Here is a 199,670-nt window from a genome sequence, read left to right as displayed (position 1 = left end):
GGTACGAAGTACGGTAGCAAAAGATCATACGATCTGAGCATAAAACCCGAACAAGTCCATAAACAGTTGTGCTGGCGACCATAGCAAGAGTGAACCACCTGATCCCTTCCCGAACTCAGAAGTGAAACCTCTTAGCGCTGATGGTAGTGTGGGGTTACCCATGTGAGAGTAAGTCATCGCCAGCTCATTATTCTAAGCACCCTCAGTCATTCGACTGAGGGTGCTTTTTTATGCGCCGATTCCTGAAAAAATTAATGATCGCGGTACGTATTCCTGCCTGCTTTGAAGTAATAATCAGTGATTTAAATTAAATTTAAATTTCATTTATATGATTTGATCATCATAACTAGTATTTTGATTACGCGTTTTTTGTATAGCCCACAGCAATAGCTTCTATCTAATTTAAATTTTCCTTTGCTTACGTCTATCGTATCTTGGTCAAGATGATACATAATTATTTGATCAATCTATTTGTCTAGCACTACAAAGGTATTTTATGCCAAGTGCTTGATTTTATGAAAATATCAATCTATCTATGTGATTATTTGTTGATTGGCTATTGGATATTCTAAATTGGGTCCATTAATAAGTTCTTTGAATTTTTTTATTTAATTTACAGCGTATTATCTTTATAAAAATAGAATATTACAAAGCCAAAGTAAAAGAACTCAGGATATGTTATGGATTAGGTAGGTGTTCATAAGGTTGACGAATCTACTTATATTTTTCATTATAAAATTTATGAATTGTCAGTGGTATTGTATTTTTCAATGCCATTGACCATTTTAGGATGAATAAAAGACTTGCACAGGAATTGCAACTGATACATGAATCAGATAATTATAAGGAAAAGATGTAATGATTGAACTAGCTTCTCTTACTATATTAAGTGTGTTGATTTTGGTTGTTTTCGTGCTTCGCTATCGAAAACGTTCGGATCAACATTCTGACAGTGCCTTAAAACAGCGCGCGTTGCTTAATTACAATGAACGAATTATCTATCAACGACTTATCAAACTTTTACCACGGCATATTATTTTATCGAATGTGTCTTATAGTGCTTTATTGACCAGCAAATACTCACATACACGGGCAAAATTTAATAATATGACCGCTGATTTTGTGATTTTAAATTCACAGTTTCAGGCCGTAGCAATTATTTCATTATGTGATTCGATGTTTACTCAGCATCGTGAAGACCGATATGAAGATGCTTTATTGGAAATGGCAGGGTATCGAGTGATCCGTTATGCAGGTGTGCCTGATCTAAAAAGATTATCACGAGACTTGAATATTCAGGAAAAAAGCATGGCATTTGCATAAGGCAAATGCCATCTTGTAATCTTATGGTTTGACTGCAGTTACAGTCATTTCAACCAAAACTTCAGGCATATATAGTTTTGCTTCAACACAGGTACGCGCAGGTGCATGACCTTGAGCAATCCATGCATCCCAAACTTCGTTCATAGCTGCATAATCTTGTTCAATATCTTTTAAGAAAATAATCACAGATAAAATATGGGTTTTATCCGTTCCTGCATCTGCCAAGAAACGGTCAATATTGGCAAGGGTTTGCTGGGTTTGTGAGCGAATATCTTGAGTTGTATCATCTGCAAGTTGCCCTGCAAGATGGACTAAGTTACCTGAAATTGCGATTTCACAAAAACGTGGAGTAACATGTAAACGTTGAACAGCCATAAGTTTAATCTACAAGGGGAGGATGAATAATTTTTGATGATACTTGACCCTTCATACGCGCTGCAACAATCGCAGTTAATAAACAGCCAGTGGTTAAGTAAATCGCGACCAAGATCCAGTGCCCATGTGCGAGGAAGATGAGTCCTGTGGCAATAAACGGAGTAAAGCCACCACCGACAATACTGGCAAGCTGATAACCGACACCTGCGCCACTGTAGCGATATTCAGTACCGAATAATTCAGTAAAAATAGGTTGATGCACACTCACTACCATGTCATGTGCGAGATTGGCAAGTAAAATAGATAGCACAATCAGCCAGCCAATTGAACCACTTTGCAATGCCAAGAAGAATGGAAATGCTGCTGCTGCACCAATTAATCCACCAATAATGCACATGCGGCGACGCCCAAAGCGGTCAGCAATCATGGCAAAGAAGGGAATACTGAAACAGCTAATTGCACCAACCATTAATGAGATATTCAAGAACAGCTGCGAAGGCATGTGCAATTTTTCAGTCGAGTAATTCAGTGCAAACGTGGTGACCAGATACATCGACAGCAGTTCAGCTAAACGCAAGGCAATAATATAAAAAAAGCCTTTAGGGTTATGCTGAATGGCTTGAATAATCGGGAAACGTGATTTCTTTTCTCGAACTTGAGGTGCTTGTTTTTGTTGCTGTTTAAATTCGGCAGATTCATCCTGATCGGAGCGCACCCATACTGCAAATGCGACAAGGATAACGCTAGCGAGAAATGGAATTCGCCAGCCCCAGTCGCGAAAACCGTCTTCACCAATCCATAGAATAATGAGGGATACGCAGCCAGATGCCAGCATTAAGCCCACACCATAACCGACCTGAACGCCACTACTGTAAAAAGCTTTTTTGGTTTTCGGTGCATTTTCAACTGCCATGAGTGCTGCACCACCCCATTCGCCGCCTACAGCAAAGCCTTGAATGGCGCGTAAAGTGACTAACAGAACAGGTGCCCACCAGCCAATTTGGCTAAATGTAGGTAAAAAACCGATCATTACGGTTGCTCCCCCCATCAGGAAAATGGTGAGGAACAGCATTTTTTTACGACCCAATTTGTCGCCAAAATGCCCAAATACAATACCGCCTAATGGGCGAAATAAGAAACCTACACCAAAGGTGGCAAAAGCCGCCAGTGTACCCATTGTCGGGTCAATATTAGGAAAAAACTGTTGTTTAAAAACTAATGCGGCAACAATGCCATAAAGTAAAAAATCATACCAGTCGACAACAGCACCAATAAAGCTACTAAGTGCAGCTTTGCGTGCACGTTTTTCTTGTGTGCTATTTAGAGAAGAGGTTGGGGTCATTCGAAGGAGTCCATGCCTAACAGTCGGAGCGCCCTGCAACGCGCAAGATGATTAATCCGATGTATTACAGGGACGGCTAGTTAAAACCATGGATTAGTTTTAACCATGCAATAGCTTCATGGATAAATGTAAGCGCGCATAGCTTAATCGAAAAATGCACAGCATGCGAGTCTCTATACCATATATTTTTTATTAAAGATCTACATTTTAACGTCAATGAATCTATGACCAAAATGACAACTGAATTTTTTGTTCTATCGCGATGAGTTGATAGACACCAACGCCAATCAGCCGAAAACGTAACTGGGAAGATAGTTGTAACTCGGTGAGTAAGAGCAGAATGGCTTGCTGTAACTGGGCAAGATTTTCTAAGGGACTTTGAAAGCGTTTACTGTGCTGGACAATTTGAAAATCAGGTTGCTTGAGTTTAATGCTAACGCCAAAAGCACTCAGTTGACGTTTTTCCAAACTTACCCAGACTTTTTCAGCCAATATTTGCCATGCGTCCTGACAAGCCGATAAATACAGGTCTTGGTCAAAAGTCATTTCTTTGGAAATTTGTTGACGTTCTCGACTGGCTTCGACTGGACGTTCATCAATACCTTGAGCGTACCAATGTAACTGCTGCCCATATTTGCCAAAATGTTGCTGTAAAACATGCAGTTCGACTTTTTGTAAGTCGCCTAAAGTATAAAGTTGTAGTTGCTCCAGTTTGGCTTGAGTCACTTTTCCGACTCCTGGGATCTTCTTTAAAGGCAAATCATAAATAAACTGTTGAACTTGCTGGGGTTTAATGACACATAGCCCATTGGGTTTATGCCAGTCTGAAGCAATTTTGGCTAAAAACTTATTGGGGGCAATCCCTGCCGAAGCTGTGAGTTGGGTTTGTTGCCAGATCTGTCGCTGAATGGCTTGTGCTACCTCAGTTGCTGATGCCAAACCGAGTTTATTTTCAGTGACATCCAGATAGGCTTCATCTAAAGACAGGGGTTCGATCAGATCGGTATATTGATGAAAAATTTGCTGAAGCTGTACAGACACTTCTCGATATAGCTCAAAACGGGGTTCAAGCACCACTACATGCGGACAGAGTTTTTTGGCTTGCGCCATCGACATGGCTGAACGTAAACCAAAACGACGAGCAGGGTAGGAGGCGGTAGTAATGACGGCACGTGGATGATGCGATGCCACTACCACAGGCACATCGATTAAATCGGGGCGCTCACGTAACTCGACTGAGGCATAAAAAGCATCCATGTCGATGTGAATGATTTTCCGTAGTTTAATGATGAAGCACCCCTAAATAACGTAAATAGCTTTGCCACTGTGCAGCCGAACCTGCATAAGCATTTAAATCGACAGGCTGTTGAATGCCCTCGATATGCCCTTTTTGCGTATATTGCCAGAACATCCAGCCATGTTGGTCTTTGAGTTTAGGGTAAGCATCATCATAGTCACGAATCCACAACGCGTTATGTGGCATGTGTCCCATCAGTACAATATGGTAAAAGGTTTTGGAGGTATAAATAATGGGTGGTTTGCCATAATGCTGATGCAGCAGTTGCTGCATGACTTGAATTTGTTTAAGTAGTTGTTCTTGGGTTGAGTTTTGCAGGCAATTGGCGTCGTATTCCAAATCAATAACAGGTGCTAAAGCATCGGCTTTGTTGGGCACTGTGGCGATAAAATTAGTCGCCTGAATTTTGGCGTCACGACATAAACGATAATAATGATATGCCCCGACATGCAAGCCCTGTTCGCGTGCTTTGAGCCAATTCTGCTGAAAACTTGGATCTTGGTAGTCACCACCCTCGGTAGCTTTTAAATACACAAACTGGTATTTGCGAGGTGAAATCTTTTTCCAGTCAATATCGCCCTGATGATGTGAAACATCGAAGCCTTGCACGGGGTGGTCTTGCGCTTCTGCTGGCTGGTTCTGGAATAGAACCAAGCTGATCAAACATAAGAGTAAGATCACAAGGGTTGCAGTTAAAGTTCGGACAAGGTGCAAATGGCTTTTGCGGGCAGCTTTCATGATCAAGCAGATATCTAGGGTTGAGCATCTATTTTAAGAAAACTGCACCAGAAAGCCTATTTAAACTTGTGACTGATTTTGTTTTGGAATACGCCAGAAGATCAGCATGGTGATCACATTCAGTGCGCCTAGCGTGAGCAGGGTATAGTCAAAAGCTTGTGCAATCGGTAGATGAAAGCTTGTACCCTGATAAAAGTGAATCAGCGTTCCTGTAAAGGCAATGCCGATACTCATTGACAGCATCATGATCATGGACAGGAAACTGTTGCCGCTACTGGCATGCTGCGATGGCAAATCTTTGAGGGTATAGGTGTTCATTGAGACAAATTGAATCGAGTTGAGCGTACCAAAGATAAAGAAATGTAGCGCACGTAACCATTCTGGTGTGGTGGCTGTGGTCAGGGTAAAACTCATGACACATAGCCCTACCGCAGTGGTATTGAACAATAAAACATTGCGATAGCCGAACTTTTGAATCAGTGGCCGCACAATCGGCTTGGAAAACAGTGAACCAAGTACCAGCGGAATCATCATGAGACCCGTTTCAAATGGTTCGAATTTAAAGACTACTTGCAGTAGCAATGGTAAGACAAAGGGAATGGCATTGCCTGCAAAGCGCGCAAAGAAATTGCCTAAAATCCCAATCGCATAAAACTGATGCCGAAATAAGTCGCTGCGAAATAAAGCATTCTGATGATTGTGTGCATGATGAGCATACAAGGCACTCGCAATCACACCAGCGATCAGCAAGATATACGCGATTTGATGTGATGAACCTTTGACTGAAAATGAATCAATACCTAAAGTTAACCCAACCATTGCTACGACGAGCATTAACACGCCTGAGCTGTCAAAACGTTTAACATTTGGTTCGATGATATTGGGCAGCGCTTTGAATGTGACGATAACACCCAGTAATCCCATTGGAATATTAATCAAAAAAATCCAGTGCCAGCTCGCGACTTCCACTAGCCAGCCACCGAGTGTTGGCCCAACCAGTGGCCCAATAAGCCCTGCAAGACTCATGAGGTTTATTGCAGATAGGAACTGCTCACGTGGAATAATTTTTAATAAAGACAGCCGCCCAACAGGTAAGAGTAATGCACCGCCAATACCTTGCAGCACACGGAAAAAGATCAATTGTTCTAAAGTGTTAGATAAACCGCACCCCAGAGAGGCAATGGTAAAAATAATAATTGCACTTAAATAAACATGACGTAACCCGAAACGGTCCGCCAGCCAGCCACTAAGAGGAATACAGCTCGCAACCGAAAGCACATAAGCGACGATCACCCCATGCATATGCAGAGGGTTTTCCTGTAAGTGCTGTGCCATGGCGGGTAAAGCGGTATTGACGATGGTGGTATCGAGAGCCTGCATGAAAAAACCAATCGACACCAAAAGAACTAATAAACGGTATTGAGGTTGTAGTGCCTGATATTTGGGCGTGCTTCGAGGTTCCATACAGGAAAAACCTTATAAAAATTCATGAATTTATCGAAAGGTGATAATTTTTATTGTAACAGGAGTGTCATAAGCATTTAAGTTGTAATTGTATTGCACCGAAACGCGAAGTTATAAAAAAGTCCTGATGATCATAAATTGATCTGTTAGGATGAGTAGGAGCAATATTCTGGAGGTCACTTTTAATGATGATTCTGCATTATTTACAGTATTCGCGAGCCTTTCGTATTTTATGGGCTTTGGAAGAGTTGCAACTGACAGATTATCAGGTTCGCTTTTACAAGCGTCAACCCAACTTGGCTGCACCCGATGAGCTTAAGTTTATCCACCCACTTGGCAAATCGCCTATCTTGCAGGATGGTCAACAAGTTTTGGCAGAATCTGCTGTGATTCTGGAAGTTTTACAGCAGCGCTATGACACCAGCTACCAGTTCAAGCCTTGCCCTGAAGATCAGGAACAAGCCTATCAGTATTTGTACTGGATGCACTATGCGGAAGGTTCACTGATGCCACTTTTGGTCTTTCAATTGGTGATGAGCAATATGCCAGCCCACATGCCGTTGTTGATTCGCCCAATTGCTAAAAGAGTCTGTAATGGCGTAAAAACGGGTTTTTTACAGCCTCGATTGCAAGATCATGTGGCATATATCGAAGCATATTTGGCAGAGCATGATTATTTTGCTGGAGATTTTTCCTTTGCGGATATTCAAATGAGTTTTCCTTTACAAGCAATGTCGAAGCGTATTCCACTTGATATTCCTAACATTCGGGCATTTTTGGCAAGGATCCAGCAGCGTGAGGCATTTCAGCGAGCACAGGAAATTGATGGACACTATCAATAGCAACTAGGGTTCTATATAAAAAGGCGTTATGCTTAAATTTTATTTTTGGATTTGTTGAATCATGATCTTAGTCAGCGCATGTTTGGCAGGTAAACCTGTCAGATATGATGGAACAGACTGTCTGCATTTGAAAGTTCAACAGCTGATTCATGAACATAAAGCAATTGCCATTTGCCCAGAGTTACTTGCAGGTTTGCCCACGCCACGTTCACCTGCGGAAATAGTCGGTGGAGATGGCTATGCAGTTTTAGCAGGTACGGCACAAGTGATTGAACGGTCGGGACGTAATGTCACTGAACAGTATATTCAGGGAGCTTATTCTGCACTTGCAATTGCCCAAAAATATCATGCGACACATGTTGTATTGAAAGAAAATAGTCCATCTTGCGGTAGTCAGCAGATTTATGATGGTTCATTTTTTGGTATACGAGTCGATGGCGTTGGCGTAACGACAGCTTTATTGCGTCAGCATGGAATTTTGGTACTGTCTGAAAAACAATTATCACAACTTACCGAATAGTAAGTAATAAGCTGATCAATTTATTTGGCGATAGCAAGGGGAGGGACTTCTTGACACACGGCAATCTGATATTGATCGCGTCCGCGATGTTTTGCCAAGTAAAGGGCATGATCTGCGGATGTAATAAATTCAGAAATACTTTCTTCATAAGAAGGGATCAGCGTAGCGACACCAATACTGAGTGTGACACAGGCTGAAATTGGGCTTGAGGGATGTGGCAGTGCGAGTTGATGCATACTTTTAATGAGTTGTTCAGCCCATTGCTTGGCTTGTTGCTCATTGGTTTGTGGGAAAATTAATAAAAATTCTTCGCCACCATAGCGTGCAACCAAGACATCTTGTTGGTTAGATGTGGCTGAATTCAGCATAAAAGCAATCCGTTTTAAGCATTCATCACCCTGAACATGACCGAGAGCGTCATTATAAAATTTAAAATAATCAATATCGATCATCATGGCGGTGATAGGCTTCGTATAGCGAATCGCACGTTCCCATTCATTTTGTAAAATTTCATCAAGATAGCGACGATTTGCTAAACCTGTCAGCGCATCAATCTGAGAAAGTTTGGAGAGTTGCTGGGCTTGTTGTACCAATTCAAGGTGATTGTGTTCAATAATACAGTTTTTTAGAAAATGCTCACGGTGCTGCCGATCAATAAAATAGGCCATAGACATGCCTAGAAAACTGCTAAATGTATAAGTGCGGTTGAGCAGAGTCCAGTCGATGGTGGCATTCATCTCATTACTCACAATTAAGCCAATTAAACCACCCAACCAGCCAGCGATTAATGCCGTATAAAAACGTAAACCAACGAAGCCGTAAATAATAATCACGGCATACATCATGGCTGTATGGAAAAGAACGGTATTTTGCACTTCTTCCAAGCCATTGACTAATATGAAACTAATTGCAACTGATAAAGTAGAACTAAAACAGACATAATAATCGAACCACGGATTGAATCGTTTCACAAAAGACATTAACCATGCAACAAGGATAATAATCCCGACCCATCCATACAGAGAAATCCAGGGAATAACATGATCTTCTGGTAAAACCTGATAAATACCCAAAGAGAGATAAAGATATAAAGTAATAATAATAATGCCACGATAATGAAGCTCATATGCTGCTTCATTACGATAGCATTTTGTATATAGGCGTTCGAACCTTTTAGGAAACCAAAGAAAATTTAAACGAGTTTTTTTGAGTAAATCTACTTGTTCTCTACTAAGAATACTAGAGCCTTTCAATTTCATAGCTCAATCTCACTATTTAGGAGACGTCTTTCATCAGTCGATTTTATGTCTCTTGAGCATCATTGAAATATATTTCAATGATGCTCAAGGAGAACAATAAAACAATAAAGAGCGTGTAAACCATGATGGAAGAGGTCTATATCTACTTTTTAGTTTGTTATCTATTGGTTATATAATATTTCCCTTAGAATTGAAATTATAACGCTATTTTAATTGTGTATATAAAAATTTCTTGGCTATATTTTAAATACTTTTCGATTTTAAAATGATAATGATTAGACTTCTTTCATAAATCAAAAAACACCCAACTTTTAGATAAAAAGTTATCCTGCAAACTTTAGGATTTTCAAGCATAATTGACACATGAAATATCTCGACTTTAAAAGCTTCCTGAAACTCAGTTTAAACGATACACAGGCATCTCATGGTCAACCTTTGATTTATTCGTTGAATACATGAAAAAGTAGATCCCAAAGAAAGGTAGACCAAGCAAACTTTGTATTGAAGATCAGGTCTTACTTTGTCTCAGCTATTGGCGTGAATACCGAACTTTATTTCATGTTGCTACAAGTTATGGGGTTTCTGAGCCAACGGCATCCAGAATTGTAGGCCATGTTGAAGATAGTCTGATTCAGTCCAACCTGTTTAATTTACCGAAAGAATTGCCTGAAGGTGAAGGTATAGACTGGAATGTGGTGATTGTAGATGCCACTGAAATCCCAATCCAAAGACCTAAAAAAACAGAAGAAAAGTTATTGTGGCAAGAAAAAAGAGAATACGTTCAAAGTACAGGCCATAATTCACTACAAAACTCAGCAAATTCTATGTGTATGTTCTTGTCACGGTGCTGTGCATGATTTTGAGCTGTTCAAACGTAATTTAAACCAGATTCCTGTTGGTGCTTTTATTCTTGCAGATAAAGGTTATCAAGGAATTTATGCTTTGTTTTCGAATAGCTTATTGCCGTTAAAAGCAAAAAGACGCTGTAAATTGGGTACTGAACTCAAAATCTATAATCAAGAAATTAATAAAAGAAGAATTGGAATTGAGCATGTATTTTGTAAGCTAAAAATCTTCAATATTCTTGCTGAGCGTTATAGAAATCGAGGCAAAAGATTGGGGTTAAGATTCAATTTAATTGCTGGAATCTACAACATGGAATTGAATAAAAAATGATTTATGAAAGAGGTCTATTGTTTTTAATATTATGTCAGATGGGATGCCATAGGGTGTTCTTTATGATTTTATTGTAAATATCATGTAAAAATTACATGATATTTTGGGTCTGAAGTTTTGATTTTAGCTGTTAATTAAATTGTCAAAAGATTCTGCTATAAATATCTAAATCGGCTTCTTTCATTCTTCAACTGTATTTCTCTTATGTTTGATTGAAATAGATTTAAATTTTTCTCATAGATATCAATAAAGAGGCTGTAAACCTTTATAAAAGAAGCTGCATAATTGAGTATAAGCCGTTTCAGCCATCTAATTTATTTTATTAGGTTGACTTATAATGCTATATTCAATAAGTCAATAAATTTAATTGATTATTCAAAGCGTATGTTGTATTAAAAATAAAAGCTTAGATGAAATAAATTCAAGAGGAAGTGAATGATGACTGTTCTAAAAAATGAATTCACTCTGGAAATCACACCTCATAGTGTGTGGGCGCAGAAGTTCTGGGATGAACTGATTCCTGCAAAAGAGCGTGTCAGCCAGCATCCTGTGTTTATTGGTATAGTAAATGGTACACTCAGCCTAGAATGCTTTCGTGCAGCTTTATTAAATTTTTATCCCTTGGTTGCACAGTTTCCGTCCTATATGGCGCTGGCTTTGGCTAAGGCAACTCAGTTTAATGAAGCGGGCGTAGTGCAGACTCGAGACTGGCTTATTCAGAATATTAAGGTTGAAGAACGCCATTTGACTTGGTATCGGGACTGGGCGGGTGGCTTTGGTCTTACAGTTGATCAGCTCGATCGTGTTACTCCACCACCTGCCATGAATGCCGTGAATCATTATCTCTGGAGCATTAACTATCGTGGTAGCCTTGCCGAATGTTTGGCAGCAACCAATTTAGCAATTGAATGGGCAACAGGTGACTGGTCTTTACATGTTTATAAAGGCATTCATAATTACCAGAATCATCCCGATGTGAAGATTGATAAACGCTCACTGGCATGGTTACGTGCCCATGCGCATTATGATGATATTCACCCGTATGAAGCAATGGAACTCATCAAATGCTTATGTGAAGGTAAACCTGAATTACAACAAAAAGCATTTCATGCTGCACGTGAAGGTTTGGAATATTATGCGTTGGCACTTGATGAATGTTATAAGCTTCAAGGTTGATGGGTAATAGCAGGCTTTTTGATGATTGTGTTCACTCGCTTTGCGTGGTTTTCATGCCGAGAAATAAAACCGACCGATAAAAAATTGATGGTGTCAGGTTTAGCCGATCAAAATATCATGAAGTATGCTCGCTTCTCAGCTTAGATGGTGTAAAACCAAACTGCTGCTTGAAACGGCGACTGAAGTGGCTGGCTGAACTAAAACCGCATTCCAGTGCAATGTCGGTCAGGCTCATATGTTGCTGTGAAATCAAATGATGAGCTTTTTGCAAACGGCGCTGCAAAATGTATTGGTGCGGTGCCTGCTGCATGGAGTGTCGAAACATGTGGGCAAAGTGGTATTCACTTAAATGCGCTTGTGCTGCCAAGTCTGCAATCGTTAGCGGCAAATGTAAATTTTCTTCAATCCATTCAAGTACCCAGCGTAGTGTTGCAGGTGCTAGACCACTCTTCAACTGGGGCATCTGCCAAACAATATTACTGTAATTTTTTAATAAATGGTTCAGTAATAAAGTGGCTGTGGTGGAGAGCTGGAGCAAATTTTCTGACTGTTGCCAGTTGCAGCCCAATAAAAAATGTCGATACAGCAAGGTAATCTGAGGATCAGTGGCAAAGGTTTTTTCATGCAGTTGAATCAGGTTCGGTTCCTTGTCCCAGACATGTGCAGCAAGATCACGCAAATGCTGATCGGTATAATACAAATGCACAAAACTCAATTCTCCGCGAATATCCCATTCAGAGTACTGCTGTTGTGGCATTAGACAAAAATGATCTGGACCACCACCATTACGCCAGCCTTGAGCTGTTTTTTGGTAACTTTCATAGCCACCGCAAGTATATAGACTCAAGGTGTGGTGATCGCTACAGACGCTGACACGATCGTGCCGATTGTACCAGGCAGCCAGTTGCATCCCTGAACCAAGTTGTACGTGTTCAAGTAATTGGGCTTTATGTTGTTGCAGCTGTTGTAAGGTCTGATAAGCCATATGCGGGATCATGTGACAAAACCATTGGAAATATAGTCTAGCGATTTTTTCAAAAGGGTCAGCAAATTTTTAGAAAAAAACGCAAGTTTATGCAAGCCTTGCCCTGCTTTGCGCAAGCAGACTCAATGAAATACCTGCAAACTGATGACAGAATTGAGGAGAGTCATCGTGAATCTATTTCTGTATGGGCTGGTTGTGCTGATCTGGGGAACAACATGGATTGCCATTACTGCTCAAGCCAATGTAGTTGATCCAGTTGTCGCTGTATTTTGGCGGTTTTTGCTTGCGGCGAGTTGTTTGTTTGTCGGGCTATTGCTGACAGGGCATTTGCGCCGTTTTGCGCTGCGTGATCATCTGTTTTGTGCGCTACAAGGGTTATGTGTTTTTGGGCTGAATTTTTTGTGCTTTTATCATGCCATTTCTTATATTAACAGCGGTCTGGAGTCCGTAATTTTCTCGATGGCTGTACTGTTCAATGCCATTAATAGCCGAATTTTTTTCGGACAAAAAATTGTTGCACAGTTTTTCCCTGCAGTCACTTTAGGCTTTCTCGGTATGTTTTTACTATTTTGGCAAGACTTGAGCAGTACCCATTTGCAGGGCAAGACTGTGCTTGGCATAGGTTTGTGTATGCTCGGAACGTATGGTTTTTCATTGGGCAATATGATCAGTACCCGGCATCAAAAACGTGGGCTAGATGTACTGAGCAGTAATGCCTATGCCATGAGTTATGGCACACTGTGGATGGGTTTGTTTGCTGCATCACAAGGCATGCAATTTATACCGGCATGGAACTTACAATTTAGTTTGGCCGTGGGTTATCTGGCAATTTTTGGTTCAGTGATTGGCTTTAGCGCTTATTTTATGCTGGTTGGGCGAATTGGGGCGGGGCAGGCAGCTTACAGTACCTTACTGTTTCCTTTAGTTGCACTCACCATTTCGACCTTTTGGGAAAATTATCACTGGAGTTTAACTGCGATACTGGGTGTGATCTGTATTTTACTGGGCAATCTGGTGTTCTTTTTAGCCCCAAAATTTCGAAATTTCTCAATAAAAAAAGCGATCAACTGATCGCTTTTTTTATATTTGATGAGCTTAATGCTTCACGATAATCGAATCGATACCACTGTTTTGCAAGGTTTGCTGTGCAGCGATGGCTTCATTTTGGGAGGTAAAAGGCCCTGAAATGACCCGATACCAGGTTTTCCCTTTTTCCGTACCAATAATGACATCGGCAGGCAATTTGTTCATCAGGATTTCAGAGCGTTTAGCATCAGCACTGTCAGGGTCGGTGTAGCTTTTAACCTGCAAAATATAGCTGGTTTGCGCAGCGGTACTTGGTTCAGATGCATTGCTGATTTCAGCCGTTGGCTGTGCAGGTGCTTCAACAATCACCCCAGCTTCTTGGCGTTGATTGGCAGGTACCGCCTGATCAGGAATCGGCGTGACCTGTTGTTTTGGCAACTGGTCATAAAAACGGTAGTCTTTATTGGTTTCCCCCTGAGACTGTCCCGTATTGATGTCGCTACGTGCATGTACGGGTGCCCACGGTTTCCACAGCATTAAAGCCACCGCAGCGCTGAGTACCATTAAAATCAGGATTAATGTACCAAACCATTTTGGAATCAATGACTGTTTTGACTGTTTTGGGCGTTCGGAAACGCCGCGTTGTGTTTTACCCCACACGTAGCAATCCTCTTAGCTTACATGGATGCTGGTGCAGAGACACCGAGCAACTCTAAACCATTATGTAATACTTGTTGTACATTGACTGAAAGTAACAGGCGTGCTTGGGTTAATGCAGCATCGTCGCTAAGCACTTTATGTTCGTTGTACCAGCCATGGAATAGCGCTGCAAGTTCTTTCAGGTAGTTACCGACCTGATGCGGTTCGTAAGCATGGGCTGCACGGTTAATAATATCTGGGTAAGCTGCAAGTTTTGCCAAGATTTCAGTTTCAGCTTCAAGGCTCAATTGTTCAGCAAATTGACGGGCTTGAACTGCATCGAAAGCAATGCCTGTATCTTTGGCTTTTTCTAGCATACGGCAAATACGTGCATGGGCATATTGAATGTAATACACCGCGTTGTCTTTGCTTTGCGATACGGCAAGGTCAAGGTCAAAGTCGATGTGTTGTTCGCTCTTACGCATCACATAGTAGAAACGTGCGGCATCATTACCGACTTCTTCACGCAGTTCACGTAAAGTCACGAACTGACCAGAACGCGATGACATTTGTACCATTTCTCCGCCACGCCACAAGCTCACGAACTGAACGAGAAGGACAGTCAGTTTGCTCGAGTCATAACCCATGGCATCAATTGCTGCTTTGACGCGGGCAATATAACCGTGGTGGTCTGAACCCCAAATATCCACAATATGGGTATAACCACGTTGTAATTTGTTAAGGTGGTAAGCAATGTCAGAAGCAAAGTAAGTAGTTTGACCATTGCGACGTTTTACGACACGGTCTTTTTCATCGCCAAATTCGGTCGATTTAAACCAGATATTACCGTCTTGTTCGTACAAGAAGCCGCGCTGATCAAGTGTTTCGAGGGCTTCGTCAATTTTTTCAGTCAGGCTGGCTTCACTAAACCACTGATTGAAGGTTACACCGAATTCGCCAAGGTCATCTTTAATATCATCTAAAATGGCTTTAAGAGCCGCTTGATGGAAAACACGATAGCCTGCACCGAGTAAGTGTTGTGAGTTGCCAATCAAACCGTCGATATGTTTTTCTTTGTCACCTGAAACGATGACTTTATTGCCGTCAGCATCTGGTTCAGCCGCATATTGCACATCTTCAGGCACGTCTTTATAAACGTCAGCGACAGGGCGAATATGCGCCGCGCCGTCTTTCTCAATAATGCTTTGCGCGATTTCTTTGACATAGTCGCCTTGGTAGGCATTTTTTGGGAAAACCAGAGTTTGCCCTTGTAATTCTAAATAACGCAAATAAGTTGAGGTTGCCAAAATATCCATTTGACGACCTGCATCGTTGACATAGTATTCGCGGTCAACTACTGCGCCTGTTGCTTCAAGCAAGTTAGCAACGGTCATGCCGTACGCTGCGCCACGACCATGCCCGACATGCAGGCTAGAGGTTGGGTTGGCAGACACAAACTCGACCTGAATGCGTTGCCCAACATTGCTTTGAGTGCGACCAAATACATCTTTTTGTTGTTGAATCTGGTCAAGGATGGCAAAGCGCTGGTCAGCATTTAAAAAGAAGTTAATGAATCCTGGACCTGCAATTTCAGCCTTGCTGATATCGGCAACTTCAGGCAAATTTGCCAAGATTTGTTCTGCAAGATCGCGTGGCTTTAAGCCCGCAGCTTTGGCAGCGGTCATGGCAACATTTGAGGCAAAATCGCCGTGGCTTCGATCTTTGGTTCGCGTTAGGATACTGTTGTTGTTCCAGTCAGATGGAAGAACACCCTGTTGCTTGAGGGACTGAACTGCATGATCAAGAGCTGCTTGGATTGCCGTATTCATAATGGTTAGAAAAAATGTCGCGGAAAAAGGGTAAATATAGCAAATTTTGTACGTTTTAGGGAAAGACTATTTCGCCTGATTTTGAGCATTTCCATACGGATTTTTTGACGAAAGTGAAATAAATTGGTTAGAATTATGTTATGTTATAACGTAATTATTTCGGAGTGTTTAATGAAAACCAATATTCATCCTGATTATCAACAAGTTTTGTTTCATGATACCAATGCCGATACTTACTTTTTAATTGGTTCAACCTTAAAGCCGAGCCAAAGCAAAGAATATCAGGGGCAGATTTATCCTTATGTGACGCTTGATATTTCCAGTGCTTCGCATCCTTTTTATACTGGCGAAGTGCGTCAGGCGAGCAATGAAGGGCGTGTGGCGAACTTTAATCGCAAGTTTGCACGTTTTTCCAAGAAGAAAGCCTAAACCCGACAATTGAAAACAAGCCGATTTTTTCTTGCAGAATTCCCTGCGTTTTCTGCAAGAAATAAATAAAATCCTAAAAGACCAACTGCATTAGTCAGAATAATTCAATTAGGAAATAAGTCTCATACTATTATAAATTTGCTAAATACCCTTTTTTATCAAAAAAGGCTTAAGCTAGTCGGGTATTTTGAAAAGCTAAACTTCACAATCGTGTAGTTTTAGTCAAAAGATGAGACTAAACATGACCTCTGCTACGCAAAAAAAGCACCCACTTTATATCCCTTATGCTGGAAATACCCTATTAGAACTGCCTTTATTGAACAAAGGTTCTGCATTTAGCGAAGACGAACGGACTCGTTTTAACCTGCATGGTCTAATTCCCCATGTGATTGAAACTATTGAAGAACAAAGCCAACGCTCATATCAACAGTACTCTGCATTTCACGATGCGATCAATAAGCACATTTATTTACGGAATATCCAAGACACCAACGAAACCCTATTTTTCCGTCTGATTGAAGATCATTTGGCGGAAATGATGCCGATTATTTATACACCGACCGTCGGTGAAGCCTGCCAACAGTTCTCGGATATTTACCGTCGTCATCGTGGTGTTTTTATCTCTTATCCTGACCGTGAACACATTGATGATATTTTGCAAAACGTGAATCGCAAAAATGTCAAAGTGATTGTGATCACCGATGGTGAACGTATTTTGGGACTCGGCGACCAAGGTATTGGTGGGATGGGAATTCCAATTGGAAAATTGTCCCTCTATACAGCCTGTGGCGGTATCAGCCCAGCCTATACGCTACCGATTACTATTGATGTCGGAACCAACAACCAACAGTTGTTGAATGACCCGATTTATATGGGTTGGCGTCAACCGCGTATCAGCGGTGATGAATACTATAGTTTTGTCGATGAAGTGATTCGTGGTATTCGCCGTCGTTGGCCAAAAGCCTTGATTCAGTTTGAAGACTTTGCACAAAAAAATGCCATGCCTTTGCTGAATAAATACCGCGATGAAATTTGCTGTTTCAATGATGATATTCAGGGAACGGCTGCAGTGTCGGTAGGTAGTCTAATTGCAGCGAGCCGTGCGGCAGGCAAGCAGTTAAAAGATCAAAAAATTACCTTCTTGGGCGCAGGTTCAGCAGGTTGTGGGATTGCCGAGCAGATCGTGGCACAAATGGTGGCGGAAGGTTTGACCGATGCCGAAGCACGCCAACGCGTGTTTATGGTGGATCGTTTTGGTTTAATCACTGAGAATCAGCCGAACTTACTGGATTTCCAACGCAAACTAGCGCAAAAACCTGAAGCGGTGACCAGTTGGGCACACGCCGATGAAATGATTTCGCTTCTTGATGTAGTGAAACATGCCAAACCAACGGTGTTGATCGGGGTGTCGGGTCAGCCGGGCTTGTTTACTGAAGAAATTATCCGTACCTTGGCTGCAAACTGTGAACGCCCAATCGTGTTGCCATTGTCGAATCCAACTTCGCGTGTTGAAGCTGTACCTGCCGATGTATTGAATTGGACTGAAGGGAAAGCATTGATTGCCACAGGTAGCCCATTTGCACCTGTGAATTATCAAGGTAAGTTGTATAACATTTGCCAGTGCAATAACTCGTATATTTTCCCAGGCATTGGCTTGGGTGTGATTGCAGCAGGCGCAACGCGTGTCACCGATAGCATGTTGATGGCTTCAAGTAATGCTTTGGCAGATTGTTCGCCAATGTTGCAAGATCCAAATGCAGACTTGCTGCCTGAAATTGATGACATTCAAAAAGTGTCACGTATTATTGCGTTTAAAGTTGCAAAAGCAGCGATGAATGCGGGTGTTGCACCCGTGATTAGTGATGAACTGCTGATTGAAAATATTGAGAAAAATTTCTGGCAACCAGAATATCGTCAATATAAACGTGTTACATTTTAAGCATTAGATTTCTTTCATAAATCCCTTCTCTTTTTCCCTATAGGAGAAAAATAAAGAGGGGTAAACACTTATGAAACAGGTCTATTAAAATAGATAAAAAATACCTTGCTGATGCAGGGTATTTTTTTGCTTGAATGTTTTGCTTGCAATAAATGAGACGACTAGCTTCGCCATAAATGACATTCATCACTTTTAAATAGCTCAGCCGCAATTATCTAAAATTGTGCTAATCATAGCAAAACAACGTCTGATGGCTGTGTGCGATTTATTTTAAGGTAAGGGCATATCGATTTTTTGAGTAATGCCATGACTAATCTAACAATTCAGCATGCCCAAGCCTTTTCTGAATCCCAAATTTATGTCGCATGGGGGCAAGGCCCTTCCAGCCGTTACGATGAACTGGCTCAGCATTTTCGCCCTGTGTTTGCCAAAATTCAGGCAGGCACATTACAGCGCGAGCAGCAGCGTATCTTGCCATATGAGCAGTTGCAGTGGCTTAAAGACAGTGGCTTTACCCGTTTACGTTTGCCGAAAGCGTTTGGCGGCTTTGATGCCACGATTCCTGAATTATTTGCCTTACTGGTTGAACTTGCCCAAGCTGATTCGAACTTGCCGCAAGTGCTGCGGGTACACTTTGGTTTTACTGAAGATGTCCTGATCTCTCAAGATCCTGCTTTTAAAGTACGCTGGTTAAAACGTATTGCCGCAGGCGAAACCATAGGCAGTGCATGGTCTGAAGGCGGTAAAGAAAGTCGTGATCAGTTCCAAACGCATATTTACCGTGATCCGCAAGGTCGGCTACGCCTCAAAGGGCAAAAGTACTACACCACAGGCAGTTTATATGCCGACTGGATTGAAGTCGGGATTCAGGACTTAACTGGAGAGTCGGCTTCGGTGCTGGTGCCACGCCACTCTGAAGGGGTCGCGGTACTGGATGACTGGAATGGTTTTTGGCAAAAACTCACAGCGAGTGGCACGGCAATTTTTAATGATGTGCTGATTGATCCGAGTGAAATACTGGTGGATGGCACACGTTTTAAATATTCGGCAGCTTATTATCAACTGGTGCAGTTGGCGATTATTACGGGCTTGGGGCGATCTGCCAGTTATGAGTTGTCACGCGCGGTAGAACAGCGTAGCCGTAACTATACTCATGCCAACAGTCAGTTTGTACGTGATGATCCACAAATCTTACAGGTCGTTGGACAGGTACGTGGCGCGGCCTATAGTGCAGGCGCAATCGTTGAAAAAGTGGCGCAGAGTTTGCAGCGGACTTATCTGGCAGCTTTACAGGGCAATGCTGAATATGAAGAACAGCAAAATGCACTGGCTGAATTAGAAACGGCTCAGTCGCAAACCGTGATTACCCAACTGATTTTAAATGCTTCAACTGTACTGTTTGATGCCTTGGGTGCATCAGCATCGGATCAACGCTATGCGCTAGATCGTTTCTGGCGCAATGTGCGTACCTTATCTTCACATAATCCGCGGGTGTTTAAAGACCGGATTGTGGGTGATTTTAGTGTCAATGGGACGTTACCGCCGTATCAGTGGCGAATTGGAGATGTCAGTCAGGATCAGGCATTGTCCAAAGCCAGTTAAGCGAAGTGATATTTTGAATAGAGCAGTCGAAGGGCGGCTTTGTTATTTGTTAAATAGGTTATCTGCTTCATGTAAGCATTTGCTGACAATGATTCAAGAAATTTGCCAGTAGGCAGCCATGTGGAATTTGTTATGATGAACTCATCAGGAACAGGAAGTTCCAGAACATAAAACAAAAACGATAAGTTCAAGCATCAGGACGTGAGGTACGACAGGAGTTATACCTAGGAACCAAATACGAAAAACCCCGACAGGATGTCGGGGTTTTTTATTTTGTGCTTAAACAAATGATTCGCTACACCACATCTCCACTGAAGCTGGAGATCCTGAGTTTTATGACGAAAAAAATAGATAACCACAGTAGATTATTTCATTAACAGCAAATCTGCTAAGCAGCCAAGTTATTGTTATAAATTAACGATTTTTTTTATTTTAAGATGGCTCTAAACATAAAAAATTTGAGTTGCCCATCATGTCGAAACGAATCAGCTTTAATGCCTTTGAAATGAACTGTATTGCCCATCAGTCTCCCGGTTTATGGCGACATCCGCTAGACCGCTCGACTGAATATAAGGATCTGGAATACTGGACTGATCTGGCAAAAATTTTAGAGCAGGGTTATTTTGACGGGATTTTTATTGCTGACGTTTTAGGGATTTATGATGTTTATCATCACAGTGCCGAGCATGCACTGACAGGTGCGGTGCAAGTGCCTGTCAATGATCCGTTACAGATTGTCCCTGCGATGGCTGCGGTGACCCAGCATTTGGGTTTTGGTGTGACTACGTCGATTTCCTTTGAGCATCCTTATCCGTTTGCGCGTCGTTTAAGTACGCTCGATCACCTGACCAAAGGGCGTGTCGGCTGGAATATCGTGACTTCTTATCTGGAAAGTGGCTCGAAAAATCTGGGGCTAAAAACACAGGAAAATCATGATGACCGTTATGATATTGCCGATGAATATCTAGAAGTGTTGTACAAGCTTTGGGAAGGTTCATGGGAGCAAGATGCTGTGCTACGCGACAAGCAACGCGGCATTTTTGCTGATCATCGCAAGGTGCATCCGATTCGGCATCAGGGTAAATATTTTACCGTGCCAGGAATTCATATTTGTGAGCCGTCACCACAGCGTACGCCTGTATTGTATCAGGCTGGGGCATCCACTCGTGGGCAGCAGTTTGCTAGTCAAAACGCCGAATGTGTATTTATTGCACCGCCGTCTAAAGCTGCAGCTAAAAAAGTGGTGCAGGGGATTCGTGCCAAACTGGTTGAGCAAGGGCGTGATCCATATTCGGTCAAAATCTATACCTTGCTTTCGATTGTCACTGACATCAGCGATGCCAAAGCTCAAGAAAAATTTAAAGAATATCAATCTTATGGCAGTTATGATGGCGCACTGACCTTGCTGTCGGGCTGGTCGGGCGTAGATTTTTCACAGTATCAACCCACTGATAAAGTCGAATATATTCAGACCAATGCGATTCAGTCCTTGCTGGACTCTTATGTCAATGCTGACCCGAACCGTGTCTGGACGATTGAAGAAATCGCCAACTGGAACAGTGTCGGTGGCAATGGCCCTGTGTTGGTGGGTTCAGCCGAAACTGTGGCGGATGCCTTGCAGGAATGGGTTACAGAAACCGATGTGGATGGTTTTAACTTGGCCTATATTTTGGCGCATCAGACTTTTAGTGATGTGGTGGAATTTATTGTGCCTGAGCTGCAAAAACGTGGCGTGTATCAGACCGAATATGCACAAGGTACACTACGCGAAAAACTGTTTGGGCAAGGGCCGTATTTACCCGAAAATCATCGTGGGGCAGGTTATCGTTTCGGTGAAAAACCCCCGATTGCCGAAGCCAGTTAATCGGTAATCCATATTTAAAAAATCCATAAGCTGATTTGACGCGTACTGATCTGAGTATTTATCGACGCTGATGACCTGACCACCTTATCTTTCAGGATTGAACAGGTGATTACCGAATTTTTGATGATGCCTATCATGACAGGCGTGGCACAGGCAATCGCACTGTTTGTATTACTGATCTGGATAGCAAACTATAAAACCGATGTGTTTTTACTGGTGTCGATTTGTGCGATGGTGCTGATGATCGGGATTGGATTTCTGCTCAAATTTGAACCGACCAAACCTGATTCTGATATGAGTGTGGAAAGTAAAACTCTACACGCTATTTGGGCAAACACGTGGTAGACCGAGAGCGTTCTAGATCTAAAAATCATAAAATTGGCTGTATGGTGCAGCCTTTTTTATTGTTGAAAAATCATGTAGTTATTTTGAATAAGCAAAGCATTTTTATCTATAAAATCCCAGAGAAAATAATGCTAAGTTAAGGACACCCAAGCATAAAAAGAGCACAAGTATTATGACCACATTGAACCAGACGGGCTTTGCATCGCAAACAGCCATTCCACTCAAATTTTTTGAACATCAGCAAGATGCACATGTGATTCGTTCCGATGTTGAAGCAATTGCAATAGCCCGTGAACTGGCTCAGGAATTTGCCAAAGAAGCGTCGCTACGCGATCAGGAGCGCCGTTTGCCTTTGGAGGAAATTCAGAAATATTCGCAAAGTGGTTTATGGGCAATCAATATTCCCAAAGCTTTTGGCGGTGCTGATGTCAAATACCGCACTCTTGCAGAAGTGGTCAAAATTATTTCCAGTGTCGATTCATCTTTAGGGCAAATTGCGCAGAACCATTGGGCATTTGTCGAGCATTTGCGTTTAGATGCTACCCCAGAACAGAAAAAGTTCTTTTTTGAGCTGATTTTAAAAGGAATTCGTCTAGGCAATGCCTTTTCGGAAAAAGGCAGTAAAACGGTTGCCGACCTGACCACCAAAATTCATAAAACCGCACAAGGTTATGAAATTAATGGTGAAAAGTTCTTTGCTACAGGCGCGTTGCTCGCGCACTGGATTCCGATTGTCGCGGTGGATGAGCAAGGGCGTAGTTATGCAGCGATTGTGCCGCGTGACACCACTGGGGTTGAAATCATCAATGACTGGTCGGGCTTTGGACAGCGCACCACTGCCAGTGGTACGGTGCGTTTAAACCATGTATTTGCCCGTGAAGAATACGTGATTCCTGTGCATCAGGCATTTGAGCGCCCAACGCCTGCGGGTGCAATTTCACAGTTTATTCAGGCTGCGGTGGATGCAGGCATTGCACGTGGTGCGATTGAAGAAACCATTCAATATGTGCGTCAGTACAGCCGCCCGTGGATTGATTCAGGTCTGGAAAAGGCCACGGATGACCCGTACACCATTGCCAATATCGGGGATTTGAAAATTAAGTTGCGTGCCGCTGAAGCAGTGCTGGACTTGGCAGGCGATGCGATTGATGTCGCGATTGCTGATACGACTGAAGCGCATGTTGCCGAAGCGACCTTATTGGTTGCTGAAGCTAAAGTACTCACAACAGAAGTTGCACTATTGGCAACCAATAAATTGTTTGAGTTATCGGGAACACGCTCGACTTTGTCTGAGTTGAATCTTGACCGTCACTGGCGCAATGCACGAACCCATACCTTGCACGATCCTGTGCGCTGGAAGTTGCATCTGGTCGGCAATTATTATTTAAATGGCGTAGGGTTGCCACGCCATCCGTGGAGTTAAGGGTTAAATTGAGTCATGTCAGTCAGTAAAGAAATTGACAGGCATTATCCAAACAGGCTGCTGTTTTATCAGCAAATAGGCTATCTGGTTCATGTAAGCATTTGCTGACAATAATTCAGGCGATTTGCCAGTAGGCAGCCATGCTGAATTTGTTATGATGAACTCATCAGGAACAGGAAGTTCCAGAACATAAAACAAAAACGATAAGTTCAAACATCAGGACGTGAGGTACGACAGGAGTTATACCTAGGAATCAAATACAAAAGACCTCAACAGGATGTTGGGGTCTTTTACTTTATACTTTAGGCGTTATTTACGCATGTGTTATGCCAAACTGGTAAATTATTTTTCAAGTTGACATGGGTAATACATCTTCATAGATTCGCCACAACTTTTTTACGGTGGAGTCCCTCAGTGGGTATAAGCTCGAGTAGTTGTTCGGAATATTTATCCGAACAAATGTCAGCACACGGGACTTCATAACATTTCGTTCTGATCTCTCGTTGTTCTGCGAGAGGTCGTCAATATGTCTGTAAGGCATGCACCTCATCTACATTGATTGATCAATAGTCGATTAATTCTGTTTTTCATGAAACTGCATTACTTATATTTCAAAATGCATTTCGGATAAAACAAGTTAAAGATTTATTGCGCCTGCTTATTGGGTTTCTCACATAAGAGGATTGTAGATATGTATCTATCTGATCTGAATAATCTATTTAGAAGATCATTACATGATGTATCTCATGTGATGTTCATGTTCATTTCCCATTTTTTAGGCAAAGTAATGGTTCCTATTCCCCAGCGCAAGATCAGTTTTTGATTCGTTAAGCACACTGTAAAAACCTTCTATTTTTTCACAGTGTATCAACTGATTTTTTTCCATGAATTGAGCTTGAAATTCATATTTGGACGTTGGCTATGCGCACATTTTTCTTGAAACAACTGTTCCTTCGTTTTTTAAAAGTACGTCACTTCGGGCGGCATTTTCAGCGCTTTATTAGCCTAGAACATGTGACTCGTGCAAATAAAACACAATCATTTCCACCAGAGCTGACTCAAACACTGGTGCAGTCTGCACGACATACGCCTGAGCAGCTCTACCAAGAACTCAATACCAGCCTTGCAGGCCTAGATGAAAATCAAGTCGAACAACGTCAACAACAATATGGCTTAAATGAAATTCAGCAAGAAAAGCCTTTAAGTTGGTGGGTACATTTATGGTTTTGCTACCGTAATCCATTCAACTTATTACTGACATTACTCGCATTGGTTTCTTTTTTTACCAATGATATGCAGGGTACGTTGGTGATTGGAACCATGGTTCTGATTTCAACCATGTTACGTTTTTGGCAAGAGCAAAAATCCAATCAGGCTGCTGAAGCATTAAAAGCCATGGTCACGAATACCGCAACGGTGATTCGTCAATCTTCAAACCCGCAAGAACAGATTAACCCAACCACTTTAAATGTGCAGACCAGCCAAGAAGTCACCATTCAGGCGCTAGTACCAGGCGATATTATTTTACTTTCTGCGGGTGATATGATTCCTGCGGATTGTCGGGTTCTGGTAGCTAAAGATTTATTTGTTGCACAGGCTGCTATGACAGGAGAATCTTTACCTGTTGAAAAATATGCAGTTCAAAAAGATCAAAATGCAATTAACCCACTGGATCTAGAAAACATTTTGTTTATGGGAACCAATGTGGTGTCAGGTTCAGCGACAGCTGTCGTGTTAACGACAGGTGGACAAACCTATTTTGGCGCATTGGCAAAACGGATGACGGCCAGTGAGCAAGTGACCACTTCATTTCAACTGGGGGTCAATAAAGTCAGTTGGTTGCTGATTCGTTTTATGGCGGTCATGGCACCAATTGTTTTATTTATTAATGGTTTTACCAAAGGCAACTGGACAGAAGCGAGCCTCTTTGCGCTTTCAGTTGCTGTCGGGCTAACCCCAGAAATGCTGCCCATGATTGTCACATCAACACTGGCAAAGGGTGCGGTGTTTCTGTCTCGCAAAAAAGTGATTGTAAAGCGTTTGGACGCAGTCCAAAACTTTGGGGCAATGGATGTGCTTTGTACTGATAAAACAGGCACACTTACACAAGATAAAATCATTTTAGCAAAACATGTGGATATTTGGGGTAATCCATCCAAGAAGGTCTTGGAGCTTGCCTGTCTAAATAGTTATTTTCAAACTGGTCTAAAAAACTTACTTGATGTTGCCGTGTTAGAACATGGTGAAAGTCATTTAATGATTTCTGATTTGCAGAAACTCAAAAAAGTCGATGAGATTCCGTTTGATTTTAACCGCCGTCGTATGTCGGTTGTGGTTGAAGATGCATCACAACAGCAGACCATGATTACCAAAGGGGCTGTAGAAGAAGTTCTTGCAGTATGTCGTTATGTCATGCATGACGATGAAATTATCCATCTTGATGAAAAGTCGCTACAGCATATACATGATGTCACCGCAGAATTCAATGCTGAAGGTCTACGCGTTGTGGCTGTCGCGACCAGGGCAGGTTTGAGTCATCATGAATATGGCATTGCCGATGAAAGTGATTTGATTCTCGTGGGCTATGTCGCTTTTCTTGACCCACCTAAAGAGTCGACAGCGCCTGCGCTTCAGGCACTCTCGGAGCATGGTATTGTGGTTAAGATTTTGACAGGTGACAACGATCTGGTTACAGCCAAAGTCTGTAAAGACGTCGGATTACACGTGAGTGGTGTCATACTTGGAAATGATATTGAGCAAATGGATGATGCTGCTTTGGCTCAGGTAGTTGAGCAATATAATGTTTTTGCCAAACTGACACCTGCGCACAAGGAACGCATTGTACGGGTCTTAAAACACAACGGACATGTGGTTGGTTTCATGGGCGATGGTATTAATGATGCACCTGCTTTGCGTAGTGCAGATATTGGTATTTCTGTCGATACAGCCGTCGATATTGCTAAAGAAGCTGCAGATCTTATTTTGCTTGAAAAGAGCTTGATGGTTCTGGAACAGGGTGTTTTAGAAGGTCGTCGTACTTCCTCAAACATGCTGAAATATATCAAAATGACCGCAAGTTCAAATTTTGGTAATGTTTTTTCGGTCTTGATTGCTAGTGCATTTCTTCCGTTCTTGCCGATGCTTCCAATACAATTACTGATCCAGAACCTTTTATACGATATTTCGCAAATTGCCATTCCGTTTGACCATGTAGATGATGAACTTTTACTCAAACCGCAAACCTGGCAACCTGCTGAAATTGGTCGTTTCATGCTGTTTTTTGGCCCAATTAGCTCGATTTTCGATATCGTAACTTTCATTCTCATGTGGTATGTCTTTGGTGCCAATAATATTGCGCATCAGACGCTGTTTCAGTCGGGCTGGTTCGTGGTCGGGTTATTAACCCAGACCTTAATTGTGCATATGATTCGCACACCCAAAATTCCATTCTTGCAAAGCCGTGCAGCAATGCCATTGATGATTATGTCATTGATTATTATGGCAATCGGGATTTATTTGCCGATGGGAAGTTTGGCTCCGTATTTTAAACTACAGGCATTGCCACCACTGTATTTTGTATTTTTACCCTGTATCTTGATTGCTTACATGGTGCTGATACAACTTGTGAAACGCTTCTACTTCCGCCGTTATGGTTGGCAGTAATCAAGGAATTGTTCAGAGACACGTCATATCGACTAGGCTTTTTGCTTGACTCGATGATCAGCTGATAGACCACATTTGTTTTATGCGGGATGATGGGTTTTTTGAGTGGAAATGTCGGCAATCGACAGTCGATTTACAAACCGATGTTCTTGTTGCAATCGGTGTTGTGAGTTTTGTCGATATGGCTTTATCGTTTAAATGAACATGCTGCTACTGTTCGGGCAGCTCCCCGAATTGATCATCAAAATAGTTGGGCTGAATACGAATAACAGATGAAACGGAATTGCTGTATTGCGTTGTAAATGCAAAGGATATCGTTTTTTAACATATCTTAAAAAACGATAAATTTGCCCGTTTTTATTATTTTACGCTGTATGCCCAAATGTGGATAAATAAACCTCAATAGATTTATATTTCAATTCAGGTTTATGTCCATGTCCACCACTTTAAATGCAGTCAAACCCTTAAATATTGTCGCTGTTTCAGGCGGCTTAAATAACCCTTCTAAAACCGAAGCACTGGTTCAGGAAATTATTCATGAACTGGGTCAGGCAACCCCGATCAACGTGCATTTTATTAAGTTCAGCGAAATCGGGTCGTTATTGGGCGGTGCGATTTATCGTCATCAATTGCCACAGCGCGTACAGGATGATTTGGCAGCAGTTGAAGCTGCAGATGCCTTAATTGTTGGCACACCTGTGTATCGCGCTTCATTTACTGGATTGTTTAAGCATTTCTTTGATTTTGTGGAACAAACTGCTTTGGTCGACGTGCCAGTTTTGTTGGCCGCTTCAGGTGGCAGCGACCGCCATGCCTTGGTGCTTGAGCATCAGTTACGCCCATTGTTCAGTTTCTTCCAGGCGCAGACGTTGCCAATCGGTGTTTATGCCACGGATCGTGATTTTACCCCTGAATACACCATTCAAAGCGCAGCCTTGCGTGATCGCATTATCTTGGCGGTTGCACGTGCCTTACCGATTTTAGAGTGGGCGCCTGCTAAAGGTCAGCGTGCGGAAGTGGTGAAAGCTAAAACAGTTCAAGCCAACCAAAACTTGGGTATTAACCGACAAATTGAACAAGAAGAAGTCTTGCCTTCGGCCGCTGTGCCTGACTTGCAAGCCGCAGAATCCCGTTTACAACATAAAACAGGCAAGACCTCAATTCAGGCCGATGTGGCATAAACCCCATCAGTTTCCCAAGGAGAATAAAAATATGGCGCAATCACAACAACAACTTCAGTTTGCTTACTGGGTACCCAATGTTAGCGGTGGTCTGGTGGTGAGTAATATTGAACAACGTACAGAATGGAACATTGATTACAATAAGAAACTCGCACAAACCGCAGAAAAAAATGGCTTTAGCTATGCCTTATCACAAATCCGTTTTACTGCGGGTTATGGCGCGGAAAATCAACATGAGTCCGTTTCGTTTAGCCATGCAATTTTGGCAGCGACTGAAAAGCTCAAAGTGATTGCAGCGATTTTACCAGGGCCGTGGAAACCTGCACTGGCAGCCAAGCAACTGGCGACCATTGATCATTTAACCCAAGGGCGAATTGCGATTAATGTGGTCAGTGGCTGGTTTAAGGGCGAGTTCGATGCGATTGGGGAGGAATGGCCTGATCATGACCAGCGTTATGCTCGTTCAGAAGAGTTTATTCGCAGTCTGAAAGGTATTTGGACCACCGACAATTTTTCATTTGATGGTAAGTACTATCAGTTTAAAGACTACACCTTAAAGCCAAAACCTGTGCAGCAGCCGCATCCTGAAATTTTCCAAGGCGGAACATCGCGCGCAGCACGGGATATGGCGTCGCGTGTCTCGGACTGGTACTTTGCCAACGGCAATACAGTTGAAGGTATTCGTGAACAGATTGAAGATTTGCGCGCTAAAGCCAAGCAGAATCATCATCAGGTCAAAGTTGGTTTAAACGCCTTTATTATCGCGCGGGATACCGAAGAAGAAGCGCAAGCAGTGTTGCAAGAGATTATTGCCAATGCCAACCCTGAAGCCGTGAATGCCTTTGCCGATGCCACCCGTCAGGCAGGTTCAGCCAGCCCTGAAGGTGAGGGTAACTGGGCGAAGTCTAGCTTTGAAGATTTGGTGCAATATAACGATGGCTTTAAAACCAATCTGATCGGTACACCTGAACAAATCGCAGAACGCATTGTGGCGTACAAAGCCGCAGGGGTTGATCTGATTTTGGCGGGCTTCTTGCACTTTATTGAAGAAGTCGAATATTTTGGACAACGGGTTTTACCGTTAGTTCGAGAACTGGAACAAAAACAACAACAGGCCAAAGAAGTCGCTTAAATCACAGGGGAGATGTGTTTGATCGCCCTGATTTGCTGCATCTAAAACAAAAATACTCAGTAGAGTTGAGCAACTGACAGCGCATTTTCGGATGCGCTTTTTTTATGTCGAATTTTAGATATTAATTTTATCTATGTATTGGATAGAAATTTAAGATTATTTTTATAATAAAAGCACTTGTATGATGAGCATAAGATTCATATCACAGCGTTGATTGTGAACAAACATACGAGAAACTGCACATGATGAATTCGATTGTTTGGCCAGCAGGTTATCTGCCTGGTGAAACCGATAATTTCTGTTCCAATGAAGTGATTGTCAAAGGTTTAAGCACCGCAGAGGTATGGCCGTATCTGGTAAATGCTGATGAGTGGCCAAGTTACTACGCCAATTCTTCCGATGTCAAACTGCCTGAAGGTGCAAAGCAACTACAAGCAAACATGGTCTTTTTCTTTAAAACCTTTGGTTTTCCTGTCGATGCCCAAGTGCTGGAACTGGTTGCACCGCAAGCAGGTGAGCCTGCTCGAATTGCATGGCATGGCTGGGCGGGGGATATTGGTACAGCCGAACGTCTGGATGTGCATCACGCATGGCTTGTTGAAGACTTGGACGGTGGTCGGGTGCGTATCTTGACTCAAGAAACCCAACTGGGGCAGCCTGCAAAACAACTGGCTCAAGCCAAACCGAATCCGATGATCAATGGGCATCAAGACTGGCTAGAGGGCTTGGTGACTGCTGCCTGTCAGGCAAAAAAAGGCTAATGTCTCTCATAGATTGGTGACTTTGCCAGATATTGGTGGATTCTTTAATTTTTCAAACAGATACATGATTTAGATTTGAATTTTAGGCGATTGTATCGCGATTTAGAGGTTAGCATGACGGCATTATTTACTCCCTTTCAACTTAAAGATGTGACGCTACGTAACCGTATTGCAGTCCCTCCGATGTGTCAGTACAGCGCCATTGAGGGCAAAGTCACCGACTGGCATCTGGCGCATTACACCAGTATGGCGCGTGGCGGCGCAGGTTTGGTGATCGTCGAGGCGACAGGTGTATCATCAGAAGGGCGCATTACCCCAGCCTGTCTGGGTTTGTGGAGTGATGAACACATTGACGGTTTGGCACAGATTGCCCAGGCGATTAAAGCCGCTGGGGCAGTACCAGGCATTCAGATTGCACATGCAGGGCGTAAAGCCAGCGCCAACCGTCCGTGGGAAGGCGATGACCATATTGCTGCTGATGACCCACGCGGTTGGCAGCCAATTGGGGCATCGGCGATTGCCTATGGTGAAAACTTGCCACGTGTCCCACAGGAAATGAGTCTTGAAGATATTCAACGGGTTCAGGCAGATTTTGCTGCTGCGGCACATCGTGCAAAGCAGGCAGGTTTTGAATGGTTAGAACTACATTTTGCGCATGGTTATTTGGCACAAAGCTTTTTTTCCAAGCATAGCAACCTGCGCCAAGACCAGTATGGCGGTGATTTTGCAGGGCGAAGCCGCTTTTTGCGTGAAACCTTTGCAGCGGTACGTGCAGTTTGGCCAGAGCATTTAGCATTGACTGCGCGTTTTGGTGTGATTGAGTACGATGGCAATGACGAAGAAACCCTGAGCGAGTCAATTGAACTGGTCAAACAGTTGCGTACTGATGGACTGGATTTACTCAATGTCAGTGTCAATTTTAATATCCCTCAAGCCCGAGTGCCATGGGCAGAACCTGCATTTTTAGCCCCAGTTTCTGAGCGTGTACGCCGTGAAGCCAACTTGCCTGTCGCTGCTTCGTGGGGGCTGGACAAACCTGAACTGGCCAACCGTTTGGTAGAACAGCAGCAAATGGACTTGGTGATGATCGGGCGTGCCTTCTTGGCAAATCCACATTATCCATTACAGGCTGCCAAAGCATTGCAACTGGAAAAACCGACATGGGTGTTGCCTGCACCGTATGCACACTGGTTAGAGCGTTATTAATCGTAAAGTGATACTCACGGAAAAAGTCAGCCTTGTATTAATGCCAGTCAGTTAAACAGTTGACTGGCAATTTTTAAATTTATGAGGATATCTGGCTCGTGGAAATGTCATCTGCAACTGTTTGAGACAGGACTACATTAAAAAGTGCTTGTTTCTGCGAAAAATTCGATTATTTGCTGATGGTGGACGAGTTTTGCGGTGAGGAGCATTGCTCCGCAAAATGGCTTTCCTTGCGAAGCTGTGCTTCTCATTTGCCGAAACAAAAGTAGTGATGAACTCCAGAAAACTGATTTAAAAAGATAAGACGCTATTGTGAATTTATAAAATTTAAAGCTTTGATTATTAAATTCCTTAACTGACGGATATTAAGCTTTGTGCTGGCTTTTTCATGTTGTGATCAGCGGATTGTACAGCGCACAATTTTGTGCAAACTGTTCTTCATTCTGGCAAATTTCTAACATGAGCTGACGTAACCAGCGGTGGCGCGGGTCATGCTCAGTTCGTTCATGCCACAGCGCAATTTTACTAAAACTTGGAATCTCCAGCGGCGGCGGTACAATCGCCAAATCCTGACGTTTACACACCAGACGTTTCGGTACAGTTGCCACAAGGTCGCTATTTTGCAAAATCTCAGGCAGCAGTAGAAAACTCGATGCTGACAGCGTGACGCGGCGTTGTCGACCCAGTTGTTGCAATTGTTGATCGGTAATCCCTGAGAAACTGCCTTGAAAGGAGACTAAGGCATGATCCAACTCACAAAAACGATCCAAGCTCAGGGGCTGTTGCAAGGCAGGGTGCCCCAAACGCATCACGCTGACATAACATTCATCAAACAGATGCAGATAATGCAAGTCATTGCCACAGCTATGCTCAGGGGTAGACAGCGCTAAATCAATTTCACCCTGTTCCAAGCGCTGCGCTTCTTTGTCGGTTGAAGGTAACAAAGCGATTTGGACATGTGGTGCTTGCTGTTTGAGTGCTGCCAAAAATGGCACTAAAATCACCTGATGGGCATAGTCAGTGGCGGCGATGCGCACGGTAAAATCCACCGTGGCAGGGTCAAACTCCAGCGGTTGCAGCAGCAGGTCAATCTGCCCCAAAATCTGCTTGATCGGGCAAATCAGCTCCAAAGCGCGCGGTGTAGGTACAATGCCACGCTGTGAACGGACAAATAATGGATCATCAAAACTGTCACGTAAGCGTGCCAAAATGCTGCTCATGGCAGGCTGGGTAATAAACAGGCGTTCTGCGGCGCGGGTCACGCTACGTTCTTCCAGTAAAATATCCATGGCCTTAAGCAGATTAAAGTCAAGATGACGCAAGTTTTTGACCATCATTTCTCCCAATTTGGCAGATTGGGCAATCTGGCTTTGATTGCCCAAGTGTTGCTCTGGCAACAGTAATTCAACATGGCGTTGTCCAATCAACAATAACTAAAAATAAAATTTAAATAAAATCAATTAATTAAAGTTGGCACAACATCTGCAAGAGTCATGTCAAACCGATAAAATTAGGACTATGACATGACCAGTTTAACTGCATTACAACAAGATTTATCGCTCGGTACCGATTATGAGGTATTGGCACAGCGCTTTCGCCCGATTTTTCAGAAAATCGCCGAGACAGCCTTGCAACGCGAGCAGCAACGTGAACTGCCGTATGAACCGATTCAATGGTTAAAACAGGCAGGTTTTGGCGCAGTACGTGTGCCTGTACAGTATGGCGGTGCAGGCGCCTCAGTACCACAATTGTTCCAACTCCTGATCGAACTGGCAAGTGCTGACTCGAATGTACCACAGGCGCTGCGCGGGCATTTTGCCTTTGTTGAAGATCGCCTGAATGCGCACCGTGACCACAGCCAAGCCCACTGGTTTGAACGTTTTGTTGCAGGCGAACTGGTCGGCAACGCATGGACAGAAGTGGGTGATGTCAAAATTGGCGAAGTGATTACCCGTTTATATCAGGATGAATCTGGACGCTGGACGGTCAGCGGCAAAAAATACTATACCACGGGCAGTATTTTTGCGGACTGGTTCGACCTGTTTGCCCAGATCGATGCCACCAAGCAAAATGTGATTGCAGCGGTACGCACCTCGCATCCGAATGTCAAAATTGAAGATGACTGGGATGGTTTTGGTCAGCGGACTACAGGTAGCGGCACAGCGACTTTGCATGAGGTCGAGGTTGATCCAGAAAATATTATTGATTTCGATAGCCGCTTTAAATACCAAACCGCGTTCTATCAACTGGTCTTGCTCAGTGTCTTGGCAGGCACCGCCCATGCCGCAGTTGCCGAGTTTAGCCGTCAGGTGAAGGCACGTACCCGCGTCTTTAGTCATGGCAATGCTGATCGAGTCGATCAGGACGCACAAGTATTGCAAGTGATTGGGCTAGCATCGGCACAAGCTTATGCCGCAGAAGCTACTGCCATTCGTGCTGCAGAAGCCGCACAGCGTGCTTATGAAGCGCACTTTGCCCATGCCGATCAGCGTGAGGCTTTGGAGCAACAGGCAAATATTGCCGCCGAACTAGAGTCAGCACAAGCGCAGGTGGCAATTGCACCACTGGTACTGCAACTGACCAGTGATCTGTTTAACGCACTGGGTGCCTCAGCCACCAGTAGCCAAAAAAGTCTGGATCGTTTCTGGCGCAATGCTCGTACCGCAGCATCGCATAACCCGCTGATTTTTAAACAACGCATTATTGGGGATTATGCAGTCAATGGCACAGAACCTGTCTATGTCTGGCAGATTGGTGGTGGCAGTAAACAGCAATAAACTGTGTGACAGGATCAGCCATTTAGCTGTTCCTGTTTTTAGTCACGGGAATTAAAAAATGCCGATTCGGTAAAAACCGACTGAAGCGATTAAAAATAAATCAGGAAGATGGAGCTTAGCATTTTGACTTCTGTTTTAGAATTCACCTGCTATGTCTTGTGCTTCGATTGAACTATATTTTAATTTAGTTCAGGTTTGACCTGAGCAGCATCGCTGTACAAGGGCAACCCACTTGCGCAGCTCATTGCAAAACTCGCTTAAGATCATCTTTTACTAAAAAAATGCAAAAACAACATCTTGAAAATATTGTTCTGGCTCAAACAGTTGCAGATGATATTTTTGTGTATCCAATGTTTGAGAATATCGTGATCTCACTCAGCTTAACTATAAAAACTTGGCTGAGGAAACTCGGCATTCAGCGCCCATTCTCCCAGTTCCTTGATTTTATAATCCACAGGGTCATGTAGCGTTTGCGTGCGCACATTACGCCAAAAACGGTCAAGACGCAGTGCTGCCTGAGTGGCGCGCGCGCCCGTTACTTCAAACATACGATTGCTAATATCCAGACTGACGCGGCTCGCTGCCACTTTCGCGGTAGCAACGGCAATCGCCACTTGTCCGCGTTGCTCGGCGGTCAGGGCTTCACCAATTTGCCATGCGTGTTGTAACTGTAAAATCGCCTGCTGGTTTAACGCACGCACCGACTCCAGTTGTAACCAGAACTCGCCATAATGTCGCAAGATATACGGGTCTTGGTCAGCGCGTTCCACCCCTGACAAAAACCATGCTCGGCTTTGCGCTTGGGTGTATTGTTTGGCTTCGGCAAATGCCCCTTCGGCAACCCCCAAAAACATATTGACAAAAGTCAGTTGGGCAATGAGGGGGCGTAGACAGGCAAATGGCGTGCTGAGTGGGCCGGGTTCGAGTAGCAGTTCATGTTGCTCAACGCGTACATGGCGAAAAGTGGCACTGCCACTATCAGTTTGGCGTTGTCCCATATTGTCCCAGTCATGATGTAACTCAATGCCTTCACGTGCTGTTGGAATCGCTGCAATCAACAGTTTTCCTGTGCCCTGATCAATCCCCGATGCCACCAGTATGTCAGAATCAATTGCACCTGAGCAGAAGCTTTTTTGCCCTGAAAATAAATAGATTCCGTCTTGTTGATGTACCACGGTACGTTGATCTAGCGGGTTTAAGGTATTGCCCCAAAACAGTTGCTGGCTTGCGGTCTGTTGAAACCAGTTTTGCCATTGTTCGGCGCGGGCAAATAGCCGCACCGTTGCCAACAATAAATGATGAAAACCAAAGACGTGCGCCAGAGAGTTATCCACCTGTGCCAAAATCCGCACGCTGTTCATGACATCGAACCAGTTACCATCTAATCCGCCTAAATTTTTCGGAATCGACAGTGCCAGCAAGCCACTTTCACGAATCAGTTGGCGCTGTACCAACGGTGAGCCACCGTCACGGTCACGTTGCACCGCCGTTTCTGCAAAAGCATCGGCAAGGTGTTGAGTTTGTTGTTGTATTTCAGGGTTCAGTAGCGTAGAAAAATCGGGCAGGTTGATCGACATTATTCAATTCCATACAGCCAAGCAGGGCATCCGTGTGATTGCTTACCATAAAGGGCTTAGGGCAAGCAGGCAAGTTGCTTTTTTAAGCAATGCACGAACTTGGTTGGTTCAGTAGTAAGAGTATTGAGCCTTACAAAGAGCATGCCAAATCAGAATGAATTAATTTTCAATGATTTATATTTTTAGCGATTAGAAAGTAGTGTTGCTCAGACAACAGTTGCTGTGACCGTGTTGCCAATGCAACAGATACGTTATCTGTAAAAAGAATAAATATTCAAAAAATTATGATTGGATGTGATTTATCGACCTCCCTTAAAGTAAGGCTTTGATTGTCCAGTACCTGTTTGGAGTTACCATGCCTGTTGTCAAACATCCTCATTCCCGTGAATTGCTGCATTCTGTGCGGGCAAGTGCGATGGTGTTTGAAGATCCACAGTCACAGCAATTGCTGGATTATGTACAGGTGATTGCACCGAGTCAGGCGACTGTGCTGATTATGGGAGAAACAGGCACAGGTAAGGAGTTGATTGCACGGCAGATCCATGAGCTGAGTGAACGCCGCGAGCAGGCTTTTATTGCGGTAAATTGTGGGGCATTTTCGGAAAGTCTGGTAGAAAGCGAGCTATTTGGACATGAAAAAGGTGCATTTACAGGCGCACATGAAGCGCGGGCAGGCTGGTTTGAAGCAGCGCATGGCGGCACGATTTTTCTGGATGAAATTGGTGATTTATCCTTAGCGATTCAGGTCAAGTTGCTGCGTGTCCTGCAAGAAAATCAGGTGGTGCGTTTGGGATCACGGCAAACCCGACAGGTCAATTTGCGCGTAATTGCCGCGACCAATGTTGATCTGCAACAGGCGGTTGCCGCAGGAAAATTTCGCGAAGATTTATACTATCGGTTGAATGTTGCCAGTGTGCAACTGAAACCGCTACGCCAGCGTCAGGGCGATATTTTGCCTTTGGCACAGCATTTTATTCAGGACTACTGTCAGCAACTCAACTATGCCCCTGCGCAGTTAAGTCATGCAGCACGGACGGCGTTGCTGGCGTATGCATGGCCAGGCAATATTCGTGAACTGGAAAATGCCATTCATCGGGCACTGTTGGTGTGTCGCCAGGCATTGATTCAACCTGAAGATTTGCAACTAAGTGGTTGTTCACAAGCATTGGGATTGGTCAGCCATTTGCCAAGTACATCCACCTTGCAGCAGGTTTTATTACACTGGTTTGAACAGGGGTTGGACAATCTGGATGAGCAGCTCGAAGCCGAGATTACTCAAGCCGCCTATGCTTACTGTCATCAAAATCAGATGCATACCGCACAGCTTTTGGGGGTCAGCCGTAATATTGTTCGGGCACGCCTGCTCAAACATGGTTTACTCAAACCGAGTGAGCGCCGCCGTGAACAGCAACCGAAAAGTCTGCCGAGTGCTGCTGTGCGGATGTATTCATAGACACTGCACAGCAATCGACTTCAGCCTAAATGATACACGCCTGACTAATGCGCTGAATCTGGGCTTCACTTAACCCCAACTGATCCCACTGGTTCATCTGACTGGTGAGCCAGACAAAATCTGAGAGTTTTGGTGCTGCCGAATGGGTTACATAGTTTTGAATAATATGCACAATCGCATAGTAACGTTCGACATGGGTGTCGGGTGAGCAAGGGAACTGAATGATTTCATAGTGAACCAGCATTTGCCACAGCTCGGCAAAATTTTGCAGTTGCTGAATATCCTGTTGTGCCAAACGTAATGCTGTACTCAACGCCAGCAAGGTTTCAGGGTGACGTTTTGCCCATTCTTCGGTGACCGCCAGAACCTTGTCGGCAACGTCAGGCACAATATCCAGTCCAGACGCAACAATCTGGCTTTTACCCAAGATTTCACCTTGAGTATTCCACGGTTCACCGACACAAAAACCGTCAATCAGACCCGTAGAGATTGCCTCGACCATATACGGTGGCGGCAGGGTCAGTAATTTAATGTCTTTAGCTACATTGCTATCGGCAAGTGCCAGCCACTCGCGTAAACAATAATGATGCAGTGAGTGCCCAAACACCTGCGCCAGACGAATCTGGCGTTCGGGTAAAATCGTGGCCAGTTTATGTGCAGTCTGGCTGGCAGAGTCCTGAGCGTTGATGCCCAGTTCATAGCACAGTTTCTGACTCAGGCTAATAAATGCCGAATTTTGACTGAGGACGAGGGCCGTTTTAAACGGAATACCGACCTGATCGGTGCCTGCCTGTGCTGCAGGTAACATGGCAGACAGACAGTGTGCTGCATCCAAAATGCCAAATGCCAGTCGGTCACGCAGACTTGCCCACGAGGCTTCCCTGACCAGTGTGACCTCGAGTCCGACCTGCTCAAAAAAACCTTTGTGCTTTGCCCACAGTAGGGCTACGGCATCAAGTAAGGGAATGTAGCCGATGTGCAGATGAGTTTTTTCGATCGTCATGCCGTTACTCCTTAAAGGTTTGGTTGAGCAGTTGCTGTGCCTGAATCAGCTGACGTGCCAGATCGCCCATGGAAATTCGGGCATTCATGGCATTTTTACGCAATAGACGAAAGGCTTCTTCTTCGGAAAGCTGTTGCAGTTGCATCATCATATTTTTAGCTTTTTCAATGTCTTTACGATCGGCGAGGCGCAGTTTAGTTTCTTTTAGGTCGCTTTCGAGCTGCTGATGTTTTTTATATTGTTCAATGGCAATTTCCAGAACGCTATCAAGACGTGCAGGATCGACTCCATCAACAATATAGGCTGTAACCCCTGCCTGAATGGCATGTTTAATCGTGTCACGGTTATTGTTTTTGGTAAACAGTACCGTCGGTAAATTACAGTGGTTGACAAAGGCTTCAATAATGTCGCGTTGTGGATGATCCATGTCGAGCAAAATCACATCGGCATACAATCCTTGTAAATCCTGCGGCTGAATGTCTTTAATCAGCAAGCATGCCACTACCTCAAAATCATGTTCGGTCAGGCAGTGCTGCAAATAGCTGGCACGAAATTCATCATCGTCGATCAAGGCGATTTTGAGTTTGGATGTCGACATAGTGGCTAGCTCAAAGGTTGGCTTGACGGGGTAATGGGCAATCTGATCATGTCCAAGCAAAATCGATGCCACACCGCTTGATCTTGCCATACGTTTTAAATTGGGTGCAATGCCAAAATTTGTAGCTTTGGTTGCCTAATAGTGCGAGATATAACAAAAAATTCTAATAAAACAAAATAATAAATAGAACGTGAGCCAGTGCAAAGTGGTGATGTTGCTGTGCAATCACACCAGTTACGCCTAGATTTAGTGCATTTTTGTGGTGCAGTGTAGAAAGTGTGCAAAAAAAGCACATGCAAGCAATAGAGCATAACAGCATAAATTGATCTTTATCTATTCAGAATCAAGTGTTTTTAAAAATTGGCATGAGATTTGCTATATCCAGCATAGATCAAAGATGATCACTTTATATACTAAATATAACGGCCAACGATGTCCGTTCTGATCAATTCTGCTGACTGCATAGGGTGCGTTCAGTGGAGACGTAATTAACGTATCAGTACGCGAGGATTGGCTATGTCAACAAATTTCGAGGCGAAAACCGCCACCAAAATCAATTTATTCAACTTTTCTACACCTGCTATGCGCGCTTTCCACATGAGCTGGCTGGCATTTTTTGTGTGTTTCTTTGCTTGGTTTGCCTGCGCACCACTCATGCCTGTGATTTCGGGCGAATTTCATCTGACCAAAGACCAGATTGCCAACATTAATATTGCCGCAGTGGCGATTACCATTCTGGTTCGCCTGATTGTTGGCCCACTGTGCGACAAATATGGCCCACGTAAAACCTACACCACTTTGCTTATTCTTGGCAGCTTACCTGTGTTTGGTGTGGCTACGGCGAACAGCTACGAATCGTTTTTATTCTTCCGTTTGCTGATTGGCGCAATTGGTGCCAGTTTCGTGATTACCCAGTACCACACCAGCATTATGTTTGCACCGAACGTGGTTGGAACAGCCAATGCTGCTGCGGCAGGTTGGGGCAATGCAGGTGGCGGTGCAACCCAAGCCTTAATGCCACTGATGTTGTCTGCAATTGTGATGTATGGCGTTGAGCAAAGCATGGGCTGGCGTATTGCCTTACTGGTTCCAGGGGTAATGATGCTGATCGTCGGTGGCTTGTACTGGAAATTTACTCAAGACTGCCCAGCAGGTAACTACAAAGAACTTCGTGAACAAGGCATTGAGGTTGAAGGCGGTAAAAAAGGCGGCTGGGCAATTATTAAAGAAGCATCTCGCAACTACCGTGTCTGGATTTTATTCATCAGCTATGCAGCATGCTTCGGTATCGAAATTTTCATGCATAACGTAGTGACCATGTACTACGTCCAAAAATTCAATTTTGGCTTAAAAGAAGCAGGCATGGCCGCAGGGATCTTTGGTTTATTGGCACTGTTTGCTCGTGCACTCGGTGGGATTCTCTCAGACAAATTTGCACTAAAACGTGGTTTAGATGCTCGTACTGAAATTCTATTCTTCATGATCTTGGGTGAAGGTCTGTTCCTGATGCTGTTCTCGCAAATGAATGCACCTGTGATGGCGATCCTGAGCATGACTTTATTTGGTTTATTCACGCATATGGCTTGTGGAGCAACTTATGCACTTGTGCCATTCATTGATCGTAAAGCTTTAGGAGGTGTGGCGGGGATTATCGGCGCAGGCGGTAACGTGGGTGCAGTGGCAGCAGGCTTTATCTTCAAGAGCATGCCAGACCTGCAAACTTGCCTGTTTAGCCTCGGCATCATGGTGGTGGTGATTGGTTGTGTGGTGTTGTTCATCCGCTTTTCACCTGAACACAAAGCCCGTGAAAAACAGCTGTTTGAACAAGCCCTGCTTGAACGTAACGAAGCTGTTTAACCCAACCCGACAAAAATCACTTTAAAGGACGCCGATGATGAAACTCGTTATGATTGGTCATGGAATGGTTGGGCACAAATTTATTGAAAGTGTGCTGGAACATAACAATGATGACCTCGAAATCACCATTATTGCCGAAGAGCCGCGTTTAGCCTACGACCGCGTACATTTGACCGAATACTTTTCTGGACGCAGTGCCAAAGATTTATCTCTTGCTCGCGCCGACTTTGCCGATGCCTATGGCATAGATTTACACTTGAATACCCAAGCCATTGCCATTGATCGTCATCACCAGACTGTGACCACGGCAACAGGGCAAGTCATTGCTTATGACAAACTGGTTTTAGCCACTGGTTCCTATGCTTTTGTCCCACCGATTCCGGGCAACGAGCGCGAAAACTGCTTTGTGTACCGCACTATTGAAGACCTAGATGCCATTCGCGCTGCAAGTCTAAATGCTAAATCTGGCGTGGTGATTGGTGGTGGTCTGCTGGGTCTGGAAGCAGCAAAAGCCTTGCGTGACCTGAACTTGCAAACCCATGTGGTGGAGTTTGCCCCGCGTTTAATGGCGGTACAAATTGATGATTTGGGTGGTAAGGTTCTGCGCCGTAAAATCGAAAACTTGGGCGTGCAAGTGCATACCCAAAAAGCCACTCAAGCCATTGAAGACGGTGAACATGCTTTTCATGTGATGAAATTTGCCGATGGTTCACAGCTTGAAACTGACATCGTGCTGTTCTCGGCAGGCATTCGCCCACGCGACGAACTGGCACGCAGCAGCGGCTTAGCAGTCGGTGAGCGCGGCGGGATCGTGATTAACGATTACTGCCAAACTTCGGACGAGCACATTTACGCGATTGGTGAATGTGCGCTGTGGCATAACAAGATTTTTGGTCTGGTTGCCCCAGGCTATGACATGGCACGTATTGCTGCCAAACATTTGCAACAACAAGACACCCCAATCTTTGCGGGTGCGGACATGAGCACCAAGCTCAAATTGATGGGGGTTGATGTTGCTTCAGTCGGTGATGCACATGCCATGACCCCAAATGCCGTCAGCTATTTCTATGCCGACGAAGACACACTGGTCTACAAAAAACTGGTGGTTGACCAAGCCAAAAGCAAAGTGTTGGGTGCGGTACTGGTCGGTGATGCCACTGAATACAGTGAACTACTGCAAATGATGCTCAATGCTTTGCCACTGCCTGAACAGCCAGAAAGTCTGATCATGCCGGGCTTTAGCCAAGGGGCAGCTAAAGCAGGTGGCAGTGGTGTGGACTTGTTGCCCGATACTGCCACGATCTGTTCGTGTAACAACGTCTCGAAAGCGGATTTGTGCCAAGCCATTGGTGATGGGGCAACCTCGCTTGGCGCACTGAAAAAATGCACCAAAGCCGCAACCGCCTGTGGTGGCTGTGCGCCACTGGTTACACAGGTACTTAAAGCCGAATTGCAACGCCAAGGTGTTACGGTCAACAACCATCTTTGTGAGCATTTTGCTTACTCGCGCCAAGAGCTATATCACTTGGTTCGTGTCCATGAAATCAAAACCTTTGATGCTTTAATTCAGCAGTTCGGACAAGGTTTGGGCTGTGACATTTGTAAGCCAACAGCAGCGAATATTTTAGCCTCTTGCTGGAACGACTTTGTTTTGACTTCAAAGCATGCGGGCTTGCAAGACAGCAACGACTACTATTTGGGCAACATTCAAAAAGACGGTTCTTACTCGGTTGTACCGCGTATGGCAGGTGGGGAAGTCACCCCAGATGGTTTGATTGCTGTGGGACAAATTGCCAAAAAATATAACCTGTACACCAAAATCACGGGTGGTCAGCGTGTCGATATGTTCGGGGCGCAGTTGCATCAGTTGCCCCTGATCTGGGAAGAATTAATTACCGCAGGTTTCGAGTCTGGGCATGCTTATGGCAAATCATTACGCACGGTGAAATCCTGTGTCGGCAGTACATGGTGCCGTTATGGCGTAGATGACTCGGTCGGTTTGGCGATTCAACTGGAAAACCGCTACAAAGGTTTACGCTCGCCGCACAAACTGAAAATGGCAGTGTCGGGCTGTACCCGTGAATGTGCCGAAGCACAAGGCAAAGATGTGGGCGTGATTGCCACTGAAAAAGGCTGGAACTTATATGTTTGCGGGAATGGCGGTATGAAACCTCGCCATGCCGAATTGCTGGCAGCCGATCTGGATACTGAAACTTTAATCCGTTACATCGACCGTTTCTTCATGTTTTACATTCAGACCGCAGACCGTTTGCAACGTACCAGCGTATGGCGTGACAACCTCGAAGGTGGTCTGGATTATTTGAAAGCGGTGATTGTGGGCGATTCACTCGGTTTGGCCGCAGAACTGGAACAGCGCATGGCGCATGTGATTGGCACTTATCAGGACGAATGGCGCACGGCAGTGGAAGACCCAAGTGTGCGTAAACGCTTCAAAACCTTCATTAATGCCGATGAGCAGCACGATCCACACATTCAATTTACCCCAGAGCGTGGACAGATTCGCCCATTGAAAGCTGCAGAGCGCGAACAAGGTCGTATCGCGATGATCGAAGCACAGATTTAAGGAGAACAGACATGACAAATCAGCAAATGCAAGAGATGGACTGGATTGAAATCTGTACCCTTGAAGACATTACCCCCAATACGGGAATGGGTGCGCTAGTAGCCGATCAGGTCATTGCCCTGTTTCGCGTGGGGGAAGAAGCGCGAGTGTATGCCTTAAGCGCGCGTGACCCGTTTAGCCAAGCCAATGTCATGCCGCGCGGAATTTTGGGCGACATTCAGGGGGAACGCGTGGTGGCATCCCCGATTTATAAACAGCACTTTAGTCTGGCAACAGGGCGTTGCCTTGAAGACAGCGAACAGCATTTGCTGGTCTATCCAAGCAAAGTTGAAGATGGTCGGGTCTGGGTGTGTAGCCAGCCCATGAAAACCTATCTGACCAGTAACGGACAGCAACAGGATAAACAGTCTTTGGTGTTGGTGGGTAATGGTCTGGCAGGCATGCGTTGTCTGGAAGATTTGCTGGACATGGCACCCGATCGCTACGAGATTACCGTGATCGGGGAAGAACCGTGGGGCAACTATAACCGCATCATGCTATCACCTGTGTTGTCGGGCGAGAAAAAAATTGAAGACATCATGCTGCACAGCCCAGCGTGGTACGCTGAAAAAAATATCCGTTTTATTGCTGATGATCCTGCGATCAAGATTGACCGTAGCCATAAAACCGTAACCACACAAAAAGGTGAAGTGGTCGCTTATGACCGCCTGATTTTGGCGACAGGCTCAAAACCGTTTATTCCACCTGTAGATGGTGCGGAGTTGGGCGGTGTGCTGAGCTTCCGCGACATTTACGATGTCAACCAGATGATTGAATGCAGCCAAAGCCAACGTGATGCCGTGGTGATTGGTGGTGGTTTGCTGGGGCTTGAAGCGGCGTATGGTTTAAAACGCCGTGGCATGAATGTGACGGTGTTGCATTTAACTTCGCACATTATGGATCGTCAGTTGGATGCCTGTGCCAGTGCTATGCTCAAAGCCAGCATTGAAGCCAAAGGCATTCGCGTGATCACTTCGGCATTTACCCAGCGTTTGGTGGGTAATGATGCGGGGCAAGTTACTCAAGTCGAACTGCAAGACGGCATGATTATTCAGGCTGACTTGGTGGTGTTTGCCGTGGGTATTCGCCCGAATATTGCCTTGGCACAGCAGGCAGGCTTGCGCTGCAACCGTGGCGTACTGGTGAATGACACCATGCAGACTTTCGACCCGAGCATTTATGCGGTCGGGGAATGTATCGAGCACCGTGGGCAGACCTTTGGTCTGGTAGAGCCACTGTGGGGGCAAGCCTTTATCTGTGCCTCACACTTGGCAGAACATGGCAGTCTGACTTTTGCCGCGCAACCTGTACCAACCCAGCTCAAAGTCAGTGGTTGCGATGTGTTCTCGGCAGGCAACTTTGCTCCTGAAGATGATTTTGAAGAAATCCTGCTGCACGATGACAAACGCCAGATTTATAAACGCATCATCATTCAGGACAACAAAGTCGTGGGTGCAGTGCTGTTTGGCGACACCGAAGATGGCATGTGGTATGCCGAGCTGATTGCAGATCAGACGCCGATTCATCCGTTTAGAAACAAACTGCTGTTTGGTAAAGATTTTGCATTAAAACAAGCAGGTTAACAGAAGCTGGATTTGGCAGCGTGGAACACGGTATGAATAGCATTGCAATGGTAGAACAGCCTCAGCACGGTGACACCCAGACCACTTTTAGCACCTGCCCATATTGTGGTGTGGGCTGCGGGGTGCAGGTCGATGTGACTCAAACTGCACATGGGCAACAGGTGGCGGTGCGGGGGGATGCCCAGCATCCATCCAATTTTGGGCGTCTGTGTATTAAAGGCAGTCATTTGGCCGATACACTGGGTTTGCAGACCCGTGTGCTTGAGCCAATGCAGGGACGTCAAGCTGCACGCCGCCGTAGCAGTTGGGATGAGGCCCTGAGTCAGATTGCCGAGCGTTTTCAGGACAGTATTGACCAGTATGGAGCAGACAGCGTTGCCTTTTATGTCTCAGGGCAATTGCTGACCGAAGACTATTATGTGGTCAACAAATTCGTCAAAGGTTACTTGGGCACCGCCAATATCGACACCAATTCGCGCCTGTGCATGTCCTCGGCGGTGGCAGCACACAAACGCAGTTTTGGCGAAGACCTTGTGCCTGCCAGCTATGTCGATTTTGAACAGACCAAAATGGTGGTGCTAGTTGGTTCAAACACTGCATGGTGTCACCCTGTGCTGTATCAACGCATCATGCAAGCCAAAGCCGAACGTGATCTGTTTGTGGTGGTGATTGATCCGCGCTTTACCGCCACCTGTGAGCAGGCAGATTTACATCTGCCGATTTTACCGGGGCAAGATGTCAGCCTGTTCAATGGTTTATTGCAGTATCTGCATCAACATGGCTATGCCGACCACAGTTTTGTCGAGCGTTATACCGACAATCTGGATGCTGCTTTGCAAGCCAGTCTGGGCGAGTCGGATTTAGCTGAACTGGCGCAGCGCACAGGCATCCAACTGGACAAGTTGCAGCTATTTTTTGAAAAATTTTCGCAAACTTCACAGGTCATGAGCCTGTTTTCCATGGGCGTGAACCAGTCCTCGCAAGGCGTGAATAAAGCCAATGCGATTATTAACTGTCATTTGCTGACAGGGAAAATCGGACGTACAGGCGCAGCCCCATTTTCCATGACAGGGCAGCCGAATGCCATGGGCGGACGTGAAGTTGGCGGGCTGGCCAATATGCTGGCAGCGCACTTGGATGTCGATAACGCTGAGCATCAACAACTGGTTCAACAGTTTTGGCAAAGCCCGAAAATAGCCACTAAGGCAGGCTTAAAAGCGGTGGATTTGTTTGAAGCCGTCGAGCAGGGCAAAATCAAAGCCTTGTGGATTATGGCGACCAACCCTGTGGTCAGTCTGCCAAATGCCGATCAGGTCAAACGCGCTTTAGAAAAATGCGAATTTGTGGTGGTGTCGGATATTTGCCAAGACACCGACACCACTCAATATGCCGATATTTTGTTGCCTGCGTTGGGTTGGGGCGAAAAAGATGGCACGGTGACCAACTCCGAGCGTCGTATTTCACGGCAACGCGCATTTTTAGCTGCGCCTGCGCAAACCAAAGCTGACTGGTGGGCAGTGGCGCAAGTGGCACAGAAAATGGGTTTTTCAGGCTTCGATTTTCAATCTTCGCATGAGATTTTCCTTGAGCACGCACAGCTTTCAGCCTACCAAAACAGTGATTTGGCAGGACGCGCGCAGTGCAGTACCTTCCGCTACTTTAACTTGGCAGGGCTGAGCGAACTCAGCGCTGAAGATTATCAGCAATTGCAACCGATCCAGTGGCCTGTGTGGCAGCAGTCGCAACCGTGTGAACGCCTGTTTGCACAGGGGCAGTTTAGCTTTGCATCGGGCAAAGCCAAATTTGTCGCAACTGCACCTGTTGCGCCTGTGAATGCGGTGAATGCTGACTATCCACTGATTTTAAATACGGGGCGCATCCGTGATCAGTGGCATACCATGACTCGCACAGGATTGGCACCTGCATTGGCGAATCACCGTGCCGAAGCCTTTTGTGAAATTCACCCGCAAGATGCGCTGAAATACGGGATTGCCGAGCAGGGTTTGGTCGAAGTGTTTTCAACCTGGGGCAAGTGTGTGTTGCGGGCACAGTTCTCGCAAGGTGTGCGCCGTGGGCAGATTTTTGCGCCGATTCACTGGACTGAGCAGTTCGCCTCCGATGCGCGGATTGGCAAGGTGGTCAACCCTGTGGTGGATGCGATTTCGGGTGAACCTGAATTTAAACATACCCCTGTGATGGTGCAGCCATTTCATAGTCGCTGGCAGGGTGTGTGTTTTATTCGTGAGGAATATCACGCCCAAGTGCGTGAGGCGATTCAGTCAATGAGCTGGTGGAACAAAGTCACCACGCCGTATGCCGCGCAATATGAGCTGGCAGGGCGACAAAGCTTTAATGGCATCACCAGTAACATCAAGGCATTACTGAATTTTGATGATGACAGTCTGGAGTGGCTGGATCTCAAAGACCAGAGCCAGCATTTGTGTCATATCGTGGTGCTTAAAGACAACCGTCTGGTGGCGTGTTTGTACATTGCCGACAAAGCTTTTCTGCCTGATCGGGCATGGATTGCCAGCCTGTTTAAACGCGAGCGTTTGAGTGCCACGCACCGCAAAGCCTTGCTGGCAGCAGCGCCGATGAATGCGGGCAGCAGTGAAGGCCCACTGGTGTGTAGCTGTTTTAAAGTTGGAAAAAATCGCATTCTTGAAACAATAAAAACCCAAAACATCACCCATGAGAAACAGGTGACGGCTTGCTTAAAAGCAGGCGGCAATTGTGGTTCGTGCCTGCCTGAAATTCGTGGCTTAATTCAATCTTGCCAACAGGAGCTTGCCCATGACTGATGCACATGACCCCGTCACCGATCTAGTGATTTTGGCGGGTGGACAAGCCCGCCGTATGCAAGGCTTAAACAAGTTATTGCAGTGTTTTGACAAGCAAATTCAACTGTTAAAAATCTCGCAGCATTTTCGGGGCAAGGTGCAGCAGCAGTGGATTAACAGCAACCGCGACCATCGTATTTATCAGCATGTGGTGCCGAATATCCGCAGTTTTCAGGACGATGAATCGGGTTTTTTAGGCCCGTTGATGGGGCTGAAAAGTGCATGGCGACATGTCCAAGCCGACTATGTGCTGTGTGTGCCTTGCGATGTCACCTATTTGCCTAAATCGGTACTCAGAAAACTGCATCAGACACTGGTGCAGCACCCTGAAGCCGACGTAGCTTATGTGGAAATCAATGGCGCGGCGCTGTATCCATTTTGCTTGCTGAAACGCAGTAGCTTACCTGTGTTGAACGCCCAGATTGAGCAAGGTGAATTAAGCCTGAAAAAATGCTTTAAATTGATGCATGCACAGGCAGTCAAGTTCCGCAAACATGCACTGATTTTTCACAGTATTAATTCATTCGACGAATTACAACAATATAAACAGTTGAATGTATTGCTTTAGTGCAGAGTTGGAATATTTCTTGCATCAATACAGATCATAAAAGATGCGCTGGGCTTTGCCCGATTTGCCTATCTTCCTTTTTTTAAACGCTTGGAGTGATCCGTGCATGATGCAGCCTGCCAGTTCATGGATTGACCAGTTCGGTCGCCAAAAACGCAAACTGAGAATTTCAGTGACCGATCGCTGTAATTTCAAGTGCCTGTATTGCATGCCAGAGCATCCCGAATGGATGGACAAGCACAGCTTACTTAGCTTTGAAGACCTATATGCGTTTTGCCAGTTTATGGTTGAACGTGGCATCGACAGCCTGCGCATAACAGGCGGCGAACCGTTGATGCGTCAGGGCGTGGTGCATTTTATAGAACAATTACAATCTCTGCGTGCACTGGGTTTAAAACGCATTGCTATGACCAGCAACGGGCATTATTTGCCCAAATATGCCGATGCCTTAAAACAGGCAGGTCTAGATGATCTCAATATCAGTCTGGACAGTCTTGATCCAGCGCTTTTTCAACAGTTGACCCAGCGTGAGCTTGCGCCTGTATTGGCAGGCATTGCTGCGGCACAGCAGGCAGGGCTGTCGATTAAAATCAACACCGTGCTGATGCAGGGCATCAACGATTCACAAATCTTGCCACTGGTGGCGTGGGCACAGCAGCAGCAACTGCCGCTACGCTTTATTGAATATATGCCGCTGGATGGTGATGCGCAGTGGCAAAAGCAGCAGGTGGTGACCGAGCAGCAGATTTTGCAACAGCTTGCACCACATTATCAGATTGAAGCTTTGCCACAAGACCAATCGCCTGCACGAATCTACCTTTTAGACCAAACTTATGATGTGGGGATTATTTCCACCATTAGCCATGCTTTTTGTGGGCAATGTGACCGTATTCGCCTAACGGCTCAGGGTGAGCTGTATAACTGTTTATTTGCACCGCAAGGCATTGCGCTCAAGTCCGATATTCAAGGTTTGACAGCTGATCCTGCATTGGCAATCGCCAACCTACAGCAACGTGTTGCCGAATATATCTGGCACAAGAAATCAGGTTTTCATGCCATTCATGCCCAAGCGCATGCCCCTCGAAAAATCAGTATGCATATGCTAGGAGGCTAACATGCAAAAATTTTCGGTACAGATTGAAGGTTTTGGCGCAGTGACGCGCTGGCTGCCGAGCGATCTTCAGCTTGAGTTCGATACGCCTATACACATTGCAGCAGTGCTTGAGCAACTCACGCAGCAGTATCCGCAGGCACAGGCCGCGATTCAGCAATGTGCTTGTGCTATTGCTGACCGTTTGGTGTCGCGTCAGGATGCTTTAAATACAGACAGCTCTTTGGTGTTGTTGTCACCTGTGGCGGGAGGATAAATATGGATTTTTCCCGAATTCAGAATCAGGATTTAAGCCTCGATTGTTTCGCTCCGATTGCAGACTTTCCAGCGTGTGGCGGAATTGGCAGTTTTATTGGCGTGGTACGCAATCACCATGCAGGGCGCTCAGTCGATGCGCTGTGTTATACCGCTTATGCACCTTTGGCTGAAAAAATGATTCGGCAGATTGAACAGGAAGTGCAAGCCAAATATGCGGTGCAGTATGTTCGGGTGGTGCATCGTGTCGGCAAACTTGGCATTGGTGGTACGGCTATTATTGCACTGGCCTATGCGGAACACCGCCGTGAAGCTTTTGCTGCATGTGAAGAAGCGGTGGAACGGGTCAAGCATGAAGTGCCTGTGTGGAAAGAAGAATTTTATAGTGATGGTAGCAGTCAGTTTGTGACAGGTTGCTGTATTCGTAAAGACTATAGTGCCGAGGAACATGAGCATTCAGGTCATTCGCATTCCCACAAACATTCACATAACTAATAGACTTATTTGAGAACCATCGTCATGAAAAATGTTGCCATGAAAGCCGAGAGTTATCGGATTGCAGAAGCTCAAGCGGTGCTGTCTGCACCGCCGCATTGTATTGAACTCTTACGGCAGGGCAATACGGAAAAAGGTGATGCACTCAAAACGGCACGCATTGCAGGGATTTTGGCGGCGAAACGTACTGACGAGCTGATTCCACTGTGTCATCCGTTGCCGATTTACCGTGCGGATGTGGAATTTGAACTGCATGAAGCCGCAGTGACCATTGTGGCAACGGTGGAAACTATTGGGCCGACAGGCGTGGAAATGGAAGCACTGACTGCTGCCAGTCTCGCGGCACTGACCTTGTATGACATGCTGAAACCGCACTGTGAGCCTGAAGACTTACAGATGGATCAGTGCCGATTACTCAAGAAAAAAGGCGGAAAATCGCATTTTGTGCGTCAATTAAAACATAGCCTGCAAGCGTCGGTGATTGTGCTGTCCGATACCGTTGCTGCGGGCAAAAAGCCCGACACCGCAGGGCAAAGTGTCATGCAGATGCTAGAAGATGCCAATTTTAGTGAGATTGCCTATCAGGTGATTGCCGATGATCCTACTGCGTTACTGGCCTTGATCGAACAGCAAAAAAATCATTATCCGCTGATTGTCACCGTAGGCGGTACAGGCTTAGGCCCGAAAGATTTGACCATAGAAACCTTGCAGCCCTTATTGCAACGTGAAATTCCGGGATTGATGGAAGCAGCACGCAGCTTTGGGCAAAAACGTACGCCGTACGCGGCATTGTCACGTGGTGTGGCGGGTTATATTGACAACAGTTTAGTCATTACCCTACCGGGCAGTCGTGGCGGTGCGAGTGAATCCCTCACTGCAATTTTACCTGCATTGGTGCATCTGTTTGATGTACAAAAAAATATCCCACATGCAGGAGGTTATCAATGAGTGGCTGCGGTGCAGAACATGGACTGATTTCGATTGATCAGGCATTGGCACTGATTGCACAAACCGTTCAGCCGTTGGGTCGTGAGCCTGTATCTGTCGAGCAGGCATTGCAGCGCGTTTTGGTAGAGGATGTGCATGCCCCTGTGGCATTGCCGATTTTTTCCCAAAGTGCAGTGGATGGTTATGCGCTGGCTGCCGCACAGCATCCGATTGATGCAGGGCAATGCTTTCAGGTCATCGGTGAAGTCCGCGCAGGACAAGTCAGTGATGTGCTGCTGCAAGCAGGGCAAGCGGTACGGATTTTTACAGGCGGCAAAATTCCCGAAGGCACTACCACGGTGGCGCGTCAGGAAATTGTACAGCTCCACGTGGAACAACAGATTGAACTGACCGACGATCTGGCGAAGCATGCTGATATTCGTGATGCAGGCGAAGAAGTGCAGGCAGGGCAAGTGCTTGCCACTCAGGGACAGCGGCTAAGTGTTGGTGCAATCGCGGCGCTGTGTATGGCAGGGGTGCAGCAGGTCAGCGTTTATCGCCAAGCCAAAATTGCGGTGGTGGTCACGGGCGATGAAGTGGCCAGCCATGTCGATGAATTACAGCAAGGCAAAATTTTCGATGCCAATACCCCAATGCTCAAAGCATGGTGTCAGCAACATCGCTTAGATGCAGAATTTTTCTTGGTGGCGGATCAAGAAACCGCACTGACTGAGTTGCTGCAAGATCTACAATCCCGTTTTGATCTGATCATTACCACTGGTGGTGTGTCAGTCGGTGATTATGATTTTGTCCGACCTGTGGCACTGAACTTGGGTTTTCAGCAGGTGTTCTGGAAGGTCAAACAAAAACCAGGTAAACCAATGTTTTTCGCCCATTCACAATCAGCAGAGCGCTGCTGTTATTTACTTGGATTACCGGGCAATCCTGCGGCGGTATATGTGGCGTTGCAAGTCTATGTCAGCAGTGTGCTGCGTGGACTGGCAGGGCAAAGCATTGCACCTGCATGGGTTAGCGCGGTGCTGCAACATGATCTTAAACCAGATCGCCGTGAGCGTTTTTTAAGAATGTCAGCTGAAATTCAACAGGGTCAATTACAGGTGACTGCTTTGAAAAAACAGCAGTCGCACATGCTCAGCAATTTATTCGAGAGTAATTTTTTGCTGCGAGTTCCTGCCGATACGGTGCTGAGTGCAGGCACATTACTCAACGGCATTTATCTGGATTAGGGGATAATACACATGCATTTTACACGTCAACTGGGAATGACTTTGGCAGGCGTATTTATCAGTATGGCTGTATCTGCGGGTGAGGTGAAAGTCTATGCTGCTGCCAGCCTGACCAATGCGGTGACCGAGATTGCCAAGCTATATCAGCAGCAGCATCCGAGCACTAAAGTCGTGCCTGTATATGCGGCATCTTCCACGCTTGCCAAGCAAATCGTGGCAGGTGCATCGAGCGATATTTTATTTTCCGCTGATCAGGACTGGATGAACTATTTGTTGCAAAAACAAGAAGTCAGTGCCCAATATGTTAAACCGTTGCTACGCAATCAAGTGGTGCTGATCAGCCCGAAAAACCTGAATATCAAGTTTCAGCCCAGCAGTCATTTTGCCTTTGCGCAAGCCTTTTCAGGCAAGCTGTGTACAGGGCAAATGGAGTCCGTACCTGTCGGTAAATACGCCAAACAGAGTCTGATCAAGCTGAATTGGCTCAACAGCTTGCAAGGTCGGATTGTGGGTACAGATGATGTGCGTGCTGCGCTGACCTTTGTCGAGCGTGGCGAATGTGATGTCGGGATTGTCTATAAAACCGATGCTTTGGTCAGCCAGAAAGTTAAGATTATTGGGATACTGCCTGAAAATTCACATGATGCGGTGATTTACCCTGTAGCACTGACCAAAGTCGGAGAGCAAAATCCTGAAGCCCAACAGTTTTATCGTTTTATGAGCCACAGTGTACAAGCTCTGGCGATTTTCCAGCGCTATGGTTTTCGCATAAACCGCTAAAAGGATGACAGCGATGCTATCGCCTGAAGAACTGAGTGCCTTGGCACTCTCCGCCAAAGTTGCGCTTTGGGCGACCTTGCTGTGCTTGCCCTTTGCGATTGGCGTGGCATGGAGTCTGGTGCGTTTGCAGTTTCGGCTGAAATTCCTGCTGGAAGCCTGCTTGCAATTGCCGATGGTGCTGCCACCTGTGGTATTGGGTTATGCTCTGCTGGTGTTATTTGGCAATCAGGGCTGGATTGGACATGCCTTGCAACAGTTCGGGATTCAGTTGGCATTTAACTGGAAGGGGGCAGTTCTGGCATCCATGGTGGTGGCTTTTCCCTTGATGGTACAGCCGATCAAACTGTCGTTTCAGTTGATTGATCAGCGCCTTGAACATGTAGCGGCGAGCTTGGGCGCAAATCCGTGGCAGGTGTTTTATAGCGTCAGTCTGCCAATGGCAATTCCTGGCATCGTGATTGGCAGTATTTTATGTTTTAGCCGTAGCCTTGGCGAATTTGGCGCGACTATTACTTTCGTGGGCAATATTCCTGATGAAACCCGCACCGTGCCGATTGCGATTTATTCACTCCTGCAACAGCCTGATGGTGAACACATGGCACTGCGTCTGGTGGTGTTATCGGTGGCGCTGGCCTTTGTAGCGCTGATTGCCAATCATGTGATTTTGCAAAAATATCAACAGCGTTTGGGACGAATGTAAATGCTGAACTGTCAGTTTGAATATTGCCAAGCCGATTTTACTTTACAGGTCGAGCTTACCAGCCAAGCGCCTGTGTTGGGGATTGTCGGGGCATCGGGTTCAGGAAAATCCAGTTTTTTCAAATGTCTGGCAGGGCTGTTGCAGCCTCAGCAAGGCAAAATTCAGCTCAATCAACAGGTTTTATTGGATAGTCAGCAAGGCATCAATATGCCTGTGCATCAACGTAATATTGCCTTTATTTTTCAGCAAGCTTGCCTGTTTCCTCATTTGAATGTCTTGCAAAATATTGGCTATGCGCAGCGTTGGAAACAATCACCAGCGCCGAAATTTGCCAGTAGTTATATTGTGGAATTATTGGGTTTGGTGCCGTTATTAAAACGCAAAGCGCATCAGCTTTCAGGCGGTGAAGCACAGCGTGTGGCGATTGCACGGGCGCTGTTGTCATCGCCCGATTTATTGTTGCTGGATGAACCGACGACAGGTTTAGACCTGCAACTTCGCCAGCAATTGCTTAGTTTTTTAAATACCATTCGACAAGAACTGGCGATTCCGATGTTGTACATCACCCATCATTTGGAAGAACTGGAACAATTGAATGCCCCGCAGCTTCGTCTGGCTGAAGGGCGCTTATATTATCAGGATTGAGCTGAGGCACTTGCTAGCTGCTGCAAGCGGCGACCTTCAACCCAACGAATCCATAAACTGATCAAGCCCATAATCGCGGCAAGCGTCACCACGGCTTGCCAGCCAGCCATTGCATAAGCCTTACTGCCCAGCCATGAACCCGATGCCATACCTGTAAACACGCCTGTAAATAGCACTGCATTTAAACGACCGCGTGCAGTCGATTCTAGGCTATACACCAGCGTTTGATGTGCCACCAAACTGGCTTGTAGCCCCAAGTCAAACCCAATTGCAGCAATCGCAATCAGCAGTAGTTGCGCATGTACAGACAACATGGGTAACACCCACATCGCCGCGAAAGACAGCATCACTAACGCAGCACCGAGTTGCGTCACCCGATGCGAACCATAACGGTCGGACAATGAACCTGCTATCGGCGCGGCTAAAGCACCTGCCGCACCAGCAATGCCAAAACCACCTGCTGCCGCACTGCCCAAGTGATAATGCTCCGCTAACATCACTGCAAGGGTCGACCAAAAGGCACTAAAGGCAACTGAGAGCAAACCTTGAGCCAGTGCTGCGCGGCGTAAAGCAGGGTACTGTTGCCACAATTGTCGCATAGACCCGAGCAAGGCAAAGTAACCCAATTGCGCATGTGGCTGAAAGCACGGTAGCACGCGCCATAAGCCCAACGACACCACAAACACGCTCATCGCGGCCAGTTGATACATGGCACGCCAACCCCAATACGCGGCAATCACGCCACTCACGGTTCGTGACAGTAAAATCCCGAGCAATAATCCGGTCATGACTGTGCCGACAAATTTACCTTGTTGTCCCGCAGGCGCAAGAATCGCCGCACTCGGCACAATATCCTGCGCCATGGTCGCGGTAATGCCAACCACCAGACTAAACAGCAACACACTGTATAAGCCCTGACCGAAACTCAGCACCACTAAGGAGATGATGAGAAGCAAACTTTTGCTCAAAATCAGCACGCGGCGGTCGTAACGATCCCCCAGTGGAATCAGAAAGAAAATCCCCAAAGCATAGCCAATTTGGGTCAGCATCGGAATGAGTCCTAAATCACCTACAGCAATATGCAAGTCACTGGCAAATAACGGCAAAATGGGTTGAGCATAGTACAGGCACGCCACGGCAATGCCTGCACCTGTCGCTAGCATAAACACCAATAAAGATGAAACGGATGGGGTGGGGGCAGCATCAGTCATGGTCGCAATCTCTAGGTTTTTACAAAAACTGATGGTTATTTTGGGACAAATGGCAGAATCATGGTAGCGATGGTCATGGTAAAATAGTTATACGCCAAACGTATAGCCCGTATGCAAATGAAATCTCTTGAACGTATAGATCGACTGGAACTGTTGCATACCCTGATTCGGATTGTTGAGAGCGGCTCCCTGTCAGGTGCGGCGCGTCAGCTTGAGGTGTCACAGGCTACCGTGAGTCGGCGTTTAAGTACCCTTGAACGATTGCTTGGGGCAAAATTGCTGCTACGCACTACACATGCGACCAAACTCACCGATGATGGTGAACGCTGTTATCAGCATGCCAAAAACCTGATTGATGACTGGCTGAATCTGGAAGATGACCTGAAACAGGTTGCAGATGAGCCAGTCGGGTTGTTGCGAGTACGTGCACCACATGCCTTTGGTCAACAGCAATTACTACTGCCTGTTTTGGATTTTTTAAAGCGTTATCCTGCGCTGAATATCGAATGGCGACTCAGTGATGCTGCACCTGATTTTTTGGCGGATCATATCGACTGTGCCATTCATGTCGGTTTTGAACCTGACCCGAACACGGTGGCGATTTTACTGGCAGAAGTGCCACGGATTATGGTGGCAAGCCCTGAACTGTTGGCACAGTCACCCACGATTCAGCAGATTGAAGACTTGACCAATTTTCCTTGGATTGAACTCAGTACCTACTATCGGCATGAAATTCGTCTGAAAAATCAGATGACCCAGCAAATTCACAGTGTGCCGATTCAACCGCGTTTGAGCACCGACAGTTTATTTGTGCTGAAAAATTCGGCGTTGCAAGGTTTGGGGGGGGCGGTCATTTCCAGTTGGCTGGCGGCAGATGCACTGGCAGAAGGGACACTGGTGAATATTCTACCTGAGTGGCAAGCTGCACCATTGCCCGTGTATCTGGTGTATCCGTGGGCGCGTTATTATCCAGCACGCCTGCGGCAGTTTTTGAGTTTAATGCGCGAGGTCATGCCGACCATTTCGGGCATGCAGCAACTTAAATAAAGACAAGAATTGGTGAAAGCTAGTGAATTCAGTGATTGCTTAGAATCTATTCTTGAATTTATGGAAATGTATGATGTGCGAAAATGTCATCCGTAACTGTTTGAGGCATGATGGCATTAACAAATAATTGTTTCTGCGACAAATTAGATTCTTGATAACTACTGACGAGTTTTGTGGTGAGGAGCATTGCTCCGCAAGGTAGTTTTGGCTATTTTTGCCGAAACAAAAGTAGTGATGAACTCCAAATATTTGATTTCAATTATAAGAGCTTATTATGAATTTATTGAAATTATGGCGTTTATAATTAAACTTCTAAACTGATTTGTATTGCTTAAACAGTTTTCAAAACTGGCAATGCTGCTGATGATTTATGCTATTTTAGTAAAACTTTTGCCCAATCTTGGGCGAATGAATTCATTTTGTTGGCGTGTGCCTGCGCATTTTATTGTTTATTGATTTTGTTCGAGTTGATCATGACTAACCGTGTCTCTAACCCACAGCAGCAAGCAGAGTTATCGCCATTGCACGACAGCCCGTTGCCGCTATATGAACAAGTCAAACAATTGATTATAAAAAAAATTCAAGATGGAATCTGGCCTGCCAACTACAAAATTCCATCGGAAATGGAATTGGTTAAACTGCTCGGTTGTAGCCGTATGACCATCAACCGCGCTTTGCGTGAGTTGACTGAACAGCGCTTTTTGACCCGTATTCAGGGTGTGGGTTCATTTGTGGCAGAGCGACAAAGCGAAGCGGCACTATTTCAGATAGACAACATCGCCAAAGAGATCGAAAGTCGTAACCATCGCCACCGTTCAGAGATTATTTTGCTGGAACAAATTCGTGCCAATAAAGCACAATGTTTGCAAATGCAGGTCGCGATTGGGCAAAAACTCTATCATTCAATTTTGATTCATTTTGAAAATGATATTCCTGTACAGCTTGAAGACCGCTTGGTCAATGCTGCATTGATTCCCAATTATATTCAGCAAGATTTTACCCAAATTACCCCGAACGATTATTTGGTGAAACGTGTGCCGATTAGTCAGGGTGAGCATATTGTTGAAGCGATTTTAGCCAATGCCAAAGAATGCAAATGGCTGGAAATCAGCAAGACCGAACCGTGCCTATTGCTCAAACGCCGTACATGGACAGGTGAACATATTGTGTCGAGTGCTCGACTGATTTACCCAGGTAGTCGCTATTATTTGAAAGGTAAATTTACGCCAACGACTCGCTACTAGATTGCCTTGAAAATGTATGGGCGTTGTACATGTTTAACCGTAAATGCACTGAAAAAATGCGCCTAAAAATTACAAAATGCATGAGTTTAGTGCGTTAAAAACTTACGATTTTAACTTTTAAAATGACAGAATGATGAAAAATACAATTAAAAATATTTTTATAAAATAGTATCTTATAAAGTTTTTTAAAAAATTTAAACCCCATCTCTATTTTTTTAAAAAAAACTGATTTATATTTCAACTTGTATATACAAGTTTATACATATACAGGATGTAGAGAGAGTCATTTTAATGCGCTCTTTGTAAAACTTAAAGCAACGGTAGCGAGTAAATACACGTGGGCAATATGATTTCAGAACAGCTCAAGGCTGAAGCAAACCACAACAAACATGATTTTGCCGTGGAGACTCATCTCTCTTACGCGCAGCAAAATAACAGTGCATGGATGACTTATCTGGCACAGATTGAACGGGTTAAACCATATCTGGGCGACCTTACCCGATATATTGATACTTTAAAAAACCCAAAACGTGCGCTGATTGTGGATGTGCCTGTGGTGATGGATGACGGTTCAATTCGTCATTTTGAAGGCTATCGGGTACAACACAACTTGTCACGTGGGCCAGGCAAGGGCGGGATTCGTTTTCATCCCAATGTAGACCTCAATGAAGTCATGGCCTTGTCGGCATGGATGACCATTAAAACCGCAGTGTTGAATTTGCCTTTTGGCGGTGCCAAAGGTGGTATTCGGGTCGACCCACGCCAGTTGTCAGATGCCGAGCTTGAGCGTTTGACGCGTCGTTATACCAGTGAAATTGGGCATATTATTGGCCCGCAAAAAGACATTCCTGCGCCTGATGTTGGCACCAATCCGCGCGTCATGGCTTGGGTTATGGACACTTATTCGATTGAACAAGGGCATACCGTGACAGGTGTGGTGACAGGCAAACCTGTACATCTGGGTGGTTCACTTGGACGAGTGAAAGCCACAGGACGCGGTGTGTTTGTCACAGGTTGTCAGATTGCACAGAAAATTGGTCTGCCTATTGCGGGCAGTTGTGTCGCCGTACAAGGCTTTGGTAATGTCGGCAGTGAAGCGGCAATTTTGTTTGCCGAAACAGGCGCGAAAGTGGTCTGTGTGCAAGATCATACAGGTACGATTTTCAATGATGCAGGTTTCAATACTCAGGCTTTACAACAACATGTACAGCAGCACGGTGGCGTGGCAGGGTTTGCTGATGCCACTGAAATTGAAGCAGAGGCATTTTGGGATGTTCAGGCAGAAATCCTGATTCCTGCGGCACTCGAAGGGCAAATTACCGCAGAACGCGCAGAAAAATTACAGGCACGTTTGGTACTTGAGGGCGCAAATGGCCCAACCTACCCAGAAGCGGATGATATTTTGCATCGCCGAGGCATCATTGTGGTGCCTGATGTGATCTGTAATGCGGGCGGTGTGACCGTGAGCTACTTCGAGTGGGTACAGGACATGTCGAGCTTCTTCTGGAGCGAAACCGAAATTAATCAGCGATTAGATACCATCATGCGTGATGCGGTTGCTGATGTCTGGAACAAGGCACAAGAAAAGAACTGTAACTTGCGCACCTCTGCTTATATTTTGGCCTGTGAGCGCATTCTGATGGCACGCAAGGAACGCGGCATTTACCCAGGAAAATAATTCATTACGAACTGTGCCTGAGTGGTGCAATCCGAAAATTTTTTCAGTTTGAATAGGGGTGAAAATTTCCCCCTATGCATCATCTGATGGCAAGCGGACTTGTCCTCAGACCTCTATGAACAGGGCACTAAACGGTTTAGTCCCACATAGAACAAACGCGACACAGTGCTGTCGTGACTTGTTTGGTGCATAAAATGAAATTGGCTATTTTTCAATAAATTAGAGGTTAATATGAATCAGCCAATGACGATTACCCGAAATGACTTTAACCAGTGGATGGTGCCAGTGTTTGCCCCTGCCAATTTTATTTTGGTGCGTGGTGAAGGTTCACGTGTCTGGGACCAACAAGGTAAAGAATATATTGATTTTGCTGGGGGGATCGCGGTCAATGCATTGGGGCATGCCCATCCTGTTGCAGTTCAGGCACTGACCGAACAAGCACAAAAGCTCTGGCATATCGGCAATGGCTATACGAATGAACCTGTCCTGCGCCTCGCGAAACAACTTGCTGATTCAACCTTTGCAGATAAAGTCTTTTTTGCCAACTCAGGTGCAGAAGCCAATGAAGCTGCACTGAAACTGGCACGTAAATATGGCAATGACAGTGGTGTGGAAGGTAAAAACCGCATTGTAGCATTTAACAATGCCTTTCATGGTCGGACTTTATTTACTGTGACTGCGGGCGGTCAGCCGAAATATTCGCAAGATTTTGCACCGTTGCCAGAAGGCATTCAACATGTGGCATATAATGATTTGGCTGCTGCTGCCGAAATTATTAATGATCAAACCTGTGCAGTGATTGTTGAACCGATTCAGGGTGAAGGCGGCGTGTTACCTGCTGAGCTTGAATTTTTAAAAGGCTTGCGTGAACTGTGTGATCGTCACAATGCCTTACTGATTTTTGATGAAGTGCAAACGGGAGTTGGTCGTACTGGCGCACTCTATGCTTATATGAATACAGGTGTTGTGCCTGATGTGTTGACCACAGCCAAAGCCTTGGGTGGCGGTTTCCCGATCGGGGCAATGCTGACCACCGATGCCTTAGCCAAAGTTTTAACGGTCGGTTCACACGGTACAACTTACGGTGGTAATCCATTGGCCTGTGCCGTTGCCAGTGCGGTATTTGACTATATCAATAGCCCAGAAGTGCTTGAGGGTGTGAAAGCGCGTCATCAGCAGTTTGTGGCAGGCATTGAAGCGATTAATGCCAAATATCCAGTCTTTAGCCAAGTGCGTGGCGAAGGTCTGTTGATCGGCTGTGTGCTCAAAGACGAATACGCAGGTCAAGCAAAACAAGTCACGAACCTCGCTGCCGAAGAAGGATTATTGGCACTGGTGGCAGGCACAGACGTAGTACGTTTTACCCCATCGCTGATTATCCCTGAAGCGGATATCATCGAAGGATTACAACGCTTTGAACGTGCTGTTGCCCGTCTCGTAAAATAAGGATATTGCCCCATGATGATCGTACGCCACGCCGAGCACCGCGATTTAGACGACATTTATCAGCTTGCCACTAAAGCAGGCACAGGCTTGACCTCATTGCCTCCCAATAAAGATATTTTGTCGGCACGAATCGAACGTACCCGTAACACCTTAAACGGTGAAGCCAGCAAACATGAACAGGGTTATCTGTTTGTGCTGGAAGACCAGTCCAATGGGCGTGTGGTCGGGGTGAGCGCCTTGGAAGTTGCGGTCGGCCTGACCGAGCCGTGGTACAACTTTCATGTGGGTACACAGGTACATGCATCGAAGGCGTTGAATGTCTATAAAGTTTTGCCAACGCTGTTTTTAAGCAATGACCATACAGGCTATAGCGAACTGTGTACTTTGTTCCTTGATCCTGATTATCGGCATAGCAACAATGGCAAATTCTTGTCGAAAATCCGCTTTTTGTTTATTGCGGCATTTCGCCAGTTTTTTCAGCAACGCCTACTCGCAGAAATGCGTGGGGTTTCCGATGAACAAGGGCGCTCACCATTTTGGAATGAACTCGGTAAGCACTTCTTCAATATGGACTTCTCTACTGCGGATTATTTAAGTGGTATCGGGCAAAAAGTCTTTATTGCCGAACTGATGCCGCGTTATCCGCTGTATGTGGACTTGCTGCCTGAGAGCGCACGCAATGTGATTGGTAAAGTGCATCCACAAACCTTGCCTGCCTACCATGTGCTGGAAGCAGAAGGACTGCGTTATCAGGGCTATGTCGATATTTTTGATGCAGGGCCGACCATTGAAGCCGAACTGGATGACTTACGCGCAGTCAAGGACAGTCGTCTGGTGACTGTCAAAATTGGTGCGGTCGATAGCAAAAAATCTCCTTCCCATTATTTAGTTGCAAACGATGCGTACTACGACTATCGCGCCTTGCTGATCCAAGGTCAGTTGCACGATGAAACGCTGTATTTAACTGTCGAGCAGGCACAGCAGCTTGAAGTGATTGAAGGGCAGTCAGTCCGTATTTTGGCACTTAATCCATTGGAAAAATAACATGTCAGAACAAGCTTTATATATTGCAGGAACATGGCTGCAAGGGCGAGGTACGTCCTTAGAAAAAACCAACCCTATAACTAACCAATTGATTTGGAAATCAAATTCAGCAAATTCAGCCGATGTAGATGCCGCTTGTCAGGCCGCCCGAAGTGCATTTAAACACTGGGCACGTCAAAGTCTGGACGCGCGGGTTGAAGTGGTACAACGCTTTGCCAGTTTGCTGGAACAAAACAAAAACCAGTTGGCGGAAGTGATTAGCCAGGAAACCAGTAAACCGTACTGGGAAACCTTGACCGAAGTGCAAGCCATGATCGGTAAAGTGGCGATTTCACTGCGTGCTTATGAGCAGCGCACAGGTGAGAGCAGCACCAGCATGGCAGATGGCGTGGCATCGTTACGTCACCGCCCACACGGTGTGCTTGCGGTGTTTGGCCCGTACAACTTCCCTGGGCATTTACCCAATGGACATATTGTCCCTGCTTTGATTGCAGGGAACAGCATCGTATTTAAACCGAGTGAACTCACGCCGTGGACTGCCGAAGCAACCGTGAAGTTATGGCAACAGGCAGGTTTACCAAATGGTGTGTTGAACTTGGTTCAAGGCGGTCGTGAAACAGGCGAAGCCCTTGCACAACACCCTGAAATTGATGGTTTATTGTTTACAGGTAGCGCCAATACTGGCTACCAGTTGAATCGTCAGTTGGCAGGTGCCCCTGAGAAAATCTTGGCACTGGAAATGGGCGGTAACAACGCGCTGATCGTGGAAGATTTTGAAGATCTGGATGCCGCAGTGAATGTCGCGATTCAGTCTGCCTTTATTTCTGCGGGACAACGCTGTACCTGTGCCCGTCGTATTTTGGTGAAACGTGGCGCACAAGGCGATGCATTTATTCAGCGTTTGGTTGAAGTAGCAGGCAAGTTACAGATTGGCGCTTGGGATGCTGAGCCACAACCGTTTATGGGTGGAGTGATTTCATCGGCTGCGGCGGAGCGCATGTTACAGGCACAGCAAGCTCTTCTAGATTTGGGTGCGAATTCACTGCTCGCCATGACCCGTTTGCAAGCGGATAGCAGCTTACTCAGTGCGGGCATTTTAGAAGTGACAGGCGTTGCCAATGTACCCGATGAAGAATATTTCGGGCCATTGACCTGTATTCAGCGCTATGACGATTTTGCACAAGCGGTAGAGTTGGCGAACAAAACCCGCTTTGGTTTAGCCGTCGGTCTGATTGCGACTCAACGCGCGTTGTTTGACGAGCTGTTGATTGAAGCTCGTGCAGGGATTGTTAACTGGAACAAACCTTTAACAGGGGCATCGAGTGCTGCCCCGTTTGGCGGTGTGGGGGCATCGGGCAACCATCGTCCAAGTGCTTTCTATGCAGCGGACTACTGCGCATGGCCTATGGCATCGTTGGAAACCGATAGCCTGAGCCTGCCTGAAAAATTAACACCAGGGTTGGTGTTGTAATAAGCCACGGAAATTGGAGAAGAAAATGTTAGGTTACGAAGTTAATTTTGATGGTTTAGTTGGCCCCACTCACCACTATGCAGGTTTGTCGTTTGGCAATGAAGCCTCAACCAAACACCGCAATCTGGTGTCCAACCCGAAACTTGCGGCCAAGCAAGGTTTAGAAAAAATGAAAGCCCTGAGTGATTTGGGCTTAAAGCAAGGCGTGTTGGTGCCGCATGAGCGTCCACATGTGCCGATGTTGCGTAAACTCGGTTTCCGTGGCGATGATGCCAGCGTGTTGGCACAGGCGATGCAGTACGCACCGCAATTGCTCTCATCACTGAGTTCGGCATCCTGTATGTGGACAGCCAATGCAGCAACCGTGTCACCGTCTGCCGATAGTGCTGATGGTCGGGTGCATTTTACCGCAGCCAACTTAAACAATAAGTTTCACCGTTCGATTGAAGCGGATACCACTTCGCAAGTGTTGCAGGCGATTTTCCGTGACGAGCAGCATTTCGCCCATCATGCGGCGTTGCCGCAAGTGGCGTTATTTGGCGATGAAGGTGCAGCCAACCATAACCGTTTAGGTGGCAGCTATGCCGAGCGCAGTGTGCAGGTGTTTGTGTATGGGCAGCAGCATTTTAATGGTGAAGCAGGGCCAAAACGTTACCCTGCGCGTCAGACCCGTGAAGCCAGTGAAGCGATCGCACGTTTGCATCAGCTCGATGCTGCACACACGGTGTTTGTGCAGCAGCATCCTGACGTGATTGATCAGGGCGTTTTCCATAATGACGTGATCGCGGTCAGCAACCAGCAAGTATTGTTTCACCATCAACAGGCATTTTTACATCAGACACAGGCGCTCGATGAAATCCGCCGCAAAATGGCAACTCTAGAGCAAGAGCTGATTGCGATTGAAGTGCCGACCCAGCGTGTTTCGGTGGATGATGCTGTCGCGACTTATCTGTTTAACAGTCAGATTTTAACGCGTCCCGACGGTGGCATGAGCATTGTAGTGCCTGAAGAATCCCGCAAAAACGCGGCAGTTTGGGGCTACCTGAATGACATGATTAAAATGGGCACCCCGATTGATGACATTAAGGTATTTGACCTGCGTGAAAGTATGCAAAACGGTGGCGGGCCTGCTTGCTTACGTTTGCGGGTTGCTTTGAATGAACAGGAACTACAAGCGGTTAATCCGAAAGTGTTGATGAATGAGCAGCTATTTGGCGCATTGAATCAATGGGTGGATCGTCATTACCGTGACCGTTTAACTCAAGCCGATCTGGTCGATCCTCAGTTGTTGATCGAAAGCCGTCAGGCACTGGATGAACTTACGGTATTGCTGAATTTAGGTTCGATCTATCCGTTCCAACAGATTTAGGAGTGGTCAGTGATGCAGGATTTTTTAGCAATGACGCTCAGTGGGCAATTCCCTGAGCCACAGCTGGGACAGCAGCACGGTTTTGATTGGCACTGGCTGGCAGAAGGGGTACTGGAACTGACGCCAGTGCAGGACTATCACAAAGTGGTGGTGCTTTCGGCTGGTATTCATGGCAATGAAACTGCACCGATTGAATTGCTGAATCAGCTTTGTGCCGACTTATTTACTGGCAAGCTGACCTTGCATGTGCGTTTGTTGATCATTTTGGGTAATCCTGAAGCCATGCGTCAGGGACAGCGTTATCTGAATGCTGACCTGAACCGTATGTTTATGGGCGGGGTCAGTGAGTTTACAGAAAGCGCTGAAACCGCACGTGCCAAAGGGTTGGAACAATTGGTGCAGCATTTTATGCAGCACAGTGACTTGCAGGCGACTCGTCTGCACTATGACTTGCACACCGCCATTCGCGCATCACTGTTACCGACTTTTGGTTTACTGCCATATAAAAGTGAACCTTTCGATCCTGAATTTTTACGCTCGCTGGAGGCGGCAGATCTAGATGCTCTGGTACGACACCAGAGCCTTGGACGCACCTTTAGCCAGCTGACAGCAGAAACTTGCCAAGCCTCTAGCTGTACGCTGGAGTTGGGCAAAGCCTTGCCGTTTGGCTGCAACGACTTGAGTCAGTTTCAGGCAACTGACGCGATGTTACGCAGTGTTGTGGCAGGGCAAACTTTACCACTACGTGGTAAATCCAGTGCGATGCGTCAGTTCAAAGTGCAGTATTCACTGCTCAAGCAACATGACGACTTCAAGCTGTATCTCAGTGATGATGCCCCGAATTTTAGCGTGTTTGCGCAGGGAGACTTATTGTGTACCCAGCAACAGCAGGAAACGCGGGTGCAGCACATACAAGAATGGATTTTATTTCCCAACCCGAACGTACAAAAAGGATTACGTGCAGGGCTTATGCTGACAGAAGATACAGGTGCTTAGGCACCTCACAACTTCCGTCACAGCAGAAATGAAAAGGATTGACAGTTAATTACAGCGCAATGCTGGCTAGGAGTGGCGATGAATCGGGAAAATAAAGAGACTCACGCATTGATGGGGGATGGTGATCTACTGGGTCATCATCATATGGAGCAGGAACCACAGCTTGACCGTGCATTAAGTAACAGACATATTCAGCTGATCGCTATTGGTGGCGCGATCGGGACTGGATTGTTCATGGGGGCGGGACAGACCATTGCCTCCTCAGGAACATCGGTCTTATTGACCTATATGATTGTTGGCTTTTTCTTCTTTTTTGTCATGCGAGCAATGGGAGAGTTATTACTCTCCAACACCAGCTATAAATCTTTCGTAGATTTTGCCACCGCCTATTTAGGGCCTTGGGCAGGGTTTTTTCTGGGCTGGTCGTACTGGCTCGGTTGGATCGTTACTGCGATTGCCGATATTATTGCCATAGGCGGCTATATGCAGTTTTGGTATCCGAGTTTACCCATTTGGATTCCTGCTTTAGCCACGATTAGTATTTTAACCGCACTCAATTTGCTGACGGTCAAAATGTTTGGCGAAACCGAATTCTGGTTTTCCATGATTAAAATTGTAGCGATTATTGCATTTTTGGTTTTAGGTGTAGTTCTTGTTTCAGTGGGTTTTGTTTCACCAAATGGTGTGAAAGCATCTGTGGTACATATTACCGATCCAGCAGCGTTTTTGCCGCATGGCATTACTGGTTTTTTAAGTGGTTTTCAAATGGCCGTATTTGCCTTTTTAGGCATTGAGTTGGTGGGGACAACCGCAGCAGAAACCAAAAATCCTGAAAAATCATTACCTAAAGCCATTAATTCGATTCCTTGGCGCATTCTATTATTTTATATTGGCGCATTGCTGGTAATTATTTCGGTGACATCTTGGCAACATGTTGACCCAAACCAAAGTCCTTTTGTTGCGCTGTTTAAACTGGTGGGGCTCACCGCTGCTGCTGCCGTGGTGAATTTTGTGGTGCTGACGTCGGCCATGTCGTCTGCAAACAGTGGGATTTTTGCCACCAGCCGTATGCTTTATGGCCTTGCCGTTGAGCGCGATGCACCGCAACGCTTTACGCAATTGTCCAAAGGCAAAGTTCCCGTACAAGCCATTTTGTGTTCGATGGGCTGTGTGGTGGCAGGCACATTGATTCTGTTTATTACGCCAAGTGTGATGTCTGCATTTATTATTGTGACGGCATTTACTTCGATTTTAACGGTATTTGCCTTCGGTATGATTTTATTGTCATATTTAGCTTACCGTAAACAACGCCCTGATTTACATGAACAATCAGTCTATAAAATGCCAGCAGGTATTTTTATGAGCTGGGCGGGCATTGCCTTTATGGTATTCGTGGTGGCAATTTTGTGTCTGGATCATGATACGCGTATTTCATTGTTTGCTTCACCAATTTGGTTTATCGGGTTATTTATTGCCTACAAATATCGTAGGAATCGTCATCCACAGCGGATATGGATTTTGGAACATGGACGCCGCATTGAACCAGGGTCAGACTAAATAATAAACCATGCAACTGCCTTGCTTCGGGGGCGTAGGTAGTTGCTTAAACTCCAAAAATAGACTTCTTTCATCATGAATAAAAACATCGCACAGTGACGTTTCATGTGGCGGGATTCCAACTCGAAACGGGCAGTTCGTTATTAAGTTCTGATTTAATTGATATTTAGACCCTCAAAGTTTCAATCCTTTGGGGGTTTGTTTTTTTATGCAAGATTCGTTGGGGGGAAGGCGGATCTATGATATAAATAAAATCGTAATTTATAATTAAAGTCTATATAAAGTGTTGTTTTTCTATAAAGATTTCGCATTAAAAATGCAAAACCCTTATTTTATTTAGACATCAAACTGAGAACATAACAAAAGGTGTGTGATGCAACTTATCGCAGGTGCCAATACGGTTTTACCGACAACGTCAGTCGAGCTCGTAATCCGAGCGCGTGTTCCCCAAGCCATAGATTTAGACATTACCGCGTACTTGCTGGCACAGACCACGCAAAAAGTCCGTGGTGATGCTGACATGATTTTCTATGGACAAACCCATACCCCGAATCAAAGCATTCAGTTATTTGAATCGAGTAGCCAACCCGACTATTTAACCCGAATCCGAATCAATACTGCACAGCTTGATAGTGTGATTGGCAAAATTGCGATTTGTGCCACGCTGAGTGAGCCTGCGCATATTCGAGATTTACAACGGCTGAGTATTGATTTACTCAGTGATGGTCATGTGGTTGCAACATCCGAGATCAATACTCAGAGCAAAACCGAAAAGGCGCTGATTTTGGCGGAAGTGTATAACCACAATGGACGCTGGAAATATCGTTTTGTCGATCAGGGTTTTAATGGTGGACTAAAACCACTCGCAGAAAACTTTGGGGTCGATGTTGCAGATACTCAAACACCGCCTAATCCGATCGCACCACCAAGTGCGAATTCAAGCAGCAGCCAAAATGTTTTTGGTCAGCCTACCCGTTCGGCAACCCCAACAGCACAACCGACACCGCCACCAAGCTCGATTAACCTGTCCAAGATTCGCTTAGATAAGCCTAATTCATCGATTAACCTGACCAAACACAATGGTTCGTTTGGCAAGATTCAGGTGAATTTGAACTGGAATCGTTCAGGCGGCGATCGTGGCAAGAGTTTCTTCCGCAAGCTGAGTGCATCACAGTCGGTGGATTTGGACTTGGGCGCCATGATTGAGATGCAAAATGGTACGAATCATATTATTCAGGCGCTTGGCAATCGTTTTGGCAGTTATGAAAAATCGCCTTATGCCGAGTTACAAGGCGATGACCGCACAGGCTCATCTTTAAACGGTGAAAATCTGTGGATCAATGGTGAACATTGGGATCAGGTTAAACGTATTGTTATTTATACATATATTTACGAAGGTGCAGCAAATTGGGCAGCAACCGATGCTATTGTAAACATACAGCTTCCCAATCAGCCACCGATTGAAGTACCCGTCAACGAAGGCGGTTACCTTAGTACCTGTGCGATTGTTGAATTACGTAATGTCGGCGGGCAAATCCAAGCCAACCGCCAAGTGCAATATTTTGATGACCAACAAAAGCTCGATGAACATTATGGCTTCGGCTTTAGATGGACAGTCGGGCGCAAATAGTTGAAATAAGAGGAAACAATAAAATGGCAATTACATTAAATAAAGGCGGCAATCTTTCACTCAGCAAGACTGATCCGTCATTAACCCAAGTTTTAGTGGGTTTAGGCTGGGATGCGCGTGCAACCGATGGCGTCGATTTTGATTTGGACGCATCTGCATTTTTATTGGGGGCAAATGATAAAGTTCGTGGCGAACATGATTTTATTTTTTATAACCAGCCACGCTCACCAGAAGGTTCAGTCGAACATACTGGTGACAACCGCACAGGTGCGGGAGATGGCGATGACGAAAGCCTGAAAATTGATTTGATGCGCTTACCTGCCGATGTGCAAAAAATCATTTTCACGGTAACCATTCATGATGCTGAAGCACGTCGCCAAAACTTTGGTCAGGTGCAAAATGCCTTTATCCGTATTGTAAACAATGCTTCACAGCATGAAATTGTACGTTTTGATCTGAATGAAGATTATTCGACTGAAACCGCGATGGTGTTTGGTGAATTGTATCGCCACAACGATGAATGGAAATTCCGAGCAGTGGGACAGGGTTATGCGGGTGGTCTGCGTATGATGTGCCATCAATATGGTATCAATATCTAACTGAGCAGGTTCGATGAAACATTTTCGTTTTTCGATAATTTTCAGCATGGTCTGCCTTGCGCTATCTGCCTACTGGGGCTTTACCCACGGGGCAGACGCGGGGCTGATGACGATGCTCAAAGCCCTTGCCATCACGGGGATTTTAGCCGTGATGGAAGTTTCACTGTCATTTGACAATGCTGTAGTCAACGCTTCGGTACTCAAAACATGGAACCAGTTCTGGCGCACCTTGTTTTTAACCGCAGGGATTATTGTTGCCGTATTTGGTATGCGCTTGTTATTCCCATTGTTAATTGTGGGAGTGACCGCAGATATGAGCATTGTCGATGTTGCTCAACTGGCACTGAATGACCCGAAAAGTTACTCTGAAAAACTCTTGGCACATCATCCTGAAATTGCAGCTTTTGGCGGTATGTTCTTGCTGCTCGTGTTCTTGAACTTCTTGTTTGATGACGAAAAAGACTCACACTGGTTTCACTGGTTAGAGTCCAAACTCGCCAATTTAGCCAGTATTCCTGCGATTTCAGTATTTTTGGCGCTGATTTCATTGTTGGTTATGGCGCACTTTGTACCAGAAGCAACCAAACTGGCTGTGGTGGCATCAGGGATATGGGGCATTGTGATTTATATTGGCGTGCAGGTGATTGGTCATTTGCTCGAAAGTAGTGATGCAGATGACAAAGGAACCGAAAATCATCAGCAAGGTGCATCGATAGGTGACACTGTTGCAACCGTAGCAAAAGGTGGCATCGGCGGTTTTTTATATCTGGAAGTTCTCGATGCTTCGTTTAGTTTTGATGGCGTGATTGGGGCATTTGCGATTACCAACGATGTAGTGATTATTATGCTCGGTTTGGCAATCGGTGCGATGTTTGTACGGTCTATGACGGTCTTCTTGGTTGAAAAAGGCACATTAGATGCCTATATATTCCTAGAGCATGGCGCGCATTATGCAATTGGTGCGCTGGCATTGATTATGCTCGCCAGTGGTACAGGCGTGCATGTTCCTGAAGTGGTCACTGGTTTGATCGGGATTGCCTTTATTGTTTGGGCAGTTTTATCTTCAATTTCTTATAGTAAAAAACAACATTAATTTAATTTGATACAGCAGAAGGAAATTTAAATCATGGCAATTAACTTGTCTAAAGGCGGCAACATCAACTTATCTAAAACCGCACCGAGCATGAACCTTGTCGATCTTGGCTTGGGCTGGAACCCGCGTGTGACCGATGGTAAGGCTTTTGACCTTGACGCTGTGGCATTCTTAGTCAGTGAAAATGGTAAAGTGCGTCGCGATACCGACTTTATTTTCTTTAACCAAAAACAGTCAGACTGTGGCTCAGTAGTTCACAACGGTGATAACCGTACAGGTGAAGGCGATGGCGATGATGAAACTGTATCGGTTAATTTAGCCAAAGTCCCTACGGATGTGGCAAAAGTAATTTTTGCGGTCAACATTCACGAAGGTCAGCAAAATGGTCAAAATTTTGGCCAAGTCGACAAAGCCTATATCCGTGTATTGAACAAAGACAATGCCAATGAAGAAGTGGCACGTTTCGACTTGTCAGAAGATGGCAGTACTGAAACAGCAATGATTTTTGGTGAATTGTACCGTCACAGTGGCGAATGGAAATTCAAAGCTGTCGGTCAAGGTTTCAATGGTGGTTTAGGTGCATTGGCTGCCAGCTATGGTGTAGCTGTATAAGTTCCAAAGTGCTAAAAGAGCAATCTTTTAGCACTTGAAAAGCTGTTTAGAGGCAGTTTTTCAAGTGCTAATCGACAAGAACCTATTCACATGGAACTCATTTCAGGGCAAAAACTCCCGCTGAAAAACTTATTCGAACAACAGCAATTTCGGTTACGAATTCAATTTAACACTCTGCATACCCTTGATCTGTCCTGTTTTGCTTTAGATCAGCATGATCGGCTGATTCATGACGATTACATGGTTTTTTATAACCAACCTCATTCACCGCAAAAAGAGGTCTGCTATAGCGTGAGTGGAGCAATCCATGAATTTCAGATCAACCTTGCCAAAACCAATCCCAATATAGTTTCTCGCTTGGTATTTTGTGCTGCCTTAGAAAATCAACAGCTCAGTATGCACGATATCCAAAGTGGTGTGGTTGAGCTAATCAATAGCCAGTCGCAGGTTGTAGCCAGTTATCGCTTGCTCGGAAGCAGCTTTAAACAAGAAAAAGCCCTGCTGTTGCTTGAGGTGTATTTTAAAAATGATGCATGGCGTTTAGCTGTCATTGGGCAAGGTTTTAGTGGTGGCTTAGAAACCTTGGTCAAACATTTTGGCGCCAAGGTCAGTACGCCTGTAGCGCCAGTTGTATCGGGTATCTCGGCTGTGGATTTGCGTAAAAAAATCATTTTAGACAAGGTACAGGCAGATGCCCCGCATTTGCTGAATTTAACCAAAAAATCTCTGATCAGTCTGGAAAAAAATCAGCTTATCGGCGTGCGGGCACGCGTGGCATTGGTGCTGGATTATTCAGGTTCCATGCTGGGGCAATATCGTCGTGGTGATGTGCAGAAAGTGCTGAATCGGGTGATGCCGCTAGCGGTCAACTTTGATGACGATGCCAATTTTGAATGTTGGGCATTTGCCGAGCGCCCTCTGCGTTTAAGCGATGTGTCATTGCATAACCTGCCTGATTTTATTAACTGCGAACAGGGCGGTTATAAAAAATGGCAGGCAGGGGCGTGTATTAACAATGAACCCGCTGTGATACAGGAGGTGGTGCAGTATTTTCTCAAAGAACAGCCAGATGATTTGCCTGTCTATATCGTATTTATTTCCGATGGTGGTGTTGGCAGTGCGACACAGATTAAACGCTTGTTACGTGAAAACTCTAACCAGCCGATTTTCTGGCAGTTTATCGGGATCGGTGGGCGTGGTTATGGCATTTTAGAACAGCTGGATACCTTAACTGACCGTGTGGTAGACAACTGTAATTTCTTTGCCATTGACCATTTGCAGAGCCTCTCAGAAAGTGAGCTGTATGATTTGATGCTACAAGAGTTCCCACAGTGGCTTGAACAAGCCAAGGCAAAACAGATTTTAAATTAAGAGGATCACAACATGGCTGAATTTAACTTGGTTGGTACACCTGAACCGTTTTTACATGTATCACTGCGTCAGGGTGAAAAAATTTATTGTGAATCCGATGCCATGGTCATGATGGAATCAAATCTGGAGCTTGGCGGTAACTTGCGTGGTGGTTTGTTCCAGTCAGTGATGCGTAAATTCACAACAGGTGAATCGCTGTTTCAACAAGAAATCAAAGCCTCTTTTGGGGCTGGTGAATGTTTGCTCTCACCAAATCTCGATGGTGACATGCAGATTTTAAATATTGGTCAGCAGCAATATGTGCTGTCCGATGGGGCTTTTGTCGCTTCAACCGAACAGGTCAATGTCAAAGCCAAAGTTCAGACCAATTTGGGTGGTAGCCTGTTTGGTGACAATGGTGGTTTTGTAGTGATGGAAACCTCAGGGCAGGGGCAACTGTGTATTTCAGGTTGTGGCACGCTGATGGAAGTTGAGGTCAATCCTCAAAATGGGGAAACCATTATTGACAATGGTCATGTGGTGGCATGGGATTCATCGTTAAGCTACAACATAGGCATGCCAAGTTCGCGTAATCGTGGCATGTTCAGCAATTTGTTAAATAGTGTCACCAGTGGCGAAGGCATGGTCTTAAAGTTTCAAGGCTATGGTAAAGTCATCATTTGTTCGCGAAATCGCAACAGTTATATTACTTGGTTGGCGTCAGTACTCAATTTAGGCCAACGATCATAAAATAGGAAAAAACATGAGCATTAGCTTAGTTAAAGGTCAGAAAATTTCACTCGCAAAACAAGATGGTTCAAGTCTGTCTAAAATCTTTTTAGGCGCAGGTTGGGACGTTGCCAAAAGTGGTGGTTTATTTGGCATGTTTGGTGGTGGTAACAACAGCATTGATTTGGACGTATCGGCAATCACCTTTGATGCGAACAAGCGCCAAATCGATAATGTCTACTTTGGGCAATTGCGTAGCCGTGACGGCAGTATTGTACATTCGGGCGATAACCTGACAGGTGCAGGCGATGGCGATGATGAAGTGGTTTATGTTGACTTAAGCCAAGTACCGTCCAATGTCAGCTCGATTGTCTTTACCATCAGTAGTTTCCGTGGTCAAACATTTGAAAAAGTTGAAAATGCGTTTTGTCGCTTGGTCGATCAAAATAGTAATCAGCAAATTGCGCACTATAATTTGTCAGCCAAAGGTAACTACACGGCATTGATTATTGCTAAAGTCTACCGTCATGACGGTGCATGGAAAATGTCTGCGTTAGGCGAAACCTGCAACGGGCGTACCTTGCATGACATCGTACCGCATGTGGTGAATTATCTATAAATTGTTGTATTTGAAACCAAGCCTGAGTTGAGTGATCAACTCAGGCTTTTTAATGGTTGTTATTTGCTCTTGAATCAGCTTGAAGCAAGCGATGGAAAGATCTATTTCCATACTTTTCAGCCGAAAAATTCAAGTTAAAAATCTATATAAAAATATGAGAAAGATTGGGGAAATGTACAGTAAGAGATTGAACGAACTAAAAATTTTTAGAAAATGATAGAGATACTAAAACTCTGATAGCAGTCTTATTTTTACTTGGTGGTGATGTGTGAGTATGCACTCCATCTTTATGGAGTTTTCTCCTGAGAGTAAATTACGCAAAGAAAAAGGCACTTACCTTTCGATAAGTGCCTTTTGAATTTGGAGCGGGAAACGAGACTCGAACTCGCGACCCCAACCTTGGCAAGGTTATGCTCTACCAACTGAGCTATTCCCGCATATTGAGCAGTTTTTACTAAAACTTGCACTAAAAAAACCAAATCTGGAGCGGGAAACGAGACTCGAACTCGCGACCCCAACCTTGGCAAGGTTATGCTCTACCAACTGAGCTATTCCCGCGTGAGGCATATATTACATTAAGTAGATTTAGAATCAACTCATTTTCTAGGTTTATTGAATTAATTGCATAAAATAAAAGCAAAATCTGGAAAATTTTAAATCCTGATCGCCATCCAAATGCTTTCACCGAGTAGAAAACCCTGTGAATTTATCAAAAATTGCTATACTCAAGACATGATCTTTTTATGTAATAGGACAGTTTCTCATGAGTTTAGAGCAACAATTAATTGAGCGGTTACAACATTTACAGCCTACCCATTTAGAAGTGATTAATGAATCTGCAGGGCATGGAGGGTATTATCCTGGAAAAGAATCACATTTTAAGGTGGTGATTGTCAGTGAAGCATTTGAGGGCTTGCGCTTAGTCCAGCGTCATCAAAAAATTTATACACTTGCAGCAGAATTACTGGCGCCGAATGCGATTCATGCCTTAGCCATTCATGCTTATTTGCCAAGCGAATGGCAAGGTCAAGCACCCGATAGTCCAGAATGTGCTCATGCACCTAAAGCTTAAGGATACTGCATGAATACGTTGCTCTTATTAAAAATCCTGCATGGTGTAGGCGTTGTATTGTTACTGTTGATGCTCGCGCTTAGTAGTAGGCATCTATTTCGTCTGCAGGATGAGCAGCTTGCCGCCAAAACACCGCGTTTGGTGATTGCATTGCAACATTCAACTTTTACACTCATGTTGCTGACGGGTGGTGCGTTGTTATGGATGAAGCATTTTCAGGTGCAACCTTGGTTTTATGCTAAAGCCGCGCTATTTGTCGTTATCTTTTCTTCATTAATCAAAGCCTTTCGTCGTAAAGAAGGTATTTTACTGGTACAGCGCCGTGCAGGTATCGTGATTGCTTGGATTGCCCTGTTTGCGATTTTACTGTTGGTGAAGATCAAGCCCGTATTTTCATAATTGTTGGACAGCTTTAATTACTGACAAAAGGCTCTAGGGTAGACTAGGGCATCAGACCATTAAAATAATTAGGATAAAACTATGCTGACACGTGTCATTTTCAATCAAAAAGGTGGCGTTGGGAAATCTAGCATTGCGGTGAACCTTGCCAGTCTCAGTGCCCATCATGGTTTAAAAACACTGGTGATTGACCTCGATCCGCAGTCCAATGCCAGCCAATACCTGCTTGGAGATGCCGCCACTTTTAATGGTCGTCAGCAGGCATTGGAACCGAATATTGAAAATTTTTATCAGGAAGTTTTGGGAACCTCAAGTAAAAGCCTGATTGGCAATACGCTCGGAGCATTGCTGAAGTCACGGGTACAAGGTCTGGAAAGCTATACCCATCAGTCACCGTTTAGTCATCTCGATATTTTGGTCGCAAGCCCTAGCCTTGGGGCACTCGAATACAGTCTGGAAAGCAAACATAAAATTTATAAACTGCGCGATGCTATTGCTGAGCTGTCTGGAAAATATGATCGTATTTATATTGATACGCCACCCGCTTTTAACTTCTTTACCCTGTCAGCGCTCATTGCGGCTGACCGTGTACTTATTCCCTTTGATTGTGATGTATTTTCACAACGTGCCTTACAAACACTCATTGAAAATATTTTAGAAACGCAAGATGATCATAATCAACGACTGGAAATTGAAGGGATTGTAGTGAATCAGTTTCAGGCTCAGGCAAAACTGCCGCGTGAAGTGGTACAGCAACTTAAAGAACAGGGTTTACCTGTCTTGAATAACATGTTGCCGCCTTCGATCCTGATGAAAGAATCACACCACAAGAATAAACCTTTGATTTATCTGGCACCCGAACACAAACTCAGTCAGGCGTATTCGGCTTTGTTTGCAGAAATAGAACAACTTTCCTGAGGTGAGACATGAAAAACTGGGCGATAGCAGCAAGTATAGTGGTTGGCATGGCATTGACAGGTTGTGCCACAACGGTCAAACCTAGTTATGTGTCGCCCACCCAGTATCAGGCACTAAACTGTACACAGCTACAAGGTGAATATGACCGTATTCAGCACTATCTAGAACAAGGCGTAGAGCCAGAAAAACGGACTGGTGTTGGGGTGGGTGTTGGTGTAGGTGGTGGTTTTGGGCGAGGTGGCTGGGGCTTTGGCCCAACCTTTTCCGTAAATTTGGGACAATCATCCAATACCAAGCGTAGTGAAATCGCCCAACTACTGGGGCAGCAGGATGCCATTGTGCAGGCTGCGCATTTTAAAAACTGCCGAATCTTGACCGTGAAAAAATAAACCACATAAAAAAAGGTCGATGATTCGACCTTTTTTTTATTTTTTAGTTTAGCTGGCTCTGTTGCTACGGATTTTTGCCCGCACAAACTCAATAACGGCAGGAAGTAAGCTAAATACAATAATACCGAGCATGAGGTGGCTAAAGTTATTTTTGACAAAAGGACGTGTACCAAAAAAATAACCAATGGTAATAAATGAACCGACCCAAGCAAATCCACCAATTGCATTAAAAGTTAAAAAATGTTTGTAGTTCATACGACCTGCACCAGCAACAAAAGGTGCGAAGGTACGAATAAATGGCATAAAGCGCGCAATAATAATGGTTTTTCCACCATATTTTTCAAAGAATACATGGGTTTTAAGGAGATGATCTTTTTTAATAAAGCGTGATTCCATTTCAAATATGCGAGGACCAATGTAGCGCCCGATGTGATAGTTTAAAGTATCACCGAGCACGGCAGCGATAAATAGCAAGCCAATTAAAAGCCACGGATCCATTTGCCCTGTACTTGCCGCAAGCGCACCTGCTGCAAACAACAGGCTGTCGCCTGGTAAAAATGGCATGACCACTAGACCTGTTTCGACAAAAATAATCAAAAATAGAATGGCATAAATCCAAGTACCATATTCTTTAATAAATTCAAGAAGATGTTGGTCAACATGTAAAATGAAATTGATGAGTTCCATGTAGAAATAGTGGCAGCAAAGGGTAGCTAGATGCTAGCAGCCCCCACATGGAATGTCAGTAATAAAGCGGTGCAATTTTACGATTTAGTACATTTTATTTTTTAGTAAATTATTGATCATCAGTCACAACTTGCTTTTAAGTTGTGAAAACGTGCAGTTTTTAAGCCCAAAAAAGTAATACTGAGCGTGTAGGCAATAAAAAAAGGACTCAGATGAGTCCTTTTTTACTTTAGATAAAATATCTAAATTAGAAACGTGCTTTGGCATTCAAACCGATAGTTTGAGTGTCGAAGTTGTTGCCAGTTGTATGGCTAGAGTTTGCATTAGTATAAGTTGCGCCAACAGAGACAGCAGGAGTGATGAAGTAATTCACGTTTGCACCCCAGATTTTGTCAAATACAGCTTCTGATTCAGAAGTTCCTGCAAATGATGCACCAACGCTTAGTTTAGGTGTCAAGTAAAGGTCAGTGTTGAACTCATAAGATGTTGCTTGACCAAACACGATGCCTGCATCAAAACCAAGTGACATGTTAGTACCATCAATCGCACCAACGTATTTAGTACGCGCAGTTACAACATCTTGTTTGTCACTGATAGAAGCAGTTTCGCCAACAGCATTCACAAAACCTTTGTTCAAGATACGGAAAGTATCTAGAGAGAACTGGTTTGCAACGTTGCTATAACCAACAGCAACCAAGAAGTTGTTTGTAGGCATTGCACCAACTTCTAATGCATAGCGGTCGCCTTTGTCATCACGAGCAAAATTATTTTTGCTATCTACATCAGTGTGGTTGTAAGACGCACTTGCATATAACGGAATTGAAGCAGTGTAAGGAGTTGTGAAGTAAGTTTCACCTTTCACGCCATATGTACCGATATGATAGTTGACGCTATTTTTTTGGCTATATTGTTCATAGCTATAACCAACAGATACATTTGATGCTTTGTTTAAAAATGCAGCTTCAGCTAAAGGGCCTTTAGAAGCATCAACATTTTTGAAATAGTAAGTACCTTGAAGGTCACCTGTGTAGTTTTTGTCATTGGCAGTAGTATTTAAATATTCTGACTGACCTTGCACTTCAAATTGGTATGCGTGAGCACCAGTCATGGCGAATAGAACTGCAGCTGCTAAACCGATTTTTTTCATGTTGAGTTCCAGTATGTTTAGTTTGATTCTGGGGATTATTGTATTGTTACAAAATATTAAGTCAATGAATGTAAACGGATTATATTTTTAAGTTTTGCGATTTAAGTTTGATGATGATTAAAAAATGATCAAATAAACTTGTTTTTTGGGGATTTAAAATTTGCCGTATTAACAATCAGCTATCGGAAATGTGAATGAATTGTGGAAGAAAAATAGGTTATTAATTAGACGATTTGTCATCGAATAAAATAATTAAATATGGATTTATGATTTGTAAAAACGCAATTTTATTAAAATATAATAATTATTATTATAAAAGCGGTTCTCATTTTTATTTGAAAAATAATATAATTAAATAATAAATATCATAAGGTTAAATAAATTTACCTCTATTACATTATGTTACTCTAATTACACAAGATTATATTGAAAGTTACAAAGCTATTAGGAAAGAAGCAAACTATTTTGAAAGACATTTTTCAATGTTTGCATTTGTCACAAAATTGACATCAATCTATAAAAAAAGATGCACAGACGAACTATACATCTTTTGGTTTCTACAAGCCTAAAGTGAGATTATTTATCTTGTAAAAGAGGTTTTAAAAAACGCCCTGTATGTGAAATCGCAACTTCTGCCACTTGCTCAGGTGTGCCTTCGGCAATGATTTCACCACCACCAGAGCCACCTTCAGGCCCTAAGTCGATAATCCAGTCGGCAGTTTTAATCACATCCAGATTATGTTCAATCACCACAATAGAGTTTCCTTTGTTGCGTAGCTCATGCAGGATATCGAGCAGCTTGGCAATGTCATGAAAATGCAGCCCTGTGGTCGGCTCATCCAGAATATACAAGGTTTTGCCTGTATCTCGTTTTGCCAGTTCGCGCGCCAGTTTCACCCGCTGTGCTTCACCACCAGACAGGGTAGTTGCTGCCTGACCCAAACGGATATAACCCAAGCCAACTTGCATCAAGGTATCTAAACGGCGGTGAATCACGGGAATGGCATTAAAAAATTCTGCTGCATCTTCAACCGTCATGTTTAACACATCGGAAATGTTCTTGCCTTTATAACCGACTTCCAATGTTTCGCGATTGTAGCGCTTGCCATGACAGGCATCACAGGGCACATACATGTCAGGTAAAAAGTGCATCGCGACTTTAATCATGCCATCGCCTTCGCAGGCTTCACAGCGCCCACCTTTGACATTAAATGAGAAACGTCCTGCACTATAACCACGAGCTTTGGCTTCAGGGGTTTGTGCAAACAGCTCGCGAATCGGGGTAAATACGCCTGTGTAGGTTGCAGGGTTCGAGCGTGGGGTACGTCCAATCGGGCTTTGGTCAATATCGACCACTTTATCCAGATGTTGCAAGCCATCAATTGACTGGTATTTTTCCGCTGTCAGGGTAGTTGCACCGTTGAGTTCGGTTGCCGCAAGCGGTAATAAAGTACGGTTAATTAGGGTCGATTTGCCTGAACCCGAAACGCCTGTGATACAGGTCATCACGCCTAAAGGCAGATTCAAAGTGACATTTTTCAGGTTGTGTCCAGATGCTCCACAAAGTTGAATGGTATTTTCAGGGTTTGGTGGGGTAACGCGCTGTTCAGGCACTGCAATTTTTAGTTTGCCTGCTAAGTATTGCCCCGTCAGCGAGTTTTTATTTTTTGCCAGTTGCTTGGCAGTCCCTTCGGCAATAATTTCCCCGCCATGTACTCCAGCGCCTGGCCCAATATCAATAATATGGTCAGCAGCACGAATCGCATCTTCATCATGTTCAACCACCAGTACCGTATTGCCCAAGTCACGCAAGCGAATCAGGGTTTGCAGCAGACGGTCATTGTCACGTTGATGCAAGCCAATCGAAGGTTCATCGAGAACATACATCACGCCCATCAACCCAGCCCCGATTTGTGAAGCCAGACGAATACGTTGGGCTTCGCCGCCTGACAAGGTTTCAGCCGAACGTGACAGACTCAAATAATTTAGCCCGACGCTGACTAAAAATTGTAGGCGTTCACGGATTTCTTTAAAAATTTTATCGGCAATTTCGCCTTTCGCACCTTCAAGACTCAAATGTTGATAATAATCTGCCGCATCGCCAATCGACATGCTTGTGATTTGCTCAATGCTGTGGTCTTTGACTTTGACGTGGCGTGAAATTTCGTTCAGGCGTGAACCACCGCAGGCATCACAGGCCGCATTGGATAAATACTGCGCCAAGTCATCGCGGATATAGTTGCTTTCAGTTTCGCGGTAACGGCGCTCTAAATGTGGCAGTATGCCCTCAAATGCCATGACACGACTGTGTTTACGCCCACGTTCATCAATATAGCTCAGGTCGATTTTCTCTTTGTCTGTACCATTCAGGAATTTCTTTTGGGTATCTTTGTCGAGATCTTGCCACGGGCAATTTAAATCAAAGCCATAGTGTGCTGCGACTTTTTCTAGCATGGTGTAGTAGTAAGGACGCTGGCGATCCCAACCGCGGATTGCCCCCTGATAAATCGAGAGCTGTGGATTGGGAATCAGTTTTTCGGCACTGAAATGACTACGTGTTCCCAAACCATCACACACTGGGCAAGCGCCAAAGGGATTGTTGAAGGAGAACATGCGTGGTTCAAGTTCTGCCACGGCACGGTCACATTTAGGGCAGGAGTGACGCGCTGAAAATACGCGGTCAGGCTGTTCGCCTTTCATCCAGGTTAAAATCGCCAGATCGCCGCCTAAACGCAGTGCAGTTTCAAAGGATTCTGCTAGACGGTTCCCCAGATCATCACGCACTTTAAAGCGGTCGATCACGACTTCGATGGTGTGTTTTTTCTTTTTATCCAGCTCAGGCGGGCTGTCGATGTCAATGATTTCCCCGTCGACACGGGCGCGAACAAAGCCCTGACTTTGCAGTTGTTCAAACAGGGTGCTGTATTCGCCTTTACGTTCACGCACCACAGGTGCAAGCAGCATCAGTGCTGTACCTTCCTCTAATGCTTTGACGGCATCGACCATTTCAGACACGGTTTGTGCCACCATTGGTAGGTCATGTTCAGGGCAATAGGGCGTGCCGACACGAGCATAGAGTAGACGCAAATAGTCGTAAATTTCAGTAATTGTACCCACCGTTGAACGTGGGTTATGGCTGGTTGATTTTTGCTCAATGGCAATCGCTGGGCTTAAACCTTCAATAGAATCGACTTCGGGTTTTTCCATTTGCGATAAAAACTGGCGTGCGTATGCAGAAAGCGATTCGACATAACGGCGTTGACCTTCGGCGTATAAGGTATCGAACGCTAGTGAAGATTTTCCTGATCCCGAAAGCCCTGTAATCACTACAAATTTATCGCGTGGAATATCAAGGGACACATTTTTTAGGTTATGGGTACGTGCGCCTCGAATACGGATATGACTGTGACTCATAAGATCTCTCGGTAATATGCAAGTAGAAACTGCTATATGATAACGATTTAAAATTGTTCAAGCTGTAACAAAACGAATTTAAGCGTCAGATTGTGTCGGGCAAATGAAAGAGGATAAAAGCAATGATAATCGGAAAAATTTTAATTGCACTGATTGGCTTGTTGCATGTGTATATTTTGGTTTTAGAAATGTTTTTATGGAATAAACCTGCTGGCTTAAAAGCCTTTGGCAATAGTTTGGAAAAAGCACAACTCACCAAAGTCTTGGCACAAAATCAAGGGCTGTATAATGGCTTTCTTGCCGCAGGGTTATTTTGGTCATTGTTGCTCAGTAATCCAGATTTTGCGCGCGCAATTGCCACGTTCTTTTTAGGCTGTGTTTTTGTGGCAGGCGTTTATGGGGGGGTAACGGCCAGCAAAAAGATTATTTATATTCAGGCTGTACCCGCGTTGCTGACCTTACTGGTGGTGCATTTCACTTAAATAGAGACAGCATCTATAAAAAGCACAGAAAAAATGTTCATACACATTTGGAAAATTGTCTAAATCAAGAAAATCAAAACCCTTGGGACGATGGCAGTTATATTTGCCAATAAAATTCAGCATGAAATCCTGAATAGGGCGACTGGTAAAATAAATCAGATCAGTCGCAGCAGAAATGCAAGCAGCCTTGATGCAGATAGATTTGTTCGTGATCAAACCAACACTGCCTCAGGGTCACCATGGCCCTGAGTGCTTCTATAACTTACCTGTCTTTGAGCATGGTGGTCATTTTAAGAAATCATTGATCATGATGGTTATGGTTGAATTTGTTGATTCTTGCTGCTAAAGCCAGCATGGATTGCAATAAAACGTAGGCAGTGCACCAATTCTTTGTAAAATGTATTTCGGGATATTCAACAGGTACGGATAGATGTGGGCATTATTATTTAAATGTATGTTGGGCGCGTTGGTGGTATTGCTGATTTCCGTACTGTCGAAAAGCAAAGCATTTTATATTGCAGGGTTAGTGCCACTGTTTCCAACCTTTGCCCTGATTGCCCATGTCATTGTATTTCAGCAACAGGGGGCAGATGCGCTGCGCCGTACTGCCTTGTTTGGTTTATGGTCGCTGATTCCGTATGCGGTTTATTTGATTACGGTATATTTGCTTGCCACCCAAATGTCAGTATTGAGCTGTTTAAGTCTGGCAACACTGACATGGACGATTGCGGCAGGTATTTTACTGTATGGTTGGTATTTATGGGCTTAGCCTGTACTTGGTGCGCACTGGCTTTCGATGGCAATCACGGGTAATAAGCGGATTTCATACGATAACGCAGTCGTGATACATGTTTTAGAGTGATCCGATCTCGTGTATCAGTTAAAGTGGTGGCTAAAATTCTAGTCACCACGCTTGGGCACAAATAGCGACAACACATCATACAGACCATAGTTGCCATTTTTGCAAAGACTATCAATCGTCCACCCTATAAAAACTATAGCGTTGTCTTGCATTGACAGCCTTATGTTAATTCATGCCCAAAGAATTTCTTGCGCAGCCAAAAGCTGACACTGACCAGTGAGATCAGGACAGGCACTTCAACCAGTGGGCCAATCACCGTGGTAAAAGCGACAGGCGATGCCAGACCAAAAGTTGCCACTGCCACCGCAAGTGCCAGTTCAAAGTTATTGCCCGCGGCGGTAAATGAAATTGCCGTGCTGCGTGCATAGTTGTTGCCGAGCCATTTGCTCATGGCAAAACTCAGGAAAAACATCACGATAAAATAAATACTCAGCGGAATCGCGATACGCAGTACGTCAGTTGGCAAGCTCAGAACTTCTCCACCTTTCAGGCTAAACATGGCCACAATGGTCAACAGTAATGCCACTAGGCTGATCGGGCTGATTTTCGGTAAAAACTGGCTTTGATACCATGCTAAACCTTTGGCTTTGACCAAAATGCTACGGGTTAAGAACCCACAGAAAAATGGAATCCCTAAATAAGTCAGCACGGCTTGGCTAATGCCTAAAAAGCTCACGTCAATCACTTGCCCTTGTAGACCAAAATAGGGCGGTAAAAAGCTGAGAAAGAACCATGCATAGCTACTAAAAAACAGGATTTGAAACAGGCTGTTAAATGCCACCAATGCTGCAACATATTGGTTGTCGCCACAGGCTAGACCATTCCAGATCAGTACCATCGCAATACAACGCGCTAAACCGATCAGGATTAGCCCTGTCATGTAAGCAGGTGAGTCATGCAGAAAAATCACGGCTAAAGCAAACATCAGCATCGGTGCAATCAACCAGTTCTGAATTAAAGATAAGGCAAGGGTTTTCTTGTCCTTAAAAATTTCAGGCAGCGCTGTATAGTCTACTTTTGCCAGTGGTGGATACATCATTAAAATTAAACCAACGGCGATTGGTACATTAATTGAACCGACACTCAAATGACTGAGGGCGGTTGATGCTTGTGGGAAAAACTGTGAAATGGCAATTCCCAGCCCCATGGCTAGAAAAATCCACAGGGTCAGATTGCGATCGAGAAACGATAAACGAGATTGAGCCATAGCAAAACGTCATGTAAAAAAATTAATCACAGCAATGCAGTGAGGTTGAAGCTGCTGAGGGCAAAGGACTGTTTTGCTGCAACAAGGCTAAAATGTCATTGCACCATGTAGGCAGTTGCTCATGCAAGCGGTAATACACCCATTGCCCTTTGCGGCGGTCTTGTAAAACGCCAAAATTGCGTAGCAGGGCTAAATGCCGTGAAATTTTTGGTTGGCTGAGCTGTAGTTTGTCAGTCAAATCACAGACACATAATTCTTGATGTTGTGCGACCAATAACACCAGATTGAGACGGGTTTCGTCAGCAAGACATTTAAAAAATTGTACTTGATCCATATTTTCAACCTGAGACACATTGCCCATGTTCATCAATAATCTGTTCGCCATCTTCTTTATAAAAAGCACCAAGCTGCGGTAAGGGTAAAATCTCCAGCACCACTTCAGACGGGCGGCACAGGCGTGTACCTTTTTCAGTCACAACAAAGGGGCGGTTGATTAAAATCGGATACTGCAACATAAAATACAGTAAGGCATCATCTGACCAGTGACTCTGTTCAAGTTGCAAATTAATGTAAGGTTCGACATTTTGACGTAAGGCTTCGCGCACGCTTAAACCCGCATCGTGAATCAGTTGAATCAGCTGTTCTTTGCTTGGCGGGTTTTTAAGATATTCAATGATTTCAGGTTCTGTGCCTGTATTTTTAATCAGGGCGAGCGTGTTACGCGATGTTCCACAAGCAGGATTGTGGTAAATCTTGATGCTGGTCGACATATCAAAACTTCAGTATATGGCAGATAAAAGCCTTTATATATGAATATCCATATATATGCAATTACAGATATATGACAGTTTAAAAAAGCGCCAGAATATGGCGCTATATGACTAGACAGGATCAAGTCCAAGCCAGTGCTGTTGATGATAGGCACTGTCCCAAAACAGCCATTCTAGCTCAGCACCGCGACGGTAAACCTGCTGCATTTTGGCAAGTGTATCAGCATCACAGCGTGCAGCTACTTTATCAATAGTGGCAATCACATTGTGTACCGCAGCGTGAAATTCTTCACCTGCATAGGTATCAATCCATGCTTGATACGGATTGTTGGCAGCCGAGTTTTCAACAATTGCCAATCCCACTTCGGCATAAATCCAGAAACAAGGCAATAAAGCTGCCAATACCACGGGATAGCTTTCTGACCATGCTGTTGCGAGTAAAAAAGAGGTGTAATGGTGGCACGCAAGGCTAAGTGGGGTATTGGCAAACTGTTCAGGGCTAATCCCAAACTGTTGCATAAACCCCGCATGTAAACTACGTTCCACAATAATCGCAATTTTTGCACCTTCCGAAAACTGCATGATGTCATCGGCGTCAAAAGCTTTGGCTGCTGCGACCGCAAGAATGCGTCCATATGCCAGTAAGTAATGCGAGTCTTGAATAATATAATGTTGAAAAGCTTCGGATTTGAGCGTGCCCTGCGCCAGCTCTTGGTTAAATGGATGCTGGACAATTTTTTGGTATAAGGCAAGGTTGTTCTGCCAGAGCTGCTCTGAAAAACGCATGGTCACTCCACGATGATACGAAAACTGCAATATAGCCTGTTTTTTTTAAATAGGTAAAAAAACAGAAGCGAGTATAATGCTGAGTATTCCTTTCTGATACATGCGAACACAGCATGTACTTTTTATTTTTTATAGGTCAGGTCAGTTCATGAAACATTTTCGTTTCTCATTTATTTTCAGCATCATCTGCTTGGGAATTGCAGCCTACTGGGGCTTCACGCATGGCCCTGAAGCTGGGGTTTCGACCATGCTACAGGCGCTCTCGGTGACTGCCATTTTGGCGATTATGGAAGTGTCTTTATCTTTCGATAATGCTGTGGTCAATGCATCGGTACTGCGCAGCTGGGATCATTTCTGGAAAATGATTTTCCTTACACTCGGGATGATTATTGCGGTGTTCGGTATGCGTCTGGTGTTCCCGATTGTGATTGTAGCGGTGACCGCTAACATGAACATGATGGATGTGGTCAGCATGGCACTCAATGATCCGAAAAATTACTCGATGCGTTTGATTGAACATCATGCGGAAATTGCAGCATTTGGTGGTGCATTCTTGGCACTGGTGTTTTTCAATTTCTTCCTTGATGCAGAAAAAGATACGCACTGGTTCAAATGGCTTGAAAAACGCCTGACCAACTTAGCTAATGTCCCTGCCATGTCAGTGTTTTTAACGCTGATCGCCTTACTTGTGATGGCACACAATGTGAGCGAGAGCGAGCGTTTGGCTGTGACCTTGTCAGGAATTTGGGGCATTGTGGTCTATATTGGGGTACAAGTGCTTGGGCATTTGCTCGGTGGTGAGCCTGAAGTGGACGAAGAAGCCAGTAGTTCAGGTAATGCTGCCAATGGCGTGATCAAAGCAGGTTTAGGCGGCTTCTTGTATCTGGAAGTGCTGGATGCATCCTTTAGTTTTGATGGGGTGATCGGGGCATTTGCGATTACTTCTGATGTCATCATCATTATGCTCGGGTTGGCAATTGGTGCGATGTTTGTGCGTTCTATGACGATTTATTTGGTCGAAAAAGGCACTTTAGAAGCCTATGTTTATTTGGAACATGGTGCGCATTATGCGATTGGAGCTTTGGCCGTGATTATGTTAGCCAGTGGTACAGGGGTGCATGTGCCTGAAGTGGTTACAGGATTAATTGGTGTAGCATTTATTGTTTGGGCGGTGATTGCTTCGATTCAATATAGTAAACGTCAGCTGATTGATTAAGGCAAATTTCAGGAAAATGTATAAAATGATGGGGTACAATGCTAATGCTGTTGTACCCCATTTTTATTTTTAATGCTTTGCTTGTTTGCCCCCAAGAGATTACAGATTGATATGATGAATGCTTTAGAACGCCGTTCCACTTTTGCCTTAAGCAGTATTTTTGCATTACGCATGTTGGGATTGTTCATGATTATTCCTGTGTTTGCAGTGGCTGGGCAGACATATCAATATGCAACGCCTGCATTGCTTGGGTTTGCCGTAGGCGTTTACGGGTTATCTCAAGCCATTTTACAAATCCCGTTTAGCCTGTGGGCAGACCGTTTTAGTCGTAAACCTTTGGTGGTCATCGGCTTGTTATTGTTTGCTTTGGGTGGCGCAGTGGCTGCCATGTCACATACCATTTATGGCGTGATTTTAGGGCGTGCGATTGCGGGGGCAGGTGCGGTGTCCGCGGTGGTGATGGCATTGCTTGCCGATGTCACCCGTGAAGAAAACCGTACCAAAGCCATGGCAACCATGGGCATGAGTATTGGGCTATCGTTTGTGATAGCATTTAGCCTTGGGCCGTGGCTGACACAGTTGGTTGGAATTTCAGGGTTATTTTGGGTGACCACTATTATGGGGCTTGCTGCGATTGCTATGCTGCTATTGGTGCCTAAAACCACACGTCATCATCGTAATTTCCAGAAAGGCTACCTCAATCAGCTGAAGCATGTGCTAAAAATGCCTGACCTGAACCGTCTGCATTTCTCGATTTTTTCGCTACATTTGCTGCTCACTGCCATGTTTATTTATGCGCCATCGCAACTGATTCAGTATGCGGGTATTCCTTTGGCAAAACATGGTCTGGTGTATTTGCCGCTGCTGTTGATCGGCGTGATTTGTGCTTTTCCAAGCATTATTATCGCTGAAAAATACCGCAAAATGCGTAGCATCTTTTTAGGTGCAATTGTTGGTGTGGTCGTGGGTTTACTGGTACTGGTTTTTGGTTATCATTCCAAATATAGCTTGTTACTGGGCTTAGGAATTTTCTTTGTAGCCTTTAATGTCATGGAAGCATTGTTGCCGTCTTGGTTGTCCAAAGCAGCGCCGATTCAGTCTAAAGCCACCGCAATGGGGGTGAATGCCAGTGCCCAGTTCCTGGGAGCATTTTTTGGCGGCACACTTGGCGGTCAGTTATTAATGTTACATAATACGTCGACAGGTTGGAGTATTCTTGCTGGGATTGCCATGATCTGGGCATTGATTAGCTTCGGTTTGCAGCAACCGCGCTATTTATCTTCTGTGATTTTACGTTTGCCTGAGGGTAAACAAACAGATGAATGGACTACCCAGTTGTTGGCAATTCATGGTATTGAAGAAGTGGTGGTTATGCTGGATCAGCAGGTCGCCTATGTGAAACTGGATAAAAAGCAGCTCGATGAAACTGCGCGACAACATTTAACGCACTTGTTGGGGAAAGAGCTAGTCATTTGAAGATAACTCTTATAAAGTAAAACGTAGAAACATATAGGAAGATAGTAGCGAATGCGTGGTGTCAATAAAGTTATTTTGGTCGGTACATTGGGTCGAGATCCTGAAACCAAGACTTTTCCAAATGGTGGGTCGTTAACTCAATTCTCAATTGCGACAAGTGATTCTTGGGTAGACAAAAGTACAGGCGAGCGAAAAGAACAAACCGAATGGCATCGTATTGTACTGCATAACCGCTTAGGTGAAATTGCTCAGCAATATTTGCGTAAAGGTTCGAAAGTCTATATTGAAGGTTCACTACGTACCCGTCAATGGACAGATCAAAATGGTCAGGAGCGTTACAGCACTGAAATCCGTGGCGATCAGATGCAAATGTTGGATTCAACTCGTGGTCAGCCAGAACAAGGCGCGGGCGATAACTCAGGTTATGCACAACCGCGTTTTAACAATAATGCGCAAGGTGGTGGCAATAACAACTACGGTGGTGGTTATGGTCAAAATACTGGCTTTAATCAGCAAGGTGGTAATCAAGGCGGCGGTTTCAACAACTATGGCGCAGGCAATAACAATGCTCAAGGTGGTTTTAATAACAACCAAGCGGCTAAGCCAAAACCAGCTGCAGCACCAGCACCTACTGACTTAGATGATGATTTACCGTTTTAAGTTACTGTATAAATAAGCCAAAAATCAAAATCTTTTACTCAAATCGGTAAGAGATTTTTTTTATTCAACCAAAAAAAGCATGCACTTTTAAAGCCAATATCGTTACTATAGCTTCCTGCGTTTTCGTTTAGTGTCATAATGTTTGGGAAATATGAAGATTGTTCAACTACTTTCAACTTTTGATAGCGCGACCATTGAGCGTAGTCGCCGTTATATCAATGAGATAGATGCTGAACAGCTTTCCGTTCAACCCCAGTCTGCCAACCGATGGCTCATTCAGGCACAAATACAGGGGCAGTTTGTCTATCGTACTCGTGTCACCCTCGATGCTGCCCAGCAGAGAGTCTTGCAAAGTCGTTGTAGTTGCCCTGTGGGTGATCACTGTAAACATGGAGCAGCGCTTGTTCAGTACGCCGTACAGCATCATTTGATTGCACCTCCTCAGATTGAGAGTGGCAGCTCAACATGGTCACAGCGTTTTGAGTCGACCCTGAACCATTTACAAGTGCATCCAGAGATGACTTCGGTTCTGGAAGAAAACTATTTTATTTATATTGTTGAGCGTCAACCACAAACGGGTTTAATGAGCCTGCAACTCTATAAAGTACGCCGCAATAAGCAGGGCGAAATTCGCGAAGCCAAACAATATACCAATTATGCCAATATCCTGAATGCTCATGTCGATGCCACCGTGCAGGAACGTGTGTTGTTTCAAGAGATCTATGTCGCACAAAATATCCATAAAAATAATCAGTTACCTTCTCATAATTTAAGTTTTAAAGGCCTGCCTGCCAATCTGTTACAACAGTCAGCACAGTATGGCTGGCTGTATGCTGAAGACTATAAACACGCTCCCTTACGTTGGTCAGATGCGCTGTATCAACTGGATTTTACTTGGGAAACTCAGCCCGATGGGGAATCCGAGCAGTTGATTGCCGATATTTATGCACTTGGTAGCAAGAATGAATTAAAGCATGTGCCGCATATCTGGATTTTGGCGACACAGCCTTTAACCTATATTGATCTGCGCCAAAATAGCATTGGTCGGGTAGAAGCAGCTTATCGTTATGACATTATTGATGATTTGCTCAGTATGCCGACCATTCCTAGCCATTTGTTGGGGCAGATGGAGCAGACTTTACAGCGTTATCGGGTCGATCAAACGGTATCTGCTTACCCATCTGAGCAGAATTTACCTGAAATGCAGGGTAATCCAACAGCCGTGCTGCGCTTTGGCGATCAAGCCCATCTAGATCAGATTTTCTCGAAAAACGAATTGGCGTGTGCCAGCGTATTTTTTGATTATCCAGCAGGGCGTGTTCCTGCAAATTATGTTGAAAATAGCTTTGTAGGACAGTATCAGCAGAAACCTGTTCGGCAAATACGTGATTTAAAACAGGAACAGCACTTGTTACGCAAGCTCTGGGATCGCCTGCCGAATATCGCATGGCTTGAACAGTTGCCTCAGCTTAATTTGCCGCATGTCGACATGACGAATCTGCTTTGTATCGATGCGCATGAATTGATCTCAGCCCTGTTGCCTGTCAATTCGATTGAAGCTTTGGATTGGAAAGTCGAACATAGCGCACAGAGTTTGTTTAATCTGCAATTGGCACAGCATGTGGATGTTGCTCTGACCCAAGCCGATGAGCGTTATGAATGGTTTAACATTGGCATGACCATTCAGGATCAGCGTGGTCATAAACACAATTTGGCGGAATTGCTGGCGCGCCTGATCCAGTTACATCCCAAATTGCTCGACATACAACGCTTGCAAGAGTTTGATGAAGAACATTATTTTGTATTACCGATTAGCCATGCACCCAGCTTGCTGATTTATTTGAAAGATATTAAGCCGATTCTGATTCATTTAAACCAGTTGTTTAATCAGGAAGATGATTTTCAGCTAGATGTTTATGATGTGGCACTGTTGTCACAAGCTCATGATCTAAATCTGAATTTATATCATGCAGATCGTTTAAAACAGTTTGTACAACGCTTGCAGCAAGGCGAGCAACAAGCACTAGCTACGCCTGAGGGTTTCTGTGGAGAACTCCGTAGTTATCAACAGCAGGGGCTGGGTTGGCTTCAGTTTCTGACCGAAACTCGTCATGGTGGGATTCTGGCAGATGATATGGGCTTGGGTAAAACCGCGCAAACGCTGGCACATATTTTATTGCAGCAGCAAGCAGGAAAATTACATAAAACCCCAGTTTTGATTATTTGCCCGACTTCACTGACCTCGAACTGGTTTAAGGAAGCGCAAAAATTTACACCACAACTGAAAGTGTTGGTGTTACATGGTCACAATCGTCATGTGCATTTCCAGCATTTGCCCGAATATGATGTGATCATTAGCACCTACCCACTATTGGCGCGTGATATTCATCTGTTAAAAAATCAAAAATTTCATACTGTTGTGCTTGATGAAGCACATTACATAAAAAACCCGAATGCCAAAGTGTCACAAGCGGCACGGCAACTGCAATCGCAGTATCGTTTGTGCTTAACAGGCACACCACTGGAAAACCATTTGGGTGAGCTGTGGTCATTGTTTCATTTTCTGATGCCCGGATTTTTGGGCACACAAGACCACTTTAATCGTAAGTTTCGTTATCCGATTGAGCGTCAGCAGCGCGTTGATTTGCAAGAACGGCTGATTTTACGTACACGACCGTTTATTTTACGCCGCTTAAAAACTGAAGTAGCGAAAGAACTGCCGAAGAAAACCACCATTGAAGTCAATATCGACATGAATGATGCTCAGCTTAAGCTCTACGAAGCGCTGCGTACCGCGATGCAGAGCAATGTGCGGCGTTTACTGGCAGAGCGGGGGTTAAAACGCAGTCATATTCAGATTTTGGATGCTTTGCTGAAATTGCGTCAGGTGTGTTGTCATCCGCGGTTATTGAATCTGGAAGGTATGAATAGTCACAAGATTCATTCTGCCAAACTGGATTATCTCATGGATACCTTGCCTGATATGTTGCAGGAAGGGCGTAAGATTCTGATTTTCTCACAATTTACCAGTATGCTCGGCCTGATTGGCGATGCCTTGCAAAAACAGGGTATTGAGTTTGTTAAATTGACAGGTCAGACGCAAAAACGCGATGAAGTGATTCAGCGTTTCCAGTCGGGTGAAGTGCCCATTTTCCTGATCAGCTTAAAAGCAGGTGGAGTGGGCTTGAACCTGACTGCTGCCGATACTGTGATTCACTATGATCCGTGGTGGAACCCTGCCGCAGAAGAGCAGGCATCGGATCGGGCATGGCGCATCGGGCAGGACAAACCCGTGTTTGTCTATAAACTGATTATGAATCAAAGTATTGAAGAAAAAATCTTGCTGATGCAAAAAAATAAAGCGCAACTGGCACAGTCGATTTTGTCGAAAAATAGCCAGATTAACGCAGCATTTAATGAAGATGAGCTGTTGCAACTGTTTGATGCCACATAAAAAAACAGCGATGTTTGGGGACATCGCTGGGGGTAAAAATGTCTTCTTGGAATGCTTTTATTATTTGTCTAAGGTTTTACATAGTGAGCAGATAGTGCCGCTATGTTTGTGTGAGAACAGCACATCTGGGCGTTCATAGGCTTCATCACATACCACACAGCTATATACGGTTGCCACTGGCGTACCTTCTGCGTCATAACGTGGCTCTTTAATCCCATCATAGTCTTGTTTGATATAGTATTTCCCGCCAGTCACCAAGCCCATGACTGGAGTCAGTACAAAGGCGACTACCAGTGCAATCAGAGGTGAATAGGCTGCAAGGAAACTGCCGAACAATCCGAAGAATGCTGCGATGGATAGACCTGCTGCGGCAAGGAAAGCCACCATGCCCACAGGGTTGATGTTATAGAGCATGTCACGGCGGTATTCAGGTTCTTTCGGTGAAAGTTTTAACACATATTTGTTGATGGCAATGTCGGTTGCAACCACCACCACCCAAGCGATGGCAAAGTTGGAATAGAAGCCCAAGATTTTACCCAGCATCGCAAACATGTTGCCTTCCATCAGCGCCAGCGCAATTGCCAGATTCACCAAGACAAAGATGATACGTCCCGGATAATGTTTGCTGATACGGGTGTAGGCACTGGTCCATGCCAAAGAGCCTGAGTAAGCATTGGTCACGTTAATTTTGATTTGTGAAATCACCACCAAAATCACTGCCAAAGCGAGTGCTAACCAACCTGGAAGCATGTCATGGAAGGCTGCATTGAACTGTTGTACAGGTTCGGTTATGTTGCCCCCTGGAACTTTGGTGAGTAAATAAAATCCTAAAAATGCACCGATGACTTGTTTGATCGCCCCCAAGATCACCCAGCCCGGGCCTGCGGAAATCACTGCTGCCCACCATTGTTTGCTGTTGGCTTTGGTTTTGGCTGGCATAAAGCGCAGATAGTCAATTTGCTCACCAATTTGCATGATCAGCGATAAACATACCCCCGCACCGAGCATGATGGCTGCCATGTCCATCGGGGCAAAACCATCATGACCCGTAAATTGAGCAAACTGACCGACCAGATTTGGCTCTTTGTTGATGAGATATGCTACAGGGCCAACCATCAGGATTAACCAGACTGGCGTAGTCCAGACCTGCAATTTACTCAAGGCTTTCATGCCGTAAATTACCAGTGGAATCACCATAAATGTTGAAATCAGATAGCCTGCCCAGAGTGGAATACCCAACCCGAGCAGCAAGCCCTGCGCCATGATCGAACCTTCTAAGGCAAAGAAAATGAAGGTAAAACTGGCAAAAATAATACTGGTCAGTACTGAGCCAAAGTAGCCAAAGCCTGCACCACGGGTAATCAGATCAAGGTCGATGTTATAACGTGCGGCGTAGTAGGCGAGTGGAATGCCTGTCAGGAAAATGATGATCGCTGCAAATAAAATCGAAAACACTGCATTGGTGGTGCCGTAGGACATGCCAATACTTGCGCCAATCGAAAAATCCGCGAGGTAAGCAATCCCGCCAAGTGCAGTAATCGCCACCACTTTCGGGCTCCAGCGCCGAAAACTGTGTGGTGCATAACGTAAGGTATAGTCTTCTAGAGTTTCGTTGACCGCTTTTTGATTGTCACTGCTGCCTTGTAGACTGTTTACATCTGAATGTTGAGATACGCTCATAATCGCCATCCTCCCCGATATCAATGCTGAATTCTTGAGATGCATTCAGTGTGGCGTGCAGGGGAAAAATCGCAAATACGTTATATTGCGTATCTGTGCGCAGGATAAAAACATGGTCAAAATCGGCAAATTTTGGCAAAGTGCAATGAGAGATTTATTGCCTACGCCTTGTTGGAATTCGCTGCATGCCAAAATCATCCACACCACCATCTGCACCACAACGGGTAATTCCAACACGCCGTGAGTACAACATTTGGGTGGCGGATGAGAGTATTGAAGATTTTGCCTTGCGTTATGCACCGCGCTCGGTACGTAAATGGTCGCCGTGGATGGTGACCAATACTGCCATGTCAACGGTGAGCTTTCTGGCGATGGAAGCAATTGGTGCGACCATGCTGTGGCAATATGGTTTTAGCAATGCGCTGCTGGCAGCCATTGTGGTGTGTAGCCTGATTTTCCTGACCAGTTGGCCAATCAGTTATTATGCCGCCAAGTACAATGTAGATGTGGATTTACTGACGCGTGGGGCAGGTTTTGGTTATCTTGGTTCGACCATTACCTCAGTCATTTACGCCAGTTTTACCTTTATTTTACTGGCGTTTGAAGCAGCAATTATGGCAATGGCGTTAGAGTTGGCGCTGCATATTCCGCAAAGTATCGGTTATCTAATTTCGGCACTGATCATTTTACCATTGGTGGTGAAAGGCGTCGGGTTTATCAATAAAGTTCAGGCAATAACCCAACCGATCTGGCTGATTTTACTGCTGCTGCCGTGGATCTTTGTCTGGTGGAAACAGCCGCAACTGCTTGAACAAAGTATGCAGTTTGTTGGAGTTACCTCACATTCAACTGCATTTAACCTGTCGTATTTTGGCGCAGCCTGTACCTTGCTATTTGTGTTTGTGATTCAGATTGGCGAGCAGGCGGACTATTTACGCTTTTTGCCGCCGCGCGAGCAGCATCCACGTTCATGGTTGCTGGCGGTATTTTTGGGCGGGCCATCATGGATTATTTTTGGTTTTGTCAAAATCCTGATGGGCATGTTGCTGATGGTCTTGGCCTATCGCTATGCCGTACCGCAAACTGAACTCGGTAATCCGACCTATCTGTACTGGCTCGCCTTTCAGCAAGGCATTCCCTCGGCAGATGTGGCGCTTTGGCTCACAGTGCTGTTGGTATGCTTGGCACAAATCAAAATCAACATGACCAATGCCTATGCAGGTTCGCTGGCATGGTCGAATTTCTTTGCCCGTTTAACTCATAGTCACCCTGGGCGGATAGTCTGGCTGATTTTCAATATCCTGATTGCGATTATGCTGATGGAAATGGGCATCAGCCATGCGGTCGAGCAGATTTTGGGGCTGTACAGTAATATTGCATTGGCGTGGGTGGGCGCGGTGGTGGCAGACCTGATGATCTGTAAACCGCTCGGTTTAAGTCCGAAAGGCATCGAGTTTCGCCGTGCCTATTTATATGACATTAACCCTGTCGGGGTGGGCGCGCTGCTGTTGGCATCCTTGCTGTCGATGCTGAGTTATCTGGGATTTTTCGGGGAACTGGCGAAAGGCTTGGCGAGTTTTATTGCGCTGGGTACTGCGATGCTCAGCGTGCCGATCATTGCCTATTTGACCCGAGGGAAATATTACCTTGCACGTCAGCCTGAACCTTTAGCCATGACCTCGGTGGCAACTTGTGTGGTGTGTCAGCGTGAATATGAAGTGGCGGATATGGCAAGTTGCCCTGCGTATAGCGGGGAAATTTGTTCCTTGTGCTGCTCGCTGGAAGCGCGTTGCCATGACCGTTGCAAACCGCATGCGCGCTGGTCGGAACAATGGAAGAGTCTGCTGGTTCGTTACTTGCCGAGTAGCTGGGCACAACGCCTGAATACACGCTTAAGTCTGTATTTACTGGTGATGCTGAGTTTGGCACTGGCACTGGCGGTCTGTCTGAGCTTGGTGTATTTGCAGGAAAAAAGCAGCTTGGAAGCGATTCATGCAGCAGGGCAGCAGCAACTGTTTGCCCTGTTTGTGAAAATTTACTGCATTCTGTTTCTCTTGATTAGTGTAGCGGCGTGGTGGCTGGTGTTGAATGATGAAAGCCGCCGCAATGCCGAACAGGAAAGTGAGCAGCAAAATAGCCTGCTCCTCGAAGAAATAGCCGCGCATGAAGTCACTTCGCAGCATTTGCAGGATGCACGGATTCAGGCGGAAAAAGCCAACGAAGCCAAAAGCCGTTATGTGATTGGCATTAGCCATGAACTGCGCACACCGTTGAACAGTATTTTGGGCTATAGCCAGTTATTGCAAAAACAGGAAAAACTCTCGGAACAGGGCGAAAAGGCACTCGGCGTGATCAGCCGTAGCGGGCAGCATCTGACTTCATTGATTGATGGTTTGCTGGATTTGGCACGCATCGAAACAGGCAAGATTTCCCTGAATATGGTTGATATTCATTTCCCTGATTTTATTCAGCAAATTGTGCAGATGTTTCAGCCGCAGATTGAGCAGAAGCATCTGAAATTTGTCTGTGAAATCAGTGAACATCTGCCGCAATATGTGCGCAGCGACAAAAAACGCTTGGAACAGGTGCTGATTAATGTCTTGGGCAATGCCCTGAAATTTACCCGTAAAGGTGAAATTCGCTTGCAAGTGGATTACCGTTTTCAGACAGCTTACTTTACCGTTCAGGATACGGGCTGTGGCATTGCCGAAGAGGATTTGCAGCGCATTTTTAACCCGTTTGAGCGCGGACGCAATGTGGTGCAGGGCGGTTTTTTGGGAACAGGTCTGGGGCTACCGATTGTCAAATTACTGGTGGATTTGCTCGGCGGGCAACTCACGGTGAGTAGTGAGCTGAATCGGGGCACGAGCTTTCATATCAAGCTATATTTGCCCTCCAAAGATTTGGTGCATCCGATTCGTAACCTGCATAGCAATCAGATTGTGGGTTATGTTGGTGAGCGTAAACGGATTTTGGTGGTAGACAATGAAGCGGTCGATCGCGGTCTGGTGGCGAACTTTTTGCGCCCGCTCGGTTTTGACTTGCAAGAAGCTGAATCGGGGATTGATTGCCTACGCCAAGTACCGATGTTTCAGCCTGATTTGATTCTCATGGATTTGACCATGCCGTTGATGGGTGGCTGGGAAACCGCACGTTTGCTACGCCAAAACCATATTACCAATGTGCCGATTGTAATTATTTCCGCTAATGCCAATGAACGTGCGGTGAATCCACAAGATGCTGTACAGACAGAAGATTTTCTACTAAAACCGATTGATCTGAATTTATTGCTGAGCAAAATTGGCGACAAACTGGATTTAACATGGCTGAATGCCGAGCAGCAAGCGCAGCAGTCCAGTTTGCCAAATCAAATGCAATCGACTCAGCCAGCAGCATCATCAAACTCAGAGAAAGTCACTGAAACACAAGCTGCGACTTCGGTACACAGCTTGCCACAAGCCTTGGCACATTTACAGGAAGTTTTGAGTCAGGGCTATATTCGCGGGGTACAACAAGCCCTGCAACAGTATCAGCAGGATTTTCCCGAACAGCAAAAATTATGGTTGCAGTTGGCACAATCTGTGCAAAAATTTGACCTCAAAATGGCCAAACAGCAGCTTCAGGACTTTAGCATTGATGAATAATCATGATGCGGTGATTTTAATTGTGGATGATGTGCCCGAAAATTTGGGGCTTTTGCATGAAAGCCTTGATCAGGCAGGCTATCGAGTACTGGTCACCACCGATGGTTTAAGTGCGATTGAAATAGCCCATCGCTGTCAGCCTGACATGATTTTGCTGGATGGCAACATGCCGCATATGGATGGTTTTGAAAGCTGTCTGCAACTCAAAGCCAGCCCGATTACCCAGCTCATTCCCGTGATTTTTATGACAGGGCTGTCGGAAACCGAGCATATTGTGCGTGGTTTTCAGGTCGGGGGTGTGGACTATGTCACCAAGCCGTTAAATATCGAAGAAGTGCTGGCGCGGGTACGTACACATCTTACTCATGCCAAACTGTTGCAGCAGCAAAAACAGGTAATTGATGCCACTGAAACTGCGATTCTGGCACTGGATGCCGAAGGGAAAATGCTGTGGCAAACTCAAAAAGCCGAGCAGATTTTACAAGAATGTTTACCTGACAGTGCTGGCTTCGAACAGGGACTCAAGCACTGGTTTAGCGAGCTAAAACAGGATAAAGACCCGAAGCGTTTGATGAGTTGTAGCTATGCCACACCGACCCAGAATTTACAGCTTTTGTTGCTGACGCCGTGGCAAGCTGAACGCAGCAATCAAAATTATTTGGTGCAAATTAAGCTGGCGACAGCAACTTTAAGCGTGGCAGATATTCTGAAATTTTGTCCGCAACTGACGCAGCGTGAAGCAGAAGTCATGCACTGGCTGATTTTGGGAAAAACCAATAAGGATATTGCGGAAATTTTGGCACTGAGTCCTCGTACCGTAAATAAACACCTCGAACATGTGTTTGCCAAACTGGCAGTGGAAAACCGCACGGCTGCGGTGGCGTATGTGCATAGTCTGGTGCAGGATAAGGGGTAGATTGATCCGCGTTTGATGCGTGTATTTCAAAAATGGGATACGCGGAAATGTCATCTTCAACTGTTTGATCTAAATAAATATTTACAATATTTTTGATAAAAGTAGACCTTGAGTAGACATGCTACTGATGCTTGAGAAATATTGCTCAAGGCTTCTATATATCTACTCTATATTTAGCCCATGATGAAATATAAAACATTGATATTTAATCATTTAAAACCATGAATGTTATTGAGATAGAAGTCTTAAAATTTTAAATGGGTTCTAACATTTTTTGTTATTCCTAAGTAGAAATGTCCTACCTTAAAACCAAATAGAAATGTCCTATACAGATATTTCCAAGTCAAGCACAGGATTCAGATTTCGTTGTTGAACTGCAGTTTTCTGTGCACGTCTGCTTGGCATCTTTTGAGAACGATTCCGCTTGTTTTGTTGTTCCAATAGTTCATGCTGTTGCTGAATATGATTGAGAACAGCACCTAATCGTTTATTCTCAACAATCTCTCGTTGGTTGAGCTGGCTTAATCTATCAAAGATGCTGTAACTGATTTTTCTACCTTGGTATTCGACTGATCAACTGATAAAAATCCACACAAGTTGTTCTTCCAATTCTCTTAATGATCTTCTCAATGATTCGTCATCATCAAGCTAGGTCGGCTATGTTACTCTCTTTCTCAAGAAAGTCAACTGCAATGTTAATTTATTTTAAAACCCACCAATCTACCCAAGAACTCAATTACTTTAACTAAGCCCTTGTTTCTCAACAAGTTTTTATCAACATCACCGCCAATGGATACGCATTATAGACCATAACATAACTAACGCAATACCTTTTTTTGTTCATTCAATCCATTCGATTAATTTATAGGCTATTTAGGTGTTTTTAGAGGCTGTGAGGTTAAATTTTGTACCAAATGAAACAAAAATTCTTTTTCAGGTCGGTCTATTTCTTGCCATTTCAATGCACGGCAATCAACATATTCACAATAACCTGCATCAGACTGGTAGTTTTTTTGATTAAATCTGAGCTGATAACTAAAACTGCCAACATACCCAGCACCAAATCCAAACTTATAATCGCCTCGTGCCGTTGCAAAGAGCTGCAATTGAATTTGGGAATGTTCTAAATGCCATGAAAATTCGCGTGGCAGATACATGTTTAGGCCATTTGGGGTCATAACTTTAGGATAGACTCTGGTAATTTCAAATTCCACATCTCTCGTATAGACCTGTGTTTTTTGCTGTTGTAAATCAAAAACAATCAGCTTACTGTGCATAATCTGGTTAAATCGGTTACGGACTTGATAAAAAATCAACTGCCATTGTTCGACCTGTATGATTTGCCGTGTATAAAAATGCCAGTTCCAGAATGGCAGCTGAACTGTGCGGGCATAACTCCACACCCCAGCACTCTGAAGCTGATAACGTTGCTGTTTATGGGTTAATGTTCCTTGCATATGAATAGGACAAAGCCACTGTTCTGCAATACCTAAATTTAATAGATGATTTTTATATTTAGGCGAGCATAACTGAATGTTTAATTCAAACTGTAATTCGCTATTTTTCTGGATAAACTGAAAACCAGTCAAACTTTTAATGATTTTTATATCTTGTGCAAAATACAGAAATTCCGGCGTCTGCCCACAGTTATCCTGAATTGAATAGCTATGCAAACAACTTAAATGATTCAAACTAGAAGAATTAAAAACCAAAGCCGTGTCTAGCTCTGTCGTGGCAATTTCAGATGGATTATAGAGAACGGGAATATTTGGAATGCCAAGCAGGGTTAAAAAGTTTAAATAATAGAGTGGCGCAGGCAAATTGAGAAAAACCAAACCATAATGTAGTGTTTTATATTGGACGTTTGGCAACCATTGTAATTTAGCAAGATTTGGAGGTTGTTTGGCAGATTTGGAAAAACTGTTCCACTTCATTACAACCCCCTTGAGCTCAGCGTTTATTTTTTATGTTACTTTTTTCCTAGCTAAAAAAGTAGTCACAATCCCTGAAAGCGCGTAAATACTTGCAACCACCAATATACCCATAGGAATGTTATAGGTCATTGCCGCCAAAATCAGTACTACAGGCAACATCACTACAAAAGGCACACGTTTACGGTCCATTTGTTTAAACGAGTAATACTTCATATTGGAAATCATCAGCAAGCCAACGACAACCATAAAAATCGCATATCCGACTTGGGTAGATAATTCTTTGACATGAAAGACATATGAATAATCACGACTGACCCAGACCAAGCAGATCACTAAAATTGCAGCTAAAGGGCTAGCAACACCAATAAAGTAACGCTTGTCCACCACGCCGATTTGCACATTGAAACGTGCCAGACGAAAGGCAGCACACGCGGTATAAACAAAACAACAAGCCAAACCAATACGCCCCAAGCCGTGCAAACTCCAGCTATACATCAAAATTGCAGGAGCAAGACCAAAAGCGATCAAATCAGAAAGTGAGTCAAATTGCTCACCAAAAGCACTTTGTGCACCAATTGCCCGCGCCACACGACCATCAAGCCCATCAAACAATGCTGCAAGAAATATGGCATAAATCGCATGTACATATTGCCCATCCATACTCGAAATAATCGAATAAAAACCAGACAATAATGCTGCAGTTGTAATCAGGTTAGGCCATAAATAAATCCCGCGTCGCTTGATGCGTTGTCCTTCGTGCGTATGCTCTTCTTCGATGACTTCAAATGTTAGCCCATCATAAGCATCATCTGAACAATCTCCGTTGTGTTTGGGCACATTGGTCATGTTGTTGCTTCCCCAGTATTTTAATTAAAACCGTATGTATTATTCACCCACTAGCCATTTGACTGCAACCGAACCTGAGTTCTCTTGCATGCGCAAATGCGGGAATAACCAATGTAATGCCTGATCGGCCTGTTCAGCAAACTGCCAAGGTGGGTTAATAATCAACATACCACAACCATTCAAGCCAACAGGTGTATCATCTGGCCAAACGCAGATTTCACATACCAACTGGCGACGAATACCCGTTTTGCTCATTTTTTTCTCAAAACGCTCAATCATTGGGCGATCTTTAATTGGGTACCATACTGCAAACACGCCTGTTGGCCATTTTTTATAGGCACTCACCAACAGCTCAACCAATTGAGGAAAATCCTTACGTTCTAATTCATAAGGTGGGTCAATCATCACCAAACCACGTTTTTCTTTCGGTGGAATCACACCCAGCAACCCTTCATAAGCGTCACGCTCATGCAAGCCTGCACGTTTGTCACGAATATTGTCGCGTAATTGCTGAAACACATCTCGTTGCATTTCAAAAATGGTGGCTTTGTCGATGTCACGCATACCTTGCAAGGCAAACCATGGTGAACCTGGGTAAGCACCACGCCCGTCTTCAGCACGCATGCTTTCAACCAGATTCAAATACTGTTGCACAGCTTCAGGAGCTTGTCGTTTTTGAATCGAGGGCAATTGCATCAAACGATGAATGCCTGAGAGGTATTCCCCTGACTTTTGTGCAGGTGCTTCTGACAAGTCATATTTCCCCGCACCGCCATGCGTATCAATATAACGATAAGGTTTATCTTTTGCATTCAGGCGCGTCAGAAGTTGTAGCAAAAGTACATGCTTCATGACATCCGCGAAGTTGCCAGCATGAAAATGGTGACGATAATTCATGTTTCTATCAATTCCTAAAATCAACAGCTATCTTAACATGAAAAAAACATCGATGCGGATTGGGCACTTGTTCTAAAATGGCTCAGCTTTTTTATATGATTAGATTTTTTGGAGAATTATGGCTGAAACTTTATCAAACCTTTGGGATATTAATAAAATTATCAATGATTTGGATAACACTGGATTCAGTGTGATTGATCAGGCGTATTCTGAAGAATATTTACAGTCAGTCCATCAGGAATGTATGCACCATTTAAACGAATTTCGGGATGCTGCCATTCAAAATGGTGTAGTCAGCAAAATTCGTAGTGATCATATTTTATGGATCAATGATAATTTACCGATTGCTGAACAACACGTCACAACACTGATGCATCTGGCTCAGGAACTCAATCAGGCATTTTTCTTCGGGATTCGTGAAGTGGAAGCGCACTTTGCCTGTTATAACGCAGGTGAATTTTATGCCCTACACCGTGACAACCCTCAGAAAAAGAATGATCGTATGATTTCGGCGGTATTGTACTTACATCCAGAATGGCATGAAGACTGGGGTGGGCAGTTATGCCTGCAAGATAAACAGCAAAACTGGCATATTTTAGAACCTAAGCCGAATCGTATTGCACTTTTTCAAAGTGATTTATTACATGAAGTCTTGGCGGCGAAGCAGCAGCGTTTGTCAATTACAGCATGGATGCGTAGCAATCACTCAATTTGGTTATAGTCACCACAGTTAATATTTTCTCACTTTAAAAGTGTCTAGATATCCGCATATACTGCAAATAAGCGATTGAGGATTGAAGTATGTTGAATAATAGCCAAGAGATTATTGCGCGGATCGGGGAAACTGATCAACTTTATTTAGACGCCAATAGCCCAGAGCTGGCTTTGGAACGCGGTAATTTACGCTTGCAGTTGGTAACGTTCAGCAACAATCGCCAAGAACGTCTGTATTTTTTACATGAAGCTCTAGCCATTCTAGAGCAGGCTCGAATTGAATTTGAAGAAATTTCGATCCAATTGTATGTGGATTTATCTTTACAGCTTGCCAAAGCATATATGATTTATTTTGAGCTAAGTCAGGATAATAAATTCGCACTGATTACCCAGCAAATTTTAAAACCATTATCACACCTACCCTACGGCGATTTATATTTCTTCTTGGCATATGCCTCAATGGTGAAAAAAGAACAGGCTCTCACCAAACACTGGCTACGTAAGTATGTTGTTAGTTCTGAATATGATCATGAGCTTCTGCACACACATCCAGCGTTTAAGCCACTGCGTCAGGAAATTTGGTTTATAGAATTGATTAAAAAGCAGTTCCATTAAATAAAAAAACCTCTATATCAAAGCATAGAGGTTTTTTGGTTGTCGATATCAAGACAAAGGATATTGAGCATCTGTATGTAACAGTTCATTGAGTTCATCGACAACAATTGCCCATTCATCATCCTGATCGCAACGATGCTGTAAAAACTCGCGTTGCGATGCACTCCAAAATGCAGCATCTGCTAGATCAACATTGTGTGCCAGTTGATGTGTTGTAACAAACTCCTCTATCGCTTCTGCTTCTGCAGCCAAGCCGAGTTGTTGAAACAATAATTGTAGTGTTGGTTGTTGTTCAAACATTTTTTATTCTCCAGAGCGACATACTTTTAGTCTAAGGAATTACCGCACTTTTGTTGAGCGATACTCAGTTGAATTCGTGTAAAGCCATAAAAAAAGCACCCCTAAAATGGAGTGCTTTTTCAAACTTAATCTTTGACAGATTAAATTTTTAATTATTTAAGCATATCAGCAATTGCTGCGCGCTCTTCTTCAAGTTCGTTCAGCGTAAAGTTGATACGTTCACGGCTGAATTCATCAATTTCCAAACCTTGAACGATTTTGTATTCACCGTTTTCAGTTGTTACAGGGAAACCAAACATTACGCCTTCAGGGATACCATAAGAACCGTCAGAAGGAATACCCATAGTTACCCATTGGCCGTTTGTACCAAGCGCCCAGTCATGCATATGGTCGATTGCAGCATTTGCAGCAGAAGCAGCAGAAGACAAACCACGTGCTTCGATGATCGCAGCACCACGTTTACCAACTGTAGGAAGGAATACGTCTTTATTCCATGCTGCATCGTTGATTTTGTCTTTTAAGCTTTCGCCGTTTACATTTGCAAAACGGTAGTCAGCGTACATTGTTGGAGAGTGGTTACCCCAAACTGTCATGTTTTCGATGTCAGCTACAGCAACACCAGCTTTTTGAGCAAGTTGAGTCAACGCACGGTTGTGGTCAAGACGCAACATTGCTGTGAAGTTTTTCGCTGGAAGATCTGGAGCAGATTTCATTGCGATGTAAGCGTTAGTGTTAGCAGGGTTACCTACAACAAGCACTTTAACATCACGGCTCGCAACTTCATTCAGTGCTTGACCTTGACCAATAAAGATTTCGCCATTTACTTTTAGTAAGTCAGCACGTTCCATACCAGGACCACGTGGACGTGAACCAACTAATAATGCATAGTCAGCATCTTTAAATGCAACTTTTGGATCATCAGTACCGATCATGCCTGCCAATAATGGGAACGCACAGTCATCAAGTTCCATCATCACGCCTTTAAGCGCTTGTTGAGCTTTCTCAACTGGAATTTCAAGCAACTGTAAAATAACTGGTTGGTCTTTCCCTAACATTTCACCGCTTGCAATACGGAATAACAAGCTATAACCAATTTGACCTGCAGCGCCAGTAACGGCAACACGAACGGGTTGCTTCATGTAATTATCTCCAATTGAGGATCGTTGATATGATTAAACAGTTTTTCCATTTAATCGTTAATCATAAACGGCAATTATTGTACTCCAATCTTGCGAGCCCTGCATAAAAAATAGAATAATTTGCAACAAAAGTCTGATAGAAAATTTAAACAAAATTAGGCTTATTAATAGCTAAATTTACTCAAAACAAAAATCTAAAGGTATCTGACGAATATTTTAATTTTTTTAAGAGGATCAAATGAGCTCAAGATCAAAAAACATAACCATTCCTAATACGTCCCTTGAATAGTGAAATTTTTCGGGCAATTAGACAGTTCATGACTGACACATGTCTTGTAAGAACCATTGCTGTTATAACAAACACTCACATGGGTCAATAATGTTGTCCCACGATTATTTTGACAGGAAAATTCAATACCATCGGCGGGTAACCCTGAATTGAGTTTCAAAAACTGCGCCAATAAGGTTTGACGCTGAATCGTATGTGATGAGGCGTCAGTTAGAACAGCAGGAATTTTTAAGCGTTGGGCATAGTTAATAATTGTTCTAAAATACTGTACAGCAGACATAGATACACAGTCACCAACACTATGCCAAAGCTGAATACGTGACACTTCATCAGGAATAATACGTGCAACAACTTTAGCTTGTAGCGGTGGTAAAATTGCCGAACTACTGGTTTCACACCCAGTATAACGACCTTCAGGAACCAAACCTGCAACTGTCAGGGCATAACCCTCTAAACATTTGCGCTGCTTTTTACGATTCGGGTCAAACGCACAAACCGCAGGTGTCATTTGAACATGTAAAATGTAGCCTCGGCTTTGGCTTGGCTGTGCATGAACTGGAGAGAAAGTAATCCAAAAACCAATAGCGATCAATAAATTTACAATTAGAGAAGCTGAATGCTCTAGACATCCTTGTTTAGCCATGTAGAAAACCAAAATCTTACATCTCTCAGATTTATTGCTCTATACGTGCTGGAATAGCACGCATCCATTTACCAATATTTTGTATTCCCTGACCGAGCACTGCGCCGTAATGCGTTGCATTGGTCATCACATTTTTCACATAATCACGTGTTTCCGATAACGGAATACTTTCCACATATTGATCCGCAGCGATTGCCCCCGTGTTGGCTTGCCAACGGCGTGCCCGATTTGGGCCAGCATTATAACCCGCTGTCGCCAAGACCGCATTGCCATTGAGCTGCCCTTGAATCATCGACAAATAATATGTGCCATAACGAATATTGGTATTCATGTCCGTTAATACTGCTGGATTATACGTTTCCCCCATTTGTTTTGCGACTTGTTTCGCAGTTGTAGGCATAATTTGCATTAAGCCTCCCGCTCCAACATTGGAACGTGCATGAGTCACAAAACGACTTTCCTGACGCATTAAACCATAAGCCCATGCAGGGTCTAAGTTGACATTTTGGCTATAACTCAGCACGGTATTCTGATGCGGTGTTAAATAGCTCAAACTGTCATTATGTTTCTTCACTGTGTGGTTGGCAGCATAAATTGCCCGATCATACCACCCCATATCGGCAGCACGCTGAGCCGCAGCCAGTAACAATCCGTCATCTTCACGCAAGTATGCCTGACGTACCGCCCAGTTCCATTCGCGATTAGTATAACTGTCGGGTGCATTAATTTTTTTCAGGGTAAATGCACGGCGAAAATGAATATCTTGATCTAAACGTTGAAAATCACGGCTTAAAGCTTGAGCTTGTTCACGTTTGTTATAATTTTTACCTAAACGCTCTTGCGCTAACAGGTTATGATAATCATCACCACTTTGCGCCAAATGCTGATAAATTCCCATCGCAATCCGTTTCGAATTAGCATCGCCACGTTGCTCATAAGCACGAGCTAACCAGTACTGCCAACGATCTTCCTGCTGCTGAGTGATTGTCATACTGCCAATGGCACGCATCACACTGTCCCAAGCACCAAAACGTACCGCTTGGCGCGCATAGACTTCAGCTTCTTCTGGGCTAAATGGCAAACCACCATAACTGGCATCAAAATAGTTCAATACAATACGGTTAAAATTATTTTTGAGTACTGTGGTTCCACCAATATAAGCCACTGTACGATACAAATATTTCTGTACAGCCTCAGGCACATTTTCCGCAGCACGATTGGTAGCACTTAAACCCGAATCCAGATCGGTCTCGGTCAAACGGGCAAGCGCAAAAATCAGATAGGCATAGTCTGCATCATTGTTTCTAGGTGCTGACCATAAATAATTTAACGGGTTACTTTGAATTTGGTTCAACTGTGCCAAGGACAGATTCAAACCCATAGCGTTCGCTGTCGCTTGCGCCGTGCCTATTTGTCCAGCACGTAATTCACCCCATAAACGCTGCTGCTTATCTTGGATGCTGATTAAGGGACTAGTCAACATCATTCGACCAAGCCCCTGACAAGATTCAGATAAATTACCTGTATTCAACCAAAGATCTCTAAATTCAGCAAAAACCAGTGGATCATCTGACTTAGCACGTACCTGTGCAACCGCACAGCTTTCTGCCTGATCAGGATTAGTCACATAAGGAACAACAGGTCGAGCATTGTTATAATCAGCTTGTTTAACTTTTTCTTCGACATAATCTGCGGCAAGCTTTTCAGCCATCGCTGACTGTGGGTAACGTTTGGCAAAGTCGATAATATTACCTGAAGGCTGATAACCCAAGCTCATGTTAAGCTTCCAATATTCAGGATAATATCCCAAGCTATCTTGCTGCATACTGGCAGAATACTGATCTAATAATGCGGTATTTCCTGAGCTGGCTGCTCGTAACGCATCATTAAACTGCTCTTCGGCAGCAGATGCGGCACAACTTGTTCCCAAAACACAGCCCAAGGCAAGTAAACGACCGTAAAATTGATATGTTGTTGCACATAAAACCCGCAATCTGTTCATATAGCCGAATACACCTTCGCTTGCCCTGCAATTTTTGCCCTCAGTTTAATGTTAATACATGCATTGTTGTTGTTATGTTATGTAATCATTTTGCACAAAGAATCAGCAATTTCACGCCGATTGGGAAAAAGTAAAAGAGCTATAGCTTCAAAACAAAAAATGCTAAAATGCTGCTCCTTTTATTCTCTGCCAAAGTGTTTCAGCATCATGCTTCTCAGCATCTGAGCACTTAGCCCTATTTTTCAGGAGCCTACATGACGGTTCAGACCTTCATTCCAGCACGTGCCGAAGCTGCCTCAGAAAACACTGTCACCCAGCCTTTGCACACCTCTGACGTTTCAGCCACAGTCAAAAAACTGTACATTGAAACTCAAGGGTGTCAAATGAATGAATATGACAGTCACCGTATGGCAGACTTGCTCGGCGACTCACATGGTTACGAGCTCACCAACGACCCAAAAGATGCCGATATTTTACTGATGAACACCTGTTCGATTCGTGAAAAAGCACAGGAAAAAGTATTCAGTGAACTCGGACGCTGGCGCAAACTCAAAGAAAAAAATCCTGACCTGATTATTGGTGTCGGTGGCTGTGTCGCATCACAGGAAGGTGACAACATCCAAAAACGTGCGCCGTATGTCGATATGGTTTTTGGACCGCAAACTCTGCACCGTTTACCTCAAATGCTGGATCGACACCAAGAACAGATTGAAAAGCCAAAGCAAGACAAAATTAAACTGGTCGATATTTCATTCCCTGATATTGAAAAATTTGACTTCTTGCCTGAACCGCGTGTTGAAGGTTACAAAGCCTTTGTTTCAATTATGGAAGGCTGCTCAAAATACTGTTCATTCTGTGTTGTACCGTATACCCGTGGTGAAGAAGTTTCGCGTCCACTGGATGATGTCTTGGCTGAAATTGCAGGACTTGCAGAAAAAGGCGTACGCGAAATCAGCCTGCTTGGACAAAACGTCAATGGTTATCGTGGCGAAACCTTCGATGGCAATATCTGTACTTTTGCAGACTTGTTGCGTTTGGTCTCAGAAATCCCGGGTATTGGCCGTTTACGCTACACCACATCGCATCCACTTGAATTTTCGGATGACCTGATTCAATGCTACCGCGACTTACCGCAAATGGTGTCGCATTTACACTTACCTGTACAAAGCGGTTCAAATGCCGTGTTACAGGCAATGAAACGTAACCACACGATTGATGTTTATATCAATAAAATTGAAAAGTTACGTGCAATCCGCCCAGACATGCACTTATCGAGTGACTTTATTATTGGTTTCCCTGGCGAAACTGATAAAAATTTTGCAGAAACTTTGCAGTTCATTAAAGATTTAGATTTCGATCATTCTTATAGCTTTATTTACTCTAAACGCCCAGGCACGCCTGCTTCAGAGCTTGAAGACACGACCCCTGAAGACGTGAAAAAAGAGCGCCTAGCACAGGTACAAAAAGTCATTAAGCAATCCAGTATTGACAAAACTGATGCCATGCTGAGTACTGTTCAACGTGTCCTGATCGAAAATGTTTCAGAGAAAGATCCAAACCTGTTAGTTGGCACGGCAGACAATACCCGCTTAGTCACTTTTATTGGTGACGCAGCATGGCTGGGTCGTTTTGCAGAAATCGAGATTACTGACATCAAAACTTTAAATTTAGTCTATGGAGAGCTCTTGAATCTTGAGCCTGACGTGGCGTAATGTAGGGCTATAGACTAAACAACACTTAAAGGAATTGTCTTGACTGCAGCGATCCGACGTACAGTATCTTTTCCGGGTATTTCAATGGAGCGTTTAAAAAGCATGCTGGGTGCTTATAACGCTCACTTGAAACAAATCGAACAACGTTTAGATGTGCAAATTACTCATCGAGGTGATGTTTTCTATATCGATGGGGATATTGAGGCGGTGGAGAGAGCAGAAACTCTACTTCAGCGACTGCATGAAGAAGCAGAGCTGTCCTCTCAAGTAAGTGCAGATCAGTTACACATGATGATTCAAGGTAGCCAGACCGAGCGTGATCTCATGAATGACGAGGGTCAGGAACATACGGGGTTGGACAGCATCTGGTTGCAAACACGAAAAGGACGGATTAATCCACGTGGTGCAAACCAGAAACGCTATGTACAACGCATTTTGCAAAGTGACATTTCCTTTGGTATTGGCCCTGCTGGAACAGGTAAAACCTATTTAGCAGTTGCCGCAGCTGTCGACATGTTGGAACGCAATGAAATCCAGCGTATTTTACTGGTTCGCCCTGCGGTTGAAGCAGGTGAAAAACTGGGCTTCCTCCCTGGTGACTTAAGCCAGAAAATTGACCCGTATTTACGTCCACTCTACGATGCATTATATGAAATGCTTGGTTTTGAAAAGGTAGCGAAACTGATTGAACGTCAAGTGATTGAAGTTGCGCCTTTGGCATATATGCGTGGTCGTACTTTAAATCACTCTTTTGTAATTTTGGATGAAGCACAAAATACCACGCCAGAACAAATGAAAATGTTCCTCACCCGTTTAGGTTTTGGTTCACGTGCAGTCATTACCGGCGATATTACACAAGTTGATTTACCACGAGGTCAGCAGTCAGGTTTAGCCCATGCTTTACGTGTACTTGAACCTGTGACCGAAATTCATATTACCCGCTTCCACTCACGTGATGTGGTGCGTCATCAGCTAGTACAAAAAATTGTCGAGGCCTATGAAGGTTGGGACAGTGAGCAACACCGAATTGGTGCTGAAGAGCGTGCTACACGCAAAGCACGCCATGAAGCCTTAGTTCAGGAAAATGATGTAGCAGCAGATGCTCAGCATCAGGACGCTTAAGGATACATTTTGAAACTTAATCTTTCGTTACAACAAGACGTTTTAGCACCTAAGTTGGTGCTAAAACGCAGTTATATTAAAAAAGTCATTGAGACAGTTTTACGTCATGTAGGCATGCAACAAGATTGTGAGATTGGCATTGCCTGTGTGGACAATGCAGAAAGTCACGCGCTGAATTTACAATATCGACAAAAAGACAAACCGACCAATGTTTTATCTTTTCCTAGCGATATTCCAGAAGAAGTGCTACCGATGCTGGATGCTTTCCCATTGGGTGATTTGGTGATCTGTATTCCTGTTGTGCTTCATGAAGCAGATCAGCAAAAGAAAAAACCTATGGATCATTTTACCCATATGCTGGTGCATGGCACGCTACATTTGTTGGGTTATGACCATGAAACTGGCGAACAGGATGCTGAAGAAATGGAAACTCTCGAAGTTGAGATCCTCAGTAAACTCAGTTTAGACAACCCCTATATGGATCTATAAATTCGTTGGAGTGCGATCTGATGTTTGTGGTGATTTTCAAAGCCGAGATTGCACAGCTTGATCATGAATACAGTCAGCTTGCACAACATCTAAGACAAAAAGCCTTATCTGAATATGGCTGCTTAAAGTTTGAGTCTTATACTGAAAATGGGCAAGAACTGGCACTCTCTTACTGGTCTGACCTTGAAAGTATTCAGCGTTGGCAACAAGATCGTGAACATATAGTTGCTCAACAGACTGGGCGGAAACGCTGGTATAAGCACTATAGCGTTGAAGTTTGTGAGTTACAGCGACATTATCAACACAATCAGACAAAATAAAAAATCGGGATTTACTCCCGATTTTTTATTTTACTTCAAACTCTGCTTCGGCAGGATCAAAGCGCCATGTCCGCACAATACGCAGCTCAGAAATATCTTTCATGTTGGCATCAAAACGCCCAAATGGTGCGCCACGGCGTACTGAATTCTTTGCCGCCTCATCTAAAACACCGTGTCCAGAACTTTGTAATAAGTGAATCGCACGTACCCCGCCCTCACTGTTGAGAATCACCATGAGGCGAACCTCTCCCGACCAGTGCTGTTGTTTTGCCTGTTCTGGGTAATAACGGTTGCCATACAATTCGACTTTTTCACGAAATTTGTTTAAATACGCAGCAGAAGCATCACGTTTTGCCTGAATACCATCGACTGTCTTAATTTTTTGCTGACGACTAAAATCCTGCTGGCGCTGTAAATACTGTGCCTCAAGGCTGGCAACCATCGCAGCTTTGGCTTGATACTGACTTTGCAATTCATCCATGGCTTTTTTATGGTGTTGATCCTCACTTTGTTTCTGCCAGCTCAGCACAGTCATGAGTACTTTTTCTTCAAATTTTAACTCGCGCTGCTGCTTCACCATTTCTAGTTGTTGTAATTGCTGATCCCCTGCCGATTGGGACTCATCTGCTGGAGCAAGGTTGGTCGACATTCGATGTTTTTGTCGAAAAATACCCGAACCCTGTTGATCTGTCTGTGCAATAAAGTCCGCATTTTCAACAGTCTCTTTACTTGGTCGAATCGCCACGGCAATTTCCTGATGCAAAGACTGATCGGCTTGCGGCATGGCAAAGCGTATGCACAGCACAATCAAATGCAGCAGCAATGCTGAAATGGCTGCCACCACAAACACTGAATCTCGCCACCAAGATAGTGTTATTTTTTGCTGAATCGAGTGTTGCTTTGTCATAACATTAAAACGACCAAACTTGCCAAAAATACACGTAACATATAAATATGCGATTTTTTTAGAGAAAAATGCAGTTTTATACTCTTTTTTGCACACGAACATCAAATGTTCATTCTGCAAGAACGAGTATAAAAAATAGATGTGAATTTTTCATCTAATTCAATAAGATTGCAACCAATATAAAAAACTATTTTTCGGACCTGATCTATGCAGACGCTAATTTCCAATCTTTCTAAACGTATCCGCGAGGTATATCGTAAGGCTGGGGGATTTATTGAAGAAGAGCGCGAATTTGCATTGTCACAAGTGTTTTTAAATGCAACCTTCAAACGTTTTGTGACCGATAACGTCAAGATGTTAGAAGACTTGCATGCAGACGTGCATGATGACTGGTTACGCCTGTATGCCACACTCAATGTTAAAGGTTTATATACCACGCTGTCAGTTGATTTAAAACTTTTACAAATGGAACTGAACAAAGATACGCAGTTACTCGTATTTGAGCAAATCAGCCAGACTCAAGTGATTGAAGCCAAATTTAAAAATATTTTACAAAAAATAGGCTTTAAATTTGCCTTGTTTTTTTATCGGAAGATCTTAGATAAAGATCCGCTAGGCACGATTTTGCAGCGCTTCAATGTTGTCGAGGTTAAAGATGATTTACTCTATCTTGATCTAAACCGATGGCTTGGCAAAAACCCGTCAATTATTGAAACCCTAGCCAAAGTGCATGTTAATCATGCAGTGCTACGTGAAGCCGAACTGGTGGTTTTAGGTAATGTTAATTTGGAAGCACTTTTTAGGAAAGTGGGTAGTAGTACTGACGACACAGAAGCAACACCTGTAAGTAAAACAACCACATAATATGATCATAAACATACAAAAAAATATGCGATTGATCCCGTTTTTCAGATTAACTTATACCCCCATAAAATATTAAAAGTTTCAGGATATATTTATGCTCAAGCAACAACTTACCTCTTTATCGACTAGTGCAGTTGTACTTGCTGGAGCAGCATTGATCTGTTCAAGCCAAGCTATGGCGCTGAGCCCATTTCAAGCAACCTATCAATTTTCCTATAATGACAAAAATATGGGTTCTGCAATTCGTAGTCTAAAACAAACTGGTAATAACTGGACATATGTCTTTACTGCCCAAGCAGGTATTTTAGCCTCCGCAACTGAAATCAGTAACTTCTCACTACTGGATGATCATGTCATTTCCAATAGCTTTAGCCGTAATGCCAGTTATATTGGGCTTTCAGATTCTTTTAAAATTAATTTTAATCCAGCAGAAAAAACCATTGAGACCTACTACAAAGGTAAAGTATATTCTTTTGCATGGAAAACAGGTGCTTTAGATGAACTCAATGCTGAAGTACAAATTCGTGAAGACTTAAAAAAAATGGACTCGAAAAACAACTATTATATTACCGATGCTAAAGGCGTTGCCCAACGCAAATTTATTCAACTGGGCACGGAAAACCTAGCAACACCTTACGGCACTTTTAGCACAATTAAAGTAAAACTGGATCATGGAAAACCAGAACGTAATACCACTTTCTGGTTAGCACCAAAACTGGACTATTTACCAGTCAAAGTCGCACATAATGATGGTCGTAGCTCGTATGGAATTCTGCTCACAGGTTATCAAGGGGTGACCAAATAACCGCATTTTTGCAATTTTGACTTGCAATTTTTCGGATGCTTTTTAAAATACGCCTTTGCTTAAAAAAGCATCCGCTCCTTAGAGGTTCCTCCCTGTGCAAGCATTAGAACAGAAAATCTTAAGTGAAGGTATCGTTCTATCTGATCAAGTTCTCAAAGTAGACGCTTTCTTAAATCACCAAATTGACCCTGTGTTGATGCAACAAATCGGGCATGAATTTGCTGCTCGTTTTAAAGATCAAGGGATTACCAAAATCATTACCATTGAAGCTTCAGGTATCGCACCTGCGGTCATGGCAGGTTTAGAGCTTGGTGTTCCTGTGATTTTCGCACGCAAACATCAGTCTTTAACGCTGAAAAATGACTTGTACAAAGCTCAAGTACATTCATTTACCAAACAGACTACAAGTACCATCGCAATTTCAAACAAGTACTTACATGCAACTGATAAAGTTCTTGTGATTGATGATTTCTTGGCAAATGGTCAAGCTGCGCTCGGCTTGATTGATTTGATCCATCAGGCACAAGCTGAAGTAGTGGGTGTTGGCATTGTGATTGAAAAATCATTTCAGACGGGTCGCCAGTTATTGCTGGAAAAAGGCTACCGCGTTGAATCACTCGCACGTGTCGAGTCATTAAGTGATGGTCAGGTAACTTTCGTTAGAGATTAAACAAAAAAGAGCGATTTATTCGCTCTTTTTTTTGACCATCTGGTAGATTTAAGTTGGAATGCTTGCCCAAATTAAATCTACTGTTGATTGCTCGGTGTTGAGCGATTTATTGTCCACCCAGCAACTTGACTGCTACTTCACCTAAACGCTTGCCCTGCTCAAAACATAAAGCTTTTTCTTCTGCAGTTAAGCCTTGATCATGACGTGAGCCACTGACATGAGTTGCGCCATACGGCGTCCCACCCGACTTGGTATTAGACAATGCAGGATGTGCATTGGTTAATCCCAAAATCATCATGCCATGATGAAATAACGGCGGTAACATGCTCAATAAAGTACTTTCCTGCCCACCATGCATTGAACCCGATGATGTAAACACACAGGCAGGCTTGTTATGCAATGCGCCACTGAGCCATAAAGTCGTAGTTTGATCCCAAAAATATTTCATTTCACTGGCCATATTACCAAAACGAGTTGGTGAACCCAGTGCCAAACCAGCACATCCTGCAAGATCATCTAAACTACAATAAATATCGCCGTCGTCAGGAATACTCGGTGCGGCAACTTCAACTGACGTTGCGAGTTGCGGAACAGTACGAATTTTGGCAGACATCCCGACAGCTTCAATTCCATCGGCAATCAAATGGGCCATTTCTTTGGTTGAACCATATTTGCTGTAATAAAGTACTAAAATATAAGCTTGCATTGGGTCTGACAGATAATAAAAAAGAAAACTATACGGTATTTGGGCAATTTTTTGGTAGCCTTAGAGAAATATTACATAAATGCGCATTAAAACAATTAGGTCTAGGTTATGCAAAAACTCATGACACGCTTACCATTTTATGAAAAAAAATGGTTTCAATTTATCTTATTTACGATTATACGTTTTGAAAATGATCGCTGTCGTGACAAAGCGGCATCGCTCACCTATACCACTTTGTTTGCCGTTGTGCCGATGCTCACGGTTTTTCTCGTGATTATTTCTTCGATTAAAGCACTCGAACCTGCTCGGCAGCAGGTACAACATTTAATTTATAGTAATTTTCTTCCCCGAAGCAGTATTGCCTTTGACGAAGCCTTTAACTCTTTTGCTGAAAAATCGAGCAATCTCACCGCGATTGGTATTTTGTTTTTATTTATGACCTCGCTGATGATGCTGACCAGTGTCGAAGAAGCCTTTAACCGCATTTGGCGAGTCAAGCAGCAACGGGGTGGCATTATTGGTTTTATGCGTTACTGGACGATTATTTCACTCGGACCAATTTTGCTTGGCAGCGCTTTTGTAATTTCCTCAACCGTTGCATCGCTCAACATTCTCAGTAATAACTTTGTAGGTTATGAGCTCGATGGCACACTTTTTTTAGGGCTTATATCTTACATACTGATTATACTTGGGTTTTTTGTTCTTTACTGGACAATTCCCAATCGTTCTGTACCCATAACAGCAGCAGCGATGGCAGGATTGTTTAGTGGCACTGTCTTTCAGTTACTGAAAAGTTTCTTCGGTTTCATGATGGCAAATTTTACCAGTTATGAACTCATTTACGGCGCGTTTGCCGCTGTGCCGATTTTCCTGTTGTGGATTTATTTATCATGGAATATTGTCTTACTCGGTGTTGAAGTCAGTTTTGCCCTCACCTCATTTAGTACAGGTAATCGTCAGAAACGTCACCCTGTTATTATGTTGCTCGACATTTTAGAGATGTTTTATAACAAGCAAAAACTTGGAGAAACCGTCAACGATAAAGAAGCTTTAAAAATTTTGGGACGAGGTGAAATTGGACGCTGGCCTGCTTATGTTGAACTGCTACAACGTCAACATCTGATTAAACGTATCGATAGTAGTGATGAATACGCACTGATTCGCAACTTATCCCAAGTCGATTTTTGGAGTTTTTATAATGCCTTGCCATTTACCCTTCCACTGCGTCAGGATGTCTGTAATATCCATGATGATGATGAATGGGTAAAACAACTCGCTCCGCTCCTCAATGATGCAGATGACTACTTAAGCAGCCATTTATCCGTTCCACTGTCGAGTCTGTTTGAAGCTAATGTGACTCCACTACAGATCACAGTGCATAAAAAAACCGAGTGATGTCACTCGGTTTTTTCAACATGAATCACTTAAGCTTTAACAAAAGTTTTCCAAATAAAATCTTGGGTTTTGGCTTTTAAAGTCATCGTGAGCTGATCACCTGCTTTAAGTGCTGCAACGCCCGCAGGCGTACCTGTCATCACCACATCGCCTGCTTCAATGGTAAATGCCTGACTCATGTCACATAGCATTTCACCAATCGGGAATAATAGCAATGCTGTATCACCTGACTGGCGAACAGTATCATTCACTTCTAATGTGTAATGTACATTTTTCCAATCTGAAATTTCACTGACATCGACCCAATCGGCAAGCACACAAGCACCATCAAATGACTTTGCCCGTTCCCACGGCTGACCTTTGTTTTTCAGTTCAGTTTGCAAATCACGCAAAGTTAAATCCAAACCTAAAGTCACCGCACCAATCGCCTCAAGGGCTTTTACTGGATCAGTTTCCGCCTTTAAAGTCTGGTCTATACGCAAAGTCAACTCGCACTCATGATGACAACTGCCAAGCGCCTCATTCCATGAAATACCCTCGTCCAAACCAATCAGACTACTGGTAGGTTTGATAAATAGTACTGGACGATCTGGAACAGCATTGCCCAATTCTTTGGCATGATCCGCATAACTACGACCCACACAAACGATTTTATTTGGACGGTAACTCATACGACTTCCTTTGTTCTCTCGACTCAATTATTTCTTAAAGCTATGCTCAAAAAGGCGCTGCTCGTCAGGTTGAGTAAAAACACGTTTTGGTACAATCACCACATTACGAGTTTTAAGTTCCAGCATATACGTCAGTTTACCTTGAGCAAAATTTTGAACTTCGCTATACGGATACTGCTGCTTACGCCCACCTGAATATAATTCAAAATAATGCTGGTACAGCTCGATGCCCTGCTCACTTCTGGCAGCCTGATATTTGATGAACTGACGTTTAAACAGGGTTGGCAACAACCAATAACGCATCGCAATTTGTAAAACTAAAAAGAAAACACCCAAACCGACATAATAGCGACCTACACCTGAAAAACCGATGTAAAATCCATACACAATAATTCCCAAACTAATGAGCGGTGTAAGAAAACGGGTAATTTGTTTTTTACCAAAAGTTGCAAGCCCAAAACCATCTTGTGATTCTTCTAAATTTAGGGCATAACGCAAAGATAAGGCAGGTTTCTGATCTGTCATAACATGCTGCAAATACTCAAGAAAGTATGGCTATTAGACCACAATCCCCTCAGCTTTTAAAATCAATCTCTGTGCTATTTTGCAACAGCTTTCTCATCATCGCATAAATAGAACATTCAATTGTAAATATATTATTTAACCACGAATTTAAAACTATACAATAAATCTCAAGCACCGCATATTTTGGGAATAACTGTATGTCTTTCTTTGCTAAACTTTTTGGTTTAAACAATAAACCTGTCGAATCCCCAACCGAAATCACACCTTTATCTTTTTTGGAGATCATAGAAAAACGCCGTTCAATTTATGCGATTGGTCGTAACCTCAGCCAATCTCCTGCCGAAATTGAACAACTCATCCAAAATGCCATCAAAGCCAGCCCATCGTCATTTAACTCTCAGTCTTCACGTGCCGTGATTTTATTTGGTCAATCACACGAAAATTTTTGGTCAATTGTATTAGAAACCTTACGCAAACTTGTACCAAATGAGGCTTTTGCTGCAACCCAGCAAAAAATTCAAAGCTTTGCCACAGGTGTAGGCACAGTATTATTTTATGAAGATCAAAATGTAGTGAAAGGCTTACAGGAACAATTTGCAGCATATGCTGATAATTTTCCTGTTTGGTCAGAGCACTCAACTGCGATTGCCCAATTTGCGGTCTGGTCAGCCCTAGCTGAACAAAATATTGGCGCATCGTTACAACACTACAATCCAATTATTGATCAGGAAGTGGCAGAAACATTTGCTGTACCTGAACACTGGAAATTACGTGCGCAGTTGGTGTTTGGTTCAATTGAAGCTGAAGCAGGTGAAAAAGCATTTATGGACGATGCTGATCGTTTTAAAACATTTGCATAAGTCACAAAAACAGTAGGCACAAAAAAACCGCATTGATTGCGGTTTTTTAATTTTTATCAAGTTGGTGCGCTCAGAGAGATTCGAACTCCCGACCCCTTAGTTCGTAGCCAAGTGCTCTATCCAGCTGAGCTATGAGCGCATTGTCTTGATGGATGGGCATTATACGCAGTTTTTCTAAAAAACCTAGTCTTTTTTCACAGATTGATTACAAGTGCATAGTTATTAGGCAATAATAGTCATTAATTGACTAAAAATACAACTTAATCGGAAATTTCCTGCTACTGATAAATTTTTTATCAGCCAACGCCAACATGGCATGGTCATTTAGGCTATCTCCATAGGCATAGACCAAATCAAAATCACTCAGACAATATTGCTGCTGCACTCGTCGGGCTTTTTCAGCATAACAGCAATCACCTTGCTGCAATTCTCCTGTATAGCGTACCGTTCGGACTTGAAGCTGATTACAAATCAGATCTATGCCCTACTACTTAAACACACATCTAAAGAGGAAGGAAAATACCACCACAATCTGTTCATATGGCTGCTGATGCCAAGTGATTTGTTCTTAGGCATGCTCATGCAATAAAGTCGGTAAAACTGTTTGAGAAAATTTCTGTCACTGCGGCTCTAGTTTTTAGACTGAATAGTTTTTATATGCAACTTGGCATAGTCGCATGCGAATTTTCTGGTCGCTCACATAGCCCACTCGAAATGCCAAAAACCACGATGCAACCCGAAAGCCCCCAATGAATTGTTGACGAGAAGACAATGAGTATTTTAAAAATTGTGCAAAACTGTCGGTATGAGTAATGGTATGGTCAAAATCAAAAAGTACGAGATTCATATTTTTATATGATGTTTATTTTTATAAATTTCAGGCATAAAAAAACCGCTTTTAAAGCGGTAATTTATCAAGTTGGTGCGCTCAGAGAGATTCGAACTCCCGACCCCTTAGTTCGTAGCCAAGTGCTCTATCCAGCTGAGCTATGAGCGCATATACTTGTTTGCCTATGTCGGCATGTTACGTCTGCCTATTTAATTTACTTGGTGCGCTCAGAGAGATTCGAACTCCCGACCCCTTAGTTCGTAGCCAAGTGCTCTATCCAGCTGAGCTATGAGCGCGTAAGTAAATGGCGGTGAGAGAGGGATTCGAACCCTCGATACAGTTACCCGTATGCGTCCTTAGCAGGGACGTGGTTTCAGCCACTCACCCATCTCACCGTAACAGGACGCAATAATACAAACTAAAACGCAGCTCTTCAAGTCAAGATTACTATTTTTTCTATTTTTTTAGCTCAATCACCTATTTTTTAAGCGATTTCAAACAACGCGCTGATTTTTTAGGCAGCTTTCTTGTTAAAATTGTTTGTACTTAACTCTGCACGCATAAAAACTGACATTTCAACACATTCTTGCAATGATTTACGTGCAGTCTATTTCTGCATGACTTATGCTAAACCTATCTGCTGATAAGAAGCCATACAATATGATGAAAAACTGGGTCGATCCTGAAGCCAAAGCGGAAGCGGAACGTTACGACAATCCGATTCCTAGCCGTACTTTAATTTTAACCAGCCTTGAACAACTACAAACAGCACAATCACATGCTGAACTGGTCGATCATTTTAACCTGCAAGATGAAAAAAGTATTGAAGCACTCAGTCACCGATTGAGTGCCATGGTACGCGATGGTCAACTGGGCAAGGACGGCTTAAAGTTCCAACTGCTTAAAGATCAACCTAGTTACGAAGCCACCGTTTATATTAACAGTAAAGGTTTAGGCTCAGCCCATATTGACGGTCAAGATGATCTGCTTCTGCCTGAACGTGAGTTACGTTTGGTTTTTAATGGTGACCGTGTCAAGGTACGCCAAACCTCAGTTGACCGTAAAGGTAAGGCATGGGGACATATTACTGAGGTTGTACAGCATCGGGTCAAACAGTTGATTGGTAAAGTTGCCGAGCATGAGGGCGAATATTTCATTCAACCTAACACGCCAAATAGCCATCAACCGATTACTTTGGAAAAGCAACTCATCGAACATGCTCAAGCCAAAGTCGGTAATAGCTTACGTGTTGCAATCGACACTTACCCGACCCGCGAAGAATTTGCCACAGGGCATATTGTGCAGTCGATGGCAGACAAAGCTGATACCGAAATTATTATTCCACAAACGATTTTAGAGTTTGGGTTGCCATACGAATTCCCTGAAGATGTTCTTCAAGAAGCAGCCAGTTTTAAAGAACCTTCGGCAAAAGACACCCAAGGGCGTGTCGATGTGCGCGATTTAGCTTTAGTGACAATTGACGGCGAAGATGCTCGCGACTTCGATGATGCAGTCTATGCAGAAAAACGCTCAGGCGGTGGCTATCGTGTGGTGGTCGCAATTGCAGACGTCAGCCATTATGTGCGTTTAGAAAAACCTCTGGATCATGAAGCGCAGGAACGTGGCACATCTGTGTATTTCCCACATTTTGTATTACCAATGCTGCCAGAAGCGCTTTCCAATGGGTTATGTTCACTGAATCCACATGTTGACCGCTTATGTATGGTCTGTGACTTGAAACTTTCTCGTACAGGACGCGTGACGGGTTATGAGTTCTACCCTGCGGTGATGCATTCTAAAGCGCGTTTAACCTACAACCAAGTCAACCAGTATTTGGAAGGTGATTCGCAAGCAATTCCTGAAAACCGTGAAATTCACAAATCCATTAACACCTTATTTCAGCTTTATCAAATCCTAAAAGACTTGCGTGCAGATCGTCATGCCATGGAATTTGAAACTGTTGAAACCTACATGACTTTTGATGAGTTAGGTGGAATCAAAGAAATTTTGCCGCGTAGCCGCAATGACGCGCACAAGTTGATTGAAGAATGTATGTTGCTTGCCAATGTCGCAGCAGCCGAGTATGCATTGGAACATGACATTCCAATGTTATACCGTGTACATGAAGCACCTGAATTCTCACGTATTAAAAAAGTTCGTGACTTTGTCAAATTGCTGAATTTAGGTATTCATTTCCCTGAACAGCCAACTCAAGCTGATTATCAGAAAGTCATTGAGGCGACCAAAGACCGTATTGATGCACCCAGCATTCATGCCGTGTTATTGCGCTCTATGATGCAAGCCTTCTACGGCGCAAAAAATGCAGGGCATTATGGTCTGGCATATGAGGCCTATACTCATTTTACCTCACCGATTCGCCGCTACCCTGACCTGTTATTGCACCGCGCGATCAAAGCACATTTGCATCAGAAAAAGTATGCCTTGTCTGGCGCTGCTCTCGATGATGCTGGTGAGCATTTCTCACAAACTGAACGCCGTGCTGATGAAGCATCGCGTAGCGTCACCACATGGCTGAAATGTCATTATATGCAACAGCATTTGGGTGAAGAGTTTGTTGGCATCATCAGTGCAGTCACTGAATTTGGTTTATTTGTCACACTTAAAGATCTATATGTCGATGGCATGATTCACATTAGCCAACTCGGTGATGATTTCTTCATCTATGATCCTGCTAGCCAAACTTTAATTGGGCAAAACCGTGGTCAAATTTTTGGTTTAGGTGATGAGCTCAATATTAAAGTCGCTGGCGTGAATCTTGCAGAACGTAAAATTGACTTTGAATTACTCAAGCAAATTAGCCATGCAGGTCGCGCCATTCGCAGCCGTGCCCCACGTGCCACAAAACCTGTTGTACGAGAGGTACAGGAGCAAGTCTTTAATAGTCAGGTGACTGCAGTTACAACAGAGCAGCAAGATGGTGAGCAGCCTGTTCGTAAGAAAAAAGAAAAAAGTAAGCTTAACGCCACTTACAACAAAAAATCGGACAAGAAACCCTCTGGCAAAGCTGAGACCAAAAGCAAAGAAAAAGCAAAGAAAAAAGATAAAGTGAAGAAGAAAAAAGCCAACGCTAAATCTCGGCAGGACTAATCTATCTAAGTAAAAGAGCTTCGGCTCTTTTACTTTTTCTCTCACTTATAAACACTCAAAAGAACAAGCTGTTTTGATTAAGAAGTAAATTTTAAAGTTTCTCTTTATTTTAGCGTCACTGTATTAAAGACCACATTGCTTAACATTCAGGCTAAACAGATTCCCATTATGCTTGAATCTCCCACAAACATATCTTTATTCAACTCAAATAAACTAAATTTGTGGATATAAGTTTATAACAGACAAAGTTCCCCTTGATTTCCTCCATCCTAAACCTTAAATCTAGCAATATATTTTATATTTATGGCTCAGACAATGACATTACAACAAGCAATCCTTCCTGTTCCAGAATTCGACCAGATTCGACTCGACACCCTAAAAATACAGATTCAACAACATATCCAAGAAGGGTTAAAGTTTCTTCTTGAGCTGACTCAAGTTCCTGATGATTTTAATGCTCAAATTCAGGTACTCCAACAAATGGACACGCTTGAAAATAATCTAAGCGAATCTTGGGGTATCTTATCTCATCTAAATGCAGTGATGAGTAATGCTGGAACCCGTGAAGTCTATCAGTCACTATTGCCTGCATTAAGCGAATACTATACACAGCTCGGTCAACACACAGCGTTATACCAAACTTATCAGCATTTACATGACCGCAGCGAATTTTCCAGTTTAAGTGCTGCACAACAAAGTGCCATTAAACTTGGCTTACGCGACTTTAAACTATCAGGTGTTGCACTTGAAGGTGCAGCTAAACAGCGCTATGCGGAAATTTCAGCACGTTTGTCACAGCTTGCTTCAGACTTTTCCAACCATGTGCTAGATGCAACCCAAGCCTATTTCAAACCTCTAACCGAAGCACAACTCAAAGGGTTACCAGACAGCAGTATTGCCCTGCTGAAACAATACGGTCAGCAGCGTGAACTCGACCAGCCTGTCGCTACACTGGATTTTCCATCTTATCTTGCAATTATGACTTATGCTCAAGATCGTGCTTTACGTGAAGAGCTATATAAAGCCTATACCACACGTGCGTCTGAACAATTCGAGCATACTGAATTTGACAACTCTGAAATCATGCAGGAAATTTTGAGCCTGCGTCAGGAAATGGCACAATTGCTCGGATTTGAAAATTATGCCACGTATTCACTCGCCAGCAAAATGGCACCAAATGTTCAGACCGTTTTTGACTTCTTAAATGAACTGGCTGAGCATGCCCGTACACCCGCCTTGCAAGAAATTGCGGAACTCAAAGCCATTGCCCAGCAAGATGGGATTGAAGAACTACAACCTTGGGACAGCAGTTTCTATTCAGAAAAACTTAAACAACAGCAATTCAACCTATCCCAAGAAGCATTAAAGCCTTATTTCCCTGCGCCAAAAGTCGTTCAAGGCTTATTTGAAATCGTACAGCGCTTATATGGTATTCAGATTCAGGAACGCGCTGCGCCAGTCTGGCAATCTGACGTGCGTTATTTTGAAATCGAAGACAAAGGACAAATCGTTGGTGGTTTTTATTTAGACCTCTATGCACGCAGTGGTAAGCGTGGTGGTGCATGGATGAGCGGTTTCCGTTCCCGCATGCAAACTGCAACTGCGTTACAAAAACCGATTTGCTACATGGTATGTAATTTTACCCCGCCTGTTGGTGAACAGCCAGCGTTACTCACTCATGATGAAGTTACCACGCTATTTCATGAGTTTGGACATGGTTTACATCATCTGCTGACCGAAGTGGATAATATTTCTGTCGCTGGAACACATGGCGTGGCATGGGATGCAGTAGAATTGCCAAGCCAGTTTATGGAGTTTTGGACATGGGACAAAGCCAGCCTAGATCTGATCAGTGAACATGTTGAAACTAAACAAACTTTGCCACAGGATTTATTAAACGCATTGCTTGATGCACGCTTCTTCCAATCAGGCATGCAGACTTTACGTCAACTTGAGTTTGCCCTGTTTGATTTAGAAATTCATCAACATACCCCTGGATTAAGCACACCGCAAATCCAAGAGACTCTCAACCACATTCGCCAGAAGATTGCAGTTTTACCAACTACACCGTATAACCGTTTCCAGCATAGTTTTAGCCATATTTTTGCGGGTGGCTATGCTGCGGGTTACTATTCTTATAAATGGGCAGAGGTGTTAGCCAGTGATGCTTTTGACCGTTTTGAAAATGAAGGTATTTTTAACACTTCTACAGGAAATGATTTTCGTAAAGCCATTTTAGCTGTGGGTGGTCAAGATACAGCTTTGGATGCCTTCGTACATTTTCGTGGTCGTGAACCTAAAATTGATGCGTTATTACGCCATCAGGGTTGGACGAAAGCGCCTAAAAACGCTTAAACTATGCACTCAAAATTCATGACTCATGGTTTAAGGTAGCATCCTATGAAAAAACGATTCATTGCAGGCGCGAAATGTCCGAAATGTGAAGCGTTAGACCGTATCATCATGCTAACTGAAAATGAACATGAATGGATTGAATGCATCGAATGTGGTTACAGTGAAAATCGACCAACCCATATCGATCAACCAGAAACTCCAGCTGTCGCTGATGACGTGGGCGTAATTCAATTTCGCCCACGATAATCCAACCCATCAAATCATTAATTGACCCGATTATGAAAACAAATAAATCAAATTCTTTATTACTTTGGATTCTTATTGGCGTCCTTTTTGCCATTTGTGCAGGCGTATTTGTGTGGCAATCATGGTTTGTAAATCGTCCCACTCCAGCAACCCAACAAGTAACCGTACACCAAAAAACCCAGGCACCCCCTATAGCCCGACCTGTTTCAGAACCAGCGGTAACACCTGAAGCACATACTGAACAACCTAAATCACTTGTGAATGATGAGACACTTAAACAGCCGATACCGCAAAATCCTGCTTTGGCTAAAGAAGAAGTCTCCAAACTTGAAGATATTCAACAACAGTTAAAAGAGCAAGAAGCAACACTCAAAGCTCAACATACCGATGCTGATCGAATGATTGAACTCAAACAGCAGCAAATCAAACTACTTGAGCAGCAACTTGCAGGACAGCAAAAGTCATCAAAATAAAGATTCATCCATATTCAGGCTCAGTCTGTCATTATGGATACACTTGTACGATGCAGCTTTGCTAAAACTTTTAGTTGTTTCCATTCCTGTAAAGCAAGTTGATCTCTCCAAACAACACACCGCTGCGACTGTTCCTGCCAATACAGCACAATATAAATCTCGTGATCCAGTAATTTCTTTAAAGTCAAATGCTGAATCTGAGATGTCATTGTATATTTAACTGTCCATTCATTTGCTTTTAATTGTGCAAATGCAACGACCTGCCGTTGTTTCATAAAGACATACCATGCCAGTAATGCCATCAAACCAACGAATGCGGCAATATACCAGACCAATGTCAAATAACAGAGCGACATCAACAAGCTATATCCCCCAAATTGAAAAAACCAAGCAACTTTGCTTGGCTTTAACTGAAAACTTAAATTACTGGTGAACATAATGCTTGAGCTTGATAATTAATTCTTTTAATTCGGCACGTGGTGGCTCACCAACATCCATAAACCAATCCAGCAAATCTGGATCTTCCTGATCAATTAACTCTGCAAATAAAGCCTTTTCTTCAGGGCTCGCCTGTAAATAATATTGTCGAACATAAGGATCAAAATAGACATCAATTTCTTTCAATCCACGACGTGCACGGTAAATCACTTTACGTTCTTCTAAACTGATATCGTCTGACATAATTATTTCCAGTCCCATTGTTATGCCAAGTAGTGTAACAAGAATTTGAAAAAACTAAATAGCCAGCATCAGGATTTTATTTAGCGAGCAAATTTTAAATTTTTATCCCGAAAACCTGCATATTTCAGCACAAATTTATCCAGTAAATAATTATGCGATATTCTCCATGGCAACCGCCGTCCCTGTTTCGGCATATGCTCAGCAGCACGTTGCAAATAACCCGCAGAAAGTGCTCCCATAACCGTCTCAGGTAGGCGCTGAGCTACATCAGTCACAGGCATCACTTCTCGATAGCCATGCTTGTGCATATAGTTCAGTAATCGACAAATATAATCTGCTGCAATATCCACTTTAAGTGTCCATGACGCATTGCTATAACCAATCATTAGAGCAAAATTAGGAACATCACTTAACAAAGTCCCCTGATACAACATTTTTTCAGCAAGATCGACAGATTTATGATCAACCGTTAACGTTAAGCCTCCGAGCAACTGTATTTGTAAGCCTGTTGCAGCAACAATCAAATCGGCTGCCAGATGTTGCCCAGACTTTAACTGAATTCCTGAAGCGGTAAAATAATCAATCTGATCGGTACAAATTTGAGCACGCCCATCCCGTAACACCCGAAACAGATCGCCATCAGGGACAGCACATAAACGCTGATCCCAAGGTGCATAATTTGGAGTGAAATGACGAATATCTATCTGACCTTGTAGCTCGTGAGCGACTGCTTTTAACAATAACCTTTTGATCAATTGTGGTGCTCGACGTGCCAAATAATAAACAGCTCTTTGCAAGACAATATTACGTCCACGTACCCAGCGATAGGCGAATTTAACAGGCAGATGTTGACGTAAATACTGATAAGTTTTGTCGTATCCAGAGATGCTTGCCACATAGCTAGGAGAGCGTTGCAACATCGTCACCTGTTTTGCCCCACCTTTTACCAAAGCAGGAACTAATGTTACGGCAGTTGCCCCACTGCCAATCACAATAATATTTTTACCTTGATATTTAATGTCTGATGACCACTGTTGTGGATGGACAATAGAGCCCTGAAAGTCTTGTTGTTTGGGAAATTTTGGGAGATAGCCTTGGTCATAATTATAATAGCCAGTGCAACTGATAATAAATCCAGCTTTCCAAACTTCAACCTGCTGCTGTGCATTCTGAGTTTTAAGCTCCCAGCATTTTTGCTGTGTGCTGTAATTTGCTGCAACTACTTGCTGCCCAAAGGCAATTTTACCCAATAACTGATAATGTTCTACGACGTCATATAAGTAATCTTGAATAGATTGCCCATCTGCTAGCGTCTGATCTTTAAGCCAAGGATAAAACTGATAACTCAGTGTTGACATGTCTGAATCGGAACGAATCCCAGGGTATCGAAATAAATCCCAAGTCCCTCCAATATTTTGTCGGCGTTCCAATATATTAAAACTCAGTTGTGGGCAATGTTGTTGCAAATGTACTGCAGCACCTATACCCGAAATTCCAGCTCCAATTATCAGTACATCAACATCACGTGTCATAAGCATCAGTATTTTTGAATTTTAATTGATTATAGACCCAATTTTGCATAAAAAAAGGTCGGTAAAAACCGACCTTTTTCTGAACAACTACGTTCTTGTTGCGAAATTATTTAACTTCGCGATCTACAAGCTCAACGTAAGCCATCGGTGCAGCATCACCTGCACGGAAGCCCGCTTTAAGAACACGTAGATAACCGCCATTACGTTCTTTGTAACGAGGGCCAAGAACGGTAAATAATTTACCAACAGTTGCTGCATTACGAGTACGAGCAAACGCTAAACGGCGGTTTGCTACTGTATCGTTTTTAGCTAAAGTGATTAAAGGCTCAGCAACGCGGCGAAGTTCTTTCGCTTTAGGCAAAGTTGTTTTAATTAACTCATGCTCAACTAAAGCATTAGTTAAATTTTGGAACAACGCCTTACGATGGCTGCTTGTACGGCCTAATTTCACACCACTATTACGATGACGCATGGTGATAGTCCTACTTAATTAACGGCTACGATAGGCGAAACGATCGTCCATACGCAAACTAGCTGGTGGCCAGTTTTCTAAGCGCATGCCGAGTTGCAAGCCTTTCGAAGCTAAAACATCTTTAATCTCAGTCAACGATTTTTTACCTAAGTTAGGAGTTTTTAACAACTCAACTTCGGTGCGTTGTACAAGATCACCAATGTAGTAAATATTTTCTGCTTTCAAACAGTTAGCAGAACGAACAGTAAGCTCGAGATCATCTACTGGACGAAGCAAAATTGGATCGACTTCTTCGCGAGGTTCTTGAGCAACAGGAGCTTGATCTTTCTGAAGATCAACAAAAATTGCAATTTGTTGTTGCAAAATTGTTGCCGCTTTGCGGATAGCTTCTTCAGGATCAACTGTACCGTTGGTTTCAAGATCAATGACCAGCTTATCAAGGTCTGTACGTTGTTCTACACGCGCATTTTCAACGGTATAAGACACACGCTTGATTGGGCTATAAGAAGCATCTAACTGCAAACGACCTACCGGACGTGTTTCACCTTCAGGGAAACGTGAGTCAGATGTTTCATAACCGCGACCTTGAGACACTTTCAAACGCATTTTTAATGCGCCTGTAGCACTTAACGTGCCGATCAAATGCTCAGGATTCACCAATTCAACATTATGAGGTAAACGAAGGTCAGCAGCTGTTACATCTCCTGGACCTTGTTTTTCTAATGTTAGGTAAGCTTCATTTTGATCGAACAGCTTAATAGACAATCCTTTAAGGTTCAGCAAGAGCTCGACGATGTCCTGCTGCAAGCCTTCTAAAGTACTGTACTCGTGCTCGACACCTTCTATCTCTACTTCAACCACAGCAGCGCCAGGTAAAGAAGACAATAGAATGCGACGTAAAGCATTACCAAGAGTATGACCAAAGCCACGCTCTAAAGGTTCCAGAATCACTTTTGCCGAGGTCCCGCTTGCCGCTTCGACCTTGATCGCTTGCGGAGTTAGAAACTCGTTTGCAGTACGCGTCATTTATTGCTACCTCAAGGATTATTTAGAATACAATTCTACAATCAAGCTTTCATTGATTTCAGCAGGTAGATCTGAACGATCTGGTGCAGCTTTGAACGTACCTTCAAACTTAGAGTGATCAACTTCAATCCAAGCAGGAATACCACGTTGAGTCGCTAACTCAATTGCATTTTTAATACGCAATTGTTGTTTAGCACCTTCATGAACAGCAATTACATCACCCGCTTTAACTTGAATAGACGCGATGTTAACGCGACGACCATTCAATGTAATAGAACGGTGACTTACAAGCTGACGAGCTTCTGCACGTGTAGAACCGAAACCCATGCGATAAACTACGTTATCAAGGCGGCTTTCAAGCAGTTTCAACAAGTTTTCACCTGTTGCCCCTCTAACACGAGCTGCTTCTTTATAGTAGTTACTAAATTGACGTTCTAACACACCGTACATACGACGGACTTTTTGTTTTTCACGTAATTGTAGTGAATACTCAGATTGCTTTCCGCGAGCTTGGCCATGTTGACCAGGCGCTTTTGCATGCTTTTTAGTTTTGACGTCAAACGGTTTAACGCCAGATTTAAGTTGCAGGTCTGTCCCTTCGCGGCGAGAGAGTTTGCATTTTGGACCAATATAACGAGCCATGAATGTTTCTCCTTACACGCGACGTTTTTTAGGTGGACGGCAACCGTTGTGAGGGATTGGCGTCACATCGGTAATGCTGTTAATTTTATAACCCACTGCACCTAATGCACGAACCGCAGACTCACGACCAGGACCAGGACCTTTTACAAGGACATCCAGGTTTTTCAAACCGTAATCCAAAGCTGCTTTACCAGCAACTTCAGCAGCTACCTGAGCAGCAAACGGAGTTGATTTACGTGAACCACGGAAGCCTTGTCCACCAGAGGTAGCCCAAGCCAATGCATTACCTTGACGATCGGTAATCGTTACAATGGTGTTATTAAAAGACGCGTGAATGTGTGCAACACCTTCAGAGACGGTACGAGTGACCTTCTTGCGTGTGCGAGTATCTTTAGCCATCTTTTAGCTTCCAGAAATCTTACTTTTTAATCGGTTTGCGCGGACCTTTACGGGTACGTGCGTTAGTTTTGGTGCGTTGACCGCGGACAGGCAAGCTACGACGATGACGAAGACCACGGTAGCAGCCTAAATCCATTAAACGTTTAATGTTCATGGAAATTTCGCGACGCAAGTCACCTTCGGTAGGAACCTTAGCAACTTCTGCACGAATCGCATCAAGCTGAGCATCATCCAATTCACGCACTTTAGTTGTTGTAGCGATACCAACAGCAGCTAAGATATTCTTAGCAGTGTGGCGACCAACACCAAAAATGTACGTGAGGGAGATAACAGCATGCTTGTTATCCGGAATGTTTACACCGGCAATACGAGCCATTCACTTTCTCCAAAAAGGCAGGTCGAGACAATCAACCGCCCCATCAAATTCTTGAGGGGCGGATAGTAACCCAATTCGCCTACTGAAATCAACAGGTCTTAATTACAAATTAACCTTGACGCTGCTTATGACGGGGTTCAGCGCTACAAATCACGCGAACTACCCCATTACGACGGATAACTTTACAGCTACCACAAATTTTCTTTACAGAAGCCTGTACTTTCATGATGAAACCTCTAAGTGCGCTTATCCCTTCGGATGAGCAGTCGTTTTTCTCATGAGCGTCTGATTATCATATTGGTGTGAAGTTAAATGGGCTTGTAACTGCGCCATAAAATCCATCACAACAACAACAACAATTAACAGTGATGTACCCCCAATATTTACAGTCATACCAAAGGCACTTTGTAAAATCATTGGCATTAAACAGATCACTGTAATATATATTGCCCCAATAAAGGTCAAACGATTGAGAATATAATCTAAATAACGAGCAGTTTGCTCACCTGGGCGAATACCAGGCACATAAGCTCCGCTGCGTTTTAAGTTTTCTGCTACTTCTTTTGGACTAAATACAAGTGCCGTATAAAAATAACAGAAAAAGATAATTAACGCACCAAAGAGCACCAAATACAAAGTATGTCCAGGCGACAAAACAAGTGCCAAATCTTGCAGTGCACGCTTTACTACACCAGCATTCGGATCAGCGCTTCCAACCCATTGCCCCAAACTTGCTGGAAATAACAACAATGAACTTGCAAAAATTGCAGGAATCACCCCTGCCATATTAATTTTTAATGGCAAATGTGTTTGCTGAGCCGTAAAAATACGACGACCTTGCTGTTTTTGTGCATAATTTACCGAAATACGACGTTGCGCTTTTTCGATAAATACGATCGCAGCTAATACAGCAAGTGCAATCAAAGCAAAAACAACCACGCCAATCATGCTTGTCTGACTATCTGCTGAGAAAAATTGCAAAACCATATTTGGTAAGTTAGCAACAATTCCCGCAAAAATAATCATTGAGATCCCATTACCAATTCCACGTTCGGTAATTTGTTCTCCAAGCCACATCAAGAACATTGTGCCTGCAACTAATGAACTAACAGCAGGTACATAAAATGCTAGACCATTAGTCAAGGTAATTCCTTGACTAATCAGACCAGCACACATCCCAGTTGCTTGTACAACTGCGAGTAATAACGTGCCTTGACGTGTATACTGGTTAATTTTGCGCTTACCTTGCTCACCTTCTTTTTTCAAAGCTTCGAGCGAAGGAATCACAGTAGACATTAACTGCACAATAATTGATGCAGAGATGTATGGCATGATCCCTAGGGCAAGAATAGACATTCGTTGTAATGCACCACCTGAAAACATGTTAAACAAACCAAGGATAGTCCCTTGGTTTGCATTAAAAAGTCGTTCAAGTGCAGCATTATTAATGCCTGGTACTGGAATATGCGATCCTAGCCGAAAGACCAACAAGGCACAGATAAGAAAAACCATCCGCCGAATAATTTCACGATATTTCACATGAAATGGTTGACCTTTCATCATGTTAACATGACCTGAGGAACTAGGAGACATAGACACTAGTGATTACTCCTCGACTTTACCGCCAGCAGCTTCAATTGCAGCCTGTGCGCCTTTAGTCAATGCAACACCTTTAACAGTAAATGCACGAGTTACTTCACCAGAAAGTACAACGCGAGCGCGAATTTGATCACGACGTACCACGTTTGCAGCTTTTAAAGTTTCAAGGCTAACAATATCGCCTTCTACTTTAGTAAGTTCAGATAGACGTACTTCAGCAGTTTTTAAAGCGATTTGGCTAGTGAAGCCAAATTTAGGTAAACGACGATAAATCGCTGTTTGACCACCTTCAAAACCTGGACGTACACCACCGCTCTTACGTGATTTCTGACCTTTAACACCACGACCACCAGTCTTACCAACACCTGAACCGATACCACGGCCAAGACGACGATGTTCGCGTTTAGCACCTTCTGCAGGTGCAAGTTCGTTTAAACGCAGAGTCATGGCTTATTCCTCTACACTAACCATATAGTAGACTTTATTGATCATACCACGGTTAGAAGGAGTGTCTTGCACTTCTACAGTATGACCGATACGACGCAGACCTAGACCTTGAAGGCAAAGTTTATGATTTTTTAAACGATGCGAACTAGATTTAGTCTGGGTAACTTTAATCGTTTTCATGATCGATTACCCTTGAATTTGTTCTACTGATTTACCACGTTTCGCAGCGACTTTCTCAGGAGAAGTCATATCACGCAAACCTTTAAAAGTTGCGTTTACTACGTTTGCAGCATTGGTAGAACCATAACATTTAGCAAGTACGTTATGTACACCTGCAGCTTCAAGAACGGCACGCATAGCGCCACCAGCAATTACGCCAGTACCTTCTGAAGCAGGTTGCATATATACACGGCTTGCACCATGACGAGCATTCACAGGATGTTGTAAAGTAGTCCCCGCAAGGTCTACAGTGATCATGTTACGACGAGCAGCTTCAAGTGCTTTAGAAATAGCAGCTGGAACTTCACGTGCTTTACCACGACCAAAACCTACACGACCATTACCATCACCAACCACAGTCAATGCTGTGAAAGAGAAGATACGACCACCTTTAACAACCTTGGCTACACGATCAACGGCAACCAGCTTCTCAACGAGACCTTCGTTTTGTTCAACTTTCGCCATGATTAGAACTCCAAGCCGCCTTCACGAGCAGCATCAGCCAAGGCTTTAATACGACCATGATATTTAAAACCAGAACGGTCAAATGCAACTTTAGTTACACCTGCTGCTTTCGCACGTTCTGCGATTAACGCACCAACTTTAGTCGCTGCTTCAATGTTACCAGTTGCACCAGCACGTAAAGATGCATCCAAAGTAGAAGCTTGCGCTAAAACTTTGCCACCATCTGCTGAGATAACTTGAGCATAGATGTGACGCGGAGTGCGGTTTACACACAAACGAGTCGCACCCAATGCACGAATGTGCAAGCGTGTGCTTTTCGCACGACGCAAACGGGATTGTTTCTTTTCGTTCATAAGAACCTCGCGCCTTATTTCTTCTTAGCTTCTTTACGAAGAACAACTTCATCAGAGTAACGAACACCTTTACCTTTATATGGTTCTGGTGAACGGTAAGAACGGATATTTGCAGCTACTTGACCCAACAAATGCTTATTCGCTGATTTCAAAATGATTTCAGTTGCAGTTGGAGTTTCTGCAGTTACACCTTCAGGCAATACGTAGTCGATTGGATGCGAGAAACCTAGGTTTAAATTAACCACATTTCCTTTGATCGCAGCTTTGTAACCGACACCGATAAGTTGTAACTTACGTTCAAAACCTTCGTTAACACCCTTAACAAGGTTATTCAATACAGCGCGAGCAGTACCAGCTTGCATCCAAGCGTCTTTTGACTCTTTAACTGGAGCAATTTGAAGTTTACCTTCTTCCTGTTTTAGCTCGACCAGCGCATGCAGGTTGAAAGACAATGTACCTTTGCTGCCTTTCACTTCGACCTGCCGGCCGTTCTGAGTAACTGTTACACCGTTAGGCACAGTTACTGGGGCTTTAGCCACACGAGACATGAGGAATCACCTATTAAGAAACAAAAGCAATAACTTCACCACCAACACCTGCAGCACGTGCAGCGCGATCAGTCATGATGCCTTTGCTTGTAGAAACAATTGCAATACCCAATCCTTGCTTAACGCTTGGAAGTTTATCTTTACCGCGATATTGGCGAAGGCCTGGACGGCTTACGCGTTTAACGGTTTCAATAACTGGTTTGCCTTCAAAATATTTCAAAGTAATAGTCAAAGTAGCTTTGCCTTCATTATCAGCAACACCTACATTTGAAATATAACCTTCTTGCTCTAATACGTTTGCAATTGCAACTTTTAATTTAGAGCTTGGCATAGAAACTGTTGATTTCTTAGCCATTTGTGCGTTACGAACACGTGTTAGCATGTCGGCAACGGTATCTTGCATACTCATTTAGTCGCTCCTTACCAGCTTGCCTTAACAACGCCTGGTACATCACCTTGCATCACAGTATCACGTAATTTGTTACGGCTTAGACCGAACTTACGGAAATAACCATGAGGACGACCAGTCAAACCACAACGGTTGCGAAGACGTACAGGAGATGCATTACGTGGCAATGCTTGTAACTTCATCATCGCTTCAAAACGCTCTTCGTCGCTTGCATTTACGTTTGCAATCGTAGCTTTTAATTCAGCACGTTTTACAGCGTATTTAGCGACAGTTTTTTCGCGTTTTAATTCGCGATTAATCATACCTTTCTTAGCCATATCGACCTCTTATTTGAACGGGAAGCCGAATGCACGCATAAGCGCACGGCCTTCGTCATCGGTGCGAGCAGTAGTAGTGATAGTAATATCCATACCACGAATACGATCAATCTTGTCAAAATCGATTTCAGGGAAAACGATTTGCTCTTTCAAACCCATCGAGTAGTTACCACGACCGTCGAAAGATTTCGCTGAGAAACCTCGGAAGTCACGGATACGAGGGATTGCGATTGCGATCAAACGATCCAAGAACTCGTACATGCGTTCGCCACGTAAAGTTACTTTACAACCGATTGGCCAACCATCACGGATTTTAAAACCAGCGATAGATTTACGTGCAAGTGTAAGCACTGGTTTTTGACCAGCAATTGCTTGCATGTCAGAAAGTGCGCCATCTAATAATTTTTTATCAGCTGATGCAGCACCTACACCCATGTTAAGGGTGATTTTTGTAATGCGAGGAATTTCCATCACATTCTTAACGCCCAATTGTTCTTTCAACTGAGCTTTAAGTTCTTCATTGTAACGTGTTTTAAGTCTGGCCATTGCCGTTTCAACCTATTACTTCGCTACCGCCACTGATTCACCATTTGATTTATAAACGCGAGTTTTCACGCCATCAATCACTTGGTAACCAATACGGTCAGCCTTTTGGGTTGTAGCATTTAAAATTGCCACGTTTGAGATATGAAGCGAAGCTTCCTGAGTAACAATACCGCCTTCAGCGCCAGTTACACGGTTCGGCTTTTGATGCTTCTTCACTAAGTTAAGGCCTTCAACCTTAACACGGTCTTCAGAAACAGACAGAACAGCACCCTGTTTGCCTTTTTCTTTACCTGCGATCACGAGAACCTGATCGCCTTTTTTAATCTTAGCCATGATCGCCTCTTATAGAACTTCAGGAGCCAATGAAATGATTTTCATGAACTGTTCAGTACGAAGTTCACGAGTCACTGGTCCGAAGATACGAGTTGCAATCGGAGCTTTGTTGTTGTTCAAAATAACAGCTGCGTTATCATCAAAACGGATAACTGAACCATCTGGACGACGGATGCCGAATTTTGTACGTACAACTACAGCATTCATCACGTCACCTTTTTTAACACGGCCACGCGGAATTGCTTCTTTTACAGTAACTTTAATAATGTCGCCAACAGATGCATAACGACGATGTGAACCACCAAGTACTTTAATACATTGTACGCGGCGAGCACCACTGTTGTCTGCTACGTCGAGCATACTTTCGGTTTGAATCATTGCCCTACTCCAAAACCGAGCATCACCGGTCACAATTTCGAAAGACGCATAGCGTACTCGAAATTAACCGATGATGCAACAAGAACGTCTAATTACTCAGCAGCTGCTTCAACTACTTCCACTAAAGTCCAAGCTTTAGTTTTAGAAATTGGGCGGCTTTCTTTGATGGTTACGATATCGCCAGTTTTAGCAGTATTGTTCTCATCATGAGCGTGTAATTTTGTTGAACGGCGGATTGATTTGCCATACAACGGGTGTTGAACTCGGCGTTCAATAAGAACAACAATAGACTTGTCCATTTTGTCGCTTACAACTTTGCCGGTTAACGTGCGGACTGTTTTTTCATTCATTGTCCGTTCCCCTGTTTTTCGGTAAGGAGTGTCTTAATACGAGCAATCGCTTTGCGAGCAACTTGTACTTCATGAGATTTACCCAATTGACCAGTTGCCTTTGCCATACGAAGACGGAATTGGTTAAGCTGTTGCTCATCAAGCAAAGCTTTCAACTCTTCTACCGATTTTTCACGTAGATCTTTAGTTTTCATTACATTACCGTCCGAGTCACGATAGTGGTTTTAAACGGAAGTTTAGCAGCAGCCAAAGCAAATGCTTCACGCGCTAATTCTTCGTTCACACCTTCAATTTCGTACAGGATCTTACCTGGCTTGATCTCGCAAACCCAGTATTCCACATTACCTTTACCGTTACCCATACGTACTTCTAATGGTTTTTCGGTAATTGGCTTATCAGGAAATACGCGGATGAAGATTTTACCACCACGTTTAATACGACGGCTAATGGTACGACGCGCAGCTTCGATCTGACGAGCAGTCATACGACCACGTTCAGTAGCTTTAATCGCAATCGAACCAAATGATACTGTACTACCACGATGTGCTAGACCAGTGTTACGGCCTTTTTGCACTTTACGGAATTTGGTACGTTTTGGTTGCAACATGGATTATTCTCCCTTGTCTGCAGCACGGTCTGAACGACGACCACGACGCTCTTGACCTTCACCACGACCACGACCACGCTTAGCTGGACGTTCCTCAGCTGGTGCTGGGTTCATGACTTGTTTCATGCCACCCAAGATTTCACCACGGAAAATCCAAACTTTAACACCAATCGTACCGTAAGTAGTTTCTGCACGCATAGTAGCGTAGTCAATGTCAGCACGAAGAGTATGCAACGGTACACGACCTTCACGATACCATTCAGTACGTGCGATTTCCGCACCACCTAAACGACCAGAAACTTCAACTTTGATACCTTTAGCACCAGCACGCATTGTATTTTGAACCGCACGCTTCATAGCACGACGGAACATTACACGTTTTTCCAATTGAGAAGCGATAGCTTCAGCAACTAGACGAGCGTCCAAGTCAGGGCGATCAATTTCGTTGATGCTTACTTGCGCAGGCACACCCATGATAGTGGTGAGCTCACGTTGTAATTTTTCAATGTCTTCGCCTTTTTTACCGATTACGATACCAGGACGCGCAGTGCTAATTGTTACTTTAGCCGCGCCTGTAGGGCGTTCGATAAGAATATTGCTGATCATTGCATTCTTAAGTTTTTTAGTTAAAAACTCACGAACTTGCAAATCTTTAAGCAAATATTCAGCGTATTGTTTCGGACTCGCATACCAGTTAGCGTTATGACGTTTCACAACACCTAGGCGGATACCGATTGGATGAACCTTCTGACCCATATCAAACCCCTACCTTAACGGTGATGTGACAAGTACGCTTAGTAATACGATCTGCACGGCCTTTAGCACGTGGCATAATACGTTTAAGGCTCACACCTTCATCAACGTAGATCGTAGAAACTTTAAGATCGTCAACATCTAAACTGTTATTGTGTTCAGCGTTTGCAATTGCAGATTCCAACGCTTTTTTTACTAAAACTGCAGCTTTCTTGTTGCTGAAGTTTAAGATATTTAAAGCGTGGGCAACAGACTTGCCACGAATCAGGTCTGCAACCAAACGAGCTTTTTGTGCCGAGATAGCGGCACCGCGTAATTTAGCAGTTACTTCCATCATAGCACCTATTAACGTTTAGATTTCTTATCAACACCGTGACCACGATAGGTACGAGTTGGCGCGAATTCACCGAGTTTATGACCAACCATATGCTCAGAAATAATTACTGGAACATGGTTACGACCATTGTGAACAGAAATTGTTAAACCAACAAAATCTGGAAGGATCATCGAACGACGAGACCAAGTCTTGATCGGCTTGCGGTTATTAGCCGCAACAGCCGCTTCAACCTTAGCGAACAAGTGCGCATCGACGAATGGACCTTTTTTCAATGAACGAGGCATTAGTCAGATTCCTTTACTTGACGCGACGGTCGCGAATAATCATCTTAGTCGTACGCTTATTGGTACGTGTCTTGTACCCTTTAGCTTTTTGACCCCATGGGCTCACAGGTTGAATACCCTTGTTACGCCCTTCACCACCACCGTGTGGGTGATCAACTGGGTTCATTGCCATACCACGTACGGTAGGACGAACACCACGCCAGCGTGCAGCACCAGCTTTACCCAATGAGCGAAGGTTGTTTTCTTGGTTAGAAACTTCACCAATTACAGCGCGACATTCAACATGAATTTTACGCATTTCGCCTGAACGCAGACGAACAATTGCGTAAGAACCATCACGACCTAACAACTGAACAGAAGTACCAGCAGAACGTGCTAATTGAGCACCTTTACCGATTTTAAGTTCAACGTTATGTAATGTAGAACCGATTGGCATGTTACGAAGTGGTAAGCAGTTACCTGGACGAATTGGAGCATCGTTACCAGATTGTACTTTATCACCAGCACGCAAGCCTTTAGGCGCAATGATATAACGACGTTCACCATCAGCATACAAAACTAATGCAATGTGTGCGGTACGGTTAGGATCGTATTCAATACGTTCTACAGTAGCAGGAATACCATCTTTGTTACGTTTAAAGTCAACAAGACGGTAATGCTGTTTATGACCACCACCTACGTGGCGAGTCGTAATGTGACCATTGTTATTACGACCACCAGTACGTTTCTTAGCTTCAATCAACGGAGCATAAGGTGCGCCTTTGTGAAGATGGTTATGAACCACTTTTTCAACAAAGCGACGTCCTGGAGACGTTGGCTTACATTTTTGAATCGGCATAATTTTCGTCCTTATTCCGCTGCGCTTTCAGCGGTATCGCCCAAGTCAGCCATCTCAACATCTTGGCCAGCTTTCAGGGTGACGTATGCTTTTTTAACATCAGAACGACGTCCTAATGTTTTACCAAAGCGTTTAGTCTTACCTTTAGTGATCGTTGTGTTTACTTTCACAACTTGAACACCAAATAGTTGTTCAACTGCTTTTTTGATTTCAAGTTTGTTTGCATCAAGTGCAACTTTAAATACTTGAACACCAGCAGTTTCACCTAAAACTTGAGCTTTTTCTGAGAATACTGGTCCTTTTAGGACTTGATAGATACGTTCGTTGTTCATCCGAGTTCTACCTCAATTTTCTTAGCAGCAGCCACAGACATAACAACTTTATCGAACGCAATCAAGCTAACTGGATCGATTGCAGCTGCATCAACCACATCAACGTGTGGAAGGTTACGCGCTGCAAGATATAAATTCTCTTCTACAGCTTCTGTAACGATCAATGCGCGAGGAGCGTTCAAGTCGTTAAGCTTTGCAAGCAATTCTTTAGTTTTTGGAGCTGCAACAGCAATCTCTTCAACTAATACAAGACGATCTTGGCGAACAAGTTCAGCTAAGATACATTGCATTGCACCGCGGTACATTTTACGGTTAACTTTTTGAGACCAGTCTTGTGGACGAGCAGCAAATGTTTTACCACCGCCAACCCAGATTGGGCTACGAATAGAACCTGCACGAGCACGGCCAGTACCTTTTTGACGGAATGGTTTTTTACCACCGCCAGAAACGTCTGCACGTGATTTTTGTGCACGAGAACCTTGACGACCACCTGCCAAATAAGCAGTTACAACTTGGTGTACAAGAGCTTCGTTAAATTCACGTCCGAAAGCAACTTCAGACAATTCAACAGCAGAGCCGGAAACAGTTTTTAAATTCACGTTATTTCCCCTCAGGCCTTGATCGTAGGACGAACGATAACGTCGCCACCAGTAGCACCAGGAATCGCACCTTTTACAACAAGAACTGAACGTTCTGTGTCGATAGATACAACTTCAAGACCTTGTACTGTTACGCGTTCGTCACCTAAGTGACCAGCCATTTTTTTGCCTTTGAACACGCGACCAGGAGTCTGGTTTTGACCTGTAGAACCTAAAACACGGTGAGATACAGAGTTACCATGAGTTGCATCTTGCGTACGGAAATTCCAACGCTTAACACCACCCTGGAAGCCCTTACCTTTAGACTGACCAGTTACGTCAACGATTTGACCAACTGTGAACAAGTCAACACCGATAGCACTACCAACTTCACGACCTTCAAGCTCAGCTTCTGCAACGCGGAATTCTTGAACCAAACGACCAGCAGCAACACCAGCTTTCGCAAAGTGACCTTTCTGAGCATTAGTTACGCGAGATTCGCGGCGTTCACCAGTAGTGATTTGAATCGCTTGATAACCATCAGTTTCAAGCGTTTTGATTTGAGTGATGCGGTTTGGATCAACCTCAATCACTGTTACAGGCACAGAAACACCAGCATCTGTAAAGATACGGGTCATACCGCACTTGCGACCGACTAAACCAATAGCCATGTGCATAAACCTCTAAAAAAGCGGCCTAATTAACTTGAGAGTGTTAATTAACCCGAAAGCCTTAACCCAATGCGATCTGAACATCAACACCAGCTGCAAGATCCAATTTCATCAACGCATCAACAGTTTTATCTGTAGGTTGAACGATATCGATCAAACGTTTGTAAGTACGAATCTCGTATTGGTCACGCGCATCTTTGTTAACGTGTGGTGATGTTAGAACGTTAAAACGTTCGATGCGAGTTGGCATCGGGATTGGACCACACACTTGTGCGCCAGTACGTTTTGCAGTTTCTACGATTTCTTGAGCTGACTGATCAATTAAACGATGATCAAAAGACTTAAGACGGATACGAATTCTCTGGTTAGACATACCAGTTAACTCCAAGCCAAATATATAAAGAATCACCCATGACGCATCTCACCTACAAGGGCAAGTGTCAAGGGCAGTGAAAATCACTAAGGTCATGATCGATGCCACGACTGTTACGATTTGGTTATATTTTTCAACAACCACTCTCTTTTTGAGAGGTCGCTTATTATAACCACTGTTCAATCATTACGCAAATATCTTTTGCATATATTTTTGAGGTCTATCGATATTTCACCAACCCGTTGTATCGTAAGCTAAAATGATGCAACAACAAAGATGTCTGATGAGTGACTAAATTTCAACCCTCACATTTTACACCTCTCCAACAATATGCACCGGCATAAGTAGAAGTCTGTTCTTAAAAATTCTAAGTATCAAAGCACATGTTCATTTTTAAAAAATTATGAGTTTTTATGTATAGACCAGCAATCCCTAATGATAACAATGAGTGCTTATCAATCCCGTCAATAATTATGCGTAGATTTACTTTTTCATATTCAGGCTGATCATTCTAGATTGCACTAAGCAGTTTTTAATACAAATTCAATCGCCCGATTCAGTAAATCATTGCCCTGTAAAAAATAGTGCAATGGGGATTTTCTTAAATGGTCAATATGCTGAATTTGTTCACCATCAAAAATGGCAATTTTGTCATCATCATCTAGGAATTTTTGTAAAACTTCAGGCGTCATCTCAGGATGAAACTGAAACCCTAAAATATTATTGTTAATTTGATACATTTGATTGCGGCAAGCAGGGTTTTCCGCCAAATGGATTGCCCCTTTCGGAAGGTCAAAAGTTTCACTATGCCATTGTAATACATTAAATTCTTTTGGAAGTTCAAAACAATGCTTGGGCACATTATTAATACGATAAACTGTCGTCCAACCCAATTCTTTTTGCACGTGGCGACTCACCCCTGCCCCCAAAGCATTGGCAATGAGCTGCCCTCCCAAACACAACCCTATAGCAGGTCTGCCTGTTGCTAAATAGCGCCGAATCCAGCGTTTTTCCAACTTTAACCATGGGTAATTTACCTCATCATTGACACTCATCTCCCCGCCCATAATAATCAGTAAATCCACATCTTCAATTTGAGGCAGCGCTTCAATTTCTAGCAAGGTGTCGCCAGGTAAGGCAAAAAATTCGGTCGCAGTGATTTTAGCTTGATGAGCTTTTAAAAAATTATAACAACTCCCAAACCCCTCTCCTGCAATATGCTGAAAGTAATGAACTTTTAAACCTGCTTTCATGCATTATTATCCTATAATTGCAATGATTAAGCTTTAATTAGCAAAAATGACGCCAACTTTTAGAAAAAACTAGAGTTTTTGAATTTTTTTTATTTCTATTATTTTTTATGTGTGAATCGCTTAAATTAATATCAGCCTTTTGCTTTGCAGAGTATGAACTTTGAAAAAATCTTCACAAACCGAGCGGATTCACGCACCAAGATTAGCACCACAATATATTGAAACCATTCAACCTCCCCTTTATCGCGCATCAACCATTATTTTTGAAAATACCACTAAGCTCTTTGATCGACACTGGAGCGACCGTTACGATTATAGTTACGGGACACATGGCACCCCAACCACCTACACGCTTGCCGATAAAATTGCACAGCTAGAAAACGGCAATTATTGTTTGCTAGCGCCAAGTGGTTTATCTGCGATTAATTTGGTGAATTCTGCGCTATTGCAATCGGGCGATGAGGTTTGGGTCCCTGATAATATTTATGGCCCAGGCATGGCGCATTTACGCTATTTACAACAAAGTTTTGGTGTTGTCGTCCAAGTATATGATCCTCTTGACCATCACAGTTTTCAGCCCTCCCCCCAAGCAAAACTCTTATGGTTGGAAGCCGCAGGCTCAGTCACTTTAGAGTTTCCAGACTTAATTAATCTCGTTAAAAAAGCCAAACAACATCAAATCACGACTGTACTTGATAATACTTGGGGTGCTGGATTGGCGTTTAATGCCTTTGATTTTTCCGATGAGCATTTGGCTGTCGATATCAGCGTGCATGCACTCACTAAATACCCAAGTGGTGGTGGTGATATTTTAATGGGCAGTGTGGTGACACAAGAGCATAAGCTACACCTAAAATTATTACAGATGCATGCAACTCAAGGGATTGCTGTTTCCGGAGATGACTGCGCGCAAATTCAGCGCAGCCTTGCACACATGCAACTGCGTTATGAACAGCAATCGCATAGCGCCCAAGAAATTCTACACTGGTTAAAGCAACAACCCCAGTTTCAACAAGTCCTTCATCCAAGTGACGCATTATCACCTGGATATCAATATTGGCAGCAAGTTTGCTCAAGTCAGCAAAGTGCAGGCTTAGTCAGTATAATCTTTCAAGAAAATTACACGCTTGAATCCATACGACGCTTCTGTGATGCTCTACAACTGTTTAAGCTCGGATTTAGTTGGGGTAGCCCCGTTAGCCTCGTCATGCTGTACGACTTAACTGAAATGCGTAGCTTACAACAAACACATCTCGCAAAAGGTTTCTTAGTTCGTTTCTGTATCGGGCTAGAATCTGGCGAAGACTTGATTGCGGACATCGAACAGGCTTTGCAAGCTCTATAAATTTAATATTCTGCTTGGTGAGCAAGATAAAAAACCAAGCAGAATGTTCTAAAATTTACTCACTTTTCATCATCATAAAATATTGATAATATCAACCCAAAATTGTTTAAAAAAATTCCATAAATAAATTATGTATTTTTCTTCAATATCTATTGTTTTTTAATTTTTAAAAATATACTTTAAAGGTATCTTTAATAGCTAAAACCATAAAAAGGTCTAGTCATGACTCCAGAGCATATCGAACTTGTAAAATCTACCGTTCCTGTACTTCGTGAAAATGGGGTTGCATTAACCTCATATTTTTATAAACGCATGCTAGGCAACCATCCTGAATTAAAAAATGTCTTCAACCTCGATCATCAAAGCACTGGTCGCCAGCCTCGCGCTCTTGCCGCAGCAGTTCTAGCATATGCAGAACACATTGAAAATCCAAGTATTCTTGCCAAAGCCGTAGATCATATTACCAACAAACATGTCAGCCTCAACATTCAAGCTGATCAATACTCGATTGTTGGTGAAAATCTGCTGCACTCGATTAGCGAAGTGTTAAATGTGCCATTTGAATCTGAGTTAATCGAAGCATGGAAACAGGCATATCTACAGCTTGCAGATATTTTAATTAATGTCGAAAAACAAAAATATGAGCAACTGGCTACACAAACAGGTGGCTGGGCTGGCTGGCGTAGTTTTGAAATCACCGCAATTGATGCTCTTGAGTCTGGGAAACGCTTCACGCTTAAACCAACAGATGGCAATGCTGTTACTTCAGGCCATACAGGCGCTTATATTTCGGTCAAAGTAAAAGTACCTGCTCACGGGATTGAACAACCTCAACAATTCAAATTTTCGGCACAACAAGACAATACCGAATACCATATTGAAGTGCGTCCTGAAGCAAATCATAGCGAATATGATGTTGCTAATATCTTATTGGCAAACTATCAAATCGGCGATCAGGTTCAGGTATCTGCACCTTTAGCTGACTAATTCTGTCGTGATTTATGTGCAGTCATTAACAAAAGTTTCGTTTTTCTTGCTTTAGTATTAATATCTGCACATAAATATTACCAACTTCCACCTATGCAATTAAATAAGTTTACTGATTATGCGTTACGCATTCTGATTACGATTGCGCAAACCCGCCAAGCCCCCTATACCATTGCCGAGCTTGCAGACTGCCTGTATGTACCAGCCAACCATCTGGTTAAAATCGTGCATTTTATGGCAAAGCAGCAATTGATCATTACCACTCGCGGTAAAGGTGGCGGTATTCGCCTAAATCCAGATGCTCTCAGCACCCGCCTTGGCGATTTGGTTAAAATTTTGCAAGGCGAAGTCAATATTGTGGAATGCAATAACCCACCTTGTGTACTACGCTCTAAATGTGGTCTGAAAAGCATTCTAGATCAGGCCGTAGATCAATTTTATTTAAGCCTCAACGCCTATACGCTCGGACAAGTTCTCGATACATCAACGCCCAATAGCGTAGCTGAACACTCGCCTATTTCACTGCTCAACTTATAAAAAACTGAAAATTCGCACCGCAGTGCAGCTTGCTTTATACTATGCAGGACATTTTTTATCTCGCGTGAAATCTATCTATGCATCGTTATGCAAAATCTAAAGACACCAAAGCGAGACTCGCACCCAAACAAAAGATTAGCTATGAAAAACAGCCTGATCCTGCCATCACAGGTTATGCGGTGCAGTCTCTCAACTGGTTACGCCAAGCCGAATTCTTAATGAGTGCACCTAAACTCGCACTTTGTGTAGAAGATACAGGTTATGAAATTGCATTTGCAGGTCGGTCTAACGCTGGAAAATCCAGTGCAATTAACGCCTTAACCAATCAAAAGCAATTGGCGCGTGCATCCAAAAAACCGGGACGCACCCAAATGATCAACTTTTTTAGTTTAGGCAACCCCAATCAGCGCCTCGTAGACTTACCAGGTTACGGTTATGCTGCCGTTCCTGAAGAAATGAAGCGCGTTTGGCAAAAAGAGCTAGAAAATTATTTGATTCACCGCGAAAGCCTGCAAGGCTTGGTTCTGTTGATGGATATTCGCCATCCATTACAACATTTTGACTTGATGATGCTGGAGTGGGCACATTCTCGTAAACTGTTTGTTCATATTTTGTTGACCAAAGCGGATAAGCTCAACCGAGGTCCAGCCAGTAAAGCACTGATTGAAGTCAAGCAAGCTCTCAAGAAAATGAAACTACAGTTTTCCATCCAACTGTTTTCTTCACTCAACAAACAAGGTCTTGAAGAACTGGCATCGGTTATGGCGGGACGTTTGCACTATATCTTAGATGACAATCAACAGGTTATTGATATTCATAGCATTCCTGAAGCATCAGATGCAGATATAGATGATGCCGACGATGATAGCGAAGATATTGTAGAATCAGACACACCATAAATAAAAAAGGGCATGTTCATGACATGCCTTTTTTATTGAACAAAATTCTGTGTTACTGGAATACCACTGTTTTGTTGCCATCCACAATAATACGATCTTCCAAATGCCATTTTACTGCACGGGCAAGCACATTACGTTCAACATCTTCGCCCAATTCACGTAACTGCTCAACGTTATACTGATGACCAACACGCTCAACATCCTGCTCAATAATCGGCCCTTGATCCAGTTCAGCTGTCACATAGTGTGCTGTTGCACCAATCAGTTTCACACCTTTTTCATACGCTTGTTTGTAAGGGTTTGCCCCCACAAAAGCAGGTAGGAATGAATGGTGAATATTGATAATTTTCATCGGCCATTTTTTGACAAAATCTTCATTTAAGATCTGCATATAGCGTGCAAGAACCAGCAAGTCATTTCCTTGCATCAATTCGTCAATTTGCGCATACGCCTCGACTTTATTGTCTTTGGTCACTTTTACCACAGTAAATGGAATACCGAAATTTTCGACAGCTTCACGAAGATCTTCATGATTGGAAATGACTTGGGTAATTTCACATGATAATGAACCACGTGCATGACGCCATAACAGCTCAAGTAGCGCATGATCAACTTTTGAAACCAAAATACCGACTTTTTTCACATCGCTGACCAGTGCCAAACGCCACTGCATTTCGTAACGCTGCGCTACATTGCTAGCAAACGTTTGCAACAACGTTTCTCGACGGCTCTGCAAATGATCAAGCTCAAACTCAACACGCATGAAGTAACGTCCACCCTGAGCTTCTGTAGCATATTGGTCAAGTGCGGTAATGTTCGCCCCTTGATGATACAAAAAACTCGATACAGCTTGCACGATTCCTGGCTTATCTTCGCAAGTAATCAGCAAACGTGCAGTATTGGCAGTGGTCATGTTCATGTTGCTCTATATCACTTATTCATACAAAAAAGATAGCCGAATATTATACTCTTTTTTTGAATATTCACATATAGCTTTTTATTGCGATACTTTGAGCTTGAGTTGAGTAAACCAATCCGATGGTTCAATACTTGTCAGCAATTCTTCATAAGCTGCACGACTCTCGCCCAACAAATAAGGCCCTTCCAAAAACAGCATCTGACGCAGTGCCTGCCAGATCCATTTATCTTCGAGTTGGTTCTGGTCATCTAGATGCCCTGTCATAAATAGGAAATTCGTCCAGTTAGTCAAGACAATCCAGATATTAACAATGAGCGCCTCAATTTCTACAGTCGTCATTTTCATGAGTCCAGCATCAACAAATGCCTGATAAATACACTGTCCTTGATGCATCACCTGCCGCGCAAACTGGGCATACTGCTGCTTAAAATTGTCATCATTTTCTGCCAGATGATACACATCGCGATGCAAAAACCGATAGCGCCAGAGTTGCTCGCTCAGCACCTGAAAATAATGAATCTTATCATCTGCATTGACTAGGCGGTTTTGCGGAAGTGCCAACATCTCCAAGGTTTCACATTGATACTGATCCGTCAGTGCTTTTATAATTTCCTGTTTATTACGAAAATGATAATACAAATTACCAGGACTCATCTCGAGAGCCGAAGCAATATGATTGGTGGTCACGGCACGCTCACCACGCTCATTAAACAATTGCAGACTCAAATTTAAGATACGCTGTTTCGTTTTTACTGTTTTTGTTTGAGACATTCACTACAACCAAATTTTACCCAACAACCGTTACAGCCTAGCACAATTCTACGCTTGACTGATTAGAGTTTTTACTCTAAAAATATTGTTCATCAATAATATGCAAAGGAGGCATCTCACATGCAAACCATGACCTCAAACTCTCCTGAGCTTATTGAGCAACAACTGATTCAAATTCTACAACAGCAAAAACAAGCCTATCAGCTTTATCCAATGCCATCGGCAAAAGATCGGATCGAACGTTTAAACCGACTCAAAGCAATTTTGGTTAAATATCAAGACCAATTTGCTGAAGCGATCAGTCAGGATTTTGGCAATCGCGCATTTGGTGAAACGCGTATTGGTGAAATTCTCACCTGCCTTGAACAGATTCGCTATTACCGTAAACATCTGACTGCATGGATGAAACCTGAAAAACGCCATATTAGCTGGCTACATCAACCTGCAAAAGGCTGGGTGCAATATCAACCACTTGGGGTTGTCGGAATTATTGCACCGTGGAATTACCCATTACTATTGTCGATTGGTCCATTGATCTGTGCGCTTGCTGCAGGCAATCATGCCATGATCAAAATTTCGAGTGCCTCAGCACATTTTGGAAAAATGCTCGACAAAGCCCTGTCAGAGGCTTTTCCTTGTGAGTTGGTATCTGTTGTTAATGGTGGCGGTGCGATTTCTGATGCGTTTAGTCATTTGCCTTTTGACAAAATAATTTTTACTGGCTCAACCAATGTGGGTAAAACCGTCATGCAGGCAGCCGCAAAAAATTTAGTCCCTGTAATTTTGGAATTGGGGGGTAAGTCGCCTGTTTTAGTGCATAACTCCATGCACATGAAAGATGTAGCGCTACGGGTTGCTGCAGGAAAATTGTGGAATGCAGGACAAACCTGTGTTGCACCTGACTATATTTTTCTGCCTAAAGGTAAAACTGCTGAATTTATAGAGCATTTTAAGATTGCGGTAGAACACATGTATCCCGATATTGCCAATAATCAGGATTACACTGCGATTATTAATGACAAGCAATATTTACGCTTGCACCGCTATTTGGAAGATGCACAGCTTTCAGGTGCGAAAGTGATTGAAATTAATCCAAAAAATGAGCTGCTCAGCACCCAGCGTAAAATTGCACCGACCCTAGTCACAGCCGTCACTACAGACATGCAACTCATGCAGCATGAAATCTTTGGGCCGATTCTGCCAATTATGGAATATGAAGATATTGAGCACGTCATCGACTTTATTAATCGCAGACCGCGTCCACTTGCGTTATACTACTTCGACTTTGATCAGGCTCGTGCCGATTATGTCGCTGAACGAACCCACTCAGGACACTTTGGTCAAAACATGGTTCTCAGCCATGTTGCACAAGATGATTTGCCTTTCGGCGGCATTGGTGCATCAGGTATGGGAAAATATCATGGACCAGAAGGCTTTTTCAATTTGTCACATGAACGCTCGATGATGTCAAACCCTAAACTTTATAGTTTAAAATTTGTGCTACCGCCGTTTAATAAACCTATTTACAAATTGATTTCCAAAGCTTTGCTGCGTTAAATGATCAAGGCATGAGCTATCGTTTCAAGTCATGTGGTGTTTTACACAAAATTGCTTGTCTTTTAATCGCATTTTTGGTATAAAACGCCCCTTGAATAAATTCAATCTGTTTGTTTTATGACTGGCCACAGGCTTGCTGTTGGCTAAATCATCAATGGAGTTCCACCATGTCTAAGGTTTGCCAAGTTACCGGCAAGCGTCCAGTCGTTGGTAACAACGTCTCACACGCAAACAACAAAACCAAGCGCCGGTTCGAGCCGAACCTGCACCACCACCGTTTTTGGTTAGAAAGCGAAAAACGTTTTGTACGTATTCGTTTATCTACTAAGGGTATGCGTATCATCGACAAATTGGGCATTGAAAAGGTTGTAGCTGATCTTCGTGCTCAAGGTCAAAAGATCTAAGGAGTCATCGTCATGCGTGACAAAATTCGCCTAGTTTCTTCAGCAGGTACAGGTTATTTCTATACGACTACGAAGAACAAACGTACTATGCCGGAAAAAATGGAAATCAAAAAATTTGATCCAAAAATCCGTCAACATGTTATTTTCAAAGAAGCTAAAATCAAATAATTTTAGTTTTCGAAAAAACGGCTCCTATTGGAGTCGTTTTTTTTGCCTTTTTTTTAAGGTTATGGTTAATATCTATAAAATAGGTTTTTTCACAATAATTTATACCTTCTTTATTTTTCTTTCTGAGCAAAATTGAAATCTGTTTCAATGCTGTACAGGAGCAAGCAAATAGGCGGGCGAAACAAACCTCTTCTTTCATTTATATATTTTTTATTTTTCTCACACTTTTGAGGAGTCAGTTGTGCCGCATAATGTTGACCTGATTGTTTTACTCGCTGTAGGTTTTGGTCTAGCGTTATTGTGTGGCTATATCTCTGCACGACTACGCCTCCCTCCACTCATCGGTTATTTAATCGCAGGGATTTTAATTAGCCCCAATACTCCAGGGATTGAAGCTGATTTAGGTCTTGCCAACCAACTGGCTGAACTAGGTGTCATGTTTTTGATGTTTGGCGTGGGTATGCATTTCTCGCTCAAGGACTTACTCCAAGTCAGACGAATTGCCTTACCAGGCGCCATCCTGCAAATTGCTGTTGCAACTTTACTCGGACTGGCTGTTGCTATGTTCTGGGGATGGTCTTTGGGTTCGGCATTGGTATTTGGTCTGAGTTTGTCATGCGCAAGTACCGTTGTCCTGCTGAAAGCGCTCGGTGATCGCGGATTACTCGAATCTGTGAATGGTAAAATCGCTGTCGGCTGGCTTTTGGTCGAAGATTTGGTCATGGTCTTGGTTCTGGTGATTTTACCCGCAACTGCTGTTTTGCTGGGAGGTAAAGCATTAGATCATGGTCATGCAGCATCAACCAGCATTTGGCTAACGCTTGGACTGACGCTACTCAAAGTCGCAGGCTTTATTGCCTTTATGCTGATTATTGGCAAACGCCTTGTCCCGATGATCATGCAGTTTGTCGTACGCTTAGGCTCTCGTGAATTATTTACCCTGACTGTCGTTGCCTGTGCCGTGTCGATTGCCTACGGTTCTTATGCCATTTTTGGAGTATCCATGGCTTTAGGCGCATTCTTTGCAGGAATGGTGGTCAAAGAGTCTGATTTTAGCCACCGCGCCGAAGAAGAAACTCTCCCCTTGCGTGAAGTTTTTTCTATTTTATTTTTTGTGTCCGTTGGCATGCTGTTTGACCCGCATATCATCGTCGAGCAGCCCTTACATATTTTGGCTGTTGTTGCGATTATCATGTTGGGTAAAACCATTGCAGCGATGGGACTTGTGCTGTTCTTTCGTTACCCAATCAATACTGCTCTGACTGTTGGGGCAAGTCTGGCACAAATTGGCGAATTTTCCTTTATTCTTGCAACGCTCGGTATTTCCTTAGGATTATTAACAACCTCAGCGCAAAACCTGATTTTGGCAGGCGCTTTGTTCTCGATTACCTTAAATTCATTTGTATTTTCAGCAATTGAACCAGCTCAACGCTGGATTCGAGCACGTTCGCATCTGGCTCGGTTACTGGAGCGCAGCAGTGACCCTCTTGCAATGTTGCCCGATGAAATGGATCAATCTTATTTGCGTGATCAAGTCGTAATTGTGGGCTATGGGGAAGTTGGACGGCGTATTACCAAAACATTAATGGAACAAAATATTAAAGTGGTAATTGCCGAAGAAAATCGTGAAATTGTAGAAAAACTGCGAGGAAAAGAGATTGCTGCGGTGAGTGGTGCTGCGACTGAGCCTAGCGTTCTCATCCAAGCACATATCATGCATGCACGTATGCTGATTATATCGCCCATGGATATTCTCGATATTCACCGTATTGTCGATATTGCCAAGCAGCTTAATCCACAAATTCAGGTTTTGGTTTGTGCTGAAAATAAAGAAGAAGCCGAAGTCATTCGGGCAGATGCGATTGGCGAAGTGTTTTATGCCAAAGAAGAAATGGCAATCAATATGAGCAAGCATATTTTGCATCAGATTGAATTGGCACATCAGCATTAGATGCTAAAATTCAATAACGTGATATAAAAAAACGTACAGTATTGACTGTACGTTTTTTTATATGGATTTGAAATTAACTGAATAGTTTCGGGGGTTCATCCATTACTTCAGCCTGCCATTGGTTAGCCTGTTTTTCAATCAGCCCCAAAAGTGCTGCCTGAATCATGTGCTGTGCAACCACAGCCGTGTTCTCACCAAGCAATGCACGAACTTCATCATTAAACTGAATCGTAACTAGAGGTGCATTTTCGGAGCCCGCATTACGTAGTGCCAACTCACCATTTTCTAGCTGTACAAGCTCAAGAACCGCGTCCTGATTACCAAATAACTCTTTCAATTGCTGTATAGACATACGACCTCCATACGCACCAAGAATGCAAAGATTTACACTAACTTATATCGGTGCAAAAATGCAAAATTCAAGGTGTTAAAATTCGACCATTTCATTACGAAAACCATCGATCAGGCGACTTAACTCCCGATGCCATTCACGCAGAATTTCAATGTCTGGCAACCATGACTGTGGCCCTTGAGTCACTTTGATAATTAAATTGGATGATGTTTCTTGTTCAGGTGCTGGCGCAGTGGGTTCAGGGGCGTACTGGCACATGCGATAAGCGTGTTTTAACTCTGCAATAAAACCATCTCGTGCTAATTGTTGCATCACAGTCACTTCAGGTGACACCTGCCCTTTTTCTGCCATGTGTTCTTCAATCGACTTTAAGGTTGGCTGCATATCACTCAAACGGTAATAACGTACCAGTTCCTGTAAAAATGCCAGAATTGCGCCATGTAAATGGAACACTGCAGCTTCACGATATGCCTGAACTTGCTGAACATGATCAGTCTGTTCTGCTTGCAAACATGCTAAACGCGCAAAATATAATTTTTGATTGGTACGATCGGCATGATAGCGAGCAACGCGTGACATAATGATTCCCTTTCAATAATCTCAAATAACCTGTTCATAGATTAGCGTCAGTACCGTACTTTGAATATAGTTTTTTCATGTTTTTATATAAAAAAGAAGGTTTAAACACCTTCCCTTTTAAACACTCATTTATTCCTCAGTAGCTTTAACGCGAATACCAACCCCTTTAAGCTTCAAGGTATTTAAACCTTTAATGGCTTTGATTGCATCTCGAGCATGTGGCATTTCTACAAAACCAAAGCCTTTGGATTTTCCTGTGGCTTGATCCAGTACAATCACGCAAGAATCGACCTGACCATAAGCCTGAAATAATTCAGACAGTTCAGCTTCAGTAATTGAGCGCTCTAAGTTACGAACTAAAATTTTCATGTATAAACCTTTTGATTGTGAATTTAAATGATGGTTTGGGTGTCTTTGACGCTTAGTCAAAATCCAGACCAAATGTAATACGGATAGGTGGCTTTTTCTGAGAGAACCCAGTCTGGGCTGTGGGTACACGCTTATGCGCCTCAACATTCACAAGCGATGAGGGCAAATCATTCAAGAAATAACTGCTAATTTTACGCCCAAGCTCATCGGTTTGATCGTATGCCCAATGATTTAAATCCTGCTTGGTTAAAATTAATTCATTTTTTGCGCGTGTTAATGCGACATACAATACACGTCGTTCTTCTTCAACAGCATCGAAATCGCCCTGAGCGCGTGCATGTGGATACTGATTGACGGTTAAATGTGGCACATAACATACCTGTTGCTCGGTGCCTTTTGCCGAATGCACCGTAATCAGGGTCACTACATCCTGATCACTCGCTCGTTCTACTTCTGAAACAGAAATTGGTTCAAGGACATATTCTTCAAGAAATTCGCCCAAAGCACCATGTTTTTGTGCCAGTTGCTTCACCAAATCAAAATCTTTGACACGACGTGCCCAGTCCTGATTTTGATAATTCTGTGCCAACTGTTCAGTCAAAGCATCTATTGCCAAACCAATGCATTGCTGTACTTCATGTTGCAATATGGAAAGCTGTTTTAAAATTAAAAGCGCCGCTTGTGACACTTTGCCATGTCGTTCTAAACGTGCGCATCGTGCCTCTAAACTCTCCAAAGCGATCAGCTCGCTCGTCAGTCGACTTGCACCAACATCGCCCACACCATTCCATAACGTTAAGAACCGCATCCATGCAATATCATCCTGTGGATTGGCAGCGACTCGCAGTAAGCTCAGCAAGTCTTTGACATGCGCGGCTTCCAGCAGTTTAGTTCCACCAATGAAACGATAAGGAATAGCCATTTTAATAAACGCACTTTCGAGATACCGCGCAGCATAGGAGGAGCGCACCAAAACCATGTGCCGATTCCATGCGGTATCTTGCTGATAGCGCTGTTTTAAATCTTGGGCAATCCAGTTGGCTTCTTCAAACTCATTCGGAAAAATATGTAAATGTGGTTTTTGCCCTGCGCCCCGATATGCACTCAACTGCTTGTTATATTCAATCGGGCTATTTTTTAACAACCAGTTAGATAAATCCAATATTTCCTGTGTAGAACGGTAATTCTGCTCCAAAGTCAGCACTTGAGCATCGGGAACCCGTGTTTTGAAATGATGAATATTTTCAAAGTCTGCCCCACGAAACCCATAAATCGACTGGGCATCATCACCGACACAAAACAGTTGCACTCGTCCGATCAAAGGTTCTAACAATGACCATTGCAAAGGATTGGTATCCTGCATTTCATCGACCAGCATCACCGAGCACAATCGGCTGACCCAATCCACCAGTGCTGGTGACTGCTGCAAATGCCCTGCCACAATCGCCAAAATATCATCATAATCGAGATAATTACGCGCCTGCTTGCGCTGTTCATACTGGCGCATTACCTCTGCAATTTCCGCTTGATAAGGCAATGCTTCTGGCAATTGTTGTACTAAAGCATCAGAAAGCTTGACCAAAGTATTTCGTGCAAATGAATACAGATCACATAATTGAGCTGCTTTGGGCAAAATATTATCGCGGCCTTTACCACGCAGTAACCGAAACATCATTAACTGATCATCTCGGTCAATAATACTAAACTGGGTCAATCCAAACGCTTGCGGATTACGCCGTAGCAGATACATGCAAAAAGTATGAAAAGTTGAGGCACGTAACCCTTGTGCGGTTGCACCCAAATACTGCTCGACTCGCGTGACAATTTCACTGGCTGCACGACGGGTAAAGGTCAAAATCTGAATTTGGTTGGCAGGTGTACCCTGTTCAATCAGATAAGCTGCTCGAGCAACAATGGTTTTGGTTTTGCCACAGCCTGCCCCTGCCAAAACTAGACAGTGTGCTGCGGTTGTGGTCGCAGCCTGTTTTTGTTGGGGATTTAACTCTGCAATCAGGGTATCAAGGCTCATGCAAACATCATAGGTTCAATCAGGTATTCACTATAGTTTAGCAAACTCGTCTCTGTTGCTGTGAGGAACTTGCACCAATCCACTAAATGACAGTAACCAAAGCCACAGTTCTTAGGCCTGAGATCCATGCACATTTTTATCCAATCAACCAAGCGATGAAATCGCAAAACAAACCGTTGATAAAAATCGACCTTACTGATTTTCGTAACTAAATAAATTACCAGAAGATCTTGGCATGTTGCAGCTGTTGTAAAGCTGAAGCGGATTCTAGTCGTAATTGTTCACGGTGGGCTGCCAACCAGCCTAAAGCAAACCAAGCTTTTGGATGGTGCTGCACTTGTTGTTTAAACAATGCTTCGGCAATCAGTACATCATTGTATTGCCCTAAAATATCCTGAACAGGGCTTAGGGCATTCAAATATTGCCGAACCTGTTTTTTATCATATAAAGAAGATATAAATTCAACACAATAACGCAAACGTTTCAATCGCTTACGCATACGATGCCACATCATATCGTTTAAATCCAAACAGCTTTCAGCATCTTTTAACAACTGTCGATGCATGTGTTTAATCTCTGCACCGACCAATTCGGTCAAGTTATCGTCAATGTGCTGTTGATGCTGCCTATCGAATGGAACTTGAATAAATTGAATCAACGCCAGCCATAATGTCGTATAAGAAGGATCTTTGGAAGTTTGCATTTCTTCCTGATGCGGTTGAATCTGAACGGGCAGCTTGACATAAGATGCACCTGCTGCACGCAACTTAGGCAACAGTTTTTCTTCCAAAGCATCACGATCACGAATGGCACCCAATTGATTAAACAGCGTCTTTAAAGTCAACTCCCAAGTCTGATCAATCTGTTTAGACCAATGACCAAAAACACGTAAGGCACTACGTAAGCGACGAATCCCCACACGTGCCTGGTGCACATGTTCAGCTTCATTTGTTTCAGTCATCATTTCGGCAACATTTGGCAAAATCTGCTGTAGGCAACTTGCAATCATTTCACGTAAGGCAATTTCGGCAGGTAATTTTTTTATAAGTACAGGATTACAAGCCTGTATAGCTGGCAAAGCTTTGAGTCTTCGTTGCAACTGATCACCACGCGCAGCCCTACAACGAATATCCAGCCATAATTCATAACGCTGCACCCAATCAGTCACCAATGAAAATAGTCGATTGACTGAACCCGTTTTAAGCTCAAACCTAAGTTCATAGATAGGAAGATAATCTTTTTCAGTACGGATTTCACCCACCTCGAGCGCAACTTCGATCTGGCTGTCTTGATCCTCAATATTGTGCAATGTACGAACAATATCCGTTTCAAATTGTAGGGTTAATGCCTGCGTTTCATCACCCAAAACTTCAAACAAAATCGCACCTGCTGGCGTCCCCCGATGCAATGAAACATCCACATGTGGAGCATCGGTTTCACCCAAATTCACTTGATGTTCTAGATAACCTAGATGCTTAGCATCTTCACAGATCAAAGTCTGCACCCAGTGATTGGCGTGTAAAACCAAGTGTAGTTGTACATTTGCAGCAGACAATTTACGCTCAGCGGTGTCGTAATATTGAGTTTGAACACGTATCGACTGGGCATTTTTATGATGAAATACCTGAGAGACGTCGACACGGTGAATCATGGGTACTTGAAACTTTAATTCGATTTCAACCATACCTATGCTCCTAACGAACACCAGAATTAAGAATCCGCGATCAAAATTTTTAAAGCCATAATCAATCTAAAAGTGAATCCACATATTGTCTATATAATAAGCAAAAAATACACTGCATACCGATGAAATGAATCGCTAGGCATCCATTTCAAAGCAAATGCAAAGATTTTCAGGATACTCTCGATATCTTGTAAAAATGTGGCTAAAGCTCATTCACAGTTTCACGAGCTTCATCACAAAGCGAGATTAGGGCAGTCTGTTTTTTTATTTTAAATTAATCTCAGATAATCAATCGACAATTAGGTGTCGGCAGAACTGGGAGGAATACGCTGAATCACTGCTGCCAAACTTAAATAATTGATTCCCTGAAACAACAAATCCAAAGCAAGGCATAGCCCCAAAAGCCAAAATGCAGCATTAGGGCTAAGTAAAATCAGAACCCCTGTCAATAAAGTGAGGCAACCTGAAAATAAAATCCAGCCCCAGCCTTGAAACGCGCGAAATAACAGTGCTTTAAAAACACGGAGCACGCCCGCCATAACCAAAATAATCCCAACAACCTGTGTTAAAAAAATGGCTGTTCCCCACGGATGACGAAATGCCAAAAAACCTGCAATAAAATATACTATGGCAAACAGCAACCACATCCAGCGCACACCGCAATCAAAAAACTTGAATGCTGCCAATACATGAAGCATCGCTGCCAACATCATCAATCCACCAAATAGTACGACCACCGTTAAAGTGGCAAAAGGCAGACTCAACAGCAAAACGCCCGCGAACAACACCAGTAACCAGCCAAACCACAAATACCATTTACGTTGCTGATGCAGCTGATGGCGAATCAAATCATTTCCGACTGTAAGCATAATTTTATTCTCTTATTTATTTTGTCCACCCTACTTCAATGGCGGTGGGTTTATTGAGTGTGACTTGAGTTAGGCTTTCAGGCATTTTGCTGGTGGTTGTTGAAAGTGCAATATATCCACCCATAATTTCAGCCTGATGTTGTGGATAGCGTGGCTGCTGCTCGGGATTGGCATAACCCACAGGATAAATCGGCTGCCCAGAGGCAAGCTCATATTTATCTGTTGCGCCAAATGCATGCAGCAACTCATGGGTCAACACAATATTATTCTGCGCTGCCTGTTGCCCCGATGCAAACAGATTCACCGTTGCAATTCTGCCTTTCTCCAAGGCAGTCGAATGTTTTAATGTCGTGGTTTGCTCTGGATCATAATAATTGAGATACAAGGTGACTGTCGGGCGACTATCTTGCGATGTATGCTGCTGCCATGCGTAATAACGAAATTTGAGGCTCCACAGCATCACTTGTAGCGCACTGGCATGTTCAGGAATTTTTGGCGGCAACTGCTTTAACTCACGCCCAAGCTGATAAATAAAATAGACTTTTTGCCCGTGATATAAAGTACTGGAATCTTGCAGAAATTGCTGGGAACTGGCAAATTCCTCCGTCGTTAAATGTTGAATATATTGCTCGGTTGTGGCTTGACCATCGGCATTGACAGGATGCAGCAACACCACAATCGGATGCTCCCAGTTTTGATTTTGATCACGCCAAGCGTTGACTGCTACAACAAGTAAAACCAACAATAAAAATGTGACACGAATTTTTTTCCACATATCTCAGATGACCTATTTATTATTTTTTCTATAAAAAATGCCAGCAAATTTGCCAGCATTCTTTGAATTCCTAGAGAATATTAAATCGAAACTTAGCCTTCAACCCACTGACTGTTCTGATAAACAAGACTCCATTTGGTTGGCTTGCCTTCTGGCGTTTCCGAACCAATATACTGTGCCTGATTTTTACGACTGAATTTCACAATCGTGGTATTACCTTCAGGGTCTGTATCTGGAGCTTTTAACAAATACTGATATTTTGGATCAAGCTGTTCAGCAACGGTACGCAACTCAGCAACTTTCGGCGCACGGGTTTCACGGACTTTTGGAAACTTGCTGGCGGCCAAGAAAAGACCTGCTGCACCGTCACGCAAGACAAAGAAATCATCGTGTTTGGCTGAACGTAAATGTTCCATCTTAATTGGGTCGACACGCGGTGGTGCAGGTTGACCATTTTTCAAGACCTTACGAGTATTTTCACAGCTGGTACAGGCAAAGTAAGGACCAAAACGTCCAGTCTTTAACTGCATGTCACCATCACATTTATCACATGGAATGGTCGGCCCATCATAGCCCTTGATTTTGAACTCGCCTTCTTCAAGTTCATAACCACCACAGTCGGGATTATTACCGCAGACATGCAGTTTGCGCCCGCCGTCAATCACATAACTGTCCATGGCGGTGCCACATTTTGGACAGCGACGTTTAGACATCAGGTCAGCAGTTTCTGCACCATCGTCATCAGACAAGATGGCTAAAGATTCAACTGGCGTTAAATTCAGTGTACCTTTACAGCGCTCTTTCGGCGGTAAGTTGTAGCCCGAGCAGCCCAAGAACACACCTGTTGTTCCTGTACGAATCTGCATTGGGCGGCTACATTCAGGACAATGTACATCTGCAACTTCCACAGGCTGATTGCGACGCATACCCTGTTCGCCCTGTGCCACATTCAAACGCTTTTTAAAGTCACCATAGAATGTATCGAGCAACTCTTTCCAGCCACGTTCGCCTATCGCAACTTTGTCAAGCTGACCTTCCAAATCTGCCGTAAAGGCATAGTTCATCAGGTTATTAAAACTTTCATCCAGACGGTCGGTGACAATTTCACCCATTTTTTCAGCAAATAAGCGACGATTTTCCAGTTTGACGTAACCACGTTCCTGAATGGTGGAAATAATTGCTGCATACGTCGAAGGTCGACCAATACCGCGTTTTTCCAGTTCTTTTACCAAAGAAGCTTCGGTAAAGCGTGCAGGTGGTTTAGTAAAATGCTGGCTCGGATCAAGCTTGAGCAGTTGCAGCACATCACCCACTTTGACCGCAGGCAACAAGACGTCATCATCAGATTTATTGGCACCACGAACTTTAGTAAAGCCATCAAAGACCAAAGTTCGACCTTTGGCTTTGAGTTCAATATCAACTGCCTGAACCAGCAATGTCGAAGACAGGTATTCGGCTGGCGTCATCTGACATGCGACAAACTGGCGCCAGATCAAGTCATATAAACGCTGTGCATCACGTTCTACACCAACCAGTTGATCACCTGCCAAAGCCACATTGGATGGTCGAATGGCTTCATGCGCTTCTTGTGCCCCCGCTTTATTGCCATAACGGTTTGGCTGTGCAGGCAAATATTTAGCGCCATACTGACTAGCAATATGTTCACGTACCATATTGACTGCATCATTACTCAAGAATGTCGAGTCAGTACGCATATAGGTAATAAAACCTGCCTCATACAAACGCTGTGCCAGCATCATGGTTTTCTTTACAGAAAAACCTAAACGCGTACTGGCTGCCTGTTGCAAGGTCGAGGTGATATACGGCGCACTTGGATTTACCTTAGTCGGTTTATCTTCGCGCTGTGCCACTTGGTACTGTGCGCCTTGCAAGGTTGCAAGCAACTGATCAGTATCGGCTTTATTTTTTAATTTGAGGGTTTTTCCTGCCTGTTTGACAGCTTCTAAACGAATCTCGTCTTTTTTAGACTGGGTATCTGCAAAAACCTGCCAGTATTCTTCAGGAATAAATGCCCGAATTTCACGCTCACGCTCCACCACCAGTTTCACAGCCACCGACTGGACGCGTCCTGCCGATAACCCTCGGGCAATTTTTTCCCACAGCAGTGGTGAAATCATAAAGCCGACTACACGGTCAAGGAACCGGCGGGCTTGCTGTGCATTGACACGGTCAATGTCTAGGCGGGTTGGGTGCTTAAACGCTTCTTGAATGGCATTTTTGGTAATTTCGTTAAATACCACACGACGATAACGCGAATCATCACCACCAATCACTTCACGTAAATGCCATGCAATCGCTTCCCCTTCACGGTCCAAGTCCGTTGCGAGATAGATTTCATCCACTTGTGAAGCCAGTTTTTTCAGTTCAGCAACCACATGTTCTTTGCCTGGCAATACTTCATAATGCGCAGACCAACCATGTTCAGGGTCAACGCCCATACGGTTAATCAGAGATTGCTGGGCTTTTTGCTGTTTTTCTGCATCGGTCAGCTTGGTACGGGTTGTGGTTTTTTTCTCACCTGTTTTGGCTGAACCGCCTGTCGGTAGGTCACGGACATGCCCTACCGAAGACTTGACGATATATTCATTCCCCAAATACTTGTTAATGGTTTTCGCTTTGGCTGGCGACTCCACAATCACCAGTGCACGCTTATTGGTCGCACTCGCGGATTGTTCTGTAGTCGTTTTAGCGCTAGACCGAGGAGCATTCGCCATAATGGTATTCGTTTCCTATTTCTAAAATTTTAAAGTTCAGCCAAAGCTGTAAGGTAAGCTTTCATTGCTTCCAGTTGGGTCGCATGTAAGTCTGCATGTTCATCCCAATATGCACCAATACAGTTCGCCTGCATATCAATAGCATAAATCCCCTTTAATGCAATGGGATAATCTTTAAATTTGTCATCACCATAGACCAGTTCGAACTTGTCGTCCTGAATTCGGGCACGCATTAAGGGCAATTTTGCTTCAGGCAGTAGCACACTGTAATACGCCACCATACTGGCGCGGTTTTCAGTAGCTTTGGGTATTTTTGTCCATTCTGGTGCAGCAATTAAGCGTGGATGCAATCCAATCTTGCGCGCTTTATCACGCATCATGCCAAGTGCTTTTTCACGCGGGTTGACTCTTAACCCCAAGACCGAACCCAATACAAACAGCACAATAATAATGGTAATCCAAAGACCCATACCTGACGTTCTTCATTTATTCATCTTGTATTAGAGTTACATAAGCTGAATAGAAAAGGCAAGTTTTCCTGATCAAGTGCGGGTCAGCTTGGGTATGTTTGCAGCCATATTTACAGTTTTTGCAGGTTAAAACCAGTTTACCCCCGACCGAGTTGTAGCATTTTATTGCTATGGAGGCATATTTGTATTCAATAAAACTAGGCTTTCAAGGCTCAATTCATGCTCTTCTCAATAGCATCCATCGCTTTTTTGTGCTCAGATCCAAGTCATTATTAAAGACATTCTGTTCATCAAAAATAAATGCGTGCTTTTTTCCACGTCATGCTGTTTCAATCTACGCCATCGAGCTTTAGTAATGGGGCGGTTTATTGGTTAAAGGATCAAACGGCGCAATCCCTTCTGACAAATCTGCCGCTTCGACTCGCTGATACAAAAACTGCATTTGTTTTTGCAAATCCGCAATTTCCAAGCTTTGTCGAGCCAGTTGTTCATTCAATTGTTCAACTAATTCATCTAAAAATGCAATTCGGACTTGCAAATCTTCAATGGGTGCGGAAAATGACGCTTGATCATCGTATGGTGGTTTAGTCATTTAACACTCCTCAATTTGAGATTTTAGGAAACTCTATGGCCTATATTACTTTAAGGGATGTCCAACTTGCATTTGGTGGACCAGCCCTTCTCGACGGCGCGAACTTTACTTTGGAACGTGGCGAACGAGTGTGTTTGATTGGGCGCAACGGTGAGGGTAAGTCTACTTTACTTAAACTGATTGAGGGAAGCTTATTGCCCGATCATGGTGAAGTTTTGGTGCAAAATGGCTTAACCATTTCCATGCTTGCGCAAGATGTCCCAATGGATTCGGGTAAAGTTGCCGATATCGTTGCCGATGGTGCAGGTGAAGCTGCTGAAGTTTTAAAACAATATCATGCCGCAAGCGATGCCTGTGTGCTGGGTGATATGGCTGCCTGTGAACGCATGGGCGACCTACAACACAAACTGGATCAGCTTGATGGCTGGACTTTAGAAAACAAGGTCAACACCATTTTGGGCAAAATGGGCTTAGACCCCAATGCTGATCTGGCAGATTTATCGGGTGGTCGTAAGCGTCGTGTCTTGTTAGCGCGTGCCCTGTTGACCCAACCTGATGTGCTATTGCTGGATGAACCGACCAACCATTTGGATGTGGAAAGCATTGAATGGTTAGAAAAATTCTTACTCGAACAAAATAACTTAACATTGCTGTTTATTTCGCATGACCGTTCTTTTGTAGATCGTCTCGCGACACGTATCGTGGAACTGGATCGTGGGACACTGCGTAGTTTTGAAGGTAACTATTCGCGTTACATTGAACTCAAAGCCCAACAGCTTGAAGCTGAAGAAAAGCAAAATGCCCTGTTTGACAAAAAACTGGCTGAAGAAGAAGCCTGGATTCGTCAAGGCATTAAAGCGCGTCGTACCCGTAACGAAGGTCGTGTGCGTGCATTAAAATCGCTACGCGAAGAATCCAAAGCGCGTCGTTTCCAACAAGGTAAAGTCAACATGGGCGTTCAAGAAGCACAACGCTCAGGCAAACTGGTGTTCGATATTGAACATTTGGGTGTGCAATATGGTGATCAACCACTGATTAAGGACTTCTCTGCACTTGTGATGCGCGGCGACCGTATTGGTCTTGTCGGTGATAACGGTGTCGGTAAAACCACACTGATCAAAGCCATTTTGGGTGATATTGAACATACAGGTACTGTAAAAACAGGTACACAGCTTGAAGTCGCTTACTTCGACCAGTTGCGTAATCAGCTTGAACTTGAAAAATCAGTGGCTGCCAACGTATCGGAAGGTTCTGACTTTGTCGATGTGAATGGTCAACGCCGTCATATTTACAGTTATTTGCAGGATTTCCTGTTCTCACCTGAACGTGCCCGTACCCCAGTCAAAGCCTTGTCGGGTGGTGAGCGTAACCGTATCTTACTCGCAAAATTACTGCTCAAACCGTCCAACCTGATCGTCATGGACGAACCGACCAATGACCTCGACATGGTGACTTTAGAGCTGCTTGAAGATATGCTGGCGGAGTACAAAGGTACGTTACTGCTAATTAGCCATGACCGTGCCTTTATGGACAACGTGGTGACCTCAACTTGGGTATTCGATGGCAAAGGTGGTATTGCCGAATATATCGGTGGTTATCAGGATTATCTGTTACAACGCCCTGATGATAGAGTAGTCGATCAAAAAGCCGATGTGAAAAAAGCGCAAGCTAAAGCGGAAGCTGAAAAATTGGCAGCTCAAGCCGCACCGAAAAAGATCAAACTGAGCTACAAAGATCAGCGAGAACTTGAGCAATTGCCTGCAGAGATTGAAAGTCTAGAAACCGAACAAGGTGAACTCTCTGCACAACTTGCCGATGGTTCATTGTTCTTAAAAGATGCCGATGCAGCAACTCAAGCCAGTCAACGCCTCGCAGAAATTGATGAGCTTCTATTAGAAAAATTAGAGCGCTGGGACGAACTGGAAAATATGGCAAAAGGAAATTAATACCTCAAGCCTTATGAATAAAAATTAACCACGCTACGGCGTGGTTAATTTTTAATTCGAAATAAGATCAAATTCAGTTATTGCTTGAAACTAGACAACTAGCGAAATTTCTGATGATTAATTTTTCTCATATTATCAATCGTAGGAATTGCCTGCTCATGTGCCTGTTGCAAATTTCCAGCTTTAACCAAAGCCAAGGTTTGGCTCAGCTCCTTATCCAAACCATCCAAGGCTTTACGATACCCTTGAACCTCTGGGCTATTGTCAGGCTGACCAATCAATTTCATCGGTATGGACTGCTTTGCATCCAATACCGCCTTCTGCATAGTAGTTAATGCAGTCAGTGCCTGCTGGGTATTTTGCGTCTCTTGAAATAGCTCGTAATTATTTTCCAGTGTTTCCATATCCTGCCCCAAATCTGCGGCAAAAACTGATTGCACCACAAGACTCAAAGTCACAACACCCATCATCTGCCCTATTCTTTTCACAGCATATCTCCTTACTCGTTACTTTATTTGATCTTAGCGCTGCTTAACCAGCCATGCCATGATCTCCATCAATCCCTATTTTTACAGAATAAGCTTATCTGTTTTTTAAATTCGGATTAAAAATTCGCTGGGTTGAAGCAGGATATTTGCCCAGCTTATTGCTTGGGCGAATCGGACGTTTTACCAGTTCACCGCCACAGTTTGGGCAGATAAAATTCAAAATCGACTGACTACAATCTAAACAAAATGTACATTCAAAAGAGCAAATCAAAACATCTTGAGAATCCACGTCTAAATCAGCATCGCAACATTCACAGTTAGGGCGAAGCTCTAGCATGATTATTTTCCCTTAGAATTAGAGTAAGCGCAAATCGCTCTGCTGCTGGGCATGAGTTAAACTTTCTTGCTGATAAATCTGGTAATTTTCCTGATCAAAGCACACAAAAATGACCTCAGTCACCTGAGTTGAGGTTTTCAAAAAATCTATCACCGTGGCTAAGGCAATATTGACCGCACGTGCTTTGGGAAAGCCATATACGCCTGTTGAAATATTGGGGAAAGCCACGCTATGCAGTTGTTTGGACTCGGCCAGCTCCAAACTATGACGATAGGCATTTGCAAGAAACTGATCTTCATCATACATGCCATTTTCCCAGATCGGCCCAACCGCATGAATCACATATTGTGCAGGTAACAATCCTGCATGAGTGATCACTGCTTCACCAACGGCACAGCCTCCCTGCCGAGCACGAATCTGCTGACATTCCTTTAAAATTTCAGCGCCGCCTTTATGATGAATAGCACCATCGACTCCACCACCACCCAGCAGTGAAGTATTGGCAGCATTTACAATCGCATCCACAGCAAGCTCGGTAATATCGCCTTGTATAATTCGGATTGTTTTCATTGCACCCTCCGCTTTTGTGTATTGATCAGATTTTAGCTCAAATCTTGAATCACACTCGCTATAATGACACCCATCACTATAGATGAATCCTCATCGCCATGCTCAGTTTTAGCCAAGTTATTACATTTGCGCTGGTGTCCTTACTGATGGTACTGACTCCAGGCCCGAACATGATTTACCTGATTTCACGCTCGATTTCACAAGGTCGGCTGGCAGGGCTGATTTCACTGGCAGGTGTGGCATTGGGTTTCGTGTTTTATATGCTGTGTGCCGCGTTTGGGATTACATCGTTTGTGGTTGCTATTCCTTATGCTTACGACGCCATTCGGATTTTGGGTGCAGTTTATCTGCTGTATTTGGCTTATAAAACCATTCGCTCACAAACCACGATATTGGTCGTCAAATCATTAAACTACGATCAACCTAGCAAATTATTTCTAATGGGTTTTCTGACCAATCTGTTCAATCCCAAAATTGCCATTATGTATTTATCGTTATTGCCCCAATTTTTTCACCCTGAAAATGGGCATATTTTGGCACAGTCGATTTCATTAGGTTTGATTCAAATTGTGATTAGCCTGTCAGTGAATGCCATGATTGTGTTTTCAGCAGCGCATATTGCCCTATTTCTCCAGCAGCGTGCATCTTGGGCACAGTTACAAAAATGGCTGATGGGAACGGTATTGTCTGCACTTGCCCTACGCATTTTATTGGAACAACGCCAATAATCATGGCGCGGTTAGACTGATTGTAATAACTGTTGAATTTCGAAAATCAGTTCATGCTAAACTGCATGCAGTTTTTATTCAGTTTTTATCGCCATATGAGTAAACAGCAAGATTATATCCCAGGTCAATTTCAATGGTCTTTTCTGCTACCCAAATATTGGGGCGTGTGGATCACCATTGTCTTTCTTATGCTTCTTGCCATATTACCGTGGGCAGTTCAGCGTCGTCTGGCACATGTACTTGCCAATCTGGCATGGAAGTATCTCAAGTCCCGCCGCAAAACCACCATTCGCAACCTAGAAGTGTGTTTTCCAGAATGGTCACGCGACGACGTTGAGATACATGCCAAGCAAGTTTTTGTCGACATGATGCTCGGGACATTTGAAACCTTGAATGCATGGTATAAGCCACAATGGTTTAAAGATCGTGTCACCATTGAAGGTCTGGAACATATTACTCATGCCCAGCAACAAGGTCAGGGCGTACTCCTACTCGGTACACACAGCACCTTACTTGATGCAGGTGGCTATGTATGCGCACAATACTTTGAACCTGATGTCGTCTATCGTCCACAAAACAACCCGTTACTGGACATGCTGATTTACCGTTGTCGTGCCACAATTTATAAACACCAAATCGACCATGATGATATGCGCGGTCTGATTCGTCATCTTAAAAATGGACGTGCCATCTGGTACAGCCCCGATCAAGATTTCGGTTTAAAACAAGGCGTCATGGCGCCTTTTTTTGGTATTCCTGCAGCAACCGTTACAGCGCATAGACGTTTATTAAAAATTTCCAAAGCTGCGGCAATTCCACTGTATTTTTATCGTTATGGTGATGAAGCTGATCCTCGTTATCATATTTTGATTGAACCTCCTGTTGACAATTTACCCTCAGAAGATGAAGTCGATGATGCAACCCGTGTCAATAAAATTATTGAAAATCAGCTTCGTATCGCACCGACACAGTATATGTGGTTTCATCGCCGCTTTAAAACTCGCCCTGAAGGCTACGACAAAATTTATTAAAATCAGGAATTCAGCATGAAAGTGATGCAGCTTCTTCCAGAACTGAACAGTGGTGGTGTAGAACGCGGGACATTAGAAATTGCACGGGCACTGGTACAGCAAGGACACAAATCGTTGGTGGTTTCCAACGGTGGGCGATTGGTGCCTGAACTTGAAGCTGAAGGTTCAACTCATATTCAACTGCCCATTCATAAAAAAGCCTTGTCGAGCCTGTGGCAAATTCGCCCACTGAGAAAAATCATTGAGCAGCATCAGCCTGATATTGTGCATGTACGCTCGCGTGTGCCTGCATGGCTGACCCATTTTGCGTTAAGAGGCATTCCTGCATCTCGCCGCCCGCATTTGGTGAGTACAGTGCATGGCTTTTATTCAGTCAATCGCTACAGTGCTGTTATGACGCATGCTGAAAAAGTGATTGCGGTATCTGACAGTGTCGTTGAGTACATTCGGCAGAATTACCCAGAGTGCCCACCGCACGATATTGTGCGGATTTACCGTGGTATTGATCCCAAAGCCTTTCCACATGGCTATCAACCCACTGCGCAATGGCTAAATCAGGTTTATAACGACTACCCTCAACTAGAAAACAAGTTTCTGCTGTGCTTACCTGGACGCATTACTCGTCTGAAAGGTCATGAAACCTTGATTCAATTGATGACCCAATTAAAGCAGCAATATCCACAAATTCATGCTTTGGTTGTTGGCGGTGCTGATACAAAGAAACAAGCCTATTTGGATGAATTGCAAAGTAACGTGCAACAGCAAGGTTTAACCGAACATATTACCTTTGTGGGGCATCGCTCTGATATTCGTGAATGGCTGGCATTGAGTGATGTGGTCTTGTCATTATCCAATCAGGCAGAAACGTTCGGACGTACAGCACTTGAAGCATTGTCTGTCGGTACACCCGTGATTGGCTGGAACCGTGGTGGAGTCGCAGAGATTCTGTCGCAGGTCTATCCTCAAGGACTCATTGAGGTCGATGATCAGGCAAGTTTGCTCCGTAGCATTCAACAACATATTGAACAACCTGTTACCGTTGCACCTGTGACGCAGTTTAGTTTGCAGGATATGTGTCAAAACACGCTTGCCTTGTATCAGCAATTGCTACAACGCCAATAAATCAAAAACCCGAGCCAGATTGCGACCTAGCTCGGGTTAATTGAGGTTGTGTTTCCAGATTTTATTATTGTTGTTTTAGTTATCCCTTTCCATGTTGCCATCATGCCATTGATGTTATCCAACCAGCACATCTTCCTTACGGGATGCTCCATTCCCATGCTTCCTTGTGCCGATAAACCTAGAATAAAATGAAATCCAAAAACTGCATAGCAGCTATCTGCTGTACAGTTTGTACGCCTATGCTTACATTAATCCAAGCAAGTGTTATACTTTCTCAAGTTAGAGCAATATTTATTTGATCAAAAATCGCACTACAATTGTGACGGTTTTTTTATCTCTTGCTCCACGCAAATTTGAGGCAAAATTCGCTCAACTATTCATCAATTTTTTTTGCTCAAAAACTCAACATCTGAGCAAAAACAACACCTTGAAAAACACCTGTTAAATTTGAGCTATGTTTTTAATTTTTATGATATAAGTAGCTGAAACCATCTTTATTAGTTTTGTATGTATCATAAACAAGTTATTTCACTCAAAAATCTGCCTGTTTGACTTATGTAGCGCTTGCAGTTGGGGAGACTTTTGATACACTCAAAACCCTTTTATTTTTTATGACAATACCGAGGCACAATGACATGAAAGTAGGTCTGGTCGGTTGGCGTGGGATGGTTGGTTCTGTCCTTATGCAACGTATGGTTGAAGAGAATGACTTTGCACATTTTGAGCCATTCTATTTTTCTACCAGTAATGCAGGTGGTGAAGCGCCTGCTTTTGGTGGTAAGACTGCCCCAGCACTTATGGATGCGTCAGATATTAAGAGTCTGAAGCAAATGGATGTCATTATTACCTGTCAAGGTGGCGACTACACTTCTGCAATTTTTCCACAACTCAAAGCTGAAGGCTGGAATGGTTACTGGATTGATGCTGCATCGACATTGCGTATGGATGACCAAGCCATTATTGTGCTTGATCCCGTCAACCTGAACGTCATCAAAGATGGCTTAGTCAAAGGCACGAAAACTTTCGTGGGCGGCAACTGTACCGTTTCTCTCATGCTCATGGGCTTAGGTGGTCTATTCCAAAACAACTTGGTGGAATGGGCAACTTCAATGACTTATCAGGCAGCATCTGGTGCTGGCGCGCAAAACATGCGTGAACTGATCACAGGTATGGGTTATTTGTATAACAATACCAAAGACTTGTTGGATGATCCTAAATCTGCGATTTTAGACATTGACTCTAAAATTGCCGAATTACAACGTGGTGAAGGCTTCCCTTCTGCAAACTTTGGCGTGCCTTTAGCAGGTTCACTCATTCCTTATATCGACAAGCAACTGGAAAGTGGTCAGTCTAAGGAAGAATGGAAAGGCCAAGTTGAAACCAACAAAATCTTGGGTAACCAGCAAATCGTACCTATCGACGGACACTGTGTGCGTATTGGTGCAATGCGTTGCCACTCTCAAGCATTGACTTTAAAATTGAAAAAAGATGCACCGCTAAATGAAATTGAGGACATGATTCGCCAATCTAACCAGTGGGCAAAAGTCATCCCAAATACTCGCGAAGCATCTATGACGGATCTGACACCTGTTGCTGTTACTGGCACATTAAGTGTTCCTGTAGGTCGTCTACGTAAACTCAATATGGGTAAAGAATACCTTGGCGCGTTTACGGTCGGTGACCAATTACTTTGGGGTGCAGCAGAACCGTTACGCCGTATGCTTCGTATCTTGATTGACTATAAAAATGCATAATTTTGAGCGTTAATCTGCAAAGCCGATCTGAAAAGATCGGCTTTTTAACATCTTAAAAATTTACAATTTATTTACATACAGCTACATTATATGTAAAACAATCAACAGTTCCATTTTGTGGATGAAAATGACTGCATATAACAAACTCGCTTCAGCACTGATTTTATGTTTTGCTGCCCAAAGTAGCTATGCATTAACTTTTAACGCTGCCCAAATTGAATCAACTCAAGGGCAATTGTTATATGTCGAAATCCCTTATGCAAATGCCAGCAATAATGCTGCAATTAAAGCAGGTTTAGCCGACTCTGATGACCTGATCCGTATGGACGCCAGCCAGCAGGACTTGAGTGGGTTAAATTTCTTTGTACGCCGCACGGGAGCAACTAGTGGCGTGATTGTCATTACTTCATCTCAACCCATAACCAATAAAAATATTAATCTGATTGTCAAAGTCCAAGATGCAGATGGAGCACATTTACAACAGATTCAAAAAAATCTAGGTGGAAATAATTCTGCTAAAGCACTTATTGCCAAAGCGAGCCCCATCAAAGCCTCAACTCAAGAACAAGTTCTGGTTCCAAAACAGATTGTCAGTGAAAAAGATATTGCACTCAACTTACCTGAAAGCAGACACTATACGACAACAGTTGCGCCAGCAAATCATCCACCAACACCGACTAATCTTTTAGCAATCAGTGTTGCTGCACCGCCAAAGCTAACAACGGCAATACCAAACAACCAAACTAGCATAACAACAAAACCTACAACAACGACTGCTGCTCCAGTCAAACCAGCAATAACTCCTGCCGCACCTGCCAAACCTGCAACAACAACGACCACTGCATCTGCGAAGCCTGTAACAACGACTGCAGCAATGGGATCTTCAACTCAGCCCACCCAAAAGTATAGTCAACCACAATCTACGCCAACAACAGCTCAAACATCGGCAGAGACCAAGAAACAAACACCTGCTGTACACCGAACTCCCGCAAAACCTGCTCCTGTCGCTACAGCGAAAGAAACAGCGAAGAACAGTAACTATGTGGTGCAGCGTCAGGATTCCTTATGGAGTATTGCAGCACGAATTTCCGAGCAAACCCATCGGCCTATTGGCGAAGTGATGAAACATATTAAAGCACTGAACGAACATGCCTTTGTCGGTGGAAATATCAATCGTTTAAGAACAGGAACCAACCTCAACCTAAGCAATGCTCCTCTCCCTACTCATACGGCAAACACTACCAAAACAACAAAGCCAGCATCTGCAGGGAAATATGCGACGAAATACCGCCTAGACCAAGCAGAAATGAGACTGGTAACCGCAAATACAGATACATCTTCGAGTAAAATGGGAGGTAATAGTCATAATGCTCAGAAAACTGCGCCTGAATTATCATTAAAAGTTATGACAATTCGCAAAAAAACCGTTACATTACAAAAAAATGTAGTTCAATTGGATTTGGCTCTGCAACAAAAAGACCATCAAATTCAATTATTAAATACTCGACTTGCGCAATTACAGCAACAGTTGCAACAGCAACAAAAAGCCAACAAGCCAAGTCATTAATGAGAACTGTTTTTAGCCTGAATACATTGTTGCGAATGCAAGGATAAAAAAATGTTGCTATACATCATTCCATTTGTTCTATTACTCGTTGTAGCCATTGTGCTCAAAAAACGAGGCTCGGGGCAACAAGACACTGATTCTAGTCGATCAAAAAGAAAAGTTGAGTCGAAGAAGAAAGCAAAAGCACGTTCTGGTACAGTAGCGACTGAGGTAACTGACACTCAGAACACAATTTCAGCTGAAGCAAAGCCTAAAGAACTCGACCCTGATTTACGTCGTCAAATTGAAAACCTGATCCGTGAGAAAAATTTCAATACGGCTGAAGCAATCATTAATCAGGCTCTCAACGCAGATCATGAGCAACACAGTTTATATTTATTATTGTTGCAGATTCATATTGAGCAAAATGATCAGTTCTCTATCAAACAATTAATGGCACATCTTCGTGCATTGAATTTATATGACATTATTGCTGAGGCAGAAAATCGTTTAACAGAAAAAAAAGAGCCCGTAAAGCCTGATACCATCCAGCACACCCCGATTCAGCTTCCAGATGAAGTCCCTGCTACTGCTGTGCCTGAACCTGCAAAACCAGTAGCTTCTCAAGCCAAAGCCGTTGATTTTGATTTATTTAAAAATGATTTAAACGATGAAGTACACAGCAAACCTGACTCAGCACATAGTGATTTGTCTTTTGAAAAATTAGAAGAAGAATTACAAAGTGCACCTACAATTGCTCAGGAAACGGCACCCGCTTCAAAAGTAGAAGAACACAAGCCCCTTGAATTTAACCTTGAAGGCTTTAGCAAGACTGAAATTGATGAACCAGAACCAGCAGCCAAGCATGTTCACTTATCTGTTGAACCACGTGCAATAGAAAGCAAAGGTCCCGAACATTTTACCAAGAAAGTTGATTTTGGTAAAAAAGAGGATGTCATTCCTGGAGTTGCTAAAACAGAACATCATGATGCAGTCTTCCAGCATCAGCATGAAACAACCCATAAAACTCAAATTGAACATGTACATGTAGAAGAAGTACAAGAAGCACCTGTTCTCGAGTTTAAATTTGATCTTGCTAAGCCTGCTGTTTCCCAAGAAAAACAGCCAGAACCAGAAGCTGAGCCAATTCAACAGGCTGATATCGCATTTAACTTTGAAACGGTCAATACTGAAGTTCAAGCTGAACCACAGCCTGTAGTAGAAACACCGGAACTGGTGTTTAACTTTGACAAGCCAGATGCTCAGCCAGAAATTGAACATGAGCCAATAATAGCTCTTGCTCCTACAGTTGAAATTGCAGCAGAACCTCTTTCTATCACCAGTTTTGACAGCCTGCCAAACGCAATAGAATCATCAACTGTTGAACCTGTAAAAGACTCTGTTCCAGAAACAGCAAAAGTACCTGTGGATTATGTTGTTCAACAATTCCCAGAACTAGCCGCACTCAGTGAGACCAAGCTTAACTTATCACTTGCCGAACAGTATATTCGTTTAGGTGCATTTAGCTCAGCACGGGCTTTATTAGAAGATCCACAAGTGCAATATCATGCTGATGAATTAGATCGCGCTAAATATTTATTAAATCAAATAGCATCTTAAAGCAGTTCGTTCTACCATAAGCAGTCGAATTCGGCTGCTTTTTTTATCATGTCTAAAATTGCTTTAATTTATATGGGTGGAACATTTGGCTGTGTAGGTGAACCTCTAAGCCCAATGCCAGAACATGACTTTTTACCTTGCCTGCATGGCTATTTGCCAGAAAACTTGGCAATAGAATGCTTTGCTGCTCCTGTCATTAAAGACAGTAGTGCCTACACAGCAGTAGACTGGCTCAAACTGGCTCAATTTATTCAACAATTACAACAACAAGACTTCCAGCATTTTGTCGTGATTCACGGCACAGATACTTTAAGTTATGCCAGCGCAGTGTTGGCACGTATGCTCGCCAAATCTTGTCATGTCATTATTACAGGCAGTCAATTTCCGTTACTTACGGTAGATGGCTCAACAATTCGTGAACAAACCGATGCACGAGATAACCTGTGGTTTGCACTTGACCATATTTTGACTGTCGATACAGGCGTATATTTGGCGTTCCATCAACAGCTATTTCATGGTCGCACAGCGCTCAAAGCTCACACCACTGAGCTGAATGCCTTCCAGGGTATTCCATCAACGCAAACAATAGCACAACAACAGCAAGCCACACATATTACGGATGCGATGCTGCAACGTGCGCAAAAGCTCAATATTCTGAACTGGATGATGCAGTCGATTGGACTGGAACAGCTCGAAAATAATCTTCAGCATGTGCTTAGACATGCACCCGACTTTTTAATTTTACAAGGTTTTGGGACTGGGAACTTGGTGACCAATTCAGTCATTATTGAACTCTTTCAACAACTCAAACAAAATAACTGTTTGCCTGTACTCACCACACAAGTCACTGCAGGTGGCATTGATCAGCGCTATGCGGTCAGTGCATGGGTCAAAGAGGCACAAATTGCAGTGTCTGATTGTCTAGGTCATGCTGATCTTTATGCCAAATTGCTAGCGCTTTATTTACAGCATGAACAGGCAAACGACTGGTTGAAGCACTGGCATGAGTAACACAGAAATGATGATGCAACGTTATGCGATTGGTATTGAGTTTTGCGGTACAGCTTATCGGGGTTGGCAAACACAGCAAGCAGGTGTTCCCAGTGTGCAAGAAACCCTCGAACGTGTCTTAAGTAAAATTGCAAATCACCCTGTTATTGTACACGGTGCTGGACGTACCGATGCAGGTGTACATGCGACCAATATGGTGGCACATTTTGACAGTACCGCAGATCGTCCTGATCGTGGTTGGATCATGGGGGCAAATAGCCAGCTTCCTAAAGACATCTCGATTCAGTGGATTAAACGCATGGATTCAGACTTTCATGCGCGATTTAAAGCGATTGCTCGCCGCTATCGGTATGTATTGTATAGCGCGCCGCATCGACCTGCATTAATGCATAAGCAGGTCACACATATTTATCATTCGCTGAATATTGCCAAAATGATTGAAGCTGCACAAAAGTTTGAAGGGACACATAACTTTGAAACCTTTCGCGCCGCATCCTGTCAGTCCAATCAACCCGTACGGCATGTGAAACATTGTCGCCTCACCCAACACGGCGCATTTCTGATTCTAGATATTCAGGCAGATGGTTTTTTACACCATATGGTGCGCAATATTATGGGCTGCTTACTGGAAATCGGGCAGGAACTCTACCCCGTGGAACACATTGATGCGATGTTTGCTGCAGAAGATCGCAAAGCTGCGGGCATTACCGCCCCTGCGGATGGTTTGTACTTTATTCAGGCGTATTACCCAGAGCAGTTTGATTTACCAAAAGTTGCTTTAGGTCCTCAATGGCTCAACTGGGCAGAGTGACAAACAGTTTAGTCACTCTGTTTACGTTTACGGTATTCAATCGGGGTTTCATTGGCCCAACGCTTAAATGCCCGATAAAATGTACTTGGCTCAGCAAAACCAGTCAGGTACACAATTTTCTCAATACTTTCATGTGTATTTGCCAACAGCTTCTTGGCCAGTCGACAACGATAAGCTGATAAGATCTGCTGAAAACTGGTTTCTGCATCACTGAGTAAAGTTCGCAAACGACGCGGTGTAATGTGTAGTTGCGCAGCCACACTTTCGAGTGTGGTTTCTCCCTGCTCTAAGGTTGCACCAATGGCACGGCGTACTTCATCCACCAAATCGTAGCGTGCCAGTTCCTGTAATTTTGCATTAGCCAGTTGTTCATGCAGTTGTAACAGATCAGGATCAGCCTGCCATAATGGATGTTTTAAAATCGCAGGATCAAAATAAAGTCGGGTTTCTTTTTGCCCAAGACTGACAGGACACTCATAGACCCTAAAATACTCTTCTGGCGCTGCCCCTTCCTGAAAATCGAAATCGATAAAAATCGGTTGAAACTGCCCTTCCGTTAAGAATTTGAAAAAGCGTAAAATTCCTGACATAGCACATTCAGAAAAATGTCGATTCAACAACCGATTAGGGCGAGCTTGTGTCCCATTAGTCAAATAGCAACGTCCATTTTCGCAGACCAATTTCGCTTGAAAGGCATCACTAATTAAACGTTGATAGGCAAGTGCGCGGTGTAGCCCTTCACCAAAATTTTCGCTACTCATGAACAGATGTTCAATCACTTGTCCACGGTAGAGTGGCAAATGCTCACCTAAGTATAAGCCGATATCCGAATCCTGACTCACCTGTTCAGCAGCAAGCCAAAATGCATTTTGTGCACTGACAGGCGTGCGCTGATTGTTTTCTAACTGGCTCATGGCAACGCCAGCTTGTGTCAGAATTTGCTCCGTTGACAATCCTGCCCGCCTTAATGCCTGATAACCAAGCCGCAATACCACTGAAGCATCCGTTTGCTGACCCACACTTTCACCTTATTTTTATTGCTGCATTGCCAGATTCAGGGTACTGAGGATTGACCAAGCTGACAACTAACTAGCCTTCTTTTTCAGGAAAAAAGTGTAGACGCATGATTCACTTTTGTTACTTTTAACTTTGTTGCTTTTAGCTACGCTTTATTTGGCTTTATATTGTTTTATTGCTTAAATTTGTCTATAATTTGCCCCTTGTTATTTTATTCTTTTAGGTAGGCTATGGCCAATAAAGAGGAACTAATTGAGTTCGAAGGCGTTGTCACCGAAACGCTTCCTAATACCATGTTCCGTGTGCGTTTAGAGAACGGTCATGAAGTGATTGCTCATATTTCAGGCAAAATGCGTAAGCATTACATCCGTATTTTAACGGGTGACCATGTTAAAGTTGAAATGACTCCATATGATTTGACCAAAGGTCGCATCACTTACCGTGCACGTTAAGTATTAGCTGAAGCAAAAAAGCCACAACAATGTGGCTTTTTTTATATGTATTTTTAAAGACAACACTTTTGGTTGTGAAAGTAGTTCAATTTACGATCTGCATTGAGCTTGTTAAAAATTGCAAATCCGCAACGTGCGACAATATATTTACAGCTCGACCTAAGAAGCAATCGCCTTACACTCGCGTAAATGCTCCCCCAACCATGAGTGAAACTCATGAGTTTGACGTAGCTGACTCAATGTATCAATCATTGTGCCGATACTGGATGCACCAGAACCAGTTTGATCGTAATCTTTAATCCATGCTCGTTGTGAGTACTTCAAAATGCTTTTTTGCTAACATTTAAATAAAAAAAAGCGCAATCTTTTCAGATCACGCTTTTTAAATTTATAAGCTTAAGCTAAAACAGCAACAACTGCTTCACCCATTGCTTTTGTGCCGACTTTATTCATACCTTCAGACATAATGTCTGCTGTACGCAAGCCTTGATCCAGAACTTGGCCCACCGCATCTTCAATGGCTTTTGCTGCTGCTTCCTCACGGAAGGTATAACGTAGCATCATGGCAACTGAAAGAATGGTTGCTAATGGGTTAGCCAAATCTTTTCCTGCGATATCTGGCGCTGAACCATGACATGGTTCGTACATACCCTTACCATTTTCATCCAATGATGCAGATGGCAACATACCAATTGAACCCGTTAACATTGCTGCTTCATCAGACAAAATATCGCCAAACAGATTACCAGTCACAATCACATCAAATTGTTTTGGGGCACGAACCAATTGCATAGCGGCATTATCGACATACATATGTGAAAGCTGAATCTCTGGATATTCAGCTTCTTTGAGTGCAGTCACAGTTTGTTTCCAAAGCTCTGTTACTTCTAGTACGTTAGCTTTATCGACAGAACAAACTTTACCACCACGCAAGTTCGCTAATTCAAACGCGACTTTAGCAATACGTTTGATTTCAGATTCTGAATAAACGTCAGTATTGTAGCCTTGTTTTTCGCCATTTTCCAGTTCACGAATCCCACGTGGCTGACCAAAATAGATCCCACCTGTCAATTCTCGAACAATCAGAATATCTAAACCTGCCACGATTTCAGGTTTCAAGCTTGAAGCACCAGCCAATTGTGGGTACAAAATCGCTGGACGCAAGTTTGCAAATAGGTTCAGTTCACTACGGATTTTAAGCAAGCCGCGTTCTGGGCGAATTGAACGCTCAATGCTGTCCCATTTTGGCCCACCGACTGCACCAAGTAAAATCGCATCGGCTTTTTGTGCCTGAGCGCTAGTCACAGCTGGGTAGGGTTCGCCATGTGCATCAATCGCTGCACCACCAAGCAACCCCTGCTCCCAGGTTAAACCCAAATTGAATTTTGTATTGACTGTCTTGAGTACAGTTTCTGCTGCTGCGACAATCTCAGGTCCGATCCCATCGCCCGCTAAAATTAAAATATGTTTAGACATACGCTATTCCATTTATTCCTACGACTGTAGCTTTTAAACAGCCCAGTTAAAATTTTTGTTCAACAAATTCGCCTAAACCTGTCAGCACATTGTAGGGCTTACAAAAACGGCGAATTGGACGTTGATCTTGTAATAACACCACACATAACGGATCTGGTGCTGACACACTCAGCAAACTCCCCGCTTGTTTGGTGCGGTTTCGGTACATCTTGAAGGTATAGCTTGTGTTCGGTTTAAAGTGATGAATCACACTAATTCGTTCTGCACGATCCATTGAAATAGGATAAAAGCGAATAACCACTTCATGCTGTCGATCAGGTACGGTTAAAAACAAGGCATTGTTATAGCCTGTAGTTTTGCTGTTTAAACGTACATAGCCTTTTTTAATGGCTTCGTAATTCACCAAATGTGTGGTGTCATCCACAATTTGAATGTTATCAAAACGTTCAAATTCACAGTTGACTGTTCCTGTACAGTACAGTTTGACATTGGCAGGTCGTTGCTCAGGGGCAATAAACTTGATTGCCATCGTATCGACCGCCTGATGCGTATGCTGACATGCACTCAGCAATACCGCACAGAACCCCCAGAAAGCACTTCGACCGATGTTTTTTAGCATTTGAATGGCCCAACCTTTTGCCGATCAGCAGATTGAATTACATAAAATAATTCGATATGTTAGCAATAGTTGAGCCTTCGCGCCATGCTTCACGTCATAACTCAGCCGTGTAAATCTTGAAAAACCCAAGGACGAGCCTGTTTGGTTTTCGCTTCATATTCACGGATCAAGTCAGCATCTTGTAAAGTCAAACCAATATCATCAAAACCATTCAATAAGCAGTGCTTGCGGAACGGGTCAATTTCAAAAGTAAATGCCTGACCTGATGGGGTTCGCACTTCTTGTGCGGCCAAATCAACGGTCAACTGATAACCTTCTGTTGCAGCACATTCTTTGAAAAGTTGGTCGACAATTTCTTCAGGCAAAATGACAGGTAACATGCCATTTTTAAAGCAGTTATTAAAGAAAATATCAGCAAAGCTTGGGGCAATCACAGTACGAAAACCATATTCGTTCAACGCCCAAGGTGCATGTTCACGGCTTGAACCACAACCAAAGTTGGTACGCGCTATTAAAATGCTTGCACCCTGATAACGTGGCTGGTTCAACACAAAGTCTGGATTTTTAGGGCGTTTGCTGATGTCTTGTCCCAAATAACCTTCATCTAAATAACGAAGTTCATCAAACAAGTTGTCGCCAAACCCTGTACGTTTAATCGATTTCAAAAACTGCTTTGGAATGATTAAGTCGGTATCGACATTGGCACGATCTAAAGGTGCAACGATACCCTGTTCAACTGTATACGCTTTCATATACGACTCCTTTAGAATGTACGAACATCAACAAAATGACCCGCGATTGCCGCGGCAGCTGCCATCGCTGGGCTGACCAAATGGGTACGCCCGCCATTGCCCTGACGACCTTCAAAGTTACGGTTTGAAGTCGAAGCACAGTGTTCACCGGGTTGCAACTTGTCAGCGTTCATTGCCAAACACATTGAGCAACCTGGTTCACGCCATTCAAAGCCGGCTTCAACAAAAATCTTGTCCAAACCTTCCGCTTCGGCTTGCTGTTTAACCAAACCAGAACCCGGTACGATCATGGCTTGCTTAATGCTTGCTGCGACTTTACGACCTTTGATGACTTCTGCTGCAGCACGAATGTCTTCAATACGTGAGTTGGTACATGAGCCAATAAATACACGATCCAACTGAATATCAGCCAAAGCCTGACCTGCAGTTAAGCCCATGTATTGGTAAGCACGTGTCCAGTCTTTACGCTGTACGTCATCTTTCGCTTGTTCCAAAGTCGGGACAGCTTGCGATACCGCAACCACCATTTCAGGAGAAGTTCCCCAAGACACTTGTGGCTCAATCTCTTCGCCTTTTAACACGACAACGGTATCAAACTGCGCATCATCATCGGAATGTAAGGTATTCCAGTAAGCAACGGCTTTATCCCAATCTGCGCCTTTAGGTGCATACGGACGGTCTTTCACATATTCAATCGTTTTGTCATCAACAGCGACCATGCCCACGCGTGCACCTGCCTCGATGGCCATATTACACACGGTCATACGACCTTCAATCGACATGTCACGGAAGACCTGACCACCAAACTCAATCGCATGGCCTGTACCGCCTGCTGTGCCGATTTTTCCGATAATCGCTAACACGACATCTTTTGAGGTCACGCCTGCGCCCAATTGACCATCAACACGCACCAACATGTTTTTCATTTTCTTTTGAACCAAGCATTGGGTTGCCAATACATGTTCAACTTCTGATGTCCCAATCCCATGTGCCAAACAACCAAATGCACCATGAGTTGCAGTATGTGAGTCACCACAAACTACGGTCATGCCTGGCAAAGTCAAACCTTGCTCTGGCCCAACGACATGCGCAATACCTTGGCGGATGTCATTAATGTCAAACTCGACAATGTTAAATGTCTTACAGTTGTCATCTAGGGTTTGTACCTGAATACGAGAAGTATCATCTTCAATTCCAGCAACGCCCCGTTCACGCTCTTTTTTTGAGGTTGGTACGTTATGGTCAGGCGTTGCCACATTGGCACTTAAACGCCATGGCTGACGACCTGCAAGTTGTAAACCTTCAAATGCTTGTGGTGAAGTCACTTCATGCAAAAGATGACGGTCGATGTAAATTAAACTCGAACCATCATCACGTTGCTTCACCAAATGGTCATCCCACAACTTGTCATATAATGTCTTGCCTGCCATGTCGACTCGCTCCATTGGACTGGGTAATTAAATCTTCTATTTTCATTATAGGCACTGTTTTACATAAATCTAATTTATCATTTTTATATATCAACAAACTTTTAGGAATAAGTCGATCTCTACAACTCAAACACTGTAAACAATGACCATGCTGTGAATACAATACCAATGAATCTACACTTTCCATGCATCAGTGTTGTATTGTGATAGCCAGTACTGAGCATCAGTGCCGTGAGCACACCAACTGAATACCGAGCCCAATTTTGCCAATGTCGAACACGAGTCATGCAGAGTTGCAGTTGCTCAATCTAACAAGTTTCCTATTCACCTTGTTTTAGCATACTATAAGCAAAAGTATATACGCGCCTTTATATCATTCTAAAATCATGCTGAAATAAAAATACTCTATATTTTTCTTAAATATAAAACCAAGTGTTCGTTAGGAAATAGTATATGAATCTCGCTGCTTTTGACGCTTTTATTAAAGTCATGGAAACAGGCTCAATTTCCTTGGCAGCCGATCAGCTGTTTATTACCCAACCTGCGGTGACCAAACGTATTCACTGTTTAGAAGAGTATTTTGGGGTGACGCTATTTGAATCTGCTGGGCGAGGCATTCAGCCAACGCATACCGCATACGCCCTCTTACCCAAAGTCAAAACTTGGCTAAATGAACTCGGGGAAATGCACCACACCCTCAGTCATCAGCAAAGCAAAGTACAGGGACGACTCAAAATAGGTACAAGCCATCATATTGGACTGCACCATTTACCCCATCACTTAAAACATTATGTGCAGCAATACCCAGACGTCACTTTGGATGTACATTTTGTCGACTCGGAACAAGCACATGAGCAGGTACTCGCAGGTGATTTGGAACTGGCTTTTTTAACCTTGCCACCACAGCTGGATGAACGCTTGCAGTACCAACCGATCTGGAATGATCCTTTGGTGTTTGTGGCAGCTCCCTTTCATCCATTGGCACACAAATCTCAGCTCACACTCGAAGATTTAATGAGCTATCCAAGCCTGCTGCCAGCAGCAAAAACCTATACCAGTCAAATCACGCTTGCTGCATTTGAGAAGCAGGGACTTAAACCCAAAGTCAGCATGAGTAACAATCCGTTAGAATCTATCCGCATGTTGGTCTCGATTGGACTTGGCTGGTCAGTATTGCCACTCACCTTAGTCAATCAGGATTTACAACAGCTCTCTTTAGAAGTCGACATGCAGCGTCAATTGGGGCTAGTCTGGCATCCAGCACGCACTCAATCGCGTGCCATGCAGGCATTGATTGAAATGATGCAAAAACCATAATTCTTTTAAATCACTCCACGTATTTGTGCCATAAATTTATGAAAAATTATCTTTTACTCAAAGCGCAAAAAATCATGAAAGTATGCCTTTTCAGCGTGGCGTGTGTTTTTCTACTTATTTTAATGTTGATAAAACCGATGCGGGTGGCATTGGCTCACCAGCTCCCATTTTTATCTTGTCAGGGAAAAGTCTGTGTCGATGACCCGCAGCAGCAGGACAAAGCTCAAAAACTATATAATCAGGCAATACAAGAAACACAACGTCAGGTGGGTAACTTTCATTCTCGCCCGACCATGGTGTTTTGTTCTATAGGAAAGTGTGCAGAAACTTTTGGAATGGAAAAGGCTGCTGCCAAAGCTGTCGGGAACTTAGGTATCGTCATTGCTCCACGAGGTTGGCAAGAATTTTATATTGTCCACGAACTGATTCACGACAGACAAGCCGAAGAATGGGGTAACCTTGCCATGCTGACCAAGCCCAAATGGTTAATCGAAGGGATGGCCTATACGTTAAGCAACGACCCACGCCCGAAACTTTCCCCACCTTTTGAACAATGGCGTATTCAATTTAAAAGCTGGTATCGATATCACCATCAAGATTTATGGCAAGCCAGCAAGGGCATTAAATCAGACTAATGTTGCTGAATCAGTCTGATCGTAGCTCATTCTCACCTGCTCCAACTCGAGTGAATATTCTCTAATTTAGATTGACCAGTCCTGAATATCCCAAGCCTGCTGTTTCGCAAGTTTTTCCAGACGATCATCTGGATTGACGGCGATTGCGTGGGTGGCATATTCCAGCAAGAAACGGTCATTGATCGAATCTGAGTATGCCCAAGACTCATCTACCTCACGCCCTGCCAGCCATTGCTCTAAACGAACCAATTTACCTTGCTGATAACATGCCGTGCCTGCAACTTTGCCTGTGTATTGTCCATCTTTAACTTCAGCATTGGTGGCAATAATTTCAGTAATACCAAACTCATGAAAAATCGGGGCGGTAATAAAATCACTGGTTGCCGTAATCCCAACAATCGCATGTCCTAAATCTTTATGCTTCCGAATCGCATCAAAGCCTTTTTGACGCATTTGTGGGCGAATCACTTTTTGCATAAACAACTGATGCAAATCAGTTAAATATTGATTTGAATGTTTGGTCAAAAACTGAAATACAAATTCATTGTAAGCAATCGGGTCAAGCTGCCCTGCTTTATAGTCATCATAAAATTTATCGTTCATTTGGCGATGATGCACGGGATCAACCAAGCCTTCATTCACTAAAAACTCACCCCAAGAATGGTCTGAGTCGGTATTTAACAGGGTATGATCAAGATCAAATAAAGCCAATTTCATGGAAATTCTCGTTAAAACTGAAAATTAAAGCAAAAAAATGTAAATCAGTTGCCGCTAATGCAAAGAAATTCGTTAAGATCATAGCAATTTTTAACAATATTCTGAGGTCTTTTTTTGTGTTGGATGCACAAATTTTGCCATCCCCGAAATAAAGACAATAAGATCTAACAAATTTAGGTAGCCAAATGATCGACTCTGAAGGTTTCCGACCCAATGTCGGGATCATTTTGGCAAACGAATATGGACAAGTGTTATGGGCAAAACGCATTGGACACAATGCATGGCAGTTTCCGCAAGGTGGTATCCAGACTGGAGAATCTCCTGAACAAGCGTTATACCGTGAGTTAAGAGAAGAAGTTGGCTTATTGCCAGAACACGTCCAAATCATTGCGCAAACCAAAGGCTGGTTGCGTTACCGTTTGCCACACCGATACATTCGTGCGGGCACAGACCCTGTGTGTATCGGTCAAAAACAGAAATGGTTTTTATTAAAGCTGACTGCATCAGCCCACAATATTCAGTTGGATCTCGCCGACCCACCTGAGTTTGATGAATGGCAATGGGTCAGTTATTGGTATCCATTAGGACAGGTCATCAACTTTAAACGAGATGTTTACCGAAAAGCCATGACTGAATTATGTAGCCAGTTACCCCACTAAAAAATAATTGAAAAAAGAATTTTTTAGTGAATGCTTTTCTCATGGGTGGCTGCTATAAATAAAGCAATAATTACTTATTATATAAATTGTTTTGGGAGTATGTAGTTATGTCGAACATGCAATTAGACACGCTCCGACGCATTGTCCAAGAGGTCAATGCAGCCGTGAGTTTGCATGAGTCATTAGACATTATGGTCAATCAGATTTCGGTTGCGATGGATGTCGATGTGTGTTCGATTTATTTACTTGATGAACGTAACCAGCGCTATGTCCTCATGGCAAGTAAAGGGCTAAATCCTGAATCTGTTGGCAACGTATCACTACAGGTCGGCGAAGGTCTGGTCGGTCTGGTTGGACAGCGTGAAGAGATCGTGAACCTTGACAATGCTGCCCAACATGAGCGTTACGCGTATTTCCCCGAAACAGGCGAAGAAATTTACAATTCGTTTTTAGGTGTCCCTGTCATGTATCGCCGCAAGGTGATGGGTGTACTGGTGGTACAAAATGTAGAATCACAAGATTTTAGCGAGGCTGCTGAGTCTTTCTTGGTGACCCTGTGCGCGCAGCTTTCAGGCGTAATTGCCCATGCGCATGCCGTGGGTAACATTGATGTATTCCGCAAACCCAATAATTTATCCAGCTACAAAACTTTTCAGGGTGTTTCAGGGGCCGGTGGCGTCGCTCTCGGGCGAGCAATTGTGCTTTACCCACCTGCAGACCTGTCTTCCGTACCTGATCGTGAAGCAGAAAATATCAGTGATGAATTACAGTTACTTGATCACGCCGTTGTCAATGTCCGTCATGAGATTCAGTCTCTCGATGAAAAAATGCAAGATTCACTCATGTCGGAAGAACGTGCACTGTTTAGTGTGTTCTTACGCATGCTGGATGAAAATGCCTTACCTGCCGAAATTAAAGAGCTGATTCGCGATGGGAACTGGGCACAGGGTGCAGTTAAAAAAGTCATCGACAAACATATTGCCCTCTTTGCACAAATGGAAGATGACTATCTGCGTGAGCGGGTGTCAGATCTCAAAGACTTAGGGCGACGTATTTTAGCGTCATTACAAGAAGCTGATGCTGGCCATCGCGAATTGAGTTCGGACAGTATTTTAATTGGTGAGGAAATCAGTACCGCAGCACTGGTTGAGCTACCAATGGATAAAATCGCAGCAATTGTGACCAGTGAAGGCGCTGCCAATTCACACATGGTCATTGTCGCGCGTGCTTTAGGCATTCCAACTGTTGTCGGTGTCACAGAATTACCGATCAATACCATTGATGATGTCGAGATGATTGTTGACGCGTATCAGGGACGGGTTTTTGTCAATCCGCCACGTCGCCTACGTCAGCGTTACAAAGAAATTCAAAAAGAAGAAGAGCAAATTGCCAAAGACCTCAAACAGTACGAAACTAAGGAAACCATTACTCCTGATGGCGTTCCTGTTCTGTTATTTGTCAATACAGGTCTGATGATTGATGTAGTTCGTGGCGTACAGCGTGGTGCTAAAGGTGTCGGACTGTATCGCTCCGAAATTCCATTTATGCTACGTGATCGCTTCCCTGGCGAAGAAGAACAACGTGCAATTTATCGGCAGCAGCTCAGCCACTTTGCCAACAAACCTGTCACCATGCGTACCCTCGACATTGGTGCAGATAAAGACCTGCCTTACTTTAGCATTGATGAAGAAAACTCAGCACTGGGCTGGCGTGGACTGCGTTTCACCCTTGACCACCCAGAAATTTTCTCGGCACAAATCCGCGCCATGCTCAAAGCCAGTATTGGCTTAAATAACCTGCATATTTTGCTGCCGATGGTCACCAGTGTCAGTGAAGTTGAAGAAGTGCTGTATTTACTAGAGCGCGACTGGGTCGCTGTTCAGGAAGAAGAACAGGTTAAAATCAACAAGCCAAAAATTGGGATTATGGTGGAAGTACCAAGTGTACTCTTGCAAATTGATGAATTTGCGCCACTGGTTGATTTCTTCTCGGTCGGTTCAAATGACTTAATTCAGTATTTGCTCGCTGTTGACCGTAACAACCCGCATGTCTCAAGTGTATATTCGCATTTTCACCCTGCAATTTTACGAGCGCTATGTCGTTTGGTTAAAGAGTGTCATAAGTACGAAAAACCGATCAGTATTTGCGGGGAAATGGCGGGAGACCCGTTATCTGCGATTTTACTTATGGCGATGGGTTTTAATACCTTGTCGATGAGTTCAAGTAATATTTTGCGGGTACGTAAAGCGATTTGTCATGTGCCGATGAGTGATGCACAGGAATTATTAGATCATGTTTTACAACTGAATAATCCATTACTGATTAAGAGTTGGTTGGAATATTATTTTAAAACTCACGGTCTTGCCGATATGGTCAAAACCAACCGCTTGCTCAATGTCTAATTTTTAGCAAAACTGCATGTAAATTCCCATAAAACAAGGGCGATAATCTTCAGAATATCGCCCTTGCTTATGTTTGCTATAGCCACGTTTCGCATTTTTCTTTCGATCGACAAACACCTGACTCTGATTGAACTCATGCATATGTTTGGCAACCAGATTATTGATGACCACTTCTGGCTGTTGCTTGCGTTTTGCCATTAAATTTACCTCTATGACTCTACTTTTTTTGCGTTTTGCGATCTAAATTTAACACAAATTGCTCTTAGCATTGTAAATAATTTAATCTACACCATCCCTCTAAAAACACTTCAGACGCCCCATAAAAAATGCCAGTCATCATCACTGGCATTTTAGGTTACAAGTACATTTTTAGGTTATTTTTTGAGATCAAAGCGGTCGGCATTCATGACTTTATTCCACACGGCAATAAAGTCGTGCACAAATTTTTCCTTGTTATCCTCTTGTGCATAAACTTCGGCATAAGAACGCAAAATCGAATTTGAACCAAACACCAAATCAACGCGGGTGGCTGTCCATTTGACTGCACCAGTTTTACGATCGCGAATTTCGTACAGGTTTTTGCCTACAGGTTTCCATGTATTTTCCATGTCGGTTAGATTGACAAAGAAGTCATTGCTCAAGACCCCGACACGGTCAGTAAATACGCCTTCTTTAGCGCCCGCATAGTTGGTTCCAAGCACACGCATCCCTCCAATCAGCACAGTCATTTCAGGTGCAGTCAGCCCCATGAGTTGGGTACGATCCAGCAACATTTCCTCAGGTTGTACCGCATATTCCTGTTTTAACCAGTTACGGTAGCCATCATGTTTCGGCTCTAAATCAGCAAAAGAGGATTCATCTGTCTGTGCTTGAGTGGCATCACCACGCCCTAGAGTAAATGGCACTTTGACAGCAAAGCCCGCCTCCTGTGCAGCTTTTTCGACCGCTGCAGTACCACCCAAAACAATCAGATCGGCAATACTGACTTTTTTACTGAGGCTCGCCTGAATTTCTTCAAGTTTTGCCAAGACTTTGTGTAATCGCTCAGGTTCATTGCCGACCCAGTCTTTTTGTGGTGACAAACGAATACGTGCCCCGTTTGCGCCCCCACGAAAATCAGAACCGCGATAAGTTCGTGCGCTGTCCCATGCGGTATTAATCAGTTCGCTACGACTTAAACCGCTATTGAGTAGTTTAGCTTTTAATTCACCAATTTCTGCTTCGCTTAAAGTGTAATCAACACTCGGAATAGGATCTTGCCAGATCAAATCTTCCGCAGGCACATCTGCACCCAGATAACGGGATTTAGGTCCCATGTCGCGATGGGTCAATTTAAACCACGCCCGCGCAAAGACTTCCGCAAAATAAGCAGGGTCATGATAAAAGCGTTCCGCAATTTTACGGTATTCAGGATCCATTTTCAGTGCCATGTCGGCATCGGTCATAATCGGATTACGGCGCACGTTCGGGTTATGGGCATCAACAGGTTTATCTTCTTCCTTGATGTTGATCGGTTCCCATTGATGTGCACCTGCTGGGCTTTTACGTTGCTCCCAGTCGTAGGTAAACAGGAGATAAAAGAACTCATTGTCCCATTTTGTTGGATGGGTTGTCCAAGCCCCTTCTATACCACTGACCATGGTATTGCAGCCATTGCCTGTGCCTTCGGGATTGTGCCAGCCTAATCCCTGAAATTCCACGTCAGCAGCTTCAGTATTGGCACCTAGCAGTTCAGCCTTACCATTCCCATGAGCTTTACCCACCGTATGACCACCTGCTGTTAAAGCCACGGTTTCTTCGTCATTCATTGCCATACGGTCAAACGTCGTGCGCATGTCCTGTGCGGTTTTTAATGGGTCGGGATGACCATCCACCCCTTCTGGGTTGACATAAATCAGTCCCATCTGTACCGCAGCCAGTGGGTTTTCCAGCGTGGTACGGTCTTGATCATCGCCATAACGGTTTTTGGTAGCATCTAGCCATTTACGTTCTTCACCCCAATAAATGTCTTTTTCAGGATGCCAGATATCTACACGCCCCCCACCAAAGCCAAAGGTCTTTAGACCTGCAACTTCATAGGCAACCGTTCCCGCAAGAACAATCAGATCGCCCCAAGAAATTTTATTGCCGTATTTTCTTTTGATCGGCCAAAGTAACCGACGACCTTTATCGGTATTGACGTTATCGGGCCAACTGTTCAGTGGAGCAAAGCGCTGGTTGCCTGTATTGGCACCACCACGACCGTCCTGCTTGCGATAGGTTCCTGCTAAATGCCATGCGGTACGTACCATCATGCCAATATAACTACCATAATCCGAAGGCCACCAGTCCTGACTGCTATTGATTAAATCTCTTAAATCTTTTTTTACTGCCTCAAGATCAAGCTGTGCAAAAGCTGCTGCATAATCAAAATCAGCATCCATCGGATTGGTTTTTTTATCGTGCTGAGAAAGGATGTCTAAATTGAGTGAATTTGGCCACCAATCTGTATTTGAGCTGGCTAATGATGTATTTGCACCATGTGCAAATGGGCACTTCCCTGCTGAAGCTTGCGATTTATTATCCATTTCTAATCTCCAGATTCAATAACCTAGTGTGATTATTGTTTCAATGTTTTTAGCTATTGTAGGTTTATCAAGATAGCGGTTTTTTTATTCAAGCTAAAGCGGATTTAACTAATCAAAACAATCGAAATCTTCTATTTAAGCCAAACAAATAGAAGGATGAATAAAGAGCGCTTTTGCTGGAAACTGAACTCATTGCTTCGTATACAAAAAATATTTTTTATTGAGCGGTCGTCTTACGGCTACATTGCGATCAAGCCGAGTTTTTCGTTGATATGGCTTGTATACACTACTTATGCCAATCGTAAAATCATGCTAAACACTGTAGCGAAAATCAAAAAATACAATAAATCCTCATGCAAAAAATGATATGAAAAACATCCTTCAGCAATATGACATCATCTTATTTGATACGATTCGTAATCTGTAATGGCTATGGCTAGGTAGTATTTTCATTCGACAAAAGCGATTGTTATATTTTTGGAACATTCAATTTATGAGCCCTAAAGCACAACTCCAAACCACACAGCGTCTCATCCAGTATAGTCTTGCTGCGCTTTGGATCTATCAAGGTTTGATTCCCAAAATCTTATTTCAATCTGCTGGCGAAATTCAGATCTGGCAGTCGATCGGCTTTGAGCCAACACTCGCGAAAATCTGTGTGGCATTCTCTGGTCTGGTCGAAATTCTGTTTGGTGGTACATTTTTGCTGTGGCATAAAATCCGTTTTATGCATCAGCTCAATATTGCTGGGCTCGCTGGATTATTGCTACTGATTGCAATGACAGATCCGTCACAACTCAGCAGTGCATTTAACCCTGTGATCATGAATAGCGCCATGATCATTTTGTCCATTGTTGCTCTGCAACTTTTAGACTTAAATCAAAAACCAACTTAAAGAACTAAACTAGCATGCGGCGCCCTTCCTGAATACAATAAAAAGGATTCATGAGTTTGGAAGCATGTTTAATCGTATATTCCAAATGAGCTTCAGGCTCATCGCGCTGTTCATCAGTGAGCTGAAAAGTACGGTAGTGAATCGCCAAAGAACGCTGCGCATGCAAATCACCATGTGCCTTTAACGCATCTTGTGGGTTCATATGCATATAATGCAAAACATGGCGAGGTTCATATGCCCCTATTGGCAATAAAGCGATACGCGGCGCGCCATAACGAGCATAGATCTGTTTAAAATGTCCAGCATAGCCTGTATCTCCTGCAAAAAAACAATACTGCTTACGCAACTTTAAACAAAACCCTCCCCACAAAGCACGATTCTGATCACGTAGACCGCGCCCTGAACCATGCTGAGCAGGTGTGTAAACAATCTCAAAATCATCCAGTTGCACCGACTGCCACCAGTCAAGTTCAATCACATGAAAGGATTTTGGCAAATACCAAGCATTGCCCAGTCCAGTATAAATCGGCATATTAAAACGCTTATGTAGCCAATTTAGCGTGGCTAAATCCATATGGTCATAATGATTATGACTCAACAATACCGCGTGAATATGCGGTAATTGTTCCAAAGCAATTCCAGCAGGGCAAACACGGCGCGGCCCAGAACCATGTTTGGGGCTAGCAAACTCAGCCCAAACGGGATCTGTCAGGAAATTATATGGGCCTATTTGAATCAGTACCGTCGCATGCCCAACAAACCAGACTTTCCACTGGTTCATATCTGCATTGGGTTGGTCATGTGGCAACTCACGAGTAGCCGATCTGAATTGTTGAAATTCATGATCACGGTCAACATTCCAAGTCGATGCACGGCGCGTTGCTAGCCATTTGAATAGACTAAACTTTATTCCTTGTGGCTGTGGTGTTTGATTATGAAATTGTCCTGCATGAAACTGTGGTGACTCAAAATCCAGCTTCGGCTGCAAGAAAGTATGCGGCCAACAATTTTGAGTTGGCAATTCATAGTGCAATGCTGTCGTTCTATCCATAAGGCTTACAATATAAAAAATGAATCTGTTTGCTGTGCCACGTTGTCAATATATCCTCTCCCCGATGCAGAGGAAACATGTTTGAGCGAATTGTTGAAAATTTATTCTGCCCTAGATCATATACAGGGTTTAAATCAATTTTTCTTTTTATTTTTGTATTGTTTTCTGCATTTCAAATGCAGCACTTTCGATTATACTGCTAGGTCATAGACAAAAGTGCTTGAGAATTGGATTGGTTAATGGAACTACGCCATCTTCGATATTTTATTACCGTTGCAGAAGAACTTAATTTTAGTAAAGCAGCATTGAAACTGTACACTGCCCAACCCTCATTAAGCCAGCAAATCAAAGACTTAGAAGATGAAATTGGTGTCAAACTTCTCAATCGTACCAAACGTAAAGTCGAACTCACCGAGGAAGGTGCAATCTTTCTAGAACAAGCTCGCTTAACCATTGCTCAGGCAGAAAAAGCCGTTCGACTGGCGCGGGAAGCACATTTGTCCAAACAACAGATTTTAAAAATTGGCTTCATTACAACTGCTGAAGTTCGGGTTTTTCCTAAAATCTTGCCCAATTTGCGTATGCTTTACCCAAATATTAAAGTCGATTTACAGATTCTCAATGGCGTTGACCACTATCGGGCTTTAAAAAAAGGCGATCTGGATATCATCTTCTCTCGCCAGCCCTTTGATGATCCCGAGATTGCAAACTTTGTCGTTTTGCAAGATACACTGGCGCTATTTTTAGCAAAACAGCACCCTCTTGCAACGTTGGAGACTATTCCATTACAGGCACTCAATGATGTGGACTTGATTATGTCCAAAGCCAGTGCTTACGGCATTATGAATCAAGCCATTTTAGCATTTTTTAAACAGCACAATATTCAACCGCATATTGAAGAAAAAACTGAAAATATGGTCGAAAATATTGCAGCGATTGAACAAGGAATGAGTTGTTCAATCTTGCCACAATATCTTGATCCATTTATCAAGCTAGATCAGATTGCGGTGCGCCCTTTAGAGTGTGAGTTACCACCACTAAATTTGTTTATCAGCTACCGTAAAAACAATCTGTCTTTTCCAATGCAGAAATTACTGGAGTTGCTACATGAGCACTTTGAATTCAAATCTGCCTAGGCGATTTGCGCCTGCAATAGCTGATGTAATTCAGTGATGCTGTTGGCTATTGCTAAAGGCTGATATTGCTGCAATATATCAACATGATGCACACCATAGCTCACACCAACTCTTGGCATGGCAATTCGTTGTGCCATTTCCAAATCATAGCTGGTATCACCAACCATAACTGCCCGTTCAACAGCGATTCCTGTAAAATCAATAATTTGTTGTAACATGAGTGGATCAGGCTTGGACTTGGTTTCACTCGCCGCACGGGTCATGACAAACAAATCCTGACTTTGGGTTTTGGCCAACACCCGATCCAAGCCACGTCGGCTTTTCCCTGTCGCCACAGCCAGTTGCGCACCTTGCTGCTTCAAATCATGCAGCATGTCACTGACCCCATCGAACCACTGATCATCTTGCGAATGTGCCACATAGTGCTCGGCATAACTATCCAAAATGGCAGAATGCAATTCAGGTACGTCAGGAAACAGGGTTTGCATGACTTCAGGCAATCCCAAACCAATAATGCTTTTTGCTGCTTCATCACTCAGGGGTTGCTGATGCTGCTGGGCAGCAAATTGTAAACTTGCCACAATTTGCCCAACTGAATTAAATAACGTGCCGTCCCAATCAAAAATTACCAATTGTTTTTGCACATTAAGCTCCTTTCGCCAGTTCTTTAAGTAATTGCTGCATATCCTCTGGCAATTCAGCTTCAATCACAGGGTAATTCGGAATTTCTAATCGCATGGCATGCAGACACAAACGACGTGCTTCAGGGCCATTATAAGGCGTGGTATGCCCGTATTTATCATCCCCAACCAAGGGATGCCCAATACTTTGCCCATGTACACGAATTTGATGCGTTCGCCCAGACAATGGCGATGCATGTACCAAAGTCGCCTGTTTAAAACGCTGAGCCACTTTCCATACAGTTTGGCTTGGCTTACCTTCTTTTGAAACTCGCACGCGACGTTCACCATTGGCAAGTTCATAACGTAACAATGGTGCATCAATCAGTTGCTTATCGAGGCTAACCTGCCCTTTTACAATCGCAGCATAAGTTTTTTGAATTTTATGCTCACGCAATAAATCTTGTAAATGCTTTAACGTACTACGTTTTTTACTGATCATCACTAAACCTGAAGTGTCGCGGTCAATACGATGAATCAGTTCCAAATATTTTTTACCTGTTGCCGCACGTAAGGCCTCAATCAGCCCATATGCCATACCACTACCACCATGTACCGCAATTCCTGAAGGTTTGTTCACGACCAATAAACCTTCATCTTCATACACCACACGACTGAGCAAACTTTGTGCAACACCTTCACTCACAGGGACATCATTTTCTTGTTTTTGTTCATAGCGGATCGGTGCAACTCGAACCTGATCACCAATTTCTAGGCGGGTTTCAGCTTTAATACGTTTTTTATTGACCCTAACCTGGCTTTCACGGATCAAACGGTAAATGCGGCTTTTCGGCACACCTTTGAGTCGTGTAAATAAAAAATTGTCAACACGTTGCCCTGCTTGATGCTCAGTCACCTCAAACCAGGTCACACTTTGCCATTCTTGGTTGGTATTCATACAACTCGTTGAACCTTAAAATACTAGAATATGATTGAAAAATGATCGAATAAACTATTCTTTTCACAATAAACTTAAGCTTAGCCCATAGGCAGATGCCACAAGGTTTGATATAGTCAGCGCACGGATACCACCGTAAGTGAGTAAAATTGTCTACCATTTCAAAATAATGAAAGGTAGATCTCAGCTGAAACTCGGAAAGGTCCCAAAAGAATATGCCGCGCCGAAGGCTTATTATATCGGCAAAATTGTAGGCTGTTGCGTTAATTTGTACTTTATGCACGCAAAACAGCCTACCCCAAAAAATATGTCGCTAGTCTAGGCTAGTTATTAAACGTAAACTGAAACACATCAGACAAGTCTCCTGATGTCAAACCCAGGTCTCAGCGTTCGATGTATTGGATCTGTATGGCATGGCACGGATACGATGAACATTCCGTATACCAAGTGTTCCAAAACACCACCTGCCGCATACAGATAAAGTTTTACATCCAATACACCGTCTGAGAACCCGTGAATCTTCAGGTGGTTTTAGTCGATTAAGGATTAATGCGGTTTTGCGTATTTAGATGAATGAATCAGACACCAACACTTAAGTTGGCATAAGCGAGTGCCTGCAAATTCTGCGTCACTCTTAAGATTCTTCATCATAAATATGCCACCGCAACAGACTTGTCGTTGTGCTTCAACGATTAGGTATTACACCCATGAAACGTATGTTGATCAATGCGACACATGCCGAAGAAGTTCGTGTTGCACTCATCACTGGTCATCGTTTATACGATTTTGACCTCGAAAACCGCACCCGTGAACAAAAAAAATCAAATATCTATAAAGGTCATGTTACCCGCGTAGAACCATCGCTTGAAGCTGTATTTGTTGAATATGGTGCAGGTCGCCAAGGTTTCTTGTCTATGCGTGAAATCGCGCGCAGCTACCTCAATAGTGACCCGCGTGAAAACAGCAACATTCGTGAACTGATCAGCGAAGGTACTGAACTTTTAGTTCAAGTAGAAAAAGAAGAACGTGGCAACAAAGGTGCTGCCCTTTCGACCTATATTTCACTGGCAGGTCGTTATTTGGTTCTTATGCCAAATAATCCAAAAGGTGGTGGCATTAGCCGTCAAATTTCAGGTTCTGTGCGCGAAGAACTTAAAGAAAGATTAGCATCACTCAATGTACCACGCGGTATGAGCGTAATTGTACGTACTGCTGGCATTGGTCGCAGCCAAGAAGAATTACAACTCGACTTACAACACTTGTTGGATCTTTGGGCGCAAATTCAAAGCTCTGCCAGTTCTGGTCCATCACCAATGTTAGTACATCAAGAAGCGGGTGTTGTCACCCGTGCGATTCGTGATTACTTACGTGATGATGTTGCGGAAATTTTAATTGATAGTGAACAAGCATTTAACGAAGCGTATAACTTTGTTAAAGCAGTTATGCCACGTCAACTCGATAAATTAAAAACTTATACTTTAAATGAACCGTTATTCGCACACTTTGGAATCGAAAGCCAAATTCAAACAGCTTACGAACGCGAAGTAAAATTACCGTCTGGTGGTTCGATTGTGATTGACCAAACTGAAGCTTTAGTGTCTATCGACATTAACTCAGCCAAATCAACCCGCGGTCACGATGTTGAAGAAACTGCGTTAAATACCAACGTTGAAGCAGCTGAAGAAATTGCACGTCAGCTACGCTTACGTGATATTGGCGGTTTAGTGGTCATTGACTTTATCGACATGACCAAAGACCGCAATCAGCGTGTGGTTGAAGCAAAACTCCGTGAAGCGACTCAAAGCGACCGAGCACGTATCCAGTTTGGTCAGTTGTCACGTTTTGGCTTAATGGAAATGAGCCGTCAGCGTTTACGTCCATCTTTAGAAGAAGCAACTGGTTACGTTTGCCCACGCTGTCATGGCACGGGTATGGTACGTGACTTACGCTCTCTTTCGCTCTCCATCATGCGTAAAATCGAAGAGATCGCACTGCGTGAACGTCATGGTGAAGTCCAAGTTGAAGTACCTGTCGAAATTGCAGCATTCTTGCTCAATGAAAAACGTCATAGCCTCGTTTATCTTGAACAGACTTCAAATGTGCGCGTTACTGTACTGCCTCACCCGCATTTAGAAACACCACACTATGAAATTCAGTATAATCCTGAAGGCTTTGCACCAACTAGCTACGAACGTACTGAAGCGACCCGTTCAAGTGAAAAAGAGCTTGGTTATGAATCTGCTAACTGGCATTTAGAAGATGAACATATCGCACCAGCTCAAGCGACTGAAAGCAAAAAGCAAACCGCTATTGTTCAGAATATTGCCGAAGTTGCACAGCAACCTGTATCTGTACAGAAAAATAATCATGTCAATAGCCCATGTGCATGGCTAGAAAATCTGTTTGTTCAAAAACAAGCCCACACCACTGATCAATCACGCTCTGCAAATAATGCAGCAGCAGCAATTGAACAAATGATCAATAATGGTGCTGTTAGCCGTGGTCAATTTGGTCAAATTCAAACTGCTCCTGCAACCATTATCACCGAGCCAGCAACTGCGGTTGTTACACCGACCAATAATGCTTATCTTTCATCATCTTCTGTGGTTCCAACCAACAAACCCGAAAAACGTGAATTCCTAGAAAAGGAAGATAAAGCACAGCGCAGTAATAACAATAATAAAAAGCAACGTAACAAGCATAAAGAACCTCGTGAACAACAAGCGGCTGATCAGAACCTCAATCAAAGTCTGAATCAAAATCAGGTTCATGAAGAAGTTGTGCAGTTGTCACGTCAGGAAATGCGTGACCTAAAACGTCAACAAAAACGTCAGCAACAAGAGCCGAATTTTACTGAACAAAATATCAGTGAACCTGCTGTTGTACCACGTCGTGACCGCAATCAACCACGCCCACAACGTCCAAACCGCCAGCGTGATACAAGCGTTTTGAATGTTGAACCTGCAAATGTAAACAGCACCCCTGCTGTAACTCCTGCCACTTCAACTGAACTCAAAGTCAATGTTGTTGACGTACCTCGTACTCAAGAAACAGCGACAGCTTTGATTGTGAATGTTGAACAGGAAACACGTGAAATTGTGGCACTGCATGCTCAACAAGCACAACTTGCACCTGCTCAAAAGGCAGCAGTAGTGATTGCAGCATCTGAACCTGCACCTGTTCAGGCTGATCAAAATGTAGAGCAACCTGTACCTGCAGTAGCCGACGTTGCTGTTCCTGAAGAAAAAGCATCTGAAAGCAAGCCAACTGCTCCAGCAGAAGTGAAACGCGCCAGCAATGACCCACGTATGCATCGTCGCCAGCAACGTGAAGCCAGAGCAAATGCAACACCTGTTGTGAAACTCAGCCCAAGCCAAGTACCAGCATTAGCTCAGTACAATGTAGGCAGCCTGATTCGCCATGTCTACGGCGAAGATTGTACGGTCTTGATTGAACAGTTTGGTTTAGTACAAACTTTCAATCGTGCATTACTCAAATTTACTGAAGAGTATGCAAGTAGTTTAACTGAGCAACGTAATCAGACAGAAGCTGATAAAAAGCCTGTTACTCGTGACGTTGAGCTACCAAGTAAAGTAACGCCAGAAGCTGAGCCTGTAGCTGTCCTGCCGCTTATTCCGCCAAAAGCACCACAAATTCGTGTTGCCAATGACCCACGTGAGCGTCGCCGTTTGGCAAAACAAGCTGCTGAACTGGCAAAAGTGCAGCATTTGCAAGAACAACCTGAAGTTACGACAACCTCAAGTGACGTAACCGAAGCCGCGGCTAACGCAGCTCCTGTTATTGCTGAAATTGCATCGACTGTGACTGTTGAAGCAACCGAAGCTGTAACACCCGTCGTTGAGGCAAGCAAATTAGCTCCTGAAGAAACTCCTGAAGCTGTTGAAGCTGTTGAAGCTGTTGAAGCTGTTGAAGCTGTTGAAGCTGTTGAAGCTGTTGAAGCTGTTGAAGCTGTTGAAGCTGTTGAAGCTGTTGAAGCTGTTGAAGCTG

194 protein-coding genes, 6 tRNA genes, 1 rRNA gene and 3 pseudogenes are annotated in these 199,670 nt (G+C 43.7%); 102 read left to right on the top strand and 102 right to left on the bottom strand.

Annotated elements, in window-relative coordinates:
• Nucleotides 1-70 precede the first annotated feature (70 nt).
• Together rrf and E0H77_RS11130 are read left to right on the top strand one after the other, a co-directional pair.
• Nucleotides 71-185 (top strand): 5S ribosomal RNA (rrf, locus tag E0H77_RS11135).
• A 673-nt stretch (nt 186-858) separates the two neighbouring features.
• Nucleotides 859-1,323, top strand: coding sequence for a DUF2726 domain-containing protein (locus E0H77_RS11130; protein ID WP_131378002.1), 465 nt, complete (start codon nt 859-861; stop codon nt 1,321-1,323).
• A gap of 21 nt (nt 1,324-1,344) precedes the next feature.
• On the opposite strand, the gene E0H77_RS11125 is transcribed toward E0H77_RS11130, so the two are convergent.
• From E0H77_RS11125 to mdtD, 5 genes are all read right to left on the bottom strand, one after another.
• Nucleotides 1,345-1,698 (bottom strand): RidA family protein, encoded by a 354-nt coding sequence (locus E0H77_RS11125; protein WP_131378000.1) that lies wholly within the window; start codon nt 1,696-1,698, stop codon nt 1,345-1,347.
• 4 nt (nt 1,699-1,702) lie between these two features.
• Nucleotides 1,703-3,040: a shikimate transporter gene (gene shiA, locus E0H77_RS11120; RefSeq protein WP_131377998.1), complete on the bottom strand. Its 1,338-nt coding sequence runs from the start codon at nt 3,038-3,040 to the stop codon at nt 1,703-1,705.
• Nucleotides 3,041-3,262: 222 nt separating this feature from the next.
• A complete protein-coding gene (gene dinB / locus E0H77_RS11115; protein ID WP_265937315.1) occupies nt 3,263-4,327 on the bottom strand; it encodes a DNA polymerase IV in 1,065 nt (354 codons plus the stop codon).
• Nucleotides 4,323-5,075, bottom strand: a complete 753-nt coding sequence (locus tag E0H77_RS11110) for a glycoside hydrolase family 25 protein (RefSeq protein ID WP_131377994.1) — start codon at nt 5,073-5,075, stop codon at nt 4,323-4,325. The genes dinB and E0H77_RS11110 overlap by 5 nt, the downstream gene beginning before the upstream one ends.
• Nucleotides 5,076-5,135: 60 nt before the next feature.
• Nucleotides 5,136-6,539: a multidrug transporter subunit MdtD gene (gene mdtD, locus E0H77_RS11105; RefSeq protein WP_131377992.1), complete on the bottom strand. Its 1,404-nt coding sequence runs from the start codon at nt 6,537-6,539 to the stop codon at nt 5,136-5,138.
• A 185-nt stretch (nt 6,540-6,724) separates the two neighbouring features.
• Here mdtD and E0H77_RS11100 point away from each other — a divergent pair, with 185 nt between their 5' ends.
• Together E0H77_RS11100 and E0H77_RS11095 are read left to right on the top strand one after the other, a co-directional pair.
• The gene (locus E0H77_RS11100) at nt 6,725-7,381 is read left to right on the top strand and encodes a glutathione S-transferase (RefSeq protein WP_131377990.1); all 657 of its coding nucleotides are present in this window, start codon (nt 6,725-6,727) and stop codon (nt 7,379-7,381) included.
• A gap of 61 nt (nt 7,382-7,442) precedes the next feature.
• A complete protein-coding gene (locus tag E0H77_RS11095) occupies nt 7,443-7,901 on the top strand; it encodes a 2-thiouracil desulfurase family protein (protein WP_131377988.1) in 459 nt (152 codons plus the stop codon).
• 20 nt (nt 7,902-7,921) lie between these two features.
• Here the strand turns inward: E0H77_RS11095 and E0H77_RS11090 are convergent, their stop codons facing one another.
• Nucleotides 7,922-9,160: a GGDEF domain-containing protein gene (locus tag E0H77_RS11090; RefSeq protein WP_131377986.1), complete on the bottom strand. Its 1,239-nt coding sequence runs from the start codon at nt 9,158-9,160 to the stop codon at nt 7,922-7,924.
• A gap of 467 nt (nt 9,161-9,627) precedes the next feature.
• On the opposite strand from E0H77_RS11090, the pseudogene E0H77_RS13995 reads away from it, so the two are divergent.
• The 3 genes and pseudogenes from E0H77_RS13995 to E0H77_RS11080 form a co-directional block, all read left to right on the top strand.
• Nucleotides 9,628-9,783 (top strand): annotated as a pseudogene (locus E0H77_RS13995) (helix-turn-helix domain-containing protein); the annotation flags it as partial.
• Nucleotides 9,784-9,865: 82 nt separating this feature from the next.
• Nucleotides 9,866-10,336 (top strand): transposase family protein, encoded by a 471-nt coding sequence (locus tag E0H77_RS13920; RefSeq protein ID WP_228258329.1) that lies wholly within the window; start codon nt 9,866-9,868, stop codon nt 10,334-10,336.
• A gap of 435 nt (nt 10,337-10,771) precedes the next feature.
• The gene (locus E0H77_RS11080; protein WP_416240512.1) at nt 10,772-11,512 is read left to right on the top strand and encodes an iron-containing redox enzyme family protein; all 741 of its coding nucleotides are present in this window, start codon (nt 10,772-10,774) and stop codon (nt 11,510-11,512) included.
• Nucleotides 11,513-11,627: 115 nt separating this feature from the next.
• On the opposite strand, the gene E0H77_RS11075 is transcribed toward E0H77_RS11080, so the two are convergent.
• The gene (locus tag E0H77_RS11075; RefSeq protein ID WP_131378023.1) at nt 11,628-12,497 is read right to left on the bottom strand and encodes an AraC family transcriptional regulator; all 870 of its coding nucleotides are present in this window, start codon (nt 12,495-12,497) and stop codon (nt 11,628-11,630) included.
• Between the two features lie 168 nt (nt 12,498-12,665).
• On the opposite strand from E0H77_RS11075, the gene E0H77_RS11070 reads away from it, so the two are divergent.
• On the top strand, nt 12,666-13,568 hold the full coding sequence (locus tag E0H77_RS11070) for a DMT family transporter (RefSeq protein ID WP_131377982.1): 903 nt from the start codon (nt 12,666-12,668) through the stop codon (nt 13,566-13,568).
• Nucleotides 13,569-13,592: 24 nt separating this feature from the next.
• Here the strand turns inward: E0H77_RS11070 and E0H77_RS11065 are convergent, their stop codons facing one another.
• Together E0H77_RS11065 and argS are read right to left on the bottom strand one after the other, a co-directional pair.
• Nucleotides 13,593-14,183, bottom strand: a complete 591-nt coding sequence (locus tag E0H77_RS11065; protein ID WP_131313122.1) for an SPOR domain-containing protein — start codon at nt 14,181-14,183, stop codon at nt 13,593-13,595.
• 17 nt (nt 14,184-14,200) lie between these two features.
• Complete coding sequence (gene argS, locus E0H77_RS11060) at nt 14,201-15,991, bottom strand: arginine--tRNA ligase (RefSeq protein ID WP_131377981.1); 1,791 nt, start codon at nt 15,989-15,991, stop codon at nt 14,201-14,203.
• A gap of 171 nt (nt 15,992-16,162) precedes the next feature.
• Between argS and E0H77_RS11055 the strand changes: the two genes are divergently transcribed.
• From E0H77_RS11055 to E0H77_RS11005, 11 genes and pseudogenes are all read left to right on the top strand, one after another.
• Nucleotides 16,163-16,420, top strand: a complete 258-nt coding sequence (locus E0H77_RS11055) for a type B 50S ribosomal protein L31 (protein ID WP_131377979.1) — start codon at nt 16,163-16,165, stop codon at nt 16,418-16,420.
• A 241-nt stretch (nt 16,421-16,661) separates the two neighbouring features.
• On the top strand, nt 16,662-18,359 hold the full coding sequence (locus E0H77_RS11050; RefSeq protein WP_131377977.1) for an NAD-dependent malic enzyme: 1,698 nt from the start codon (nt 16,662-16,664) through the stop codon (nt 18,357-18,359).
• A gap of 306 nt (nt 18,360-18,665) precedes the next feature.
• Entirely contained in the window at nt 18,666-19,961 is a 1,296-nt protein-coding gene (locus E0H77_RS11045) for an acyl-CoA dehydrogenase family protein (RefSeq protein WP_131377975.1), read from the top strand.
• A gap of 472 nt (nt 19,962-20,433) precedes the next feature.
• The gene (locus E0H77_RS11040) at nt 20,434-21,825 is read left to right on the top strand and encodes an LLM class flavin-dependent oxidoreductase (protein ID WP_131377973.1); all 1,392 of its coding nucleotides are present in this window, start codon (nt 20,434-20,436) and stop codon (nt 21,823-21,825) included.
• A 54-nt stretch (nt 21,826-21,879) separates the two neighbouring features.
• Nucleotides 21,880-21,985 (top strand): annotated as a pseudogene (locus E0H77_RS14065) (hypothetical protein); the annotation flags it as partial.
• A gap of 357 nt (nt 21,986-22,342) precedes the next feature.
• Nucleotides 22,343-23,593 (top strand): SfnB family sulfur acquisition oxidoreductase, encoded by a 1,251-nt coding sequence (locus E0H77_RS11030; RefSeq protein ID WP_131377969.1) that lies wholly within the window; start codon nt 22,343-22,345, stop codon nt 23,591-23,593.
• A 921-nt stretch (nt 23,594-24,514) separates the two neighbouring features.
• Complete coding sequence (gene mgtA / locus E0H77_RS11025; RefSeq protein ID WP_131377967.1) at nt 24,515-27,256, top strand: magnesium-translocating P-type ATPase; 2,742 nt, start codon at nt 24,515-24,517, stop codon at nt 27,254-27,256.
• Between the two features lie 434 nt (nt 27,257-27,690).
• A complete protein-coding gene (msuE, locus tag E0H77_RS11020; RefSeq protein ID WP_131377965.1) occupies nt 27,691-28,437 on the top strand; it encodes an FMN reductase in 747 nt (248 codons plus the stop codon).
• A gap of 31 nt (nt 28,438-28,468) precedes the next feature.
• A complete protein-coding gene (sfnG, locus tag E0H77_RS11015; RefSeq protein ID WP_131377963.1) occupies nt 28,469-29,569 on the top strand; it encodes a dimethylsulfone monooxygenase SfnG in 1,101 nt (366 codons plus the stop codon).
• Nucleotides 29,570-29,811: 242 nt separating this feature from the next.
• On the top strand, nt 29,812-30,330 hold the full coding sequence (locus E0H77_RS11010) for an SRPBCC family protein (RefSeq protein ID WP_171478341.1): 519 nt from the start codon (nt 29,812-29,814) through the stop codon (nt 30,328-30,330).
• 114 nt (nt 30,331-30,444) lie between these two features.
• Nucleotides 30,445-31,536 carry an NADH:flavin oxidoreductase/NADH oxidase gene (locus tag E0H77_RS11005; RefSeq protein WP_131377961.1) on the top strand — a complete coding sequence of 364 codons (1,092 nt, stop codon included), beginning with the start codon at nt 30,445-30,447 and terminating at the stop codon, nt 31,534-31,536.
• Nucleotides 31,537-31,922: 386 nt separating this feature from the next.
• Here the strand turns inward: E0H77_RS11005 and E0H77_RS11000 are convergent, their stop codons facing one another.
• Nucleotides 31,923-32,963 carry a LysR family transcriptional regulator gene (locus tag E0H77_RS11000; protein ID WP_228258328.1) on the bottom strand — a complete coding sequence of 347 codons (1,041 nt, stop codon included), beginning with the start codon at nt 32,961-32,963 and terminating at the stop codon, nt 31,923-31,925.
• A gap of 96 nt (nt 32,964-33,059) precedes the next feature.
• Here E0H77_RS11000 and E0H77_RS10995 point away from each other — a divergent pair, with 96 nt between their 5' ends.
• Nucleotides 33,060-34,313: an acyl-CoA dehydrogenase family protein gene (locus E0H77_RS10995; RefSeq protein ID WP_045793432.1), complete on the top strand. Its 1,254-nt coding sequence runs from the start codon at nt 33,060-33,062 to the stop codon at nt 34,311-34,313.
• A gap of 380 nt (nt 34,314-34,693) precedes the next feature.
• Here E0H77_RS10995 and E0H77_RS10990 read toward each other — a convergent pair whose 3' ends face one another.
• Nucleotides 34,694-35,890: an acyl-CoA dehydrogenase family protein gene (locus tag E0H77_RS10990; RefSeq protein ID WP_131377959.1), complete on the bottom strand. Its 1,197-nt coding sequence runs from the start codon at nt 35,888-35,890 to the stop codon at nt 34,694-34,696.
• Nucleotides 35,891-36,245: 355 nt separating this feature from the next.
• On the opposite strand from E0H77_RS10990, the gene E0H77_RS10985 reads away from it, so the two are divergent.
• Nucleotides 36,246-37,343, top strand: coding sequence for a sigma-54 interaction domain-containing protein (locus E0H77_RS10985; RefSeq protein WP_131377957.1), 1,098 nt, complete (start codon nt 36,246-36,248; stop codon nt 37,341-37,343).
• A 25-nt stretch (nt 37,344-37,368) separates the two neighbouring features.
• Here the strand turns inward: E0H77_RS10985 and E0H77_RS10980 are convergent, their stop codons facing one another.
• Both E0H77_RS10980 and E0H77_RS10975 read right to left on the bottom strand, forming a co-directional pair.
• Nucleotides 37,369-38,346: an ABC transporter substrate-binding protein gene (locus E0H77_RS10980; RefSeq protein ID WP_131377955.1), complete on the bottom strand. Its 978-nt coding sequence runs from the start codon at nt 38,344-38,346 to the stop codon at nt 37,369-37,371.
• 4 nt (nt 38,347-38,350) lie between these two features.
• Complete coding sequence (locus tag E0H77_RS10975) at nt 38,351-38,944, bottom strand: ANTAR domain-containing response regulator (protein WP_131378017.1); 594 nt, start codon at nt 38,942-38,944, stop codon at nt 38,351-38,353.
• 516 nt (nt 38,945-39,460) lie between these two features.
• On the opposite strand from E0H77_RS10975, the gene E0H77_RS10970 reads away from it, so the two are divergent.
• The 13 genes from E0H77_RS10970 to E0H77_RS10910 all read left to right on the top strand — a co-directional run bounded on the left by E0H77_RS10970 (nt 39,461) and on the right by E0H77_RS10910 (nt 54,575).
• Nucleotides 39,461-40,801, top strand: a complete 1,341-nt coding sequence (locus E0H77_RS10970) for an MFS transporter (RefSeq protein ID WP_131377953.1) — start codon at nt 39,461-39,463, stop codon at nt 40,799-40,801.
• A 37-nt stretch (nt 40,802-40,838) separates the two neighbouring features.
• Nucleotides 40,839-43,385 (top strand): nitrite reductase large subunit NirB, encoded by a 2,547-nt coding sequence (nirB, locus tag E0H77_RS10965; protein ID WP_131378016.1) that lies wholly within the window; start codon nt 40,839-40,841, stop codon nt 43,383-43,385.
• Nucleotides 43,386-43,396: 11 nt separating this feature from the next.
• On the top strand, nt 43,397-45,007 hold the full coding sequence (gene nirD / locus E0H77_RS10960; RefSeq protein ID WP_131377951.1) for a nitrite reductase small subunit NirD: 1,611 nt from the start codon (nt 43,397-43,399) through the stop codon (nt 45,005-45,007).
• Nucleotides 45,008-45,039: 32 nt separating this feature from the next.
• Nucleotides 45,040-47,808 (top strand): nitrate reductase, encoded by a 2,769-nt coding sequence (locus E0H77_RS10955; protein WP_131377949.1) that lies wholly within the window; start codon nt 45,040-45,042, stop codon nt 47,806-47,808.
• Nucleotides 47,801-48,415, top strand: a complete 615-nt coding sequence (gene mobA, locus E0H77_RS10950) for a molybdenum cofactor guanylyltransferase (RefSeq protein ID WP_131377947.1) — start codon at nt 47,801-47,803, stop codon at nt 48,413-48,415. Before E0H77_RS10955 ends, mobA begins: the two co-directional genes overlap by 8 nt.
• A gap of 106 nt (nt 48,416-48,521) precedes the next feature.
• Complete coding sequence (moaA, locus tag E0H77_RS10945) at nt 48,522-49,529, top strand: GTP 3',8-cyclase MoaA (RefSeq protein ID WP_131377945.1); 1,008 nt, start codon at nt 48,522-48,524, stop codon at nt 49,527-49,529.
• Nucleotide 49,530: 1 nt separating this feature from the next.
• A complete protein-coding gene (locus E0H77_RS10940) occupies nt 49,531-49,782 on the top strand; it encodes a MoaD/ThiS family protein (RefSeq protein WP_131377943.1) in 252 nt (83 codons plus the stop codon).
• Between the two features lie 2 nt (nt 49,783-49,784).
• Nucleotides 49,785-50,276: a molybdenum cofactor biosynthesis protein MoaE gene (locus E0H77_RS10935; RefSeq protein ID WP_131377941.1), complete on the top strand. Its 492-nt coding sequence runs from the start codon at nt 49,785-49,787 to the stop codon at nt 50,274-50,276.
• Between the two features lie 24 nt (nt 50,277-50,300).
• Complete coding sequence (gene moaCB / locus E0H77_RS10930) at nt 50,301-51,224, top strand: bifunctional molybdenum cofactor biosynthesis protein MoaC/MoaB (protein WP_131377939.1); 924 nt, start codon at nt 50,301-50,303, stop codon at nt 51,222-51,224.
• On the top strand, nt 51,221-52,450 hold the full coding sequence (locus E0H77_RS10925) for a molybdopterin molybdotransferase MoeA (RefSeq protein WP_131377937.1): 1,230 nt from the start codon (nt 51,221-51,223) through the stop codon (nt 52,448-52,450). Before moaCB ends, E0H77_RS10925 begins: the two co-directional genes overlap by 4 nt.
• Before the next feature lie 12 nt (nt 52,451-52,462).
• The gene (gene modA / locus E0H77_RS10920; protein ID WP_131377935.1) at nt 52,463-53,230 is read left to right on the top strand and encodes a molybdate ABC transporter substrate-binding protein; all 768 of its coding nucleotides are present in this window, start codon (nt 52,463-52,465) and stop codon (nt 53,228-53,230) included.
• Nucleotides 53,231-53,243: 13 nt separating this feature from the next.
• Complete coding sequence (modB, locus tag E0H77_RS10915) at nt 53,244-53,930, top strand: molybdate ABC transporter permease subunit (protein ID WP_131377933.1); 687 nt, start codon at nt 53,244-53,246, stop codon at nt 53,928-53,930.
• Complete coding sequence (locus E0H77_RS10910) at nt 53,931-54,575, top strand: ATP-binding cassette domain-containing protein (protein ID WP_131377931.1); 645 nt, start codon at nt 53,931-53,933, stop codon at nt 54,573-54,575. It begins immediately after the preceding gene.
• Here the strand turns inward: E0H77_RS10910 and E0H77_RS10905 are convergent.
• Nucleotides 54,566-55,786 carry an MFS transporter gene (locus E0H77_RS10905; protein WP_131377929.1) on the bottom strand — a complete coding sequence of 407 codons (1,221 nt, stop codon included), beginning with the start codon at nt 55,784-55,786 and terminating at the stop codon, nt 54,566-54,568. The genes E0H77_RS10910 and E0H77_RS10905 overlap by 10 nt on opposite strands.
• A gap of 111 nt (nt 55,787-55,897) precedes the next feature.
• On the opposite strand from E0H77_RS10905, the gene E0H77_RS10900 reads away from it, so the two are divergent.
• From E0H77_RS10900 to E0H77_RS10825, 16 genes are all read left to right on the top strand, one after another.
• On the top strand, nt 55,898-56,833 hold the full coding sequence (locus E0H77_RS10900; RefSeq protein ID WP_228258327.1) for a LysR family transcriptional regulator: 936 nt from the start codon (nt 55,898-55,900) through the stop codon (nt 56,831-56,833).
• A 473-nt stretch (nt 56,834-57,306) separates the two neighbouring features.
• Nucleotides 57,307-58,077 carry a histidine utilization transcriptional repressor HutC gene (gene hutC / locus E0H77_RS10895; protein WP_131377927.1) on the top strand — a complete coding sequence of 257 codons (771 nt, stop codon included), beginning with the start codon at nt 57,307-57,309 and terminating at the stop codon, nt 58,075-58,077.
• 445 nt (nt 58,078-58,522) lie between these two features.
• A complete protein-coding gene (locus E0H77_RS10890) occupies nt 58,523-59,755 on the top strand; it encodes a Glu/Leu/Phe/Val family dehydrogenase (protein ID WP_416240515.1) in 1,233 nt (410 codons plus the stop codon).
• Nucleotides 59,756-59,986: 231 nt separating this feature from the next.
• Nucleotides 59,987-61,201, top strand: coding sequence for an aspartate aminotransferase family protein (locus tag E0H77_RS10885; RefSeq protein ID WP_131377924.1), 1,215 nt, complete (start codon nt 59,987-59,989; stop codon nt 61,199-61,201).
• A gap of 12 nt (nt 61,202-61,213) precedes the next feature.
• Nucleotides 61,214-62,245 (top strand): arginine N-succinyltransferase, encoded by a 1,032-nt coding sequence (gene astA, locus E0H77_RS10880; RefSeq protein WP_131377922.1) that lies wholly within the window; start codon nt 61,214-61,216, stop codon nt 62,243-62,245.
• Nucleotide 62,246: 1 nt separating this feature from the next.
• Complete coding sequence (gene astD / locus E0H77_RS10875; protein WP_131377920.1) at nt 62,247-63,716, top strand: succinylglutamate-semialdehyde dehydrogenase; 1,470 nt, start codon at nt 62,247-62,249, stop codon at nt 63,714-63,716.
• Nucleotides 63,717-63,741: 25 nt separating this feature from the next.
• Nucleotides 63,742-65,085: an N-succinylarginine dihydrolase gene (astB, locus tag E0H77_RS10870; RefSeq protein ID WP_131377918.1), complete on the top strand. Its 1,344-nt coding sequence runs from the start codon at nt 63,742-63,744 to the stop codon at nt 65,083-65,085.
• Between the two features lie 12 nt (nt 65,086-65,097).
• Nucleotides 65,098-66,081, top strand: coding sequence for a succinylglutamate desuccinylase (astE, locus tag E0H77_RS10865; RefSeq protein ID WP_131377917.1), 984 nt, complete (start codon nt 65,098-65,100; stop codon nt 66,079-66,081).
• A 78-nt stretch (nt 66,082-66,159) separates the two neighbouring features.
• Complete coding sequence (locus tag E0H77_RS10860; RefSeq protein WP_131377915.1) at nt 66,160-67,638, top strand: amino acid permease; 1,479 nt, start codon at nt 66,160-66,162, stop codon at nt 67,636-67,638.
• Between the two features lie 373 nt (nt 67,639-68,011).
• Nucleotides 68,012-69,268: a TerD family protein gene (locus E0H77_RS10855; RefSeq protein ID WP_131377913.1), complete on the top strand. Its 1,257-nt coding sequence runs from the start codon at nt 68,012-68,014 to the stop codon at nt 69,266-69,268.
• A gap of 23 nt (nt 69,269-69,291) precedes the next feature.
• Complete coding sequence (locus tag E0H77_RS10850) at nt 69,292-69,867, top strand: TerD family protein (RefSeq protein WP_131377911.1); 576 nt, start codon at nt 69,292-69,294, stop codon at nt 69,865-69,867.
• Nucleotides 69,868-69,880: 13 nt separating this feature from the next.
• Entirely contained in the window at nt 69,881-70,960 is a 1,080-nt protein-coding gene (locus E0H77_RS10845) for a DUF475 domain-containing protein (RefSeq protein ID WP_131377909.1), read from the top strand.
• A gap of 33 nt (nt 70,961-70,993) precedes the next feature.
• The gene (locus E0H77_RS10840; RefSeq protein WP_131377908.1) at nt 70,994-71,572 is read left to right on the top strand and encodes a TerD family protein; all 579 of its coding nucleotides are present in this window, start codon (nt 70,994-70,996) and stop codon (nt 71,570-71,572) included.
• Nucleotides 71,573-71,662: 90 nt separating this feature from the next.
• A complete protein-coding gene (locus tag E0H77_RS10835) occupies nt 71,663-72,943 on the top strand; it encodes a VWA domain-containing protein (RefSeq protein WP_131377906.1) in 1,281 nt (426 codons plus the stop codon).
• 12 nt (nt 72,944-72,955) lie between these two features.
• Nucleotides 72,956-73,672, top strand: a complete 717-nt coding sequence (locus E0H77_RS10830; protein WP_131377904.1) for a TIGR00266 family protein — start codon at nt 72,956-72,958, stop codon at nt 73,670-73,672.
• 13 nt (nt 73,673-73,685) lie between these two features.
• Nucleotides 73,686-74,270, top strand: a complete 585-nt coding sequence (locus tag E0H77_RS10825) for a TerD family protein (protein ID WP_131313044.1) — start codon at nt 73,686-73,688, stop codon at nt 74,268-74,270.
• A gap of 361 nt (nt 74,271-74,631) precedes the next feature.
• On the opposite strand, the gene E0H77_RS10820 is transcribed toward E0H77_RS10825, so the two are convergent.
• Nucleotides 74,632-74,707 (bottom strand) — tRNA-Gly (locus E0H77_RS10820).
• Between the two features lie 45 nt (nt 74,708-74,752).
• Nucleotides 74,753-74,828, bottom strand: a tRNA-Gly gene (locus tag E0H77_RS10815).
• 205 nt (nt 74,829-75,033) lie between these two features.
• Here E0H77_RS10815 and E0H77_RS10810 point away from each other — a divergent pair.
• From E0H77_RS10810 to E0H77_RS10795, 4 genes are all read left to right on the top strand, one after another.
• On the top strand, nt 75,034-75,342 hold the full coding sequence (locus tag E0H77_RS10810; protein ID WP_131377902.1) for a BolA family protein: 309 nt from the start codon (nt 75,034-75,036) through the stop codon (nt 75,340-75,342).
• A 9-nt stretch (nt 75,343-75,351) separates the two neighbouring features.
• Nucleotides 75,352-75,741 (top strand): SirB2 family protein, encoded by a 390-nt coding sequence (locus tag E0H77_RS10805; protein WP_131377900.1) that lies wholly within the window; start codon nt 75,352-75,354, stop codon nt 75,739-75,741.
• Between the two features lie 81 nt (nt 75,742-75,822).
• Entirely contained in the window at nt 75,823-76,659 is an 837-nt protein-coding gene (locus E0H77_RS10800; RefSeq protein WP_131377898.1) for a ParA family protein, read from the top strand.
• 8 nt (nt 76,660-76,667) lie between these two features.
• The gene (locus E0H77_RS10795) at nt 76,668-77,048 is read left to right on the top strand and encodes a hypothetical protein (protein ID WP_131377896.1); all 381 of its coding nucleotides are present in this window, start codon (nt 76,668-76,670) and stop codon (nt 77,046-77,048) included.
• A 48-nt stretch (nt 77,049-77,096) separates the two neighbouring features.
• Here E0H77_RS10795 and E0H77_RS10790 read toward each other — a convergent pair whose 3' ends face one another.
• From E0H77_RS10790 to uvrA, 3 genes are all read right to left on the bottom strand, one after another.
• Nucleotides 77,097-77,735: a DedA family protein gene (locus E0H77_RS10790; RefSeq protein ID WP_131377894.1), complete on the bottom strand. Its 639-nt coding sequence runs from the start codon at nt 77,733-77,735 to the stop codon at nt 77,097-77,099.
• 247 nt (nt 77,736-77,982) lie between these two features.
• Entirely contained in the window at nt 77,983-78,882 is a 900-nt protein-coding gene (gene omp33-36, locus E0H77_RS10785) for a porin Omp33-36 (protein ID WP_131313008.1), read from the bottom strand.
• Nucleotides 78,883-79,458: 576 nt separating this feature from the next.
• The gene (gene uvrA, locus E0H77_RS10780) at nt 79,459-82,296 is read right to left on the bottom strand and encodes an excinuclease ABC subunit UvrA (RefSeq protein WP_131377892.1); all 2,838 of its coding nucleotides are present in this window, start codon (nt 82,294-82,296) and stop codon (nt 79,459-79,461) included.
• A gap of 125 nt (nt 82,297-82,421) precedes the next feature.
• Between uvrA and E0H77_RS10775 the strand changes: the two genes are divergently transcribed.
• Nucleotides 82,422-82,778: a DUF1304 domain-containing protein gene (locus tag E0H77_RS10775; RefSeq protein ID WP_131378012.1), complete on the top strand. Its 357-nt coding sequence runs from the start codon at nt 82,422-82,424 to the stop codon at nt 82,776-82,778.
• Nucleotides 82,779-83,208: 430 nt separating this feature from the next.
• Nucleotides 83,209-83,547, top strand: coding sequence for a GlpM family protein (locus E0H77_RS10765; protein ID WP_131377890.1), 339 nt, complete (start codon nt 83,209-83,211; stop codon nt 83,545-83,547).
• Between the two features lie 253 nt (nt 83,548-83,800).
• On the opposite strand, the gene arsB is transcribed toward E0H77_RS10765, so the two are convergent.
• The 4 genes from arsB to tenA form a co-directional block, all read right to left on the bottom strand.
• On the bottom strand, nt 83,801-84,847 hold the full coding sequence (gene arsB / locus E0H77_RS10760) for an ACR3 family arsenite efflux transporter (protein WP_131377888.1): 1,047 nt from the start codon (nt 84,845-84,847) through the stop codon (nt 83,801-83,803).
• A 22-nt stretch (nt 84,848-84,869) separates the two neighbouring features.
• Nucleotides 84,870-85,181 carry a metalloregulator ArsR/SmtB family transcription factor gene (locus E0H77_RS10755; protein ID WP_131377886.1) on the bottom strand — a complete coding sequence of 104 codons (312 nt, stop codon included), beginning with the start codon at nt 85,179-85,181 and terminating at the stop codon, nt 84,870-84,872.
• A 4-nt stretch (nt 85,182-85,185) separates the two neighbouring features.
• The gene (arsC, locus tag E0H77_RS10750) at nt 85,186-85,617 is read right to left on the bottom strand and encodes an arsenate reductase (glutaredoxin) (protein WP_131377884.1); all 432 of its coding nucleotides are present in this window, start codon (nt 85,615-85,617) and stop codon (nt 85,186-85,188) included.
• 111 nt (nt 85,618-85,728) lie between these two features.
• On the bottom strand, nt 85,729-86,403 hold the full coding sequence (gene tenA, locus E0H77_RS10745) for a thiaminase II (protein WP_131377882.1): 675 nt from the start codon (nt 86,401-86,403) through the stop codon (nt 85,729-85,731).
• A gap of 148 nt (nt 86,404-86,551) precedes the next feature.
• On the opposite strand from tenA, the gene E0H77_RS10740 reads away from it, so the two are divergent.
• From E0H77_RS10740 to E0H77_RS10725, 4 genes are all read left to right on the top strand, one after another.
• Nucleotides 86,552-87,619 carry a DUF475 domain-containing protein gene (locus E0H77_RS10740; protein WP_131377880.1) on the top strand — a complete coding sequence of 356 codons (1,068 nt, stop codon included), beginning with the start codon at nt 86,552-86,554 and terminating at the stop codon, nt 87,617-87,619.
• A gap of 111 nt (nt 87,620-87,730) precedes the next feature.
• On the top strand, nt 87,731-89,095 hold the full coding sequence (locus E0H77_RS10735) for an MFS transporter (protein WP_131377878.1): 1,365 nt from the start codon (nt 87,731-87,733) through the stop codon (nt 89,093-89,095).
• 51 nt (nt 89,096-89,146) lie between these two features.
• Nucleotides 89,147-89,755 carry a single-stranded DNA-binding protein gene (gene ssb, locus E0H77_RS10730; RefSeq protein WP_131377876.1) on the top strand — a complete coding sequence of 203 codons (609 nt, stop codon included), beginning with the start codon at nt 89,147-89,149 and terminating at the stop codon, nt 89,753-89,755.
• 151 nt (nt 89,756-89,906) lie between these two features.
• Nucleotides 89,907-93,209 carry a DEAD/DEAH box helicase gene (locus E0H77_RS10725; RefSeq protein WP_131377874.1) on the top strand — a complete coding sequence of 1,101 codons (3,303 nt, stop codon included), beginning with the start codon at nt 89,907-89,909 and terminating at the stop codon, nt 93,207-93,209.
• A gap of 60 nt (nt 93,210-93,269) precedes the next feature.
• Here E0H77_RS10725 and E0H77_RS10720 read toward each other — a convergent pair whose 3' ends face one another.
• Entirely contained in the window at nt 93,270-94,889 is a 1,620-nt protein-coding gene (locus E0H77_RS10720; protein ID WP_131377872.1) for a purine-cytosine permease family protein, read from the bottom strand.
• 176 nt (nt 94,890-95,065) lie between these two features.
• On the opposite strand from E0H77_RS10720, the gene E0H77_RS10715 reads away from it, so the two are divergent.
• Together E0H77_RS10715 and E0H77_RS10710 are read left to right on the top strand one after the other, a co-directional pair.
• The gene (locus E0H77_RS10715; protein ID WP_131377870.1) at nt 95,066-98,533 is read left to right on the top strand and encodes a hybrid sensor histidine kinase/response regulator; all 3,468 of its coding nucleotides are present in this window, start codon (nt 95,066-95,068) and stop codon (nt 98,531-98,533) included.
• On the top strand, nt 98,526-99,449 hold the full coding sequence (locus E0H77_RS10710; RefSeq protein WP_131377868.1) for a response regulator transcription factor: 924 nt from the start codon (nt 98,526-98,528) through the stop codon (nt 99,447-99,449). Before E0H77_RS10715 ends, E0H77_RS10710 begins: the two co-directional genes overlap by 8 nt.
• A gap of 324 nt (nt 99,450-99,773) precedes the next feature.
• On the opposite strand, the pseudogene E0H77_RS10700 reads toward E0H77_RS10710, so the two are convergent.
• The 4 genes and pseudogenes from E0H77_RS10700 to E0H77_RS10685 all read right to left on the bottom strand — a co-directional run.
• Nucleotides 99,774-100,022: pseudogene (locus E0H77_RS10700) on the bottom strand (ISNCY family transposase); the annotation flags it as partial.
• A gap of 296 nt (nt 100,023-100,318) precedes the next feature.
• Nucleotides 100,319-101,383, bottom strand: coding sequence for a DUF6670 family protein (locus E0H77_RS10695; protein WP_131377866.1), 1,065 nt, complete (start codon nt 101,381-101,383; stop codon nt 100,319-100,321).
• A gap of 30 nt (nt 101,384-101,413) precedes the next feature.
• Complete coding sequence (gene pssA / locus E0H77_RS10690; RefSeq protein ID WP_131377864.1) at nt 101,414-102,229, bottom strand: CDP-diacylglycerol--serine O-phosphatidyltransferase; 816 nt, start codon at nt 102,227-102,229, stop codon at nt 101,414-101,416.
• A 39-nt stretch (nt 102,230-102,268) separates the two neighbouring features.
• The gene (locus E0H77_RS10685) at nt 102,269-103,126 is read right to left on the bottom strand and encodes a 23S rRNA (adenine(2030)-N(6))-methyltransferase RlmJ (RefSeq protein WP_131377862.1); all 858 of its coding nucleotides are present in this window, start codon (nt 103,124-103,126) and stop codon (nt 102,269-102,271) included.
• Between the two features lie 115 nt (nt 103,127-103,241).
• Here E0H77_RS10685 and E0H77_RS10680 point away from each other — a divergent pair, with 115 nt between their 5' ends.
• Together E0H77_RS10680 and E0H77_RS10675 are read left to right on the top strand one after the other, a co-directional pair.
• Nucleotides 103,242-103,847 carry a 2OG-Fe(II) oxygenase gene (locus E0H77_RS10680; RefSeq protein ID WP_228258330.1) on the top strand — a complete coding sequence of 202 codons (606 nt, stop codon included), beginning with the start codon at nt 103,242-103,244 and terminating at the stop codon, nt 103,845-103,847.
• An 80-nt stretch (nt 103,848-103,927) separates the two neighbouring features.
• The gene (locus tag E0H77_RS10675) at nt 103,928-104,455 is read left to right on the top strand and encodes a hypothetical protein (protein WP_131377858.1); all 528 of its coding nucleotides are present in this window, start codon (nt 103,928-103,930) and stop codon (nt 104,453-104,455) included.
• A gap of 48 nt (nt 104,456-104,503) precedes the next feature.
• On the opposite strand, the gene E0H77_RS10670 is transcribed toward E0H77_RS10675, so the two are convergent.
• The 4 genes from E0H77_RS10670 to E0H77_RS10655 all read right to left on the bottom strand — a co-directional run bounded on the left by E0H77_RS10670 (nt 104,504) and on the right by E0H77_RS10655 (nt 108,828).
• Nucleotides 104,504-104,755 carry a DUF2789 family protein gene (locus E0H77_RS10670; RefSeq protein ID WP_131377856.1) on the bottom strand — a complete coding sequence of 84 codons (252 nt, stop codon included), beginning with the start codon at nt 104,753-104,755 and terminating at the stop codon, nt 104,504-104,506.
• 152 nt (nt 104,756-104,907) lie between these two features.
• Entirely contained in the window at nt 104,908-105,894 is a 987-nt protein-coding gene (locus tag E0H77_RS10665) for a malate dehydrogenase (protein ID WP_131312585.1), read from the bottom strand.
• Between the two features lie 269 nt (nt 105,895-106,163).
• On the bottom strand, nt 106,164-106,826 hold the full coding sequence (locus E0H77_RS10660) for a ribonuclease T2 family protein (protein WP_131377854.1): 663 nt from the start codon (nt 106,824-106,826) through the stop codon (nt 106,164-106,166).
• 31 nt (nt 106,827-106,857) lie between these two features.
• Entirely contained in the window at nt 106,858-108,828 is a 1,971-nt protein-coding gene (locus tag E0H77_RS10655) for a lytic transglycosylase domain-containing protein (protein ID WP_131377852.1), read from the bottom strand.
• Nucleotides 108,829-109,082: 254 nt separating this feature from the next.
• Between E0H77_RS10655 and miaB the strand changes: the two genes are divergently transcribed.
• Genes miaB through E0H77_RS10635 form a run of 4 tightly spaced genes read left to right on the top strand, consistent with a single transcriptional unit; the run spans nt 109,083 to nt 112,471 of the window.
• The gene (gene miaB, locus E0H77_RS10650) at nt 109,083-110,540 is read left to right on the top strand and encodes a tRNA (N6-isopentenyl adenosine(37)-C2)-methylthiotransferase MiaB (protein WP_131377850.1); all 1,458 of its coding nucleotides are present in this window, start codon (nt 109,083-109,085) and stop codon (nt 110,538-110,540) included.
• Nucleotides 110,541-110,579: 39 nt separating this feature from the next.
• Entirely contained in the window at nt 110,580-111,662 is a 1,083-nt protein-coding gene (locus tag E0H77_RS10645) for a PhoH family protein (protein WP_131377848.1), read from the top strand.
• Between the two features lie 9 nt (nt 111,663-111,671).
• A complete protein-coding gene (gene ybeY, locus E0H77_RS10640; protein ID WP_131377846.1) occupies nt 111,672-112,151 on the top strand; it encodes an rRNA maturation RNase YbeY in 480 nt (159 codons plus the stop codon).
• A 20-nt stretch (nt 112,152-112,171) separates the two neighbouring features.
• Nucleotides 112,172-112,471, top strand: a complete 300-nt coding sequence (locus E0H77_RS10635; RefSeq protein WP_131377844.1) for an antibiotic biosynthesis monooxygenase family protein — start codon at nt 112,172-112,174, stop codon at nt 112,469-112,471.
• 25 nt (nt 112,472-112,496) lie between these two features.
• Here the strand turns inward: E0H77_RS10635 and E0H77_RS10630 are convergent, their stop codons facing one another.
• Nucleotides 112,497-113,378, bottom strand: coding sequence for an energy transducer TonB (locus tag E0H77_RS10630; RefSeq protein WP_131377842.1), 882 nt, complete (start codon nt 113,376-113,378; stop codon nt 112,497-112,499).
• 207 nt (nt 113,379-113,585) lie between these two features.
• On the opposite strand from E0H77_RS10630, the gene E0H77_RS10625 reads away from it, so the two are divergent.
• The 3 genes from E0H77_RS10625 (at nt 113,586) to E0H77_RS10615 (ending at nt 115,717) form a co-directional block, all read left to right on the top strand.
• On the top strand, nt 113,586-114,242 hold the full coding sequence (locus tag E0H77_RS10625; RefSeq protein ID WP_131377840.1) for a hypothetical protein: 657 nt from the start codon (nt 113,586-113,588) through the stop codon (nt 114,240-114,242).
• 94 nt (nt 114,243-114,336) lie between these two features.
• Nucleotides 114,337-115,047 (top strand): DUF3108 domain-containing protein, encoded by a 711-nt coding sequence (locus tag E0H77_RS10620; protein WP_131377838.1) that lies wholly within the window; start codon nt 114,337-114,339, stop codon nt 115,045-115,047.
• 94 nt (nt 115,048-115,141) lie between these two features.
• Nucleotides 115,142-115,717, top strand: coding sequence for a xanthine phosphoribosyltransferase (locus E0H77_RS10615; protein WP_131312605.1), 576 nt, complete (start codon nt 115,142-115,144; stop codon nt 115,715-115,717).
• Between the two features lie 106 nt (nt 115,718-115,823).
• Here E0H77_RS10615 and wrbA read toward each other — a convergent pair whose 3' ends face one another.
• Entirely contained in the window at nt 115,824-116,423 is a 600-nt protein-coding gene (gene wrbA / locus E0H77_RS10610; protein ID WP_131377836.1) for an NAD(P)H:quinone oxidoreductase, read from the bottom strand.
• A gap of 108 nt (nt 116,424-116,531) precedes the next feature.
• Between wrbA and E0H77_RS10605 the strand changes: the two genes are divergently transcribed.
• The gene (locus E0H77_RS10605; protein WP_131377834.1) at nt 116,532-117,818 is read left to right on the top strand and encodes a YihY family inner membrane protein; all 1,287 of its coding nucleotides are present in this window, start codon (nt 116,532-116,534) and stop codon (nt 117,816-117,818) included.
• A gap of 29 nt (nt 117,819-117,847) precedes the next feature.
• On the opposite strand, the gene E0H77_RS10600 is transcribed toward E0H77_RS10605, so the two are convergent.
• The gene (locus E0H77_RS10600) at nt 117,848-118,516 is read right to left on the bottom strand and encodes a fumarylacetoacetate hydrolase family protein (RefSeq protein ID WP_228258326.1); all 669 of its coding nucleotides are present in this window, start codon (nt 118,514-118,516) and stop codon (nt 117,848-117,850) included.
• On the bottom strand, nt 118,517-119,014 hold the full coding sequence (locus E0H77_RS10595) for a YcxB family protein (protein WP_131377830.1): 498 nt from the start codon (nt 119,012-119,014) through the stop codon (nt 118,517-118,519).
• A 197-nt stretch (nt 119,015-119,211) separates the two neighbouring features.
• Here E0H77_RS10595 and E0H77_RS10590 point away from each other — a divergent pair, with 197 nt between their 5' ends.
• Nucleotides 119,212-119,874: a nitroreductase family protein gene (locus E0H77_RS10590; protein ID WP_131377828.1), complete on the top strand. Its 663-nt coding sequence runs from the start codon at nt 119,212-119,214 to the stop codon at nt 119,872-119,874.
• 62 nt (nt 119,875-119,936) lie between these two features.
• On the opposite strand, the gene E0H77_RS10585 is transcribed toward E0H77_RS10590, so the two are convergent.
• From E0H77_RS10585 to E0H77_RS10560, 6 genes are all read right to left on the bottom strand, one after another.
• Nucleotides 119,937-120,013, bottom strand: a tRNA-Arg gene (locus tag E0H77_RS10585).
• Nucleotides 120,014-120,121: 108 nt separating this feature from the next.
• Nucleotides 120,122-120,346, bottom strand: a complete 225-nt coding sequence (locus tag E0H77_RS14060) for a haloacid dehalogenase-like hydrolase (protein ID WP_416240514.1) — start codon at nt 120,344-120,346, stop codon at nt 120,122-120,124.
• 165 nt (nt 120,347-120,511) lie between these two features.
• Entirely contained in the window at nt 120,512-120,721 is a 210-nt protein-coding gene (locus E0H77_RS10575; RefSeq protein WP_131377826.1) for an HAD family hydrolase, read from the bottom strand.
• Between the two features lie 73 nt (nt 120,722-120,794).
• Nucleotides 120,795-120,871: transfer RNA gene (locus E0H77_RS10570), tRNA-Arg, on the bottom strand.
• A 51-nt stretch (nt 120,872-120,922) separates the two neighbouring features.
• Nucleotides 120,923-120,999 (bottom strand) — tRNA-Arg (locus E0H77_RS10565).
• Between the two features lie 9 nt (nt 121,000-121,008).
• Nucleotides 121,009-121,098, bottom strand: a tRNA-Ser gene (locus E0H77_RS10560).
• A gap of 265 nt (nt 121,099-121,363) precedes the next feature.
• On the opposite strand from E0H77_RS10560, the gene rnr reads away from it, so the two are divergent.
• The 4 genes from rnr (at nt 121,364) to E0H77_RS13770 (ending at nt 126,885) form a co-directional block, all read left to right on the top strand.
• On the top strand, nt 121,364-123,811 hold the full coding sequence (rnr, locus tag E0H77_RS10555) for a ribonuclease R (protein ID WP_131377824.1): 2,448 nt from the start codon (nt 121,364-121,366) through the stop codon (nt 123,809-123,811).
• Nucleotides 123,812-124,126: 315 nt separating this feature from the next.
• Entirely contained in the window at nt 124,127-126,166 is a 2,040-nt protein-coding gene (locus tag E0H77_RS10550; protein ID WP_171478338.1) for a M3 family metallopeptidase, read from the top strand.
• Between the two features lie 45 nt (nt 126,167-126,211).
• Nucleotides 126,212-126,412 carry a YheV family putative zinc ribbon protein gene (locus E0H77_RS10545; protein WP_131377820.1) on the top strand — a complete coding sequence of 67 codons (201 nt, stop codon included), beginning with the start codon at nt 126,212-126,214 and terminating at the stop codon, nt 126,410-126,412.
• A 29-nt stretch (nt 126,413-126,441) separates the two neighbouring features.
• Nucleotides 126,442-126,885, top strand: a complete 444-nt coding sequence (locus E0H77_RS13770) for a hypothetical protein (RefSeq protein WP_416240513.1) — start codon at nt 126,442-126,444, stop codon at nt 126,883-126,885.
• Between the two features lie 20 nt (nt 126,886-126,905).
• On the opposite strand, the gene E0H77_RS10535 is transcribed toward E0H77_RS13770, so the two are convergent.
• The 32 genes from E0H77_RS10535 to E0H77_RS10380 all read right to left on the bottom strand — a co-directional run bounded on the left by E0H77_RS10535 (nt 126,906) and on the right by E0H77_RS10380 (nt 144,003).
• Nucleotides 126,906-127,241 carry a hypothetical protein gene (locus E0H77_RS10535; RefSeq protein ID WP_228258325.1) on the bottom strand — a complete coding sequence of 112 codons (336 nt, stop codon included), beginning with the start codon at nt 127,239-127,241 and terminating at the stop codon, nt 126,906-126,908.
• 67 nt (nt 127,242-127,308) lie between these two features.
• Nucleotides 127,309-127,566 (bottom strand): FAD assembly factor SdhE, encoded by a 258-nt coding sequence (locus tag E0H77_RS10530; RefSeq protein WP_131377817.1) that lies wholly within the window; start codon nt 127,564-127,566, stop codon nt 127,309-127,311.
• 80 nt (nt 127,567-127,646) lie between these two features.
• Nucleotides 127,647-129,098: a flavin-containing monooxygenase gene (locus E0H77_RS10525; protein WP_131377815.1), complete on the bottom strand. Its 1,452-nt coding sequence runs from the start codon at nt 129,096-129,098 to the stop codon at nt 127,647-127,649.
• A gap of 106 nt (nt 129,099-129,204) precedes the next feature.
• Nucleotides 129,205-129,570, bottom strand: a complete 366-nt coding sequence (gene rplQ, locus E0H77_RS10520) for a 50S ribosomal protein L17 (protein WP_004754212.1) — start codon at nt 129,568-129,570, stop codon at nt 129,205-129,207.
• Nucleotides 129,571-129,588: 18 nt separating this feature from the next.
• On the bottom strand, nt 129,589-130,596 hold the full coding sequence (locus E0H77_RS10515; RefSeq protein WP_004754213.1) for a DNA-directed RNA polymerase subunit alpha: 1,008 nt from the start codon (nt 130,594-130,596) through the stop codon (nt 129,589-129,591).
• Nucleotides 130,597-130,614: 18 nt separating this feature from the next.
• Nucleotides 130,615-131,238 carry a 30S ribosomal protein S4 gene (gene rpsD, locus E0H77_RS10510; RefSeq protein ID WP_004754216.1) on the bottom strand — a complete coding sequence of 208 codons (624 nt, stop codon included), beginning with the start codon at nt 131,236-131,238 and terminating at the stop codon, nt 130,615-130,617.
• Between the two features lie 12 nt (nt 131,239-131,250).
• Nucleotides 131,251-131,637, bottom strand: a complete 387-nt coding sequence (gene rpsK, locus E0H77_RS10505; RefSeq protein WP_001040166.1) for a 30S ribosomal protein S11 — start codon at nt 131,635-131,637, stop codon at nt 131,251-131,253.
• Nucleotides 131,638-131,656: 19 nt separating this feature from the next.
• Complete coding sequence (gene rpsM, locus E0H77_RS10500) at nt 131,657-132,013, bottom strand: 30S ribosomal protein S13 (RefSeq protein ID WP_004754218.1); 357 nt, start codon at nt 132,011-132,013, stop codon at nt 131,657-131,659.
• A gap of 109 nt (nt 132,014-132,122) precedes the next feature.
• Complete coding sequence (gene rpmJ / locus E0H77_RS10495; protein WP_004754219.1) at nt 132,123-132,239, bottom strand: 50S ribosomal protein L36; 117 nt, start codon at nt 132,237-132,239, stop codon at nt 132,123-132,125.
• 20 nt (nt 132,240-132,259) lie between these two features.
• Nucleotides 132,260-133,573, bottom strand: a complete 1,314-nt coding sequence (gene secY, locus E0H77_RS10490; protein ID WP_171478185.1) for a preprotein translocase subunit SecY — start codon at nt 133,571-133,573, stop codon at nt 132,260-132,262.
• Between the two features lie 45 nt (nt 133,574-133,618).
• Complete coding sequence (gene rplO / locus E0H77_RS10485) at nt 133,619-134,059, bottom strand: 50S ribosomal protein L15 (protein ID WP_045792483.1); 441 nt, start codon at nt 134,057-134,059, stop codon at nt 133,619-133,621.
• Between the two features lie 3 nt (nt 134,060-134,062).
• Nucleotides 134,063-134,239 (bottom strand): 50S ribosomal protein L30, encoded by a 177-nt coding sequence (rpmD, locus tag E0H77_RS10480; protein WP_000849088.1) that lies wholly within the window; start codon nt 134,237-134,239, stop codon nt 134,063-134,065.
• Between the two features lie 6 nt (nt 134,240-134,245).
• Nucleotides 134,246-134,743, bottom strand: a complete 498-nt coding sequence (gene rpsE, locus E0H77_RS10475) for a 30S ribosomal protein S5 (RefSeq protein WP_004754225.1) — start codon at nt 134,741-134,743, stop codon at nt 134,246-134,248.
• 2 nt (nt 134,744-134,745) lie between these two features.
• Nucleotides 134,746-135,096 carry a 50S ribosomal protein L18 gene (rplR, locus tag E0H77_RS10470; RefSeq protein WP_004754227.1) on the bottom strand — a complete coding sequence of 117 codons (351 nt, stop codon included), beginning with the start codon at nt 135,094-135,096 and terminating at the stop codon, nt 134,746-134,748.
• 14 nt (nt 135,097-135,110) lie between these two features.
• Nucleotides 135,111-135,644 (bottom strand): 50S ribosomal protein L6, encoded by a 534-nt coding sequence (gene rplF / locus E0H77_RS10465; RefSeq protein ID WP_131377813.1) that lies wholly within the window; start codon nt 135,642-135,644, stop codon nt 135,111-135,113.
• 13 nt (nt 135,645-135,657) lie between these two features.
• Nucleotides 135,658-136,053: a 30S ribosomal protein S8 gene (gene rpsH / locus E0H77_RS10460; protein ID WP_116726785.1), complete on the bottom strand. Its 396-nt coding sequence runs from the start codon at nt 136,051-136,053 to the stop codon at nt 135,658-135,660.
• Nucleotides 136,054-136,064: 11 nt separating this feature from the next.
• Nucleotides 136,065-136,370, bottom strand: coding sequence for a 30S ribosomal protein S14 (gene rpsN / locus E0H77_RS10455; RefSeq protein ID WP_131312631.1), 306 nt, complete (start codon nt 136,368-136,370; stop codon nt 136,065-136,067).
• A gap of 9 nt (nt 136,371-136,379) precedes the next feature.
• Nucleotides 136,380-136,916 (bottom strand): 50S ribosomal protein L5, encoded by a 537-nt coding sequence (gene rplE, locus E0H77_RS10450; protein WP_131312633.1) that lies wholly within the window; start codon nt 136,914-136,916, stop codon nt 136,380-136,382.
• A gap of 15 nt (nt 136,917-136,931) precedes the next feature.
• Nucleotides 136,932-137,249, bottom strand: coding sequence for a 50S ribosomal protein L24 (rplX, locus tag E0H77_RS10445; protein WP_131312635.1), 318 nt, complete (start codon nt 137,247-137,249; stop codon nt 136,932-136,934).
• A 9-nt stretch (nt 137,250-137,258) separates the two neighbouring features.
• Nucleotides 137,259-137,627, bottom strand: a complete 369-nt coding sequence (gene rplN / locus E0H77_RS10440) for a 50S ribosomal protein L14 (RefSeq protein ID WP_004725701.1) — start codon at nt 137,625-137,627, stop codon at nt 137,259-137,261.
• A gap of 92 nt (nt 137,628-137,719) precedes the next feature.
• Complete coding sequence (gene rpsQ / locus E0H77_RS10435; RefSeq protein WP_004754240.1) at nt 137,720-137,977, bottom strand: 30S ribosomal protein S17; 258 nt, start codon at nt 137,975-137,977, stop codon at nt 137,720-137,722.
• Nucleotides 137,974-138,171 (bottom strand): 50S ribosomal protein L29, encoded by a 198-nt coding sequence (rpmC, locus tag E0H77_RS10430; RefSeq protein WP_004754241.1) that lies wholly within the window; start codon nt 138,169-138,171, stop codon nt 137,974-137,976. The genes rpsQ and rpmC overlap by 4 nt, the downstream gene beginning before the upstream one ends.
• A complete protein-coding gene (rplP, locus tag E0H77_RS10425) occupies nt 138,171-138,584 on the bottom strand; it encodes a 50S ribosomal protein L16 (RefSeq protein ID WP_004754244.1) in 414 nt (137 codons plus the stop codon). The genes rpmC and rplP overlap by 1 nt, the downstream gene beginning before the upstream one ends.
• Nucleotides 138,585-138,587: 3 nt before the next feature.
• A complete protein-coding gene (gene rpsC, locus E0H77_RS10420; RefSeq protein WP_131312637.1) occupies nt 138,588-139,340 on the bottom strand; it encodes a 30S ribosomal protein S3 in 753 nt (250 codons plus the stop codon).
• A 1-nt stretch (nt 139,341) separates the two neighbouring features.
• Nucleotides 139,342-139,671, bottom strand: a complete 330-nt coding sequence (gene rplV, locus E0H77_RS10415; RefSeq protein ID WP_004639524.1) for a 50S ribosomal protein L22 — start codon at nt 139,669-139,671, stop codon at nt 139,342-139,344.
• 11 nt (nt 139,672-139,682) lie between these two features.
• Nucleotides 139,683-139,958, bottom strand: a complete 276-nt coding sequence (gene rpsS / locus E0H77_RS10410) for a 30S ribosomal protein S19 (RefSeq protein WP_004754249.1) — start codon at nt 139,956-139,958, stop codon at nt 139,683-139,685.
• Between the two features lie 13 nt (nt 139,959-139,971).
• Complete coding sequence (gene rplB / locus E0H77_RS10405; protein ID WP_131312639.1) at nt 139,972-140,796, bottom strand: 50S ribosomal protein L2; 825 nt, start codon at nt 140,794-140,796, stop codon at nt 139,972-139,974.
• A gap of 11 nt (nt 140,797-140,807) precedes the next feature.
• Nucleotides 140,808-141,128: a 50S ribosomal protein L23 gene (rplW, locus tag E0H77_RS10400; protein ID WP_004754252.1), complete on the bottom strand. Its 321-nt coding sequence runs from the start codon at nt 141,126-141,128 to the stop codon at nt 140,808-140,810.
• Nucleotides 141,125-141,727: a 50S ribosomal protein L4 gene (rplD, locus tag E0H77_RS10395; protein ID WP_004754254.1), complete on the bottom strand. Its 603-nt coding sequence runs from the start codon at nt 141,725-141,727 to the stop codon at nt 141,125-141,127. The genes rplW and rplD overlap by 4 nt, the downstream gene beginning before the upstream one ends.
• A gap of 11 nt (nt 141,728-141,738) precedes the next feature.
• On the bottom strand, nt 141,739-142,377 hold the full coding sequence (rplC, locus tag E0H77_RS10390; RefSeq protein WP_131312641.1) for a 50S ribosomal protein L3: 639 nt from the start codon (nt 142,375-142,377) through the stop codon (nt 141,739-141,741).
• 61 nt (nt 142,378-142,438) lie between these two features.
• Entirely contained in the window at nt 142,439-142,750 is a 312-nt protein-coding gene (rpsJ, locus tag E0H77_RS10385; protein WP_000070912.1) for a 30S ribosomal protein S10, read from the bottom strand.
• A gap of 521 nt (nt 142,751-143,271) precedes the next feature.
• Nucleotides 143,272-144,003 (bottom strand): type 1 glutamine amidotransferase, encoded by a 732-nt coding sequence (locus E0H77_RS10380; RefSeq protein WP_131312643.1) that lies wholly within the window; start codon nt 144,001-144,003, stop codon nt 143,272-143,274.
• Nucleotides 144,004-144,163: 160 nt separating this feature from the next.
• Between E0H77_RS10380 and E0H77_RS10375 the strand changes: the two genes are divergently transcribed.
• From E0H77_RS10375 to yihA, 4 genes are all read left to right on the top strand, one after another.
• Nucleotides 144,164-145,348 (top strand): PLP-dependent transferase, encoded by a 1,185-nt coding sequence (locus tag E0H77_RS10375; RefSeq protein ID WP_131377811.1) that lies wholly within the window; start codon nt 144,164-144,166, stop codon nt 145,346-145,348.
• Between the two features lie 222 nt (nt 145,349-145,570).
• The gene (locus E0H77_RS10370) at nt 145,571-146,335 is read left to right on the top strand and encodes a globin domain-containing protein (protein WP_131377809.1); all 765 of its coding nucleotides are present in this window, start codon (nt 145,571-145,573) and stop codon (nt 146,333-146,335) included.
• 93 nt (nt 146,336-146,428) lie between these two features.
• A complete protein-coding gene (locus E0H77_RS10365) occupies nt 146,429-146,872 on the top strand; it encodes an RrF2 family transcriptional regulator (RefSeq protein ID WP_045792487.1) in 444 nt (147 codons plus the stop codon).
• A 77-nt stretch (nt 146,873-146,949) separates the two neighbouring features.
• The gene (gene yihA / locus E0H77_RS10360; RefSeq protein WP_131312649.1) at nt 146,950-147,771 is read left to right on the top strand and encodes a ribosome biogenesis GTP-binding protein YihA/YsxC; all 822 of its coding nucleotides are present in this window, start codon (nt 146,950-146,952) and stop codon (nt 147,769-147,771) included.
• Nucleotides 147,772-147,823: 52 nt separating this feature from the next.
• Here yihA and purU read toward each other — a convergent pair whose 3' ends face one another.
• Entirely contained in the window at nt 147,824-148,690 is an 867-nt protein-coding gene (purU, locus tag E0H77_RS10355; protein ID WP_131312651.1) for a formyltetrahydrofolate deformylase, read from the bottom strand.
• 78 nt (nt 148,691-148,768) lie between these two features.
• A complete protein-coding gene (locus E0H77_RS10350; protein WP_131377807.1) occupies nt 148,769-149,461 on the bottom strand; it encodes a TetR/AcrR family transcriptional regulator in 693 nt (230 codons plus the stop codon).
• A gap of 120 nt (nt 149,462-149,581) precedes the next feature.
• Between E0H77_RS10350 and E0H77_RS10345 the strand changes: the two genes are divergently transcribed.
• The 3 genes from E0H77_RS10345 (at nt 149,582) to rpmG (ending at nt 151,590) form a co-directional block, all read left to right on the top strand.
• Nucleotides 149,582-151,018 (top strand): coniferyl aldehyde dehydrogenase, encoded by a 1,437-nt coding sequence (locus E0H77_RS10345; protein WP_131377805.1) that lies wholly within the window; start codon nt 149,582-149,584, stop codon nt 151,016-151,018.
• Nucleotides 151,019-151,185: 167 nt separating this feature from the next.
• Entirely contained in the window at nt 151,186-151,422 is a 237-nt protein-coding gene (rpmB, locus tag E0H77_RS10340; RefSeq protein WP_004754274.1) for a 50S ribosomal protein L28, read from the top strand.
• A 12-nt stretch (nt 151,423-151,434) separates the two neighbouring features.
• Nucleotides 151,435-151,590: a 50S ribosomal protein L33 gene (gene rpmG, locus E0H77_RS10335; protein WP_001205031.1), complete on the top strand. Its 156-nt coding sequence runs from the start codon at nt 151,435-151,437 to the stop codon at nt 151,588-151,590.
• On the opposite strand, the gene E0H77_RS10330 is transcribed toward rpmG, so the two are convergent.
• Nucleotides 151,583-151,789, bottom strand: coding sequence for a hypothetical protein (locus tag E0H77_RS10330; protein WP_131377803.1), 207 nt, complete (start codon nt 151,787-151,789; stop codon nt 151,583-151,585). The genes rpmG and E0H77_RS10330 overlap by 8 nt on opposite strands.
• Before the next feature lie 42 nt (nt 151,790-151,831).
• On the opposite strand from E0H77_RS10330, the gene E0H77_RS10325 reads away from it, so the two are divergent.
• A complete protein-coding gene (locus E0H77_RS10325; protein WP_131377801.1) occupies nt 151,832-153,541 on the top strand; it encodes a cation:proton antiporter in 1,710 nt (569 codons plus the stop codon).
• A 73-nt stretch (nt 153,542-153,614) separates the two neighbouring features.
• On the opposite strand, the gene E0H77_RS10320 is transcribed toward E0H77_RS10325, so the two are convergent.
• The 10 genes from E0H77_RS10320 to E0H77_RS10275 all read right to left on the bottom strand — a co-directional run bounded on the left by E0H77_RS10320 (nt 153,615) and on the right by E0H77_RS10275 (nt 163,995).
• Nucleotides 153,615-153,893 carry a hypothetical protein gene (locus E0H77_RS10320; RefSeq protein ID WP_131377799.1) on the bottom strand — a complete coding sequence of 93 codons (279 nt, stop codon included), beginning with the start codon at nt 153,891-153,893 and terminating at the stop codon, nt 153,615-153,617.
• Between the two features lie 75 nt (nt 153,894-153,968).
• On the bottom strand, nt 153,969-154,472 hold the full coding sequence (locus tag E0H77_RS10315) for a DUF6586 family protein (protein WP_116726773.1): 504 nt from the start codon (nt 154,470-154,472) through the stop codon (nt 153,969-153,971).
• Nucleotides 154,473-154,601: 129 nt separating this feature from the next.
• On the bottom strand, nt 154,602-154,841 hold the full coding sequence (locus E0H77_RS10310) for an RNA recognition motif domain-containing protein (protein ID WP_131312663.1): 240 nt from the start codon (nt 154,839-154,841) through the stop codon (nt 154,602-154,604).
• A gap of 52 nt (nt 154,842-154,893) precedes the next feature.
• Nucleotides 154,894-156,870 carry an ATP-dependent helicase gene (locus E0H77_RS10305; RefSeq protein ID WP_131377797.1) on the bottom strand — a complete coding sequence of 659 codons (1,977 nt, stop codon included), beginning with the start codon at nt 156,868-156,870 and terminating at the stop codon, nt 154,894-154,896.
• Between the two features lie 217 nt (nt 156,871-157,087).
• A complete protein-coding gene (locus E0H77_RS10300; protein ID WP_131377795.1) occupies nt 157,088-158,554 on the bottom strand; it encodes a CYTH and CHAD domain-containing protein in 1,467 nt (488 codons plus the stop codon).
• Between the two features lie 299 nt (nt 158,555-158,853).
• Nucleotides 158,854-159,423 (bottom strand): HdeD family acid-resistance protein, encoded by a 570-nt coding sequence (locus E0H77_RS10295; protein ID WP_131377793.1) that lies wholly within the window; start codon nt 159,421-159,423, stop codon nt 158,854-158,856.
• Between the two features lie 16 nt (nt 159,424-159,439).
• Entirely contained in the window at nt 159,440-160,198 is a 759-nt protein-coding gene (locus tag E0H77_RS10290; RefSeq protein WP_131377791.1) for a hypothetical protein, read from the bottom strand.
• A gap of 92 nt (nt 160,199-160,290) precedes the next feature.
• Entirely contained in the window at nt 160,291-162,933 is a 2,643-nt protein-coding gene (gene topA / locus E0H77_RS10285; protein WP_131377789.1) for a type I DNA topoisomerase, read from the bottom strand.
• A 29-nt stretch (nt 162,934-162,962) separates the two neighbouring features.
• On the bottom strand, nt 162,963-163,403 hold the full coding sequence (locus tag E0H77_RS10280; protein ID WP_131312678.1) for an ammonium transporter: 441 nt from the start codon (nt 163,401-163,403) through the stop codon (nt 162,963-162,965).
• 349 nt (nt 163,404-163,752) lie between these two features.
• A complete protein-coding gene (locus E0H77_RS10275; RefSeq protein WP_131312680.1) occupies nt 163,753-163,995 on the bottom strand; it encodes a SlyX family protein in 243 nt (80 codons plus the stop codon).
• A 35-nt stretch (nt 163,996-164,030) separates the two neighbouring features.
• Here E0H77_RS10275 and E0H77_RS10270 point away from each other — a divergent pair, with 35 nt between their 5' ends.
• Nucleotides 164,031-165,941, top strand: a complete 1,911-nt coding sequence (locus E0H77_RS10270; protein WP_131377787.1) for an ATP-binding cassette domain-containing protein — start codon at nt 164,031-164,033, stop codon at nt 165,939-165,941.
• A 98-nt stretch (nt 165,942-166,039) separates the two neighbouring features.
• Here the strand turns inward: E0H77_RS10270 and E0H77_RS10265 are convergent, their stop codons facing one another.
• The 3 genes from E0H77_RS10265 to E0H77_RS10255 form a co-directional block, all read right to left on the bottom strand.
• The gene (locus tag E0H77_RS10265; RefSeq protein WP_131377785.1) at nt 166,040-166,429 is read right to left on the bottom strand and encodes a cytochrome b562; all 390 of its coding nucleotides are present in this window, start codon (nt 166,427-166,429) and stop codon (nt 166,040-166,042) included.
• 94 nt (nt 166,430-166,523) lie between these two features.
• A complete protein-coding gene (locus E0H77_RS10260; RefSeq protein WP_131377783.1) occupies nt 166,524-166,766 on the bottom strand; it encodes a DUF1272 domain-containing protein in 243 nt (80 codons plus the stop codon).
• An 18-nt stretch (nt 166,767-166,784) separates the two neighbouring features.
• Nucleotides 166,785-167,336, bottom strand: coding sequence for an O-acetyl-ADP-ribose deacetylase (locus E0H77_RS10255; protein ID WP_131377781.1), 552 nt, complete (start codon nt 167,334-167,336; stop codon nt 166,785-166,787).
• Between the two features lie 98 nt (nt 167,337-167,434).
• Between E0H77_RS10255 and E0H77_RS10250 the strand changes: the two genes are divergently transcribed.
• The 8 genes from E0H77_RS10250 to truA all read left to right on the top strand — a co-directional run bounded on the left by E0H77_RS10250 (nt 167,435) and on the right by truA (nt 176,959).
• Complete coding sequence (locus E0H77_RS10250; protein WP_131377779.1) at nt 167,435-168,064, top strand: LysE family translocator; 630 nt, start codon at nt 167,435-167,437, stop codon at nt 168,062-168,064.
• 95 nt (nt 168,065-168,159) lie between these two features.
• Nucleotides 168,160-169,095 (top strand): LpxL/LpxP family acyltransferase, encoded by a 936-nt coding sequence (locus tag E0H77_RS10245; RefSeq protein ID WP_131378006.1) that lies wholly within the window; start codon nt 168,160-168,162, stop codon nt 169,093-169,095.
• Between the two features lie 15 nt (nt 169,096-169,110).
• Nucleotides 169,111-170,217, top strand: coding sequence for a glycosyltransferase family 4 protein (locus E0H77_RS10240; RefSeq protein ID WP_131377777.1), 1,107 nt, complete (start codon nt 169,111-169,113; stop codon nt 170,215-170,217).
• Between the two features lie 635 nt (nt 170,218-170,852).
• Nucleotides 170,853-171,971: an aspartate-semialdehyde dehydrogenase gene (asd, locus tag E0H77_RS10235; protein WP_131312696.1), complete on the top strand. Its 1,119-nt coding sequence runs from the start codon at nt 170,853-170,855 to the stop codon at nt 171,969-171,971.
• Nucleotides 171,972-172,098: 127 nt separating this feature from the next.
• The gene (locus E0H77_RS10230) at nt 172,099-173,538 is read left to right on the top strand and encodes a type IV pilus assembly protein FimV (protein WP_131377775.1); all 1,440 of its coding nucleotides are present in this window, start codon (nt 172,099-172,101) and stop codon (nt 173,536-173,538) included.
• A 51-nt stretch (nt 173,539-173,589) separates the two neighbouring features.
• The gene (locus E0H77_RS10225) at nt 173,590-175,137 is read left to right on the top strand and encodes a hypothetical protein (protein ID WP_131377773.1); all 1,548 of its coding nucleotides are present in this window, start codon (nt 173,590-173,592) and stop codon (nt 175,135-175,137) included.
• A 48-nt stretch (nt 175,138-175,185) separates the two neighbouring features.
• Complete coding sequence (locus E0H77_RS10220; protein ID WP_131377771.1) at nt 175,186-176,148, top strand: asparaginase domain-containing protein; 963 nt, start codon at nt 175,186-175,188, stop codon at nt 176,146-176,148.
• Between the two features lie 13 nt (nt 176,149-176,161).
• Nucleotides 176,162-176,959 carry a tRNA pseudouridine(38-40) synthase TruA gene (truA, locus tag E0H77_RS10215; RefSeq protein ID WP_131378004.1) on the top strand — a complete coding sequence of 266 codons (798 nt, stop codon included), beginning with the start codon at nt 176,162-176,164 and terminating at the stop codon, nt 176,957-176,959.
• A gap of 8 nt (nt 176,960-176,967) precedes the next feature.
• Here truA and E0H77_RS10210 read toward each other — a convergent pair whose 3' ends face one another.
• Nucleotides 176,968-177,978, bottom strand: coding sequence for an AraC family transcriptional regulator (locus E0H77_RS10210; RefSeq protein WP_131377769.1), 1,011 nt, complete (start codon nt 177,976-177,978; stop codon nt 176,968-176,970).
• A gap of 228 nt (nt 177,979-178,206) precedes the next feature.
• Between E0H77_RS10210 and infA the strand changes: the two genes are divergently transcribed.
• A complete protein-coding gene (gene infA, locus E0H77_RS10205) occupies nt 178,207-178,428 on the top strand; it encodes a translation initiation factor IF-1 (protein WP_004754324.1) in 222 nt (73 codons plus the stop codon).
• A 159-nt stretch (nt 178,429-178,587) separates the two neighbouring features.
• Here the strand turns inward: infA and E0H77_RS13765 are convergent, their stop codons facing one another.
• From E0H77_RS13765 to leuC, 5 genes are all read right to left on the bottom strand, one after another.
• Nucleotides 178,588-178,752 carry a hypothetical protein gene (locus E0H77_RS13765; RefSeq protein WP_165491516.1) on the bottom strand — a complete coding sequence of 55 codons (165 nt, stop codon included), beginning with the start codon at nt 178,750-178,752 and terminating at the stop codon, nt 178,588-178,590.
• 72 nt (nt 178,753-178,824) lie between these two features.
• Entirely contained in the window at nt 178,825-179,904 is a 1,080-nt protein-coding gene (gene leuB / locus E0H77_RS10200) for a 3-isopropylmalate dehydrogenase (protein ID WP_131312708.1), read from the bottom strand.
• Nucleotides 179,905-179,950: 46 nt separating this feature from the next.
• On the bottom strand, nt 179,951-180,523 hold the full coding sequence (locus E0H77_RS10195) for a hypothetical protein (protein WP_131377767.1): 573 nt from the start codon (nt 180,521-180,523) through the stop codon (nt 179,951-179,953).
• A 101-nt stretch (nt 180,524-180,624) separates the two neighbouring features.
• The gene (gene leuD, locus E0H77_RS10190; RefSeq protein ID WP_131377765.1) at nt 180,625-181,275 is read right to left on the bottom strand and encodes a 3-isopropylmalate dehydratase small subunit; all 651 of its coding nucleotides are present in this window, start codon (nt 181,273-181,275) and stop codon (nt 180,625-180,627) included.
• Nucleotides 181,276-181,286: 11 nt separating this feature from the next.
• Nucleotides 181,287-182,705, bottom strand: a complete 1,419-nt coding sequence (leuC, locus tag E0H77_RS10185; RefSeq protein ID WP_131377763.1) for a 3-isopropylmalate dehydratase large subunit — start codon at nt 182,703-182,705, stop codon at nt 181,287-181,289.
• Between the two features lie 453 nt (nt 182,706-183,158).
• Between leuC and E0H77_RS10180 the strand changes: the two genes are divergently transcribed.
• Nucleotides 183,159-184,022 (top strand): LysR family transcriptional regulator, encoded by an 864-nt coding sequence (locus E0H77_RS10180; protein WP_131377761.1) that lies wholly within the window; start codon nt 183,159-183,161, stop codon nt 184,020-184,022.
• Nucleotides 184,023-184,060: 38 nt separating this feature from the next.
• Entirely contained in the window at nt 184,061-184,657 is a 597-nt protein-coding gene (locus E0H77_RS10175) for a hypothetical protein (RefSeq protein ID WP_131377759.1), read from the top strand.
• A gap of 66 nt (nt 184,658-184,723) precedes the next feature.
• On the opposite strand, the gene E0H77_RS10170 is transcribed toward E0H77_RS10175, so the two are convergent.
• Nucleotides 184,724-185,374 carry an HAD family hydrolase gene (locus E0H77_RS10170; RefSeq protein WP_131312718.1) on the bottom strand — a complete coding sequence of 217 codons (651 nt, stop codon included), beginning with the start codon at nt 185,372-185,374 and terminating at the stop codon, nt 184,724-184,726.
• A gap of 185 nt (nt 185,375-185,559) precedes the next feature.
• On the opposite strand from E0H77_RS10170, the gene E0H77_RS10165 reads away from it, so the two are divergent.
• Together E0H77_RS10165 and ptsP are read left to right on the top strand one after the other, a co-directional pair.
• The gene (locus E0H77_RS10165; protein ID WP_004754341.1) at nt 185,560-186,033 is read left to right on the top strand and encodes an RNA pyrophosphohydrolase; all 474 of its coding nucleotides are present in this window, start codon (nt 185,560-185,562) and stop codon (nt 186,031-186,033) included.
• 107 nt (nt 186,034-186,140) lie between these two features.
• Nucleotides 186,141-188,435, top strand: coding sequence for a phosphoenolpyruvate--protein phosphotransferase (gene ptsP / locus E0H77_RS10160; RefSeq protein WP_131377757.1), 2,295 nt, complete (start codon nt 186,141-186,143; stop codon nt 188,433-188,435).
• Nucleotides 188,436-188,438: 3 nt separating this feature from the next.
• Here ptsP and E0H77_RS10155 read toward each other — a convergent pair whose 3' ends face one another.
• Together E0H77_RS10155 and katG are read right to left on the bottom strand one after the other, a co-directional pair.
• Nucleotides 188,439-188,633 carry a DUF7230 family protein gene (locus E0H77_RS10155; RefSeq protein ID WP_131377755.1) on the bottom strand — a complete coding sequence of 65 codons (195 nt, stop codon included), beginning with the start codon at nt 188,631-188,633 and terminating at the stop codon, nt 188,439-188,441.
• Between the two features lie 176 nt (nt 188,634-188,809).
• Nucleotides 188,810-191,002 (bottom strand): catalase/peroxidase HPI, encoded by a 2,193-nt coding sequence (gene katG, locus E0H77_RS10150; RefSeq protein ID WP_131377753.1) that lies wholly within the window; start codon nt 191,000-191,002, stop codon nt 188,810-188,812.
• A gap of 493 nt (nt 191,003-191,495) precedes the next feature.
• Between katG and E0H77_RS10145 the strand changes: the two genes are divergently transcribed.
• Nucleotides 191,496-191,897, top strand: a complete 402-nt coding sequence (locus tag E0H77_RS10145; protein WP_131377751.1) for a DoxX-like family protein — start codon at nt 191,496-191,498, stop codon at nt 191,895-191,897.
• Between the two features lie 4 nt (nt 191,898-191,901).
• On the opposite strand, the gene E0H77_RS10140 is transcribed toward E0H77_RS10145, so the two are convergent.
• On the bottom strand, nt 191,902-192,948 hold the full coding sequence (locus E0H77_RS10140; protein ID WP_131312726.1) for an MBL fold metallo-hydrolase: 1,047 nt from the start codon (nt 192,946-192,948) through the stop codon (nt 191,902-191,904).
• A gap of 239 nt (nt 192,949-193,187) precedes the next feature.
• Between E0H77_RS10140 and E0H77_RS10135 the strand changes: the two genes are divergently transcribed.
• Entirely contained in the window at nt 193,188-194,084 is an 897-nt protein-coding gene (locus E0H77_RS10135; RefSeq protein ID WP_131377749.1) for a LysR substrate-binding domain-containing protein, read from the top strand.
• Here E0H77_RS10135 and E0H77_RS10130 read toward each other — a convergent pair.
• Nucleotides 194,081-194,728 carry an HAD family hydrolase gene (locus E0H77_RS10130; protein WP_131377747.1) on the bottom strand — a complete coding sequence of 216 codons (648 nt, stop codon included), beginning with the start codon at nt 194,726-194,728 and terminating at the stop codon, nt 194,081-194,083. The genes E0H77_RS10135 and E0H77_RS10130 overlap by 4 nt on opposite strands.
• 1 nt (nt 194,729) lies before the next feature.
• Nucleotides 194,730-195,662 (bottom strand): RluA family pseudouridine synthase, encoded by a 933-nt coding sequence (locus E0H77_RS10125; protein ID WP_131312732.1) that lies wholly within the window; start codon nt 195,660-195,662, stop codon nt 194,730-194,732.
• Nucleotides 195,663-196,369: 707 nt separating this feature from the next.
• Here E0H77_RS10125 and E0H77_RS10115 point away from each other — a divergent pair.
• Nucleotides 196,370-199,670: Rne/Rng family ribonuclease (locus tag E0H77_RS10115; RefSeq protein WP_131377745.1), on the top strand; the 3,301-nt coding region annotated here is incomplete at its 3' end.

The organism is Acinetobacter brisouioides, from assembly GCF_004331075.1.
In the GTDB taxonomy this organism is placed as follows: Bacteria; Pseudomonadota; Gammaproteobacteria; order Pseudomonadales; family Moraxellaceae; genus Acinetobacter.
The sequence above is the reverse complement of the archived record's forward strand: the minus strand, read 5'-3'. Positions and strand labels throughout refer to the sequence as shown.

What these genes read in the sequence shown, in the direction of transcription:
- E0H77_RS10530 (WP_131377817.1), bottom strand. Translation starts at nt 127,566, where the DNA reads ATGTCAGACGATATCAGTTTAGAAGAACGTAAAGTGATTTACCGTGCA.
- E0H77_RS10605 (WP_131377834.1), top strand. Translation starts at nt 116,532, where the DNA reads ATGCAAAAACTCATGACACGCTTACCATTTTATGAAAAAAAATGGTTT.
- E0H77_RS10860 (WP_131377915.1), top strand. Translation starts at nt 66,160, where the DNA reads ATGAATCGGGAAAATAAAGAGACTCACGCATTGATGGGGGATGGTGAT.
- E0H77_RS10535 (WP_228258325.1), bottom strand. Translation starts at nt 127,241, where the DNA reads ATGTCGCTCTGTTATTTGACATTGGTCTGGTATATTGCCGCATTCGTT.
- E0H77_RS10670 (WP_131377856.1), bottom strand. Translation starts at nt 104,755, where the DNA reads ATGTTTGAACAACAACCAACACTACAATTATTGTTTCAACAACTCGGC.
- infA (WP_004754324.1), top strand. Translation starts at nt 178,207, where the DNA reads ATGGCCAATAAAGAGGAACTAATTGAGTTCGAAGGCGTTGTCACCGAA.
- E0H77_RS10380 (WP_131312643.1), bottom strand. Translation starts at nt 144,003, where the DNA reads ATGAAAGCAGGTTTAAAAGTTCATTACTTTCAGCATATTGCAGGAGAG.
- astD (WP_131377920.1), top strand. Translation starts at nt 62,247, where the DNA reads ATGTCAGAACAAGCTTTATATATTGCAGGAACATGGCTGCAAGGGCGA.
- E0H77_RS10350 (WP_131377807.1), bottom strand. Translation starts at nt 149,461, where the DNA reads ATGTCTCAAACAAAAACAGTAAAAACGAAACAGCGTATCTTAAATTTG.
- shiA (WP_131377998.1), bottom strand. Translation starts at nt 3,040, where the DNA reads ATGACCCCAACCTCTTCTCTAAATAGCACACAAGAAAAACGTGCACGC.
- rpsJ (WP_000070912.1), bottom strand. Translation starts at nt 142,750, where the DNA reads ATGTCTAACCAGAGAATTCGTATCCGTCTTAAGTCTTTTGATCATCGT.
- E0H77_RS10175 (WP_131377759.1), top strand. Translation starts at nt 184,061, where the DNA reads ATGAAAAATTATCTTTTACTCAAAGCGCAAAAAATCATGAAAGTATGC.
- rplE (WP_131312633.1), bottom strand. Translation starts at nt 136,916, where the DNA reads ATGGCCAGACTTAAAACACGTTACAATGAAGAACTTAAAGCTCAGTTG.
- wrbA (WP_131377836.1), bottom strand. Translation starts at nt 116,423, where the DNA reads ATGCAAGCTTATATTTTAGTACTTTATTACAGCAAATATGGTTCAACC.
- E0H77_RS10370 (WP_131377809.1), top strand. Translation starts at nt 145,571, where the DNA reads ATGACTCCAGAGCATATCGAACTTGTAAAATCTACCGTTCCTGTACTT.
- rpmG (WP_001205031.1), top strand. Translation starts at nt 151,435, where the DNA reads ATGCGTGACAAAATTCGCCTAGTTTCTTCAGCAGGTACAGGTTATTTC.
- E0H77_RS10595 (WP_131377830.1), bottom strand. Translation starts at nt 119,014, where the DNA reads ATGACAGATCAGAAACCTGCCTTATCTTTGCGTTATGCCCTAAATTTA.
- E0H77_RS10165 (WP_004754341.1), top strand. Translation starts at nt 185,560, where the DNA reads ATGATCGACTCTGAAGGTTTCCGACCCAATGTCGGGATCATTTTGGCA.
- E0H77_RS10620 (WP_131377838.1), top strand. Translation starts at nt 114,337, where the DNA reads ATGCTCAAGCAACAACTTACCTCTTTATCGACTAGTGCAGTTGTACTT.
- truA (WP_131378004.1), top strand. Translation starts at nt 176,162, where the DNA reads ATGCAACGTTATGCGATTGGTATTGAGTTTTGCGGTACAGCTTATCGG.
- leuB (WP_131312708.1), bottom strand. Translation starts at nt 179,904, where the DNA reads ATGTCTAAACATATTTTAATTTTAGCGGGCGATGGGATCGGACCTGAG.
- E0H77_RS10250 (WP_131377779.1), top strand. Translation starts at nt 167,435, where the DNA reads ATGCTCAGTTTTAGCCAAGTTATTACATTTGCGCTGGTGTCCTTACTG.
- asd (WP_131312696.1), top strand. Translation starts at nt 170,853, where the DNA reads ATGAAAGTAGGTCTGGTCGGTTGGCGTGGGATGGTTGGTTCTGTCCTT.
- arsC (WP_131377884.1), bottom strand. Translation starts at nt 85,617, where the DNA reads ATGTCGACCAGCATCAAGATTTACCACAATCCTGCTTGTGGAACATCG.
- secY (WP_171478185.1), bottom strand. Translation starts at nt 133,573, where the DNA reads ATGAAAGGTCAACCATTTCATGTGAAATATCGTGAAATTATTCGGCGG.
- astA (WP_131377922.1), top strand. Translation starts at nt 61,214, where the DNA reads ATGATGATCGTACGCCACGCCGAGCACCGCGATTTAGACGACATTTAT.
- E0H77_RS10275 (WP_131312680.1), bottom strand. Translation starts at nt 163,995, where the DNA reads ATGACTAAACCACCATACGATGATCAAGCGTCATTTTCCGCACCCATT.
- E0H77_RS10255 (WP_131377781.1), bottom strand. Translation starts at nt 167,336, where the DNA reads ATGAAAACAATCCGAATTATACAAGGCGATATTACCGAGCTTGCTGTG.
- E0H77_RS10955 (WP_131377949.1), top strand. Translation starts at nt 45,040, where the DNA reads ATGAATAGCATTGCAATGGTAGAACAGCCTCAGCACGGTGACACCCAG.
- rplB (WP_131312639.1), bottom strand. Translation starts at nt 140,796, where the DNA reads ATGCCGATTCAAAAATGTAAGCCAACGTCTCCAGGACGTCGCTTTGTT.
- E0H77_RS10755 (WP_131377886.1), bottom strand. Translation starts at nt 85,181, where the DNA reads ATGGATCAAGTACAATTTTTTAAATGTCTTGCTGACGAAACCCGTCTC.
- E0H77_RS10655 (WP_131377852.1), bottom strand. Translation starts at nt 108,828, where the DNA reads ATGAACAGATTGCGGGTTTTATGTGCAACAACATATCAATTTTACGGT.
- ssb (WP_131377876.1), top strand. Translation starts at nt 89,147, where the DNA reads ATGCGTGGTGTCAATAAAGTTATTTTGGTCGGTACATTGGGTCGAGAT.
- rpsE (WP_004754225.1), bottom strand. Translation starts at nt 134,743, where the DNA reads ATGGCGAAAGTTGAACAAAACGAAGGTCTCGTTGAGAAGCTGGTTGCC.
- rplP (WP_004754244.1), bottom strand. Translation starts at nt 138,584, where the DNA reads ATGTTGCAACCAAAACGTACCAAATTCCGTAAAGTGCAAAAAGGCCGT.
- E0H77_RS10675 (WP_131377858.1), top strand. Translation starts at nt 103,928, where the DNA reads ATGTTGAATAATAGCCAAGAGATTATTGCGCGGATCGGGGAAACTGAT.
- moaCB (WP_131377939.1), top strand. Translation starts at nt 50,301, where the DNA reads ATGAAAAATGTTGCCATGAAAGCCGAGAGTTATCGGATTGCAGAAGCT.
- E0H77_RS10805 (WP_131377900.1), top strand. Translation starts at nt 75,352, where the DNA reads ATGAATACGTTGCTCTTATTAAAAATCCTGCATGGTGTAGGCGTTGTA.
- E0H77_RS11040 (WP_131377973.1), top strand. Translation starts at nt 20,434, where the DNA reads ATGTCGAAACGAATCAGCTTTAATGCCTTTGAAATGAACTGTATTGCC.
- E0H77_RS13920 (WP_228258329.1), top strand. Translation starts at nt 9,866, where the DNA reads ATGCCACTGAAATCCCAATCCAAAGACCTAAAAAAACAGAAGAAAAGT.
- E0H77_RS10795 (WP_131377896.1), top strand. Translation starts at nt 76,668, where the DNA reads ATGAAAAACTGGGCGATAGCAGCAAGTATAGTGGTTGGCATGGCATTG.
- E0H77_RS10230 (WP_131377775.1), top strand. Translation starts at nt 172,099, where the DNA reads ATGACTGCATATAACAAACTCGCTTCAGCACTGATTTTATGTTTTGCT.
- E0H77_RS10310 (WP_131312663.1), bottom strand. Translation starts at nt 154,841, where the DNA reads ATGAAAATTTTAGTTCGTAACTTAGAGCGCTCAATTACTGAAGCTGAA.
- modA (WP_131377935.1), top strand. Translation starts at nt 52,463, where the DNA reads ATGCATTTTACACGTCAACTGGGAATGACTTTGGCAGGCGTATTTATC.
- leuC (WP_131377763.1), bottom strand. Translation starts at nt 182,705, where the DNA reads ATGGCAGGCAAGACATTATATGACAAGTTGTGGGATGACCATTTGGTG.
- tenA (WP_131377882.1), bottom strand. Translation starts at nt 86,403, where the DNA reads ATGCGTTTTTCAGAGCAGCTCTGGCAGAACAACCTTGCCTTATACCAA.
- rplN (WP_004725701.1), bottom strand. Translation starts at nt 137,627, where the DNA reads ATGATTCAAACCGAAAGTATGCTCGACGTAGCAGACAACAGTGGTGCT.
- mgtA (WP_131377967.1), top strand. Translation starts at nt 24,515, where the DNA reads ATGCGCACATTTTTCTTGAAACAACTGTTCCTTCGTTTTTTAAAAGTA.
- E0H77_RS11010 (WP_171478341.1), top strand. Translation starts at nt 29,812, where the DNA reads ATGATGAATTCGATTGTTTGGCCAGCAGGTTATCTGCCTGGTGAAACC.
- E0H77_RS10970 (WP_131377953.1), top strand. Translation starts at nt 39,461, where the DNA reads ATGTCAACAAATTTCGAGGCGAAAACCGCCACCAAAATCAATTTATTC.
- E0H77_RS10280 (WP_131312678.1), bottom strand. Translation starts at nt 163,403, where the DNA reads ATGGGTCTTTGGATTACCATTATTATTGTGCTGTTTGTATTGGGTTCG.
- E0H77_RS10625 (WP_131377840.1), top strand. Translation starts at nt 113,586, where the DNA reads ATGCAGACGCTAATTTCCAATCTTTCTAAACGTATCCGCGAGGTATAT.
- E0H77_RS11045 (WP_131377975.1), top strand. Translation starts at nt 18,666, where the DNA reads ATGACTAATCTAACAATTCAGCATGCCCAAGCCTTTTCTGAATCCCAA.
- ptsP (WP_131377757.1), top strand. Translation starts at nt 186,141, where the DNA reads ATGTCGAACATGCAATTAGACACGCTCCGACGCATTGTCCAAGAGGTC.
- miaB (WP_131377850.1), top strand. Translation starts at nt 109,083, where the DNA reads ATGACGGTTCAGACCTTCATTCCAGCACGTGCCGAAGCTGCCTCAGAA.
- E0H77_RS10900 (WP_228258327.1), top strand. Translation starts at nt 55,898, where the DNA reads ATGCAAATGAAATCTCTTGAACGTATAGATCGACTGGAACTGTTGCAT.
- E0H77_RS10260 (WP_131377783.1), bottom strand. Translation starts at nt 166,766, where the DNA reads ATGCTAGAGCTTCGCCCTAACTGTGAATGTTGCGATGCTGATTTAGAC.
- E0H77_RS10940 (WP_131377943.1), top strand. Translation starts at nt 49,531, where the DNA reads ATGCAAAAATTTTCGGTACAGATTGAAGGTTTTGGCGCAGTGACGCGC.
- E0H77_RS10765 (WP_131377890.1), top strand. Translation starts at nt 83,209, where the DNA reads ATGTGGGCATTATTATTTAAATGTATGTTGGGCGCGTTGGTGGTATTG.
- E0H77_RS10345 (WP_131377805.1), top strand. Translation starts at nt 149,582, where the DNA reads ATGCAAACCATGACCTCAAACTCTCCTGAGCTTATTGAGCAACAACTG.
- rplV (WP_004639524.1), bottom strand. Translation starts at nt 139,671, where the DNA reads ATGGAAGTAACTGCTAAATTACGCGGTGCCGCTATCTCGGCACAAAAA.
- E0H77_RS11050 (WP_131377977.1), top strand. Translation starts at nt 16,662, where the DNA reads ATGACCTCTGCTACGCAAAAAAAGCACCCACTTTATATCCCTTATGCT.
- E0H77_RS10550 (WP_171478338.1), top strand. Translation starts at nt 124,127, where the DNA reads ATGACATTACAACAAGCAATCCTTCCTGTTCCAGAATTCGACCAGATT.
- E0H77_RS10840 (WP_131377908.1), top strand. Translation starts at nt 70,994, where the DNA reads ATGGCAATTAACTTGTCTAAAGGCGGCAACATCAACTTATCTAAAACC.
- arsB (WP_131377888.1), bottom strand. Translation starts at nt 84,847, where the DNA reads ATGGCTCAATCTCGTTTATCGTTTCTCGATCGCAATCTGACCCTGTGG.
- uvrA (WP_131377892.1), bottom strand. Translation starts at nt 82,296, where the DNA reads ATGAGTCACAGTCATATCCGTATTCGAGGCGCACGTACCCATAACCTA.
- E0H77_RS10665 (WP_131312585.1), bottom strand. Translation starts at nt 105,894, where the DNA reads ATGAAGCAACCCGTTCGTGTTGCCGTTACTGGCGCTGCAGGTCAAATT.
- E0H77_RS10830 (WP_131377904.1), top strand. Translation starts at nt 72,956, where the DNA reads ATGGCTGAATTTAACTTGGTTGGTACACCTGAACCGTTTTTACATGTA.
- E0H77_RS10225 (WP_131377773.1), top strand. Translation starts at nt 173,590, where the DNA reads ATGTTGCTATACATCATTCCATTTGTTCTATTACTCGTTGTAGCCATT.
- E0H77_RS10695 (WP_131377866.1), bottom strand. Translation starts at nt 101,383, where the DNA reads ATGAAGTGGAACAGTTTTTCCAAATCTGCCAAACAACCTCCAAATCTT.
- mdtD (WP_131377992.1), bottom strand. Translation starts at nt 6,539, where the DNA reads ATGGAACCTCGAAGCACGCCCAAATATCAGGCACTACAACCTCAATAC.
- E0H77_RS10990 (WP_131377959.1), bottom strand. Translation starts at nt 35,890, where the DNA reads ATGTCGATCAACCTGCCCGATTTTTCTACGCTACTGAACCCTGAAATA.
- yihA (WP_131312649.1), top strand. Translation starts at nt 146,950, where the DNA reads ATGCATCGTTATGCAAAATCTAAAGACACCAAAGCGAGACTCGCACCC.
- E0H77_RS10145 (WP_131377751.1), top strand. Translation starts at nt 191,496, where the DNA reads ATGAGCCCTAAAGCACAACTCCAAACCACACAGCGTCTCATCCAGTAT.
- E0H77_RS10825 (WP_131313044.1), top strand. Translation starts at nt 73,686, where the DNA reads ATGAGCATTAGCTTAGTTAAAGGTCAGAAAATTTCACTCGCAAAACAA.
- rpsK (WP_001040166.1), bottom strand. Translation starts at nt 131,637, where the DNA reads ATGGCTAAAGATACTCGCACACGCAAGAAGGTCACTCGTACCGTCTCT.
- moaA (WP_131377945.1), top strand. Translation starts at nt 48,522, where the DNA reads ATGATGCAGCCTGCCAGTTCATGGATTGACCAGTTCGGTCGCCAAAAA.
- E0H77_RS11090 (WP_131377986.1), bottom strand. Translation starts at nt 9,160, where the DNA reads ATGAAATTGAAAGGCTCTAGTATTCTTAGTAGAGAACAAGTAGATTTA.
- E0H77_RS11055 (WP_131377979.1), top strand. Translation starts at nt 16,163, where the DNA reads ATGAAAACCAATATTCATCCTGATTATCAACAAGTTTTGTTTCATGAT.
- E0H77_RS10740 (WP_131377880.1), top strand. Translation starts at nt 86,552, where the DNA reads ATGAAACATTTTCGTTTCTCATTTATTTTCAGCATCATCTGCTTGGGA.
- E0H77_RS10910 (WP_131377931.1), top strand. Translation starts at nt 53,931, where the DNA reads ATGCTGAACTGTCAGTTTGAATATTGCCAAGCCGATTTTACTTTACAG.
- rplO (WP_045792483.1), bottom strand. Translation starts at nt 134,059, where the DNA reads ATGACTCTGCGTTTAAACGAACTTGCACCTGCAGAAGGTGCTAAACGC.
- E0H77_RS10575 (WP_131377826.1), bottom strand. Translation starts at nt 120,721, where the DNA reads ATGAATCTCGTACTTTTTGATTTTGACCATACCATTACTCATACCGAC.
- E0H77_RS11075 (WP_131378023.1), bottom strand. Translation starts at nt 12,497, where the DNA reads ATGGCTTATCAGACCTTACAACAGCTGCAACAACATAAAGCCCAATTA.
- E0H77_RS10315 (WP_116726773.1), bottom strand. Translation starts at nt 154,472, where the DNA reads ATGTCACGCGTTGCTCGCTATCATGCCGATCGTACCAATCAAAAATTA.
- topA (WP_131377789.1), bottom strand. Translation starts at nt 162,933, where the DNA reads ATGGCGAATGCTCCTCGGTCTAGCGCTAAAACGACTACAGAACAATCC.
- E0H77_RS10545 (WP_131377820.1), top strand. Translation starts at nt 126,212, where the DNA reads ATGAAAAAACGATTCATTGCAGGCGCGAAATGTCCGAAATGTGAAGCG.
- rpmB (WP_004754274.1), top strand. Translation starts at nt 151,186, where the DNA reads ATGTCTAAGGTTTGCCAAGTTACCGGCAAGCGTCCAGTCGTTGGTAAC.
- rpmD (WP_000849088.1), bottom strand. Translation starts at nt 134,239, where the DNA reads ATGAAAACGATTAAAGTTACCCAGACTAAATCTAGTTCGCATCGTTTA.
- E0H77_RS10800 (WP_131377898.1), top strand. Translation starts at nt 75,823, where the DNA reads ATGCTGACACGTGTCATTTTCAATCAAAAAGGTGGCGTTGGGAAATCT.
- katG (WP_131377753.1), bottom strand. Translation starts at nt 191,002, where the DNA reads ATGGATAATAAATCGCAAGCTTCAGCAGGGAAGTGCCCATTTGCACAT.
- E0H77_RS10995 (WP_045793432.1), top strand. Translation starts at nt 33,060, where the DNA reads ATGACCAGTTTAACTGCATTACAACAAGATTTATCGCTCGGTACCGAT.
- pssA (WP_131377864.1), bottom strand. Translation starts at nt 102,229, where the DNA reads ATGACCAATGTGCCCAAACACAACGGAGATTGTTCAGATGATGCTTAT.
- E0H77_RS10140 (WP_131312726.1), bottom strand. Translation starts at nt 192,948, where the DNA reads ATGGATAGAACGACAGCATTGCACTATGAATTGCCAACTCAAAATTGT.
- rpsC (WP_131312637.1), bottom strand. Translation starts at nt 139,340, where the DNA reads ATGGGTCAGAAGGTTCATCCAATCGGTATCCGCCTAGGTGTTGTGAAA.
- E0H77_RS10135 (WP_131377749.1), top strand. Translation starts at nt 193,188, where the DNA reads ATGGAACTACGCCATCTTCGATATTTTATTACCGTTGCAGAAGAACTT.
- astE (WP_131377917.1), top strand. Translation starts at nt 65,098, where the DNA reads ATGCAGGATTTTTTAGCAATGACGCTCAGTGGGCAATTCCCTGAGCCA.
- E0H77_RS11100 (WP_131377990.1), top strand. Translation starts at nt 6,725, where the DNA reads ATGATGATTCTGCATTATTTACAGTATTCGCGAGCCTTTCGTATTTTA.
- rpsS (WP_004754249.1), bottom strand. Translation starts at nt 139,958, where the DNA reads ATGCCTCGTTCATTGAAAAAAGGTCCATTCGTCGATGCGCACTTGTTC.
- E0H77_RS10305 (WP_131377797.1), bottom strand. Translation starts at nt 156,870, where the DNA reads ATGAGCCTTGATACCCTGATTGCAGAGTTAAATCCCCAACAAAAACAG.
- E0H77_RS10850 (WP_131377911.1), top strand. Translation starts at nt 69,292, where the DNA reads ATGGCAATTACATTAAATAAAGGCGGCAATCTTTCACTCAGCAAGACT.
- hutC (WP_131377927.1), top strand. Translation starts at nt 57,307, where the DNA reads ATGACTAACCGTGTCTCTAACCCACAGCAGCAAGCAGAGTTATCGCCA.
- E0H77_RS10365 (WP_045792487.1), top strand. Translation starts at nt 146,429, where the DNA reads ATGCAATTAAATAAGTTTACTGATTATGCGTTACGCATTCTGATTACG.
- E0H77_RS11130 (WP_131378002.1), top strand. Translation starts at nt 859, where the DNA reads ATGATTGAACTAGCTTCTCTTACTATATTAAGTGTGTTGATTTTGGTT.
- rplC (WP_131312641.1), bottom strand. Translation starts at nt 142,377, where the DNA reads ATGGCTATTGGTTTAGTCGGTCGCAAGTGCGGTATGACCCGTATCTTT.
- leuD (WP_131377765.1), bottom strand. Translation starts at nt 181,275, where the DNA reads ATGAAAGCGTATACAGTTGAACAGGGTATCGTTGCACCTTTAGATCGT.
- rplR (WP_004754227.1), bottom strand. Translation starts at nt 135,096, where the DNA reads ATGAACGAAAAGAAACAATCCCGTTTGCGTCGTGCGAAAAGCACACGC.
- E0H77_RS10725 (WP_131377874.1), top strand. Translation starts at nt 89,907, where the DNA reads ATGAAGATTGTTCAACTACTTTCAACTTTTGATAGCGCGACCATTGAG.
- rnr (WP_131377824.1), top strand. Translation starts at nt 121,364, where the DNA reads ATGATGAAAAACTGGGTCGATCCTGAAGCCAAAGCGGAAGCGGAACGT.
- rpsN (WP_131312631.1), bottom strand. Translation starts at nt 136,370, where the DNA reads ATGGCTAAGAAAGGTATGATTAATCGCGAATTAAAACGCGAAAAAACT.
- rpsD (WP_004754216.1), bottom strand. Translation starts at nt 131,238, where the DNA reads ATGGCTCGTTATATTGGTCCAAAATGCAAACTCTCTCGCCGCGAAGGG.
- omp33-36 (WP_131313008.1), bottom strand. Translation starts at nt 78,882, where the DNA reads ATGAAAAAAATCGGTTTAGCAGCTGCAGTTCTATTCGCCATGACTGGT.
- E0H77_RS10300 (WP_131377795.1), bottom strand. Translation starts at nt 158,554, where the DNA reads ATGGTTGAAATCGAATTAAAGTTTCAAGTACCCATGATTCACCGTGTC.
- E0H77_RS10125 (WP_131312732.1), bottom strand. Translation starts at nt 195,662, where the DNA reads ATGAATACCAACCAAGAATGGCAAAGTGTGACCTGGTTTGAGGTGACT.
- rpsQ (WP_004754240.1), bottom strand. Translation starts at nt 137,977, where the DNA reads ATGAATGAAAAAACAGTCCGCACGTTAACCGGCAAAGTTGTAAGCGAC.
- E0H77_RS10525 (WP_131377815.1), bottom strand. Translation starts at nt 129,098, where the DNA reads ATGACACGTGATGTTGATGTACTGATAATTGGAGCTGGAATTTCGGGT.
- E0H77_RS10885 (WP_131377924.1), top strand. Translation starts at nt 59,987, where the DNA reads ATGAATCAGCCAATGACGATTACCCGAAATGACTTTAACCAGTGGATG.
- E0H77_RS10720 (WP_131377872.1), bottom strand. Translation starts at nt 94,889, where the DNA reads ATGAGCGTATCTCAACATTCAGATGTAAACAGTCTACAAGGCAGCAGT.
- E0H77_RS10245 (WP_131378006.1), top strand. Translation starts at nt 168,160, where the DNA reads ATGAGTAAACAGCAAGATTATATCCCAGGTCAATTTCAATGGTCTTTT.
- E0H77_RS10630 (WP_131377842.1), bottom strand. Translation starts at nt 113,378, where the DNA reads ATGACAAAGCAACACTCGATTCAGCAAAAAATAACACTATCTTGGTGG.
- E0H77_RS10660 (WP_131377854.1), bottom strand. Translation starts at nt 106,826, where the DNA reads ATGGCTAAACAAGGATGTCTAGAGCATTCAGCTTCTCTAATTGTAAAT.
- nirD (WP_131377951.1), top strand. Translation starts at nt 43,397, where the DNA reads ATGACAAATCAGCAAATGCAAGAGATGGACTGGATTGAAATCTGTACC.
- E0H77_RS10220 (WP_131377771.1), top strand. Translation starts at nt 175,186, where the DNA reads ATGTCTAAAATTGCTTTAATTTATATGGGTGGAACATTTGGCTGTGTA.
- rplW (WP_004754252.1), bottom strand. Translation starts at nt 141,128, where the DNA reads ATGAACAACGAACGTATCTATCAAGTCCTAAAAGGACCAGTATTCTCA.
- E0H77_RS10330 (WP_131377803.1), bottom strand. Translation starts at nt 151,789, where the DNA reads ATGAAAGAAGAGGTTTGTTTCGCCCGCCTATTTGCTTGCTCCTGTACA.
- nirB (WP_131378016.1), top strand. Translation starts at nt 40,839, where the DNA reads ATGAAACTCGTTATGATTGGTCATGGAATGGTTGGGCACAAATTTATT.
- E0H77_RS11080 (WP_416240512.1), top strand. Translation starts at nt 10,772, where the DNA reads ATGATGACTGTTCTAAAAAATGAATTCACTCTGGAAATCACACCTCAT.
- argS (WP_131377981.1), bottom strand. Translation starts at nt 15,991, where the DNA reads ATGAATACGGCAATCCAAGCAGCTCTTGATCATGCAGTTCAGTCCCTC.
- E0H77_RS10845 (WP_131377909.1), top strand. Translation starts at nt 69,881, where the DNA reads ATGAAACATTTTCGTTTTTCGATAATTTTCAGCATGGTCTGCCTTGCG.
- rplQ (WP_004754212.1), bottom strand. Translation starts at nt 129,570, where the DNA reads ATGCGTCATCGTAATAGTGGTGTGAAATTAGGCCGTACAAGCAGCCAT.
- E0H77_RS10515 (WP_004754213.1), bottom strand. Translation starts at nt 130,596, where the DNA reads ATGACGCGTACTGCAAACGAGTTTCTAACTCCGCAAGCGATCAAGGTC.
- rpsM (WP_004754218.1), bottom strand. Translation starts at nt 132,013, where the DNA reads ATGGCTCGTATTGCCGGTGTAAACATTCCGGATAACAAGCATGCTGTT.
- E0H77_RS10170 (WP_131312718.1), bottom strand. Translation starts at nt 185,374, where the DNA reads ATGAAATTGGCTTTATTTGATCTTGATCATACCCTGTTAAATACCGAC.
- msuE (WP_131377965.1), top strand. Translation starts at nt 27,691, where the DNA reads ATGTCCACCACTTTAAATGCAGTCAAACCCTTAAATATTGTCGCTGTT.
- E0H77_RS10155 (WP_131377755.1), bottom strand. Translation starts at nt 188,633, where the DNA reads ATGGCAAAACGCAAGCAACAGCCAGAAGTGGTCATCAATAATCTGGTT.
- E0H77_RS10320 (WP_131377799.1), bottom strand. Translation starts at nt 153,893, where the DNA reads ATGTCTATACAGCAATTGAAAGAGTTATTTGGTAATCAGGACGCGGTT.
- modB (WP_131377933.1), top strand. Translation starts at nt 53,244, where the DNA reads ATGCTATCGCCTGAAGAACTGAGTGCCTTGGCACTCTCCGCCAAAGTT.
- E0H77_RS11005 (WP_131377961.1), top strand. Translation starts at nt 30,445, where the DNA reads ATGACGGCATTATTTACTCCCTTTCAACTTAAAGATGTGACGCTACGT.
- rplX (WP_131312635.1), bottom strand. Translation starts at nt 137,249, where the DNA reads ATGGCTAAGATTAAAAAAGGCGATCAGGTTCTCGTGATCGCAGGTAAA.
- E0H77_RS10890 (WP_416240515.1), top strand. Translation starts at nt 58,523, where the DNA reads ATGACTTATCTGGCACAGATTGAACGGGTTAAACCATATCTGGGCGAC.
- E0H77_RS10180 (WP_131377761.1), top strand. Translation starts at nt 183,159, where the DNA reads ATGAATCTCGCTGCTTTTGACGCTTTTATTAAAGTCATGGAAACAGGC.
- E0H77_RS10295 (WP_131377793.1), bottom strand. Translation starts at nt 159,423, where the DNA reads ATGCTTACAGTCGGAAATGATTTGATTCGCCATCAGCTGCATCAGCAA.
- E0H77_RS10935 (WP_131377941.1), top strand. Translation starts at nt 49,785, where the DNA reads ATGGATTTTTCCCGAATTCAGAATCAGGATTTAAGCCTCGATTGTTTC.
- E0H77_RS11110 (WP_131377994.1), bottom strand. Translation starts at nt 5,075, where the DNA reads ATGAAAGCTGCCCGCAAAAGCCATTTGCACCTTGTCCGAACTTTAACT.
- E0H77_RS10590 (WP_131377828.1), top strand. Translation starts at nt 119,212, where the DNA reads ATGTCTTTCTTTGCTAAACTTTTTGGTTTAAACAATAAACCTGTCGAA.
- E0H77_RS10290 (WP_131377791.1), bottom strand. Translation starts at nt 160,198, where the DNA reads ATGTGGAAAAAAATTCGTGTCACATTTTTATTGTTGGTTTTACTTGTT.
- E0H77_RS10270 (WP_131377787.1), top strand. Translation starts at nt 164,031, where the DNA reads ATGGCCTATATTACTTTAAGGGATGTCCAACTTGCATTTGGTGGACCA.
- purU (WP_131312651.1), bottom strand. Translation starts at nt 148,690, where the DNA reads ATGAACATGACCACTGCCAATACTGCACGTTTGCTGATTACTTGCGAA.
- E0H77_RS10925 (WP_131377937.1), top strand. Translation starts at nt 51,221, where the DNA reads ATGAGTGGCTGCGGTGCAGAACATGGACTGATTTCGATTGATCAGGCA.
- E0H77_RS10980 (WP_131377955.1), bottom strand. Translation starts at nt 38,346, where the DNA reads ATGACGATCGAAAAAACTCATCTGCACATCGGCTACATTCCCTTACTT.
- E0H77_RS10905 (WP_131377929.1), bottom strand. Translation starts at nt 55,786, where the DNA reads ATGACTGATGCTGCCCCCACCCCATCCGTTTCATCTTTATTGGTGTTT.
- E0H77_RS10735 (WP_131377878.1), top strand. Translation starts at nt 87,731, where the DNA reads ATGATGAATGCTTTAGAACGCCGTTCCACTTTTGCCTTAAGCAGTATT.
- E0H77_RS10855 (WP_131377913.1), top strand. Translation starts at nt 68,012, where the DNA reads ATGCAACTTATCGCAGGTGCCAATACGGTTTTACCGACAACGTCAGTC.
- E0H77_RS11125 (WP_131378000.1), bottom strand. Translation starts at nt 1,698, where the DNA reads ATGGCTGTTCAACGTTTACATGTTACTCCACGTTTTTGTGAAATCGCA.
- E0H77_RS10685 (WP_131377862.1), bottom strand. Translation starts at nt 103,126, where the DNA reads ATGAATTATCGTCACCATTTTCATGCTGGCAACTTCGCGGATGTCATG.
- mobA (WP_131377947.1), top strand. Translation starts at nt 47,801, where the DNA reads ATGACTGATGCACATGACCCCGTCACCGATCTAGTGATTTTGGCGGGT.
- rpmJ (WP_004754219.1), bottom strand. Translation starts at nt 132,239, where the DNA reads ATGAAAGTACAGGCTTCTGTAAAGAAAATTTGTGGTAGCTGTAAAGTT.
- E0H77_RS10240 (WP_131377777.1), top strand. Translation starts at nt 169,111, where the DNA reads ATGAAAGTGATGCAGCTTCTTCCAGAACTGAACAGTGGTGGTGTAGAA.
- sfnG (WP_131377963.1), top strand. Translation starts at nt 28,469, where the DNA reads ATGGCGCAATCACAACAACAACTTCAGTTTGCTTACTGGGTACCCAAT.
- rpmC (WP_004754241.1), bottom strand. Translation starts at nt 138,171, where the DNA reads ATGAAAACTAAAGATCTACGTGAAAAATCGGTAGAAGAGTTGAAAGCT.
- E0H77_RS10790 (WP_131377894.1), bottom strand. Translation starts at nt 77,735, where the DNA reads ATGGAACTCATCAATTTCATTTTACATGTTGACCAACATCTTCTTGAA.
- E0H77_RS10975 (WP_131378017.1), bottom strand. Translation starts at nt 38,944, where the DNA reads ATGTCGACATCCAAACTCAAAATCGCCTTGATCGACGATGATGAATTT.
- rplF (WP_131377813.1), bottom strand. Translation starts at nt 135,644, where the DNA reads ATGTCTCGTGTGGCTAAAGCCCCAGTAACTGTGCCTAACGGTGTAACA.
- E0H77_RS10195 (WP_131377767.1), bottom strand. Translation starts at nt 180,523, where the DNA reads ATGCTAAAAAACATCGGTCGAAGTGCTTTCTGGGGGTTCTGTGCGGTA.
- E0H77_RS10985 (WP_131377957.1), top strand. Translation starts at nt 36,246, where the DNA reads ATGCCTGTTGTCAAACATCCTCATTCCCGTGAATTGCTGCATTCTGTG.
- E0H77_RS10710 (WP_131377868.1), top strand. Translation starts at nt 98,526, where the DNA reads ATGAATAATCATGATGCGGTGATTTTAATTGTGGATGATGTGCCCGAA.
- E0H77_RS11095 (WP_131377988.1), top strand. Translation starts at nt 7,443, where the DNA reads ATGATCTTAGTCAGCGCATGTTTGGCAGGTAAACCTGTCAGATATGAT.
- E0H77_RS10635 (WP_131377844.1), top strand. Translation starts at nt 112,172, where the DNA reads ATGTTTGTGGTGATTTTCAAAGCCGAGATTGCACAGCTTGATCATGAA.
- E0H77_RS11030 (WP_131377969.1), top strand. Translation starts at nt 22,343, where the DNA reads ATGACCACATTGAACCAGACGGGCTTTGCATCGCAAACAGCCATTCCA.
- E0H77_RS10835 (WP_131377906.1), top strand. Translation starts at nt 71,663, where the DNA reads ATGGAACTCATTTCAGGGCAAAAACTCCCGCTGAAAAACTTATTCGAA.
- rpsH (WP_116726785.1), bottom strand. Translation starts at nt 136,053, where the DNA reads ATGAGTATGCAAGATACCGTTGCCGACATGCTAACACGTGTTCGTAAC.
- E0H77_RS10810 (WP_131377902.1), top strand. Translation starts at nt 75,034, where the DNA reads ATGAGTTTAGAGCAACAATTAATTGAGCGGTTACAACATTTACAGCCT.
- astB (WP_131377918.1), top strand. Translation starts at nt 63,742, where the DNA reads ATGTTAGGTTACGAAGTTAATTTTGATGGTTTAGTTGGCCCCACTCAC.